This is a genomic window from Streptomyces sp. CNZ287 (assembly GCF_007827615.1).
Genome location: NZ_VISV01000001.1, coordinates 226,173 through 456,858, shown reverse-complemented (window position 1 = coordinate 456,858; position 230,686 = coordinate 226,173). Strand labels below are relative to the sequence as shown.

Below are 230,686 nucleotides of genomic sequence, written 5' to 3'. Positions count from 1 at the left end.
CACACCGGCGTACGCCCCGAGGTCGCGCAGGCGATGGCCGGGATGCTCAACGCCGGCATCACCCCCGTCGTCCACGAGTACGGCTCCCTCGGCTGCTCCGGCGACCTCGCCCCCCTCTCGCACTGCGCGCTGGCGCTCATGGGCGAGGGCGACGCCGAAGGCCCCGACGGCACCGTGCACCCCGCCGCGGACCTGCTCGCGGCGCACGGCCTCACGTCCGTGACGCTGCGCGAGAAGGAGGGCCTCGCACTGCTCAACGGCACCGACGGGATGCTCGGCATGCTGCTCATGGCCTGCGCCGATTTCGCCGCGCTGCTCACCGCCGCCGACGTCACCGCCGCGCTCACCCTGGAGGCCCTGCTCGGCACGGACCGGGTGCTCGCGCCCGAGCTGCACGCCGTGCGCCCCCACCCCGGCCAGGCCGCCAGCGCCGCCAACATGCTCAAGGTGCTCGACGGCTCCGGCCTCACCGGCCACCACCAGACCGGCCACGACGGCCAGCCCGCCGCGCCCCGGGTGCAGGACGCGTACTCCGTGCGCTGCGCGCCCCAGGTCGCGGGCGCCGGCCGGGACACCCTCGCCCACGCCCGTACGGTCGCGGAGCGCGAGCTGGCCGCCGCGGTCGACAACCCGGTGGTGATCGACGGCCGGGTCGAGTCCAACGGCAACTTCCACGGCGCCCCCGTCGCGTACGTCCTGGACTTCCTCGCCGTCGCCGCCGCCGACCTCGGCTCCATCGCCGAGCGCCGCACCGACCGGCTGCTGGACAAGAACCGCAGCCACGGCCTGCCCGCCTTCCTGGCCGGCGACCCCGGCGTGGACTCGGGCCTGATGATCGCCCAGTACACGCAGGCCGCGCTGGTCGGCGAACTGAAGCGGCTGGCCGTCCCGGCGTCGGCGGACTCCATCCCCTCGTCGGCGATGCAGGAGGACCACGTCTCGATGGGCTGGTCCGCGGCGCGCAAGCTGCGTACCGCGATCGATCACCTGACCAGGGTGCTGGCCGTCGAGATGTACGCGGCCACCCGCGCCGTCGAGTTGCGCGCCGGGCTCACGCCGGCGCCCGCCACACAGGCCGTGCTGCGCGCCGTGCGCGACGCGGGGGTCGCGGGGCCGGGGGACGACCGGTTCCTGTCGCCGGACCTGGCCGCGGCGGAGGGATTCATCCGTTCCGGGCGGCTCGTCACGGCCGTGGAGTCCGTCACAGGGCCTCTTTCCTGATTCGTCGCAATCTGATCGAATGGGCGCTGACCTGCGCCGTTCCCTCTCCTTCCGGCCGGATGTGGGGCGGTGTGCCCGACCGCGGGTCAGGAGTGTCCGTGGCGTGTGCCACAGTGGGGTGGCAGGACGGAACGGACTAGTGGGGACTGGGCGTCCTCCTCCGTGAGGTAGGGCATCGCGCCCTTCGCGGTGAAGGGGAGTTACGACGTGAGGGTGTACGGCAGGGGCGGGGTGGCGCTGACCGCACTGGCGATGAGCGCCGTGCTGGGGCTGACCGCGTGCGGCGGCGACAGCAGTGCGGAAGGCTCCGATGATCAGAAGGACTCCGCCTCGGAGCAGAAGAAGAACGTGCCGGACGCCCGAATAACCATCGCGCCCAAGGATGGTACGGAGAACGTCGGGATCAACTCCGACACCAAGGTCACGGTGAAGGGCGGCAAGCTCACCGAGGTCGTGCTCACCGCTGCCGGCAGCACCGACCAGGTCGCCGGGACCATCGCGGACGACGGCTCCTCCTGGACCCCGGACGCGGCCCTGGAGCGCGGCACGGAGTACCGGCTCACGGCCAAGGCCAAGGACAGCGACGGCCAGGTGTCCACGTCCAACGCGAACTTCTCCACGGTCTCCGCCGAGAACAGCGTGATCGGCTACTTCACCCCGGAGGACGGCACCGAGGTCGGCGTCGGCATGCCCGTGTCGCTCAACTTCGACAAGCCGGTCGAGGACAAGGCGGCCGTCGAGTCGAAGATCGCGGTCGAGACGAGCAGCGGCCAGGAGGTCGTCGGCCACTGGTTCAACGACACCCGGCTCGACTTCCGCCCCGAGGACTACTGGGAGGCGGGCTCCACCGTCACCATGGACATGAACCTCGACGGCGTCGAGGCGTCGCCCGGCGTCTTCGGCGTGCAGGACCGCGAGATGAGCTTCACCGTGGGCCGCTCGCAGGTCACCACCGTCGACGTCAAGGCCATGACGATGGAGGTCGTGCGGGACGGCAAGAAGATCAAGACCATCCCGATCTCCGCGGGTTCGCCCGAGAACCCCACGTACAACGGCCAGATGGTGATCTCCGAGAAGCACAAGGAGACCCGGATGGACGGCTCGACCGTGGGCTTCACGGACGACGAGGGCGAGAGCGAGTACGACATCCCGGACGTGCCGCACGCCATGCGGCTGTCCACCTCCGGCACGTTCATCCACGGCAACTACTGGGGCGGCCGGGGCGTCTTCGGCAGCGCCAACACCAGCCACGGCTGCGTCGGCCTCTTCGACAAGCAGGGGGCGAACGACTCCGGGACGGACGGCGCGTGGTTCTACGACCAGTCGCTGGTCGGTGACGTCGTGATCGTCAAGAACTCGCCCGACGAGACCATCGCCCCGGACAACGGCCTCAACGGCTGGAACATGGACTGGGCCGCCTGGCAGGAGGGCAGCGCGCTCTGAGCCGCTGATCCGCTCGGCCGTGGCGGGGCGCCGCCGCGCCACGGCCGACGCGGTGCTCCGGGGAGGGCACGAGACGCCCCGTACGCTCCGGCGTACCGCAGCGCGCGGGGGCGCGGAGCACCTTCCTCCGGCGGGCGCCGCGGGCGTGCGCCGTAGCACCGGCACAGGGCCGGGACCTGGACCGTACGACGTACGTACGGCGAGGCCCGGCCCTTTCTCATGGCACTCTCACGGTGACCTCAGCCTTTCCCCAACATCGCGCCATAGCTTCGGCGCATGTTCCTCACCTACCTCCGGCGCGAGCTGCGCCGGCGCAGAAAGGCCGCACTGGTCGTCGCCCTCGGCCTGGCGCTCGGGATCGGCCTCGTCATCACCGTGTCCTCCGTGGCCGCCGGCATGCGCGACGCCCAGGACGAAGTCCTGCACTCCCTCTACGGCGTGGGCACCGACCTCACCGTCAGCAAGGAGGCGGACAAGAGCGACGGCGGGCCGCAGAGCTTCCGTATCGGACCCGGCGAGGGCGGTGAGGACGCCACCAAGACCGACGACCGGCTGATGCCGCTCGGCGGCTTCCAGCACCTCGACGACTCGGTCGTCGGCGAGGTCGAGGCCCAGGACGGCGTCGACACGGCGGTGGGCGCGCTGGCGCTCAACGACATCGAGTTCAAGGGCGACTTCCAGCAGGGGAAGATCGAGGGCGGTGCCACCGGCCAGGCGGCTCCCGGCCAGGGCGGACCCGGCGGCGGAGGCGGGGGCGGCCCGCGGATCGAGGGCGGCGGCGCCGACATCGACGTCGACTCCTTCACCGTCACCGGACTCGACGTCACCCAGCAGGACGTCGGCCCGCTCTCCTCGTCCAGGATCAGCGACGGCGCGACCTTCGGCAAGAACGACACCGACTCCCTCAAGGCGGTCGTCGACAGCGCGTACGCCAAGGACGAGGACCTGAAGGTCGGCGACGAGGTGACCATCAAGGGCAAGGAGTTCGAGGTCGTCGGCATCGCCACCGCCGACACCGGCGCCGCCACCGCGAACGTCTACATCCCGCTCAAGCGCGCCCAGGAGCTGTCCGACGCCGACCTGGAGAACAAGGTCTCCACCATCTACGTCAAGGCCGACAGCTCCGAGGACATCCCCGCGGTCAAGGACGCCATCGACGAGAACGTCTCCGGCGCCAGCGTCACCTCCGCCTCCGACCTCGCCGAGCAGGTCTCCGGGAACCTCTCCACCGCCTCCAACCTGGCCACCAACATCGGCAAGTGGCTCTCCGTCGTCGTGCTGGTCGCCGCCTTCCTGCTCGCCGGGCTGCTCACCATGTCCGCCGTGGGCCGGCGGGTGCGGGAGTTCGGCACGCTCAAGGCGCTCGGCTGGCGCAGTGGGCGCGTCGTCCGGCAGGTGATGGGCGAGGCGTTCGTCAACGGGATCCTCGGCGGCGTCCTCGGCATCGCGCTCGGCGTCGCCGGCGCGTACCTCGTCACGACGGTCGCCCCGACGCTCGACGCCTCGGTGGGCCCGGGCGCCGACATGCCCGAGGGCGCCGTGATGCGCGGGCCGAAGGAGATGGTGGACGCGGCGAACTCCACCGTGGAAGTCGCGCTCCAGGCGCCCGTGACGCTCTCCGTGATCGCCCTGGCCGTCGCGCTCGCGGTCGCCGGCGGCCTGATCGCCGGCCTCTTCGGCGGCTGGCGGGCGGCGCGGCTGCGGCCGGCGGACGCGCTGCGCCGCGTCGAGTAGCCCCACCTCCCCCGACCACCTCACCCGCGGCATCCAGGAGTTGACCACGATGTACCAGCTCACCGGCGTCACCAAGCGCTACCAGCGCGGCAAGGAGGCCATCGACGCCCTCGCCGGCGTCGACCTCACCATCGCCGACGGCGACCAGCTCGTCGTCCGCGGCCCCACCGGCGGCGGCAAGTCGACGCTGCTGCAACTGCTCGGCGGCCTCGACCGCGCGACGTCCGGCACCGTCAGCCTCGACGGCACCGACCTCGGCGGCCTCAGCGAGGCCGCGCTCACCCGGGTACGCGCCGCGACCATCGGCTTCGTCTTCCAGAGCTTCAACCTCATTCCCACCCTCAGCGCTCAGGAGAACGTCGAGACCGCGCTCGTGCCGCTCGGCGTCAAGGCGACCGAGCGCGCCAAGCGGGCGGCCGAGGCGCTGGAGTCCGTGGGGCTCGCGGAGCGGCTGACGCACCTGCCGGGCGAGCTGTCCGGCGGCCAGCAGCAGCGCGTGGCGATCGCGCGGGCGCTGGTGAAGCAGCCGAAGGTGCTGCTGGCCGACGAGCCGACGGGCAATCTCGACGAGGACACCCGGGACGACATCGTCGCGCTGCTCGAAGGGCTGTGGAAGGAGCTGGGGTTGACATACGTGCTGGTCACGCACGACAGCGCGATCGCCAGGCGGGCGCCACGGCTGGCGGTCATCAAGAAGGGCCGGCTGAAGGTCACGGAGCGGGAGGCGGCGTAGCGCCGTAAGGGCACGGGGGTCTCGGGGGAAGGGCGCGTACGGGCGCGGAGGCGTCCGTACGCGCCCCTGCGCGCCCCGGTGTCGTACGGCACCGGGGCACCGGCCTGTTCAGCGGCGGCGGGGTGAGGCCAGCAGGTACATCCCGCCGTCGCGTTCCGGGTGTTCGGAGACCTGCCACCCCGCCGCCTCCAGCACCCCCGCGGCCCGTACCAGCTCCCGCAGGGCCGGCCCGGGCCGCCAGTCGACCCGCACCGCCTCCGGCTGGTGCGCGGCGGGGGTGACGGCGTAGCCGCCGGTCACGTCAGTGGCCGGGGGCAGGCCGCCGGCCTCCAGCGCGAGGGCGACGGCCGACGCCAGATGCGTACGCTCCCAGGCGCACGGCACGTCGATGGCGCCGTCGGCGTTGGTGAGCCGGCGCAGCTCGGCGAGGCCCTCCCACGCGCTGCGCACCTCGCGCGCGCGGGCGGCGGCGTCGGGCGGGGCGGGCTCGCCGCCGGTACGGGCCGCGAACACCCCGGGCTCTGCCGGGACCCGGCTGCCCTCCGGCTCGTCTGCGGCGCCGGCGCCGGCTGCGGCTTCGGCTTCGGCTTCGGCTTCGGCTTCGGCTACGGCGAGCAGCCGGTCACGCAGTTCGCGGCCCGCGGGGGTGAGGTAGTGGCGGTGCGGCGGGCGCGGATGCCGTACCGCGAGACCGCCGTCCACCAGCCCTTCCAGCACGCGGTCGCTCGCGCGCACCAGCCCGGTCGCGGCGTCGGCCCCGGCCACGGCCCGGCGCCGGGCGGGCGTCAACTTGGCGGTGCTCATGGCACCACGGTACGCAGTCGCCGCGTACCCCCTTCCGCGTACCGTCCCGGCTGCTGCCGCGACGGGCCCCAGCCGCTCCGGGAAGGCCGCCTGAACGCCCGTTACTCCCCTGGGAGTAAGAATGTTGACTCCTGTGGACGGACGACCGGCACACGCCGTCACAGGCAGACTGCGTGTAAGCGACGAGGAGGCCGCCCACCATGCGCATCAGCATCAACGTCACCGACTTCTCCTGGCCCGGCGGTCCCACGGCCCTCGCGCCCGCGCTCGCCGAGGTCGCCGGCGCGGCGGACACGGCGGGCGTGGACACCGTGTGGGTCGGTGACCACCTGCTGCAGGCCGACCCCACGTGCACGCCGGACGAGCCGGTGCTGGAGGCGTACACCACCCTCGGCTACCTGGCCGCGCGCACCGAGCACGTCCGCATCGGCACGATGGTCACCGGCGTCACCTACCGCCCGCCCGCGCTGCTCGTCAAGGCCGTCACCACCCTCGACGTGCTCTCCGGCGGCCGCGCCTGGCTCGGCCTCGGCGCCGGCTACCGCGAGGACGAGGCGTACGCGATGGGCCTGTCCCTGCCGCCCGCGGTCGAGCGGGTCGAGCGGCTGGAGGAGACGCTGCGGCTGGCGCAGCAGATGTGGGCGGGCGACACCGGCGCGTTCGACGGGCGGCACTTCACGCTGGACTACCCGGTGTGCAGCCCGCAGCCGGTGCAGCGGCCGCGGCCCGCGGTGCTCGTCGGCGGTGTGGGCGACGGGCCGATGCTGCGGCTGGCGGCGCAGTACGCGGACGCGTGCAACTTCTTCGACGTACCGGACGGCGGCCTGACGCTCCGCCGCGAGCTGGACGTGCTCGCGGACCACTGCGCGGCGGCGGGGCGGCCGTTCTGGGAGGTGGAGAAGACGGTCACCGCCCGGATGGAGGTGGGGGAGCCGGCGGAGTCGGTGGCGGAGCGGTGCGAGTCGTTCGCGGAGTTCGGGATCGAGCACGTCGTGTTCGTCGCGGTCGGGCCGTGGTCGGTGGAGGCGGTCGAGACCGTGGGCGAGGCCGTGCCGGTGGTGGCGCAGATCAAGCCGAACAGCGAGGTGGGCGTCTGGTGAGTCCGGCCGCCCTCACCCGCGCCGGAAGGTGACCACCGTCCCCGGCGTCACCGGCGCGGGCGCCTGCGGCGCCGCGGCCACCCGGCGCTCCCACTCCGCGAAGCCCGCCTCGATGTCGGCCTCCGGCATGTGCTCGAAGATCGAGAACGCGCGCGTACGCAACCGGGCCAGCGCCCCCGCCCACGTCCCGGGCGCCGGCAGCCCGACTTCTCCCACCCTTTTCAGCTCCCATCCCGCCGTCTCGAACGTAGCGCGCAGCACTGACAGCGGCTGGTAGAGCGCGGCGAGGACGTCGCGCCCGCGCGGGAAGGCGTCGAGGTACCACAAGTCGGGCAGCGAGCTGCTGGAGTCGTACGCGCCGCTGGGCGTCCGGGCCGTTGCCTGCAACCGCGACGAGCTGGCCACCGGCGAGGGCGCCGCCCGCGTGCTGGACCTGCTCACCGACCGCGCGTGACCGCCTTCGTCGGCCACAGCGGCGTCGGCAAGACCACCCTGGTCAACGCGCTCGTGCGAGTCGGTGAGTTCGGTACGCAGCAGCAGGGTGCCGCCGGGCCGTACGACGCGGTGCAGCTCGCGCGCGCCGGCGGGCTTGTCCCGTACGTGATGCCAGACCAGGAAGCAGAGCGCGAAATCGGCCGACTCGTCGGGCAGCGGCAGCGCCTCGGCCCGCCCCGGGACGTACGCGGCCCGCGGATGCGCGGCGTGGGCGACGGCCTGCTCGCGCATCCGCGCCGACGGCTCGGCCCCGGTGACCGGACCGCCGAACTCCGCGGCGAGCAGCGGCGTGAACCGCCCGGTGCCGGACCCGAGGTCCAGCGCGCGCAGCGGACGGGCGGCGGGCAGGCGGGCGGCGAAGGCGCGGGACCAGGCGGTGCGCTGGGCGTCGGTGAGGGCGCGGCCTGCGGCGTAAGTACGGTGGAGGCGGTGGTCGTAGTCCACGGGGCGCATGCCGGTTCCTACCCGGCCGGGACCCGTTCGAGCGCTTCCGCTTCGCCCGGCGGACGGGCGGGGTGGGGAGTGGCCGCCACGCGCTAGTCTGGCCAGCCATGTCGCTGAACGGCCCCGCACCGCCTACCGATTCCGCTTCCGCTTCCGCCCACGGGGGCGGTGCGGTGCTCGTGGCGGGCCTCGCGGCGGCGGGCGGCGGCTGGACCGACCGCCACCGCCACCCCGTGCCGCAACTGACGTGGGCGGGCAGCGGAGTCCTGATGGTGCGGGCGCTGGGCCGCACGTGGGTGCTGCCGGCGACGACGGCGCTGTGGATCCCCCCGGGCGTACGCCACGCGACGGGGACGGCGGGCACGACGGAGCCGCGGACGCTGTACGTCCGATATCCGGGCCCGGCCCCGACGGCCGCCGACCCCCCGCTCCGTACGCGCCCGCCGGCGGACCGGCCCGGGTGGCCGGAGCCGACCGTCGTGGCCGTGACCCCGCTGCTGCGGGCCCTCAGCGACCACCTCGCCGACGACGCCCCCGCCCCGGCCGCCCGCGCCCGCGCGGAGGCCGTGCTCCTCGACCAGCTCGCCCCCGTCGCCCCGACGCCGGTCCTGGCGCCCATGCCCCACGACCCCCGCCCCCGCGCCGTCGCCGAGGCCCTGCGCGACACCCCGGCGGACGCCCGCACGCTCGCGGAGTGGTCCCCGTACGCCGGCGCGGCGCCCCGCACGCTGGCGCGCCTCTTCGTCGCCGAGACGGGCATGCCCTTCGGCCGCTGGCGTACGCACCTGCGCCTCCAGGCGTCCCTGCCGCTGCTCGCCTCCGGCGCGACGGTGGCCACCGCCGCCCGGCACGTCGGCTACGCCTCGTCGAGCGCGTTCGTCGCGGCATTCCACCGCACCGTGGGGGCACCGCCGGGCACGTACTTCCCGCGCGACTGAGGATCCGCGGACCGGGCACGTACCGTGTCCCCGTGCCAGCCTCCCGCCTCCGCCGCGCCGCCGTCCTCGTACTGGAAGGGGCCAAACCCCTCGACGCCGGCATCCCCGCGCAGGTCTTCAGCACCCGCCGGAGCATGCCGTACGAGGTCCGCGTCTGCGGCGCCGCACCGGGGCTGGTGGCCGGCGGCGACGGGCTCTCGTACCACGTCGCACACGGCCTGTCCGCGCTGACCTGGGCGGACATCGTCTTCGTACCCGGCTACCGGTTCCCCGACCGCGACGACCCGCCGCCCGCCGTCACCGAGGCCCTGATCGCCGCCCACCGCCGCGGCGCCCGCCTCGCCGCCATCTCGACCGGCGCCTTCGCCCTCGCCGCCACCGGCCTCCTCGACGGCCGCCGCGCCACCACCCACTGGCACTACACGCGCGCGCTCGCCGCGAAGCACCCGGAGGTACGGGTCGACGAGAACGTGCTCTTCGTCGACGAAGGCAGCGTCCTGACCTCCGCGGGCGCCGCCTCCGGCATCGACCTGTGCCTGCACATCCTCCGCGGTGACCTCGGCGTGGCCGCGTCCAACCACGCCGCGCGGCGCCTGGTGGCGGCCCCGTACCGCAGCGGCGGCCAGGCGCAGTACGTGCCGCGCAGCGTGCCGGAGCCGCTCGGCGAGCGGTTCGCCGCGACCCGGGAGTGGGCGCTGCACCGGCTCGGCGAGCCGCTGACGCTGGAGGCGCTGGCGCGGCACGCGGGGGTGTCGACGCGCACGTTCTCGCGGCGCTTCGTGGACGACACCGGGTACACGCCGATGCAGTGGATCATGCGGGCGCGCATCGACGTGGCGCGCGAGCTGCTGGAGCGGTCCGAGCAGAGCGTGGAGCAGATCGCGGACCGCGTGGGCCTCGGCACGGGCGCCAACCTGCGGCTGCACTTCCAGCAGATTCTGGGGACGACGCCGAGCGAGTACCGGCGCACGTTCGCGCGGGGCGAGTAGCTGGCGAGATCCTTGCGGAGGATGGCACCCGGGCCGCTGTCAGGGAGCGGCAGGGCGGGCGAACCTACGGGAAAGCGCAGAAACCCCGAAGGGACATCCACGGGAATCCCGTGGGGAGCCGCAGACACCCGGGAGGCAGGAAGCCCATGACCCGCATCGCCATCAACGGATTCGGCCGCATCGGCCGCAACGTGCTGCGTGCGCTGCTGGAACGCGACAGCAGCCTCGACGTCGTCGCCGTCAACGACCTCGCCGAGCCCGCCGCCCTCGCGCGGCTCCTCGCCTACGACACCACCGCGGGCCGCCTCGGCCGCCCGGTCACGGCGGACGGCGACACCCTCGTCGTCGACGGCCGCCGCATCAAGGTGCTCGCCGAGCGGGAGCCGGCGAAGCTGCCGTGGGCCGAACTCGGCGTGGACGTGGTCCTCGAAGCCACCGGCCGCTTCACCGCGGCCACGGCCGCCCGCGCCCACCTCGACGCGGGCGCGCGCAAGGTCCTCGTCAGCGCCCCCTCCGCCGGCGCGGACGTCACCCTCGCGCCCGGCGTGAACACCGGGGCGTACGACCCGCAGGCCCACACCATCGTCTCGAACGCCTCCTGCACCACCAACGCGCTCGCCCCCCTGGCCGCCGTACTGGACGAACTCGCCGGCATCGAACACGGCTTCATGACCACCGTGCACGCCTACACCCAGGAACAGAACCTCCAGGACGGCCCCCACCGCGACGCCCGCCGCGCCCGCGCCGCGGCCGTCAACATCGTCCCCACCACCACGGGCGCCGCGAAGGCCATCGGCCTCGTACTCCCCGGCCTGGACGGCAGACTCTCCGGCGACTCGATCCGCGTCCCGGTCCCGGTCGGCTCGATCGTCGAACTCAACACGACGGTCGCCCGCGACGTCACCCGCGAAGACGTCCTCGCCGCCTACCGCACGGCGGCGGAAGGCCCCCTGGCCGGCATCCTCGAATACTCCGAAGACCCCCTCGTCTCCGCCGACATCACCGGCAACCCGGCCTCCGCCGTCTTCGACTCGGCCCTCACCCGCGTCGACGGCCGCCACATCAAGGTAGTCGCCTGGTACGACAACGAATGGGGCTTCTCCCACCGGGTGATCGACACCCTCGAACTCCTCACCACCACCTGAGTCCCGGGTTACGTATCCGGACCTGCCGGGGGCCGATCGGGGAAGGCCCCGGGGACGCCCCGACGCACGGGCACGGCCCCCGGCGGAGTCTGTTATTTCATGGACATTTCAATTGGGTCGCCGGTAGAGTTGGGAGCGCTCCCATCTGTCTTCACCGACCGGAACGGAGACCCCCCATGCACAAGCCAAGCCACTCCGGCAGGCGCTCCCGGCGAGCCGTCCGCCGACCTCTCCAGGCGCTCACCCTGCTGGTTGCCGTGCTCGCCGGCGCGCTGGCCTGGACCAGCAGCGCTCAGGCCCACGGCACCGTCGTCGACCCGGCAACCCGCGCCTACCACTGCTGGGAGGAATGGGGAGACGACCACCTGAACCCGGCCATGGAGCAGGAGGACCCCATGTGCTGGCAGGCCTACCAGGCCAACCCCAACACCATGTGGAACTGGATGAGCATGCTCCAGGACGGGCTGGGTGGAAAGTTCGAGGAACGGACTCCCAACGGGAAGCTCTGCAGCAACAACCACCAGAACTTCGAGAGCCTGAACAACCCCGGTCCCTGGACGACGACCGATGTCACCGACAACTTCTCGATCCACCTGTACGACCAGGCATCACACGGAGCCGACTTCTTCCGGGTCTACGTGAGCAAGCAGGGGTTCGACCCCAAGACCCAGGCTCTCGGCTGGGACGACCTCGACTTCATCACCGAGACGGGCAGCTACCCCCCGGCGTCCGACATCACGTTCCCCGTCCAGACCTCCGGCTACTCCGGACACCACATCGTCTTCACGATCTGGCAAGCCTCGCACCTGGACCAGGCCTACCTGATGTGCAGTGACGTGAACTTCGGCTGAGCCGGAAGGCCCGTACGTACAGAACCCCAGCCGGCCCGGTGCCGTGAGCCCGGCACCGGGCCGGTGGGGAACGGAGCGAGCCGCCGGACGTCGGTTCCCCCGCGGAGGCGACCGGACCCCCACGACCGCGCCGCGGCACTCGTTCATCCCGGACCGCCGGAGTCGTCCTCCTCCCCCCTGGCGAGAAACCGGCGGCCCGCCGAGAGTTTGTCGAGGGCCTGCGGCGACCCCTTCAGCCGGTCGGCGAGGGCGTCGGCCATCACGATGAGGAAGTGCGAGTCCGCCGAGCGGGCGGAGAGATACGTCCGTACGAAGGCGAGATGCTGAGTGAACACGCGCTCGTCGTCGACGTAGACGGCCGCTGCCAGGGAATCCAGCAACCGGCCGAGAACCCCCGCGCCCTCCTCGTGCTCCATGCCGGAGACGGATCCCGTACCCGGGCCCGGGTGCATGTCCCGCAGCGCGGACGCCATGTGCTCCAGCAGCCCGGGTCGTTGCCTGACGAGCATCGCGTACGCCTCTACGGCATCCGCCTCGACCGACGACTCTCCGCGCAACACCGGCGGCCAGTGGCGCATCAGTGCGTCCGCGGCGTCACGCGCGTCGGCCGCGTAGAGGTCCGCACCCAGCGCGTACGCCCATGTGCCCCCGGGACCGAACCCCGCCCCGCCCGTGACGACGGGAACGCCGGCCCACCGGCAGATCTCGATCTGCCGGTGCGCGAGCGGGAGGTTCCAGGGCAGCGTGCACGAGAGAGCGACCACGTCGGGGCCGTGCTGGTGGACGTCCGAGAGGATCCCCTGCGGGGACACCGACCCGCCGAGTGAGCGCACGTCGAAGCCGTGCAGTCGCAGCACCTCGGTGAGGATCTGGGCGGGGAGGACGTGCCATTCGCCGTCGCTGCACGCCACCAGCACGTGGCCCCGTGAACCGGCCCCGCCGGGCAGGCGGATGATGCCGCGGGCAGCGGCCGCTGCCGCCACCGCGTCGACGGTCTTCCTGCTGACATGGGTGGCCGCGTGCTCCTGCGATACCGTCCACTCGCCTGACTCCCACCGCGCACCGATCCTCACCTGCGCGGGCGCCACCAGCCGGAGCAGCACGTCCTCCGCGCTCACGCCGCCCGTCACCAGACCCACGGCCAGCTCGACCGCCGCGTCCTCGTCCGCGGCTGCCAGGCAGGCGTCGAAGCGGGCCCGGGCGGCTTCGGGGATCCGGGTCTCACTCATGGGATCCCGGCCTTCCCGGCAACGGGGGACTCGCGTGGCTTCCGGGCTGACGCTGCAGGGAGGCGCCACGGCGCGGAGGTGCCTGAAGCGTGAGGATGGAGATGTCGTCGTGCGGGCGGCCGGCAAGCCATTCGGTCGTGAGCAGCTCCAGCCGCTCGGCGACCGACGCCGCCTGCATGTCCGTGCAACTGGCCAGCGCGTCGACGAGGCGTTCGTCGCCGTACATCTCCCGCCCGCTCGCACCGCCTCGCGCTTCGGTGACCCCGTCGCTGTAGAAGAGGATCAGCTCACCGGGTTCGAGAACGACCTCGGTCAGGCTGAAACCGGGATCGGGCACAGCCCCGACGAGCGTGCCCTCGCAGGTGATCTCCTCCACCCTTCCGTCGCCACGCAGTACGAGCGGGGAGAGGTGGCCGCCGCCGGCGATCTCCACCTTCACCGAGCCGTCGTCGCGGGGACGGGCGGAGCCCGTGACCAGGGTCGCGAAACGGTGGCCGTCGCTCAGGACGATCTCGTTCAGCAGATACAGATCGCGCAGGGGTTCGCTTTCCTGCGCGACCATCGCCAGCGTCCGCATGCTCTGCCGCAGGTGCCCCGCCAGCACCGCGGCCTCCGCACCCTTCCCGGACACGTCACCGAAGAAGAACGTGACCCCGCCCAGGGCGGAGGGGGCCACGTGGTAGAAGTCGCCGCTGATGTGCAGCGCCTCGGCGGCCGGCCGGTAGGCGGCGCCGAGCCTGAGGCCGTCGGCGGCGGGCAGTGGTTCCGGGGCCATGCTCGCTTGCAGGACGGCGATGGTGTGGGCCTGCTGCGTATAGAGCGCCGCCGTCGCCAGCGCGAGTCCGGCCCTCACGGCCAACTCGTGCGCCAGCTCGATGTCGGCCTCGTCGAACGGCGCCCGTTCCGGGCCGCGCAGCATGATCAGCGCGCCGGCCGGTACGCCCCCCGCGGCGAGCTGGGCCACGAGCGGCTCTCCGCCTGGAACGAGCTCCGCGGGCATGAGGTTGTCGAGCGGGTCCAGCTCCTGAGGGCTGATGACCGTGGGGTGCGGTTGAAGGCCGTACAGCGCGTTCGCGATCTCGGGCACCTCTTCGAGCCTCTCGACCGCCACCTCACCGGAGGAGCGCGCCCCGCCCGGACCCGCCCGGTGCCAGTCCGTACGCCGCCCGCTCGGGGGCAGGACGACCACGGACGCGTCCGCCAGTCTGGGGGTGACGATCTCGGTGAGCGTACGGACAGTGCGGCTGTGATGGAGCGAAGCGCCGAGCCGCTGGGTGGCCTCCTCCAGGAAGGCCGACCTGGCGCGTTCGTCGACGAGCGCCGCCTCGGCCTCCTGTGCACTGCTCACCTGACTGACCAGCCACACCGCGAGTCCGTCGACGGTACGCAGACGACCGCGGAGCCTGCGGCCCCCGTGGGCGGCGGAGAAGCGCTTCGCCCCCCGGGCGCCGGCACGAGCCAGGGGCGGCGCCGACGCACTCGCCGGCTCTCCCGGGCGCAACCGGGGAAAGAGGCGGACGGCGGCCCGGTTGAACCCCCGGATCGTCCCGTCGGGGCGGTCGCACGTGACGATGGCCTCGTCGACCAGATCCAGCAGCTCGCCAAGCTGCGCGGAGGCATGGCTCCACACGCCCGCGCCGCCTCCGTCGTCCGCCATCGGCTACCACCTCTTGCGCGCTCCGCTCCCGCGCCCGCAGCATTTCAGGTCGAAGCCCTCTTTTGTGGTATTTGTCCGCTATGGCGGTGCTCGTCACGCCATGCGCGGCACGGTGATGCCGGAGACCGGCAGCCGCATCAACGGTCCGGGCGGTGTGCCCGGGAGGGCCGTGACGCCGTCGCGCGCATCGACGCCCTCACTCGGCGCCGACGACGCCCACCGGGCAGCTCACGCCCGTGCCGCCGAGCCTGCCGTGCCATGTGACCCGTTGGGGCCGAGTGCCGCCGATGTCCGTCGGGTGATGCGAGCAGGGCCCGGAGTTCGGGAGTGTCACCGCGGGGAACGTCGCAGAACTCCGGCTACAAGGCGTCGAACGGAGGCACGATACGGACAACGGCGATCAAACGGTCGCGAGGTACCGGCAGGAAGTAGAACCATCCGCCCGCAGCGTCCATCCGGCGCAGGCTGCCGGGCCGGGGGCCATGGCCCAGGTCGGTGATGTCGATTCCTGTACCTGCCAGCTCGACCAGGTCCCCGGCCAAACGCTCCACCTCTGCAACCACATGCTCGGGGAGGCCATCGGCTACATGAACGCGATCCGGGTCGTACTCCCAACGCCACCCCGTGCTCACTGGATCGGGATACCGAGGGCGGTATGTGCTGCGTCCAGGATCTTGCCGATCTCGGAGACTGCTCGCCGCGCTTGGGCGCTGTCGTCCCCTTGGGCGGTGTCCTCCCAGTAGCGCAACTGTGCGGCCATGTCGGGGTGGCGCTGGATGTGGACGTAGACGGCCCACTGGGCGATGAACCGCTGGAGCGGTCCCATTTCGGAGCCCTGCCGGGTCTGGTCAGCCGCTTGGTCCAGCTCGCGAGTGAAGGCCGGCAGCGCGGCAGGCGCAATCTGGCTGACGGCCTGCCGCAGGGTGGTCACCGTCGCGGCCGGCTGAGGGATGAGCGGCTGCCCGGCGGTTGAGATCGTCATTGCTACTCCCATAGGGCCGAGTCTGATCCCTCGCGGCAGCGTACCGGGTGCAAGTCCGTTCCCGCCGCTCGAAGGGGTGAGGGAGAAGCGATTCAGCTCTCCGTCGGAGCGATGCCGGTGGGGCAGGAGCCGCCGTCCGGCCGATCACTCAGCTTGACGCCCGTGCCCGGGGGCCTGCCGTGACGTGTGACCCGTCGGGGCCGGTGCTCGTCGACGTCCGTCGTGCGATGGCGTCATGCTCATAACAAAATCTACGCGCGTAGGATATGGTGATTCTGCACCGGCATCGCTAGTTCAAGTCACCTTGAAAAAAGGGAGTTGACGTGCACGGAAACCATGAGGCCGATGGCGTCCGGAAAGACCGGTCACCCGTCGGACTGGATCGGCGCACCCTGCTGCGCGGCTCAGCAGTGTTCGGCCTGGCAGCCGGCGGTGTACTGCTCTCGGGGAACCCCGCCCAGGCGCTGGACATCTATAACCCGTTCAGCGGCTACCCGATGACCGGCAGTTGGCAGGACCACATCGACCGAGGCTCCCTGGGCGGAATCGACTACGCCATGAGCGTCGGCACCAGACTCCCGGCCGCCGGCGCCGGCGTCGTCAGGAACATCCCGTACAACGGCACCGGCGGACACACTGTGACCATCACTCACAGTGACGGGTACCGGACGCAGTACATGCACCTCTCACAGTTCCTGGTCGCCGACGGCACCTCAGTCGGCAAGGGAGGCACCGTCGGACTCTCCGGTGGTGCAGCCGGAGCCCCAGGCTCCGGAAACTCCACCGGCCCCCACGTCCACTGGCACCTGATCACCCCGGCTGGCACCCGAGTCAACCCGCTGGACTACATAGGCGGTGGTGGTGCGCTGCCGAAGACGACGACGGAGGAGGACGGCGTCCCCGGTCCCGTCATGTGGATGCGGACGCAGAACTGGCTGCGGATCGAGTCCGGCTACACGGGGCCCATCGACGGTGTTCCCGGACCCAACACCTACGCCGCGCTCCAGAGGAACATGCGCAACTGGGGCTACACCGGGCCCATCGACGGTGTTCCCGGGCCCAACACCTGGGCCGCGGTCCAGCGTCTGGCCGCCTCCTATGGCTACACCGGACCCATCGACGGCGTGATGGGCCCCAACTCCTGGCGGGGCTTCAGCCGTTTCATCAACGAAGACCGCTGGGACTGAACCATTCCCCACCCCGGGGTCTGATGCTGCAATGCAAGGCGAGGTCCGTTCCTACCGCTCGAACGAGTGAGGGAGAAGCGATTCAGCTCTCCGTCGGAGCGATGCCGGTGGGGCAGGAGCCGCCCTCCGACTGGTCACTCAGCTTGACGCCCGTGCCGCCTATGCCGCAGTAGCCGCCCGGGTTCTTGTCCAGGTACTGCTGGTGGTAGGGCTCCGCCGGGTAGAAGGGGCGGTCGGCTGCCGGGAGGATTTCCGTGGTGATGTCGCCGTAGCCCGAAGCGGACAGGACCTGCTGGTACGCGGCGCGCGAGGCGTCCGCCGCCTTCGCCTGGGCGGGGGTGTGCGTGTAGACCGCGGAGCGGTACTGCGTGCCGATGTCGTTGCCCTGGCGGAAGCCCTGCGTCGGGTCGTGGGACTCCCAGAACAGCTTGAGCAGCTCGTCGTACGACACCACCGCCGGGTCGTACACCACCCGGACCGCCTCGGTGTGGCCCGTCCGGCCCGAGCAGACCTCCTCGTACGTCGGGTGCGTCGTGTGTCCGCCCTGGTAGCCGACCAGGGTCGTCCACACGCCCGGCGTCTGCCAGAAGTTGCGCTCGGCGCCCCAGAAACAGCCCAGGCCGAAGTCCGCGACCTCCAGGCCCTCCGGGTACGGGCCCTCCAGCGGGTTGCCCAGCACCGTGTGGCGCTCCGGGACGGGGAAGGCGGGTGCGGCGCGGCCGGGAACCGCCTCGTCCTTGGTCACGAGGTGGTTCTTGTGGCGGTTCAGGAACATCTCCGGCCTCCTCCGCTGACGCTGCTGATTACCCTTCCAAGGAACGTATCGCGCACCTCTGACATTCCCCGCCGCCTCACTTCAACGCGGCGCCTCTGCCGCCCTCGTACCCCGCCACCGCTAGCGCCCGGTACGCCGCGTACTCCGCCGCCGGCTGCTCGCTCAGCGACCACGGGAGCGCGCCCACGTACCCGTCCACGTGGCGCATCTGCTCCAGCGCTTCCTCGTACCGCTCCGCCCGCACCAGGAAGCACGCCAGCAGGTGCCGTACGTGCGGCAGCATCGGGTGGTCCGCCGGGGCGTGGTGCACCGCGTACTGCGCGCCCTCGATCGCCTGCCTGACGACCTCGCCCTCGTACAGCCCCCGCACCAGGTTCGCCTCCGGCAGGTGCTCCCAGACCGCGAACAGCGGCAGCGCGGGCAGCAGGGCCCCCGGCCCCGCCGAGGCGGCCGCGCGCTGCGCGAAGTCGTACGCCGCCTCCCTGGAGCCGTGCCACTTCTCGCACGCGTACTGCAGCGCCGCGAGGTGCGCGCCCATGTGGTCGCCCGCGCGCTGTTCGACCGTGTGCCACAGCTCTTCGAAGTCCGCCTCGCGGTAGTGCGCCCCGCGGGCGATGGCCAGCTCGATGATGTACGGCATGGGGCTGCCCGGCGCCAGCATCGCCGCCTCCGCGCAGATCTTCTTCGCCTCCTCCAGGATCACCGGGAACTCCGACGCCCCCGCCCCGGCCATCCACGCCTGCCGTACCAGGAACTCTGCGTGCACCTCGGCCCCGCCCACGTCCTTGGGCTTCTCCGCCCGCCACGTGCGCAGCCACGCCCCGCCCTCGCCCGGCGCCTGCGCCAGCTCGAAGGCCGCCGCCCCCGCCAGCGTCTGCACCCGCTGCCAGCGCTGCTCCCACTCGTCGTCGGTGAGCGCGAGCAGCCGGGAGGCCGCCTGCCAGTCCTGGTCCTCCCGCAGCTCCCGCAGGACCTCGGCGAGCTGCGGGTCGGGGCCGGGCAGGCGGACGTCGAGCTCGTCGACGGGTACGAAGCCGTAGCTTCCGGCCGGGTCGACGGCCCGCGCGTTCGACTGCAGCACCTCCCGGCCGCCCCGGGCACGCCGCAGCAGGGGCACGGCGACCCATGCGATCAGGGCGATGGCGAGGAGTGCGAACAACAGTTCCATTGATGTGTCCTGAGTTCTCAAAGAAGGTGCGGGCCGGGCTGGTACACGTACGGGTCCTCCCCTCCAGCAAACCAGACCGCCGCGCGCAACGGCCCCCCTCCAGGGCTTATCCTCGGGCCGCATGAGCCAGCCCAGCTTCGAGACCGTCGCCATCCACGCGGGCCAGGAGCCCGACCCGGCGACGGGCGCGGTCGTACCGCCGATCCACCAGGTGTCCACGTACAAGCAGGACGGGGTGGGGGGCCTGCGCGGAGGCTACGAGTACAGCCGTTCCGCGAACCCCACCCGCACCGCCCTGGAACAGAACCTCGCCGCGCTGGAGGGCGGGGCCCGCGGCCTCGCGTTCGCCTCCGGCCTGGCCGCCGAGGACTGCCTGCTGCGCACCGCGCTCACCCCCGGCGACCACGTGGTCATCCCGGATGACGCGTACGGCGGCTCCTTCCGGCTCTTCGCGAAGGTCGCGGCGCGCTGGGGGGTGGAGTTCTCGGTCGCGCACACCGGGGACCCTGCGGCGGTACGGGCCGCGCTCACCGACCGTACGAAGCTCGTCTGGGTGGAGACGCCCAGCAACCCGCTGCTCGGCATCACCGACATCGCCGCCTCCGCCGCCGTCGCGCACGAGGCCGGCGCCCTGCTCGTCGTCGACAACACCTTCGCCAGCCCCTACCTGCAGCAGCCGCTGGCGCTCGGCGCCGACGTCGTCGTGCACTCCACGACCAAGTACATGGGCGGGCACTCGGACGTCGTCGGCGGCGCGCTCGTCGTGGCCGACCGCGAGCTGGGCGAGCGGCTGACGTTCCACCAGAACGCGATGGGCGCGGTGGCCGGGCCGTTCGACGCCTGGCTGGTGCTGCGCGGCATCAAGACGCTGGCTGTGCGGATGGACCGGCACAGCGCCAACGCGGCGCGCGTCGCGCACATGCTGGACCGGCACCCGCGCGTGACGCACGTGTACTACCCGGGCCTCGAAGACCACCCCGGCCACGAGACGGCCGCGAAGCAGATGCGCGACTTCGGCGGCATGGTGTCGTTCCGCGTCGAGGGCGGCGAGGAGGCGGCGGTCGAGGTCTGCAACCGGGCGCGGCTGTTCATCCTCGGGGAGTCGCTGGGCGGCGTCGAATCGCTGATCGAGCACCCGGGGCGGATGACGCACGCCTCGGCGGCGGGGTCGCCGCTGGAGGTGCCGGACGACCTGGTGCGGCTGTCGGTCGGGATCGAGTCGGTGGACGACCTGCTGGCGGACCTCACGCAGGCCCTGGGCGGCTGAGGACGGGGGCCTACCGGGCCGGGACACGCCCGGCCCGGACAGCCGGGCCCGGACGGACCGGGAGCGGGCCTCGCGGCCCCCGTTCACGCACCGGCCCGATGCCATGGGGCCCCGCCCGCAGGTCGGCCCCGCGGACTCACCAGCCGTCGAAGTCCGGCGTGGTCTGGGCCGGGTGATCCACCCACGCGCCGCTCACCGCGGCCCACACCGTCAGCGCCACCAGCGCCGCGACGAGCAGCAGCCACACCCCGGACCGCAGCAGCGTCCGGCGGCGCAGCAGACGCCGGCCGCGCGCCGCGGCCAGGTCGGCGAGCTGCGGCGGCACGGCGGGGTGCGGGCCGTCGAGGAGGTCGCGTACGGCCTGCTCCTTGCGGGCGGTGATCGAGATCACGGCGTCGCCACCTCCCGTCGCGTACGCCCCGGGGTCGGCGTGTGCCGGCTGAGCATGGCGGCGCTGGCCCGCATCAGTATCTGGTGGACCCGCTCGGGCGGCAGCCCGAGCGCGGCCGCGGTCTGCTCCTCGGCGACGCCCTCCGACATCCGCAGCACGAGCACCAGCCGCTCCTGCGGCGACAGCCGGTCGAGCAGGCCGCCGGAGGTGCGCCGGTAGCGCCAGGCGGTCTGCGCGTAGCGGGCGACGAGCTGCTGCCGCGCGGTCTCGTACGGATCCTCGCCGCGCAGCCGGTCCCAGCGGGCGTACGTACGGGCCAGGGCCTGGGTCAGCAGCCGTTCGGCCTGCGGGGCGGCGTCCGGCGGTTCGGCGGTGAGCAGTTGGGCGGCATGCAACAGCCGGCCGGCCGCGCCCGCGCAGAAGGTCTCGAACTCCAGGGCACGGCGGCGCTGTTGTGCCGAGCGCCGCTGACGCACAGCGCTGCTCCCTTCACCGCCCTCGAACCAATAGGACGGCAGCCGGGCGCCGGGGTCAAGACGTCGGCGGCAAGGAACGCCGGCAGAGACCTGATGTCGTCAGCCGTCCCCGTCCCCGTCCCCGTCCCGCGGGCCGCCCAGGCCGTCCCGCTCCGCGCTCCCCTCCCTGCTCTCCTCTCCGTTCCCCTCCCCGTCCTGCCGGCCGGACTGCCGGCCCTCCTGCTGCCCGGCGTTGGCCTGCGAGACCGAGGTGTTGAACCGCGTGAGCAGGGTGCAGAACGTGGCCCGCTCCATCGGCGTCCAGTCGGCGGTCAGCCGTGCGACCAGCTCGCGCCGCGAATCCTGCACCTCGTGCAGCCGCGCCCTGCCGAGCGGCGTCAGCTCCAGCACGACCGCGCGGCCGTCCTCGGGGTGGGTGGCGCGCTTGACCAGCCCGCCGTCGACGAGCGGCGCGACCTGCCGGGTCACGGTCGAGGAGTCGATGCCCATGCCGGCGGCGAGGGCCTTGACGCCCGTGGGGCCGTGCTGTTCCAGGCGGTTGAGCAGCAGGTAGGCGGCGCGGTCCATCGTGTTGCGCATCTGCCCGGCGCCGGCGAGGCGCGTCTGCTCGGCGCGGCGGGCGAAGACGGCCAGCTGATGCTGCAGATCGTTCAGCAGGTCGGCCGGTGCCGGGGTGTCGGTGGGAGAAGGGGGGGAGGGCATGGACGGTGCTCACTTCGTGAGGACGTTCACTGGCTGCGGATCTGGCTGCCGCCGCGGACACGGCGGCAGGGTCTGCGGGCGGGTGACTGCGGATACGGGGGCGGGCACGGACACGGGCGCGGGTCGGTCCGTAGGACAGGGGCGAGCATGTGGATTCGAACTGGGCCACAGATTACGCGGCCCCGCCGTGTGCCGTACGACCTGTGGAAAACCCCCTGTGGAAAACCCGGCGCCATCTCAGCGTGCGAGACTGTGGCCATGAGCGCAGCCGCGGCCGGTGCCGTCAGCCTGGACGACGTTCGCGACGCACAGAACATCCTCGCAGGCATCGCGCGGGTCACTGCGCTGGAGGGCAGCAGGTTCCTCTCCCGGCTGGTCGACGCGCCCGTCCATCTGAAGTGCGAGAACCTCCAGCGGACCGGTTCCTTCAAGCTCCGCGGCGCCTACGTGCGCATCGCCGGGCTCGGCGAGGGGCAGCGCCACCGGGGCGTGGTCGCCGCCAGCGCCGGGAACCACGCGCAGGGCGTCGCCCTGGCCGCGTCGCTGCTGGGCGTGCGCTCGACCGTCTTCATGCCGGTCGGCGCCCCGCTGCCCAAGGTCGCCGCGACGCTGGACTACGGCGCGGACGTCCGGCTGCACGGGCAGGTCGTCGACGAGACGCTGGAGGCGGCGGAGTCGTACGCCGCGGCGACCGGCGCCGTCCTCATCCACCCCTTCGACCACCCCGACGTGGTGGCGGGCCAGGGCACGGTCGGCCTGGAGGTGCTGGAGCAGTGCCCCGAGGTGTCGACGATCGTGGTGGGGATCGGCGGGGGCGGTCTGGCGGCCGGGATCGCGGTGGCAGTGAAGGCGGTCCGGCCCGACGTGCGGATCGTCGGCGTGCAGGCGGAGGACGCGGCGGCGTTCCCGCCCTCGCTCGCCGCGGGGCGGCCGGTGGCGCTGGAGTCGTTCGGGACGATGGCGGACGGCATCCAGGTCGGCAAGCCGGGCGACGTCCCCTTCAAAATCATTGGCGAGTACGTGGACGAGGTGCGTACGGTCTCCGAGGACGCGCTGTCCGCCGCGGTACTGCTGTGCCTGGAGCGGGCGAAGCTGGTCGTCGAGCCGGCTGGAGCGGCTCCGGTCGCCGCCCTGCTGTCCGATCCGGAGACCTTCGGGGGCGGTCCGGTGGTGGCGGTGCTCTCCGGCGGGAACGTCGATCCGCTGCTCGTCCAGCGCATCCTCCGGCACGGCATGGCGGCGGCGGGGAGGTACCTTTCGCTGCGGCTGCGCGTGACCGACCGCCCGGGGGTGCTCGCGACGCTGCTGGGGGTGTTGTCAGAGGCGGACGCTAACGTCCTCGACGTGAGCCATGTGCGGACGGATCCGCGCCTCGGGCTCACGGAGGCCGAAGTCGAGCTACAGCTGGAGACGAAGGGGCGGGAGCACTGTGATCGGGTGCTCGCTGCGCTCCGGAAAGCCGGGTACACGGTGACTGCCTGACACACACGAGTACGACGAGCACGAAGCGCTGCCCGACGCCCACCGTGCCCCGCGGGCATCACGCGTCACGCAGCGCCCCCGCGTACGACGCACCGGACGCGCGCCGCGGCGCCGCTGCCCCGGCCCGTACGCAACGAGGCGCAGAGGCGCACACACCCCCTCAGCCCACTGTTCACCCACCTCTCACGGCTCTGACACTCGCGACTTGACGCGATATATCGCGTGTTCTATTCTCCTGCTGTTGTCCGCCCGTCCGCCCATGTCTGACATTTGTTGAGAAGTGCCGCCAGACCGTCCACCACCGACTTCCATCCAACCTGGGGAGATCTCTATGCCAGGCGCCATCCACGCCGAAGGGCTGGTCAAGCACTTCGGCGATGTGCGGGCACTGGACGGCGTCGATCTCGACGTCCCCGAAGGCTCCGTTCTCGGTCTGCTCGGTCCCAACGGGGCCGGCAAGACCACCGCCGTCCGTGTGCTCACCACGCTGCTGCGACCCGACGCCGGGCGCGCCGAGGTCGCGGGGATCGACGTCCTCAAGCATCCGAACGAGGTGCGCAGGTCCATCGGCCTGTCCGGCCAGTTCGCCGCGGTCGACGAGTATCTGACCGGCCGCGAGAACCTCCAGATGGTCGGCCAGCTTTACCAGTTGAGTTCGCGCGACGCCAAGGCGCGCGCGGGCGTGCTGCTGGAGCGGTTCAACCTCGCCGACGCCGCGGACCGCACCGCCAAGACGTACTCCGGCGGCATGCGCCGGCGGCTCGACCTGGCCGCCGCGCTCGTCGTCGAGCCGCCCGTGATGTTCATGGACGAGCCGACCACCGGCCTCGACCCGCGCAACCGCCAGCAGCTCTGGGACGTCATCCAGGAACTGGTCAAGGGCGGCACGACGCTGCTGCTCACCACGCAGTACCTGGAAGAGGCCGACCACCTCGCGCACGACATCTGCGTCATCGACCACGGCCGCGTCATCGCGCGCGGCACCTCCGACGAGCTCAAGGCCCGGACCGGCGGCGAGCGCGTCGAAGTCGTCGTGCACCAGCGAGACCAGATCTTCGCCGCCAGCGAGGTCCTCGGCGCCCTCGGCCAGGGCGAGGTCACGGTCGCGGACCACACCCGCAAGCTCACCGTGCCCGTCAGCGGCGGCGCCCGGCTGCTCGCCGACGTCATCCGGGACCTGGACGAGCGCGGCATCGCCATCGACGACATCGGGCTGCGCCGTCCCACGCTGGACGACGTGTTCATCTCGCTCACCGGCCACGTGGCCGAGGCCGAGGACGGGGACGGGAAGGCCATCGAGGACGGCGGCCCCGGGGCCGCCGCAGACGCCGCGAAGGAGACCGACAAGTGACCGCCTCGACCGCCCCGGCGCGCCCGGGCCCCACGGCGCCGCCGGCTCTGGGGGGTGTCGGCCAGTCCGCCCGCGACTCAATGGTCGTCGCCAAGCGCAACCTGCTCCGGATGTCCCGGATCCCGGAAGTCGTCATCTTCGGCCTGATCCAGCCGATCATGTTCGTGGTGCTGTTCTCGTACGTGTTCGGCGGCTCGATGAACGTCGGCGGCAGCACGGACTCCGACGTGTACCGCGAGTTCCTGATGGCCGGCATCTTCGCCCAGACCGTCACCTTTGCCACGGCGGGTGCCGGCGCCGGCATAGCCGAGGACATGCACAAGGGGCTCATCGACCGCTTCCGGTCGCTGCCGATGGCCCGCGGTGCGGTCCTCACCGGCCGTACGCTGGCCGACCTGGTGCAGACCGCGCTGACGCTGGTGGTGCTGGCGCTCGTCGCCGCGCTGGTCGGCTGGCGGTTCCACGAGGGCCTGCCGAAGGCGCTGGCCGCGTTCGCCCTGCTGCTCCTGCTGGGCTACGCCTTCACCTGGGTCGGGGCGCTCATCGGGCTGTCGGTGCGTACGCCCGAGGCGGCCACGTCCGGCGGGCTGGTCTGGCTGTTCCCGGTGACGTTCGTCTCGAACGCCTTCGTGGACTCCAGCAGAATGACGCCCTGGCTGCAGCACATCGCCGACTGGAACCCCTTCAGCGCGACCGTGCAGGCCTGCCGCGAGCTCTTCGGCAACCCGGGCGTCAGCCCGTCCGACGCCTGGCCGATGCAGCACCCGGTGCTGGCCTCGCTGATCTACTCGGTCGCCATCATCGCGCTCTTCCGCACGCTGGCGGTGCGGAAGTACCGCAACTCCGCCGGGTAACGCGCCCCGCGGCGCACGTCGAAGCCCCCGGTCGGGGAACCTCGGTTCCCTCCGGGGGCTTCGCGATGGGCTGCTGCCTCCGACGCGCGGTCAGGCTGCGTACGGCTTGGCGTTGAGGATCGTCACCATGGCCTTCTTGCCGTTCGGCAACTCGTAGCTCGCCTCCTCGCCGACCTTCTTGCCGTTGACTCCCATGCCCAGCGGCGACTGCGGCGAGTACGTCTCGACGTCCCCGCTCGCGTACTCCCGGGAGGCCATCAGGAAGGTGAGGGTGTCGCTCTCGTCGCCGTCGAAGGCGATCGTGACGACCATCCCGGGCTCGACGACACCGTCGTCCGGCGGGGCCTCGCCGACCTTCGCGTTCTCGAGAAGTTGCTGAAGCTGGCGGACGCGCAGCTCCTGCTTGCCCTGCTCCTCCTTGGCCGCGTGATACCCGCCGTTCTCCCGCAGGTCACCCTCCTCGCGAGCCGCCTCGATCTTCTTGGCGATCTCGGTGCGTGCGGGACCCGACAGGTGCTCCAGCTCGGCCTTGAGCTGGTCATACGCCGCCTGGGTCAGCCAGGTGACGTTGTCGCTGGTCTGGGTCACAGGTGCTCCTTGTCGGTGGTGGTTCTGGTGCTGGGGGAACTTCTCATGCGTCTGTGATGCAGCAATCGCCCTACCCAGAAGAATTGCGCCTTCGTGGGTGGGGCGAAACCACGATCGTAACAATTCCGGCAGCGAGACGGCGACTGTTATCGCTCGTCGGCCGCCTTGCAGCCGACGAGCTCGGCGTTGGTGCCGCGCTCCGTGGTCCGGATCGACACCACGGTGTCGACGCGGGTCTTCGGCTCGTCGATGCGCACGTCGCGCACGCCGACCTCCGACTTGTCCGCTGCCAGCGAACGCAGCGTGCAGACGGCGTCGACGTCGGACTTCTTGCGGACCTCAAGGTGCGCTTGGACCTCGGTGTCGGACATCACCTGGAAGCGGATCAGCTCCCCGGACGCCTTCGAACCGGCCGTCGCGTCGACAGCGCCCCAGGCCACGAAGGTGAGCAGGGCCGCGCCGAGCACGGCGCCGACGACCTTCAGCCGCCGGTCGGCACGGGCGTCGGCCGAGCGGCCGTAACGGCCCTCGGGCAGCGTTCGGGGCGCACCGGCCATGATGGTCCCTCCCGGCAGAGCGGCTGGCTGCGGCTGACGGCGGAATGAATTGTCAGTCCGCTCAGTCACTATAGAAGCCGGCCTAGACGACCTGTTACCGAGGATTGAATCTGTGAGCGATGACCTGCGGCTGATGGCCGTCCACGCACACCCCGACGACGAGTCGAGCAAGGGTGCGGCCACCATGGCCAAGTACGTCTCGGAGGGCGTCGAGGTCCTGGTCGCCACCTGCACGGGAGGCGAGCGGGGGTCGATCCTGAACCCGAAGCTTCAGGGCGATGCCTTCATCGAGAAGAACATGCACGAGGTACGGCGCAAGGAGATGGCCGAGGCGCGGGAGATCCTCGGTGTGAAGCAGGCGTGGCTGGGGTTCGTCGACTCCGGGCTGCCGGAGGGGGACCCGCTGCCGCCGCTTCCGGAGGGCTGCTTCGCGCTGCAGGATGTCGACGAGGCGGCGGAGGCACTCGTCCGGCTGATCCGTGAGTTCAAGCCGCAGGTCATCACGACCTACGACGAGAACGGCGGCTATCCGCACCCCGACCACATCATGACCCACAAGATCACGATGGCCGCCTTCGAGGCTGCCGGCGACCCCGCGCGCTACCCGGACGCGGGCGAGCCCTGGCAGCCGCTGAAGGTCTACTACAACCAGGGCTTCAACCGGCCGCGGACCGTCGCGCTGCACGAGGCGATGCTCGCGCGCGGGCTGGAGTCGCCGTACGGGGAGTGGCTGGAGCGGTGGAAGGAGTTCGAGCGCAAGGAGCGCACGATCACGACGTACGTGCCGTGCGCCGACTTCTTCGCGATCCGCGACAAGGCGCTGATCGCGCACGCGACGCAGATCGACCCCGACGGGCCGTTCTTCAAGATCCCCATGGAGGTCCAGCAGGAGGTCTGGCCCACCGAGGAGTACGAGCTGGCGAAGTCGCTCGTGGATACTTCCCTCCCCGAGGACGACCTCTTCGCCGGCATCCGCGACAATTGAGCGTGTGAACACCACATTGGCTGCCGATCTCGTCCCGCTCGCGGAGGAGCTCGACAAGAACAAGGTCACGCCGGGCGTCCTCGGCTTCATCGTCTTCGCGCTTCTCGGCGTCGCGGTGTGGTTCCTGCTGAAGAGCATGAACCGCCACCTGGGCAAGGTCGACTTCAAGGAGAAGACCGACCGCGGCGACGCCGGCCCCGGCGGCTCCCGCCCGGAGGGCGAGGGCCCGGGAGACGGGGGCGATCCGCGTGACGACAAGCCCCGCGGGGACGCACCGCGCGGGTCGGCCCCGCGCGGTGACGCGCCCCGCGGCGGCGCCCCGCGCGACGACAGCCCCCGCGGCGAGTCACCGCGCACCCCGGCGCCGGCGGAGAGCCCGGCGGCCGACAAGCAGCCGGTCGCCCGCCGCCGCTGACGACGGCGGCGGGCACGGCCTCCGGGCCGACACGGGCCAGTGGAGCCAAGCCGGGGATCCCGGGCGCGCTCAGCGCCCGGCCACGCCGTCGCCCCTGCCTGAGCGAGGCCGGTCGCGGCCGGCCTGTGGTCAGCGGCGGGCTTCCGGGCCGCCGGTCAGCCTGCCGGCCGCCGGTCAGCCCGCCAGGGCGCCGTCGCCCGCGGGGGCCGCGCCGTCCAGCGGGACGCCCATGACCTCGCGGGCATGCCGGCTCGGGACCATCCCCAGGCGCCACGCCTGCCAGCCCGTCTCCGGCTCCACGCCACGCTCCAGCACGAGCTGGAACGTCTCCGCGTAGTCCTCCAGCGCCGGGTCGACCACTCCGCGGCGCCCCGCGGTCACCGTACGCAGCTCGTCCAGCAGCTCCGACAGCTCCTGCTGTGCCACCGCCGCACCCACCACCGAGCCGCCGGGCGAGGCGAACGGCAGCAGCGTGCAGCGCAGGAACCGGGCCCACGTCGCGCCCCGCCGGTCGCCGATGCCGCCGAACAGGTCTATCGCCGTGTCCACCAGCTCCAGCGCCTGCCCTGCGCGGCCGTTGCCCGCGTCGATCACCGCCAGCTCGATGCAGGACCACGCCTCGCCGTGGGCCACACCCACCCGGCGGAAGTCCTGCCTGGCGTCCTGGAGCAACTGCCGGGCGAAGCCGCTGTTGCGCAGCGTGCCGGTCTGCTCGGCGCGCAGGTCGCGGGTGACCCGCGCGGAGTGGTGCCGCGCGCAGGCCAGCCCGTACACGTCCCGCATGCGGCTGAACATCGAGCGGGACCGCTCCAGCGCCCGCACCGCCGACTCCCGCTTGCCCGCGCCCTCCTGGGCCTGGCCCAGGTAGTACAGCGTCCAGGCCTCACCGCGCGCGTCGTCGTTCTCCCGGTGCCGGGCGAGGGCCGCCTTGAGCTGCGTCACGGCAGTGGCCGGGTCGGCGGCGACCAGCCGGGCGCGGGCGAGCTGCGTCATCGCCCAGGCCTCGCCGCGGCCGTCGCGGGTGCGCGCGTACTGCTCCAGGGCCTCCTCCAACTCCTCCTCGGCTCCCGGGACGTCGCCCATCCGCAGCCGCACCTGGCCGAGCTGGAAGTGCGCCCATGCCTGGCCGTGCACGCTCTCGCTCTCCTGGTGCAGCGCGAGCGCCTGGTCCAGCAGCGTCAGCGCGTCGCCCAACTGGGCTCGGTCGCGCAGCACGGCCGCCAGCGCGTGCAGCGTCCAGGCGCGGTCGCCGCGCATGTTCTCGCCCTGCTGCATCTGCAGGGCCTCGCGCAGCTTCGCCTCCGCCTCGCGCAGGCTGCCCTGCTGCTGCAGGGTGATGCCCAGGTCGCGCAGGGCCCGGGCGGCGCCGGCGGAGTGCTGCGCCTCGCGGTAGAGGTCGACCACGGAGGACAGCGTGGAGCGGGCCTTGTCCAGCTCGCCGAGCTGCCGGGCGGCGACGCCCGTACGCCACTGGACCGAGCGCATCAGCAGTCCCTGGTCGGCGGCCTTGGTGAGCTCGTTCAGCTCGCCGAGGCGGTACAGGTCGCCGCGGAGCAGGCAGTAGTCCGCGAGGGCGCCCAGCAGGTGCAGCACGGTGGCCTGGTCTACGCCCTCGGCGTGCCGCAGGGCGGCGGTGATGAAGCTCTGCTCGTCGTCCAGCCAGCGCAGCGCCGAGTCCAGCGAGGTGAAGCCGTGCGAGCCGAAGCCGTCGGCGCGGGTCGACGTGCGCCCGTCGACCAGCCGGATCACCGAGTCGGCCAGCTCCGCGTAGCTGCGGATCAGCCGCTCGTGCGCGGCGGCGCGCACCTCGGGGTCCTCCTCGTCGAGCAGCCGGGCGTACGCGAAGCGCCGCACCAGGTCGTGCACCCGGAAGCGGGAGCCGCGCACGTGCTCCACCAGCCCCGCGCGGGCCAGCGCCGTCAGCCGCTTGCCGGCCTCCTCCTCGCCGACGTCGAGGAGCGCGGCGCAGGCCGCCGCTCCCAGGCTCGCCCGGCCGACCAGCGACAGCCGGCGCAGCAGCGCCCGGGTCGGCTCCGCCAGGTCGCCGTAGCGCAGCCACAGGGCGCGCTCCACCGGGCCCACCGGCCCGTAGGCGTCCAGCGCCTCGGCGAGCCCGACGAGGCTGCGCCCGTCCAGCGCGGAGCCCGCGATGCGCAGCGCCAGCGGCAGCCCGCCGCAGAGCATCCCGATGCGGTCGGTGGACTGCGCGTCGTACGGGTCGGCGGAGCGCTGCGCGCCCTCCGTCCCCCGGGCCATGGCGCTCAGCAGCTCCTCGGCGGCGGTCGGCTCCAGGCCCTCGACGGGCATGTGGTGCACCCAGGCGTCGAGGTCGTCGGGCAGCTCGAGGCGCTCGCGCGAGGTCACCAGCACCAGGCTCTCGGAGCGCTCCGGCACCAGCAGCCTGACCTGCTCGGCGTCGACCGCGTCGTCCAGCACTATCGATACCGGCAGCGACGTCAGATGCTGGTGGTACAGCTCGATGAGCCGGCGCAACTGCGCGTCGTGTGCCGGGCGCTCGCGGAACATGAGCTGGTCGCGCGGGGCACCGAGGCGGTTGAGCAGGTGCAGCAGCGCGTCGCGGGTGGGCAGCGGGTCCTCGCCCAGGCTCTCCCCGCGCAGGTCCACCACCACGGCGGCGCGGAACTGCTCGCGCAGTTGGTGAGCGGCGCGGACCGCGAGCGCGGTGCGCCCGGCGCCGGGCGGGCCGTGCAGGAGGACGACGGTCGGCTTGGTCTCCGTGCTGGCGCGGCCCTGCTGCACCCACCCGGCGATCTGGGTGAGCTGCGCCTTGCGGCCCACGTACACCGGGGAGCCCTCGGGCAGTTGGCGGTAGGACTGCTCCAGGGTGGCCCGCTGCCGCGCCTCCTGGCTGCGGTTCCGGCGTGACTGGGGCTCGCGGTCCGTACCCCCGCCGCCGGCCGTGCTCGGCCGGGGGCGGTCGGCGGCGGGCTCGGCGCGGCTGCCGGTGCGGGTGGCGGCCGAGATCATCCGCTGCTGGTCGAAGAAGGGCCGCACGCCGCGCAGCTCCAGCGCCGTCAGCCACTGCAGCCGGAGCTGCTCCGGGCCGCCGGGCTGACGGGCGGCGCCCGAGCGCGTGTTGCCCGAGAGCCAGTGGGCCAGGCCGATCTGCACCAGACCCGCGACGAGCCCGGCGAGGCCGGCCGCCACCCCGGTCCAGAGCGCGGCCGTGGAGCCCAGACCCTCCTCGGCGGAGACGAGCAGGGCGATGGCGGCGGCGCTGAGCGTCGCCGTCACGGCGGGCCCGATCGACTGCGGGGTGAAGCGCTCGGCGAGCGAGCGCCTGCCCGCGGCGGCCTCGTCCAGGGCGCGCACATACGCCCCGTACTCCTCGGCGGCGCGCTCCGCCATGTCGTCCAGCGCCGCCCGCGCCCGGCCGAGCAGCACCACGCCGTCGGTCCGGCCACCGGAGCGGCGCACTTCTTCCTCCACCGCGCGGGTGAGAAGAAGCTCCGCCTCCCCCCGATGCTTGTCGCGCAGTCGGGACGCTGTGCCCGGCATGTGCTCCCCTCCCATACCCGTCGCTCGCTCGTGCAGTTGCCCTGCACTGCCAAGTCTTCCGCGTTTCCCGGGCATTCGGCATCCCCCTGTGGATAACTCGGCCGGATGACGCGGTGAATGAAGAGCTGATATCACCGCGTGTCCGGTACCCGAGCGGAATTGGGGGCGGGGAAAAACACGGACCGGCGGGTACGACGCCGTTGTCGTACCCGCCGGTCCGGCCGGCCGCGTACCAGGTCAGCCCAGGCGGTTGACCAGCGCGCGGTACTCGTCCCACAGCTCCTTCGGAGTGTGGTCGCCGAAGGTCTCCAGGTGCGCGGGGATCAGCGCGGCCTCATCGCGCCAGACTTCGGGGTCCACGGAGAGCAGGAAGTCGAGCTGCTCGTCGGTGAGTTCGAGCCCGTCAACGTCCAGTGCGCCCTTGGCGGGCAGCACGCCGATGGGGGTCTCGACGCCTTCGGCCTCGCCGTTGAGCCGTTCGACGATCCACTTCAGCACGCGGCTGTTCTCGCCGAAACCGGGCCAGACGAACGATCCGTCCGCGTCCTTGCGGAACCAGTTGACGTAGTAGATCTTCGGAAGTTTCGCGGCGTCCGCGGAGGCGCCGACCTTGAGCCAGTGGCCGAAGTAGTCGCCCATGTTGTAGCCGCAGAAGGGCAGCATGGCGAACGGGTCGCGGCGCAGCTCGCCGACCTTTCCCTCGGCGGCGGCGGTCTTCTCGGAGGCGACGTTGGCGCCGAGGAAGACGCCGTGCTGCCAGTCGAAGGACTCGGTGACCAGCGGCACCGCGGTGGCGCGGCGGCCGCCGAAGAGGATGGCCGAGATCGGCACGCCCCTGGGGTCCTCCCACTCCGGCGCGATCGTCGGGCACTGGGCGGCCGGCACCGTGAAGCGGGCGTTGGGGTGGGCGGCGGGGGTGCCGGACTGCGGGGTCCAGTCGTTGCCGAGCCAGTCGGTGAGGTGCGCCGGGGGCTCGTCGGTCATGCCCTCCCACCACACGTCCCCGTCGTCGGTGAGGGCGACGTTGGTGAAGACCGAGTTGCCCCACAGGGTCTTCATGGCGTTGGCGTTGGTGTGCTCGCCGGTGCCGGGCGCGACGCCGAAGAAGCCGGCCTCGGGATTGATGGCGTACAGCCGGCCGTCCTCGCCGAAGCGCATCCAGGCGATGTCGTCGCCGATGGTCTCCACGGTCCAGCCGCGGGTGGTCGGCTCCAGCATGGCGAGGTTGGTCTTGCCGCAGGCCGAGGGGAACGCGGCGGCGACGTACTTGGACTCGCCGCGCGGCGGGGTGAGCTTGAGCACCAGCATGTGCTCGGCGAGCCAGCCCTCGTCGCGCGCCATGACGGAGGCGATGCGCAGGGCGTAGCACTTCTTGCCCAGCAGGGCGTTGCCGCCGTAGCCGGATCCGTACGACCAGATCTCGCGGGTCTCGGGGAAGTGCGAGATGTACTTCGTCGAACTGCACGGCCAGGGCACATCCTGCTGCCCGGGCTCCAGGGGTGCGCCGACGGAGTGGACGGCCCTGACGAAGAAGCCGTCGTCGCCCAGCTCGTCGAGGACCGCGCGCCCCATGCGCGTCATGGTGCGCATGGCGGTGGCGACGTACGCGGAGTCGGTGATCTCGACGCCGAGCGCGGAGAGCGGCGAGCCCAGCGGGCCCATGCAGAAGGGGACGACGTACATGGTGCGGCCGCGCATGGCGCCGCGGAAGAGGCCGCCGTTGCCGGAGGTGCCGGTGAAGACCTCGCGCATCTCGGCCGGGTCCATCCAGTGGTTGGTCGGCCCGGCGTCCTCCTCCTGCTCGGAGCAGATGAACGTACGGTCCTCGACCCGCGCGACGTCGGTCGGGTCGGACGTGGCGTAGTACGAACCGGGCCGCTTGACGGGGTCCAGCTTCGTGAACGTGCCCTTGGCGACGAGCTCGGCGCACAGGCGGTCGTACTCCGCCTGGGAGCCGTCGCACCACACGATCTCGTCGGGCTGGGTGAGGTCGGCGATCTCCTGGACCCAGGAGAGGAGCCCTTCGTGCCTGGTCGGGGTGGTCATGAGTGCCGCTTGCTCCAGATGTAGAGGGTTTGGGATGTTTCTTCTCTTCTGTCACATCTATCTGGTTTTCAAGACCATTACCCCTTGGGGGTGCCGACCCGGTCGCCGCTCATATGAGCCCATCCGGTGTCGGGTGTGCGCTCGTTTGATGATGAGGTAGCTCAGACGTCATGTCCAGTCAGCTCCTGCGTGAACAGCGCCACTCCCGGGCCGCTACCTACGGACGCGTCGGTAGCATGGGCGGATGAGTGCGACGGGCGAGGGAGAGCTGCAGCGGGTCGCGAACGCCGCGGCCGCCGTGCTCAAGCCGCGGCTGCGCGGCTGGTTGCACGCGGTGATGTTCCCGGCGGCGCTGTTCGCGGGGGTGCTCCTGACGGCGATGGCCGAGAGTCCGCGCGGCCGGCTCGCCTGCGCGGTCTACACCTTGACGGCATGCCTGCTCTTCGGCGTCAGCGCGCTCTACCACCGCGGCGACTGGGGCCCCCGGGCCACGGCCGTGCTGCGCCGGCTCGACCACGCGAACATCTTCCTGATCATTGCGGGCACGTACACGCCGTTCACGATCCTGCTGCTGGAGGGCGGCAGGCAGCAGGCGCTGCTCTGGTTCATCTGGGCGGCGGCGCTCGCCGGGATCGCGTTCCGTGTGCTGTGGGTCGGTGCGCCGCGCTGGCTCTACACGCCCTGCTACATCGCGATGGGCTGGGCGGCCGTGTTCTTCCTGCCGGACTTCATGCGTGCGGGTGGTATCGAGGTCCTCGTCCTGGTCGTCGTGGGCGGTGTGCTGTACAGCGCGGGCGGCGTGATCTACGGGATCAAGCGGCCCAACCCGTCGCCGCGTTGGTTCGGCTTCCACGAGGTCTTCCACTCGTTCACGCTGGCGGCGTTCGCCGTCCACTACGTCGGGATCTCCCTGGTGGCGTACCGCCACGCCTGAGCCGGGCCGGGGGGGGCGACCCGGTCATCCGGTCATCCGGTCATCCGGCTGTCCGGGTGATCTGCTCGTGTCGGCTTCTGTACTTCGGGGCGCAAAGGCCGCGGGGGTGCTGTTATTCGGGGCGAACAACCACCCCTCGCTCCCCGTGGAGGCAGAATGCGCATCCGTATGCTCGCCCGCTCCCTGGCCGTCAGCGCCGTCGTGGTCGGTCTCGCCGGTGCCGGTGCCGGTGTCGCTTCGGCTCAGGCCGCGCAGCCGAAGTCCGGCAAGTCGTGCTGCACCAAGGCGTACTACAACAAGTCGTTCAACAAGATCCACAAGGAGAACAACAAGCTCCACAAGTCGTTCAACAAGATCCACAAGACCTGGAACAAGATCGACGTGGACGTCGACGTGGAAAACAAGATCAACAGCCGTGTCTCGGGCAACAAGTACACGGAGATCAGCCCGTCGTCCACGGTGGTGTTCGGCCCGCTGCAGAGCTACAACCGCTAGGCGGCGATTCCAGGTCCGGCCCGCACCTCCTCCTGCGCGGGCCGGACCTTTGCTGGTGCCTCCGCCGCCTTCCCTGCCTGGGTCGCCTGCGGCCCTGGCGTCATAGGCCCGTTCGTCTCCAGCCCGGAGGCGGTGATCGTCGCGCGTGCGGTGATGGGCCTCGGCGGTGCGCTGATCGTGCCGCTCGCTCTCTCCGTCATCCCCACGCTCTTCGACGACGACGAGCGCACGAAGGCCATGGGCGCGGTGACGGCCGCCATGGCCGTCGGCATGCCCGCGGGGCCGCTGCTGGGCGGGTGGCTGCTCGACCACTTCTGGTGGGGCTCCATCTTCGTGCTGAACATCCCGCTGGTGGTTCGCGGCATCGTGGCGGTGCTGCTGCTGATACCCGAGACCCGCGACCCCTCGGTGCCGTGGGTCGACCCGGTCAGCACGGTGCTCAGCGTCCTCGGTCTCGGCGGGCTGGTCCTCGGCGTCATCGAGGGGCCGGCGCGGGGCTGGGGGGATCCGCTGGTGGTGGGGCCGCTTGCCGGCTCGGCGGTGCTGCTCGGCTGGCTGGTGCTGCGGGAGCGGCGCGCGGTCCGGCCGGTGCTGGACCTGGAGTTGCTGGGCGACCGCGCCTTCCGGTGGAACGCGATCGTGGCCGTGCTCGCGACCTTCGTCATGGCGGGGCTGCTCTTCGTGCTGCCGCAGTATGAAGGCGGTGCTGGGCAACGACCCGTTCGGCACGGGGCTGCGGCTGATGCCCCTGATGGCGGGGCTGCTGGTGACGGCGCGGGCGGCGCCGTCGCTGATGGCCCGGTTCGGCTCGCGGATCGTGGTCAGCGCGGGGATGGCGGTCTTCGCGTTCGCCATGCTGCTCGGCAGCCGTACGGACGTGTCCGACGGGTACGGCTTCACAGCGGTATGGCTGGCCGCCACCGGCCTGGGCCTCGGGTGCGCGCTGGTGCCGACCATGGACGCCGCCCTCGGCGCGCTGCCCCCCGGCCGCGCGGGCAGCGGCACGGGGCTGCTGACCACGCTGCGGCAGGTCGGCGGCGCCATCGGGGTCGCCCTGCTGGGCAGCCTGCTGAACGGGGTGTTCACGGACCGGCTGGACACGGAGGGGGTGCCGGGGGCCGCGGCGGAGAAGGCGCGGGAGTCCGTGGTCGCGGCGCACGCGGTCGCCGAGCGGCTGGGCGCACCGCGGCTCGCGGAGTCGGCCGACTCCGCGTATGTGCACGGCATGGGCCTGGCGTTGCTGGTCTGCGGAATCGCCGCGCTGCTCACGGCGGTCGTCACCGCCGTCCGGCCGCCCGAGGGCGGGCAAGGGGAGGAACGGGGATCGGGGAGCCCCCGGAAGGAGGGGGAAGACCGGCCGCGGCGCCGGAATAGCCGCGGCCAAGGGCGGTGCAGGACAATGAGGAGCATGGCCTCCTCCCGTACCTCCGCCGCCCCACCCGTCGCCGCCTCCCAGGCGGCTTCGGTCGCCGAGGCCGGGCTCGGCCTGCGCGAGCGCAAGAAGCTGCGCACCCGCCAGGCGATCCGGCAGGCGGCGTACCGGCTGATCGGGAAGCAGGGGTACGAGCAGACCACCGTCGAGCAGATCGCCGAGGCCGCCGAGGTCTCGCCGAGCACCGTCTTCCGGTACTTCGCGACCAAGGAGGACATCATCCTCACCGACGAGTACGACCCGGTGCTGGAGCAGGCCATCCTCGACCGGCCGGCGGACGAGCCGCCGCTCGTCGCGCTGCGGGAGGCGGTGGTCGCCTCGCTGCGGCTGCTCTACGACGAGTTCCGGCCCGAGTTCGTGCTCCGGATGCAGTTGGTGCGCGAGGTGCCGGCGCTGCGCGCGCAGATGCACGAGGGCATGGACCAGAACGTCGAGTTGCTGTGCAGGGTGCTCTCCGAGCGCACCGGGCGGCCGAGGGACGACTTCGAGCTCCGGGTGGTGGTGGGGGCGATCTTCGGGGCGCTGACGCAGGTGCTGTTCGAGTGGGTGGACCGGGGGCCGGAGGGCGACCTGGTGGAGACGGTCGACCGGGCGCTGGCGGTGCTGGAGCGCGGCATGACGCTGTGAGCGGCCCGACCCGGTGAGGCGCGCCCCGCGACTCAGCCCTGCGGGGGTGCGGCCGGGGTCAACTGGGCGCGCAGCTCTTCGGGCCCGGTCACCGGGGCGGCGCAGACGAACCGGCGGCAGACGTACGCGGCCGGAGCGCCGTCGACGAGGGGCCGGTCCGCGAGGAGGGGAACGGCGTCCGGATCCTCGGGCAGCGCGGCGGCGTGCCGTGCCGCGGCGGGTTCCGCGGTCGAGACCGCCCCCTGCCCCTCACCCGTACCGGAGGGCGGCCCGGCGGCGACCACCGCGCCGGGGGCGGGGGAGAGGAGGGCCGTCCGGTGGAGTTCCGCGCGGCGGGGATCCTCCGGGGAGCCGACGACGGCGACCTCCCGGGGGCCGTCCAGCGCCGCCTCCGCCGCCGCCAGGCCCCAGCCGACGAAGCGGGGCGCCCGCGGGCCCAGCTTCGCCACGATGCCGAGGGCCCGTTCCGCGGCCTCGCGGTGCCGTTCGCTGCCGGTGTACGCGGCGTAGGTGAGCAGCGCCGCGGCGGAAGCCGTCCAGCCGGACGGCGTCGGGTTGTCCGTCGGGTCCTGGGGGCGCCGGATGAGCCGTTCGGCGTCGTCGGCGGTGTCGAACAGCGTGCCGCCCTCGCCGCGGAACCGGTCGAGCACGGTGTCGAGCATCAGCCCGGCGAGGTGCAGCCACGTGCCCTCGCCGGTGACGGCGGTGAGCGTGAGGAAGCCCTCCGCCACGTCGCCGTAGTCCTCTAGGACACCGGCGTTGTCGCCGGCCGCCCCGCCGCGCGAGGTGCGGACGAGCCGGGCCACCGTGCCGGGCCCGCCGGCGCCGTCCGTCATGTGCACCCGTACCAGCAGGTCCGCCGCGGCCACCGCGGCGTCGACCAGGTCCGGCCGGTCGAAGTACGCGCCGATCTCGGCGAGGGCGGCGATGGCCAGCCCGTTCCACGCGGTGACCACCTTGTCGTCGCGGAACGGCCGAGGCCGTTCCGCCCGCGCCGCCGTCAGCCGCTCCCGTACGGAGGCGATCCGCTCGGCGTCGAACGGCATGCCGGTGTCCGGCAGTTGCAGCACCGAGGCGCCCTCCTCGAAGGTCGCCGCCTCCGGCGCCCCGGGCACCCCGTAGTACGTACCCGCCAGCGCCGCGTCCTCCGCGCCGAGGACCTTGCGCAGCTCGCCGGGCGTCCACACGTAGTACGCGCCCTCGGCGTGCCCACCGCCGTCCGGCCGGTCGCTGTCGGCGTCCAGCGCGGAGGCGAAGCCGCCCTCCTCGGTGCGCAGTTCGCGCACCATGAAGTCCGCGGTCTCCAGCGCCACCCGCCGGGCGAGCCCGCTGCCGGTCGCGCGCCAGAGATGGGCGTAGACGCGGGCCAGCAGGGCGTTGTCGTAGAGCATCTTCTCGAAGTGCGGGACGACCCATTCCGCGTCCACCGAGTAGCGCGCGAAGCCGCCGCCGAGCTGGTCGTAGATGCCGCCGCGGGCCATCGCCTCGCAGGTGGCCTGCACCATCTCCAGCGCCGCCGCGGAACCGGTGCGGGCGTGGTGGCGCAGCAGGAACTCCAGCACCATGGGCTGCGGGAACTTCGGCGCGCCGCCGAATCCGCCCCGTACCGCGTCGAACTCCTTCGTCAGCTCCAGCAGCGCCCCGTGCACCTCAGCCGCCCCGGGCGCCCCGCCCCCCGCCGCGCCGAGCGTCCGCCCGGCGAGATCGGCGGCCACCCGCGCCGCCACCTCGGCAACCTCCCCCCGCCGATCCGCCCACGCCGCCGCAACCCCCTGCAGCACCTGCCGGAACGACGGCATCCCGCCCCGCGGCCGCGGCGGAAAGTACGTCCCGAAGTAGAACGGCTCCGCGTCGGGCGTCAGGAACACCGTCATCGGCCACCCGCCCTGCCCGGTGGCGGCCTGCACCGCCTCCATGTACACGGCGTCGACGTCGGGCCGCTCCTCGCGGTCGACCTTGATGCTGACGAACCCGGCGTTCAGCTCCGCTGCGGTCGCCTCGTCGGCGAAGGACTCCCGCGCCATCACATGACACCAGTGACAGGAGGCATACCCCACCGACAGCAACACGGGCACGTCCCGCCGCCGCGCCTCCTCGAAGGCCGCCGGCGACCAGGGCCACCAGTCGACGGGGTTGTCGGCGTGCTGGAGGAGGTACGGGGAGGTTTCGTGCGCGAGTCGGGTCGCCATCCGGCCATGGTGTCACTGCCGGAGCCCGGGACGCCGATCGGCACGACCCGGCATCCGGTGTGACAAGCCTGGAAGGCACGGCCCTACTCGCCGCCCTCCGCCCGGACCCGGCGACGGTGATCAAGCACCCGGACAACGGCAGAGCGTGCGTACAGGTGCGGGCTGGTGCTGATCCGATGATCCGCCGCCCTTCGGGCTAGCGCTGGCGGTAGCCGTCCAGGAAGGTGCCGATGCGGGTGATGGCGTCCGTCAGGCCGTCCTTTTCGAGGAGGGTGACGATGCGGAAGTGGTCCGGGCGGGGCCAGTTGAAGCCGGTGCCCTGGACCAGGAGGATGTTCTCCGCGCGGAGAAGGTCGAGGACGAAGCGGGCGTCGTCCTTGATCTTGTGGACCTTGGGGTCCAGGCGGGGGAAGGCGTAGAGGGCGCCCTTGGGTTTGACGCAGGTGACGCCCGGGATCTGGGTGAGCAGGTCGTACGCGGTGTCGCGCTGGACGAGGAGGCGGCCGCCCGGGAGGATCAGGTCGTTGATCGACTGCCGGCCGCCGAGGGCGGTGGCGACGATGTGCTGGGCGGGGACGTTGGCGCACAGGCGCATGTTCGCCAGGATCGTCAGGCCCTCCAGGTAGCTGCGGGCGTCCTGCTTCGGGCCGCAGACGGCCAGCCAGCCGCTGCGGTAGCCGGCCACGCGGTACGCCTTGGAGAGTCCGTTGAAGGTGAGGACCAGCAGGTCCGGGGCGTAGGTGGCGGTGGGGGCGTGGGTGGCGTCGTCGTAGAGGATCTTGTCGTAGATCTCGTCGGAGCACAGCACCAGGCCGTGGCGGCGGGCGATGTCCGTCAGGCCCCGCATCAGCTCCGCGTCGTAGACGGCGCCGGTGGGGTTGTTCGGGTTGATGACGACCAGGGCGCGGGTGCGGTCCGTGATGCGGCGCTCGATGTCGTCGAGGTCGGGCATCCAGTCGGCCTGCTCGTCGCACCGGTAGTGCACCGGGGTGCCGCCGGCCAGGGAGACCGAGGCAGTCCACAGCGGGTAGTCCGGGGCCGGGATCAGGACCTCGTCGCCGTCGTTGAGGAGGGCCTGCATGGACATCTGGATCAGTTCGGAGACGCCGTTGCCGAGGAAGACGTCCTCGACGTCGAGGTCGATGCCCTTGGTCTGGTAGTGCTGCATCACGGCGCGGCGGGCGGGGAGGATGCCCTTGGAGTCGCCGTAGCCGTGGGCGCTGCCGGCCGTGCGGAGGAGGTCCTCCAGGATCTCCGGGGGGCACTCGAAGCCGAAGGGGGCCGGGTTGCCGATGTTGAGCTTGAGGATCTGGTGACCCGCCGCCTCGCGCCGCATCGCCTCTTCGAGCACGGGGCCCCGGATGTCGTAGCAGACGTTGGCGAGCTTCGTTGACTGGATCACCTGCATGCGGCCACTGTACGGCCCGGTCCCCGGCCCCGCCTCCGGATAACGTGCGAGGCCCGTCACACGGCCGAGGGCCCGCCGGGGCCGGTCCGGAGCTGCCACAATGTCCGGATGGCGGCCCAACCCCCCACCGGCACACCGACGTTCGCCTCCCTCGGGGCCGGCACGCTCGCCCTGGTCAACGACGAGCCCGTGGCCGCGCCCGGCGACGACATCCTGGGCACGGGACTGGCCGCCGCGCAGCTCGCCCGGCTGCTGCACGCCTCCCGCGCCTCGACGCCGTTCACCCTCGCCGTGGACGCCGGCTGGGGGATGGGCAAGTCCAGCCTGATGCGGCTGGTCGACGCCAGGCTGCGGGCCGAGCCCGACGTGGAGACGGTCTGGTACAACGCCTGGACCTCCACCGGCGCCGACGCCCTCGAAGGGCTCGTGAAGTCGGTGCTCGTCCGCTTCGAGCGGCGCACGCTCAAGCGCGCGCTGGCGCGGATCTCCCGGGCGCGCGCGGTGACGCGCGGCGTACGCGCCGTCACCACGGTGCTCGGCGGGGCGGTCGGCGCGGCCGGGCTGGTCGACGAGCTGTGGACGAGCTGGGACGCGGGACCCGAGGCGCGCAACGGCATGCGCGAGGAGATCGACCGCATGGCCCGGGAGTGGGCCGGGAACCGGCCGCAGCGGCTGCTGGTCGTCTTCATCGACGACCTCGACCGCTGCTCCGAGGAGACGGTCCTCGCCGTCTGCGAGGCCCTGAAGATCTACCTCGACGTGCCGGGGCTCGTTTTCGTCGTCGGCTGCGACCGCTCCGCGCTCGGCCCCAGCGGGCTGCTGCGCGACCTGTCGCCCGCGGGGTCCGCGTTCATGGAGAAGATCTTCCAGACCAGCTACCGCATCCCCGTCGCGGACAACGACGGCGTCGGCCGCTACGTCGAGTGGTGCGCCCGCGCCGCGGGCATCGAGGGCATGCTCGACGACGCGCTGAAGAAGTTGCTGGTCGAGCGGTCGGGGCGGAACCCGCGGCGGATCAAGCGGCTGGTCAACGGCTTCGTGCTGGAGGCCACGCTGAACCCGGTCTGGTCCGGGTTCCGCCCCGAGGCGGTCATCAGGACGCTGCTGCTGCAGTACTTCTATCCGGAGTTCTACCGGATGATGACGGGCGCGTCCGGTGCCCCGGGCGGTGACGTGGTGCAGGAGTTCACGACGTACCGCCGGGTACGCCGCACGCTGCTGTCGGCGGCGCCGCCGCAGGTGTCGTCGCCGGAGTTCGCCTCGCCCGAGGAGGTCGCCGCGTTCTTCGAGCAGTACGAGCTGTCGGCGCCCGGGAGCCAGGGGGAGGCGGAGCACGGGCTGGAGCAGATGGAGCGGCGGCTGCCGGTCGGCTTCCCCGAGCACGCCGACGACCAGGGGTTCACGTCCCTGCTCGGCGAGCTGTTACGGGTGCCGGACGCGGAGCGGCTGCTGGTGCTGCTCCGCGAGGGGGCGCCGGTGGCGGTGGAGGGGACGGGCCAGGCGCAGCCGCCGGTCCCGCTCCCGTACGCCGACGAGCGGGGCATGCTCTCCGGCACCTGGGGGTCGTCCGCGGGCGGCGGGCCGTACGCGCACCCCGAGCCGTTCCCGGGGCCCTCCCGGCCGGTGACGGGCCAGCAGGCGTATCCGCAGGGCCAGCATCCGTACCCGCTGGGCCAGCAGGCGTACCCGCAGGGCCAGTATCCGTATCCGCAGGGCCAGCATCCGTACCCGCAGGGCCAGCACCCGTACCCGCTGGGCCAGGGCCAGCCCCAGCCGGCCTACGCGAGCCCCCTCCCCCCGAGGGGGGACATCGACCTCGGCCGCCCGCTGCCGTCCTCGCTCGCGCTGGAGGGCCTGCGGATCCTGTGGGTCGACGACCATCCCGGGAACAACGCCTCCCACGTCGGCCGGCTGCGCAGCCTCGGTGCCAGGATCGCCCTGGCGCGGGATCGCGGGGAGGCCGAGCAGGAGCTGGCCGCCCTCCCGTTCGACCTGCTGATCTCCGACATCACCCGCGGCGGCGAACAGTTCGCGGGCTTCGACGACCTGCGGGCCTGGCGCGACTCCGGGACGTACGACGGCCACGCCGTCTTCCTGTCCAGCCGGGTCACTCCCGAGCGCGAGGAGGCCGTGGCCGGCCTGGACGCCCGGATCTTCAACAGCGGGGACGCCCTGCTGGGCTACGTCATGGAGCTGGCCGCGTCCCTCAGGGCCCTGCGCGCCCCCGCGCCGCCCGCCCCGGAACAGTCCGCTCCCGGGCCGCCCGCCGCCCCGGGCCCCTCCCGCGCCGAACCGTCCGCCCCGGCACCGCGGTCGTCCGACGCCCCTCCCGGATGACGAACTCCCCGCCCACCAGCACGTACGGCACCCCCACCGGACCCCGCCGCGGCTCGTCGTACGTCGCCCCCGCCGCCACCGTCGCCGGGTCGAAGAGCACCAGGTCCGCCACGTAGCCCTCCCGCACCAGACCCCGGTCCGGCAGCCGCAGCCGGGCCGCGGGGCGGCCGGTGAGGTGGTGGACGCACTCCTCCAGGGTCAGCACGCCCAGCTCGCGCACGTAGTGCCCGAGGTAGTGCGGGAAGGTGCCGTACGCCCGCGGATGCGGCTTCGCGCCGTGCAGGATGCCGTCGCTGCCGCCGGTGTGCGCCGGGTGGGCCATGATCGCCCGGACGTTCTCCTCGTGCCCGACGTGCTGGAGGATCGTCGTCGCCAGCCGGTCGTCCAGCAGCAGGCGGCGGGCCGCGGCGAAGTCCGGCAGCCGCCGCCCGACCCAGTGCGCGAGCGCCGGGTCCCCGACGCCCGACACCTCGATCGTCGACCAGTCCATCGGCACCCCGTGCGACCCGTCGGAGCCCTCGACGTCCAGCGCGTGCCCGATCCGTGCCGCCGTGTCCGCGTCCCGCAGCCGCGCGAGCGTCGCCTCGGGGCCGCCCACCGCCGCCCAGCTCGGCAGCAGCGCGCCCAGCGTGGTGCAGCCGGCCAGGTACGGGTACGTGTCCAGGGTGACGTCCACGCCCTCGGCGAGCGCCCGGTCCAGCAGGGCGGTCAGCTCGGCGGCGCGGCCCGCGTTGACGTCGAAGTTGAGGGTGGCGTGCGCGAGGTGCAGCGCGCAGCCGGCGTCCCTGGCGAGGCCGAGCATCTCGGCGTACGCGCCGAGGGCGCCGGCGCCGTACGAGCGGTGGTGCGGGCAGTAGTAGCCGCCGTACGCCGCGACGACCCGGCACAGCTCCGTCAGCTCGGCGGTCGGCGCGTACATCCCCGGCGTATACGTCAGCCCCGACGACATCCCCACCGCACCCTGCTCGAGCCCCTCCGCGACCAGCCGCTTCATGTGCGCCAGCTCGTCGTCACCGGCCGGCCGGTCCTCCCAGCCCAGCGCCAGCATCCGCACGGTGCCCTGCGGTACGAGGTACGCGGCGTTCACCGCGAGTCCGTCGCCGTCGGGGCCGCGGTCGAGACGGTCGAGGTACTCGCCGACCGTGCGCCAGTCGAACGCCACCGCGTCGTCGCCGGGCCCGCCGCCGTTCCAGCCGGCGATCTGGCGGCGCAGCTCGCCGAGGGTGCGGTCGTCCACGGGCGCGTACGACAGCCCGTCCTGGCCGATGACCTCCAGCGTCACGCCCTGCGCGGCCTTGGCGGTGTGCGCGGGGTCGCGCAGCAGGGCGAGGTCGGAGTGGGCGTGCATGTCGACGAAGCCGGGGGCGAGGACGAGGCCCCCGGCGTCGAGGACGGTGCGGCCGGTGAGCCGCGGGCCGACGGCCGCGATCCGGCCGTCGGCCAGCCCCACGTCGGCGCGGTGTCCCGGTGCCCCCGAGCCGTCGACGACGAGGGCGCCGCGGATCACCAGGTCCATGTCTGCCGCTCCCCGGTGCCGCTCAGAAGAAGGTCCGTACGTACTCCGTGACCGTACCGTCCTCCTCCACCAGCGGGATGAGCTGCCACTTGTCGAAGATCGTGCACGGGTGCGACAACGCCAGCGCCACCCAGTCCCCGACCTCCGGCTCCACGCCGCCGGGAGCCACGTCCAGCCAGGCGTGCTGGTCCGAGAGCTTGCGTACGGTGATGCCGGTCGCGGCCCGTTCGGCGCCCGCCCCGCCGGCCGCGTCGAACCTGCGCACCGCCGCAGGCACCGGCAGGTCCAGGTCGTACGCGGCGTCCCGCTTCCCGGCGTTGACGAACGCCTGCCCCGGCTCCGGCCGCGAGACCACCTGCGTCCACAGCCGGAACGCCGGCGTCAGCGACCCCTCGCCCGGCACCCGGTTGAACGGCGTCACCCGGGTGTAGTGCCCGTCGTCATGGCTGATGTACGCGCCCGAGCGCAGCAGCTTGAGCACCGGACGCGACAGCTCCGGCGCCGCCGCGAAGCCGTCCGCGACGGCGTCGAACCACGCGCTGCCCCCGGCGCTCACCACGATCTCGTCGGTCTCCGCGAAGAGCCCCGCGGCGTCGAACTCCGCCGCGAGACCCAGCAGCCGTGCCATCCAGCCCCGTACCACCGCGGCGTCCGCCCCCGGCGCCTCCGCCTCGTACCCGGCGACCCCGACCAGCCGCAGCGTCCCCGCCCGCGCCGCCGCCTCGGCGACCGCGCGGCAGTCGGCCTCCGTACGCGCCCCGGTGCGCGCGCCGGGACCTGCGCCCAGCTCGACGGTGACCTCCACGGGCCGCGTCGCCCCGGCCGCCCGCAGCGCCGCGTCCATCAGCTCGACGCCGCGCACCGAGTCGACGTAGCAGACGAGCCGGAAGTCCGGGTCCGCGGCCAGCTCGGCGGCGAGCCAGCGCAGCGCGGCCGCGTCGACCAGTTCGTTGGCGAGGAAGACCCGCCGGACGCCGAAGGCCCGCGCCACCCGCGCCTGGTGGGGGACCGCGACCGTGATGCCCCAGGCGCCGTGGTCGAGCTGGCGGGCGAAGAGCTGGGGGGCCATCGTCGTCTTGCCGTGCGGCGCGAAGGCCAGCCCGTGCGCGGCGGAGAAGCGTTCGAGCGCGCCGAGGTTGTGCGCCAGCGCGGGCGCGGAGAGCGTGAGCACCGGGGTGGTGAAGCCGCCGGTGAAGAGCGAGCGGCGCTCGGCGGCCAGCTCGCCCACCGTGAGCCCGGCCGCGTCGGGCGGCAGGCCCTTGAAGCGGTGGTCGATACGTTCTTCCGCCAGCTCGGCGAGCGACGCCATGAAGCCCTCCAGCAGGTTGGTTGCGCACCGCGCAACGTGCATTGCGTATATCGACACCGCTGTCTAACATCCGGGCGAACGGCTGGTCAACGGCCGGCGGTACGCAGCCGGTGGTCGCAGCCGGCGGTACGGAGCTACGAGCCACGGCAGCGGGAGGTCGCGATGAGCCAGTCGGTCGGCCGCGCGCTCGCCATCCTGCCCATGCTCGCCGAAGGGCCCGCGGGCCTGGAACAGGTCGCCACCCGGCTCGGCGTGCACAAGACCACCGCCATGCGGCTGCTGCGCACCCTCCACGAACACGGCCTGGTCTACCGCCAGGACGACCAGCGCTACCGCCTCGGCGCCCGGCTCTTCGCCCTCGCCCAGGCGGCGGCCGAGAGCCTGGACGTCCGCGAGATCGCCCACCCGCACCTGGTGAAGCTCGGCGAGCAGACCGGGCATACCGTGCACCTCGCGGTCTACGAGGACCGCGAGGTGATGTACATCGACAAGGTCGACAGCCGCTACCCGGTGCGGATGTACTCGCGCATCGGCCGGCCCGTTGCGATCACCGTCGCGGCCGTGGCCAAGCTGCTCCTCGCCGACCTGCCGGACCCGGAGCGGCGCGCCGTCGCCGAGCGGCTCGAATACCCCATGTACACCCCCCGTTCGACGCCCGACGCGCAGGCCCTGCTCACCGAGCTGGCCGCGGTGCGCGAGCAGGGGTGGGCCACCGACTTCGGCGGCCACGAGGAGTCCATCAACTGCATCGGCGCCCCCATCCGCGGCGCCGACGGCCGTACCGTCGCCGCCTGCTCCCTGTCGGCGCCGAACGTCGTCGTCACCGCGGACGAGCTGATGACCCTCCTCCCGCAGCTCCGCCGCACGGCGGCAGCGATCAGTGACGACTACTCCGGAAGAGTGCCCGCATGAGCGACAAGGCCCAGAAGACCGACGTCACCCCCGCCACCCACGTACCGCCGCCGGCACGCTTCTCTGCGGGCGTGCGCAAGGGCAACATCCTCCAGGTCGCAGGACAGGTCGGCTTCCTGCCGGCCGAGGAGGGCAAGCCGCCGACCCCGGCGGGCCCGGACCTGCGGGCGCAGACCGAGCAGACGCTGTCCAACGTCAAGGCGGTGCTGGAGGAGGGCGGCGCGTCGTGGGAGGACGCGGTGATGATCCGCGTGTACCTCACCGACACCGCACACTTCGCCGAGTTCAACCAGATCTACGACGCCTACTTCGCGGAGCTGGAGCAGCCGCCGGCGGCGCGTACGACCGTCTACGTCGGGCTGCCCGCCGGGCTGCTCGTGGAGATCGACTGCCTGGCCGTCCTCGGCTGACCGGACGCCCACCGCTCCCCGGCCGTCAGCGCCCCGCGCCGACGGCCGGGCCGCGGAACGTCCGCCGGTAGGTGTTCGGCGTGGTGCCCAGCCGGCGCAGGAAGTGGTGGCGCAGCGTCGCCGCGTTGCCGAAGCCCGCGCGGGCGGCGATGGCGTCCACCGTGGCGTCGGTCTCCTCCAGCAACTGCTGCGCCAGCAGCAGCCGCTGGCCGAGCAGCCACTGGTACGGCGTCGTGCCCGTCTCCTGCTGGAAGCGGCGGGCGAACGTCCGCGGCGCCAGATGCGCCCGCGCCGCCAACTGCTCCACCGTGGCGTCCTCGTCCAGGTGCTCCTGCATCCAGGCCAGCACCCGGGCGATGGCGTCGTCGTCGCACGTGCCGCGCACCGGCCGGTCGATGTACTGCGCCTGGCCGCCGTCCCGGTGCGGCGGGACGACCATCCGGCGGGCGATCGCGTTGGCCACCTTGCTGCCCTGCTCCTCGCGGACGAGGGCGAGGCAGGCGTCGATGCCGGAGGCGGTGCCGGCGGAGGTGAGCACCGGGCCGTCGACGACGTAGAGGACGCCCGGCTCGACGAGCGCCCGCGGGTACTCGCGCTTGAGGCGGTCGGCGAACATCCAGTGCGTCGTGCAGCGGCGGCCGTCCAGCAGCCCCGCCTGGGCGAGCAGGAACCCGCCGGTGCACACGCTCAGCACCTTCGTGCCGCGCGCGACCGCCTCGCGCAGCGCGTGCAGCAGCTCGGGCGGGAAGTCGCGGTACGCGAACCCCTGGCCGGCCGGAATGGCGATCAGGTCGGCGCCGGCGAACTGCTCCAGGCCGTGCGCCACCTCGACGGGGAGGCCGGGGTGGACGGTGACGCGTCCCGGGCGCGGGGTGGCGAAGGAGAAGTCGTAGACCGGCAGGCCCTCCTCGCGGCGGTCCATGCCGAAGACCTCGCAGATGACGCCCAGCTCGAAGGCGTTGACCTCGTCGGTGAGCAGACACACCACTTTGGAGAGCATGCGGACAGTATGCCACCGGGTTGGCAGTAATTCGAAGCCCTATGGCAGAGCTGCCACTGTTTGTGTGTGCAAGGATCCGGGACCGTAGAGGACATGAACGCGATCCTCGACTACACCGTCGGCATCCTGGTCCTGCTCCTGATGGCCGCGATCCTCGCGGGTCCGGCCCTGTACTTCGACCGGCGCGAGCGCCTCACCGACCGCCGGCTCAAGGCCGCCGAGCGCGGCGCCGGCCCGGCGCCCGCCGGTAACGTCTCCGTACGGGACGCGCTCGCCCGCTACGGCCGCGCCGCCTGACCGCAAGCCCTCGCCCGCAAGCCCCGCACGTCAGCAAGGTACGGCGCGCCCCCGGTCCCGGGGGCGCGCCGCAGGCGTCAGCCGGTGCAGTACTGCGCCTCCTTGCCGATCGAGCGGTACATGCAGTCGGCGTTCTCCAGCAGTTGCAGCACCGCGTCCCGGTTGCGGCTCGTCTCCCGGTCGATGACCTCGTCGGGCGGGTAGAACCCGCCGCCGCTCGCCGAGCGCGGGTACATCTCGAACGTGTAGCTGAAGATCTTCTGCTCGCCCCAGAGGTAGTCGTTGACCGACCCGTCCGTGATGTAGAGGTCGCTCGACTGCTGCGGCGTGTAGCCGTTGCTCGCGGCCATCTTCTGGCCGACCGCCGCGAACGCGTCGCGGTCGTCCTGCGTCAGGCCGGGGCCCGTGTCGTTGTACGTGTACCCGTACGGCCACAGCACCAGCTCGCTGTACGTGTGGAAGTCGATCCCCGCCTTGATCTGCTGCTTGCCGCCCACCACCCGGCTGCGCGCGAAGTCGGCGACGACCTTGACCTCCTTGGCCGACTCGGCCGCGGTGCCGCGGTAGGTCTCGGAGGACGGGCTGCCGGAGGAGCCGCCGCAGCAGCCCCAGCGGTAGTTCCAGTTACGGTTCAGGTCCGTGCCGACCGCGCTGGAACCGGAGTTGGGCTGGCGGTTCTTGCGCCAGCTCCGGTACGAGCCGGTGGCGATGTCGTACTCGCCGCCGTCCGGGTTCAGGTCCGGCACGATCCAGATCTCGCGGCCGTTGACGACGTCGGTGATCCGCTGGTCGGTGCCGTAGCCGTCGGCGAACTCGCCCAGCAGGTACAGCGCCATCTCGACGGTCAGGTGCTCGCGGGCGTGCTGGTGGTGGGTGAAGAGGACCTCGGGCTCGTTCTCGTCGGTGCGCACGTTGTCGCTGACCTTGACGGCGACGATGTCGCGGCCCTCGTACGAGGTGCCGATGACCCGCTTGCTGATGAGGTCCGGTTTCGCGGCGATCAGCCGGTCGATCTCCGCGGTCATCTCCGCGTAGTTGTGGTAGCGCGAGTCGGCCGGCGGGAAGTCGAGCGTCGTGGGGGGCTTGTCCGCCAGCCGCGCGGGCGGTGCGGGGAGCTGTTCGAGCCGGTAGCCGAGTGCGCGGAGTTGCCGGGCCTGGGCGCCGTCGGCGGAGACGACCACGGAGTGGTCGCGTACCTCGTCGACGGACACGCCGGTGGCGGCGAGGCGGGTACGGGCCTCGCGGCCGGTCTGGCCGAGGACTTCGTACTGCCGGATCTGCTCACGTTCTTGCGCCTGGGAGGCGCCCGTCCCGCTGGCCCGCGCCGGCTGGGCGCCGGGTTCCGCACCGGCGGCGCTGAGGGCGCCGGCGGCGGTGAGGGCGAGCACCGCGGTCAGGGTCACCGACCGAATGCGTAGTCGCATGCCTGCTCCTGGATGTGGAGGTGTGGGGTGGTGCATGGCGACGTCGTGTCGTGTGGGGTGGTGGTGCGCGTCAATGGTTCTGAACCTGGCGTGGTCAGGTCAAGAGGCCCCCGGCCTTCCGCCGCGTACGCCCTCTTGTGCGCCTGTCCGCGGATCCCTTATCAATGCCGGAGATTTCGCAGGGGGGACGAGCTGCGAAGGAGCCGCTCATGGCTGACCGCACCGAGCCTGCGTCCGCACCGCCCGTGATGAGAAAGGCCAAGTGGCGCCACGTCGGGCCGGGGATCGTCGTCGCCGCGACCGGCGTCGGCGCCGGCGACCTGGTGGCCACGCTGCTCGCCGGCAGCAAGTTCGGCTACACCCTGCTCTGGGCCGCCGTCATAGGCTGCGTCGTCAAGATCGCCCTCGCCGAGGCCGTCGGCCGCTGGCATCTGGCCACCGGACGCACGCTGTTCGAGGGCTGGCGCACCCTCGGCGCCTGGACCTCCGTCTACTTCGCCATCTACGTGGTCATCTGGGGCTTCGTCTACGGTGCCACCGCCATGTCGTCCTCCGCGCTGCCGCTGGTCGCGCTCTTCCCGGACGGTCCCGAGCTGAAGGTCTGGGGCATCCTCACGGGCCTGGTCGGCCTGGTCTTCGTCTGGTTCAACCGCTACGCGGTCTTCGAGAAGGTCATGACCGTCCTCGTCGGCGTCATGTTCGTGGTCGTCGTGTACGTCGCGATCCGCGTCTCCCCGAACATCGGGGACGCCTCCGCGGGGCTCTGGCCCACGCTGCCCGACGACTCGCTGCTGTACACCCTCGGCCTGATCGGGGGCGTCGGCGGCACGATCACCATGGCCGCCTACGGCTACTGGGTCAACGCCAAGGGCTGGACGGACATCGGCTGGCTGAAGGTGATGCGGCTCGACAACCGGGTCGCGTACCTCACCACCGGAATCTTCGTCGTCGCGATGCTGCTCGTCGGCGCCGAGCTGCTGCACGCCACCCAGCTCACCCTGGAGTCGGGCGACAAGGGACTGGTCGACCTCGGCGACGTCCTCGAGGAGCGCTACGGCGCGGCCACCGCGAACCTCTTCCTCGTCGGCTTCTTCGCCACCTCGTTCACCTCGCTCGTCGGCGTCTGGCACGGCGTCAGCCTGCTCTTCGCGGACTTCGTGGAGAACGTGCGCGGCGCGGGCGGCGGTGACGGCAGCGCGCGGGAGGTCGCCGCGGGCAGCCGGGAGCGGTCGCTGCCGTTCCGGGCGTACCTGCTGTGGCTGACCTTCCCGCCGATGACGCTGCTCTGGCTCGACCAGCCGTTCGGCATCGTCATCACCTACGGCGTGCTCGGGGCGTTCTTCATGCCGTTCCTCGCGCTGACGCTGCTGTGGCTGCTCAACACCGACCGCACCCCGCGGCAGTGGCGCAACGGCCTGCTCAGCAACGCGCTGCTGACCGTCTCCGGGATGCTCTTCATCGTGCTGTGCGTGCAGCAGATCAGGGACCTGCCCTGGTAGCGGGGCGGATACGGGCCCGCCCGCCCGGGTTGCGCGGGCGGGCGGGCCGCGGGCCGCCGGCGCGGCCGGCAGGGCGGGAGGCGGCCGGCCGCGGACGGACGGCCGGTCAGGGCAGGGCGTGCACGTGCGGCCCCACGGCGCCGGACCAGGAGTTGCCCGCGGTGGCGTCCCAGTTGGTCGACCACGTCATCGCGCCGCGCAGGTCGGGGTACGTCCGCGGGGGCTTGAACGAGCCGCAGTTCGTGCCCCGGGTGAGGCAGTCCAGCGCGGCGTTGACGACGGACGGCGCGGTGTAGCCGCCGCCCGCGGCCCGGGTGGAGGCGGGCAGGCCGAGGCCGACCTGCGAGGGAGCGAGCCCGCCTTCGAGCTGGATGCAGGCCAGGGCGGTGAGGAAGTTGATCGTGCCCTGGGCGTACACGCCGCCGTCGCAGCCGAGCATCGTGCCGCTGTTGTAGTACTGCATGTTGACGACGGTGAGGATGTCCTTGATGTTCAGCGCCGTCTTGAAGTACTCGCCGGCGGTCGACTGCATGTCGATGGTCTGCGGCGCCATCGTGATGACGAGATCGGGGCCCGCCTTCTGCGACAGCGAGCGCAGCGCCTGCGTCATGTAGGTGGAGTTCAGCCCGTTCTCCAGGTCGATGTCGACCCCGTCGAAGCCGTACTCCGTCATCAGCGAGTACAGGCTGTTCGCGAAGTTCGCCGCCGCGGTGGAGGAGTTGACGGCGACCGTGCCCTTCTCGCCGCCGACCGAGATGATCACGGACTTGCCTGCCTGCTGCTTGGCGGCGATGTCCTGCTTGAACTCGGCGACGGTGTAGCCGCCGAGCCCGGCCGAGTCGAGGTTGAAGGTCACCGCGCCCGGCGCGGCGGTCGCGTCGGCGAAGGCGACCGCGATGATGTCGTACTGGCTGCTGACGTCGCGGATCTTCTGGACCGCCGCGCCGTTGTTGAAGTTCTGCCAGTAGCCCGTCACCGCGTGCTTCGGCACGCCGGGGCCGCCGCCGTCCGGGGTGGTGGTGCCCGTGGCGGCCGCGGACTTCGGGGACTCCCCGGCGGCGTTGGTCGCCGTCACCTGGAACCGGTACGCGGTCGAGGGCGTCAGCCCGGTGACGGTCGCGGAGGCGCCGCCGGTGCTGAGCACCTTCGTGCCGTCGCGGTAGACGTTGTAGCCGGTCGCGCCGGTGACGGGGGACCAGCCCAGCGAGACGGAGCGGGCGGCGGTGCCGGTGACCTGGAGGCCGGTGGGCGTGGCGGGGACGGTGCCCGGGTCGCCGCCGGGCCCGGTGAGGCTGACGTCGTCGGCGTGGTAGGCGGGCTGGCCGTACCAGCCGTGGGTGTAGACGGTCACCGACGTGGTGTTGGGCCCGGTGGTGAAGCTCGTCTTGAGCTGGGTGTACGAGGACGCCCCGGAGGTCCAGGCCGAGACGTCGGTGGTGCCGGTGCCGCCGGCGCCCAGGTAGATGTACGAGCCCTGTACCCACGCGCTCAGCTCGTACGCGGAGTTGGGCCGGACCGCGACGCTCTGCGTGCAGCGGGCGTTGTCCTGCCCCGCCGGGGTGGCACGGAGCGCCGCGGTGCCGGAGTGCACCGGACTGGCGACGGTGGTGCCGGCGGTGCCCGAGCAGGTCCAGCCGCTGAGGCCGGACTCGAAGCCGGGGTTCTGGACGAGGTTGGGCTCCGCGGACGCGGCGAGCGGGGCGCCGAGGAGCGTGGCGAGGAGGCCGCCGGCCGCGGCGACGGCGAGTCGGCGGAAGGAGCCTCTGGCGGTACGGGCGGTGCGGGGCGTGCGGGGTCTGCGTGCTCGGAACACGGGGGCCTCCGTAACGGGGGAGCGCGTGAGGAGCCGGACTGTGCGGGGTAGCGGGTGGGCCTGGGGCGTACGGATCAGGGATGGTGCGGATCGGTGCAGGGTGCGCCGCACAACTTGGTCCAGACCAATACGGGTGTCAAGTCTTCCCGTACGGGAGCCGCACCCCGAACGGCGCCGTCCGGCCCGCCCCCCGCCCGGCCGCCGTGCACCCAACCCTCTTTGCATAAAAGGTGTTTCCGCAGCCCACGTCCCGGTTATGGTGCTCAGAGCGTGTCTGAGACCGGTGGGGGGACGCCCGACGTGCCAACAGCCATCGCAGTCACCGGCCCCGACCTCGTGCTCCCTGCCCCCGGCCGGCACGGGCCCCTCGGCCGGCAGGGCCCGCCCGGCCTCCCGGGACCCACGGTGACGGCGCTGCGCCACCCGCGGGAGCAGCCCCTGGAGGAGGCGCTGGCGGAGGTGTCCGCCGTGCTGGAGCAGCACGGCTTCCTCGTCGTGCTCCATCCCGCCGCCACCTCCGCCGAGGTGGTCCGCCGGCTGCACACCGTGCGGTCCGTGCTGGAGAGCGACCGGATGGCGCTGGTCCCGCTGCCGTTACCGCCGCTGGCCGTCGCCGTCATCGCCCGCCAGTTGCTCCAGTTGTCCACCGCCGACCTCGGCGCCGGAGTGCTCGCCACCGCCGCCCGGCTGCTCACGCACTACATCCACGCGGGCGCCGTGCTCGGCAGCGTCGCCAAGCTCGACCGGGTGCCGGTGACCCTCGGCGCGCACGCCCGCTCCTGGGTGCCCGGCGCGCAGTTCGCCGTCCTCGCCGCGCCCCACCCTCAGTTGGTACGGATCGGCCGCGACCCCGTGCCGCCGGGGCCCGACTTCGCCACCGGGCTCGTGCACGCCTCCGGGCGCGCCGACGCGGCCTGGGTCACCGGCGAACTCGCCGCCGGCTGGCGGGTGCAGGGGATGGAGATGGCGCCGCTGCCCGCGGCCTCGGCGCCCTGGTGGGCGACGGACAAGGTGTGCGAGTTCGCCGCCGGCATCACCGACCCGCTGGTGCTGAGCCGGCTCGTCGCCTCGGTGCAGCGGGCCCGCTGCTCGTGGTGCGGCCTGGAGATCATCGGCGACCGGTGCCTGCTGTGCGCCACCCCGGTGCCCCCGGGGCCCGCCGCCCCCTCGCCCCCGCTGCCGCAGGCGGTGCCGGCGCCCGTACCGCACCAGGGCGCGCCCCCGCCCGTCGCGCAGCCGCCGCCGCAGTCCGTACCGCCGTACCACCAGCCCGCCGTCGGCGCGGCCCCACCGTCACCCCCCGAGATCAACCGTTGAGGTCCCGTCGATGAACTCACGCCAGCGTCGCGGCATCATCCTCGTCCTGCTGTCGGTCCTCGTCGCACTCGGCGCCTTCGCCGGCGTGCTGGCGTTCGTCAGCGACGTGGAGTCCAAGGTCGGCGACGAGGCCACCGCGTACCGGCTCACCACCGACGTCGAGGCGTACGAGCCGCTGGAGCCCGACCAGTACGAGAAGACGACCATGCCGAAGCGCTGGCTGCCCGACACCGCGGTCACCGACCCGGACGAGCTGGCCGGGAAGGTCGCGCTCACGCCGCTGAAGCAGGGCTCCCTGCTGCAGAGCGACATGGTCAGCGGGCGCCCGGACCTGGAGCCGGGACAGCAGGAGATCGCCATCATGATCGACGCCTCCACCGGCGTCGCCGGGAAGATCACGCCGGGCGCGCGGGTCAACATCTTCGCCACCTTCGACGCCCAGGGCGACGGCGACAAGCCCGTCTCCCAGGTGATCGTCGCGGGCGCCCGGGTCATCGACGTCGGCGAGCTGACGCCGATCGAGCGCACCGGCGACGACGACCCGCGGGCCGACGAGGGCGAGGCCGTGCCGATCACCTTCGCCCTCGGCACCTCCGACGCGCAGCGCGTGGCGTACGCGGAGTCCTTCGCCACCCACGTGCGCCTCGCGCTGGTCGCCCCCGGCGAGGAGGACACCGACATCGCCCCCGAGGACCGCACGTACACCCTCGACGAGGACCGGTGAGGGGCCGCACATGACCGTACGCATCCAGCCCGTCATCGCCGACCCCGACGCGGCGCGCGCCACCGTCTCGCTGCTCCACCAACTGCCCGACGCCGAGGCCGCCGCGCCGATCGGCGACTCCGTCGCGCTGCTCGACCACCTCGCGACGCTCGCCGGCACGGGCGTGGCGGAACTGCCCGAGGTCGTGCTCGTGCACGAGCGGATCGGTCCCGTGCCCGCGCTGGAGCTGATCCGCGACGTCGCGCTGCGCTTCCCCGCCGTGGGCACCGTCCTCGTCACCTCCGACACCTCGCCCGCCGGCTACTCCGCCGCCATGGACGCCGGCGCCCGCGGCGTCGTCGGGCAGCCGCTTGCGTACGAGGAACTGGCCGCCCGGGTGCAGGCCGCCGCGCAGTGGAGCGGCGGCGTCCGGCGGCACCTCGGCGCCGCGACGGGGCCCGAGGCGTTCGGCGGTCCCGGCGGCACGCTCGTCACCGTCAGCGGCGCGAAGGGCGGCGTCGGCACCACCGTCGCGGCGGTGCAGCTCGCGCTCGCCGCGCGGGCCGCCGGGCGGCAGGTGGCGCTCGCCGACCTCGACCTGCAGTCCGGCGACATCGCCTCGTACCTCGACGTGCAGTTCCGCCGCTCGGTCGCGGACCTCGCGGGCATCAAGGACATCTCGCCGCGGGTGCTCCAGGACGCCGTCTTCACCCACCACACCGGCCTCGGCCTGCTGCTGGCCCCCTCCGAGGGCGAGCGCGGCGAGGACGTCGACGACCGCGCGGCGCGGCAGACGCTGAGCGCGCTGCGGTCGCGGTACGAGGTCGTGGTGCTCGACTGCGGCAGCCAGGTGACCACGCCCAATGCCGCCGCCGTCGAACTCGCCGACGTCGCACTGCTCGTGACGACGCCGGACGTGATCTCCGTACGCGGCGCGAAGCGCATGCTGCGGCTGTGGGACCGGCTGCAGATTCGCAAGGCGGAGGACACCGTCGTGCTGGTCAACCGGCTCACCCGGAACACCGAGATCCAGCCGTCGATCATCGCGCGGGCCACCGGGACGACGGTGGCGCGGACTGCGGTGCCGGCGGCGTTCAAGGAGCTGCAGCCGCTGGTGGACGCCGGGCGGTTGCAGGACCTGGAGCAGAAGTCGACCGTGCGGCAGGCGCTGTGGGCGGTGGCGGGGGAGCTGGGGCTGACGGTGGTGCCGGACCAGGCGGGCCCGGGTGCGGCCGGCGGTCCCGGCGGACCGGGGGCGCACGGGGGCGGCGGGCAGCGGGCGCTGGGCGCGGGCGCCGGTCCCGGCGCCGTCGCCGCCGGCGGCCGCGGCACGGGCTCCGCGCCTCAGGTCGCACCGACCGGCGCGAAGGCGGCGCTGCCGCCCGGCGCCCCGGGGGCGGCAGGGCCCGGCGCCGCGCCGGGGCCCGCGGCAGGGCGCGGGGGGCGCCGCTGGGGGGACCGCGGCCAGGTGTCGGTGGAGTTCGCCGGCATGCTGCCCCTGATCGCGCTGGTCCTCGTCGTCGTCTGGCAGTTCGTCCTCGTCGGCTACACCTACTCGCTCGCCGGCAACGCCGCCGACATGGCCGCCCGCGCCGCCGCCGTCGGCGACGACCCGGCCGCCGCGGCGGCGGAGGACCTGCCGGACGCCTGGGACGCCTCGGTGTCGGTCGGCTCGTCGAACGGCGTCACCACCGCCAGGGTCGACCTGAAGGTGCCGGTCCTCTTCCCCGGCGGGCTGGACTTCCCGTTCACGGTCAGCGGCACCGCGGGCGCGACGGACGAGGGAGGCTGAGGGTGGCGAGCGGATCGCGTACGAAACGGCTCCGCACCGGGCGCGCGGCGCCGGGGCCGGCCGGGGACCGGAAGCCGCCCGCGGGGTGCCGCCGGAGGGCCGGCGGGTCACCGACCCGGCCCGGTGCGCAGGCCGGGCGCCGCGCACTGCCGGCGGAGGACTCGTCGGCCGTGCCGTTCCGGCGTAGGGGCCGCCGGTTGCGGGCCCGGGCCGCTGCCGGGGCGGAGCACCGCGTGCCGCCTGCGGACGACGTGCCGGGCTCGCCGGCCCGGCGAGGGCACCGCGACCGGGGGTCCGTGGCGATCGAGTACATCGGCTTCCTGCCGGTGCTCATCTTCATCGCGCTCGCCGCCGTGCAGTTGGGCATCGCCGCCTACACCGCCTCCCAGGCCGGCACCGCCGCCCGGGCCGCGGCGCGGATGGAGTCCCTGGACGACCCGCCGTCCTCCGCCGCGGCCGCCGGCGCCGCGGCGATCAGCGACTGGCTGGACGCCGGCTTCTCGGTCTCCTCGGGCGACGGCGAGGTCACCGTCACCGCCAGCGTCGAGATCCCGTCCCTCATCCCCGGCGTCGACAACTTCGGCTCGGTGGAGCGCAGCTCCACCATGCCGCGGGGGAAGGACTGACGATGAGCCTGCGGGCCCGTATCACCACCCCCGACCACAGCACGGAAGGCCACGGCGAGACCCTCGTCCCCGCCTACCGCGCCAAGCTGCTGGAGGAGATCGACCTCGCCGAGATGTCGGCGCTGTCGCCCGCCGAGCGGCGCGCCCGGCTGGAGCGGGTACTCGGCCACATCCTCAGCCGCGAGGGCCCCGTGCTCTCCACGGCCGAGCGCTCGCAGCTCATCCGCCGCGTCGTGGACGAGGCGCTGGGGCTCGGCATCCTGGAGCCGCTGCTGGAGGACCCGAGCGTCACCGAGATCATGGTCAACGGCCCCGACCGGATCTACGTCGAGCGCGCCGGCCGGGTCGAGCAACTGCCGCTGCGCTTCGCCTCCGACGACCAGCTCATGCAGACCATCGAACGCATCGTCTCCACCGTCAACCGCCGCGTGGACGAGTCGACCCCCATGGTCGACGCCCGGCTGCCCACCGGCGAGCGGGTCAACGTCATCATCCCGCCGCTGTCGCTGACCGGGCCCACCCTGACGATCCGCCGCTTCCCGCGCTCGTACACCCTCGCCGAACTCATCGGCCTCGGCACCCTCGACGAGCACATGCTGCTGCTCCTCTCCGGCCTGGTCCGGGCGAAGTTCAACATCATCGTCTCCGGCGCCACCGGCGCCGGGAAGACCACCCTGCTGAACTCGCTCTCCGGGCTCATCCCCGAGCACGAGCGGATCATCACGGTCGAGGACGCCGCCGAGCTGCAGTTGCAGCAGTCGCACGTCATCCGGCTCGAATCCCGCCCGCCGAACGTCGAGGGCAAGGGCCGGATCACCATCCGCGACCTCGTCCGCAACTCGCTGCGCATGCGCCCCGACCGCATCATCGTCGGCGAGGTGCGCGGCGGCGAGACGCTGGACATGCTGCAGGCCATGTCCACGGGCCACGACGGCTCGCTGGCCACCGTGCACGCCAACTCCGCCGAGGACGCCCTGATGCGGCTGCAGACGCTGGCGTCGATGTCGGACGTCGAGGTGCCCTTCGAGGCGCTGCGCGACCAGATCAACTCGGCCGTCGACGTGATCGTGCAGCTCGCGCGGCACACCGACGGCACCCGCAAGATCGACGAGATCGTGATGCTGTCGTCCCGCGGCCGGGAGGTCTACCAACTGGTGTCCGTCTGCCGTTTCCGCGCCCTGCCGATCAGCTCGGACCGGATCGTCCGGGGCCGGTTCGAGTTCTCGCCGCTGCCGCGACGCACCGGCGACCGCCTCTTCTACGCAGGCGAGCCGGTACCGCCGGCCTTCGGGGTGGCGCCCTCGGAGCGGCACCTGCAGACGCGGGAGGCGCGGTGATGGACCGCCAGCAGTTGTTCGCACTCGTCGTCGGCCTGTCGCTGCTCGCCGGCGCGCTCGCCGTGTGCGGCGTCGCCGTCTACGCCGCGGGCCGCGCCCGCCGCGCCGAGCTGCTCGACCGGCTCGCCGACGCCGGCGACCGGCGGTCCCGGCGCCGCTTCGCGGAGGTCGACCGGCGGGTGCGGCCGACGCGCATCGGCCGCTATCTGGAGCGGCGCATCGCGACGACCGGGCTGGACGTCACACCGGGCGAGTTCACGGTGTACGTGCTGGCCGGCGTCGCCGTGCTGTGGCTGCTCGCCGACGCGCTGTTCGCCGCGTTCTTCGGCCCGATCGCCGGGCTCATCGGGGTGTGGTGCGCGCACGCCTGCCTCAACTGGCAGCGGCAGAAGCGCATCGAGGCGTTCATCAACCAGCTCCCCGACCTCTCCCGCATCCTCGCCAACGCCACCCAGGCCGGCCTCGCCCTGCGCACCGCGCTCGGCCTCGCCGCCGAGGAGCTGGAGGCGCCGGCCGGCGAGGAGCTGACCAAGGTCACCGACCAGCTCGCCGTGGGCGTACCGCTCGACGACGCCCTCGGCGACCTCGCCGAGCGGCTGCCGTCGCGCGAGCTGTCCGTGCTCGTCTCCACGCTGGTGCTCTCCAACAAGGCCGGCGGCCAGGTCGTCGGCTCGCTGCGGAACCTCACCGGCACCCTCAACGACCGCAAGGAGACCCGCCGCGAGGTGCGCACCCAGCTCTCGCAGGTCACCCTCACCGCGTACACCGTGCCCGTCATGGGCGTGGGCACCCTGCTCCTGACCGACCAGGTGATGCCGGGATCCATCGAGCGCATGGGCTCCTCGCCGCTCGGCCAGGGCGCGGTGCTGACGGCGGTCGGGCTGTACGCGCTGGCCATTCTGCTCATCCGCCGGCTCGCGAAGATCGACGTCTGAGGGGCCGGGACTCACATGGCATACGGAACCCTCGGCCTGCTCCTCGCCGCCGCCGCCGGCCTCGCCGTCTTCGGCGTCCTCAGCGGCATCCGCGTCTACCGCGCCGAGGTCAAGCTCCCCAGCGACCTCCAGGTGGCCCTGGAGGTCGGCGCCACCCGCACCACCGTCGTCGGCTCGCTCGTCGACCGGCTCGGGATGCGGTTCGCGCCGCTGGTGCTGAAGCTGATGGGCCGGCGGGCGGTGGAGAACAAGCGCCGCAAGATAGACCGCGCGGGCAACCCCGGCGGCCTGACGATCGACCGCTACGCCGCTCGCCGCGCCGTCTACGCCGCCATCGGCTACGGCGGCGCGCTCACCCTGCTCTCCTCCGGCCAGTGGGTCGGCGCGCTGGTGCTGGCGGCCTTCGGCTACGGCTGGGCGGAGGTCGGCATCTGGGCGGCCGTGCGCAAGCGGCGCGACGTCATCGAACGCACGCTGCCCGACTTCCTCGACGTCCTGGCCGTGGTGGTGAGCGCGGGGCTCGGCTTCCGGCAGGCGCTGGACCGGGTGAGCGAGCGCTACTCGGGCCCCTGGGCCGACGAACTGCGCATCACCCTGCGCCAGATGGACATGGGCGTCTCCCGCCGGCAGGCGTTCGAGGAACTGCGCCGCCGCAACGACTCCGAGCAGGTCGCCCAGTTCGTCACCGCGCTCCAGCAGGGCGAGGACCTGGGCGCGCCGATCGTCGAGACGCTCATACAGATCGCCACGGACCAGCGGCGCACGGATGCCCAGAACGCTCGCCGGCGCGCGTCCCGGGCGATCCCGAAGGCGACGCTGCTGATCACCAGCCTGATGGTGCCGGCGACGATCATCCTGCTGGTGACGGCGGTGTACCTGGGCTCCGGCTCGGAGTTCGGCGTGCTGACGGAGTAGCGGATGGAGCCCTTCGCGGAGGCGCTACGACACCAGCGGGCGCACCTCCTCGGCCACCCACCGGACGAAGGCCACCGGATCCGGCTCGTCGGCGGTCGGCTGCAGCACCACCGTCGTCGCCCCGGCCGCCGCCCAGCGGTCCACGGCGGCCGCGACGGCGGCGGCGTCCCCGGCGACGTGGGCCTCCGCGGCGGGGTCCCAGCCCATCCGGCGGGCGTCCTCGGCGAGCCGGCGCTCGGCGCCGGGCCCGGTGGCGACGAGGATCGAGGCGACGAGCGGATGCTCCCCGCCCCGCCCGGCGGCCTCGCGCCCGGCCCGTACCGTCTCGGCGGCCTCCTGCACCACCTCGGGCGAGGCACCCCCGGCGAGGATCGTCCCGTCGGCCGACTCCCCGGTGAGCCGCAGGGTCTTGGGCCCCGTACCCCCGGAGAAGACCGGCGGTGCCGCGGCCGGCAGCCAGGCCAGCTCGACGCCGTCGAGCGTGACGTACCGCCCGTCGACGGTGACCTTCTCCCCGGCGAGCAGCGCGCGCAGCGCGGTCAGATGCTCGCGCAGCAACGTCAGCGGCGACGCGGCCCGCGCCCCCACCTGCCCCATCCACGACTGCACCCCGTGCCCCACCCCGAGCGTCACCCGCCCGGGGAAGAGCCGGTGCAGGGTGGCGGCCTCCATGGCGACCAGCGCGACGTTCCGCAGCGGCACGGGCAGGATCCCGATGGCGACGTGCACCCGCTCGGTCCAGGCGAGCACGGCGGCGGCGGTGGCGACCCCGCTCTCGTAGAAGCAGTCCTCCCACACCCACAACTCGTCGATCCCGGACTCGTCGGCGGCGCGCGCCACGGCGCGAAGCTGCTCGGGAGGGAACTGGGGGATGAACACGGTGGCAAGTCTCGTCATGCGGCGACGGTACCCGGGACGACCGACACCACCCGGGAGGCAGACATCCCGGGGTATTCCCCGCCGACCTCTCGCATGCGCGAGGGGGGTGTGGGACAGTCGGCAAGCGTCCGGTTACGCTGCGCACGTGGACGCGCCGCGGCGCGGGCCGCCGCAGGTGTAAGGCGGGCGGCGAGGGGGAGGACGGAAAATGGCCGTTCCTGACGCCAAGTCCGCTGTTACAGACCACAATTGGCTTGACGGACCGACGGCAACGGCCGCGTTGTCCGACTCCGGAGGTAGACCGCATGTGGAAACCCAACGACGTGCTGCTGAGGTCCCTGGCCGCCACCCAGCGGCTGCACCACGGCCGCAAGCGCGATCGGGGGCAGACAGCGGTGGAGTACCTGGGGATCATCGCGGTGGCCGTGGTGATCGTGCTGGTGCTGATCCAGTCGGGGCTGGGGGAGTTGATCCTCGGCAAGATCCAGGACCAGATCGGAAAGATCGGCTGAGGGATGACTCAGGTCAGGCGTTCCCGCTCTATATCGCCGGGATTGCGGGCCTGCTGTTCCTCGCCGTCGCGTACTTCGCCGTCGGCCAGGCCGCCGCGAACCGCAACGATGCTCAGGGGGCGGCCGACGCCGCCGCGCTGGCCGCCGCCCACGACGCGCGCGAGCAGTTGTCGGAAGGGTTGCTGGACACGCTCCTCGACCCGGACTCGTGGGACGACCTCCTCGGAGGCGAGGGCTTCGAGTACGGGTCCGCCTGCGCCGCGGCGCAGGATTTCGCCGCCAAGAACGACGCGGACACGACTGCGTGCGACCGTGTTTATGACCCGGACGACGGCTTCACCGTGACCGTACGCAACCGGGAGGCAGTGGGTGACACGCTCGTGCCGGGAACGGAGAGCAAACGCTCCGAGGCCACCGCCACGGCGGTCCTCGAATCCCGCTGCGACGTGCAGGAGCCCAACGGCTCCGGGGGAGAGGACGACGGCCGGGACCAGGACGACGGCGGGCGCGGCGAAGGCGACGGCGACGGCGGTCGCGACGACGAAGATGAGGACGAGGACCGCGACAAGCCGCCGCTCGAACTCGACTGCGAGGGCGGCGACTGGTCCCTCGACCCGGACGACATCGACCTCCTTCCCGACCCCGACGACCTGTTCTCCGTACGTCTCGTCGACTGAACTGCGAAGGAAGCTGGCAATGAGCATGAGGGGCACGAGCAGGGCGCGCAGGGCAGCCGCCACCGTGGCGCTGGCCGCGGCCCTGGCGCTCACCGCCGCGGGCTGCGGCAGCGGCGGCGATGACGTCGACGGCGGCGCGAAGTCGTCCGACACCTCCGAGACGTCCGGCGGCGGCGACTCCGACGCCAAGGGTGAAGGGCAGCAGGACGCCGGCGACGAGGAGGTTCCGTCGGAGCCGATCGCCGAAGTGAAGAACAAAGAAGGCATCGTCCTTCGCATACTGGAGCTGAAGCGCGACGGCGGCGGGTTCGTCACGCTCAACGGCGAGTTGGAGAACACCGGCACCGAGGACTTCCTGCACATCCAGGACTGGTCCGGCCGGGAGCAGGGGGCGGACAAGTCGTCCCTCATGGGTGCCACGTTCGTGGACTCGGAGGGCAAGAAGCGCTACTACGCGCTGCGGGACACCGAGATGCGCTGCTTGTGCACCTCGGGTATCGCGAGCCTCGACGCCGGCGAGACGCTGACCGTCTACATACAGTTCCCCGCCCCGCCCGACGAGACCACCGAGGTCGAGTTCCAGCTCCCCACGTTCCCCCCGTCCAACCTAGAGATCTCCGAATGAGGTGAGCACCGCGATGCCCTCCCGTGCAGGCGTAGCGCTCGCGCTCGCCTCCTTTCTCGCCGCCACCCCCGGTGTCGCGCACGCGCTCCCCGTGCAGGACGACGTTCCCGTCCCCTCCTCCCCGCCCGGGACCAGCACCTCCGCGCCGCCGCCCGTCGAGACCGACGTCACCGACCCCGATCTCCGGCTGGAGGAGGGTGCCACCCTCGACGAGCCCAAGGTGCTGGACATCGTCTCCGTCGTCGAGACCCAGGGCGGCGAGGAGCGGCGGTCTGACTCCAACTCGACCATCACCATCGCGCTGCAGGCCGAAGTCCTCTTCCCCAAGGACAGCGCCAAGCTCACCGGCCAGGCGCGGTCCCGGATCGCCGCCATCGCCGACGAGATCGAGCAGAACAGCCCGGACACCGTCCGCGTCTTCGGCTTCACCGACGACCTCGGGTCGTACGCGCACGGCGTCACGCTCTCCAAGAACCGCGCCAACGCCGTGCACCAGGAGCTGACCAACACCCTCCAGGCCGCCGACATCACCTACGTCGTCCGCGGCTACAGCGAGGACTACCCCATCGCCGACAACGCCACCGAGGAAGGCCGGAAGCAGAACCGGCGGGTCGAGGTGAGTTTCCCCCGGGGGCAGTGACCCGGATGTCCGTCGTGCCCGGTATGCTCGCGTCGGCGTGTCGGGAGGGGGCGAGGACCGCGTGACCTTCGTGGGGCGGGTGCTGCGGGTTGCCGCCGCCGTGGCCGGTGCCGCGGTGGTGCTGGGCGGCGTGCTGTGGCTCGCCGACGACGTGTTGCGGGGGCTGCCCGCCGACTCCGCCCAACTGCGCCCCGCCGCCGGCCGGTCGGCCGGCGCGTCGGCCTACGCCCCCGCCGAGTACGCCGAGCACGTCACCGGAGTCGAGACCGAGTGGGAGGGTGACACCGCGGTGCGGACCGTCATCTCCACCGACCTCGCCGACGACGCCGCCGGCCGCCGCATCGCCGTCGGCATCAAGGTGGCGCACATGCAGCAACTCCTCGCCGACTGCGTCGAGAAGCTGCCCGTCGTCGTCGTCAACGACCGCGAAGGCGACGAGATCCGCCACCGGGACGTCCTCAGCTTCTCCCGGGAGCGCGGCGACGACTGCCCGGCACGGGCGCCCAGGACCTCCTGAGCCCCGCTCAGAACCTGCGCACCGTCCCCGGCGTGCGGGTCGCGTACACCGTGAACGCCGCCCACGCCTCCGGCGTGAAGGTGAGCACCGGACCGTCCGGCGTCTTGGAGTCCCGTACGTGCACCACCCCGGCCCCGGCGGCGACCTCCACGCACTTGGCCCCGGCCCCGCGGCTGTAGCTGCTTCTCCGCCATTCCAGGTCATCAGGGCCGTGCTCGGTGCTCATCGGTCTCCCCGCCGTATGTCACGTACCGCGCGCCGGAACACGACGCGCCCAAGGCCGCCCAATGCGGGCACAAACCTCGAAACGAATGACGACACGGAACGGCACTTAGTTCCCGAAGAGCCCGTTGTTACCGTTTCTTCCGCGCGTTCCCGGCCAGCGGCCCGCGGCAGCACGCGGTGCCGTCCGGGCCGCGGCGGACGAGGAGTCCGCCAGCCGGGTCGGGCACGGCGTCCAGCGCCGCCCGTACGCCCGGCAGCCGGCGCCACGCCTCCCCGTCGCTCTCCTCGCGGAACGCTATCTCGAAGACGATCCCGTCGGAGTGGACGTGCCACTCCCAGGCCGAGGCCCGGTTGCTGATCGCCGACTCGACGAGCGCGTACTCGTACGCGTCCTTCCACCGCAGTGCGGAGGAGTGCGCGTCGAGCACCTCGATGGACCACCAGTCGCCCATGGCTGCTTCCTTCGGCTTCCCGCCGCGGTCTTCGCCGGTTCTCCGGCCCACCACCGTAGGCCGGGTTCCGCGCGCGTACCAGGGGCGCTCGGGGTGCGTCGAGAAGCGTTGGCCGGCGGGCCGCCGGCGGGCCGCCACCGGGTAACTCCCGTGCGCTCCCCGGGTGTCGGGCTCAGCCCTCGATGAGCCGCTCCAGCACCGCCTGGAACTCCCCGTCCACCATGATCTTGATGCCGTCCTCGTCCATCGCGCTGAGCCGGGTCAGCACACCGGCCCGCCACCAGTAGACGTCCGGCGTGATCCGCCCGACGCCCTCCTCGAAGCCGGCCGCGGCGAACTGCGCGAGGGTGTTGAGGCCGGCTATCACGTGCCGGTCGCGGATCGCGTGGAACGCGAGCTGGTGCCGGAACGGCATCGCCACCAGCGCCCCGTCGGTGCTCAGACCGCGGCCGGTGATGCGGGGCACCAGTTCGTCCAGCATCAGCACGAGGCTCGCCGTGAACATCGACTCGCCCATCACCACGTCGACGCGGGCGCCCTCCTCCTGCTCGATCGTCTCGTGCGCCTCGACGCGCAGCCGGCGCAGGTTGTCCAGCGCCCGCGCCCGCAACACGGCGACGTCGCCGAAGGGCTCCAGCGACGAGCGGGGGAGGACCATGACGCTCTCGGGGAGGTCGAGCGCCAGCACCTCGCGCAGCCCCTCGGCGAGCGGCCGCGCGTAGTCGAAGCCGTCGGAGCCGGTCATCTCGTCGGGCAGCAGTCGCGGGTAGAGCTGGGAGCGGAACTTCTCCGCCGGCATGGTGTCCAGCACCGAGGGCCCTTCCATGGCCCGCAGCATGATGCCGATGTGGCGGCGGGTCAGCTCGGGCCAGACGCGCGGCCCGCGGGTGTCGTTGTGGCAGACCGCCGCCAGGTTGCCCAGGCCGAACCGCCGGCCCGAGCTGTCGGTCACGGCGTCCGCGCCGACCGTCACCTCGAGACCCTGCTCGGCGAAGGCCGCGTGGACCCCGGCCCGGAAGCGGGCGCCCTCGTCCTCGGAGAAGAACTCGAACGAGGCGTCGCGCGTGGTGTCCCGCCCGTCGCGGCGCGGCTTGCGACCGAATATCCCCACGGTGGTGCCCCCTGTACGTCCGTACGCCGTCCGCGCCGCGGCCCGGCGTACGGGCCGCGATCACGGTCGTTTTCGATCGTAGCGAGCGCCACTGACGCTCCCGCCGCCCGGTCAGCCCGCCCCCGCCGGGGCGGGGCCGACGCCCAGGCGCACCCCGGGCCGGATGCCCCAGCCGGCGAACGCGCCCGCCTCCGCCTCCAGTACGTGCCGGGCCCGCAGCCGGGGGCGGCCGAGGCGTCCTGGCGGCATGGTGCGTACGGCCAGGACCGTCAGCCGGCGGTCGAGATACGCGACGTCGATGGCGAAGCGCATGCCGAGGGTGTGCACGCCCTGGGCGGGGGTGAGGAGGAGGGCGCCGGCCAGTCCTTCGCGGCCCAGCAGGCCGCGGCTGCGCCGGGCGAAGGAGGACGCCACCTCCAGCGGCAGCGGGTCCGTGCCGGTGCCGACGGTGAGCGTGGCGGGTCCGTCGGGCCAGGTGGGCATGGCGGGCCTCCCCCCGAGGTGTCGCTACGGGCCGGGAGCCACCCCGTACGGTCCCCGGCCCCGGCCCCCGGGCCGCCACCGTACCGCCGCCGACCCGCCCCTGCCCCGCCCGCGGGAGCGCCGTTAGGCTCACCCCGTGCTCGCCGTCCTTCTCGTCGTCCTCGCCGCCGGCTACGGTGCCGCCGCCGGGGCCCTGCTGCCCCGGGCCGCCTACCGGCTCTCCGTGGCCGCCGACGAGCCGTGGCGCGACCGCTGTCCGAGGGACCACCCGCTGCCGGGCTGGGCCGGCCCGGCGACGTGCAAGGAGTGCGGCGGCAGCCCCTACGGGCTGCGCGTCCGGCTCCCGGCCACCGCGACCGCCGCCGCCTGCGCCGCGCTCGCCGCGGCCACGGGTCCCGAGCCGGAGCTGGCGGTCTGGCTGCTGCTGGCGCCGTTCGGGGTGCTGCTCTTCGCCGTCGACCGGGCGGTGCGGCGGCTTCCGGACGTCCTGACGCTGCCGCTCGCGGGGGCGGCCGTTGTGCTGCTGGGGGGTGCGGCGCTCGTAGGAGGCGCGGGATCGTGGACGCGCGCCCTGCTGGGCGGCCTCGCGCTGGGGGCGATCTACTTTCTGCTCTTCTTCCTCAACCCCGCCGGCATGGGCTTCGGGGACGTGAAGCTGGCGCTCGTGCTGGGCGTCGCGCTCGGCTGGTACGGCTGGGACGTGCTGTTCACCGGCTCGTTCGCCGGTCTGCTGCTGGGCGCGGGCTACGCGATCACCATGCTGGCGGCCCGCAGGGTCGGCCGGAAGACGGGCATTGCGTTCGGCCCCTTCATGATCGTCGGGGCCTTCGCGGGGCTCGTCGCCGGCGGACTGGCGGCCGGCTGAGCGGCGCGGGGACGGGTCTGCCCGTACGCCCCGCACGCCCCCCGAACCCCTCCCGTGAGCCGCGAACCGCCTCGTGCGAGTGACCTGATCGCAGCGGAGTTCGTATACGGAACGTCACCGTGCGAGCACTTTTCGAGGTGACCCGTCCGTTCCGGTACTGAGCACCCCTCACCCTGGGTTATGGTGGAACTCCCCCCCTCGGGCCGGTCCGTATCCCCCCCACGGACCGGCCCGTTCCCTTTCCTCCGGACGGCACCGCCCGGCGCCCTCCGGTACGGGCTCTCAGCCGCGTCCGGCCCAGATGTTGACGCCGCTCGTCGTCTTCGCGAACCCGTCGATCTCCGCCAGCTCCGCCGCCGTCAGCTCCGCCGCGCCCAGCGCCGCGACGTTCGCCTCCAACTGCGCCACGCTCGACGCGCCGATGAGCGCCGACGTCATCCGCGGGTCCCGCAGCACCCAGCCCAGCGCGAGCTGCGCCAGCGACTGCCCGCGGCCGCGCGCGATCTCGTTCAGCCCGCGCAGCCGCCGCACCACCTCGTCCGTCAGCAGCTCCGGATCCAGCGACTTGTTCTGCGCGGCCCGCGAGTCCGCCGGGATGCCGTCCAGGTACTTGTCGGTCAGCATCCCCTGCGCCAGCGGCGCGAAGGAGATGCAGCCCATGCCCTCCGCCTCCAGGGTGTCGAGGAGTTCGTCGTCCTCGGTCCAGCGGTTGATCATCGAGTACGAGGGCTGGTGGATGAGCGGCCGTACGCCCATCTCCCGCAGCAGCCGGGCGGCTTCGCGGGTCTGCTCCGCGGTGTACGAGGAGACGCCGACGTACAGCGCCTTGCCCTGCTGCACGGCGGACGCCAGCGCGCCCATCGTCTCCTCCAGCGGGGTGTCCGGGTCGTAGCGGTGCGAGTAGAAGATGTCGACGTAGTCCACGCCCATGCGGCCGAGCGACGCGTCCAGCGACGACAGCAGGTACTTACGCGAGCCCCACTCGCCGTACGGACCCGGCTGCATCAGGTAGCCCGCCTTGGTCGACAGCACCAGCTCGTCGCGGTACGGGCGGAAGTCGGCCGCGAAGATCCGGCCGAAGTTCTCCTCCGCGGAGCCGGGCGGCGGGCCGTAGTTGTTCGCCAGGTCGAAGTGGGTCACCCCGAGGTCGAACGCGCGGCGCAGGATGGCGCGCTGCGACTCCAGGGAGCGGTCGTCGCCGAAGTTGTGCCAGAGACCGAGGGAGATCTCCGGGAGCTTGAGGCCGCTGCGACCTGTCCGGCGGTAGGTCATCGCGTCGTAACGGGTGTCTGCTGGCAGGTAAGGCAAAAGACTGTTCACAAAACCTGCCTATCACGAACCCGGTGCGCCCCTGTGACAGGACTGTGGCATAGCGGGCAGTACTGTGGCGCCTTCCGGGGGGTGTTCCGAACGTACGACGGAAGGGCTGAACGCCGGATGACCTGGCGCGGCATCGTGTATCGCGTTTACGAGAAGCGCCTGGAGCGCCGTCTCGACCCGGCCCGTGTGCCCAAGCACATCGGCGTCATCCTGGACGGCAACCGTCGCTGGGCCCGCGCCGCCGGGGGCACCACCGCGCAGGGCCACCAGGCCGGCGCCGAGAAGATCCACGAGCTGATCCGCTGGTGCCGCGAGACCGACGTCGAGGTGCTCACGCTCTGGCTGCTCTCCACCGACAACCTGGACCGGCCGGAGCCCGAGCTGAACCCGCTGCTCGCCATCATCGAGGAGGCCGTCTCGGGCGTCGCCGGGAGGGGCGGCGCGCAGGTGCACCACGTCGGCAACCTCGACCTGTTGCCGATGCGCACCCAGCGGGTCCTCAAGGAGGCGGAGGAGGCCACCCACGACGTGGTCACCGGGCCCGGCAGCGGGGCCGTGCTGGTCAACGTCGCCGTCGCCTACGGCGGCCGGCAGGAGATCGCCGACGCCGTCCGCTCGATGCTCGGCGACGCCGCCGACCAGGGCAGGACGCTCGCCGACGTGGCCGAGACCGTCGAGGTGGAGCACATCGCGCAGCACCTCTACACCCGCGGCCAGCCCGACCCCGACCTCGTGATCCGCACCAGCGGCGAGCAACGGCTGTCCGGGTTCATGCTGTGGCAGTCGGCGCACTCCGAGTACTACTTCTGCGAGGTCTTCTGGCCCGCGTTCCGCCGCGTCGACTTCCTGCGCGCCCTGCGCGACTACGCGGCCCGCCACCGCCGCTTCGGCGGCTGAGACCCCCGCTGCGCACGCTTTAGCACGTATCCACCGTTACGGCCCCTCGGCGACAGGCATTGCATGCCCCGGGGCTCGCGAGGGAATATCCGTGCTAGCAGGCGGTCCACCGCACCGCCCGCCCGGGAGGGCCCTTTGCACCACGTGCCGCATCACGAGGTCCGTGCGCAGCGCACCATCGCACGTACGGACGGAGCGGAGGGCCGGGGCCCGGTCCTGCGCGCCCGCGTGGCCCGCACGGGTCCGGACGCCCGGCCCGATCCCCGCGACTCCGTCGCGTGCCGACCTCATCCGAGGGGGTTCGTCCATCCGTGGTGAACAGCAAGAAGCCTGACCGGCGCACCTATGTCCTCGACACGAGCGTCCTGCTGGCCGACCCCATGGCCATGGCGCGCTTCGACGAACACGAGGTGGTGCTGCCCGTCGTGGTGGTCACCGAGCTCGAGGCCAAGCGGCACCATCCTGAGCTGGGCTACTTCGCCCGCCAGGCGCTCCGCCAGCTCGACGAGTTCCGGATCAGGTACGGCCGCCTCGACGCCCCGATCCCGCTCGGCGACCTCGGCGGCACCCTCCGCGTGGAGCTGAACCACACCGACATCGGGGTACTCCCCGCCGGTTTCCGGCTGGGGGACAACGACTCCCGCATCCTGGCCGTCGCGCGCAACCTCCAGGCCGAGGGGCAGGACGTCACCGTCGTCTCCAAGGACCTGCCGCTGCGCATCAAGGCGTCGTCCGTGGGCCTCGCCGCCGAGGAGTACCGGGCGGAGCTGGCCATCACGGACTCCGGCTGGACCGGGATGGCCGAGCTGATGCTCAGCGGCGAGCAGGTCGACGAACTCTTCGCCGCCGAGGTCGTCTCGGTGCCCGAGGCGGACGACCTGCCGGTGCACACCGGGCTCGTGCTGCAGTCCGAGCGCGGCCGGGCCCTCGGCCGGGTCACCCCCGACGGGCGGGTCCGGCTGGTGCGCGGCGACCGCGAGGTCTTCGGGATCCACGGCCGCAGCGCGGAGCAGCGGATCGCGCTCGACCTGCTGGTGGACGAGGACGTCGGCATCGTCTCGATGGGCGGGCGGGCCGGTACGGGCAAGTCCGCGCTGGCGCTCTGCGCGGGCCTGGAGTCGGTGCTGGAGCGCCGGCAGCACCAGAAGGTGATGGTCTTCCGCCCGCTCTACGCCGTCGGCGGTCAGGAGCTCGGCTATCTGCCGGGCACCGAGGCCGAGAAGATGAGCCCGTGGGCGCAGGCGGTCTTCGACACCCTGTCCGCGGTCACCTCGCGCGAGGTGATCGAGGAGGTCATCGCCCGCGGCATGCTCGAAGTGCTGCCGCTGACCCACATCCGGGGCCGCTCGCTGCACGACGCGTTCGTGATCGTCGACGAGGCGCAGTCGCTGGAGCGGAACGTGCTGCTCACGGTCCTCTCGCGGATCGGGACGAACTCCCGCGTCGTACTCACCCATGACGTGGCGCAGCGGGACAATCTGCGCGTCGGCCGCTACGACGGGGTGGTGGCCGTCGTCGAAAAGCTGAAGGGGCACCCGCTCTTCGCGCATGTGACGCTCAACCGCTCCGAGCGGTCGCCGATCGCCGCGCTGGTGACCGAAATGCTGGAAGAGGGCCGGGTATAACGGGATACTGCTCCCCGTGCTTCTTCCCGAACGTGTGAACTGGGCGCAGCAGCGTAGCTGTTGCGCCCAGTGCTGCGCACGGGTTTCCGTCAACAGCGAGGGGCAAACGCGGTGTGAGCTTTCCCACTGGACGGGGAATTGCGTCCGGGTGTCCGTCTCCGGCAGAGTCTGGGACTCGTCAGGCCCTGCGTACGGCCCCGCACCGACCCCGGTGCAGCACGACTCAACTGAACAGAGCCGCCGTACGCCGCCCGAGCGCTGTAACGGTCCCCGCGGACGCGGGGGCTGCCGGGCCCGCGCCTCCCGTGACCAGTCGGTCCGCCACAGTCGGCGGTCCGGAACAAGGGGAGGCCAGTGTCAGGGGCAGGGACGCGTCCGCGAGGTCACCGAAGCGGGCGATGCTGGAAGGACTTTGTGTGAGCCGGATTTCGGTCCGGGGTTTCGCCGTGGCTTCCGCCACCGCGGTCACCTCTGTCGGCGCTGTCGTCGGCGTGGCCACGGGCGCGGAGAAGGGCGACGACTCGACGGCCAACGTCGAGGCGACCGCCGCCGACGCGACGCTCCTCGCCGACGTACCCGCTGGCGCTTCCGCCCAGGTGCAGACCGCCTCCCTCACGGAGCAGGCGGACGCCCAGGCGGACGCCGCACACACGGACGCCCGTAAGGCGGCCGAGGAGGCGGCACGCAAGTCCGCCGCCCAGGCCGCGGAGGAGAAGAAGGAGGCCGCAGAGCGCAAGGCGGCCGAGGAAGCCGCCGAGAAGGAGCGGGAGGCCGCGGAGGCCGCCAGCCGCTCGGCCGCGGCCGAGTCGGCGTCCGCCGACGCGGGCGACTTCGCTCCGCAGTCGTCCTACTCCGTCGCCGATGTGCAGGCCATGGCCCGCCAGATGGTGCCGGCCGACCAGTACCAGTGCTTCAGCAACATCGTCGACCACGAGTCGGGCTGGGACTACACCGCCACCAACCCGAGCTCCGGTGCGTACGGGCTGATGCAGGCGCTGCCCGGCGAGAAGATGGCCTCGGCGGGCGCCGACTGGCAGACCAACCCCGCCACCCAGATCGAGTGGGGCCTGAGCTACATGAACGACCGCTACGGCAGCCCTTGCGGCGGCTGGGAGTTCTGGCAGGCCAACGGCTGGTACTGAACCCCGGCATCCCGCGCCCGCGCGTACGTGAAACGCCCCCGGCTCCGCCGCCGGGGGCGTTTCGCATGGGTACGGAACCGCCGCTCCGGTCCAGCACGTCGTAGATGACCGGAGCAGACCGCTCCCGTATGCGCGGGCCGTGTACGGTCGTGCGGGTGACGGACGGGACTGCGGCGGGACCGTAGGCGGCGTGAGGACTTCTATGTCGAAGATGACGGACTGGCTCGGCGGGGTGGGCGAGCGGGCCAGCCGGATGGCGGAGCGGCGCCGGGCCGCGGCCGCCGCTGCTGCCGCCGCTGCCGGTGCGGGGAAGCCCGCGGCCGGGGAGGCCGCCGTCGAGGACGCCCCCCAGGACGCCCCCCAGGACGTGGTCGCGGAGCCGGCCGCCGCCGCCCGGCCCCCGGGCCCGCCGCCGCGTCCCGCGCCGGCCAGCGTGGTGCCGTGGGGGGTGCGGGTCGCGGCCGAGGTGGGCTGGCGGCTGCTGGTCCTCGCCGGCCTGATCTACGTGCTGATGCAGATCATCAGCGTCGTCAGCCTCGTCGTCATCGCCTTCGCGGTCGGCCTGCTGGTCACCGCGCTGCTCCAGCCGACGGTCGCGCGGCTGCGCCGCTGGGGCTTCAGCCAGGGGCTCGCCACCGCCACCACGTTCGTCGGCGGCTTCGTCGCGATCGGCCTCATCGGCTGGTTCGTGGTCTGGCAGATCATGGAGAACATCGACGATCTGACCGACCGCATCCAGCAGGGCATCGACGACGCGCAGGAATGGCTCATCGACGGGCCGTTCCACGTGCAGGAAAAGCAGATCAACAACATCGGCAACGAGATAAGCGACTGGCTGGGCGAGAACTCCAGCGAGGTCACCTCCGCCGGCCTCGAAGGCGTCTCGTACGTGCTGGAGTTCTTCTCCGGCGCCGCCATCGCCGCGTTCGTCACGCTCTTCCTGCTCTACGACGGCGAGCGCATCTGGCGCTGGTGCCTGAACTTCGTGCCCACCGACGCCCGCGACGCGGTGGCGGGCGCGGGGCCGAAGGTGTGGGCCACGCTCACCGGGTACGTCCGCGGCACGGTGCTGGTCGCGTTCATCGACGCCGTGTTCATCGGCATCGGCATCTTCATCCTCGACGTGCCCATGGCCGTCCCGCTGGCCGTGCTGATCTTCCTCTTCGCGTTCGTGCCGCTCGTCGGCGCGCTGGTCTCCGGCGCGCTCGCGGTGGTGGTGGCGTTCGTGACGAACGGGCTCGTCACCGCGCTGCTGGTGCTCGGCGTGGTGCTGCTGGTGCAGCAGATCGAGGGGCACGTCCTCCAGCCGTTCATCCTCGGCCGCATGGTGCGGGTGCACCCGCTCGCGGTGGTGCTCTCGGTGGCGATCGGCACGCTCGTCGCGGGCATCCCGGGCGCGGTGGTGGCGGTGCCGCTGATCGCGGTGCTCAACACGGCGGTCGGATACCTCAAGGCGTACCACCGGGAACACGCGGCGGATCCGGGGCCGCCGCCGTACGGGTCGACGGTCCTCGAGATCTCACCGGCCACGCCGACCGACGCCCCCGCGCCCGGGTCGGACGCGGAGACGGCGGAGGCCGCGGCGGCGACCCGGCAGGGCCCGGAGGCCAAGAGCGGCGACCCGAAGGGCTGACGCACCGGCTCGTACGGGGCGCCGGTCGCCGGCCGCGGTCAGCCGCCGAGCGCCTCCTGCGCGTCGAGGACCGTGCCGGCGGCGTGCACGAGCGCGGCGACCTTCAGCGCCTCCTGCACCGTCTCCCGGTCCGCGCCGGTACGCCGCAGCGCGGCCTCGTGCTCGTCCAGGCACGCCCCGCAGCCGCCCACCGCGGACACGGCGACGCACCACAGCTCGTAGTCAGCCTTCGGCACGCCCCGGGCCCCCAGCACGTTCGTCCGCAGCCCGGTGCGCAGATGGCCGTAGCCGGGGTCGGAGAGCAGGTGCCGGGCGCGGAAGAAGACGTTGTTCGCCGCCATCGCCGCGGCGGCCGCCCCCGCGGCCCCGTACGCCTCGGGCGTCAGCCGCCGCCGCGCCTCCGGCGCGACCGCGCGCAGCACGGGGGCGGAGCGTACGGCGATGGCGCAGGCCAGCAGGGCGCCCCACAACTGCCGCTCGGGCAGCCGCCCGTCGTCGACGACGGAGGTGAGGTTGCGGCGCAGGTCCCCGGCGTAGCCGGGGAGGGCCGACTTGAGCGCGTCGAGTGCCACGCGCCCGACCCTACAGAACGGACGGACCCTAGCCCCGCGGTCCGTACGGGGCCGGCCCGGCGCGCCCCCCTATGACGCGCGCCCGGCCGGTCCCGGTCCCTATTCGGTGCGCAGCCCGTCCGGGCGCATCAGCCGGATCAGCAGCGGCATGCTCAGCGCCGTGACCGCGGCGACGACCCCCGCGCCCGCGCCGGCCATCAGCAGCACGGACGTCCAGTCGACCGCGACGGGTGTGGCCGTCATGCGCAGCAGCACCGTGCCCAGCACGAGCCCGAAGCCCATCGACAGGGTCATGCCCAGCGCCACCGGGATCGCCGTCTGCCAGAGCACGGACAGGCTGAGTGTGGAGCGCCGGGTGCCGAAGGCGACCAGCGACGACAACAGCTTGCGGCGCTCCCGCAGTTGTTCGAGCTGGCCGACGAGCAGGCTGCTGCCGATCAGCACCAGGACGCATGCGGCGCCCACCGCCAGCCCGGTGCGGATGCCCGCGAAGTCCTCCTCGACGACCTCGCTGGACAGCGTGTGGACGGAGAGCAGCGGGTCGAGGCCGTCGACCACGTTGCGTACGCGCTCGGCCGCGTCCGGCACGGCCGGGTCGAGCCGCACGTCGACCCAGGCGTTGAAGACGCCGGAGTCGTGGACGTCGGGGACGGCCCCCGGGGTGGAGATGATGCCGTCGTACAGGTTGCCGTCGCCGTCGCGGAGGGCCTTGGCCGGCCGGGTGCCGGCCGGCGGGGTCCAGGCGAGCGCCTTGCCCGGCATGCCCTCGTACGACGGGTTCAGATACAGCGGGTCGCCGTCGGCGATCATGCGGCGGACGTCGGCGCTGCCGTAGGTGTCGGTGAGGCGGAAGACGTCGCCGTCGCGGCAGTCGGGCAGCTTCGCCAGCGTGCGCAGCTTCGCGCAGGAACCGACGGTCAGCGTGGCGAAGTTCTCGGGATCGCGCGCGGTGTCGGCCACCTCGACGGTGATCCGGCTGACGGTCTCCCGGACCCCCTCGGCGGTGGCGACCCGGTCGCCCACGCGGAGGTCCTGCCCCGCGTCGACGTAGATGCCGAGCTAATATCTGGAGGTGTCGTTGCCGGTCGGCCTGCTGTAGTCGTCCTCGACGCCGGCGAAGACCATCTGCAGTGCGATGGCCCCGGCGACGGCGACCGCGATGCCGTTGACCAGCCGGGCGGCGGTGCCGCTGCTGAGCTGGAGTCTGCGCACGGCCAGTTGCCAGGACGTCGGCCCGCGGCCGAGGCGGGCGACCACGGCCTCGACGAGCCAGGGCAGCAGCGCGGTGATGCCGGTGAGCAGCAGGACGGTGCCGCCGATGACCTGCCACTCGGGGAACGCTCCGGCGTCCTCGCCCCGGCCCATCATCGGCGCGAGCAGGCCCAGTCCGAGGGCGGGCAGCAGCAGCCGCCACCAGATGCGCCGCCGGCGGGGCCGCGCCGACCGTACGACGCCCAGCGGCTCGATGACGACGCCGCGCAGCGCGAGCAGGGTGACGCCGACCGCCGCGGCGGGCACGGCCGCGGCGACCAGCAGGGCGAGCGCCGGCGAGGGGTTCAGGTCGGAGGTGAAGACGCTCATCCCGTAGACCGACACGGCGCCCGCGAGCTGCCTCCCGGCGAGGAACAGGCCCGCGCCGACCACGAGTCCGAGCAGCGCCCCCGCCAGCGCCTCGCCCGCGGCGATCCGGCGCACCGCGTGCCCGTCGGCGCCGACGAGGCGGAGCGCGGCGAGCCGGCGGTCGCGGCGGTCGCCGCCGAAGCGCACGGCCGCGATGAGGAAGACCGCGACGGGCATGAGCAGGGCGACGAACACGATCATGGCGAGCAGCAGCAGCACCGGGTCCATGCCGCCGCCGTCCCCGTCGTCGCCGAAGGCGGCGATCCGGCTGACGTTGACGTCGGCGGCCTCGATGGCGTCGCTGCCCGCGTAGTACACGAGCTCGCCCGGGTCGCTCAGGCCGGTGTCGGCGACGGTGCCGGCGATGCCGTAGTCCAGGCGCTCGCGCAGCAGGTCCGCGTCGCCGTCGTCGAGCCGGTCGGCGAGCGCGGGGGAGACCACCATCTCGCCGGGCTTCGGGAAGGCGTCGAGCCCGGGGGGCAGCGGGGCGCCCGGGCCCTCGGGGCGCAGCAGCCTGCCGCGGACCATGGTGCCCTCGTACTCGGTGTCGACGTTGCCCATCAGGAGGGTGCCGCCCCCGTACTCGGCGTCGGACGCGAGGACTTCGCTGCGGGCCAGCTCCCGCTCGTCGCGGTTGGCCAGGGCGCCCGGGACGGCGGTGGTGAGCAGCAGCAGCGCCACCCCCAGGCCGACGCCGACCGCGGTGAGCACGGTCCGCATCCAGCCCTCGCGCCCGCCGCGGAGCGCGAAGGCCAGGCCCATCCGCAGGTCGTCGGCCCAGACGCGCAGCGTGCCGCGGGGGTCGGGCGGCGGTGGGCCCGCGGAGTGGGGCGGGCGGGTGCCGCGCTTCTTCTCGGCGTACGTCACGTCGCTCATCGGCCGGCCGGCTCCAGACTGCGGGTGCGCCCGTCGCGTACGACGATCTCGCGGTCCGCGTACGCCGCGACCCGCGCCTCGTGGGTGACCAGGACGACGGCCGCGCCGCTGTCCTGCGCGGCGTCGGTGAGCAGTTCCATGACGCGCTCGCCGTTGAGGGAGTCGAGCGCACCGGTCGGCTCGTCGGCGAAGATCACCCGCGGCGTGGTCGCCAGCGCGCGGGCGACCGCGACGCGCTGGCCCTGGCCGCCGGAGACCTCGCCGGGCCGCTTGTGCGCGATGTCGTCGACCTCCAGCCGCTCCAGCCACGGGCGGGCGGCCCGCTCCGCGTCCCGGCGGCCGAGACCCGTCAAACGCAGCGGAAGGGCGACGTTCTCCACACAGGTCAGCTCGGGTACGAGCTGGCCGAACTGGAAGACGAAGCCGAACTCCCGGCGGCGCAGGGCGCTGCGTTCGGCGTCGGAGAGCTCGGCGAGGTCGCGGCCCGCGTACGTCACGGTGCCGGCGTCGGCCGGGACGATGCCGGCGAGGCAGTGCAGCAGCGTCGACTTGCCGGAGCCGGAGGGGCCCATGACGGCGACGGTCTCGCCGGCCGCGACGGCGAAGTCGGCGCCGTCGAGCGCGGGGGTGCCGGCGTAGACCTTGCGCAGGGCGGTGGCGGTGAGGATCGGCGCCGGCTCGCCGAGCGGTCCCGGGACGGGTGTGGTGCTCATGCGCGTACCTCCGCGGCGAGTTTGCCGAGGCGCGCGGCGGTCAGCTCCAGCCACCGCAGGTCGGCCTCGAGGTGGAACAGGGCGTGGTCGCAGATGAGCTGGTCGGCGAGGTCGCCGCCCTTCTTGCGACGGGTCAGCTCGCGCATCAGGCGCAGATGCTCCGCGCGCTGCACGTCGAGGAGTTCGACCGCGTCGCGGCCGGTGAGCAGCGCGAGGACGACCTTGGTGTACAGGGTCGACTGCAGGTACGGCTCGGGCTTCTCCGGGGTGGCGAGCCAGCCGGCGACGTCGGTGATGCCGGCGTCGGTGATGGCGTAGCGCTTGCGCTCGGGGCCGCCGCCGGGCTCGATGCCGTCGACCTCGACGAGGCCGTTCTTCAGCAGCCGGGACATGGTGGAGTAGACCTGCCCGTAGTGCAGCGGGCGGTCGTGCCCGAAGCGCTCGTCGAAGGCGCGTTTCAGGTCGTAACCGTGGCGGGGGCCCGACTCCAGGAGCCCGAGGAGGGTGTGGCCGATCGTCATGCCGAGGACTCTACACCGTGTGTATACGTACTGTGTATAGACGGGGTGTGTAGTGCCTCACCGCTGGTGGGCGCGGTGCCGGGCGGCTTGCCGGGGGGATGCGGGGCCGGGGCGGCTACTCCTCCGGCTCACGCGGCGGGCGGCCGCGGCGAGGGTGCGGGCGGGCGTTCCCGGGGAGCCGGCCGGCATCCGCGAGGGCCCGGCGGAGCAGGTAGTCGATCTGCGCGTTGGTGCTGCGCAGTTCGTCCGCCGCCCACCGGGCCAGCGCGTCGTGCACGGCCGGGTCGAGCCGCAGCAGCACCTGCTTGCGCCGGGACCGGGGGGTGCGGTCGGGGCCGTCGTCCGTCACTGATAAAGGGACCCGGTGTTGAGCACGGGCTGGGGGGCGCGGTCGCCGCAGAGTACGACCATGAGGTTGCCGACCATCGCCGCCCTGCGCTCCTCGTCCAGCTCGACGATGTCCTCCCGGGTGAGCCGGGCGAGCGCGTCCTCGACCATGCCCACCGCCCCGTCCACGATCTCCCGCCGCGCGGCGACCACGGCGCCGGCCTGCTGGCGCTGGAGCATCGCGGAGGCGATCTCCGGCGCGTACGCGAGGTGGGTGAAGCGCGACTCGATGATCCGCACGCCGGCCGCCTGCACCCGGGCGGTCAGCTCCTCGGCCAGCTTCTCGGTGATCTCCTCGGCGTCGGTGCGCAGCGACAACTCGTCGTCCTCGTAGGCGTCGTACGGGTACTCGATGGCGATGTGCCGGACCGCGGTCTCGGTCTGGGTGGCGACGAACTCGGTGAAGTCGTCGACGGCGAAGACCGCCTGCGCGGTGTCCTCGACCTGCCAGACGACGACGGCGGCCAGCTCGATGGGGTTGCCGCGGGCGTCGTTGACCTTGAGGACGGCGGTCTCGTGGTTGCGCACCCGGGTGGAGATCTTGCGGCGGGTGGTGAGCGGGTTGACCCAGCGCAGGCCGTCGTCGCGGATGGTGCCGGTGTAACGGCCGAAGAGCTGCACGACGCGGGCCTCGCCGGGCTCGACCATGTTCAGCCCGGCCATCGCGACGAGGGCGGCGAGGAAGAGCAGGGCGCCGAGGACGAGGACCGGGATGCCCGCGGCGAGGATGCCATCGCCCCCCAGGGCGATGCCGAGCGCGAGCAGGCCGGCACCGGCGAGGGCGCCGGCGAGGCCGAGGACCAGGGCGAGGGCGCCGCCGATGCTGTTCGCCTGCCGCTCGGCGACGGGCGGCGCGGGCATGTCGGGGGCGTGCTGGTCGTGTGGCTGCTGGTCGGTCATGTGAAGTCCCCGTTCTCGTTCCTTGGCGGTCGGTGGAACACTAGCAAAGTGCTATCACTTTTTGTAGCTGGGTTGTCATGCCCCCTTCCGGTGGGTGGTCTACACCGGTCAGAATGGAGCTGCCTGCGGGAGCAGACGCCGGCATCACCGTCCCCGTGTCACCCCCACGAACGACAGGAGACAGCGATGTCCTCTATCCGAGCCGTGTCCGCAGCCGGAGCGGGCGGCGTACTCGTCGCCGCCCTCGTGCTCACCGGCGGCCCCGCGCAGGCGGCCGAGCCGGGCCCCGCCGCGGGCGCCGCGGCCGCGGGCGCGTACAAGGAACGTACGGACACCCTGCCCGCCGAGCGGCTCACGGCGGAGCAGCGGCGGCTGCTGGCCGAGAAGTCCGCGGCGGCGAAGGGTGCGGCCGGGCGGTCCGCCGCGCGCGGCGACGTCGGGGCGGCGGCGATCGTCTCCTCCGGCGCCGTACAGCAGTCCCAGATCAACTCCTACTACTGCGGCCCCGCCACCCTCGTGATCACGCAGTCCGCGCGCGACGAGGTCGGCAACCGGTCCCAGACGCAGGCCGGCAGCGAGCTGCGTACGAACTCCTCCGGCACCGCCTGGTACGGCATCAACGCGAACGTCCCCAACCCGACCGGCTATCCCATCCCCGACGTGCTCAACTACCGCCTGCCGGGAGCGGGGTACGTACCGAAGGCGCTGCCGTACACGCCGACCGCGACGGACAAGGCCAACTTCCGCGACCACATCGTGCACAACACCTCGGGCGACTACGCGATCGCGGGCAACGCCTGGGAGGTCGTCGGCGGCCCGCACCTCGTCGGGCACCCGAACCGGGAGATATTCCACTGGGTGTCGATAGACGGCCACAGCGACGACGGGGCGCGCACCGTGCAGTACCGCGACCCGGTGGGCGGGGTGCCGACGAGCGTCATCTCGTGGGCCGGCAGCGTGCCGCGCACCGCGACCATCTCGTCGGACACCATCACGACCATCATGGGCGGTCGTGGGTACGTCTGGTGAGGCCCGGCGGCCCGGTGCGCTCCGCGCGCGCGGCGTAGCCGCCGCGGCGCTGGGCGCGGTCGTCCTCCTGGCGGGCACGGCAGCGTGCTCGCCGGGAGGCGGCGACGGGCCGGGCGAGGAGTCGCCTGCGGGGTCGCGCGAGGGGTCACGCGGGGGCTCGCCCACGGCGGCGCCGCCGACCGGCGCGCCCGTACGGGACCGGGCCTGCGAGGTGGAACTGCCCGACGGCTGGTCGGACGCGCTGGCGGCCGGGCGGGTCCCGGTGCCGGAGGGGGAGCGGGCGGTGCTCACGGAGGTCGGGCCCGGGGCCGGGTGGTCGGTTCTGCAGTCGTCCGGGGCGGACCGGTCGATCGTGCTGCGGGAGGGGGACGAGGAGCGGCGGGTGATGCGGCTCGCGGACCCCGTCGAGCATCAGGTGGGCAGCGCGGACTTCGACGGGCGGTGGCTTGTTTTCGACGTTGTCGAGGGCCGGCAGGTGGAGAGCCCCTGGACGCTGTACGCCTGGGACGCGACGAGCGGGCGCCGGAAGGCGGTCGCGGAGGCGGAGCGGGCGGCGGACGGGCAGAGCGCGGTGCCGGGGCCGTTCGTGCAGGCCGTGGTGCGGTCGGGGCGGCTGTTCTGGGCGCAGGGGACGGGCGGCGGCCGGTCGGCGGTGTACGCGCGGGACCTGGGCGGCGGCGAGCGGCGGACGGTGTACGAGGGCGTCGTCGACACGCCGTTCGCGGCGGGCGGCCTGCTGGTGTGGCTGCGCCAGTCCGAGTCGCCGTCGGGCGGCCCGGAGACCCGTCTCGCCGCGGTCTCGACGGACACGCTGCGGCGGGCGGAACTCCCGGGCCCGATCGCGGCCCTGCGCAACGTCCGGTACGTGGCGTCGGACGGCCGCACGTGGGCGTGGGCGGGCGGCGAGCCGGAGCGCCCGCGGCTGTACGTGTGGCGGGAGGGCTGGCCGAAGCCGCTGCCGCTGGTACGGGGCGGGGGCGGCGGAGCGGCGGCGGAGCCGGAGCTGGGGGGCATCGACCAGGTCCAGGTGAGCGGCGAGGTGGTGACGTGGCGCACGACGGAGGCGGCCTGGGCCCTGGACCTGCGGTCGCGGACGTACGCGCGGATCACCCCGGGATACGGGTACGCGCTGGCGCGGGACGGAGGGCTGGGGGTGGCGTACCCGGAGGGCGAGGCGAAGGCGGCGGACGCGAGGGACGCCATCCAACTCACCGAAACCGCAACGCTGCCCGCGCTACCGGGTTGTGAGTGAGGGCGACCGGGAGGCGGCCGCGCCGCACCCGCGAAGCGGCCGGGGGCTGTGCCCCGACCCCGCCCCTCCCCGAAACCCGGGGCTGTGCCTTGGACCCCACACCCGTGCCTGCGGCGCGAGGCGGGCGGGCCCGCAACTCTCTGTACGGCTCCGCCCTGTCGGCCGCAGGGTGGCCTCCTGGGGCCTCGCCCCGGCCCCTGCTGCCTGCGGCGCGGGGCGGGCTGGGCCGTTACTCCGCGTGCGGCGCCTGCGCTGCCACCCGTGCCTGCGGCGCGAGGCGGGCGGGCCCGCAACTCCCTGTACCGCTCCGCCCTGTCGGCCGCACCGCGGCCTCGCGGGGCGCCGCCCCGCCCCCCGCCGCGCGGGGAGGGGGGTTCGCTACTCGGCGTGCAGCGCCAGTCTGCCGGCCGCAGGGTGCCCTTCCAGCCGTGGCCTGCTGCGCGGGGCGGGAGAGCCCGTAATCCCGCGTGCAACTCCTCCCCCGGCGCTCCCAGCCGCGGGTTGCCTGCGGCGGCGCCCCGACGGCCACCCGCGCCTGCGGCGCCCGGCGCCGTAGGCGCTCGGGCCCGGGGGGCTCGGGGGCGGAGCCCCTGGGTTTCGGGAAGGGGCGGGGTCGGGGAACAGCCCTCCCTGCCCGGCCGAGTGCGCACGGCGCCCCGGCCCTCGGCCCCCGGCCCCTCAGATCTCGAACCACACCACCTTGCCCACACTGAGCCGCTCCGCGCCCCAGTGCCGGGCCAGCTTGTTCACCAGGAACATCCCCCGCCCACCCTCATCCGCGGGGCCCGCCCGCCGCATCCGCGGCAACTGCGGGACGTCGTCCACCACCTCGCACCGCAGCCTGTCCGTGTGCACGAGGCGCAGCGTGACCGGCCGCTGCGCGTACCGCACCGCGTTCGTCACCACCTCGCTCACCAGCAGCTCCACGATGTCCGTCAGCTCCTCCAGACCCCACCCCGCCAGCGCCCCCCGCGCCAGCGACCGCGCCTCGCGCGGCGCCTGCGCCCGCGGGTCCAGGGACCACTGCGCCGCCGCGCTGGGCGCTATGCCGTCCAGCCGCGCCGCCAGCAGGGCGATGTCGTCGTCCCGGTCGCCCGGACCCAGGACGTCCAGCACCTCGTCGCACAGCGGCTCCAGCGGCGGCGGGTTGCCAGGGCCGGTGAGGGCCGCGGTGCGGGTCAGCCGCGCGCAGAGCTGGTCGATGCCCGTGGAGACGTCCATCAGCCGGGACTCGACCAGGCCGTCCGTGTACAGCAGCAGCGTCGAGCCCTGCGGCGCCTGCAGCTCCACCGCCTCGAAGCCCACGCCGCCCACCCCGATCGGCGCTCCCGGCGGCACGTCCAGCACCTCGCTGAAGCCGTCCCTGCGGAGCAGGACCGGCGGCGGGTGGCCCGCGTTGGAGGCGGTGAGGGTGTGGGCGATGGGGTCGTAGACCGCGTACAGGCACGTGGCCATGCGGTCGTCGCCGAGGCGCTGCGCCTGCTCGTCGAGGTGGTGCAGCACCTCCTGCGGCGGCAGGTCGAGCTGCGCCAGCGTCTGCGCCGCGGTACGCAACTGGCCCATGATCGCCGCGGAGGTCACCGAGTGGCCCATCACGTCGCCGACGACCAGCGCGACCCGGCTGCCGGGCAGCGGGATCGCGTCGTACCAGTCGCCGCCGACCCGCGCGGTCTCGGCCGCGGGCCGGTAGCGGCTGGCGAGGCGGACGCCGGTGGGCTCCGGCAGGTATTCGGGCAGCATCGTGCGCTGCAGTTGGTCGGCGATGTACGCCTCGCGGTCGTAGATGACCGCTTTGTCGACGCCGAGGGCCGTGTGCGTGGCCAGTTGGGCGGCGATCAGCAGGTCGTCCTGCCCGTACGCGGGCCGCGCGGGACCCCGTACGAGCACCGCCACCCCGATCACCCGGCGGCGGCCGCGCAGCGGGGCGACGATCGTGCGCTTGTCGGCCGGCGCGTTGGCGAGCGGGCTTTCGCGGCCCAGCAGTTCGATGAGCGCCGCGCGGGCGGCCAGCGTCTCGCCGAACACCGGGCGGACGCCGCGCAGCACTTCGAGCAGCGCCCCGGCCCGTACGACGTCGACCTGCTCGGCCGCGCCGAGGCCCGGGGCGTCCGGCTCCGCCGCCGCGGGCAGCAGCCGGCTGCCGCCCATGCTGTCGACGTCCTCGACGCCGTCGGTGATCCGGTCCGTACGCCGCAGGCGCAGCCGGAACGGTTCCGTCGGCTGCTCGTCGCCGACCGGCAGCGGGTCGCGGAGGTAGACGAGGATCGCGTCGGCGAAGGACGGGACGACGGAGCGGCACAGGCCGAGCACGATCTCGTCCAGGTCGATGCCGCGGGCGATCCTGCGGGTGGCCGCGCCGAGGAACCGCAGCCGCGCGGACGCGGCGTCCTCCTCCGGCCGGCCCATCCCCGGGGCCGGGTCGGCGTCCCCGTCCGCGCCCGGCTGGGGGCGCGGCCGGCCGCCGCTGGGGGTGTCGTCGGCGCCCTGGTGCGCCGGTACGCCGCCGGCGGCGGCCCCCGGGGCCTTCGCGGGCTGCGCCGGTTTCGCACGGTGCAGGGCGTCACGCGGGTCGGGGATGGCCTCGCCCGAGTTCGCGGTGGGTGGGGTCGGCGACACCGCCCCGTCCGTGCCGGCGGCGGCAAGGGTGTTGCCGGACTCCGTCCGCTCGGCGGCTGCCCGCCGCCTGTCGCGCTCCGTCACGTGTCGGTACCGTCCATCCGGCCGTTCCACCCAAGTCTCCACAGGGCGGGTTGAGTTGTGGGTACTGCGTGCTGTGGACGTCGATCCTACGTTTGACCTACCGGGGCGCAGCAAGGGTCTCATGAAGACAAGCGCGCGGGTGTGCGGTCCCAATCCGCCGGAAGAAGCGGAACTGTCCACTTCGGGTCGGGGCGCCAGCGCTCCCAGCCTTCGGAGAACGGCGGTCCCCACGCCCCGATGGCGTCGACCGCCCGCCGTCCCGCGTCCCGTACGGCGGCCGCCCGGGCGGCGGACATCAGCCCCGCCCGCTGCGCGGCGGCGAACTCGTCCTCGTCCCGCCACTCCCAGGAGCGGTCCGGGCGGACGACCAGATCCAGGTAGTGGTCCTCGGAGTCGACGCCCCCGGCCCAGCGCACCCGGGGCGCTTCGAGGTTGACGTAGAAGGACTTGAACGTCCAGTCGATTTCCCAGAACAGCCAGACCGACCAGGGCTCGCCCGGCCGGGCCAGCTTGAGCACGCCGGCGCCGAACCAGCGGGTGCGGAACGGGCGGTGCGGCTTGGTGTAGCGGGTGGCCAGCGGCTCGCGGTGTAACTCGGTGCCGTCGGCGAGCACGGGTCGTACGCACTCGGTGTCCGGCGCCACCCACACGGCGAGCGTCTCGGCGTCGTCGCGGACGACGGTGACCGGGCGGCAGACGGCGACGGTACGGCCCAGCCGGCCGGCGTCCCCGGCGCTGTCCGTGCCGTCGGCGCAGGCTGTCCCGGCCGCCCCGGGCCCATGGGCGCGGTAGCGCCAGAGGATGTGGTCCCCGGGCGTCCACCGGCCGCCGGAGACGTTCTTGTCGCTGTCAAGCGTCGCGTCTGGCCCGTGCATCAGACGATGGTAACCAGGGGCGCCTCACGGCCGGGTCATCCTCAGCACGTCCAGCGCACCGTCCAACTGCTCCTCCGTGAGCAGCCCGCGCTCGACGTACCCGCCCTCCAGGACAACCTCGCGGATCGTCTTGCGCTCGGCCAGCGACTTCTTCGCCACCTTGGCCGCCTCCTCGTAGCCGATGTACCGGTTGAGCGGCGTGACGACGGACGGCGACGACTCCGCGTACTCCCGGGCGCGCCCGGCGTGCGCCGTGATGCCGTCGACCGTGCGATCGGCGAGCAGGCGTGCGGCGTTGGCCAGCAGCCGGACGGACTCCAGCACGTTGCGGGCGAGGACGGGCAGCATCACGTTCAGCTCGAAGTTGCCCGAGGCGCCGGCGGTGGTGACCGTGACGTCGTTCCCGACGACCTGGGCGCAGACCATCAGCACGGCCTCGGGGACCACCGGGTTCACCTTGCCCGGCATGATCGACGAGCCGGGCTGGAGGTCGGGCAGGGCGATCTCGGCGAGGCCCGTGCGCGGGCCGGAGCCCATCCAGCGCAGGTCGTTGCAGATCTTGGTCAGCCCGACCGCGATCGTGCGCAACTGGCCCGAGGTCTCCACCAGGCCGTCGCGGGCGCCCTGGGCCTCGAAGTGGTCGCGGGCCTCGGTCAACGGCAGCCCGGTGGCCCGCGCCACCTCGGCGATGACGGCGGCGGCGAAGCCGGGCGGGGTGTTGATGCCCGTGCCGACCGCGGTACCGCCGAGGGGCAGCTCGGCCAGCCGCGGCAGCGAGGCGTGCAGCCGCTCGACGCCGAAGGCGACCTGGGCCGCGTAGCCCGCGAACTCCTGGCCGAGGGTGACGGGCGTGGCGTCCATCAGGTGCGTCCGCCCCGACTTCACCACCTCCGCGAACTCCTCCGCCTTGCCCGCGAGCGCCGCCTGCAGATGCGTCAGCGCGGGGATCAGGTCCTGCACGACCGCGCCCGTCGCGGCGATGTGGATGGAGGAGGGGAACGTGTCGTTCGACGACTGGCTGGCGTTGACGTGGTCGTTGGGGTGGACCACCGGTCCGCCGGCGCCCAGCTTCTCCTGCGCGAGGGTCGCCAGCACCTCGTTCATGTTCATGTTCGACGAGGTGCCGGAGCCGGTCTGGAAGACGTCGACCGGGAACTGATCGTCCCAGCGGCCGGCCGCGACCTCCTCCGCCGCCGCCTGCACGGCCGCGGCGACGTCCTCGTCGAGCACGCCCAGCTCGGCGTTGACCTTCGCCGCGGCGGCCTTGATCCGGGCCAGCGCGGCGATGTGGGCCGACTCCAGGCGCAGCCCGGAGACCGGGAAGTTCTCCACCGCGCGCTGCGTCTGGGCGCGCCACTTGGCGGCGGCGGGGACGCGGACCTCGCCCATCGAGTCGTGCTCGATGCGGAAGCCGTCGGATGCGGGGCGTTCTGCGGGGGACCGGTCAGCGGGCTGGCTCATGCTGCCGAGGATACGACCGCCCGCCGACACCCGCGGCGCCGTCCGTCGGTGCGCCGAACGGTGGATTCGGCGGGGGCGGCCGCGGACTTGCCGCGGCGGCTGCCGGGGGCACGGACGGGGGCGCGGTGGAATCGACGGACTGGAGGAAATCAGAAGAGACCAGAAGAGACCAGAAGAGACCAGAAGAGACCGGAAGAGATCAGCAGAGATCGGTAGACAACCGCCAGGTTCGGCCCGAGGAGTGACGTGACGACCAGCCTTCGCACCCGCCGTTTCCGCAGCGGAGCACGCGCCGCCGCGCTCGCCTGCGCCCTGCTCGCCGCCGCCGCCGCGCAGCCGGCGGGCGCCGCCCCGTACGACGAGGGGGACGACAAGGGGAAGGACGTGCGGGGGGTGACGGGACCGGCGATGAAGATCGCCATCGACAACGCGCGCAAGACCTCGGGCCCGGGTCAGGAGGCCACGTACACGATCCGCGTCTCCAGCCTCCAGGACGGGCCGATCGAGGGTCTGGTGGTCCGGCAGACGCTGCCGGACGGCATGGACCTGGTCGAGCCGGGCCCGGGCGGCAAGGTGCGGGGCGGTCGCGAGGTGACCTGGACGGCGGACCTGAAGGGGCACAAGCACGCGGAGTTCACGGCGCGCACGCGGATCGCGGACGGCGCGCCGACGGCGGGCGAGCTGGCGGCGACGGCGTGCGCGTACGAGAAGGGCGCGGAGGCCGCGGTGGTGTGCGCGCCGGACATCGACAAGCTGACCGGCGCGCCGGCGGCGGCCCGCGACGACGGCCGCGGCGGCGACCGCGACGCCGAGCCGCGGGCCGCCGCCGAGTCCGACAGCGCCGTGGCGTACGGGCTGGGCGCGGGCGCGCTGCTGCTGGGCGGCGGGGGCGTGGTGTTCGCGCTACGGCGCCGGGCGGCGGCCGCGCGGCGCGGCTGACGGCGCCGGCGTACCGCCCGGCTCGTACGCCCGCGAGGGGCGCCCGGTACGCCCCGGCCGCCCCTCCCCGCCCGTACGCGCCGGCTACGGCTGCGCCGCGCCCCGCACCGGGATGCTCGTCACGAACGGCTTGACCGGGCCCGGGTCGGTGAAGAAGTCGTTCCCCTTGTCGTCCACCACGATGAACGCCGGGAAGTCCTCCACCTCGATCTTCCAGACCGCCTCCATGCCCAGCTCCTCGTACTCCAGGACCTCGACCTTCTTGATGCAGTCCTGCGCCAGCCGCGCCGCGGGACCGCCGATCGAGCCCAGGTAGAAGCCGCCGTGCGCGGCGCAGGCGTCGGTGACCTGCTGGGAGCGGTTCCCCTTGGCCAGCATCACCATCGACCCGCCCGCCGCCTGGAACTGCTCGACGTACGCGTCCATCCGCCCCGCCGTCGTCGGCCCGAAGGACCCGGAGGCGTAGCCCTCGGGGGTCTTGGCGGGCCCCGCGTAGTACACGGGGTGGTCCTTCAGGTACTGCGGCATCTCCTCGCCCGCGTCCAGCCGCTCCTTGATCTTCGCGTGCGCGATGTCGCGCGCCACGACGAGCGGGCCGGTCAGCGACAGCCGCGTCTTGACCGGGTACTTCGTCAGCTCCGCCCGTACCTCGGCCATCGGCCGGGCGAGGTCGATCCGCACCGCCTCGTCCATGGCCGCCGCGGACCCCGCGGTCAGCTCCGCCGCGGTGGTGTCCGGCAGGAAGCGCGCGGGGTCGTGCTCCAGCTGCTCCAGGAAGACGCCCTCCGCCGTGATCTTCGCCAGCGCCTGCCGGTCGGCGGAGCAGGAGACCGCGATGGCCACCGGACAGGACGCGCCGTGCCGCGGGAGCCGGACGACGCGCACGTCGTGGCAGAAGTACTTGCCGCCGAACTGGGCGCCGATGCCGAGCGTCTGGGTCAGCTCGAAGACCTTGGCCTCCAGCTCGGTGTCGCGGAAGCCGTGTCCCGCGGGGGAGCCCTCGGTGGGCAGCGAGTCGAGATAGTGCGCGGAGGCGTACTTCGCGGTCTTCAGCGCGTACTCGGCGGAGGTGCCGCCGACGACGATCGCGAGGTGGTACGGCGGGCAGGCGGCGGTGCCCAGCGAGCGGATCTTCTCCTCCAGGAAGCGCAGCATCGACGCCTCGTTGAGCACCGCCTTCGTCTCCTGGTAGAGGAACGACTTGTTGGCGCTGCCGCCGCCCTTGGCCATGAAGAGGAACTTGTACGCGTCCCCGTCGGTGGCGTAGAGCTCCACCTGCGCCGGCAGGTTGTTGCCGGTGTTCTTCTCGTCCCACATGGTCAGCGGCGCCATCTGGGAGTAGCGCAGGTTCAGCTTGGTGTACGCGTCGTACACCCCGCGCGACAGCGCCTCCTCGTCCCCGCCCGCGGTCAGCACCTGCTGCCCGCGTTTGCCCATGACGATCGCCGTGCCCGTGTCCTGGCACATAGGGAGCACGCCCGCGGCCGAGATGTTGGCGTTCTTCAGCAGGTCGAGCGCGACGAACTTGTCGTTGGCCGATGCCTCCGGGTCGTCGCAGATGGCGCGGAGTTGGGCGAGGTGGGCGGGGCGCAGGTAGTGCGAGATGTCGTGCATCGCCTCCGCGGCGAGCAGCCGCAGCGCCTCCGGACCGACCTCCAGGAACGTACGCCCGCCGGCCTCGACCGTGCGTACGCCCTCCTTCGTCAGCAGGCGGTACGCGGTGGTGTCCGCGCCCAGCGGGAGGAGGTCCGTGTACTGGAACGCGGGGCTGGCGGGGCGGGCGGTGGCTGTCATCGCGTTCCTTGTCGTCGGCGGGCGGCGGCTGTGCGTCCCCCAGGTTAGGACGGCCGCGCGGGCGCGGCGTGGCGAGGTGCCCCTCCGTCCGCCGCCGGGGCCCTAGTCACGATGTATCGCGTTTGGTTACGCTGGGGCCGTGGACGAGACCCCGCGCGACAACGCCCCCGTGCCCGCCGCCCAGCCGTCGCTGTCGAAGAAGCCGGTCGCGGAGGGAGAGCTGCGCGCCTCCGACGCGGACCGCGACCGGGTGGCGGACATCCTCCGCGAGGCGCTCGCCGAGGGGCGGCTGGACCCGGAGGAGCACGCCGAGCGGATCGACGGCGTCTACACCGCCAAGACCGTGGGCGAACTGGAGCCGCTCGTCCGCGACCTGCCGGCCGGCCGGCGCGCGCCGGGCCCCGCGGCGCCGCCGCCCCCGTCGCCGTACCCGCAGCCCCAGCCGCAGACCCTCGTCGCGATCTTCAGCGGCTCGACGCGCAAGGGGCGCTGGAGCGTGGGGCGCAGAACGTCGGCGTTCGCGCTCTTCGGGGGCGTCGACATCGACCTGACCGAGGCCGTCTTCCACCAGCAGGAGATCGTCATCAACGCGACCGCCATCTTCGGCGGCGTCGACATCAAGGTCCCGGCCAACGTGTCGCTGCGCGGCTCCGGTACGGCCATCTTCGGCGGCTTCGACGTGCACGCGCAGGAGGCGGACGACCCGCGTGCGCCGGTGGTGGTCGTCACCGGGTTCGCGCTCTTCGGCGGGGTGGAAGCAAAGGGCAAAAAGGGCAAGTTCCTGAAGAACCTGACGGACCGGATGCGCAAGCACGGCCTCGGTCACTGACCCCGTTCCACCGCGCTCCCGCCGCCCCCAACTGCCCCCGCGGACCCCCGGGGAGCACCGCCATCCCGGGTGGCCACTCGGCGCATAAGCGCGCGCACAGCGGGTAGAGCACGTGCATCGTCTCCTCCGTACGGCTGCAGGTGCGAACGGTCGTACGCCCTACGAGACAGCTTTGTCCCTGATCCGCCATCGCCGTCGTCAGGAGTGGACCGTGCTGCAGTCCCACCAGCAGTCCCTGCAGGAAGCCCGGGTGCCGATCCAGCGCTCCGGACGGCGGGAAGAGGGGGATCCCTGGCACACGGAGGCGGTGTGCCGGCGGGACGAGGCCGCGCTGTTCTTTGCTCCGTCGAAGGAGCCCACCGCCGACCGGCTGTCGCGCGAGGCCGCCGCGAAGCGGGTCTGCGCGCGCTGTCCCGTGATGGTCGAGTGCCGTGAGCACGCGCTGCTGCTGCCCGAGCCGTACGGCGTGTGGGGCGGCCTCACGGCGGCGGAGCGACGGGTCGTACAGGCGCGGCGCAGGCGGCGGGAGACGGCGGAGAAGCTGACCGCACCGCGCGGGATAGCGCAGGCGGGCTGAGCGGCCCCGGGGTCAGGACAAACGGTTCTGCCGGCGGGTGCCGGCCGTACGCGCCCGCCGCCTGCCCGAGCCTGCTACTGGGCCCGGTCGAAGTCGACCGAGCTGTACGCGCGCAGCTTCGACAGCCGGTGCTCCGACTCGATCTGCCGGATCGTGCCGCTCTTCGACCTCATCACCAGTGACTGCGTGAACGCCCGGTCCGCGCGGTAGCGCACGCCGCGCAGCAGCTCGCCGTCCGTGATCCCGGTGGCCACGAAGAACACGTTCTCGCCGCTGACCAGGTCGTCGATGAGCAGCGTACGGTCCAGGTCGTGCCCGGCGTCGAGCGCCCGCTGCCGCTCCGCGTCGTCCCGCGGCCACAGCCGGCCCTGGAACGTGCCGCCGAGGCACTTCATCGCGCAGGCCGCGATGACGGCCTCCGGCGTGCCCCCGACGCCCAGCAGCAGGTCGACGCCGGTGCCGTCGCGGGCGGTCATGATGGCGCCGGCGACGTCGCCGTCGGAGATGAACTTGATCCGCGCCCCGGCCTCGCGGACCTCCTGCACCAGCCCGTCGTGGCGCGGCCGGTCCAGCACGCAGACGGTGACGTCCCCGGTGGTGCCGCCCTTGGCCTTGGCGACGCGGCGGATGTTGACGGCGACGGGGGCGTTGATGTCGACGTACTCGGCGGCCTCGGGGCCGGTGGCGAGCTTGTCCATGTAGAAGACCGCGGACGGGTCGAACATGCAGCCCCGCTCGGCGACGGCCAGCACGGAGACGGCGTTGCCCATGCCCTTGGCGGTGAGCGTGGTGCCGTCGACCGGGTCGACGGCCACGTCGCACTCGGGTCCGGTGCCGTCGCCTACGCGCTCGCCGTTGAAGAGCATCGGGGCGTGGTCCTTCTCACCCTCGCCGATCACGACGACGCCGTTCATCGAGACAGTGCTGACCAGGGTGCGCATGGCGCGTACGGCCGCACCGTCGGCGCCGTTCTTGTCGCCGCGGCCGACCCAGCGGCCGGAGGCCATCGCGCCGGCCTCGGTGACCCGGACGAGCTCCAGGGCGAGGTTGCGGTCGGGGGCCTCGGGGGCCACCTCCAGTTGCTCGGGGAGGTGGTGGGGCGTCTCATGGGACTGCGACATCCGTGAGGACCTTTCGGCTCGGTCGGACGGCGGGAGGGGGTGAGAAGGGGGGCTCTGAGCCTATCCGTTTATCGCCATTATGAGCACACTGCCCCTCGGATGAGCGGTTCGGCTCCGCCGTGGTCCGCCGCCCGCCCGCACCCCGGGGAAGGGACCGCTCCGCAGATGAGGGACGATGGAGGGGTGGCAGACAGGAACAGTATGCGGACGGTGCGCAATCTGGTGGGCGCGCTGACGGTCACCTGCGGGGTGTCGTTGGTCGTCTACTGGGGCGTCCTCCCGCGCGAGGGCGACGGCAACGAGATGGAGGCCGTCTCCTACAGCCAGGAGCTGGGCCAGGCCCGCCGCGCCGCTCCGTTCCCGGTCGTCGCGCCGGTGGGGCTGCCGGACGACTGGCGGGCCAACTCGGTGACGTACCGCGGGACCGGCGACCACGGCACGACGTGGCACCTGGGCTTCGTCACGCCCGACGACGAGTACGTGGCGGTGGAGCAGGGGAGCGAGAAGCCCGACCGCTTCATCCGCAAGGTCACCCACGACGCGCGGGCGACGGGCGAGACCCGGCAGGTGGCGGGCGAGGAGTGGGCGCAGTACCAGGGCAGGACGTACGACGCGCTGGTGCACAGGGGCGACGGTGTGACGACCGTGGTCACGGGCACGGGGAGCGTGCAGCAGATGGAGCGGATGGCGGCGGCGCTGAAGGAGAAGTGAGCGGACTCCGGGCCCGCGGAGCGCCGTAGCCCCCTGCCGTACGGAAGGGGAGTGCCCCCCGGGACCGTACGCGTACGGAGGCGGCGCGAGCGGGCCCGCATCGGGATCGAGTGCGGGGCCGGGACGCCTCAGCCCGTACGATCGGCGGCGGCCTGCTCTTCTTCGGCCTCTTCGTCCCCTTCTTCCGTGTCCCCCTCGGCCCCGTCCTCCGACTCCGCGAGCGCCGCGTCGAGCCGCTCGCGGGCGCCGTCCAGCCACTGCCGGCAGATCCGCGCCAGCTCCTCCCCGCGCTCCCACAGCGCCAGGGACTCCTCCAGGGTCGAACCGCCGGACTCCAGCCGGCGTACGACCTCCATCAGCTCGTCCCGCGCCTGCTCGTAGCCGAGAGTCCCCCGGTCCTTCGTCTCTGCCATGGCCCCCACCTTAGGACCCGCCTACGACACCGGGCCGACGGTGACACCGAACTCCCCGTCGGCGACCCGGGCGCGCAACTCCTCGCCCGCGCTCACCTCGTCCGCCGCGCGCACCGCCGCGCCGTCCTGCCGCTGGAGCACCGCATAGCCGCGCTTCAGCGTGGAGGCGGGGGAGAGGGCGACGACCCGGGCGCGGGTGTGCTCCAACTCGGAGTCGGCGCGGTCCAGCAGATGCGCCAGCGTGCGCCGGCCGCGCGCGAGCACCGCGTCCACGACCTCCGCGCGCTCGTCCACGATCGCGTACGGCTCGGCCATCGCGGGCCGGCTCAGCCACGCCGCCAGCCCGCGCTCCTCGCGGTCCAGCACCCCCGTCAGCACGCGCAGCGCGCGCAGCCGGAGCTGCTCTATCCGCACGCGCTCCTCGCCCACGTCCGGCACGGCGTCCTTCGCGGCGTGCGTGGGCGTACGGGAGCGGAGATCCGCCACATAGTCCAGCAGGGGGTTGTCCGGCTCGTGGCCGATGGCCGAGACCACCGGCGTACGGCACGCGGCCACGGCCCGTACGAGCTGCTCGTCCGAGAACGGCAGCAGGTCCTCCACGCTGCCGCCGCCCCGCGCGACGATGATGACGTCCACCTCCGGCAGGCCGTCCAGCTCCTGCACCGCCTTGACGATCTGGGGCACCGCGTGGACCCCCTGCACCGCCACCGGCCGCACCTCGAACCGCACCGCCGGCCACCGGTGTCGCGCCGTCTCCAGCACGTCCCGCTCCGCCGCCGACGCCCGTCCCGTCACCAGGCCGATGCGGCGCGGCAGGAACGGCAGCGGCTTCTTGCGCTCCGGCGCGAAGAGCCCTTCGGCGGCCAGCGCCTTCTTCAACCGCTCCAGCCGCACGAGCAGTTCGCCGACGCCCACCGGGCGGATCTCGGCGGCGCGCAGCGAGAGCTGCCCGCTCGGCGCGTACCAGACCGGCTTGGCGAAGACGACGACCCGCGCGCCTTCCTGTATGACATCGGCCACTTTGTCGAACACGTCGCGGAAGCACGTCACCGTCAGGGAGACCTCCTGCGCCGGGTCGCGCAGCGTCATGAAGACCACGCCCGCGCCCGGCCGCCGCGACAACTGGGTGATCTGCCCCTCCACCCACAGCGAGCCGAGCCGGTCGATCCAGCCGCCGATCTTCCGCGAGACGAGCCCGACGGGCATGGGCGTCTCGGCCGTGTTCACCGCCATGCGCCCGAGCCTAACGGCGGGGTACGACACCCGGGCGGCACCGGCGGAGAGGGTCGCAGGTCGTGCACCCTCGAATCGGGGCGGTGGTGTTCCGTACGATGGCCGTATGACTGCTTCGAGCACGCCGCAGCCCGCCCGTCGCGTCCTACTCGCCGCTCCCCGGGGCTACTGCGCCGGGGTGGACCGGGCGGTGATCGCGGTCGAGCAGGCCCTTGAACAATACGGCGCTCCGGTGTACGTACGGCACGAGATCGTGCACAACAAGTACGTCGTCAAGACGCTGGAGCGCAAGGGCGCGATCTTCGTCGAGGAGACGGCCGAGGTGCCGCCGGGCAACATCGTGATCTTCTCCGCGCACGGCGTCGCCCCCACCGTCCACGACGAGGCGAAGGAAGGCCGGCTCGCCACGATCGACGCCACCTGCCCGCTGGTCACCAAGGTGCACAAGGAGGCCGTCCGGTTCGCCAAGGACGACTTCGACATCCTGCTCATCGGCCACGAGGGCCACGAGGAGGTCATCGGCACGTCCGGCGAGGCGCCGGAGCACATCCAGCTCGTCGACGGGCCCGAGGGCGCCGACCAGATCGAGGTGCGCGACCCCGACAAGGTCGTCTGGCTGTCGCAGACCACGCTGTCGGTGGACGAGACGATGGAGACGGTCGACCGGCTCAAGGGCCGCTTCCCGAACCTGCTGGACCCGCCGAGCGACGACATCTGCTACGCCACGCAGAACCGCCAGGTCGCGGTGAAGCAGGTGGGCGCGGAGTCGGACCTCGTCATCGTCGTCGGCTCGCAGAACTCGTCGAACTCGCTGCGGCTGGTCGAGGTCGCCGTCGACGCCGGCGCGAAGGCGTCGTATCTGGTCGACGGGGCCGAGGAGATCGACGAGGCGTGGCTCGACGGCGTGACGACCGTGGGCGTGACGTCGGGTGCGTCGGTGCCGGAGGTCCTGGTCGACGGCGTGCTGGAGTGGCTCGCCGAGCGGGGCTACGTGGACGTGGACCTCGTCCAGCCGGTGGACGAGCGGATCACCTTCTCCCTGCCGAAGGAGCTCCGCCGCGACCTGCGCGCCGAGGCGGCTGCGCTGGGCGGCGGCGCGGCGGACTGACCGCCGCGGCCTGGTCCGGGGCCCGCCGCTGCGGCTTCGCCCGCCGGCGCGCCCCGGAGGACGGCCGGGCCTGCGGCTCCCCGCCCCCGCCGGGGCCGCGCCGTACGGTGAGCATGGCGAAGTGCCGCAGCAGCGCGACGACGGCGGCGAGCAGCGTACCCCCGTAGAGCCACGGCGCCTCCAGGGCCAGGGTCGTACCGGCGGCCATCACGTGCGCGGAGATCCCGCCCGAGCCCTCGCCGACGGCCAGCGTCCCGGCGGCGAAGGCGATCGGCATGGCGATCGGGGCGGCGATGACGTCCGCGGGCCGGATCCACAGTGCGCAGCACACGGACAGCACCAGGAACACCACCCCGAAGAACACCGGCGCGGTCCCCATCACCACCTGCACGAACGCCCCCGTGCCCAGCATCACCGACGCCGCCAGCAACCCTCCGCCGGCCGCCGTCAGCCGCGGCCCAGCGGGGCGCAGCAGCGTCCGCAGCACGGGCGGCACGGGCCGCCGCGCCGCGGCCCGGTACACCACGGCGCTCTCCTCCGGCCCGGACCCCCCGGCGGGGTCGGGCTCGCGGGCCGGTCGCGGGACGTGAACCTGCCGTCGCCCTCCGTCAGGATCTGTATTCGTACGGTGATGCTGCATCGCTCCACGTTAGGCCCCGCGGCAGGTGAAACCCGGGGAGGGGCACAGAATGCGCTCATTCGGAGTGCCGGAGTCCCACAGGACGCACACACGGGGCCCGCGACACCACCCGTAGAATCACACCGGGCCCTGCCGCGCCCCTATCCCCGTACCTCGTAGGAAGTCGTTCACGTGTCGCTCACGATCGGAATCGTCGGCCTGCCGAATGTCGGCAAGTCGACCCTCTTCAACGCCCTGACCAAGAACGAGGTGCTGGCGGCCAACTACCCGTTCGCCACCATCGAGCCCAACGTCGGCGTCGTCGGCGTCCCGGACCCCCGCCTCACCACCCTGGCGGGCATCTTCGACTCCCAGCGCATCCTCCCGGCGACGGTCGACTTCGTCGACATCGCCGGCATCGTGCGCGGCGCGAGCGAGGGCGAGGGCCTGGGCAACAAGTTCCTGGCGAACATCCGCGAGTCCGACGCGATCTGCCAGGTCATCCGCGCCTTCCGGGACGAGAACGTGGTCCACGTCGACGGCAAGGTCTCGCCGAAGAACGACATCGAGACCATCAACACCGAGCTGATCCTCGCCGACCTCCAGACCATCGAGAAGGTCCTCCCGCGGCTCCAGAAGGAATCCCGCATCAAGAAGGACCTGGCCCCCAAGCTCACCGCCATCGAGGAGGCCAAGACCATCCTCGACACGGGCCAGACCCTCTTCGCCGCGGGCATCGCCCAGGGCACGGAGCGCGCCGAACTCCTCCACGACCTGCACCTGCTGACGGCGAAGCCGTTCCTCTACGTCTTCAACGTCGACGAGGACGAACTGGCCGACGACGCGTTCAAGGACGAACAGCGCGCCCTGGTCGCCCCGGCCGAGGCCATCTTCCTCAACGCCAAGCTCGAATCCGAACTCGCCGAACTCGACGAGTCCGACGCTCTGGAACTCCTCCAGTCCGTAGGCCAGGAAGAACCGGGCCTGGTCACCCTGGCCCGCGTCGGCTTCACCACCCTGGGCCTCCAGACCTACCTGACCGCAGGCCCGAAGGAGGCCCGCGCCTGGACCATCAAGAAGGGCGCCACGGCCCCGGAGGCGGCGGGCGTGATCCACACGGACTTCCAGAAGGGCTTCATCAAGGCGGAGGTCATCTCCTTCGACGACCTGGTCACCACAGGCTCGGTCCCGGAAGCCCGCGCGGCGGGCAAGGCCCGCATGGAGGGCAAGGACTACGTGATGCGCGACGGCGACGTCGTGGAGTTCCGCTTCAACGTGTGAATCTTTCGAACAGGCCCTTCCGTCTTGCATTCATGCAGGTCGGATGGTGTTTCGTGTTCGAACGTGGTGGAATTCGACTGGAACGTGGGGTAGGGGTGTGCCGCGGGTGTGCGTGCGTCTTTGTGCAGGTGGGAAGCGTGTGTGACGGTTCTTGAATCCGGGTGAGGTTTACCGTGGCTGGATTTTGGCTGGATCTGACGGATACCCGTGGGGGTATAGAGGTTGGTCTGGGGTGGGGGCTTCCTCGGTGGTGTGGGCGAGGGGCGTTTACGGTCGGGTGCCGTCCATGAGCATGAGCGTGTTCTGGCCGGTGTGCCGGGCGATGGTCTCGAAGTCGCGGTCGCAGTGCAGCAAGGTGAGTGGGGACAGTTCGGCCACCGCCGCGACGAGGAGGTCGACCGGTCCGGCGCTGCGGTGTTCGCCGTGGTCGACGAGGAGGTGCTGGACCTGGCGGGCTCGCTGGAAGGCGTGGTCCGGGACTGGAACCCAGGCGTAGAACCCGCTCAGGTGCTGCTGCATCTGTTTGTGGTGTGTGGAGGAGCGTGCGGAGCGGAGGATCTCGAGTTCCGTGATCTCGCACATGCCGACCAGTCCGGAGTCCAGTGCTTCTCCCCACCCCCAGGCGTCCGCGCCGTGCTGCAGGAAGCGTGCAACTGCCGAGGTGTCGGCCAGGTATTTCACGCAGCCTGTCCCTGCTTGCTGTCGTCAGTGGCGGGGCCGGGGCGGTAGGCGGTCTTGTCGGTCAGGGCGTCGAGGTCCAGGGCCTCGGCGGCGAGGCGTTCGGCTGCCATGCGGGCCTCGTGGCGCTTGACTCGGTCGCTGACCTCGCGAAGGGCGCGGTTGACGGTGTCCTTCTTGGTCTTGGTGCCGAACGCGTCCTGCGCTACGGCCAATGCGTCCTCGTCGATCTCGATCAATGTCTTACCCATGTGAAACTCCTCCCGTATATCTAAAATCTAGCATAGATATACAGTGAGGGGTGGTCGTTGTCGACGGCCTCGGATTCTGCTGTCTTCAGCTGTCGTGCCGGGCGTCGGCTGACGGGCGCCCGGGTGGGATGGGGCGAAGCCCCCAACGGGTCGGAGTATCCCGGTGCTGGTTCCGTGCTGACTTGTTGCTTACGCAGTTTGCTCACGGAACTCCGGCACCTGCGCATGGGCATCTGCCGTGGCGAGGGCTGCGGTGATGTTCCCTTGGGCCTCCGCGTCGGCGTCCTCGGAGGCGGTGTCCCGTAGCCGGTGGAGGGCCGGAACCGTGTCTGCCGCGTTGGGCCATAGCGTGGCCAGCCGGCTGCTGACTGTGGGGGAGGTCGCGGCGTGGCTCAGGGTCAGGCAGGCCACCGTCAGGAACAAGTACCGGCTGTGGGGCATCCCGCCCCAGAAAGTCGGACGCCTCCTGCGATTCCGCGCACGCGAGGTCAAGCGCTATCTCGACAAGCACTACGGCTGACGCGAGCCCGCGCCGGCCCGCGAGGAGGATGCACGACCGGTGGCCACCGTCTACCAGCGCTGCAAGAGCGACAAACGCAACAGCAACTACCCCTGTACACGAGACCGCTGCGGGCACCCGTGGACCGTCCGCTACCGCGAGCCCGGCGTCTCGCGGGCCGAACGCCAGCCCAGCTTCGAGAAGAAGACCCAGGCCGAAGCCTTCGCCGCACGCCTGGAACGCGATAAGTACGAGGGCTACTACCTCGATCCCCAGCGCGGCGACATCCCCCTTGGCGAGTACGCCCCCGACTGGCTGGCCCGCCAGGTCATCACCGACGGCACCTGGCGCAACTACGAGAGCTTCCTGCGCATCCACCTCCTCCCCGCCCTGGGCAACAAGACCGTCATCGGCATCCAGACCCGGGACGTCGAGACCTTCGTGGCCGCCCTCAGCAAGAAACTCGCCCCGAGCACCGTCCGCGACCGCATGAAGATGGTCACCAGCATCTTCAAGACCGCGATCAAGGAAAAGCGGCGCTCCGACGACCCCACCGACGGCATCAAGCTCCCGCGCGCCGGATCCCATGCGGTTGACGAGGACGAGATCCCCACCTTCTACGAGGTGGACCTCATCGCCAAGCAGATCTCACCCCACTACCGGCTCACGATCTACCTCCAGTCCGGTGCCGGGCTGCGGATCAGCGAGACCCTCGCGTTCTCCGCCGACTGCCACCGCGACGGCTTCCTCCGTATTCGACGCCAGATCAGCTCCAAGGCTCACCGTAAGGACTGCGTCACCCGGTTCATCCCGCTCAAGCACCGCGCGGAGGGCGAGTACCGCGATATTCCCACTCCCGGCTTCCTCGCCGACGAGATCGAGATCCACCTACGGCACTGGGGCACCAGGACCGCGGACAGCGTCGACGCCCTCTTCGCCCCACGGGAGCGCGGCAAGCGCACCATGCCCACCGCCGTCACCTACGGATACCACTTCCGCAAGGCACTCACCGAAGCGGGCATCGTCAAGCCTGACGGCAGCCCGAAGTACACCCCCCACGGCCTGCGGCACTTCTTCGCCTCCACAGCCCTGGCCCACAGCATCCCGACCCGCGAGATGTCCCGCTGGCTTGGCCACAAATCGATCAAGACCACCGTCGACGTCTACGGCCACCTCGTCCCCGCCTCCTGGGAACGCTGCCGAACGATCATGCACAACGCCCTGCGGCCGGACACCCGCGCGGCCGAGCCCAGGAGTGCAGGGCGGGTTCGTGCCCGGCCCGGGGATCCATGGTGAACAGCGTCAATGGCCCGCCGTTTCCGGCGGCTGCAACACGATCGCCGCGACCACCACCCGCACCGGACTGCGCGTCGAGGCCATGCTCGACACCGGCTCCTACCCGACCGGCATCTCCATCACCCGCGACCAGCTGAAGGCCCTGCCGATCACGCCGCACGACCGGCACGGCCGATGGAACTACAGCATCGCCCCCACCGGCGCAGCCGCCCCCGTTCCCCGTGCCGACGACAGCGCCGCCGCCAGGCGGCAGACCCTGACCATGCTGGCCGACCCGCGCCTGACCGGCATGACCGCCGGGGAACTGCGCGAACTGCACGCCCGCCTGGCACCCGCCCAGGCCGCGAGGGCCGAACAGCACCGCTACGTCCTGCGCGGCGGACGCCGCGTGGCCACCACCGGCCGAAGCCGGGCCCTGCTCGGTGATCAGGACGAAGTCCTGATCACCGTCCTCTACCTGCGGCAGGTCTGCCCGCAGAAAGTGCTCTGCGACCTGCTCGGCATCAACCCGGTCACCATCGGCCAGGCCATCAAGGCCACCGACAGCTCCTGGACGAACTCAAGATCACGATCACCCCCACCGTCGTGCGCTACTTCACCCGGGCCCAGGACCTGCGTGACTGGCTCGATGGCGTCACCGATGTTCCGGCCACGATGACCTCCCCGCAACAACAGGCCCTGACCGACCCCCACCTCACCGGCCTGGAACGCGAAGCACTCCACCAGCTCCTCGAGGAACTCATCGTCCCCTACGCCGCGGCCATCGAGCGGCGACGCCACCGACAGCGCGGAGGCAACCGCCGTCCCGGAACCCGCGGAGGCGTCTTCCGGCAGAAGATCACCGACGGAGACCGCATCCTCGCCACCCTCCTTCACCGCCGGCGTGTCTGCACCCTCGACGCTCTCGCCGAGCTCTTCGGCGTCAGCCGCAGCACCCTGTGGAACGCGATCCGAGACGTCCAGCCCATCCTCGACGACCGCCGCATCGACATCGCCACCTCCCCACACCGATACGTCACCGCCCGCGAAGCACTCGATGCGGTCCGCGACGGCACCGACAACCACCAGGTTGTTTCTTGACGGCTTCGGTGGACGATGCAGGTCTGCACGATTGTGCGCGGCCAGACGGTCTCGACCGCATCGGGAAGGCCCTTGAGCCCGTCGCCGACGAGCATCAGCACGTCATCCAGGCCGCGGTTCTTCAGTTCGGTGAAGATCTGCAGCCAGAACTTCGCCCCTTCGCCGCCGTCACCGTCCCAGATGCCCAGGATGTCGCGGCAGCTGTCGGCGGTGACGGCCATGACCACGTAGACCGGCCGGTTGGCGACCTGCCCGTCGCGGATCTTCACGTGGATGGCGTCCACGAACAGCACCGGGTAGACCGGGTCCAGGGATCGGTTCTGCCACTCGGCCATGCCGTCCATCACGCTGTCGGTGATCGTGGTGATCGTCGACTTCGACACGCTCGCGCCGTACACCTCGGCCAGGTGGCGGAGATCTCGCCGTGCGTGAGGCCCTGGCGGACAGCGACAGCACCATCTCGTCCACCCCGGTCAGCCGCCGCTGCCGCTTCTTCACGAGCTGCGGCTCGAAGCTGCCCTCGACGTCCCGCGGGACGCTGATCCCGACCGGGCCGACGTCGGCGGTCACCGTCTTCGAGCGGCGGCCGTTGCGGGAGTTGCCGCCGTCCCGGCCGGCCGCGTCGTGCTTCTCGTAGCCGAGGTGGCCGGTCATCTCGCCGTCCAGGGCGGACTCGATGACCCGCTTGGTCAGCTGCTGCAGCAGCTCGCCCTCGCCGGTCAGCTGCAGCCCTCCGGCCCGGGCCCGGTCGACCAGCATCCCGACCAGCTGATCGTCCACGACCGGCACCGCGGCGCCATCCCGACTCCTCGCGACAGCACGGACACGACGCGCTCTATCTGCCACGAAAGCCCCGACACCATGCCGGACCAGCGACGCCCGGAGATCCCGGACGGAAAGACAACAGTTTCGTTCGCCCGACCGAGCAGGGCGTGGGCAAGTACCTGCGCCGCTGGGGTCTGTCGTTCCAGCGGCCGGACAAGCGGGCCGTCGAGCAGGACGCGGAAGCGGTGCGCGTGTGGCGTGAGGAGACCTGGCCGGTGATCCGCGCCAAGGCGAAGGCCGAGGGCGGCGAGGTGCTCTTCGCCGACCAGGTCAGCATCCGCTCCGACCAGGTCACCGGCCGCACCTGGGGCGCCAAGGGCCGCACCCCGGTGGTGCGCCGTACCGGCAACCGGTTCTCGGTGAACGAGATGTCCGCGATCAGCACGAAGGGCCGGAAGCACTTCATGGTCTTCACCGAGACCTTCGACGCGGACGTCATGTGCCGCTTCCTGGACCGCCTCGCAGGCCCCTTCGACCACAAGGTCCACCTCGTCCTGGACGGCCACTCCGCCCACCGCTCCCGCAAGGTCCGCGCCTGGCTCGCCGATCACCGCGACCGCATCGAGCTGCACTTCCTGCCGTCGTACTCGCCCGAGCTGAACCCCGACAACCTGTCAACGCCGAACTCAAACGGAGGTCTGCCGATGCACAGCCGCGCGCGTGACCAGGCCCAGCTCGCCGCCGAAACCCGCAGGTTCTTCCACCGCCGCCAACGCCAGCCACACATCATCCGCGGCTACTTCGGCGGCTCACCCGTCCGCTACATCCTCGAATAGAACCGATTGAGTTTCGGATCAATACGCCGGTCGCGACCGCCGAGTCACCTACCCCGTGCTCACCTACCCCGTGCTCACCTACCCCGTGCTCACCTACCCCGCCACGCCACTGGACGACCGGTTCACCGGCGCCGGCCGTGTCCCGACCACCCGCGAGCGACGGGACCTCGCGGAGCTCACCGCGGCGAATGAACTCGACATTACACGGGACCGTCGGCCTCCTGGCCTTATTCTCCGGGTTCCGCCCGTTGCTCACCTCGGCAGCCGGGCGGGACTGCGGTTCCGTATAGGCGTCACCGGCCGAAACGGCCGGTCTGGGCGTGCACTGTTGCGGGCCAAGACGGTGTTGACCGATTGGGCTGCAGCAGCCGGGGGGCTTCGGCGGCGGCGTGGGTGTGGTGGCGGGTCAGGTCGTCGCGGCCGAGGCGGGCGGCCAGCTCCGCTAGGACGGTGTGGGTGGATCCCCAGGCCGCGGTGGACATGCCGGCAACGATGAACTGATCGGCGTGCCGGGACAGTTGGTCGTACAGGTGCTGTGGGTCCGGCGTGCCGAGGCGGACGGCGACGAGGCCCCAGACGGGCAGCAGGAAGTCGGCGGTCCAGTCGTCCGCGATGTCCGTGCCCCAGCGGGCGATCAACTCGTGGGCATGGTCGGTGCGTCCGGCCTCCGCGGCGGCCAGGATCGCGACAGGTCGCAGCGGCGTCATGTCCGGCTCCGCGGCAGCCGCCACGAGGTCGTCGGCGATCTCTGCGACCCGGCCCTGGGCGCGGCGGCAGGTGTAGAGGGTGACCAGGGTCCGCCAGCGCGCGCCCCAGGGCGTGGCGGCGAAGCGCAGCGTGGCGTAGGCGCCGACCAGCTCCTCCGCCTCGGCCCAGCGGCCGTCCAGAGTGGCGCGGGCGGTCTCGGCGACCTTCACGATCGACTCCAGCTCGGGGCGGGGAGCTTCCTTCAGCAACCGCCGGCAATGATCCAGTTGCTGTTCCCATGCGGGCAGGTCGCCGGCGCGCAGCAGGCAGGCCATCAGGAAGGCGCGGGCGATCAGCTCGGTGGACCGGGGCAGGCCGGGCAGCGTCGCCATCTCCTGTGCGGCGCACAAGCGTTCGGCATTGCGGCCGGGGGCGAAACTCGCGAGCAGGTAGTTGCCGAGGGTGCCGGCGAGCAGCGCCGGGTCGTCGAGTGTGCGAGCCAGACGAACCGCCTCGGCGGCGTGGCGTTCGCCCTCGGCGCGGCGCGGGCCGTAGTGGAGCTCGACGCCGAGGGCGCCGAGCAGGGCGGCCCGGTCGCGGTCGTCGAGTGGTCCGTCGAGCAGCTCTTCGATCGCGTCGACGACCGACTGCTTGACCGTGCCGTACGGGCGCCAGTTCCACAGCGTGGGGGCGGCAAAGGCGGTCAGGATACCGATCAGGGCCTGTCGGTCGCCGGATTCCCGGGCGAGGTCGAAGGCCCCGTCCAGATCCTGGCCGGCGCCGGTGGCGTCGCCGACGGCGCGACGGGCCTGGCCGAGCTCAGTGAGCAGCCGAGCGTGCTGCTCCGCTCCCTTGGTTGGCGGCAGTGCGGAAACCGCCAGCTCCCAGAACTCCACGGCCTCCGCATATGCCTGCTGCGCTGTGGCGTGCCGTGCCGCCTTCGAGGCGTACGTCACCGCTTTGGGGGCGCCGCCGATGCGGGCGGACGCGGCGAAGTGCCGGGCCAGGGTGGCGGCTTCGGCCGGGGGCAGCACCGGCTCGAGGGCCTCGCCGATGCGCAGGTGCAGGCGGGCGCGATCCAGGCGGCGCAGCCCGGCGTAGAGGGCGTCGCGTACGAGGGAGTGGCCGAAGCGGTAGTCGGGCCCGTCGGGCGGCTCGGCGAGCAGGCCGGTGGCAACGGCCGGTTCGAGTCCGTCCAGCACCTCCTCGATGGGCAGGCCGGTGGCGGCGGCGAGCAGGTCGGCGTCCACTTCGGCACCGGCCACCGCGGCGGCGCGCAGCAGCCGGGCGGTCTCCTCGGGCAGGCGGGCCACGCGCCGCTCAATGACGTCCCGGACGCCGGCGGGCAGCGCGTCCGCCAGCGCGTCGTCGCCGCCATCCGGCGGGCTGGATCCGCGGCCCCCCTCGCTCTCCCATAGCCGCAGCACCTCGCCCAGATAGAAGGGGTTGCCGCCGGTGCGGCGCAGCAGTGCTTGCGCCAGCTCTTCCGCGGCACCGCGGGCGCGCAGGTACGCCGCCACGTCGGTGTCCGTGAACGGCTTCAGCTCCACCCGGGAAGCGCCCTCCAGGCGCGCCAGCGTGCCGAGGGTGTCGCGCAGCGGGCCGGGGTGGTCGCCGGGCTCGGGGCGACGGGTGACGAGGACAAGCACCGGCCGGCGGGTGACGGCGCCGGCGACGTGGGACAGCAGCCGCAGCGAGGAGACGTCGGCCCATTGCAGGTCATCCAGGACGATCAGCAGCGGCTCACCGGTGGCGGTCAGTGCCGATGCGACGCGCTCGTACCGCTCGTACAGCGCCGCGTCCGGGTCCGCCGCGGACACCTCGTCCGTCAGCAGGGCCCCGGCGGCCTCGCCCGCCGCCTCGCGCAGAACCTGGACCCAGGGCCAGAAGGCGGGTGCGGTGCCGTCGACGCAGACGCCGCGGGCGACGGTGAAGCCGCGCGCCGCGGCCCGCTCGGCCACCTCGTCGGCGTAGCGGGTCTTGCCAATGCCCGCCTCTCCGGACACCAGCAGCACGCCGCCGCTGCGCCGCGCCGCGGCAAGCCGCTGATCGGCCAGCGCCAGCTCGGCGTCCCGCGCGATGAGCCCGTCGGCGCGCCGCGCCGAAGCAGTGGGGGCAGGGGCGGGCTGCGGCTGGACCGGGAGCCGCAGCTCGGGCGCCTGGTCGAAGACCGCCTGCTCCAGTTGCCGCAGCTCAGGCCCCGGCTGCAGCCCCAGGTCGTCGTCGAGCCTGGCGCGCAGGCGGCGCAGCGCCGCGAGCGCGTCAGCCTGGCGGCCGGTGCGGTAGAGCGCGAGCACCAGCAATGCCCAGCCGTGCTCGCGGTATGGCTGCCGTTTGGTCAGCGCATCCAGGCCAGGCACGCACGCGGCCGCCTCGCCGAGGGCCAGCCGGGCCTCGAACCGGTCTTCCTCCGCCGCCGCCCGCACCTCGGCCAGCTTCGTGGCCACTGGCCGGGCGAACTGCTCGTCGGCGAACTCGCCCAGCGGGTCCCCGCGCCACAGCTCCAGCGCCCGGCCCAGCACCCGTACCGCCCCGGTGTGATCGCCACGCACCAGCGCCGCGCGCCCCTCGTCCGCGCCGACGGTGAAGCGCTCCAGGTCGACCTGGCCGGGGGCGGCGGCCAGCAGGTAGCCAGGCTCGCGGGTGAGCAGCAGCCGCGGCGGAGTGCGCGGCGGACGATCCGGTTCGAGCACCTTACGAAGGTGGGCGATGTACGCCTGGAGGGTGCGGGTGGCCTGCGCGGGCGGCTCGCCGGACCACAGCTCGTCGATCAGCCGGTCCAGGGGCACCACCCGGCCGGGTTCCATGGCCAGCATCGCGATCAGGGCCCGCTGCTTACGGGTGCCCAGGTCCAGCGGTCGCCCGGCGGCGTCGGCGACCTCCACGGTCCCGAAGAGCCGGAACTGATGGCTTCCCGCCACGCCTCGCACCCCTCTCCTCGCTGCTCCCGACGGCTCTCGTGCGGGCCACAGCTCGCGACCTCAACTCGATCCCAGTTCGACCCCAGACGTGCGGGTCGAAGGTTGCGGCATCGGACAGCGAGACGGACGAGAAGGAACAGCAATGACCATAGTAAATGATCTACGCGCCGCCGTCCGGGGTCGAGTGCTCACTCCGGGTGACGAGGGGTTCGACGCCGCCCGCCGACCCTGGAACCTCGCGGTGGACCAGCGGGTGGCGGTCGTCGTGGACGCGGCGGACACCGCCGACGTTGCGGCCGTGGTCCGCCGGGCCCGCCTCGACGGGCTGGTGGTGCTGGCCCAGCCCAGTGGGCACGGCGCCAGCGGGGACACCGACGACGCGATCCTGCTGCGCACGGGCGGGCTGGGCGGTGTCGAGATCCGCCCGCAGGAGCGGCTGGCCCGGGTGGGCGCAGGCGTGAAGTGGGGCGAGGTCCTCACCGCGGCGGGCCCGCACGGGCTGACCGGCCTCGCGGGCAGCTCACCGGCGGTCAGTGTCACCGGCTACACCCTGGGCGGCGGGCTGAGCTGGTTCAGCCGCGCACACGGCTTCGCGGCGAACAGCGTCCGCGCCTTCGACGTCGTCGAGGCGGACGGCGCCCAGCGACGGGTGACCGCGGAGTCGGACCCGGAGCTGTTCTGGGCGCTGCGCGGCGGCAGCGGAGAGTTCGCCGTCGTCACCGCCGTCGAGTTCGACCTGCATCCGGCGCCCGAGCTGTACGGCGGGCGGATGGTGTGGCCGGCGGCCGCGGCACCCGCAGTGCTCGAGGCATACCGCGAGGTGACCGCCACCGCGCCGGACGAGCTCACCGTCTGGTACGACCTGCTGCAGTTCCCCGGCGCCCCGGCCATGGTCGCCGTCGACGCCACCTGCCTGAGCCCGCCCGGGGAAGCCGAGGCCCTGCTGCGCCACTTCGACAAGATCGACGGCCGGATGAGCGACTCCCGCGGCCCCCTGCCGGTCGCCGAGCTGGGCACCATCACCGCTGAGCCGACCGACCCGGGCCCCGGCATGTCCCGCGCCGAGCTGCTGACCGAGCTGACGGACGACGTCGCCGAGGCCCTGCTGGCCGAGCCGATCGACCCGCTGCTGAGCGTGCAGCTGCGCCACCTCGGCGGAGCACTGGCTCGCCCTCCGGCGGACGCCGGGGCATGCGGGGAGCTCACGGAGCCATACCTGCTCTACACCTTCGGCCTCCCGGCCACGCCCGAGAAGGCCACAGCAATCCGCGAGCGGCAGCGCGAGCTGGCCGCCGCCCTCACCCCGTACACCAGCGGCCGCAAGCCCTACACCTTCCTCGCCCCCGGCGAGCGGGCCGCGCACTCGTTCACCCCGGCCGCCCTGGGCCGACTGCGCGCTCTGAAGCGCAAGCGCGACACCCGCGGCACCTTCCGAACCAACTACCCCGTCCTGGGCTGACCCGACTTCTACACAGACACCAAGACTCCACAAGGGGACCAAGAAACATGACCACCACACGTCGCCATCCTGGCTGGATCCTGACCCTTTTGGCCTTCGCCCAACTGATCATCTCCATCGACTACAACATCGTGTACGTCGCCCTCCCTGAGATCGGCTCCGCCCTCGGCTTCTCCGCCCACAGCCTGCAGTGGGTGATCAGCGGCTACGCGGTCGCCTTCGGTGGTTTCCTGCTGCTCGGCGGCCGGGCGAGCGACCTCTTCGGCCCGCGCCGGATGTTCGTCCTCGGCTTGTCCCTATACGCCGCCTCGTCGCTGGCCGGTGGCCTCGCCTGGGATCCCTGGGTGCTCATCGCCGCCCGAGCGGTGCAGGGCATCGGCGGCGCCTTCCTCTTCCCGGCCACGCTCACGCTGGTCGGCACCAGCTTCGCCGAAGGGCGGGAGCGCAACCGAGCGTTCGCCGTCTGGGGCACAGCCGGCGGAAGCGGCATGATCCTCGGCTCACTGCTCGGCGGGGTGCTCACCGACGCCTTCGGCTGGGCCGCCGTCTTCTACGTCAACGTGCCGCTGGCGACCATCGCAGCGCTGTGCGCCTTGCCACTGCTCGCCCCCGACGCGGTGCGCCGCGCAGCCGGGCGCCGCTTCGACGCCGCCGGCGCGCTGACGGCCACAGCCGGAACGACGCTGGTGGTCTTCGCCCTGGTCCAGGGCCCGGAGGCCGGATGGACCGCCACCCCTGTCGTGCTGGCAGCCTTCGTCGGGATCGCGCTGCTGACGGCATTCGCAGTGGTTGAAAAGCGCGGCGCCGACCCGCTGACCCCGCCGCGGCTGCTGCGTCACCGCAACCTGACCACCGCCATGGCCGTCACCTTCGGCTTCATGGCCACGCTCGGCACCCTGCTGTACTTCCTGACGGTCTACTTCCAGACCGTGCACGGCTACAGCGCCCTGCGCACCGGCCTGGCGTTCCTCGTCCCGATGCTGGCGATCGCGGCCGGCTCGCAGACCGCGGGCCGGCTGGCCACCCGGTACGGGCTGCGCCCCACGATGATCACGGCCTTGGCGGTGGCCGCCGCGGGAACGGCGCTGACCGCGCTGCCGATGGCGACCGACGCCTCGTACATTTCCCTGATTCCCGGCCTGGTGGTGCTCGGCCTCGGCCAGGGCGGCGGCTACAGCCTGATGTTCGGCGCCGCGGGCAACGGCGTGCCGGCACAGCAACAGGGCATCGCCGCCGGCCTGGCCTCCACCACCCAGCAGATCGGCGGCGCGGTCGGCCTGGCCGTGCTGGTCGCGATAGCGGGCCCGGCCGGCTCGGTGGACGGGCTGCGCGATGCGATGTTCGCCGCGGCGGCAGCAGCGACGGCGACCGCCCTGGTGGCGCTGCGCTTCTCCCGCCCTGCACGACAGCCCGCCGCCGAGGCTGCGCCGGCGACCCGGGGCCGTGACGCTGTGGGAGCCGGGTGAGCCCTACTCCACTTGTAGATCGTGATCTCGCTGGTGTGGCCAGTGCGGGGACGGCAGCGGCCACCGTTGATCATCGTGAGTTGAGTGGACTGACGAAGAGACGAAGAGACGGTGGCCGCAGGTCACTCTCGACGACAACCCGCGCATAACCGCTCACCTGGCCCAGTAACCGATCGTCGGAGATCGACTCAGGAGTGGGGACACGAATCTTCTTGCGGTACTGCGCCTGGAAGCGGAGTATGCCACCCCTCATGCGAACGCAGTAGGCGACCATAGCGTGTCGGCCATGAAAGCGACGATCAGTGTTCAGGTTCTGACGGTCGATGAGCTGCTCCCTGCGATGACGGAGCACTTCGGCTCGGCGCGCACCTTCGTGGACCCCTCCGCCGACGCGGGGGCCCAGTGCTCACGCAGGTCCCGTACAACTGCCAGTGCCGCCACCCGAGCCTCCTCGCCTTCAGCCCGACTGCGAATCGGCCGGATAAGGTGAGAACGCTTCAAGAATCCCGAAGTTACGTCACAGAACCACAGAGCACCCGAAGGAGGAAGAACCCGCTGGCCATGGGGCCAGGGGCTCAGCGGGGCTCAGAGGAACTCACGGGATGTCGCACACAGCGCAAAGTCTCGCCGGGCCCCCTGGGTCCAGCGTGAAGAAGGGGCATCGCCCCGCTGTTTGCGGTGGCTGGGTTCTGGATCCATCCCGGACTTCCGGTGTTCTGCAGCTCAAAACTGTGTACCCGGTGTTCCGCTTCAACGTGTGAATCTTTCGAACGATCCCAGCTGTCCCGTATGCGTGCAGGTCAGAGTGCGTTTCGTGTTCGAACGTGGTGGAATTCGACTGGAACGTTGAAGGGCGGTTCCACGGCGTCCGGCTATCTGTTTGTGCAGGTCAGGTCGGTGTGATCGGTTGGTTGATCCCGGTTTGGGCTTCCCGGCCGCTGGATTTGCGCTGGATCCAGAAGATACCCGCGGGGGTATGGCGGGCGATTCCCAAGCTCACGAACCGGCCTCTGAAGGGTCGTCGTCCGGGCTCCTTGGCTGAGACGGCCCGGCTCTCGGCGTATCACAGTTTGCGGCTCTCTTTTGCGTCGACAGCCCTGGCCCGCGGCGTTCCGATCCGCGAGGTGTCCCGCTGGCTCGGCCGCAAATCGATCAAGGCCACCGTCGACGTGTATGGCCACCTCGTTCCCGCCTCCTGGGGTCGATGCGGAGCGATCAAGCAGAGCACCCTGCAGTCGGGCTCCCTCGTGGCCGAGCGCAGGGGGCCAGAGCGGTCCCTCGCCCGGCCCGTGGATCCGGCGTGAACAGAGGGCGGCTGAGGGAGGTGTGTGTGACCGCATCTCAGCCGATGTGTTCGGTCTTGAACGCTGTTTAGCTGGTATCTGTCGTTCTTTTCTGAAGAACCTATGCCTGATGGGGCAATTGGTGTGATGCAAGTCACGGGGGGTGTGGGTGAATTACCGGGTTTGCCCGTTAAGAAGGTCTAGTCCACTCGGGTTCATCTCGTTAAGTTAGCGCGACGTTACGTTCCGTTGTCTCAGGGGTGGGGCTCTGTGCTGATGCGTGGGCGATGGCAGCGATATCGGGCGTGGTTGACGGCGGGGTTGGGCACGGCGCTGCTCCTGGGTACGGCGCCGGTAGTGGAGGCGAGTGCGGTTCCGGGCAGCGCGCGCGCACCTTCGGTGGCGTCGGATGCCAAGGCTGGTGCGGCGGCCGACGAAGACACCCGGGCGGCGGGCACCGAGGAAGAGGCGGCGGCGCGGGCGGAACGTACTGGTGAGCCGGTGGAGATCGCCTCGCTGCGCGGGGAGAGCAGCGAGGTGTTCGCCACTCCTGACGGGAACCTGGAGGCGCGCGAGTATCTGCGGCCTGTACGGACCCGTGTGGGCGGGGAGTGGAAAGCGATCGACACCCAACTGGCCCCGGCCGACGGCGGCATGGTGGCGCCGGGGGCGACCACTGTGGGGATGGAGTTCTCCGGCGGCGGTTCGGCGCCGCTGGTGCGTATGACGAGGGCCGGGCGGGAGTTGTCGCTGTCGTGGCCGGGTGCGCTGCCGCAGCCGCGGCTGGAGGGGGATGCGGCCGTCTATCCGGAGGTTCTGCCGGGGGTCGATCTGCGCATGGGGGTGCAGGCTGACGGCTTCACCCAGCTGCTGGTGGTCAAGTCTGCCGAGGCGGCGCAGAATCCGGAGCTGGCGGAGCTTCGGCTGCACTTGGGCGCGACGGGGATGTCGGTGCGCGAGACCGCGGCCGGTGGCCTCGAAGCGGTCGATGCAGGTGCCGGGGGCGCGGTGTTCGAGGCACCCCAGCCGGTCATGTGGGACTCCAGCGGCGGCACCATCGCAGGCGCCAGGAGCGCGGCCGCCGGCGATCCGGCGGATGAGCCGGCGGCGGGGGAGTCGGGCAAGCTGGCGCCGGTCGACGTCCAGGTCGCCCGGGCGCCCGACCAACTGGTGCTGACTCCGGACCCGCAGGTGCTGAAGGGCGTGGACACGGTCTATCCGGTGTTCATCGATCCGCAGTGGTACTCGCCGCGGGCGTCGGCGTGGACCTTCGCCTCGAAGTACTGGGCGTCGTCGCCGCAGTGGAAGTTCAACGGCGAGGACAACGCCGGAATGGGCTACTGCGGCTGGGACTACTGCGCCCCGCATGACACCAAGCGAGTCTTCTACCGCATTCCGACGTCCCGGTTCGCGGGCAAGTCGATCCTTTCGGCGGAGTTCGTCGTCCGCAATATCTGGTCAGCGTCCTGCTCCGAGCGGAGCGTGGAGTTGTGGCGGACCAAGGGAATCAGCTCGTCCACCACGTGGAACAGCCAAGACGCGGGTTCCGGGTTCTGGCTCGACAAGCTGGACACGAGGTCCTTCGCGTACGGCTATGAGGGCTGTGCCGGGAAGGACGCGGAGTTCGGGATTCGCGCGGGGGTGCAGGAGGCGGCGAACAAGAAGTGGTCGACGATGACCTTCGGGTTGCGTGCGGCGAGCGAGGACGACAAGTACGCGTGGAAGCGGTTCTCGGACAAGGCGTACCTGCGGGTGCAGTACAACCGGCCGCCGCCGCAGATCAAGATGGCGCAGCTCACCATGGAGTACGGCGGGGTGTGCAAGCGGCCTGGTGAGAAGGCCCGTATCCGCTCTCTGGGCAAGATCTACGCCAACGACGTCAAGGACCCGGACGGCGACAACGTCGCGGTGCAGTTCCAGGCCAAGTGGGACGGCGGTAGCTGGACGCCTGCCAAGACCACGTCCAAGCGCTCAGGTTCCACCTTCTCGATCCCGCTGTCCTCCTCGATTCCGAAGAACGTGACGGTGAACTGGTATGCCCGCGCCTACGACGGGGCGCAGTGGTCGCCGTGGTCGTACGCGGGCAACACGAAGACGGCCTGCTACTTCGTCTACGACACGAGCGTGCCCGAGGCCCCCGTCGTCACCTCGGGTGAGTATCCGGAATCAGATCCGGAGAACCCCGAGGATCCGTGGTGGGACGGTGTGGGCCAGTACGGGACCTTCACCCTCGACTCGCCTTCGACGGACGCGAACCGCTACCGCTACGGCATCAACGGCGACCCTGTCTCCGCCAACCAGATCTCCACGTCCGGCGGCGCCGCCAGGGACGCGAAGATCCTCCCGACCCGGGCCGGGGTGAACTTCGTCACCGCCCAGGCTTTCGACGCCGCCGGCAACGGCAGCGAGATCCGCACCTACCAGTTCCGGGTGAAGGCGGGCCAGCCGGACCGCGCGACCTGGCAACTCAACGAGCCGGCCGGCGCCACCCAGGCCGAAGGCTCCACGCCCGCGCGGACGCTGACCCTCAAGGGCGGGGCGGCCACCGGCGCCGCCGGCGCTGAGGGCACCGCGCTCGGCCTCAACGGCACCGACGCCTACGCGGCCACCGACCTGTCGGCGGTCAACAACACCGGCGGCTTCACGGTCTCGGCCTGGGTGAAACTGGACGCCAAACCGACGACCGGCGCGGCCGTGGTCGCCTCTCAGCCGGGCAACGAGCGGATGGGCTTCGCGCTGCACTACGCGTCCGCGTACGACCGCTGGATCTTCAACGGCTTCTCCGCCGACACCCCCGACGCCACCGTCTACCGGGCCATGGCACCAAACCCCGGCGGCGTACAGACCGGCAGTTGGACCCACCTCGTCGGCTCGTACGACTCCGTGGAGGACAAGCTGCAGTTGTTCGTCAACGGCACGCTCGTCGGCGAGACCCCCTTCACCAGCACCTGGAACGCTCGCCGCGGCCTGCACCTGGGCGCGGGCTCGGGGAGCGGGGTAGCCAAGGACTTCTTCCCCGGCACCCTCGACAAGGTCCAGATCTTCGACAAGCGCATCGCGCAGGACGAGGTCGACAAGCTCTACGCCAAGCAGCCCGTCGGCGACCCCGGCCGCCCCGCCATCGCCGTCTTCGAACTGGACGAACCGGCCGGTGCCACCGAGGTCTCCGGCCGCGGCGGCGTGCTCCCCGCGCGCTACCACGGCGGCGTGACCACCGGCGTGCCAGGTGTAGCGGGCAAGGCGGCGAAGTTCAACGGCACCGACGGCTACGCGCTCGTCGGGGAGACATCCGGACCGCACATGAACAGCGAACGGTCCTTCGCCGTCTCCGCCTGGGCGAAGCTCGACGCCAAACCCGACCGCCAGGCGACCGTCGTCGCCCAGGCAGGCGAGTTCGCCCTGGGCTTCGAGCTCTACTACTCCGCCGCCTACGACCGCTGGGTGTTCAACCAGTACGCCTCCGACACCCCGGGTGCACCGATCATCCGGGCGATGGCCGACCAGCCCGGAGACGCCCATCCGGACACCTGGACGCACCTGGTCGGCGTACACGACACCACCGCCAACACCCTCACCCTGTACATCAACGGCAAGAAAGCCGGCGCCACCACCCTCGTGGACGCCTTCTACGCCGCAGGCTCCATGTACATCGGCGCCGTCTCCGTCAACAACGTCCTCAAGAGCCACTTCCCCGGCACCATCGACGACGTCCGCCTCTTCGACCGCCCCATCTCCCCGGCCGAAGTCCAGCAGCTCTACAAGCAGCGTCCACTGGTCAAGGCCCGCTGGAAGCTGGAGGCCGCCGATGGCGCGACACCTCCGGTCACGGCGGACGATTCACCGGGGGGCAACGACATGACCCTCCACGGCGGTGCGACGATCGGCTCCGGTTGGGTCGACACCGGCGCGATGGAACTGGACGGAGTCGACGCCTACGCGTCGACATCCGGCGTGCCCGTTGATTCGAGCGGAAGCTACACCGTCACGGCCTGGGCGCAGGCTGCCGCCCTGCCCAACGGTGCGGCCTCGATCGTCAGCGCCACGGGCAGCAGACAGAGCGCCTTCGCGGTGCGCTACATCCCCGCCGCCGACCCGGCAGCCGGGGCAGGCAGTTGGCAGATCGCCGTTCCGGGGACGGACGCGGACGGAGCGTCCGTGGTGCGGGTGCAGAACGAGCAGTTCTGGGACGTACGGGACTGGAACCACCTCGCCTTGGTCTACGACGGCTTCGCCAAGGAGGCGCGGCTGTACGTCAACGGCGAACTGGAGGAAGTGGCCTGTGCCGACGACGACGGGAACGGCGAAGCCGACGACCCCGCTTGCACGGACCGCCTCTCCTGGGCCGAGGACGTGTTGGCCTTCCGGGCGGGCGAGTCGTTGGAGATCGGCCGCAGCAAGACGGCCGGCGCACGGGGCGAGTACTGGCCCGGATCGATCGACGACGTGTGGGTCTTCCAGGGAACCCTGACCGACGGCCAGGTCGCCCAGCTTGCACTCGGCAGGCCGGACGTCGTCACCGACGTCCCCGACGACACCTGATATCGCACTCCGCCCGGCGCTGCCCCCAAGGCGGCGGGACTCGACACCCCATTCACCAGCACCTGGCAACCACCGGCGGCCCGCTCGCGGGCGACGGTGGCGCGGCAGCGGAGACGAGGACGAGGGATGAAGCGTAGGGTCGGCAAGCGCGCGAGATGGGCAAGTCATCGGGTGGCATTGGGCGCCGCGGCCCTCATGGTCGCCACCCTGCTGCAGAACGTGACGACCACCACCGACGCGGTCGCGGACGACGGCAGGGGCAGGCCGGACATGCCCCGGGCGGAGCAGCCGGTCGCCGGTGAATCGGTGACGAAGGCCAAGCCGCGTACGCGGGCGGAAGGCCCGGCGTCCCCGCGGCAGAAGCCGGAAGCGACGTGGCCCGAGCCGGCGACGGCCCGGTTCGATCTGACAACGGAAGGCGTCAGGAACGCCGGCGGAGAGCCGTCGGGCGCGATGGAACTTCCCCTCACCCTCGACGTGGCCTCCGCGACCGGTGGTCATCCCGCGGCTGCCGCAGAGGCGGCAAGGGGAGCCCGGGGCAAGGTGACCGCACGGGTTCTCGGCCGTGACGCGGCGCGAAGGGCCGCCGTCGACGGGGTGCTGTTCGCGCTGGAGCCCGAACCAGCGCCCCGACGCGCGGCGGGTGAGGTGCAGGCCACGGTGGACTACGCCGACTTCTCCGAGGCATTCGGCGGCAATTACGCCTCCCGGCTCACCCTCGTCGAGATGCCGGCCTGCGTGCTGGACACCCCGGCGAAGCGCGAGTGCCGCGAGAGTCAGCCGCTGCCGACGGTCAACGACGCGGAGAAGCAGACGCTCACAGCCGACGCCGTCCGGCTCCGGACAGAGGAGCCGACGGTGCTGGCTGCCGTCGCCGCAGCGGCGAGCGAGAACGGTGACTACAAGGCCACCACACTGGCGCCGTCGTCGTCCTGGAAGGTGAACCTCAGCTCCGGGGACTTCTCCTGGTCGTACGGCATCCCGGTCCCCGAGGTGCCCGGTGGCCTCCAGCCGAGCGTGGGGCTGTCGTACTCGTCGGGCTCGGTGGACGGACGCACCGGAGGGACCAACAACCAGTCCTCCTGGGTGGGTGACGGCTTCGACCTGTGGCCCGGATACATCGAGCGCCAGTACAAGCCCTGCGCCGACGACGGTGTGACGCACCCCGACGGCGGCAAGCCGGGCGACCTGTGCTGGGGGCACGACAACGCGTTCATCTCCTTCAACGGCAAGGGCGGCGAACTCGTCCCCACCGGGAACGACGAGTGGAAGCTCCGCGACGACGACGGCACCCTCGTCACCCGCCTGACCTCCGCCGACCGCGCCAACGGAGACAACGACGGCGAGTACTGGCGGGTCACCGACCCCCAGGGCATCCGCTACTACTTCGGGTACAACCGGCTGCCGGGCTGGGCCGACGGCAAGGAGACCACGGGCTCGGCCTGGAAGGTCCCGGTGTTCGGTGACGACTCCGGCGAGCCGTGCCACGACGCCGCCGGGTTCGGTTCGTCCTGGTGCCAGCAGGCGTGGCGCTGGAACCTCGACTACGTCGTCGATCCGCACGGCAACGCCGTCGCCTACTACTACCACCAGGAGGAGAACTCCTACGGCCGCAATCTGAAGGCGGAGAACAACACCCGCTACACCCGCGGCGGGAGCGTGGACCGTATCGAGTACGGGCTGAAGCACTCCTCGGTGTACGACACGAAGCCGCTGGCCAAGGTCGACTTCAGCAGCGGCGAGCGATGCCTGCCCAACGAGCAGACGACCTGCGATTCGATCGGCACCGATTCGGCCTACTGGTACGACACGCCCTGGGACCTGAACTGCGGCGAAGAAGCCACGTGCGATCAGGGCCGGTACTCGCCCAGCTTCTGGACCCGGAAGCGGCTGACCGAAGTCAGCACCCAGGTTCTCAAGAGCGACGGTACCTACGGCCCAGTCGACTCCTGGAAGCTGGCGCACCGCTGGGGCCAGGCCGATATCGACTATCAGTTGCTGCTCGACTCGATCCAGCGCACCGGGCACACGGCCGACCCGGCGATCACCCTGCCCAAGACCACCTTCGCGTACACCCAGTTGGCCAACCGCCTGGACAAGACGGGCGACGGCTACGCGCCGTTCATCAAGGCCCGGCTGTCCAGCGTCGCCGACGAGTACGGCGGCCAGATCGACGCCAACTACTCCGGCGCGGCCTGCGACTGGAACGCGCTGCCCACACCCCAGTCCAACACCACCCGCTGCTTTCCCCAGTACATCGGCGGCAGCGACACCGCCGACCCGGAACGGCAGTGGTTCAACAAGTACGTCGTCACCTCGATGACGGAGACGGACCGTACCGGCGGCGCCCCGGACAAGGTCACCCGCTACGAGTATCTGGGCGGGGCGGCCTGGCACTACGACGATGACGACAGTCTGACGAAGGAGAAGTTCAAGACCTGGTCCCAGTACCGGGGCTACGGCCAGGTGCGGGTGAGAACCGGCGGGCAGGGCGGGGACGCGGCGATGAAGTCGCAGTCCGACACCTACTTCCTGCGCGGCATGCACGGGGACCGCGAGAGCCCCAGCGGCGGCACCAAGAGCGTGTCCATCAGCCTCGGCACCGGCGAGGGCGACCCGCTCACCGACCACGAGTCGGCCGCTGGCTTCGCGTACAAGACCGTCGACTTCTCCGGCCCCGGCGGCAAAGTCCTGAACAAGACCGTCAACCGGCCCTGGCACCACCAGACGGCCAAGAAGGAACGCTCCTGGGGCACGGTCACCGCGAACCTCACCGGCACCGCGCAGACCAAGACCTGGACCTCCCTGGACAACGGCGCCGGCAACGACTGGCGGGTAACATCCACCGCCAACACCTATGACACGGTCGCCGGCCGGCTGACGGAGGTGAACGACTCCGCCGACAACTCCACCGCGGCCGACAACCGGTGCACTCGCACCACGTACGCCACCAACGAGGAGAAGAACATCCTCGCCCTGCCGGTGCGGGTGGAGACCGTCGCCAAGGCGTGCGGCGATCCCGTCGACCGCACCAAGGACGTCATCACCGACACCCGCACCGCCTACGACGGCGGCGCCATCAGCGCCACACCGTCCGCCCCGGGCAAGGGCGACGCCACCGCCACGGCGGTGCTGAAGTCCCGCACCGCCGACGAGGCCGTCTACCTGGAGTCCACCGCGGAATACGACTCCTACGGCCGTGAGCTGGCCAGCACCGATCTCACCGCGAATCTGACCTTCAACGCGAGCGGACAACTCCAGTCGCGCAGCGCGCGCACGGACGGCCGCACCTCCACCACCGTCTACACCCCGGCAACCGGATTCGCCACGCAGGTCAAAGAGACCACACCACCGGCAACCCCCGGCAACGCCACCACGGCACTGACCTCCACCACCACCTACAACCCGATGCGCGGCCTCCCGCTCACCCAGGCGGACACGAACGGCAAGACCACTACGTCCGCGTACGACGCCCTGGGACGTACGACGAAGGTGTGGCTGCCCGACCGGCGCACCGACCTGACGCCGTCGTACGAGTTCACGTACCAGGTGGCCGAGGGGAAGCCGGTGGCCGTGGGGTCCAGGACCCTCGGCAACTCGGGCGCGCAGCGCACCTCGTACACCCTCTTCGACGGGTTCCTGCGCGAACGCCAGACCCAGGCACCGGGGCCAGGCGGAGGACGGCTGCTCAGCGACGTCTTCTACGACGAGCGCGGTCTGGCCGCCAAGACCTTCGAGCCGTACTACGCGGACAATCCGCCGTCCGCCGAACTGTTCCGGCCCGCGAACGCACTCACCGTGGAGACCCAGTACTGGCACTCCTACGACGGTCTCGGGCGCAACGTCCAGACCAAGCAGGTGGCCGGCAACGGGGACGGCGGCGCCGTACTGGCGACCATGAGCACCCTCTACCGCGGCGACCGCACGACGGTCATCCCGCCGGAGGGCGGGACCGCCACGACGTCCCTCGTCGACGCCCGGGGCCGGACCACGGCCCTCCGTCAGCACCACGCGCCGAGCGCGGAGTCCTCGTACGACACCACCGCCTACCGGTACACGCCGCGCGGTGAACTGGAGAAGGTGACCGACCCGGCCGGGAACTCCTGGACGTACCGCTACGACCAGCTCGGACGCCAGGTCGAGGCCGACGACCCCGACAAGGGCACCACGACGACGGTGTACGACGACCGCGGCCAGGTCGCCTCCACCACGGATGCCCGCGGGACCAGGCTCGTCAGCGTCTACGACGGCATCGGGCGCAGGACGGAGCTGCGCGAATCCTCACCCACCGGCACCCTGCGCGCCGACTGGACGTACGACACCATCAGCGGCGCCAAGGGCCACCTGGCCTCATCGACCCGCTATGCCGACGGTGAGGCGTACACGAACAAGGTCGTCGCCTACGACCGGCAGTACCGGGTGCTTCGCTCCAGCGTCACCATTCCGGCCTCGGAGGGCGCGCTTGCGGGGACGTACTTGTCCATCACCACGTACAACGTCTCCGGCACCGTGCAGGGCGTCGGCTTCCCGAAGGCCGGGGCGCTGCCGTCGTCGGGTGTGGTGTACACGTACGAGGACGAGACGCTGCGTCCGATCGCCCTCAGCGGGGACCAGGGGCTGAAGGCGACGACCAGTTACAGCCTGACCGGCAAGCCGCAGCAGTACGAACTGTCGAACGGCGGCGGCACCAAGACGTGGGCGACGAACACCTACGAGTGGAGCACCCAGCGGCTGGCCACCTCGCGCGTCGACCGCGAGAACGTGCCGGGGGTCGACCAGCACAACACCTTCGGCTACGACGCTGCCGGCAACGTGCTGTCCGTCGCCGATGTCTCCCGGTCCGGTACGGACACCCAGTGCTTCGATTACGACTTCGCGCGCCGGCTGACCACGGCCTGGACCGAGGGCGACACCGAGTGCTCCGCCCAGCCCTCGGGCGCGGCCGTGGGCGGCCCGGCGCCGTACTGGCACTCGTACACCTACGACAAGGCGGGCAACCGACTCACGGAAACCCAGCACGACGTCGCCGGCGACACCGCCAAGAACACCGAGCGCACGTACGCCTACCCGGCTCCGGGCAGCCCTCGGCCGCACAGCCTTACGTCCGTCTCCAGCACCGGCCCGACCGGCACCGCGCAGGACAGCTACACCTACGACGCCGCCGGCAACACCGCCACCCGCAACCTGGGCGGCGACACCCAGACGCTGACCTGGGACGCCGAAGGCCACCTGGCCAAGGTCACCGAGCCGGTCGAGGGCAGCGCCGACAAGGTCACGAACTACGTCTACGACGCGAACGGCAACCGCCTCATCGCCCGCACGCCCACGGAGACCACCCTCTACCTGGGCGCCACCGAGGTCTCCCTCCCGAAGGGTGCCACCGCGGCCAAGGCCACCCGCTACTACGACCTCGGTGGCGGCCACCAGGCGGTCCAGGAGGACGACGGCAGCGTCTCGTTCACTCTCGCCGACCACAACGGCACCGGCCAACTGGCCATCGATGCCGCCACCCAGACACTCGACCAGCGCCGCAGCCTCCCCTTCGGGGGGCCCCGCGGGCCCGAACCCACCTCCTGGCCGGGCACCCGCGGCTTCGTCGGCGGCACCGACGACACCGCCAGCACGGGCCTGCAGCACCTGGGCGCCCGCGAGTACGACCCGAAGCTGGGCCGCTTCATCAGCGTCGACCCGCTCCTCGAACTCGACAAACCCCAGACCCTGAACGGCTACACCTACGCCGCCCAGAACCCGGTCACCTTCAAGGACCCCACCGGCCTGGGACTTGACTGCGGCACAGGCTCCCCCAGCGGCGTGAGCTGCGGGAACGTCCAGACCCGCGGGGACGGCAGCCGCGGCAACGGCATGAGCCAGACCGGCGGCGGGGTCATGGGCAAACCGGCCGTACGCCATCCCTGCACCAGCAACTGCTCATCGCAGAGCCCGGCTCAGACCATCGACGTCGAGGTGAAGGACAACGAGCTGTGGATCGAGGGCATCCGCCTGCCTGCGGCCCAGGAACTGGAGTTCCGCTACGCGCAGTACGACACGGATGACGAGAAGATGCAGGCTTGGGCGAACTCGATGTGCTCTGGCCACGATACAGAGAAACAGGTCAAGGGCTTCTGCTCGGCGGCGGAGAAGCTTGGACTCTGGGACACGAGTCCACCGCCCGGCGCCGGCCTCATCCTCGCGATAGTGGCCCCGGACGTCGAGGCGTGGAAAGAGTGCGGCAGAGCCAAGGGTTTGAGCCTCTCCTGTCTTTCCGCGGCCCTCGACGCACCCTGGGCGAAACCACTCAAGGCATTCAAGGGTCTTAAGGCAGCGAAGTCGTGCTTGACGAAGAAGCACAGCTTTGTCCCGGGCACGCAGGTGCTGCTGGCCGACGGCAGCTCCAAACCCATCGAGGATCTTGAGACAGGTGCCAAGGTCGTTGTCTCCGACCTTGAGACAGGCAAGACCACGATCCGTGAGATTGTCGCAACGATCACCACGGAAGACGACAAGGACTTCGTCGACCTCACCATCAAAGCCGACAGCAGCACCACCACCCTGGCATCCACCACCACGCACCCGTTCTGGGTACGGGAGAAGGACGACTGGGTAGACGCCGGCGACCTCGTACCCGGCCAGACCCTCCGCACCCCGGACGGCACCACCGCCATCATCCAGGACATCCGCCACTACACCAAGCGCCAGCGCACCCACGACCTCACCATCGACGACATCCACACGTACTATGTGCTGGCGGGGCAGACCCCGGTCCTAGTGCACAACTGCAGTAGAGCTGGTTTGGATTTCACCGATGCTGAGAGGCAGAAGGTTTACGACGCCAACGCCGCGAGGAACGGCGGCGAGTACAGGTGTGATTATTGCGGGCAGAAGGTGGAGCGGAGGGGATCGCGAGATGCCAATGGCAACCCCGTCCCGGGAAGGCCTGACGATGCCCAGATCGATCACATCGAGCCGAGGGCCGGTGGTGGGCATGGCGGCGCGCATAACGGTGCAGTAGCCTGCCGTCGTTGTAACAGGGATAAATCCACGAAGACCATGGAAGAGTGGGACGATGAGCTCGGAGACTTCCTCAGCCCCTAGCGGCGGCGAATCAGTGCCGCCGGGTAAGCCTGAGAGGCTGTACAAGGTGGCCTTCGATCTCCCTGACGAGACAGCCGATTGGGCCCACGCCTCTTCGGAACGGCTCTGGGCCAGGAAGACATCCATACGGATGGAGGTCCAGGTTCGTAACACTCCTTTCTATGTGAAGGGAATCGCCTTCGGGGACATTGTGCGAGTCAGAGCTGATCACGAACGCAGAGAGCTTGTGTTCGAGGAGTTCCTGTCGGAGGCCGGGCATTCGACGGTCCGCGTCATCATCAAAAATGACGACGCGCGGGACGTGATTGACGCCATGCTCCGCAGCTTTGAGTGTTCCTGGGAGATCGATACGACGGGCTACTTGTGGGCAATCGATGTGCCGCCGCACGTTGATTACTCATCCATGAGGGTTGCGCTCCTTCGTGTTGCCGACGAAGGACAGATCGGCATCGAAGAGGGTGCTCTTGCGAGGACACATCGCGATGGGCTCGGATTGCCAGAGTCTGATCGCTAGCCGGGTTCACCACAGGCCCCGCCGAAAATCATCCCGGAGACATGTGCGCAGCCGTCGCGATGCTTCCTTCGGCATCCATTCTCTGGACGGCGGTTCACTAACTACGTCGAGATTGACGCCAGAGGGCTGAACGTCGTCAAGGGGAGGGATAATATCTACGTGATCCCCAATCAGGGTCCGTTGGATCTGAGACCGCGTTTGAGATCTGCTCTCTATCCCACGTCGTAGCTGATACCGAAGACGCGAGTGATGCATGCGTCAAGAAGGGACGCGAACGCTTGAGCGGAGCCTACCTCCGGGGCAGGGATTACACCGGCGTCGTCGGCATCAGTGCAGTAGTCAACGTCGGCCCACCCACCACGGTAGAGAACAACAAGGAGTTCGGCCTCGTCCGGGCCGTGCAGATGAATGCCGACCGAATCCGGGTCGTTGACTCGGGAGCGATCTGTCTTCAGCTGCTGGGGCCACGCGTCCGCCTCGTCGCGCCAGGTTAGGGGCTCGGCAATCAGCCCCGCGGCCAGCCATGCAGGCCAGCGGTCTGCAACGGCGGCGACGGCTTCGTCAAGGTCAATGACACGCTCCATACGGCGATCATCGCCTACGGTCCGGGTCTACGTACCGGTGGTGCGATGCAAGGGGCGGGCGCTTGGACGCGTGGCCGGGCGTCCCCGGGCGAGCCGGCGCATCATGAGGCCGATCATGGCCCAGCGGATCACGGTTTCGGCATGGGCGGGATGTGCTCATAGTCGCGGGCCGGCCGGCGGTGGGCGGTCAGCCAGGAAAAGGTCCGCTCGATCGCCCACCGCTTGGGCTGGACCTGGAAGCCACGCTTCCCGGGGTCCTTGCGGACGATCTCCAGCTCGCGGCCGAGGATCTGGGCCATCCAGTCGACCAGGCGTCCGGCGAAGCCCTGGTCCGCCCGGACCTTCTGCACGGACGGATGGTCTAGACGCGCCCACAGCAGCGGGCGCTTGCCTCCGTCGCGGTCCTGGACACTTGCGGCCATGACATGAACGGCCAGCAGCAGACCCAGGGTATCGGTGACCAGGAACCGCTTGCGTCCCTTGACCTTCTTGCCCGCGTCGAAACCCCGCGTTGCCGCCGGGACGGTGTCAGCGGTGCGGACCGACTGCGAGTCGATCAGGCCGGCGCTCGGCTCCTCGCTCCGCCCCGCGGCCCGGCGGACCTGGGCCCGCAGGGCGTCATGGACGCGGACGACGGTGCCCTCGTCGCCCAGCGCACGAAGTACCAGTACACGGTCTGCCAGGGCGGGAAGTCGTGCGGCAGCTGCCGCCAAGGGCAGCCGGTCCGCACCACGTAGAAGATCGCATCCACGATCCGGCGACGTGGGTGCTTCTCCCGCCGCCCGCCCTTCGGCCCCGTTCGCGGTGGCGGGAGTAGCGGCTCCACCAAGGCCCACTGCTCATCGGTCAGATCTGACGGATACCCCCCCAGCACCGGTCACGGCAGGCTCAACGACCACCTCCGCGACGGGACACGGCAGATCTCAAACGCGGTCCCAGAGGCGCAGGCTGCAGGTGGGGCCTCGGTCCGTAGCGGCGGAGGTTCCTCAGCCGGGACGCCTGAACGCGTTTTCCTCGTAAAAGTTGAGAGTTCGTAACACGGTCTTGGGATGTGGTGCTGGTGGCCGTGTCCGGTTTGAGGATTGAGCCCTCGTGAGGGTGTGAGCAACAGGCCGTGAATCGTGGACGACGAGTTGTGGGCGGTGATCGAGCCGTTGCTGCCGAGGTGGCCCGAGCGGTCACCGGGCCCGCGGCCGGTGGATGACCGGCGGTGCCTGCAAGGCATCCTGTTCGTGCTGTACACCGGGATCACCTGACAGCAGCGGCCGCTGGAACTGCGCTTCGGCTCCGGTCAGACCTGCTGGCGCAGGCTGAGGCGCCGGGCCGGCCTCCTCCCGGGCCGACGGGCCGGCTTTCGTATGTCCGGGGCCCGAGGCCCGGGGGCACTGTCTGGGTCTGGTGTCCCAGGGCCGGGACGCAGTTGACCGGAACGCTGTGCGTCCCGGTCAGCACGTGTGGATGGGTAGCCGTGGTTCCGCCGGTGAGGGGTCCGGCGGTGAGGGGTCCGGCGGTCTCAGGCCGCGGGTGACGTTCCGTCAGCGCGGTGGTATTCGGCGTTGATGCGCTGAGCTTCTTCGAGCTGGTCTTCCAGGATCACGATGCGGCAGGCGGCTTCGATGGGGGTGCCGTGGTCGACGAGTTCGCGGGCGCGGGCGGCGATGCGCAGCTGGTAGCGAGAGTAGCGGCGGTGGCCGCCTTCGGAGCGCAAAGGGGTGATCAGGCGGTGCTCGCCGAGGGCTCGGAGGAAGCCCGGGGTGGTGCCGAGCATCTCGGCGGCCCGGCCCATGGTGTAGGCGGGGTAGTCGTCGTCATCGAGACGAACGAACGAATCATCTGCGGTCATCAAACCTCTTGGTGACATACGTCGGGGTGGAACACGGGAGCGGGATGGGTGGGGGTGGCATGCATGGAGGGGCCCTGGTGCCGTGTGGCACCAGGGCCCCGAAGGGGCTGTTTACACCATCTGCCGGCCCTCGCATGGCGCCGGCCTTCTGTGCGCGGACCCGATCAGGATGCTGTCGGGGCGCGGGGATCGCGGTTGCTTGACCGGAGACCACCTCACTATCGATGTCCTGCGGTTCCCGGGCTCAGACGTGCGCCCGGGCGATCCTGATGGTGCCTGGCTCCTCCGTTTCTTCCCTCTGGGATCTGCCACTTGCCTACTGCTGATAATGCGAACTGCACTTGCTGAACTGCGGTACTGCTCATGGCGGCCCTTGATCCTGCGGGCCACCCGGTCCGGTCGTCAGCCCCGTCGCCGTCCTGCGACAACCTGGCTTCGGAACTCCACCACCGCACCGTCCTGCACACTGCAACTACGGGTACTGCTGGCCGGCAGTTCGTCTCTGCCAGACCTCGCTGATCTCTGGTTACGAGAGAAACCATACCCACACCGCCGCTCAATGTCTACTCCAGCCAACACAGATTTTCGTGTGCTCGGTGGTGAGATGATCGACTCTGGTCAGGGAGGGAAGCCGGGAGCGCCCCGGTTTGCGGGCCGCAGGGCCCGGGCACAAGCCCCGGACAGGCAGGACCGGGCGTGGATGATCCAGGGCCAGGGAGACCTGATGGACACGATGAGCGTCGATGTCGCGACCCTCCGCCGTGCCACGTCCCTTGCAGCGCCACGCGCACGCGCCCGGGACTTCCTCGGCGGACTCCGGCCGGCGATCGCGGCCGAGGCCGCCGAGACGGTGGTCCTGGTCGTCTCGGAGCTCGTCACCAACGCCCTGCGCCACGGCGGCGGCGCCTGCACCCTTCAGTTGACCGCGCACCCGGACAGCATCGAGGTGGCCGTGCACGACCACAGCCCGCAGCCGCCGCGCATGCGCACCCCCGACCTGAACGACGGCACCGGAGGATTCGGCTGGCCCATGGTCAGCCGCCTCGCCCGCACCACCACCGTGACCTGCCGGGCAGACGGCAAGACCGTAAGCGCCCTCCTCGACCGCGGGTGTGGGTGCCCGGATACGGCAGAAACGGGCCACGGGGTGACCGCACGCCGCAGGAGTGCCGCGGCGGGTACGAAGTCGGGCTGCGGGTCACCAGCCCCAAACGGGGCGCGAGGTGCTGGTTGATCGGCGCCGGACGCCCTCGCCAGAGCGTTCATCTATCGATCGTTTCGCGAACGCGCCGGCGAGCCCGGCATCCTGACGTCGAATCACCCCTTCGGGAGTTCATTTTCCCGTTCGTCATCTGCCAGCGTTCACCTTTGCCCGGGAAGCCGTTTGATGAACGGTCGGCGCCGAGGGCAGTCCGCCTCGGCAGCGGGGGTGGACATGGCGTTCGAGGAGGCGGTGCTGCACGGTGCGCACCTGCAGGCCCTGTACGTACGGCACCCCCCGCTCCTCGGCGAGCCGGACGAGCACGCTGCGCTGCGGGAGTGCCGCCGGGTGCTGTCCCAGACGGCCGCGGGCCTGCCGGCACCCCGGGGGGGTGCGCTCCGCCCGGCGCGGGGTCCGAGGTACCGCAACGCAGGAGGAGACCGCGATCCCCGCGCTCCGCAGCACCGCCGGCTTGCGAGAAGGCCGCCGGTTCGACCCCTCGATCTCTGTGAGCAGGTCACGCACGGGTGTCGGACCCCCTGCAGCAGCTCCGGGCCCCTTCGGTGCAGACGTATGCCGATACGGCGGAACCGGCACGAAACTCCTCTGTCGCTCGCAAGCAGGTCCGGGTGTTGACAGGAATCTCGACAATTCGCTACGGACGCAGCCTTGAGGTTCGGGGCTTGGATCACCGACAGCGGCGGTGCATGAAGGCAGACAGTGTGACGGCGTCTGGTCTGGGGGCTCTACGGCGTGCGCCGGGAACTGCCCAGGAGCGCGGCGGCGTGGTCCGGCACGTACGTCTGGAGGTGCTTCGGTGGGCGTTCGTACCCGCTCGGCGGTGGACGAGGCGGCAGGCGGAGCTCGGGCTGCCGGATCTCTCGGTAGGGCACCGTGGACAGCAGATGAGCGATCATGTTGATGCGGGCAGCCCGCTTGTCGTCGCTCTCCACGACGAACCAGGGCGCCTCGGGAAGATCGGTGTGCACGAACATCTCGTCCTTGGCCCGGGAGTACGCCTCCCAGCGAGTGATGGACTCCAGATCCATCGCCGAGAGCTTCCAGCGCCGTGCCGGATCGCTCAGCCGCTGCCGGAACCGCCGCTCCTGCTCGGCGTCGCTCACCGAGAACCAGTACTTGCGCAGCAAGATTCCGTCCTCGATGAGCATCCGCTCGAAGCCGGGGCACTGGTGCAGGAAACGCTCGTACTCCTTCTGAGTGCAGAAGCCCATGACGTGCTCGACGCCCGCGCGGTTGTACCAACTGCGGTCGAACAGCACGATCTCACCCGCGGCCGGGAGCCTCGCGACGTAACGCTGGAAGTACCACTGTGTTCGCTCGCGTTCTGTCGGCACGGGCAGGGCGGCGATGCGCACGACACGGGGGTTGAGAAGCGCGGTGACCCGCTTGATCGCACCTCCCTTACCAGCCGCGTCGCGGCCCTCGAAGATCACCACGAGCCGCTCCCCTTCGGCACGGACCCACTCCTGGAGCGTCACCAACTCGGTCTGCAGACGGAGCATCTCCTTCTCGTACAGCGACCTGGGCAGGCGGCTGGGTCCGCCCCCGCCCTGTGACTGCCCACCGTTCGTGCGCTTCGTGCCAGGCACCGTCCTCGCCTCCCTCGCCCACCGGCTGACAGGACCAGGATGGTCTTGTCGGTGAACGCATGCCCCCTGGGCTGAGCCAGTCGTGGGGAACAACCTCGACGGGCCGGTGGCATGTGGCCATACTGCAGGGTGTCTGCCCTCATCGGCTCAGCGGCAATGCTCTTCGAATTGCACTTCTCTTCAATCTGACGAAGGTAATGCAGTGCTCACATGGCAGCCGTGTAGCCCTTAGTGTAATCCGGAGGAACCCCGCCGGCATCTTTCCTATCGAGGACACAGAACTCCGCCGAACCTCCTCCAGCGACGAGGCTAAGGGCTGCCCGTAACCCCGGCGGATCAGCGAGCGGCGTCTGGTGCGGTGCATCGCAAGGCGGAGGGTTGACCGCATACGGGCCCGTGCCAGGCGCCGTGAGCCCGCCTGGGTTACGGGACAGCCCTTCGCCCAGGGAAAGCAGTCGAGGGATCTGCCAAGCCGGACATCAGAGTTCGACCGACCGGCCGCTTCCGTGGGCTGGAAACCGGCTGGATCCAGGCGGGGAGCGATGCCGACTTTGCCGCCGAGGGACCCGGTGACCGCGCGGGCCGGTTCGTCGAGGTAGCCGTCGTCCACGCGGCCGGTGATGCGCTCGGGGTGCCGGGCGGCTCCCGCGTACAGGTCCCGCACCTTGCGTCCGAGTTCGCCGAGCGACGTCAGGTCGAAACCGGGAAGGCGGAGCTGGACCGCGCGGGGGGAGTCGAAGCGGGGGTCGGTCGTGAAGTCGGTGGCAAGGCGCTGGGCCAGCGGGGCCAGACGCTGGGCACCCTGCTGTCCGTCGTAGAAGGCAGGGGTGCCGGGTGATGACGAGGAACAGACCGGGGAAGCGGGCCCCTTCGATCTCGTCGAGGAGCTGGCGCAGCGCGTTGAGGGACTTCTCCCGCACGTCGCCGCGGACGCGCTGGAGGGTTTCCACCTCGTCGAGGACGAGGAGCAGCCCGGGGTGGCCGCAGTCCCGCAGACCGTCAGCAGGCCCTGGAGGAAGCCGAGGGCGGCGAAGTGGTCGAGGCGGCCAGCTCCTCCACCAGGGCGGTCGCGTCGGTGGCGTGCCGGCCGAGCCGGGCCAGCAGCCCGGCCGCTTCCCGCAGCACGACCGCACGCGGGGCGGGGCCGGTGCCGTCCAGGCCGAGCAGGGTGGCGCGCCGGTCCAGCGTGGTGCGCACGCCCTGCACGGCGCGCTCGAACGTCTCCGCCCCGGCGCGGACGTCCTCCGCCAGCTTGTTGACGTTGCGCGCGTACGGGTTCGGCTCGGCCGGGATCCCGAACAGGCGGGCGGCCTGGTCCCTGGCGGCCTCGTACGCGTCCTTGCCGGGCAGCGGCTGGGAGCGCAGCGCCCATCCGTGCCCGATCGCCATCAGGTCGGGCGCCCCCTTCTCCGGGCCGGAGTGGAACACCCACGCCCGGTCGTCGAGCAGGGCGTACACGGCGATGAGGAAGTTCGAGGTCTGCTTGTCGAGGCCGGTGTAACCGAGGTCGTCGGCGATCCAGCGGCGGATGCGGCGTCGGAAAGCGGTCGCGATGTGTGCAGATCCGGTCTCGGTTGCACCGACCCGGGGTCGCTCGGGAAGAATGCCCCGCGATGAGTGCACCCGAATCCGCGCGACACGAGGCCGGGCGCGGCCCGTTCGCTCACCTCACGGTTCCCCATGCCGCCCGCTACCGGCAGGTGATGGCCGTCTTCACCGCGGCCAAGGAGCGCTTCGCGGTGCACCTGCGGCCGGAGGACGTGCACGCCGCGCTGCCGCCGGAGGAGCGGCCGGCCGAGGTGGAGGCCGTGGCCAAGGCGCTGGACAGCCTCGTGCAGTGGGGCAACCTGCGGGCCGACCCGGACACCTCGCGCGTGACCGCGGTCGAGGACTTCTACCGCAAGCGGTTCATCTACCAGCTCACCCCGGCCGGCGAGGCGGTGGAGCTGGCGATCGCGGCGTACGACGAGGCGCTGGGGCGGCGCGGCGCACTTCAGGCCGTCGCACTGCATGACATCGTTACCCAGCTGCGGGCGCTGCTGGTGCTCGCGGCGGACGACGAGCCGGACGCGGCGAAGGCGCATCTGGCACTGGCCGCGCTCGCGGACCGGTTCGCGGCGCTGGCGGAGAACGCGCGGGCCTTCATGGGTTCCCTGCAGCGCACCATCGACCTGCACGGCGTCGAGGTCGAGGTCTTCCTCGCGTACAAGGACCGGCTGATCCAGTATCTGGAGCGGTTCATCCAGGATCTCATCGCCCTCGGTGGGCGGATCGCCCGGCTGATCGGGGAGCTGGAGCAGCAGGGCCGGGTGGAGACGCTGCTGCGGCTCGCGGCTGCCCGCGAATCGGCCGACGCCGCACCGGAGGAGACCGAGACCGCGCAGGCGCGGGCGTACGAGCGCTGGGCGGCCCGGTGGTCGGGGCTGGCCTCCTGGTTCGTCTCCGCGGACGGCCGCGAGTCGCAGGCCCGGCTGCTGCGCGGCCGGGCGCTCGGCGCGATCCCGCAACTACTGGCCGTGGTACGGCAGCTCAACGAGCGGCGGGCCGGACGCACCGACCGCTCCGCGGACTTCCGCACCCTGGCCCGCTGGTTTGCCGAGGCGCCCGACGACGCCGCCCGGCACCGGCTGTGGCGCGCCGCCTTCGGTCTCTATCCGGCCCGGCACCTGACCATCGACGCCGACACCCTGGCGGCGCGGGCCGCGGAGCCGGTGCCGCCCGCCACGCCGTGGGCGGCGGCGGAGCCGCTGAGGATCAGCCCGCAGCTGCGCCGGACGGGCAGCTACGAGCGGCGGGGCAAGCCGCGGCGGGTGTGGGACCGCTCCGCCGAGCGGTGGCGGCTGGCCGAGTACGCGGGCAGGCAGGCGGCCGAGGTCGCCGCGGCCCGCGCCCGGCTGGCCACCGGCGGCGAGGTCCGGCTGTCACAGGTCGGCGAACTCGACCCGCTGGCCTTCGGCTTGTTCCTGCGGCTGCTCGGGGATGCGCTGGCCACCTGGCGCCCGGATACCCTGACCACTACCGTGACCAGCACCGACGGCACGATGGAGATCCGCCTCACCGCGCTGCGGGACGGCGGGCGGGCGGAAGTGCGCACGCCCGCCGGCGTGTTCCGAGGGCCGGATCACCTGGTGGAGATCATCACCCGGGCGGGCACCGTCCAGGCCGTGGACATGTCCGCGGACATGCCGGTGGACACGGGGGTCCGTGCGTGAGCAGCCCTCTCGGCGAGTTCCTGGACGCCCACCGCAGTGCCGAGCTGCAGAGGGCGGCTCGCGCGCTGCTGAAGGAGCCGCTGCTGCTCGCCCGCGGCCCGCAGGCGGACAGCTTCCGGCTGGTTCGGCGCCATGCCGCCGAGCTGCGCGAGTGGTTCGACCGCAACACCGGCTGGCCGCTGCGGGTGGACGCCGAGTCCGCCCGGCTGCTGCGCACCCCCGGCACTCTGGCGGACCCCACGCATCCGGCGCGCGAAGTGAGCCGGTCGCGGGCGCCGTTCACCCGGCGCCGCTACGTGCTGCTGTGCCTGGCGCTGGCGGCGCTGGAGCGCAGTGAGGCGCAGATCGCGCTCGGCCGGCTTGCCGAGCAGGTCGTTCTCGACGCCGCTGACGAGCAACTGGCGGCGGCCGGGCTGGAGTTCACCCTGGAGCGGCGCGACGAGCGCCTCGACCTCGCGGCCGTGGTCCGGCTGCTGCTGCACCTCGGGGTGCTGCGCCGGGTCGCCGGGGACGAGGACGCGTACGTCTCCGGTTCCGGCGATGTGCTGTACGACGTGGAGCGGCGGGTGCTGGCCGGGCTGCTGGCCGCCCGGCGCGGCCCGTCGCTCGTCACCGCGGCCGGGTTCGCCGAGCGGCTGGCCGAACTCACCGCCGAGACCGCGCTGGACAGCGACGAGCTGCGCTTCCGTGCCATCCGCTACCGCCTGACCAGGCGGCTGCTCGACGACCCGGTGCTGTACTACGACGAGCTGACCGACGAGGAGCTGGCGTATCTGACCCGGCAGCGGGCCTTCCTCACGTCCCGTATCACCGAACTGACCGGGCTGGTCGCGGAGGTGAGGGCCGAAGGTATCGCCATGGTGGACCCTCCCGGCGACCTGCGCCCGGGCGGTGCCACCTACGACCTGACCGACGTACGTATGCCCGAGCAGGGTACGTACGGACACGTCACGCTGCTCCTGGCCGAGCATCTGGCCGCCGCGGACGGGCCCGTGACCGAGGCCGCGCTCGGCGCCAAGGTGCGGGAGCTGGCCCGGCAGCACGCCGGGTTCTGGGCCAAGAGCGCCCGGCAGCCGGGCGCCGAGGCGGAGCTGACCGGCCAGGCTCTGGACCGGCTCACCGCGCTGGGCCTGGTGGTCCGTACGGCAGAAGGAGTCGTCCCGCGGCCCGCACTCGCCCGGTACGCGGTGGGAGAACCCGTCGTGCGTCCCGTGCCCGACCCCCGAAAGGCCCCCGAGCAGTGACCGTTCTCCCGCACCCCGCGCCCGGCCGGTGGCGCCCTCTGCGCATCGGCCTGGTCGACCTCTTCTACTACGACACCGAGGAGTTCTGGTTCCGCGACGGCCGCCTGCTCCTGCGCGGCAACAACGGCACCGGCAAGTCCAAGGTCCTCGCCCTCACCCTGCCGTTCCTGCTGGACGGCGACCTGTCCGCGCGCCGCGTGGAGCCCGACGCCGACCCGGGCAAGCGCATGGAGTGGAACCTGCTGCTCGGCGGCGAGCACCCGCACCCCGAGCGGCTCGGCTACACCTGGATCGAGTTCGGCAGACGCGACACCGGCACCGGTCAGACGCACTTCGTCACTCTGCTGTGCGGGCTGAAGGCGGTCGCGGGCCGCGGCATCGCCCGCCACTGGTACGCGGTCACCGACCAGCGGATCGGCGCGGAGCTGAGCCTGGTCGACGCCACCGGCACCGCGCTGTCCCGCGACCGGCTCACGGAGGCCGTCGCGGGCCGCGGCATGGTCTACGACCAGGCGAAGGCGTACCGCAGAGCGGTCGACGAGGCGCTGTTCGGGCTCGGCGAACGGCGCTACGCCGCCCTCGTCGACCTGCTCATCCAGCTCCGCCAGCCGCAGCTCTCGAAACGGCCCAGCGAGGCCGCGCTGTCGCGGGCGCTGACGGAGGCGCTGCCGCCGCTGGATCAGGCGGTGATCGCGGACGTTGCGGAGGCGTTCCGCTCGCTGGACGAGGAGAAGGAGGAGCTGCGGCAGGCGGCCGAGGCAGAGCGGGCCTCCTCCGCGTTCCTCGATCACTACCGCCGCTACGCCCGCGTCGCGGCCCGCCGCCGCGCGCGGCTGCCGCGTACCGAGCACGCCCGCTACGAGCGGCTGGGCCGCGACCTCGGCGCCGCGCGGGAGGAGCTGGCGCAGGCGGAGGCGGACCGGCAGGTGGCCGCGGCCCGGATCGCGGAGCTGGAGGAGACGGCCGTACGGCTGAAGGCGCAGGAGGAGGCGCTGCGGGCAGGGCCGGAGATGCGCAGCGCCCGCGAGCTGGAGCAGGCCGCGGACGACGCCCGGCGCACGGAGGCGGAGCTGCGGCGTGCCGAGGCCGACCGGGAGCAGGCGGCGCAGGACCACACCCGGGCGCTGGGCCGGCTCGCGGATGCCGTCGCCCGGCTCGGGGAAGCGGAGGACCAGCTTGCGCGGATCGTGGAGCAGGAGCGGGAGGTGGCCCGGACCGCCCGGCTCACCGGCGGCCTGCGGACGGACGGCGCCCCGGAAGCGGAGCTGCGCCGGGCGGCCGAGGAGGCGGTGGACCGCAGGCGGCGCACGGTGGACCACGTAGCGGACCTGGCGGCACAGGCCGAACAGGCCGCGGCCGAGCGCCGCGCCGCGGCCCGCCGCCTGGACGAGGCCGAGCGGGAGGCCGGGCACACCGCCGAGCGGCAGGCCGCGGCCGAGGCAGCGACCACCGCGGCGGGAAGCGCGCTCGTCGCCGCCGTACGCGACCATCTCCGGGGCTGCGCCGAGCTGGCCGTCGACGACCCCGAGGGACTGCTCGACGTCCTGACGGACTGGACGATGCATCTGACCGGCCCGTCACCCGCCCGCGAGCGCGCCGCCCACGCCCATCGCGTGCGCGCCGCGCGGCTGGCCGACGAGTCGGCCGCGCTGGGGCGGCGGCTGGCGGACCTCGGCGCCCGGAGGGAGGCGGCCGAGCGGGAGCTGGCCGGGCTCGAAGCGGGCGGCCAGGTCGGGCCGCCGGTGCCTCACACCCGTACCCCGGGTGTACGCGAGGAGGCGCCGGGCGCGCCGCTGTGGCGTCTGATCGACTTCCGCGAACACGTCGGTACGGCGGAACGCGCCGGTCTGGAGGCGGCGCTGGAGGCGTCCGGGCTGCTGGACGCCCGGGTGGTCCCGGACGGCACGGCGCTCGCCGCGGACGGGCACGACGTGCTGCTCGCCCCCGGCGCTCCGCTCACCGGGCGCCCGCGGCTCGACGGAGCCCTGCGCCCGGCGGTGGACCACGGCGACGCGCGGGCCGCCGCGGTGGGCGAGGCGGCCGTGGTCCGGCTGCTCGGGGCGATCGGTCTGGGCGACGGGCCGGGTGACGGCCCCGGCACCGGCCACGGCGACACCTGGGTGGCTCCGGACGGCCGCTTTCGCGTGGGCGCCCTGACCGGAAGCTGGGCGAAGGAAGCCGCCGTGTACGTCGGCGAAGGCGCGCGCGAGGAGGCCCGCCGGACCCGTATCGCCGAGCTGCGCGGCGAACTCGGTGAACTCGCGGCGGCGCGGGAGGCGCTTCAGGCGCAGCGGGACGCGGTGGCCGCCCGGCGCCGCGCCCTGGACGGCGAACTCGCCACCGTCCCTGACCAAGAAGAGGCGGATCTGCGCCACGCCCACGCGCAGACCGCCGCCGCCGCGGAGGCCGCCCACCGGGCCCGTATCCGCCGCGACGAGCACGCCGGGACGGCCCGTGAAGCCGCCCGTGCGGAGGAGACGGCCGCCACCGAACTGGCGGATACCGCCGCGGCCGTGGACCTGCCCGCAGACCGGCCGGGCCTGACCGCCGTACGGCAGGCGCTGGCCGACTACACCGCCGTGCTGGCCGCGTTGTGGCCGGCGCTGCGGGAACGGGCCGCCGCCGCGCGCGCCGCCGCCGAGGACCGCGGCGAGACCGAGCGGGCCGGGGAACGGGTGGCGGAACTGGCCGTACGCGCCGAGGAGTCGGCCCGTACGGCGGCGGCGGCCGGGGAACGCCACGCCACCCTGGGCAGCACCGTGGGCGCGGCCGTGGCCGAGCTCCAGCGGCGGCTGGCGCAGACCGCGGACGCACGGGACGCGTGCGAACGGGGCCAGCGGCAGGCGCGTACGGACCACACCGCGGCGGAGAAGAGCGCCGGGCGCGCGGAGGGGCGGATCGAGCAACTGGAGAAGGACACCCGGGAGGCGACCGCCGCCCGCGCCGAGGCGATTGCCGCGCTGCAGCGGTTCACCGCCACCGGGCTGCTCACCGTGGCGCTTCCGGACGTGGCGGTGCCGGCGCAGGACGCCGGCGGCTGGGCGGCGAAGCCCACCATCGCGCTCGCCCGCACCGTGGAGGCGGAGCTGGCCGAAGCCGGCGTCGACGACTCCGACGGCGCCTGGGAGCGGGTGCAGAAACGGCTCGGCGAGGAGTACAAGAAGCTGCAGGACGCCCTCTCCCGAGGCGGCCACAGCGCCAGCGCGCGGATGACGGACGACGGCATGGCCGTCGACATCCTCTACCAGGGCAGGGAGCGGGCCGTGCCCGAACTTGCGGAGGCGCTGGCGGCCGAGGTGGCCGAGCTGCAGCGGATCCTGTCCGCGCACGAGCGCGAGATCCTGGAGACCCACCTGCTCACCGAGGTCGCCGGCACCCTCCAGGAGCTGATCGCCGCCGCGGAGCTGCAGGTGCGGCGCATGAACGACGAGCTGGAACAGCGCCCCACCTCCACCGGCATGCGGCTGCGGCTGATCTGGCGCCCCTCCCGCAAGGCGCCGGCCGGTCTGGACCGGGCCCGGACGCGGCTGCGGCAGACCGCCGACGCCTGGGCACCGGAGGACCGGGCCGCGGTGGGGGAGTTCCTGCAGGCTCAGATCGCGCGGCAGCAGACCGACGAAGGAGAGGGCGGCGGGAAGGGCAGTTGGCTGGAGGTGCTCACCGCGGCACTGGACTACCGTTCCTGGCACGAGTTCGGAGTGGAACGCCACCAGCAGGGCCGGTGGGTGCCGGCCACCGGACCCGCCTCCGGGGGCGAGCGGGTGCTGGCCATGAGCGTGCCGCTGTTCGCGGCGGCCTCGTCCCACTACGCCACGGCCGCACCGGACGCCCCACGGCTGGTCGCCCTGGACGAGGCGTTCGCGGGTGTCGACGACGACTCCCGTGCCAAGTGCCTCGGCCTGCTGCACGCCTTCGATCTCGACGTGGTGATGACGAGCGAGCGTGAGTGGGCCTGCTACCCGCAGGTGCCGGGGATCGCCATCGCGCAGTTGTCGCGGGTGGACGAGATCGCGGCGGTGCTGGTCACGCGTTGGGAGTGGGACGGGGTGGCCCTGGACCAGGGAGCGGAGCCGGAGCGCACGGCGGCGTCGCAGGGCGGCATCCCCGTGCCGCGGGACGGGGATGCGCAGGAGTCCGGTGCGGAGCCCCTGTGGACGTGAGCGGGGACCGGCCGAACGCCGGAGCCGAGCCGAACGCCGGCGCCGCCGCTGACGAAACGGCGCGTATCGACCCCGACCGCCTCACCCGCCTGCTCGGCGGGCCCGGCCTCGACTGGCTGGTGGAACGCGCCCGACATCGGCTGGCCCGCGGCGAGCCCCTGACCGGCACGGTGACGCTCGCTTCCGCCACGGCCGCACAGCGCGGGGCCGCCGAACGCCTGCTGGGCCGCGCCCCACGTCCAGGCCGCTCACTGAGCGTACGGCTGGACGAGGTCGACGCGGTGCTGCGCCGCTCCCGGGTCAGCCCCGCGGGCCTGGCCGCCGCCGTGACCGCCCTGACCGGCCCCGTGGTCCCGCTCGCAGAGGCCCGCGAGCGTCAGGCACGGGCGTGGGAGGAGGCGTACGCACCACTCGCCGCCCTGCCCGCGGAACTGGCGGACTGGGCCGATGACATCCGCCGGGACGGCCTCGTACGCCGCCTCGCCCGCAGCCCCGATGCGGCCCGCCCTCTGCTCGCCGCGACCGTCTCGGCGCTCGGCGCGCTCCCCGCCGAGCCGGCCCGCCCGCTGCCCGAGTTCGCTGCCCAGACGCTTGGTGATGCCCACGCCCTCGACGACGGCACCCCGCTCGCCACCCTGGTCCGCTCCGGCGTCCGGGCCCTGACCGGCTTCCCCGACGGCGAAGGCGCCGAGTGGCGCCGGGCGGCCTGGGCCTCGGCGGGCCTGCTGAAGGACGCCCTGTCCGCCACCGTGCTGGCGCTGGGTGTACGCGGCACCGCGGCACTCGACGCGCTCGCCGACGCGGGCGAGCCGGCGGTGCTCACCTTGCGCCAACTCGCCCACGGCGCGCCCCGCCCGCCGGCGACCGCCCCCGCGGTGTACGTATGCGAGAACCCCGCGGTCGTCGCCGCCGCGGCCGATGCGTACGGCGCCGACTGCGCCCCTCTGGTCTGCCTCCAGGGCCAGCCCTCGGCCGCCGCGCTCACCCTGCTGCGGCTCCTGCACACGGCCGGAGCACGGCTGCTCTATCACGGCGATTTCGACTGGGGCGGCCTGCGCATCGCGGGGGGCCTGCTGCGCCGCGTTCCGTGGCGCCCCTGGCGCTACACCGCGGCGGATTACCGGGCGGCAGCGGCCACGATGCCGCTTGCGCGCCCGTTGCGGGGCACCCCCGCGTCCGCCCCCTGGGACCCCGCACTGAGCGCCGCTCTCACCGAGGTCGGGGTCGGTGTGGAGGAGGAGAGCGTCATCGACGACCTGCTCAGCGATCTGATTCGCTGAACCAAGAGCACTGACGGCGAACGCCCTGCTTGCACCCACTGCTGGATCTGCGCTGGGTTGCGCCCAGACATGAGGCGTTCTCACTGCTGGCAGTCTTCGCCCGGTTCCGGTGGCTGGATTCTGGCTGGATCCAGTCCGACCCTCCGCCGTTTCCGCAGGTCGAAACTGTGTACCCGGTGTTCCGCTTCAACGTCTAGGCCACGCAGAGCCGCGGCTCCGGCGAACTGGCAAACCATCAGGTCAGCCGGGGGCCGGGGGGATCCTGGGGGTGCACCGCCGATCGCACCACCGGGTCGGCTTCGGGGGGCGCTACTCGGCGCCGCGTGCTTCCCGGAGTAGTTCCCATCCGGCCTCGGCCGCCTCCCCGGCCACGGCACGCGGGTCGCCCTCGCCGGCCAGGACCTTGTACTCGGTATGTCCGAGGAGTTGCCACGCCGCGCGCATCTCCGGCCACGACGGCATCACTTGGCCGTCGTCACATTGACCGATGTACGGACGCAGGATCGCGTCCCGGGCGGCGACGGTGCCCATCGCCTCCTCCTGTACGGGTACCAGCTGCTGAAGCTTGTTGAGGTCTTCACCCGCGTCCGGCCGGGACAGATAGGAGGTCACCAGGTCGCGTGCCGCGGGAACGTTCGGTGCGTCCCGGTAGATGTAGAAGCCGTACACCGAGACCATCGACACGGCTTGCCTGTCACCCAGCGGAGGTACCGCGGCGACGCTCACGTCCATGCGCTGGTCCTTGATCGCGGCGAGGGCACGTGACGAGCAGACCAGAAACGGGGCGCGGCCCTCCAGGAAGAGCGGTAAGGCTTCCGCGCGGCCGATGTCCGGGTTCAGCGCGCCGCTCCCGCCCGGGCCGGTGCCGAGCTTGCTCAGCCGGACGAACGCGTTCACGAAGTTCTCGCGCCACGCCGAGATGTCCTCGAACCTGTCGGCGCCGCCCGCTTCGGAGGGAGTCCTGCGCAGGCCGAAGAACGTCCCGCCGCTGCTGGAGAACAGTGGCCACATGTGGTACGGGTCGCCGGCATTCCCCGCTGGGTCAGGGGAGCCGACCTGGAGCGCGACTCCGGCACCGTCCGCGATCCCTTTGGCCGCGACGGCTGCGTTACCGGCGCGGACGGTCTCGTCGAACGCCGTCGGCATCGGACCGTTGCCCGCAAGCGCGTTGTTGCGGATCAGAGCCACGCTGTCGAAGACGTACGGTATCGCGTAGAGCTGTTCCTGGCTGGTGAGCGCTTCCACAGCGACAGGGGAGATCCGGGCCAGCCCTGCGGGGCTGAACGGCGGCTCGAGTACCGAGCCTTCCCGTACGACGCGCCCGATCCAGTCATGCGGCCCGGCCACCACGTCCGGAACATGGTAGCCGCGTGGTGGGCGGCCAGTCGCGACGAGTCGTGTGAACGCTTCCTCCAGCGCCTCGGTGCGGTCGAACGACTCCACCCTGACAGAGACCGCGTACGTTCTGCGGAAGGGACTGGAACTCCCGAAGTATTTCGCGAGCGTGCGAGCCCGGGTCCGCTCCGCCCAGACCACCAGCGACCGCACCCGGTCGAGCCGCTCTTCGTTCCGGGACCAGTAGCCTTTGCCGTCCCGGAAGGTGATCTGTACGTCGTGCGGTGTGCCGTGATGCCTGGTCGAGGCATCCGCGGGAGACGGCCTGGCCTTCACCGACCGGTGGACGTCGTCGCTCGGCCACAGATGCTCGTCGCCCGCCTTGAGGACGGCGATGTCTTTGCGGGCCGTACGCAGGTGCGAGCCGCAGGTGACGGTGACGACCAGCTTCTGGAACGTGGCCGTGGACTCGTTGAGGACGAGGGCTCCTGTCGAGTCGGGGCCCGAATCGACCTGCCAGCCGATCTTGAGGCTTTTCGCCCGCACCGTCCGTTGGTTGGAACGGATGACTCGTGTGAGAGCGACGACTCCTGTGATCGCGGTACAGACGGCGACGACGGTGGAGGCAACGACTTCGATGTTGCTCAGGAACGGCAACACCGCCGCGTAGTCAAGTGACCGCATTGCCGCACCATACCCAGGCACCTGCGTCTTCGCGAGAAGTCCGGGGCCGGAAGCCGGCCCTGCCGTACATCTGGCGCTTGATCAGGTTGGTCTTGTCGTTGACGCCACGGCGCGCCCAGCGGCTGCGTGCGGGGCTCACCGCGGTCCGGTCGGTGTGGACATACCCTGAACCTCCAGGTGTTCGGCAACCGGCCCGTGCCGTACGTCCGGTCGCCGCGCCCTGCGCCGAGCCCGCCCGGAGCCCTGGAGGAGCGCATGTCCCTCGCCGTCGTGGTCGGTGCCGGTGGCACCGGTGTGGCCACCGCACGTCTGCTCGCCGACGCCGGCCACCGCGTCCGCCTCGTCACCCGCGGGGGCGGCGGGCCCGAGCACCCGGCGATCGAGCGCGTGGCCGCCGACGCCGCCGACGCCGACCGGCTCTCGGAGGTCGCCCGGGGCGCCGCCACCCTGTTCAACTGCGCCGCCCCGCCGTACCACACCTGGCCCAAGGCCCTCCCGCCGCTGGCCGAAGGGCTGCTCACCGCGGCGGAACGCACCGGCGCCGACTACGTCATGCTCGACAACCTCTACGCCTACGGGCCGGTCGAAGGCCCCATGACCGAGGACCTGCCCCTGGCCCCCTCCAGCGTCAAGGGCCGCGTCCGGGCCGAGGTCTGGCGGCAGGCCGACGCCGCGCACGAGGCCGGCCGGGTGCGCGTGACGACCGTACGGGCCTCGGACTTCATCGGCGCCGGGGCGTACTCCGTCATCACCGTCACCGTCGCGCCCAAGGTGCTGGCCGGCAAGCCCGCGCCGGTGCCCGCCGACCTGGACGCCCCGCACAGTTGGACGGCCACCCGGGACGCCGCCCGGGCGCTCGTGGCGGTCGCGCAGGACGAGCGGGCCTGGGGCCGCGTCTGGCACGCGCCCACCGCTGCGCCTCTCTCCGTACGCGAACTGGCCGCGCGCCTGGCCCGGCTGGCGGAGGTACGCGAGCCGCGGTTGCGCGCGATGCCGGGCTGGCTGCTCCGCGCCGGCGGGCTCTTCTCGCCGGTGGTACGGGAACTGCCGGAGATGCAGTACCAGTTCCAGCAGCCGTTCGTCCTGGACTCGTCCCGTATCGAGGAGACGTTCGGCCTCCACCCCACCCCGCTCGACGACGTGCTCCGGGAGATGATCGCGGCCGGCTGAACGCGGCGGTGGGCCTCACAGGCCCGGGGCGCCCCAGAGCGGGAACCAGCGGGTCAGGTCCTCCTCGACACGCAGGTCATCCTTGACCACGGCCTTGACCTGGAGTTCCAGCGGGTTGTCCCGTTTCTCGCCGGACAGCGGGGCGAAGGGGTAGAAGGTGCCCCGCTTGTAGAGGTAGACCAGCGCCAGGGAGCGCATCTCAACGTCGTGGAAGGTGACCAGGGAGCAGAGGAGCTGCGGCCCGAAGCCGCTGTCCTCCAGCGCCGAGTTCACCGCGTGCAGGTCGCCGACCAGCGCGGGCAGGTCGTCCGGGGTGCGGCGGGAGAGCAGCCAGGAGTACCCGTAGTCGTCGCGGCTGAACTCGACCGGCGCGCCGGCCCGTTCGGAGTCGGCGTCCAGCAGGGCCCGTACCTCCTGCTGGACCTGCGCGAAGGCCCCGCCCTCGATGGACGCGAAGCACACCGAGCCCGCGCCGGTCGGGGTGAAGCCGACGGCCGCCTGGAGCGTGATCGCCGCGGAGGGGAGCCCGAAGAGCTGGTCGAGGTCGGGCTTGACCGGCTTGGACCGGCCGAAGAGGGAGTCAAGGAAGCCCACGAGGTCTCAGCTCCTTCCCGCGGCGTCCCCGCCGCCTCCGGGCTCGCCCAGTTCGGCGGAGATCCCCGCGAGGGCCTCCAGACGGCGCTCCAGGGTGGGGTGGGTGGAGAACAGGTTGGCCATCGCGGTGCCCGGGCGGATGGCGGGGGTGAAGAAGAACGCGTTGAACGCCTGGGAGGTGCGCAGATCCTGGGTGGGGATACGGGCGATGTCCCCGCTGATCTTGGTGAGGGCCGACGCCAGCGCGGAGGGCTTGGCGGTCAGCATGGCCCCGGCGCGGTCGGCGGCGAGCTCGCGGTAGCGCGAGAGGGCGCGGATGAGCACGAAACTGACCGCGTAGACGACCGCCGAGACGGCCATCACCGCCGCGAGGATGACGATGGTGTTCTGGTCGCGCGAGCGTCCGCCGAAGATCTGGGAGTAGAAGGCGAAGCGGACGACGAGTCCCGCGATCACACCCAGGAACGAGGCGATGGTGATCACCGCCACGTCGCGGTGCGCGATGTGGGACAGCTCGTGGGCGAGGACGCCTTCGAGCTCCTCGGTCGTCAGGCGGCGCTGCAGTCCCTTGGTGACGCAGACGACGGCGTGGTCGGCGTTGCGGCCGGTGGCGAAGGCGTTCGGCAGGTCCATCCCGGAGACGGCCACCCGGGGCTTGGGCATGTCCGCGGTGGCGCACAGCCGGTCGATGATGCCGTGCAACTGGGGTTCTTCCTCGGGCGTGACGAATCTGCCGTGCATCGCGTACAGGGCGATCCGGTCCGAGAACCAGTACTGCAGCGCCAGCACCCCGACGGCGATGACCACCACCAGCACGACGGACTTGAGCAGTGCGATCAGCGCGGCGACGAAGGCCACGTACACCAGCCCGAGCAGGAACATCGTGACCACCATGCGGGTGGTCAGGCGCCGGTCGGGCTCAAAGCGGCTGCGCATCAGTCCTCACCCCGGGATCAGACCATCGTCGGAAAGCAGGTGCCTCACCTGCGTGAGGCTGGTGCCCTCGTCGGGCAGTACCAGGTCGGACGGCGTGATCTCCTCGTCCGGCAGCGGCCGGCCCAGGCTGCGTACGACGTCCAGAAGCGAGGACAGAGCGGTACCGAACGCTCCCTCGTCACCCGCGTCCGCGGCCGACTGGAGGGCGGCGTCCAGATGGTTGAGCCGGTCCAGGTGCTGGTCGGCGACCTCGTACTGGCCCTCGCCGAGAATCCGGATGATCACGACGTCGCCTCCTCGTCCGAGCCGCCCCCGGCGGCGCCGGGATCTCCCTTCTCCTCCGGGGCGGAACCGGCGGGCAACTGCGCCTTCATCCGGGCCAGCTCGATCTCCACGTCCTGATCCGCACCCACGCGCTCGAGCTCGGTCTCGATGTCGTCCCGGCCGCCCGGCAGCGTGGCGTCCTCCAGCGCCCCGGAATCGATCAGCTCGTCCAGCGCGCCCGCGCGCGCCTGCATCTGCTCGGTCTTGTCCTGGGCCCGTTGCACGGCGAGGCCGACATCGCCCATCTCCTCGCCGACGCCGCTGACGGCCTCGGTGATCCGGGTCTGGGCCTCGGCCGCGGTGTAGGTGGCCTTGATCGTCTCCTTGCGGGTACGGAACGAGTCCACCTTCGCCTGGAGGCGCTGCGAGGCCAGGGTCAGCTTTTCTTCCTCCGCCTGCAGCGCCGTCTGCTGATCCTGCAGATCGGCGATCTGCGAGGCCGCGGTGGTACGGCGGGTGAGCGCCTCGCGGGCCAGGTCCTCCCGGCCGACCGCGAGCGCCTGCTGTGCCTGGCCCTCCAGCTTGTCCGTGGACTGCCGCAACTGGTCCGCCTGCAGCTCGATGCGTTTGCGGCTGGTGGCGACGTCGGCCAGACCGCGCCGTACCTTCTGCAGCATCTCCAACTGCTGCTGGTATGAGTAGTCCAGGACTTCACGCGGGTCCTCGGCCCGGTCGAGCGCCTTGTTGGCCTTGATCCGGAACAGGTCGCCGATACGCTTGGTGATGCCGGTCATGAGACCGCCCTCCTCTCGCCTCTCGACTTCGCTTGACGCGCGAGAGACAGGCCGGGCGATTGCGCATACGCGCGCGGTGAGCCTGCCGCGTGGGGCCACAACCCCGACCATGGCACTTCCATTGTGCCGCACCTGCGCGGTCCGGCATCTTCACCGGCTGTGGGCGGGGGTGTAGGGGCGGACGCCGGGCTTCGCCCTGGGCGGCGGGGGCGCTACGCAGAGTGAGGGAAGCGCGTGGAGGAAGGCGTGCCTTGCGTACGGAGCCGCCGGGCGGGGGCGGCTCCGTACGCGACGGGACGCGACGGGACGCGACGGGACGGCGGGACGGGGCTCAGTCCGTGATGAACCACTCGTCCTTGAGGTACCCCATGGTGCGCCTGCCGAGTTCGCTGTCGGAGAAGGTGACGGAGGCCCTGATCGCTTCTGCGGGAATCTCGACCCTGTCGGAGGCGAGCACGGTGACGCCCTGCGGGTCGACGGTGGCGGTCCTCAGGGCCTCCTTCTGCTCCGGCGAGATCATCTGGAACATGGCGAGGAACGCCGTCGTGCACGGGCCGACGCCCTCGGCCTCCCCCTTCTCGGCGGCGGGCCCGGCGACCTCGCAGACGGTGTCGACGTCCTCACGGCCCACGGCGTGGAGGTACACCTCGTACCGCTCGATCGCGCCCTCCTTCGTCTTGGGCGCGGGCCCGTCGCCGGCCGGAAGGGCGGACGGCTTCTCGCTCGGGGCGGACGGGGACGGGTCGCCCGCGGGCTTCTCGACCCCCGTGGACGCGGACGGCTCCGACACCTCCGACGCTCGCGGGGCCTTCGCGTCCGAGTCGTCCTTCGCCTTGCCCGGACCACACGCGCACGCGACCAGGGCCACACACCCCGCCAACGCCACGCTCACCATCGTCCGAGCCCTCACGGGTCCCCCTCAGCATCAGCCGGCAACACAAGGAGGTCACGCAGCCCGGGCCGGAACGGTTCCGGCTGAGCCGGAGCAATACCGGCCAGGACCACGAGGGGGCGCACCGACCGCGCCCGGCCCGCCGGGCCGGCCTCAGTGCTCGCAGAGGGAGAACTCCCGCTCGTAGAGCTGTTCGTTGTGTTCGTCGACGAAGAACTTGCGTTCGTGCATGAGCTGTTCGCGGTGGGCCCTGGCCTCCTCCAGCGTCATGGTCGACGTGTCGGCCCAGGGCTGCTGCGGCGGCACATCGGACGTCGAGACGACGGTCGTCTCCGGGTCGACCAGGAAGAACACGAGAATCTTGCGATGCCCCGGGCGGGTGGGGTCCGCGAGGCGGAACTCGCCGACGCGGTGCTGGAGGATGTTCGGGAAGGCCAGGCAGCGGCCGGCGGGGGTGGCTGCGGAGCCGAGTACCTGGTTCAGCGCGTCCTCGTCCTCCAGGCCGTAGACCTCGCGCACGCCGTTGTCGTCGTTCTGCTCGTAGCCCGGCTGGTCGAGGGCCGCCCGGAAGCTCAGCCGGCTTTCTGTGATGTTCTCGCTGTCCCAGTAGTAGATGCCGGTCGAGACGATCCGCTCGTTCACCATCCCCTCGACGTGCCACGACCCACCGGCGTACTCGGGCCTGTCCGGGGTGAGATGGATCGTGGCCAGCTTGACTATGACCTGGAGCCGCCGCCCGCGCAGGTCGACGCGGGCGGAGTCGCCGGGCGGCTCGGGCGGGGTGAAGACCGGCGCGTCCGGGATGACCGGGCTCCGGTTCTCCCACCAGTCGTCCTGGGCCTGCTCCCAGGCGCGTACGGCCTCCTCGTGGGCCGCCTTGTCGCTGTGATCCTCCTCGTCCGGATACTCCGGCTCGGAGTCGTACCACCCGTACGGATCCGGCTCGATCCGCAGGGGCCGTGGATGGCGCAGATCGGTGAGCACGTTCTCCAGCAGCGGCAGCAGGCGGGCGAACAGGTCGGGGAGGACGGCGGCCAGCTCGCGATGGGTCTCGGGGTGGACATTGTTCACGTACGAACGGAAGGCGACCTCGCCGTCGGCACTGACGTCGACGTCGGTGGGCAGCCACTGGTACTTCTCCGAGAACTCGTACGCCGACCAGCGGTCCGTCGGATTCCGCCAGGCCCGCTCGGGCCCGCCGCTCACCCCGTTCACCAGACAGAAGAGCGAGGGATGAACCAGATCCAGCACCTGCCCCTCGGACCCGGGATGCCAGTCCCGCACCTCTTCCGGTACCTCCTCCAGCACCCGGACCGCCTCCCGCAACCGGGCCCTCAGCCCGTCATCGACCAGCCGGTCCGACTGCCACACCCCATCGACGGCGGAAACCTCCACGCCGTTCCTCCCGTCGCGCAGCGCCGCGTAATGCGTGAGCTCGGCAAGGACATAACTGACCTGCGCTTCGGTGAGACCCTGGGCGATCGCCTCTTGCGTCCACCTGGCGACGACGCCGGCGTCGTTCATCTTGTCGAACCACTCCGGCTTCGCCCGAATATGGGCGCTGCACTGCATCATCTCGAGTTCCCGAAGGGTGCGAGGCTTCGCGAACGAGAGGGAACGCGATGCCTGGAAGGGCAGCGGGAAAGCAGAAACGCGACTCAATTCTCTTGATCCTCCCGGTCGATGTGCGGTGGCCGGAAGCGTACGGGACCCCACTGACACCCGGCCCCACCCTCCCACCCCCGCAGGTCAGCCAGCAGGGAGCCCACCGCCGCCCCACCTCGCCCCGCACACCGGCGGCCCTCTCGGGGCGGCGGGGGCCCTCCGGGTGTTCAGAAGTTCGCCGCCCGCGCGGAGGGCCGTCATGACCAGGCTGGCCGCCGCTACGCGGGACGCTCGGGCTCCGGGGGCCGTCGCGCGCGGCATCGTGGCGACTGTGCCGTCCTGGACATCGGGTGGACCAGTGCATTCGCATGCCTGGCCATTTCCGGTCGAGCAGTGCGCAATGGTCGGCGCAAGGTGGTCTGGTTTGATCGCTGATTCGTGGCTGCAATTTCAGGGCTCAGGGCACAGCTCGCACGGTGAGACACATCACCACGCCGGAAAGGTGTAGACCGCGGCTCTGTCGGATTCTCGAACGTACAGTTCGCCGGGCGTTACCGCGGGTTAAGGAGTCGTGCGTGGCGCGGAATCCATGATCGCGGGGCGAAATCGACGCGCTGCTCATGCGTGTTCGCTCATGCGGTCGGGTTGGCTGGGTGCAGCACGTTCATCGGGTGACGAGGGAGTCGCCCGATTCTCCATATCCGCCCCCGCTCGAAGAGGACCTATGACCGAGGAAGTCCCCGCAGAGGATCACAGCAGCCCGGTGACGCACGCCATGCTGCACGTCCCGCCCGTGTGCGAGGCGCTGTACCTCGCCAACGCGGACGCCTACTTCACCTACGCCCAGTACTGGCTCGACGACGAGACCGCGGAAGAGGCGATCCACCTGGCGTTCCATCAGATCCGCAACCGCTGGGAGGAACTGGGCCGGCACGGCGATCTGCGGCAGCAGGCGTGGGCGATCCTGCGCCGGGTTGTCGCCTCGTACGTCGAGGAGTCGGCGGTGCGGCGCGAGATCGCGCACGTGCTGGCCGTGTACCAGGAACTTCTGGAGCAGCAGCACGCGGGCGTCGGGCTCTACGAGGCGATAGCGAAGCTCTCGCCGCGGCAGTTCGACGTGGTGGTCCTGCGCTACCTGTGCAAGTTCCCCACCGAGCGGATCGCCTGGTACCTGGGTGTCACGGCCAGCACCGTCGACTACCACTGCCGTCGCGCCACGAAGCGCCTGGAGCGGGATCTCGCGCAGTTGCTGAAGAAGGACGGGGACACGAAGTGAGCGAGCAGAGCGCGGCAGTGGAACAACTCCTGGCGGGGGCCGGGGAGATGATGCTGGCGGGCCGGCGGCGGTTCGATGTGGCGGCCGGTCTCCGGCGGCTGCGGGAGGGGCCGGCCGGGTATACGGGCCCGGGCACGGACGCCTCTCCCGTGGTGCAGGCGCGGGACGAGTTGTCGGTCCTGGTGCGCTGGACCGTCAACCGGGCCGGGGCGAGGGGGTTCGTCGGCCGGCTGGCCAGTCTGCTCAGCGACCACGGGCCGCAGTGCCACGAGGCGTGGCTGGAGGTTCCCGACATAGACGGGGCGATCCGCGGCATGCAGGTCTTCGCCTGCATGCTGTACCAGGCGGATCACCGGGAAAGCGCGCAGTTCTGGTGGCAGTTGGCCGCCGGCGCCGGCAGCCGCGCCGCCGCCTACTGCCTGCACCTGCACCACCTCGGCCTGGGCGAGCCCGCCGAGGCCGGCCACTGGCGTACGCAACTGCAGGAGGACGGCGGACCCGACGACGAGTTCATATCCGGCGTGAGCCTCTTCGCCGACTACGTCGACCGCAACTGCGAACCCGGCTGGGAACCGCACATGCACCGGGAAATACAGCGGCTGGCCTCCCGCGAAGACGTCCGCGACGCGCTGGTCTGCCGCCCGGAGAGCGAGATCGCCGACCGCTTCCAGCGCTACTGCGAGCAGCACTGACGGCAGAAGGGCGTCCCGGTGCCTCAGCTCACGCGCCGCCGGTCAATTCCGCCATGCGGCAGAGGAACAACCAGACCTGCGTGCACTGCGCCCCGCCTCCCGGTGGTATTGCCGGTGCGGCAGGCGCATTGGGAGAGTTCCCCACGCACCTGCTGCACGGCCTGTACTACGGCCTCGGTACCGGGCTGGCGGGCCTCCTCTTCTGGTGGGTAGGGCAGATGATCTAGCCCATCCCCCGCACCGACGGCACCGCGCCGGAGAGATCCGCGCGCGGTGCCGTCCCTGCGAGGACCCTCGCGAGGGCTCGGTACACCCCAGGGACAGGTCTGACCGGATTGCGCCCTTTCGGCAGGCATCACAACAGCTCAGGCTGATTTCGTAGCGTCGCCGGACAGTGTGGAGGGCGGCTATGCCCGGACCGCTGTACATTCCAGTCCTTCCGGTGCGGGCCCACGCCGCGTCCGCGTTCGGAAAGCTCGATGCGGAGACCGCCGATCGAACCGTCCCGCTGTGGACGCTGCCGGAAATCGGCGGCGGCGCCCGTCAGCCCGCGGACACGGTGAAGAAGGCGCTCAGGCGCATTGTGCGGGTCCAGCAGCGCCGCGCGGCATGGCTCGACACACCGTTTACGGCCCTCGACCACGACCCCTACGAAGAACTGCTCCGCTACTGCTGGTCCGCCACTCCGCTTCTGCCCGTCGCCGATCCGGCACGGCCGCGGTCCCATCAGGCCCTGGCGGCGGAGTGCGCCGCTGCGGCGGGCGGTGGGCTGGGGGTCCGTATACGGGTGCCCGGGGCTTTCCGCGACGAACTCACCGCACACACAGGATCTGCTGGTGCGCGTGGGGGTCGGGGTACCGGTGGATCTCCTGCTCGATCTCCAGGCCGTCCTGCCCACCCGGCCCGATGCCGCGAAGGAAGCGATACGCGCACTCGACGAACTGGTTCCGCTGGCCGCGTGGCGCACAGTCGCCCTTCTCTCGGGCGGATTCCCCGACGAGGCCGGCAGGGTGCTCGATCGGGGACGTGGCGTGGCCGCGCGGACAGACTGGCACACCTGGTGCGAGTTACGCACCAGCGAGCGGTCCTACGCCCGGTCCGTACGCTACGGCGACTACGGCACCCTCGCCGCGCGCAACCTGACGCGCCCGGTTGAGGGCAGCGAGCGTTCTCGCTACGGACTGCTCCGGTACACGACCGAACGCGCCTTCCTGCTGGCCAGTTTCTTGGTCGAGGGGCGAGGCGAGACAGGCGCGACGCGCGCGGCGGCGCGCTGGGTCACCGAGTCATCAGGCTACCGCGGTACTCGGACGAGCGAGGGCGACCGCTGGTATGCGGAGTGCGCCCTGACGACGGGTGCCGCAGGGACAGGAAACCCCACGACGTGGAACACCATGGGCAACATTCAGCACATGACCTTTGTCGTCCAGTCGTTGTCCCGGGGCGGGCGGTGACGTCTCGCTACCCCGTGCCTGCGGACGACGTGAACCCGGTGGTCTGGGGTGCACCGGCCCCCAAGCGGCGCTGACCTGCGGCTGCTGGTTCTGGGCAGCGTGGCGGTCCGCCGGTGCCAGGTGATATCGAACTCCCTCCAGGCTCGCACCCCGTGACGCTCCCTCAACCGACGGCGTGTCAGTGGTGGCCGCTAGTCTTCGGCGACGTGTGCGAGCCGGGAGGGGCAGTCATGGCTGAGGATCCGATCGACCTGATCCGCCTGGAGGGGGACGGGAACAGCGTCGTTCTCCGGATCGACGGGAAGGAGGAGCGGAAGCGTCCTGACGAGGCGGATGTCCTGGTCGGGGAGTTCGTGGTCGAGACGCCGTTCGTCCGCGGCACCCTCAAGACCTGGGTCGGCCCCGAGGGCCTGGGGGAGTGGCAGCAGGCTCTGGACGCGCTCGACGCGGGCCAGGACATCACCTGGCGCGAGGGAACGCGGGATCCGTGGTTCTTCGTCGAGCTCGACGAGGACGACGACCGGTGCCAGGTCACGATCAAGGACTCTTCCGACTCCATGACGACGGTGACAGTCACCGTCCCCCTTGCCGACGCCTGGTTCGACGACGCGTACCGGCGCCTGGACGCGGTCTGGGAGACCTGGCCCCTGGAAGAGGACTGAGGCCCGCCGGCCGGGTCATTCGGTGACGAAGGTGGCGTGCGCCGCGATGATCTTCCAGCCCGCCCGGTCACGGGTCCAGGTCCGGGTGTAGCGCATCCGTGCACGCAACGGCTGCTCGCCGACGGAGCCCTCCAGGGTGCCGAGAAACCAGGTGACACCGGTGTGCGCGGTGGCGAACACCCGGAGGTCTTCTTCCTCAAGGCCGGTGAGCACCTGGTGGCCGGTCCGGTGGGCGTCCAGGTCGTCGTCCTTCGAGTAGAGGCGTCCGTCAGGGCCGGTGAACCGTCCCGCGTCGTCGAGCAGTTCGCCCAGTGCGGCGACGTCGGAGGCGAGCTGGGCGGCCTGAAGGCGCCGTTCGGCCGCGCGGAGGCTTTCGGTGTGATCGTCGTTCGGCATCCGCCCAGCATGACGGGCTCCGGCGCCGGAGCGGTCTCCCGTTCTGCTGATGGCAGATCTACGGTGTAAAGGCCCGCCCCGCGCAGTCGGGATCCAAGGGGAACCCTCGGGGGTCAGACGGCGGCCAGGCTTTCGGTCGCCGAACCTGCCAGCTCCCGTAGCTTCGCGCGCGTTTCGGGGTCCGTTGAGTACACCACCGTGCCGATCATCCCCCGTGTCAGCAACACCTTGTAGGTGTTGCGGATCAGCCGATCTACATCCGCGTTGGGTGTCGACCTCTTGAAGACCGGGTCCTTGGACGCCGTACGGTCGGTGACCCAGCGGTCGCCGCGCCAGACCAGGTCCGGACCGATGATGACGCCGCTCCAGTCGTACTCGAAGCCCTGCGCCGTGTACACGCAGCCCACTTGCCCGAAACCCGCCGGGTCGGTCGCCCAGAGGGCTGACGGCGGTGCGCCTGCGACGGCCCGGTCGCCGTAGACGTTCCAGGGCCGTTGCCAGTCCCCGATGACCACGTCCGGGGGGAGTGCCTGCCCGGCCGGGACCTGTTTCGTCCACTTCCAGCAGTAGCCGGCCGACATGCGCGCGCTGTAGCCGCGGGAGCGGCGGCCCCCGAGGAACGTTTCCATCTCCTGCGGGCTCTCCGCCACCAGCAACCGTATCCTTCCGTCGGGCTCCCACCTCACCGGGCCGCCGGGCTCCAGTCCCAGCAGCCGCACCACCCAGCGGAGATACGCGTCGCTTCCACCGCACCGGAACTGGCCTTCCAGCGGGACCACCACACAGCGGAGTCCCTTCTTCGCCGCGGCCGCCTTGATGTCCGAGACCGTGCCCAGTTCGCCAGGACGCACGACCTGGTGCTCGTCCAGCAGGAAGACGGGGACCCGCGCCGCGTCGATCAGCTCCTCGATCTGCGGCTTGCCCGTGCGGTTCGACGCCCGTGTGAAACGGTTGGCCGAAGTCTCCCGGATGCGGTGGGCCTCGTCGCAGATGAGCACGTCGAGGCCGTTGCGCCCGGCGGTCATGAAGCTGTTGAAGTACTTGAAGAGATCCTGGATAGCAGGCTTTCTGGCGCCCGCGACCTTCCTCATCGTGCTCGTGAAGGACTTGGAGCCGGTCGCGTGCAGAGCCGTGGTGCCCTGCCGGTACAGCTCGCCCAGGAGCGACAGGGCGATGACGCTCTTACCGGTGCCGGGCCCGCCGGTGACGACGACGACTTCCTTGTGGTCGGAGCCCTTCGCGCGGCGTACGGCATTGAGGACCTGCCGGTAGGCGACCTGCTGCTCGTCCAGCAGGACGAACTGCTCGCGCTCGCGGACCTCTTCGGCTGCGACGGCCATCAGTTGCCTGGACGGGCCGATCTTGGCGTTGACCAGTTCGTCAGCGGCCGAGGCACCGGAGACAGTCCCCAGCTTCGTACGCAGAAACTCGACGAACTCCCCGCGCCGTGCACCGATGAAGAGCTGGCCGTACTGGTCCTGGCGAGCTTCGAAGAGCCCGTTGATGCCGAACTCGGTGGCGTTGTGGAGGTACGCGGCGCCGCTGACGCGGTCCGGGTGCTTGGCCAGCGCTCCGTTGAAGGAGACGAGGTACTTGCAGTAGCCGCGGACCTGGTCGACCGGGTTCAACACCGGCCGGGTATAGGTGTCCACGCGGCACAGCGACGGATCGTCGTCGTCCGGCTCGGCGCTGCTCCACTGCTTCAGCTCCACGACGACGTACGACGGAAGGCCGGTCCTGGGGTGCACGCCGGCCAGGACGACGTCGGCGCGCTTGCTGTTCAGCGGGAGCCCGTACTCCAGGATCATCTCCACCTGCCCGAGCCCCGCGTCGTTGAGCGCGCTCGCGAGCACCGGGATGCTCCGCTCCCACGAACGGGCCTCGGACGAACTCGGCTGATGACCGTGGACATGCACGAACTGCTCTGTCATGTGGAGAAAGAGCGCGCGGGACAAACACAGGGCGCCCACCGCTGCGGCGGAGTCGCGGAACAGCAAGGACATGCCCCCAGGCAGCACGAAGGAACTCGTGCGGGTGGGGGCATGTCCTTGGTGACTCCGCCGGAGCGGAGCGGAAGCCCGGCGGGCCGCAGCTACGACGGGAACAAGGCTACCTTCGCTGTTCGCGGTAGGCGCGTGGTAGCTGAGGTCCCTCCGCGGTGAGCTTCTGGGCGCCGTCGACCTCCTGCAGCCCGATGGTCCCCGGGATGAGTGTCCGCAGCGCGTTGTGGGTGTCCTTGTCGACCGCGTAGAGCACCGTGCCCACCACCCCTCGGGTGAGGAGCACGTGGTAGGCGTTCCGGATGCACCGCCGGACGATCTCGTCATCGACCTCGCGGCGGAAGCCTGGATCGCAGGAGGCGGTTCGTTCCACCCGGAACCTGCCGTTGCGGAAGAGCAGGTCGGGGCCGATGATGACGCCGTTCCAGTCGTACTCGAAGGTCTGGGCGGTGTAGACGCAGCCGATCTGGCCGATGCCGCGGGGATCGGTGGACCACAGATCCGACTTCGGTGCGTTCGGCACCTCGTGCTGCGGCTTCACGTTCCACGGCCGGTGCCACTCGCCGATCTGTACGTCGGCGACGAGTTCGTCGCCGTTCGGGTTGCTCCACGGCCAGCAGAATCCCGCGGTCATGCGTGCTGTGGACCCCTCGCCCCCGCGTTCCCGAATGAACTGCTCCATCTGTTCCGGGGAGTCGGCGACCGTCAGCGTCATCCGCCCGTCCGGCCGCCACGCGACCGGATCCGAGACGGTGCCCAGGCCCAGGAGCTGCTGGACCCAGCTCTGGTATCGCTTGCTGCCACCCGCCCGGAACGTGCCCTCCAGGTCCTCCATGCTGACCGTGTACCCGTGGGCCCTGGCGAGTTCGCTGAGGTACTCGGCCGTGCCGACCTCGTCCGGGCGGATCGACTGATGGTCGTCGAGCAGAAAGATCGGCACCTTGGCCGCCCTGAACAGCTCGACGGCTTGCGGCCGGTCGCCGTCCCGGATCTCCTTCGGAGTCCAGCGGTCGGTCGAGTTGCGGCGCATACGGTGCGCCTCGTCGCAGATCAGGACTTCGACACTGTCCGGCGGGGCGTCGGTGAAGCTGTTGAAGTACTGGTAGAGCTTGCGGGCCGCCTTGCCTTTGTCCCCGACCTGCCCGCGGCGCGCCGACCCGATCATGATCTCGCGCAGTGTCTCCGTGTACGCATGGGATCCGCTGGCGAGCACCGCTTCACGACCCTTCAGCCCGAGTTCCCGCTGCAGTTCCAATGCGACGGCGCTCTTTCCGCTTCCAGGGCCGCCGCGCAGGATGTACACGTGCTTGCCGCCAGACGCGGGGCCGTGGGCGGCTTCGGTGTCGTAGAACAGCTCGAGGCCCACGCGGGCCAAGGGGGCGGCTCTCTCCAGTTGCCGGGTGATGAGGTCGAACGCGCGGTACTGCTCGTCGAGGAGCGTGAGCCCGCCACCGGTGACGGACCGCTGCCGTGCCACATCAGTTACCTTCCGCAGCGGGTGCAGGCGGTCCTCTACCAGCGACTTTGCGGCGCTTTTGCCCGACGAAGCGGTGAACTTCGAAGTCAGAATGCGTTCGAACCGGTCCAGGTCGTCAAGCGTGTAGAGCCAGCCGTGGTCGGACTCGGGCAGGGCGAACAGCGCTTCCACGTGTTCGTCCCGGGCGTTGTGGAGGAATGCCACCCCCGTCAACGCATCGTCGCTCTGCTGAAGATGCCGGATATAGCGCGTCATGTATTCGCAGTAGCGCTGGATCTGCCGCACCGGATGCAGCTTGTTCTTCCCGTCACCGAAACCGAGATCCACCGCGATCGGGGAGCGGGGATCGACGGAGGCATGCCGAACCTGCTTCAGCTCGACGGCCAGATAGGAGTCTTCCCCGGTACCGGGGCGCCGGCCGCACAGGACCAGGTCGACCGCGGAGCTGGTGTGCGGTAGGCCGACTTCGACCAGCACCTCCACTCCGTCGAGTCCCTTGCCGAGCAGGGACCTAACCACTACCGGGATGCTGTTGTTCCATGACGCGACGTCGCCACGAGGGGCTTCACGGCCCTTCATCTTCTCGTGCTTGGCCTCCAGCTTCTCGGTGAGCAGATTGTGTCCGGACTCGCCCTCGACGTCGATGAGCCGGCCCATGTCGGCCGCGGACAGTTGCAGGAGCACGAAGGTTCCCCAGGCACGAGGTGACTCGTGCGGGTGGGGGCATGTCCTTCGTGACTCCGCCGGAGCGGAGCGGAAGCCCGTCGGGCCGCAATGACGGTTCGTAGACTAGCGGGCGGTGAGGTGAGGGCGGGCCCCTGGAGGCCCGCCCACCGCCCCGGCTCAGCCGAGGCTGTGCACTACGGCACGCGCCAGCAGCCAGAGCAGGTTGGAGCCGAGGCCCACCGTGATGCCGACGAGGACTTCACGGACCCAGTTCCAATTCTCGGACGTGCACTTGACGGCAGCCATCGGAAGCGCTCCCTTCAGTAGCGGTGGCGGCGCCGGATGGCTCCCGCCGGGAGCGCACCGTGTTGCCGTATCACCAGACCGAAGGGGCTGCGTCCCCGCGGGCCACCTCGCGTACGTCCTCCGCAAGGACGCGTGGTGCAAGGTAACCGTAGCGCACCTCCGAGCACGCGGAGTAACGAGTTTTGCGTCCGGCCGGGTGGCGAAGCAGCGGAGAAGGTTCTCGCCCTGCCCGCGATGACCCGGCTGGGGGTGTCCGACGTCCCGGGGTGTGTCAGGCCGTCACGCCGTGGTTGGCCAGCCAGGTGATCGGGTCCTTCGCCGATCCGTATTCCGGGGTCGTGCGGACCTCGAAGTGCAGGTGCGGGCCCGTGACGTTGCCCGTCGCGCCGGACTGGGCGATGCGGTCTCCCATGCCGACCGTGTCGCCCGCGGAGACGTCTGTCTGCGAGAGGTGGGCGTAGTGGGTGTAGTCGCCGTCGCCGTGTCTGATGACGATCTGGTAGCCGAAGGAGTCGTCCCAGCCTGCTTCCACGACGGTTCCCTTGGCCGCGGCCTTGACCGTCGTGCCCACGGGGACGGACCAGTCCTGGCCGGTGTGGCCGTTCTGCCAGTTCGCGCCCGACGCCTCGTAGCCCGCCGTGGGGGTGCTGCCGTCGACGGGCATGACGGCCGTGGGCTCGGCCGCCGCGGTGCCGGTACCGTAGGAGGCGTTGTCTGCGTTGGTGCCCGTGCCGTCGGCGGGGCCGTCCAGGGAGAGTTCCATCCCGGGGGCGATCAGGTTCGGGTCCTCGCCGATGACGGATCTGTTGTTCTCGTACAGCGTCTGCCAGCCGCCGTCGACGTCCTGCTCCGCCGCGATGACGGAGAGGGTGTCGCCGGAGGCGACGGTGTAAGTGGTGTCCTCCTCGGCGAAGGCGGTGGACGCGCCGATGACCGGGAGGGCGAGGGTGGCGCCCGCCGCGGAGGCTCGGGTGGCGAGTGTGCGGGCGCTGCCGGGACGGCGCGCGGCGCGGTGGCGGCCGTGAGGGGATGACATCGTACGGGCCTCTTTCTCCGGACGCCTGCGGGGTGAGCTGTCGGGTTCGGGCTGGAGCTGCCCGGCCGCCGGCTTCGGCGGGCCTCACCCCTAGCCGTCGCGGGGACGGCGCGGTCCGGCAGGGGCCGGACCCGTGGGTCCCTCGCTCCTGCCCGGCGGTGCGAGCTGATCGGCAGGTACCGCGGCGCCGGGGCAGGATTCGGCGGTCCGGCGCGCAGCGGGTGTTCGCCTTTCGAACGGGCAGCCACGCTAGGGGGATCAAGTGTTCGACGGCAAGGCCGTCGCGCATTCCAGCGGAATAATTGACTCCGCGTCGCGGCGGGTTGACCTCATGCAGCCGCCAGACCCGGGCAAGCGCTCATTTGCCCCCTGACCCGTGACAAAGGGCGCGGCGAGTGGTGATGCGTCGAGTGCCCGGATTGGTGTTCGGGCGTGCCGCCGCGCGTCCTGCTCCCGCTGACGTGATCATGGAGTCGTGTTACCCGCTTCGCGGTGACGACCGTCCGTCCGGAGGAGCCGATCATGGACACCGTTGGTCAGCCTGCGCCCGAGTCGCTGACGTGCCTGGTCGCCGGGGCGTCCGGGTATATCGGCGGGCGGCTGGTGCCGGAGCTGCTGGCGGCCGGGTACCGCGTGCGGTGTCTGGCCCGTACGCCCGGGAAGCTCCGCGATCATCCCTGGGCCGGGGACGTCGAGGTCGTGCGCGGGGACGTCACGGACGAGGAGTCCGTGGGTGCCGCCCTGCGCGGGACGGACGTCGCGTACTACCTGGTGCACGCCCTCGCCTCCGGTGGCGGGTTCGAGGAGACCGACCGGCGGGCGGCCCGCCTCTTCGCCCGGCAGGCTGATGCCGCCGGGGTGCGGCGGATCGTGTATCTGGGCGGTCTTACGCCGCGGGGGGTGCCGGAGACGTCCCTGTCCCCGCACCTGCGGTCCCGGGCCGAGGTCGGGCGGATCTTTCTGGACGGAGCGGTGCCCGCCACGGTGCTGCGTGCCGCGGTCGTGATCGGTTCGGGGTCGGCTTCGTTCGAGATGCTGCGCTATCTGACCGAGCGGTTGCCGGTCATGGTCACCCCCCGGTGGGTGGCCACGCGCACCCAGCCCATCGGCATCCGCGACGTGCTCCGCTACCTCGTCGGCTCCGCCGCCATGCCGCCGGACGTCGACCGGGCCTTCGACATCGGCGGGCCCGACGTCCTGACGTACCGGGAGATGATGCGCCGGTACGCCGCCACGGCGGGGCTGCGCAAGCGGCTCATCCTGCCCGTGCCGGTCCTCACCCCCGGGCTGTCCAGCCACTGGATCGGGCTCGTCACCCCCGTGCCCGCCGCCATCGCCCGGCCCCTCACGGAGTCGCTGCGCCACGAGGTGGTCTGCCGCGAGCACGACATCGCCCGGTACGTGCCCGACCTGCCGGGGCGCCCGCTGCCGTTCGACGAGGCGCTGGCCCTGGCGCTGCGCCGCGTCGGCGAGGCGCGAATCGCCACCCGGTGGTCGTCCGCCGCCGTGCCCGGCGCGCCCAGCGACCCGCTGCCCACCGACCCGGACTGGGCGGGCGGCAGCCTCTACGAGGACGAACGGCAGCTCTCCGTCGACGTACCCCCGGACGTGCTCTGGAAGGTGATCGAGGCCATCGGTGGGGACAACGGCTGGTACTCCTTCCCGCTCGCCTGGGCGGTCAGAGGGTGGCTCGACCGGTTCGCCGGCGGCGCCGGCCTGCGCCGCGGGCGGCGCGACGCCGCGCACCTGCGGGCCGGCGACTCGCTGGACTTCTGGCGCGTCGAGGAGATCGAACCCGGGCGCCTGCTGCGGCTCCGCGCGGAGATGCGGATGCCGGGGCTGGCGTGGCTGGAGATGTACGCCGAGCAGGATGCCGCGGGCCGTACCCGGTACCGGCAGCGCGCCCTGTTCCACCCCAGCGGCCTCCCCGGGCACGCCTACTGGTGGTCGGTGTTCCCCTTCCACCGCGTCGTCTTCGGCGGGATGGCCCGCAACATCACCCGGGCCGCCGCCAGGGACGCGGGCGTCAGTCCTTCCGGCCGGCCGCGGTGAGTGCGGCGAGCGCCGCGTCGAGGCGTTCGGTCGCCTCCTCGGCGACCGGGCGCAGCGCGTCGAGTCCGGTGAGGGTGACCATGGTGCCGGGGTCGAGGGCCTGCACGGCGATGCGGTCGCCGTCCCGGCGGACGACGACGTTGCAGGGGAGCAGCAGGCCGATCGAGCGGTCGGTGTCCAGGGCGCGGTGGGCGAGGGGCGGGTTGCAGGCGCCGAGGATGACGTAGTCCTCCATGTCGTGGTCGAGCTTGGCCTTGAGGGTCGCGGTGACGTCGATCTCGGTGAGGATGCCGAATCCCTGCGCCGCGAGGGCGTCGCGGGTGCGGGCGACGGCGGTGGTGAAGTCGGTGTCGAGGTGCACGGTGCGGTCGTAGCGCATGGCGGTCGGCTGCCCTTCCGGTGGTCGGTGCGTGGGGCGTCAGGCGGATCCCCGGGGATGTTCCCCGCTTCCCAAAATACCCCCCCGGGTAATTGTGCTACGGTCGCTCGTATACCCCCCGGGGTAATGAGACACCGAAGGGAGTACGTCGTGTTCTTCGTCGACACGATCGAGGTGCCGGGGCTCGGCAACCGCAGCTATCTCGCCGGCGGTGAACACACCGCCGTCGCCGTCGACCCGCCGCGCGACATCGACCGCGTGATCGCCGCCGCCGCGCGGCGCGGAGTGCGGATCTCGCACGTCGCCGAGACGCACGTGCACAACGACTACGTCACCGGGGGCCTGGAGCTGGCCCGGGTCACCGGGGCCGCGTACCTCGTGCCCGCCGGCGCCCGCGTCGCCTTCCGGCGCGTACCCGTGCGCGACGGGGACCGTGCGGAGATCGACGGCCGCCTCGCGCTGCGGGCCCTGGCCACCCCCGGGCACACCCCCCACCACACCTCGTACGTGCTGGAGGAGGACGGCGCCGCCGTCGCCGTGTTCACCGGGGGGTCGCTGCTCATCGGCACCGTCGGGCGGCCCGACCTGGTCGAGCCGCGGCTCACCGAGGGGCTGGCGCGGGCGCAGCACGCCTCCGCGCGCCGGCTCGCCGACGAGCTGCCCGAGGAGACCGCCGTGCTGCCCACCCACGGGTTCGGCAGCTTCTGCTCCTCCACGCAGGCGAGCGGCAGCGACACCACCATCGGACGCGAGAAGGCCGTCAACGACGCCCTCACCCGCGACGTCGACACCTTCGTCGCCGACCTGCTCGCCGGGCTCGACGACACCCCCGCGTACTACGTCCACATGAGCCCCGCCAACACCGCGGGCCCCGCCCCCGTCGACCTCACCCCGCCCGCCCCCGCCGCGGCCGAGGAGATCGCCGGGCGGCTCGCCGCGGGGGAGTGGGTCGTCGACCTGCGCCACCGCGTCGCCTTCGCCGAGGGGCACGTCTCCGGCTCGCTCAACTTCGAGGCCGCCGGGCAGCTTGCCACGTATCTCGCCTGGCTCATCCCCTGGGGCAAGCCCGTCACGCTGCTCGCCGAGTCCGCCGGGCAGCTCGCCGACGCCCAGCGCGAGCTGGTACGGGTCGGCATCGACCGCCCCGCCGCCGCGGCCACCGGCACGCCCGCCGACTGGGTACGCGACGGGCAGACACCGGCCTCCTTCCCCCGCGCCACCTTCGCCGATCTCGCGGGGAAGGCGTCCGGCGCCGTCGTCCTGGACGTACGCCGCGACGCGGAGCGCCGCGCCGCCGGACACGTCGAGGGCTCCGTCCACATCCCCATCCACACCCTGCCGGAACGGCTGACCGAGATCCCCGCCGGTGAGGTGTGGGTCCACTGCGCCGGCGGCATGCGCGCCGCCATCGCCGCCTCCCTGCTGGACGCCGCGGGCCGCGACGTCGTCGCCGTCGACGACTCCTTCGACTCCGCCGCCGAGGCGGGGCTTCCCGTACGGACCGCCCGGTGACCGCCCGCCGGCGGGCGATACGCCCCGGTGGCGCTCCGCCGTACGGGCCCCGTCGCACCCGCGCCGTCCCGTGACCGCCCTCATACTCGCCCTCGCCGCCGGCGCGCTCATCGGCGTCGCCCTCGGTGCGCTCGGCGGCGGCGGCAGCGCCCTGGCCGTGCCCGCGCTGATCTACCTGCTCGGCTTCGGCCCCGTGGCCGCGACCTCCGCCGCCCTGGTCATCGTCGCCCTCACCTCGGCCACGGCGCTCGCCGCCCACGCCCGCGAGGGCCACATGCGGTGGCGTACGGGCCTGCTGTTCGCGGCGGCGGGGGCCGGACCCGCGATGCTCGGCGGGGCGCTCGCGGGCCATGTGCCCGGCGCGGTGCTGACCGCGGCCTTCGCCGTGGTCGCGGGGGCCGCCGCGGTGTGCATGCTGCGCTGTCGGCGGCGCGCGGAGGCCACCCCCGCGGTACGCCCCGGGCGGGCCGCCGCGGCCGGGGCAGGGCTCGGCGGGGTCACGGGGTTCGTCGGCGTCGGCGGCGGCTTCCTGGCCGTACCGGCGCTCATCGGGGTGCTCGGCATGCGGATGAAGGCGGCGGTCGGCACCAGCCTGCTCGTCATCACCGTCAACGCACTCGCCGCGCTCGCCACCCGCGCGGGCACCGTCGCGGACCTCGACTGGGCGGTCGTCGGCCCCTTCACCGGCGGCGCGGTCCTCGCCGCGGCCGGCGGCAAGCGGCTCGCCGCCCGGGTCTCCGGGGACACCCTGCGGGGGGTCTTCGCCGTCGTGCTGCTCGCGGTGGCCGCGTTCATGCTCATCGACGCGGTGGCGTGAGCCGGCCGTGCGGAGTGATCATGCCAACGACAGGAAGAGCTTCTCCAGGCGGGCGCGCATCGCCTCGGGGTCCTCCCCGTTCTTGCGGCCGGACTCCATGTCGGTCACGCACTGCTGCAGTCCGGTCGCGATGATCGCGAACCCGGCCCGGTCCAGCGCCCGGGAGGCCGCGGCGAGTTGTGTGACGACGTCCTCGCAGTCGCGCCCCTCCTCGATCATCCGGATCACCCCGGAGATCTGGCCCTGGGCCCGGCGCAGACGGTTCAGCACGGCCTTGAGGTCCGCGCCCTCCAGCTCCAGTTCCACGCTCACTCCTCGGAAAAATACCCCTATGGGTATCGTACGTCCCGGCCAGGGACGACGTCGAACAGTAAGGACACCACCCGCCATGACCCGCATTCCCGCCACCGTCGCCACGGACCAGGCCCGCACCCGCCTCGGCGAACTCGCCGTCGTCGACGTGCGCACCCCCGCCGAGTACGCCTCCGGCCACCTGCCCGGCGCCGTGAACATCCCGCTCGACCACCTGCGCACCGCGCTGGACGACATACGCCACGCCGCCGGGCGCCGCGATCTCCTCGTCGTCTGCGCCTCCGGAGCCCGCTCCGAGAGCGCCTGCAAGCTCCTCGCCGAGCAGGGCATCGAGGCCGCCACCCTCGCCGGCGGCACCGGCGCCTGGGCCGCCGCCGGGCACGACCTGCACACCCCGGCGGCCTGCGACACCCGGGCCGGCTGGAGCATGGAGCGCCAGGTGCGCTTCACCGCGGGCAGCCTGGTGCTCCTCGGTCTCCTCCTCGGCGTCCTCGTCCACCCGGCGCTGCTGCTGATCTCGGCCGGCATCGCCGGCGGCCTGGTGTTCTCCGCGCTGACGAACACCTGCGGCATGGCGGTCGTCCTCTCCAAGCTCCCGCACAACCGCCCGCGCACCGCCGACCTCGACGCCGCCCGCGCCGAACTCCGCGGCCACTGAGCACCGCGCGCGCCGAGCGGGGTGTCAGGTCACCAGGCCCTGCCGGTACGCGTAGACGACGGCCTGAGTCCGAGCAGCCGACGAGCCCTGCGCCGGCCGCCGTACAGCACAGCCAGACCAGTGCCGTCGCGGTGCCGTTGCTGCGGATGCTGCGGAACACGATGTCCTCCAATGGGCGGGAATCCGGGCGGAGTCAGCCGGGGCGGCCCGGTCGGCCGGTTCGGCCGGGGTGGCCCGGTGGTCGGCCGGCCGCACTCCGGTTGAGCAGAACGCTAGGGACCCGGCGGCCCCGGAATCGTCACCTCATGGATGACACCTGCGCGTAGCTCGCGCGGGGGACAGCGGCCGGTGCGCCGCCTGTTTCGCGTGGTGGCGGGCGGGTGTGGCCGATCGCCCGCGGGCGGGTGGCGCGTACGGCTACGCTCGCGCGCATGAGCGGTGGGTTGCGTGCTCTCGGCGGGGTGCTGCGCAGCAGGCTGCCCGCAGTGGCGGGGATCGCCGGGCTGCTCGTCGGGGCGGCGGCGACGTGGCTGGTCGTGGACTCCGGCGCCGACGACCCCAACCCCGTGCTGGACTACGCGGACGCGGACGTGGACGGCGACGGGGACCCGGCGCGGGTGCTGCGGTAGCCGGCCGCCGTCGCCGCGCGCCGCGCGTCAGCCGCGGGGGGCTCCTCTGTCGGCTGCGGGGATGGGGCGGCTGCGCGCGACGCGACGTGCTCATACGCACGAGCGGGGGAGCGGGACCGGGAGGGGCGGCAGCTAATGCGTATTACCGGGACTGTGCCGCCACCCTCCGAAGGCCGTCAAGGCAACCCGCAAGCTAATCACGGGTAATCACCCCGCCCCGTACGAGGACCGCTGAACCGCCAGTCCCGGGTGAAGGGTTCGGGGGGCGGGTGGTAGCCCGTTCTCTCCTCGATGCGGTGGGCCTCTGCCGTGTGGAGGGCGGCCTTGCCGGGGGTGTGCGTCGCGTGAGCGATCGCCGCGAGGGCCGTCAGGGCGTGGTGGGCCGTGAGGGGGAGGTCGAGTTCGCGGGCCGTCGCCAGGGCGAGTTCGGCGTGGTCCGTGGCCGTGGCCGCGTCGCCGGTGTCGAGACGGAGGAGGGCCAGGGCGGCGTGGGCCTCGGCCTCCTGGTGGCGGAAGGCGCAGCGGCGGGTGAGGGCCAGGGCCGCCGTGAGGTGGTCCGCGGCACGGGTGAGGTCGCCGCGCATGCGGTGCAGGCGTGCGAGGGTGATCAGGGCGTCCGCCTCCTCCGTGGGGTCGCCGCCCTCGCGGGCGGTCCTGAGGGCCCGTTCCGCGTGGGGCCCGGCGAGGTCGGGGCGGCGCCTGCCGAGGTGGGCGCGGGCGACGGCCTCGTAGGCGTCGGCCTTGTTGTGGCGTTCGCGGTGCTCCCGGCAGAGCCGCAGCGCTTCGGTGGCGTCCGCCAGGGCCTCCTCGTAGCGTCCCAGGTGGTGGTGGACGAGGGAGCGGTTGATCAGCGGGCTGATGGCCCGCGGGGGCTGCCGGTGGTGCAGGCAGACCTTGATCGACTCGGTGGTGCACGCGAGTCCGCTTCCGAGCTGCCCGAGGTAGACGTGGATCAGCCCCAGGGTGTTGAGCGAGTTGGCCAGTTGCACCGGCATGTCCAGGGAGCGCAGCACCTCCATGCCCTGCTCCTGCCAGTGCAGCGCCCGGCGCATCTCGCCGTGCTGGCCCGCGTGGACGGCCAGGTTGCTGAGGATCGCCGCCTCGCCGCGCTGATGGCCGGTGGCACGGTAGTCGTCCAGCGCGCGGTGGAGGGCTGCGAGCGCGGCGCCGGAGTCGCCGGTGCTCTGCCGCAGCAGCCCCAGGCCGTGGTACATCGCCCCCCGCGCCAGCACGTCGCCGTGCTCTTCCGCCGCGCGCAGCGCGGCCGTGACCGTCGCCTGCCACTCGGGCTGGTGGCGGCGGTAGAAGAAGAACATCCGCAACTGGTCGGCCAGTTGCCAGGCGATCGCGTACGGCCCTGCCGTGGCGGCGCGGTTGACGACGGCGACGAGGTTGGCCCGCTCCGCGTCGAGCCAGGTGAGCGCCTGCGGTCCGGCGCGGAACCGGCCGGAGGGCTGACGGGGGCGGGGAAGCTGGGCCAGGCCCGAGAAGTCGACGGCCGTGGCGGCGTCCGTGGAGGTCAGGTACCAGTCGCACAGCCGCCGCCACGCGGCCTCGTGCCCCGGGTCCGCCGCCGCCCGCTCGGCGGCGTAGAGCCGCAGCAGGTCGTGGAACTGGAACCGGTCGGCGCCCGTGTGCTGCACCAGCCCCGCGGTCGCCAGCCGGTCCAGCGGCTCCTCGGCCGCCGCGGGCGGGCAGCCGAGCAGCGCGGCGGCCGACGCCGCCGTGAAGTCCGGCCCCGGGTGGAGCCCGAGCAGGCCGAACAGCCGGGCGGCGGCCGGCTCCAGGGCCGCATAGGAGTGGTCGAAGGCGGTACGGACCGCGGCCTCGCGGTCGCCGGCGATGGACAGCTTCGCCAGCCGCCCGTCGCCGGCCAGCTCGTCCGCGTACGCCTCCAGGGAACGCCCCGGCCGCGCCGCCAGGTTGGCCGCGGCGATCCGCAGCGCCAGCGGCAGCCGGGCGCACAGCTCCGCCAGCCGCGCCGCCGCCGCGGGCTCGGCGGCGACGCGCCGCTCGCCGAGGATGCCGGCGAGCAGGTCGCCGGCCTCGCCGGGGCGCAGCACGTCCAGCGGTACGGGGTGCGCCGCGTGGCTGGCCGTCAGGCCCCGCAGGTCGGAGCGGCTGGTGACGAGCACCGCGACGCCCGCGGTGCCGGGCAGCAGGGGACGTACCTGCTCGGCGTCCGCGGCGTCGTCGAGCACCAGCAGCACGCGGCGGTCGGCGGCCCGGCCGCGGAACGCCCTGGCGCGGTCCTCCAGCGACTCGGGGATGGCGGCGGCGTCCTCGCCGGAGGCGCGCAGCAGGGCGGCGAGGACGTCGGCGGGGTCACGGGGGCGTTCGCGGGTGCCCTGGAGCCGTACGTACCACTGGCCGTCGGGAAACGCCCGCCGCAGCCGGTGCCCGAGGTGGACGGCCAGCGCCGACTTGCCGACCCCCGGCGAGCCGGAGACGACGACGGGCGCGGCGTCGCGGCACTCCAGCAGCTCCGCGAGGCGGGCGACGAGGTCGGTACGGCCGGCGAAGCCGCGTACGTCGGGAGGCAGTTGGCACTGCGCCAGCCACGCGGGCGGGGCGGACTCCGGCCGCCGCACCGGGGCCGCCCCGGCGGGCTCCGGCACGCTCAGCTCCGGGTCGCCGCCCAGGACGGCCTGGTGCACCTGCTGGAGCGGCCGGCCCGGGTCGATGCCCAGCTCCTCGGCGAGCAGGCGGCGGATGCGCCGGTAGTGGTCGAGCGCGTCGGCCGGGCGGCCGCAGCGGTAGAGGGCGGTCATGTACTGGGCGGCCAGCCGCTCGTCGAGCGGGTGGGCGGCGCTGCGCGCGGCGAGTCCGGTCAGCAGCGCGGCGTGGTCGCCGAGGCGCAGCCGCACGTCGGCGCTGTCCAGCTCCGCGGCGAACAACTCCTTGGCGAGGGCGTCGCGTACGCCGTTGAACCACGGGGTGTCGACGCCGGGGAACGGCAGGCCGCGCCAGAGCGCGAGTGCCTCGCGGAAGAGCCCGGCGGCCGCGGCGTCGGTGGTCGTCGTCGCGGCGCGGGCGCGGGTGAGGAGCAGGCGGAAGCGGTGGACGTCCACCGAGCCGGCGGGCCCCACGGCCAGTTCGTAGCCGTCGGGGCTGCGGTGGAGGGTTGCCTGCGAGCCGGCCAGGGTACGGCGCAGGCGGGACAGGTAGCTGTACAGCGTCTCCGTGGCCCGTTGCGGCGCCGCGTGCCCCCACACCCCGGTGGACGAGCTGCGCCGTGGGCACCGCGCGGCCCCCGTCGAGCAACAGTGCGGCGAGGACGCTCCGCTGCCGCGCGGGCCCGAGATCGACCGGACGGCCGTCGGCTGCCGCGGCCTCGATCGGGCCGAGCAGGTGAAACTCCATGCGCGTCCTTCGTCTGCCTGGCCGCCCGCCGGGCGGCTCTGCCAGCGGATTCCAGGTTCCTGCAAGGTCCGTGCCAGGTGCGTTCCGCATCGTGGGTGCCGTTACCGGCCGCGGGGGCCGTCACACGGGGGACGGCCGCGCGCTCGCCGATGCGCGCGCGGGGCCGGGTTCCATCGACCGGGGGACGATCATGCTCCGCATCCACTTCCGCGACGCCGACCTGGCCAGGACGCGCGTCGCCGGCGCGCCCGACCCGCTCTGGGAGATCGCCGTCAGCCTGCACCGGCTGCAGACGCGCAAGGGCCGGTACGCGCACGCCGCGTGGTACCGCATGGCCCGCCGGATGCTGCACGAGCGGGGCCTGGAGCGCGCAGTGCGCGACACCCTGCTCCCGCTGTACCCGCGGGCGCGGTACTTCCCGGACTTCCTGACGCCCGGCCGGGCGCCGGGCGAGGCCGTCACGTCGTTCCGCGACGGTGCGGAGCTGCTGCTCGCGGTGCCTCCCGGCCGGGTGCGCGGCGAAGTCGGCCGCCTCGCCCGTACGGTCGGTGCCCCGGCGTGGGCGCGGAAGCTGGCGGAGACGGGGGAGCGCAGGGAGTTCGTACGGCTCCTGCGCGCGTACTACGAAGCCGTCGTGGAACCCTGGTCCGACCACATGCAGGCCCGGCTCGAAGCCGAGCGGGCCGCCCGCGTCCGCGAGCTGCTGCACGGCGGCTCGGAGGGGATGCTCGCCGGCCTCGCGCCGGCGATGCGCTGGCGCGCACCGGTGCTGGAGGTGCGCTACCCCGCCGGGGTGGACCGGGACCTCCGGCTGGACGGGCGGGGCCTGACGCTCGTGCCGTCGTACTTCGCAGCCGACGCCCCCGTGAGCCTCGCGGACCCCGAACTCCCGCCCGTCCTCTGGTACCCGGTCCACCACCGGCAGGCCCCCGTACCCCCCGGTCCCGGCCATCCCCCGGAGCAGCGGCTCGCCGCGCTCCTCGGCCGGGCCCGGGCGGCCGTCCTGCACGCCACCGCGCACGGCGCGACGACGGGTGAACTCGCCCGCGCCACCGGTGTCTCCGCCTCCGCGGCCAGCCGCCACGCGGGCACGCTGCGCGACGCGGGCCTGATCACCACGGTCCGCGACGGCGGCTCGGTGCTGCACACCCTCACCCCGGCGGGGGCGGCGGTGCTGCGCGCGTCGGGCGGGGCGGGCGCGGCGGCGGCCCCGCGGGCCGGGGACCGGACCTCCGACCGGACCGCGGACCGGGGTACGGCCCTGGGTACGGCCCGGCGGCCGGACGCGGTGCGGATCCGGTGCGGCTGCGGGCGGAGCCGGAGTGGTCAGCCGGGGTGAACGGCAGGCCCGCATGGCCGTTGCCCGCCGCAGTCCGCCGCGCCGGGGGTACCGGCCGGCTCGTCGGCCCCGCGGGCCCATGACCCGCCAGGCCGCGGCAGCGTCACGACCACCCCGCCCCGCCCGGCGATCTCGCTGACTCCGGCCTGCCGCGCGGCCGGTGTTCCGGCCGGCACGGCAGAAGCCCTCATGTTCCTGCGCACGGTACGAATCCCCCATCTTGCACTCCCCGTACGCGCCTGCACGGGGTGCAACGGAAGGGCCGGGCCGTGTCCACCCGGCCCTCCGCGTTGCGGACACCACGATCACCCGCCGGGCCCCCCGCGGACGACCCTTTTGACCTCCACCGCAAACCCCCCGGTCAGCGCCCCGCGCCCGGTGCCGGGCGGGGGACTAGGCCCTGTCTGACACATCCCGCCTGCGTCTGGGGGTACCGCCCACGCGCGCTTGCGCGCTGTGGGGGAGCCCGCCCAGAAGGCGGACGGCGCTATGTGTCAGACAGGGCCTAGAGCGCGGGCCGAGTCCCGGTGGTCCGGGTGGGCGGGAGCGGATAGTCTCAACTCCCGGCGTACGTAGGTATGTTCGGCTGTGGACGAGACGAGGAGAGTGGGCAGTGACGCCTGACGAAGGACCCGCGATACCCGGCATTCCGACCGACCGCCCCACCTCGGCCCGTGCCTACGACTGGATGCTGGGCGGCAAGGACAACTACGAGGTCGACCGCGACATGATCCGCGCCGGGCTGCCGCGGTTCCCCGAGGGCGTCGACATCACCCGGCAGAACCGGCTCTTCCTCTACCGAGCGGTGCGCTACCTCGCGCACGCCGGGATCCGGCAGTTCATCGACATGGGCTGCGGCCTGCCCACGAACAACAACGTGCACCAGGTGGCGCAGGAGTTCGACACGTCCACCCACGTCGTCTACGTCGACATCGACCCCATCGTCCTCGCCCACGGCCGCGCGCTGCTCGCCGACGACGACTCCACCGTGGTGATCACGGCCGACATGCGCGACCAGGAGGTCGTCCTCGGCCACCCGGAACTCCAGCGGCTCATCGACTTCAACCAGCCGCTCGCCGTCCTCTTCCTCTCCGTGCCCCACCACCTCGTCGACGCCGACGACCCGCGCACCATCCTGCGTACCGCCATCGACCGTGCCGCCCCGGGCAGTTACCTCGCGCTCTCCCAGGTCGTCACCGACGACGAGGAGCACGCCCGGGTCACGTCGGAGTACATGAACAACAACCGGGTCCCGTGGCAGACCCGCACCCCGCAGCAGGTCGACGCCTTCACCGACGGCCTGGAGCCGGTCTCCCCGGGCATGGTGAACCTGGCCGAGTGGCGCCCGGACCCGTCCCAGCCGCCGCTGCCGCCGGTCCCGCCGGAGCTGAAGGAGTACGTGGGGATCACGAAGGAGAGCAACCGGCTGTACGAGTACGGCGGTCTCCTCCGCAAGCCCTGACCGGTGACCCGGCCCCGACCCGGACCCGGCGGCCACCGCCGGGTCCGCCGCGCGGGGTCCCCCGGTCCCGTACGGCCGGGGCCGGCTTCGTCCCGTAGCGGGCGCCCCGGGGTGCGTTCAGAAACTGAACGCGGATGAGTGGACGTCGGGTTGAGTCCTGACGAGAGGTGTTGACAGCAGTTTCGGGCGGCTCTAGTTTCTGCCACGCCCCTCTGAGAGCGCTCTCACCCTCCTTTGTCCCCCACTCATTGCGAGGTACGCAGCTCGTGGGACCACAGCCGAAGCACAGACGCATCCTCCTGGCCCTCACCGCCGCCGCCACCGTCGCCGCCGGGGCCGCGCTGCCCGCCGGGCCGGCGGCCGCCGCCGAGATACCGGTGGGGCGGGGGAGTTACTCCGACACCCGGCCGCCCGGCACCTCGGGGCCCGTCGACAACGCCGGGCAGCCGGTGACGCCGAAGGTGACCGAGCGGGTCGCGGACCGGCCCGTGCCCACCAACGACTGGTGGTCGTCGCTCGCCTTCCAGCGGGCCGCCGACAACCCGTACTCCCTGCCCATGTTCGGCCACCCCCTCAGCTACCGCGCCGTGGCCGGCGGTCTTGAGGTCGGGTACGCCACCGAGCACGTCGTCGTCGGGGGCGGCGTGCAGTACGAGTTCCAGCACAAGGCCGACCTCACCCTCGGCGTCGCCGGCCTCAACGCGCCCGACGCCCGGGCGGACGGCTGGTCCGACTGGACCGTCAGCCCGTACTGGTCCGGCGGCGGCCGCACCCTGCGCGCCACCATCGGCCACGGCAGCCCGTACGTCTACGCCGAGGCCACCGGCGGCGCCGCGCAGATCACCGCCGCCGCGGCGCCCCAGGTCTTCGCCGACGACGGCAACGCCCTCGGCATCACCGTCGGCGGCAAGCACTACGCGCTCTTCGCCCCCACCGGCAGCGACTGGACCGTCTCCGGCAGCACCCTCAGCGCCGACCTCGGCGGCAAGGACTACTACTCCGTCGCCGTCCTGCCGGACCCCGGCGCCTTCGAGACGTTCAGCCGCTACGCCTTCAGCTTCGTCACCGGCTCCCGCGTCGACTGGGACTACGCGCAGGACCAGGGCCGCATGAACGCCACGTACACCCTTCAGACGGAAGCCCGCGAAGGCACCGAGACCGGCACCCTCCAGGCGCTCTACCCGCACCAGTGGAAGCACACCTCCGACCAGCTCACGGCGTACGAGTACGTCTCGCCGCGCGGCACGATGAAGGTCCGCGAGGGCGCCTCCTTCACCACCTCCCAGGACGTCACCGGCGTCCTGCCGGCGCTGCCGAAGTCGGGCGGGGTGGACCAGGGGCGGCTGACCGCCTTCGTCAACGAGGTCGCCGACACCGCCGCCGTCGGCCGCGCCGACACGTACTGGACCGGCAAGGCCCTCGGCCGCCTCGCGCAGGTCGTGCCGCTCGCCGACCAGGTGGGCGCGGCCCAGGCGCGGGACAAGATCCTCGGGGTGATGAAGGCGCGGCTGGAGGAGTGGTTCACGGCGGGCGGCGAGACGGAGTTCTCGTACGACGCGGTGTGGAAGACGCTCACCGGCTACCCGGCCTCGTACGGCAGCGACACCGAGCTGAACGACCATCACTTCCACTACGGCTACTACGTCATGGCCGCCGCCGTCGTCGCCCAGTACGACCCCGCCTGGGCCGCGGACGCCGCCTGGGGCGGCATGGTCCGCGAACTGATCGCCGACGCCGCCAACCCGGCCCGCGACGGCGACCGCTACCCGTTCCTGCGCGGCTTCGACGTCTACGCCGGCCACAGCTGGGCCGCGGGCCACGCGGGCTTCGCGGCGGGCAACAACCAGGAGGCGTCGTCGGAGTCGGTCAACCTCAGCGCCGGCCTGATCATGTTCGGCGCCGCGACGGGCGACACCGAACTGCGCGACCTCGGCGTGTACCTGCTGACGACGGAGTCGGAGGCCGTACGCAACTACTGGTTCGACGCCGACGAGGACGCCTTCCCGGCGGACTTCCAGCACAACACGCTGGGGATGGTGTGGAGCGCGGGCGGCGCGCACGCCACGTGGTGGACGGGCAACCCGGAGGAGATCCACGGCATCAACGTCCTCCCGGTCACCGGCGCCTCGCTGCACCTGGCCCGCGACAAGGCGGCGATCGACCGGAACCTCGCGGAGATGGAACGCGAGAACGGCGGCCCGGCGGTCGAATGGCGCGAACTCCTCTGGGAGTTCCAGGCCCTGAGCGACCCGGCCGCGGCGCGCGCGGCGTACGCGGCGGGCGGCGGCGGCACGTACGCGCCGGAAGCCGGCGAGTCGTGGGCGCACGTCTACCACTGGATCCACACCCTGGCGGCGACGGGCGCCCCGGACCCCACGGTGACGGCGGACAGCCCGACGGCGGCGGTCTTCGCGGCGGGCGGCACGAGGACGTACGCGGCACACAACTACGGCGCGACGGACCAGACGGTGACCTTCTCCGACGGCAAAACCCTGCGGGTCCCGGCCCGTTCCTCCACCACCGAAACCGGCTGACCGCACCGGCTCCCACCCGTGCCCCGCGCCGCCCTGAACCCCGACCCCGCGGGGCGGCGCGGGGCGCACCACGCCCTTTCCGGCGGGCTTGATCAAAAAGCAGGTCGAGCGGCTGGCCGAGGCGCAGGATCAGCGGGTCAGGTGAGGAGTCGTTCTGCCGGGGCGGGGAGTTCCTGGCCTATCAGGGCGTGGAGGCGGGGGTAGGCCGTCGGGTGGCCCAGGAGGATGGCTGCCCGGAGGGTGTTCGCTTCCGGGTCCAGGATGAGTTTGGCGTAGCGGGGAGTCGGGGCGGTGTGGGTGTAGGTGAGTTCTACCGCGGCCTCCCCCGTGGCGTGGGGGTTGCCCATGCTGGCTACGTCTACGCCCGGGAGTTTCAGCACCGTTGACGGTTCCGCCGGGGACAGCGGGGGTGGCGGGGTGGGGTTGCCGGTGAGGTGGCCGGCGACTGTGGTTGCCATGTGATAGCCGGGGGCCACCGTTCCCGTGCGGCGGCCGTTGATCGCCGCGCAGTCGCCTATCGCCCAGATCGCCGGGTCCGGGGTGCGGCAGTCCTCGTCCACCAGGTAGCCGCCCCTCTCGCCCCTGGGCAGGTCCGCCGTCGCCGCCAGGTCGTCGCGGGGGCGGGTGCCCGCGGTGAAGATCACCAGGTCTGCCCTGACGCGGGTTTCGTCCGTCAGGGTCACCCCCGACACCGTCCCGTCCCGTCCCGCGTCGATGGACTGGAGTGCCCGTCCCGGGTGGAGATCGATGCCTCTTCTGCTCAGGCCCGCTGCCAGCAACTCCGCCGCCGTCGGGTCCAGTTGCGCCGGCATCAGGTGCGGGGCCGCCTCCACCACGTGCGGGCGTACGCCCAGGTGGCGGCCGAGTGCCTCCGCCGTTTCCAGGCCCAGGAGGCCCCCGCCCACGATGACGGCCCTCTTCCCCGGTGCGGTCTCCGCCGCCCTGCGGATCGCGTTGACGTCGTCCAGCGTCCGGTAGACGTAACACCCCCGCAGCTCCGCCCCCGGCAGCGGCGGTCGGGCGGGGACGGCTCCCGTCGCCAGCACCAGGGCGTCGTACGGCAGGCGTTCCCCCTCCGCCGTCACCACCTCTTGTGCTGCTCTGTCTATTGCTGTCGCTTTTGTGCCCGTGCGGACCTGGAGCCCCGGGCCCTCCAGGGTTGCCAGCTTCAGATCCGCTTCCCCTGCGCCCCTTAATCTGTCCGTCAGCCCTATGCGGTTGTACGCCCCGTGCCGCTCCTCGCCCAGCACGGTGATCTGCCAGCGGTCCCGGCCCTCCCGGGCGCGCAGCTCCGCCAGCAGGCGGTGCGCCGTCATGCCGTAGCCGATCACCAGCAGGCGCTTCATGACCCGCTGCCCGCGAACTCCGCGCACATCTCCCGGACTTCTTCCACGCACGAACCACACCCCGTCGTCGCCCTCGTCGCCTCCGCCAGCGCCTCCGCCGTCTGCGCGCCCCTCTCCCACGCCTCCGCCAGCGCCCCCTTCGTCACGTTGTTGCACCGGCACACCACCGCCTCCGGCGGCAGTTCCGGCAGGGGGCCCGTGCGCGGGGCGGGGCGGCCGAGGAGGAGGGCCAGGCGGCTTTCCGGGAGGGGGGTGTCCGTGGTGTAGAGCTGGGTGAGGGTGGCCAGGGCCTGGGGGAGGCCGGTCAGGACGGCCGCTCGCAGGCGGCCTGCGGGGTCGAGCGACAGCCGGGCGTAGCGGCCGCGGGCCGGGTCGCGGTACGTGACGATCTCGTCCCCCGCGTCGCCCCGCCCGTCGCCCAGCACCCCCAGCGTCAGCCCCGGCACCCGCAGCCGGAACACCGGGCGCCGCCCGGCGGCGAGTCCCCGCGGCGCGGCCTTGCCCGTCAGCGACCTCGCCACCGCCTCCGCCTGCTCCCAGCCCGTGAGCAGCGAACCCCCGGGCTCCGTGCAGTCGCCGACCGCGCGGATCGCCGGGTCGCTCGTGCGGCCCGCGGCGTCGACCAGCACCCCGGTCCCTACCGCCAGGCCCGCCGCCTCCGCCAGCCTCGTGCGAGGGCGGACGCCCGTGCAGCACAGGAGGGTGTCCCAGGCCAGCGACCACTCGTCGGCGAGCACGACCTTCCCCGGCTGCACCTCCGCGGCCACCCGGCCCAGCTCCAACCCGACGCCCAGCCCTTCCAGATGCCGGGTCAGCACCTCGCCCGCCCCGGCGTCGAGGCGGTCGTCCAGCGGGTACGGGCCCGGGTGCACCAGCGTGACCCGGCGGCCCGCGCGGCGCAGCGCCGCCGCGGTCTCCACGCCGAGCGGGCCGCCGCCGAGCACGACGATCTCGTCTCCGCGCACGCGGGCGCAGTCCGTGCGCGAACGCAGCCCGGTGACGCCGTCGATCAGCCAGCCCGAGGCGTGCCGCAGGCCCGGGACGGGCGGGAGGTGCGGGCGGGCGCCGGTGGCCAGCACGAGGGTGTCGTACGGGAGCCGGTCGTGTTCCGTCGTACGCACCTGCCGCAGCCGGCGGTCGATGCCGGCCGCGGAGACGCCGTGGCGGAGGGTGACGTCCGGCAGGTCGGGCAGGCGGAGGTCGGCGGGGGTGAGGCTGCCGTCGAGGACGGCGGGGAGGAGGACGCGGTGGTACGCCGGGCCGGGTTCGGCGTCGAGGAGGGTGACGGGTCCGTCGTGGCCGTGGTGGCGCAGGCGTTCGGCGACACGGTGGCCCACGGGGCCGCCGCCGATGATCACGATGCGGGAGGCCGGTGGGGTCTCGCGGGACCCGAACCCGCCCGCCGCGGCAGCGGGTTGCCCGAACCCCGCCCGGCGCCGCCGCCTCGTGCCCGTACGCCTCATCCCGTCGCGCCCCGCACCGCCGGCTCCCGCACCCGCTCCGGCAGCCCCACCGACTCCACGCTCACCGCGCTCACCTTGAACTCCGGCATCCGGCTGCGCGGGTCGAGCGCCGTCCCCGTCAGCAGGTTCGCCCGCCCGTGGCCCGGGAAGTGGAACGGCAGGAACACCGTGTCCGTCCGCAGCGTCGCCACCAGCCGCACCCGCGCCAGCACCGCGCCGCGCGGCGAGCGCACCCGCGCCAGCTCGCCCTCCGCGAGACCGGCCCGCGCCGCCGTGTCCGGGTGGATCTCCACGATCGCCTCCGGCGCGGCCCGTACCAGCTCGGGCACCCGGCGGGTCTGCGCGCCCGACTGGTAGTGCGCGAGCTGCCGCCCCGTCGTCGCCCACAGCGGGAACCGGTCGTCGCGCGCGTCGGCCGGCTCGCGGTGGTCGACGTCCTGGAAGCGCGCCTTGCCGTCCGGGTGGGCGAAGCGGTCGAGGAAGAGCCGCGGGGTGCCGGGGTGCGGCGGGGAGCCTTCGGGGGTGGCGGGGCAGGGCCAGTGCAGCGCTTCGCCCGCGTCGAGGCGGTCATAGCTGACGCCGCCGTAGTCGGCCGTGCCGCCGCCGGACGCGCGGCGCAGCTCGTCGAAGACGCGGCGCGGTTCGGCCGGGAAGCGGTCGGGCGGCTCGCCGAGGCGGACGGCGAGTTCGTGGAGTACGGCCAGATCGGTGCGAACGCCCGGCGGCGGCGTCAGGGCGCGGTGGCGGCGCAGGACGCGGCCCTCCAGGCTGGTGAGCGTGCCCTCCTCCTCGGCCCACTGGGTCACCGGCAGGACGACGTCCGCCATCGCCGCGGTCTCCGACGGTACGAAGTCCGCGACGACCAGCAGGTCCAGCTCCGCCAGCCGGCGCTGGACCCGGTCGGCGTCCGGCGCCGAGACCACCGGGTTCGAGCCGAACACCAGCAGCGCCCGCGGCCCGTCCGCCGTGCCCAGGGCGTTCAGCAGCTCCGCCGCGCTCAGCCCGGGACCCGGCAGGCTCTCCGGCGGCACGCCCCACACCCCGGCGACGTGCGCCCGCGCCCCGGGGTCCGTGATGTGCCGGTAGCCGGGCAACTGGTCGGCCTTCTGGCCGTGTTCGCGGCCCCCCTGCCCGTTGCCCTGCCCGGTCAGGCAGCCGTACCCGGAGCCGGGCCGCCCCGGCAGCCCCAGCGCCAGCGCGAAGTTGACGAACGCCGCCACCGTGTCCGTGCCCTTGCTGTGCTGCTCGGCGCCGCGCCCGCTGAGGACGTACGCGCGCCGTGCCTCGCTCAGCAGCCGCACCGCCTCCCGCTGCGCGTCGGCCGGCACGCCGGTCACCAGCTCCACGCGCTCCGGCCACCAGCCCGCCGCCCGCCGCCACGCGGCGCGGAAGCCGACGGTACGGGCCTCGACGTACTCCTCGTCGTGCCGCCCCTCGGTGACCGCGATGTGCAGCAGCCCGAGCGCGAGCGCGAGGTCGGTGCCGGGGGCGGGGGCCAGGTGGAGCGCGGCGCGCTCGGCGGTGGCGGTGCGGCGCGGGTCGATGACGACGAGGGCGCCGGCCTTGTTGAGGTGGCGCATCAACGGGGGCATCGTCTCGGCGGGGTTGGCGCCGGCGAGGAGGACGGTGTCGGCCTCGCCGAGGTCGGTGACGGGGAACGGCAGCCCGCGGTCCAGGCCGAAGGCGGCGATGCCCGCCGCGGCGGCGGACGACATGCAGAACCGGCCGTTGTAGTCGATCATCCGGGTGCCGAGGGCCACGCGGGCGAACTTGCCGAGCAGGTACGCCTTCTCGTTCGTCAGCCCGCCGCCGCCGAAGACGGCGACGGAGTCGGGGCCGTGCGCGGCGCGTATCTCCGCCAGCCGGGCGGCGACCGTGTCCAGGGCGGTGACCCAGCCGGCGGGAGCGAGGCGGCCGGTGCGGTCGCGGACGAGAGGGGTGCGCAGCCGGTCCTGGGCCCGGAGGACTGCGGGGGCGGTCCAGCCCTTCTGGCACAGGCCGCCCTGGTTGACGGGGAAGTCGGCGTCGGGCTCCACGCTCAGCGGTTCCGCGGGGGTGGCGCCGGGCCGCAGGCGGGTGCCGCACTGGAGGGCGCAGTACGGGCAGTGCGTATGCACCGCGGGTCCCGGCGGCGGGAGCGGGGTCGGCGAGTACGGTGCGCGCGAGGAGCCACTGCTCATCCGGATACCCCACTTCAGGCGTCACCGACTTCGGAGCCGTACGGGCATCATCGCCCGCCGGGGGCGGGGCGGGAATTGGCAGATTGCTGTCAACTCCCGCACCCGCCACGTGAGGTCGGGCATTCCGGGCGCTACGCGCCCGCCGGTTCCCGCTTCTCCACGTCGTGGACCTGCGGGGATCCGGGAACCTCGACGGGCGCCGGAGCCGCGGTGGACTCCGGGCCCCCCGCCGCCGCCGCGGCCCGCGGGCCCTCGCTCAGCCCGGCGTTCGCGTGCAGCCTGCGCAGCGCCGCCGGCGCGTACCAGGAGGGCGGCCGGCTGGTGGCTCACGCGGACGTCGCGATGGTGACGATCATCTCGTCGCTGCCGGTGTGGCCCTGGATGGACGTGACGGCTTACGCCCTGGCGGTCCACCCGGTGGACCCGAAGGCGGCGGAGGTGTAGGGGTCAGAGCTGGTGGCGGCGGGCGAAGGCGACGAAGTCGGCCCAGGCGTCGGGGGAGAAGGTGAGCTGGGGGCCGGTCTTGTCCTTGGAGTCACGGACGTGGACGGCGGACGGGCAGGCGGCGACCTCGACGCAGTCGCCCTGACTGCCGCTGCTGTAGCTGGACTTGCGCCAGGAGACGGCTACTTCGATGCAGTCACCGTCGGGGCTGCTGCTGTAGCTCGACTTGAACCAGGTCAGGTCACGGGTGCTCATAGGGCTCCTCGCATCTGCAGCAAGAGGCTCACGGAATCCTCGGAGGTGAGAGCCTGCGCACACATCCTGGCATACCGCTGTTGAAGCACGCTGATCTCTTTGAGGTCGGAGATGAACAGCCCGCCGCGCTGGGCCTCGCTGTAGGCGTACCAGCGGTTCTCCGGGGTCTCGAGCAGTTGCATCGGGCCCGCTAGTCCGGCGTGCGTCTCCCGCACCTGGGGCATGATCTGAAGCTCAACGTTGGGCAACCGTGCGATCTCCAGAAGGTGGTCGATCAGCCCTCGCGTGACCTCCACCCCGCCCAATCGACGCAGAAGCAGGTGCTCTTCCAGGATGAAGCTGAACGCCGTGTTCACTCGCTCCCGCAGAAGACTCTGCCGCTCCGCCCGTGCCTCCCACTGGTCCTGGATCTGCGCTGCGCTCAGGGGCGGCAACTGGTTCCTGAACGACGCGCGCGCATACGCTTCCGTCTGAAGCAGGCCGGGAATCACGCGGCTCTCGTACGTGTACAGCGTGATCGCCTCCGTCTCCAGCCGTGCCCACTCCCGGAACCACCGCGCCAGCCCAGGCCGTCGAGCCAAATGGGGTGCCGACCTCCGCAGCGCCCCCGTGTTCCCCAGTACCGGCTCCGCCCGTTCCACGAAGTCCGGCGGCGGCATCCGCCGACCGCCCTCGATCGACGCCACCGTGTGCTTCGAGTACCGCACGCGCTCCCCGAGCTGCTCCCGGTTCAACCCCGCGTGTTCTCGCAGCGCTTGGACCACCGCGCCGAACGTCCGCATGCTGTCCGACGGCTCCGGCTCACTCCCGTATCCGCCGCCACCACCCGTCTCCACCGTGCCATCGGCCATCCCGGCCACCTCTCGCGCACCTGCCCCGTACCTCACACCCGACGCACCTATGGTCACGGACAGTTATGAGTACTGTCCACCCTCCGTGCGCGTACGCTCGCGCAGCGTACGCGCACGGAGGTATTGCGCCGCCTCACTCCCGAGGCGCGGAGGCCAGCTCCAGGCGGGGCCAGTCGGCCAGGTCGGCGAGCAACTGCCGGTCGTGGGTGGCGACCACGACCGCGCAGGGCGTGGTCGTCAGGGCCCGGGTCAGCTCGTCGACCAAAGAGGCCGACAGGTGGTTGGTCAGCTCGTCCAGCATGAGCAGGTCGGGCTGCTCGGCCAGGCACATCGCCAGGTGCAGGCGCCGCTGCTGGCCCTGGGACATGCGACCCACCGGCGTGCGCAGCGCTGTCGCGTCGAGCAGGCCCAGCCCGCTCAGCGAGGGCGCACTTCCTTTCAGCCCCCGGGACCGGAGCCGGTCCACATGCGCCTCGTACGCCCGGTAAGCCGTGTGCTCCGGGTTCCAGACGGGGACCTCCTGGGAGAGCAGGACCACCCGTGCGTCGTGGTGGACGTGCAGGCTGCCCCCGGTGGGGTGTAGCTGCCCGGCCAGCACGCCCAGGAGGGTGGACTTGCCCGCCCCGTTGGGGCCGGTCAGCAGCAGCCGGTCGCCGCCGCTGATGGTCACCTCGACCGGCTGGTGCAGCCGTCCGGCGACCGTGAGGTCCTGCCCGTGCAGGACCGGGCGTCCGGCCCGGGTGCGCAGGTCGGGGAAGGACAGGCTCCGGGGCGGCTCGGGCACGGTGATGCGGTGCCGTTCGAGGTCTTCCACGCGCCGGTTGAAGGTCTGCACGACCCCGGCGGCACGGGTTGCCCGCTGGTGCTTTCCGGTTCCCTTGTCCGGGCGCCAGCCGGTCTGGAGGCGCCCGCGGGCCTCCTCGGCGGCCCGGGTGAGTTGCGCGTGTTCGGCCTGCTGGGCGGCGTGCTCCTGCTCCCACCGCTCCCGCTCGCGGCGGCGGCCCTCGACCCACCCGTCGTACCCGCCCGCGTACAGGCGCGGCAGACCGTCCCGGCTCGGGTCCAGGTCCAGGAACGTCGTGGCGACCGCGCGCAGCAGCGCCCGGTCGTGGCTGACCACGGCCACGCCCCCGGCGCGCTCGCGGAGGCTGCGCTCCAGGAAGCCCAGGGCTGCTGCGTCCAGGTGGTTGGTGGGTTCGTCCAGCAGCAGCAGATCGGTGGCCGAGCCGAGCACGACCGCCAGGCGCACGCGGTAGCGCTGCCCGACCGACAGGGTCGCCAGGCGCCGGTCGCGGTCGGTGCAGGCGCCCAGGCCCTCCAGGGCGACGTCGACGCGCCGCTCGGCGTCCCAGGCGTCGAGCGCGGTGGCGACTTCCAGGGCCCGGGCGTAGGCGTCGTCCGCGCCGGGCGAGCCCTGGGCAAGTGCCTCGGTCGCGCCGTCCAGCAGGTCCAGGGCGGTCAGGGAGTCCCCGACCGCTTCTTTCACCAGGTCGCCCACCGTGCGCTCGTCCTCGGCGTGCAGCGTCTGCTCGACCAGCGCCAGCGTTCCCGTACGCGAGACCGTGCCCGCGTCGGGCGTCAGCGTGCCGGCCAGCACGTGCAGCAGGGTCGTCTTGCCCCGTCCGTTCTCGCCGACGACGGCCAGGCGCGAACCGGCCGAGACCGTCACGTCGGCGCCGGACAGGACCGTGCGCTCGCCCAGCCGGACCGCGATCCCCTCGGCGCGCACGTGTGCGGCGGCGCCGGCGGGAAGGTCCCGGGACAGGGCGGAGAAGGGGGAAGAGGAATCCGTACGAAGCATGCGTGTTCTCTCAGCTCGTCATGGAGCCGGGCACCACGCGGGGGCCGCCCGGCAGAAGGCCAGGACGGCGGGCGAGAGATCAGCCGGGTTCCGCCGCCGTCAGCGGCGGAACCAGGGCTTCATACAGAAAGACATGCCCCCAGCGTACGGGCGGGCCCGAGTGGGGGCGAATCAATTACCCCCCTCACTCCGAGCGCAGCGCCGTTGCCGTGCGGGTGGCGGCGGCCCAGGTGGCGGGGAGCAGGGCGCCCGCGGTGGCGATCGCGATGCCCGCCAGGGCGAGCAGGACCAGGTGCGCGGGCGTGTAGACGGCGACCAGGGCGTCCGGAATGTTCGTGCCCACCGAGCGGCCCATCTCCGGGACCACGTAATGGTGCAGTGCCGCGCCCAGCGGCACGCCCGCCGCGCCCGCCGCCAGGCCGATGCCCGCCACCGACGTGAGGACCATCGCGACCGTCTGCCGCGGGCTCATGCCCAGGGCCTTGAACACGCCCAGGTCGTGGACCCGTTCGCGGGTGTCGAGGACGACGGTGTTGAGGACGCCCAGGCAGGCCACCGCCACCAGCATCGCCGTCAGCATCGCGATGAGGGCCTGCATGGCGACGAGCACGGGGGAGTCCCCGTCCTCCGCCACGGCCATCGCCTCCGCGCCCAGCGGCTCCAGGGCCGCGTTGAGTGCCGTGAGGTACGTGCCGCGGTCGGTGCCCGGGGCCAGGTCCACCACGTACTCGTCCGGCTCCCACGCCGGGACCAGGCCGGAGACGGAGGCGTGCGCGGTGCGCACGGCCAGGCCCTCGTCGTTCAGGTCGAAGACCTCGCCGACGATGCGGAGTTCTGCTGTGCGGTCACCGTCCCGGAGGGTGACGGTGTCGCCGAGGGCGGTGTTCGTGGCCTGGAGGAAGCGCGCCGGGGCGACCGCCTCGCCGGGAGCCGTGAACCAGCGGCCCGCCGCCATGCGGTAGCCGTCGGCGGGGGCCTTGCCGCGGTACGTGACCAGCGGTACGGCGCCCTTGCGGCCGGAGACGGTGACCTCGGTCTGCGCGGTGGCGAAGTGGTGTGCCGTCTCCGGGCGGGCGTCGATCGCCGCGGTGACCTCCGCGGGGGAGGCGCCGGAGGCGGGACCGGCGGCCGGAGCCGGGGGCTGCGGGGGCGTGCCCGGACCGGCTTCCGTACCGCCGGGGCCGCCCGGTGCCCCCGGGACGCCCGCCCCCGGCGGCGGCAACATCCGGTGCACCGTCACGTCCCCCGCGCCGTCCGGCGTCCCCTCCCGCTCCAGCGCCAGCAGCGACGTCCCCAGCCCCACCGCGAACGTCACCGCCAGCGCCCCGAACGTCACCGCAGCCGCCATCGTCGCCGACCGCGCCGGCCGGGCGAACGGGCCCGCCAGGCCCAGCACCACCGCCCGCGGCAGCGGCAGCCGGCCCAGCGCGTGCCGCACCCGGCGCCCCCGCGCCGCCCGCGGCGTGCGGCCGACGCTGAGCGCCGCCGTCGTACGCAGCCGGGCCGCACGCAGCGCCGGGCCCAGGGCCGTCGCCGCGACCAGGGTGAGGACCGCCGCCGGCACCGCGAGCGAGACCCACAGCGGGATGAGGATCCGCCCCGTGCCGTACGCGCTCGCGACCTCGTTCATCAGCGGCACGGACAGCGCGTTGCCCAGCCCCGCGCCCAGCACCGCCCCCGCCGCCGCCGGGATCGCCGCCTGCGCGACGTACGCCCGCGCGACCTGCGACGGCGTGAAGCCCAGCGACTTCAGCACCCCGATCCGCCGGGTCGCCGCGCCCACCGCGCCGCTGACGACGATGCTCACGATCAGCACCGACATCGCCAGCCCCAGCAGCGCGAAGGCGGTGACGAAGGGGATGAAGGCGGCGGTGTCCTCGTTCGCGGCCTGCTTGACGTCGAGGTACGACTGAGACCCCGTCAGCGCCCCCGCGGGGACGGCCGCCGCCACCGCCTTGCGCGCCGACGCGACCTCGCCGCGCGTGTCCGCGCCGGTCAGCCGGTAGAGCATCTGGCGGTCGGGACGGGCGCCTTCGGCGGTGAGTGCGCCGAGCTGCGCCGGCACGACCCAGCCGTCCGCGCTCTCGCCCACCGACTCGGCGATCCCGACGACCGTGAGCACCGGCCCGTCCGGCACCCCGTCGACCTCCACCCGCGCACCCAGCGCCATGTCCCTCGACCGCGCGCCCGACTCGATCACGATCTCGCCGGGCGCCCGCACCCAGCGGCCCTCCGTGACGTCCAGGTCGTCGACCTCGCCGCCCGCCGACTTCCGCCCCGCCACCGTCAGCGGCGGCGACTTGGCCCCCTCGGGCGCGGTGGTGACGTGCAGGCGCAGCGAGGTGATCCCGTACGGGCCGGCCGCCGCGGTGACGCCTTCGGCCCCGGCGGTGGCGCGCACCCGCGCGGCGGTGGCCTTCTCGGCGTCGAACTGCCCGGTGAGGTGGGCGCCCTGCTGCCGGGCGAAGGCGTTGTCGAACGGCGCCCGGGAGCCGACGAGCAGCCCGGTCGCCAGCACGGCCGCGGCGACGGTGAGCACCGTGGTCAGCACCATCACGGTGGTCTGCACGCGCCGCCGGCCCACCTCGGCGCGCACCACCCGGCCCAGGGCGCTCACCGGGCGGCCCGGGGGGAGTCGCGGTACGCGGCGGAGGTCCCGTACGGGGTCCCCGTACCGCTGCCTGTGCCATCGTCTGTGCCATCGTCCGTGCCGCCGTCCGCGCTGTCCCGTGCGATCCGCCCGTCCACCAGCTCCACCGTCCGCGTCGCGCACGACTCCGCCAGCGCCAGGTCGTGCGTGACGAGCACGATCGTCTGCCCGTCCGCGTGCAAGTCCCGCAGCAGCTCGCGGACTTCCGCCCCCGACGCGGTGTCGAGCGCGCCCGTGGGCTCGTCGGCGAGCAGCAGCGGCGGGCGGTTCATCAGCGCCCGCGCCACCGCCACGCGCTGCCGCTCGCCGCCCGACAGCCGGCCGGGGTAGGCGCGGGCGTGCCGCTCGATGCCGAGGTACGCCAGCAGCTCCGCGGCCCGCGCGGCGGCGCGGGCGCGGGGCATCCCGGCCAACTGGGCGGGGAGCAGCACGTTGTCGGCCACCGTCAGATCGTCGAGCAGGTTGAAGAACTGGAAGACCATCCCGACCGAGGCCCTGCGGTACTTCGCCGACGCGCTCTCGCTCAGCCCGTCCACGCGCAGCCCGTCGACGGTGACGGTGCCGGCGTTCGGCCGGTCCAGGCCCGCGATGAGGTTGAGCAGCGTCGACTTGCCGCTGCCGGACGGGCCGAGGACGGCGAGCGCCTGCCCGGTGCGGACGGCGAGGGTGAGGCCGTCGAGCGCGGGCGGGCCCTCGTCGTACGTCCTGCTGACCCCGCGCAGGTCGATGAGTACCCCGGGATCGTGGTCGCTCTCGGTGCGGGCGGTGTGCGGTGGTGCGGCCATGGCCCGGGTCCTCCCCAGCTCGGCGGTCGGTGTGCGGCAGCAGACGCTAGGCGCGGGGTGGCGCGGGCACGTCGGCCGCGGTGCGGAAGGTCCGTACCGCATCCGGCCGACGGCGGGCGGCGTCATCCGCGCGAGGTAGGCGTGGGATGGACGCGGGGTGGGTCCCGCGGTGGATCCGGCGGCGGCGGGCGGGTTGGCACACTGAGGCGGTGACGTGGGCGGGCGGGGCCATCGGGCGGTACGGGCGCGGGGCGGGACGCGCGGTGGGGCGGGTGCGCGGGTGGTTCGTGCGCCGGGGCACGGGCCGGGAGGCGTACGAGAACGGCGGCGTGGGACGGCCGGCGGGCGGTGGGGCGGGTGAACGGCGGCCGGTCGGCGGCCCGGTAACGGACCCGGGGGGCCGCGGGGCGGGCCCCGGGGCCCGGCGCGCGATGGCCCGGACGCTGCGTCGCGCCGCGAGCCGCGCGGCCGGCTGCCTGGCCGGCGGCGCGGGCTGCACGCCCGGCGACGGATCCCGTCGGCCCGCCGCAGGCGGGATCGCGCCGCCGCGGCCGTCCCGGTGGGTCTGGACCGCGGACGTCGCCCTCGCCCTCGTGCTGTCGGTCGGCACCGTCGTCGCCGACCTCGACCGCTCCTTCTACGAGCCGCGCGGCGACAGCCCGCAGCAGATCGCCCCGCGGCCCCCGCCGCCCGGCCTGCCGGGGCTGCCGGGGCTACCGGAGGACGGTCCGCCGGCCGTGCCGGAGCCCGGTTCGCGGGGAGTGCCGGAACCCGGCCGGGGCGGGACGGAAGGGCCGCGCCGTGGGGAGGTGTATCCGCCGCCCGTCGTCGAGCACGTGCTCCCGCCCGTCCGGGGCTGGGAGTTGGTGCTCGGCGCGTTCACCGCCCTCCCGCTGGTCGTCCGCCGCCGCTACCCCCTCGTCGCGCTCTGGGCGGTGCTCGGCGCGGCCGTCGCGTTCCACCTGGGCGAAGTCGCCCGCGGCGCGACGGCGTTCGCGTTCGCCGCCGGGGTGGTCGCGGCGTACAGCGCGGTGATGTACAGCCCGTACCGCAGGAGCGCGCTGGTGAGCGTCCTCGCCGGGGTGCCGCTGTTCGCGGCGGCGGGGGTGGTGCCGGAGGTGGGGCGCGGGTTCCTGCCGCTGCTGGTGCTGCTGCCGGTCGGGCTGGCCGCCAACGCGATCCACACGTGGCAGCAGCGCGTACGCGCCCTCCAGGAGGAGCAGGCGGCGGCGACGCGGCTGGCCGTGGACCAGGAGCGGTCGCGGATCGCGCGCGAACTGCACGACGTCGTCACGCACAACGTCAGCATGATGACGATCCAGGCGGGGGCGGCGCGCAAGGTGCTGGACACGTCGCCGGAGCAGGCGCGGGAGGCGATGCGCGCGGTGGAGGCCGGCGGGCGGGCGGCGATGGCGGAGCTGCGGCACGTGATGGGGCTGCTGACGATGGCGGCGGCGGACCCGGCGGCCGGCCCGGCCGCGGACCCGGCTGCGGGGCCGGGTCCGGCGGCGTACGGCAAGCGGGACGGCGGCATGACCGCCCGCGGGGCGGACCGCGCCCCCGATCCGCCATCAGCCGCGGGCGATCCCGCACTCGCCGTCGACCTCGCCCCGCAGCCCGGCCTCGGCCAACTCGCCGCCCTCGCCGGGCGCGTACGCGACACCGGCGTCCCGGTGGAGCTCTCCGTGACCGGCGCCCCCGAGGCCCCGCTGCCCGCGGGCGTCGACCTCGCCGCGTACCGCGTCGTGCAGGAGGCGCTGACGAACGCCGTCAAACACGCCGCCGGCGCCGCGGTCGCCGTCTCCGTGGCGCACGCGCCCGGCGAGCTGCGCGTCGAGGTGACCGACACCGGCGGCCCGCCCGCCGCCCGCGCCGCGGCCGGCAGCGGCCGCGGGCTCATCGGCCTGCGCGAACGCCTCGCGGTCTACGGCGGTACGCTCCACGCCGCCCCGCGCCCCCGCGGCGGCTACCGCGTCCGCGCCCTGATCCCGCTCCCGGACCGGCCGCCGCTCCCTGATCCGGCAGGACCCGCACGACAGACTCCGGCGCCGGAGTGCGGGGACGCGCATGCCCCTGGCGGAGCCGGGGGCGCCGTGCAGACATAATGACCGGCATGCGGATCTCGGCACGAGCAGACTACGCGGTGCGCGCGGCACTGGAGCTGGCGGCGGCGACGGAGGAGGCCCCGGTCAAGGCGGAGGCCATCGCGGACGCGCAGGGCATTCCGCACAAGTTCCTGGAGAGCATCCTGGGCGACATGCGCCGCGGCCGGCTGGTCGTCAGCCAGCGCGGCGGCCGCGGCGGCTACCGCCTCGCCGCGCCCGCCGACGAGATCACCATCGCCGACGTCATACGGGTCGTGGAGGGCCCGCTGGTCTCCGTGCGCGGCGCCCGGCCGCCGGAGCTGTCGTACGTGGGGCCCGCGGAGTCGCTGCTGCCGCTGTGGATCGCGCTGCGCGTGAACGTGCGCAGGATCCTGGGGGAGGTCACGCTCGCGGACGTGGCGTCGGCGCGGCTGCCGGGGTACGTGCACGAGCTGGCGGAGGACCCCGACGCGTGGACGAACCCCTGAGGGCGTAGCGCACGCGCCGCGGGCCGTGCGACAGTGGCGGTCGCGTCTCCCCCCACGGACACCCGACTCCGAGGAGAGACGTGCCCGAGAACCGGCACATAGCCAGGCGAGCGCTGCTCGCGGGCGCGGCCGCGGGCGGCATCGCCGCCGTGGTCCCACAGCAGGCCGCCGCACGGGGCCGCCGCGTCGTGGCCCGCCCGCTGGCCAACCCCGGCGGCTCGCTGCCGATGACGCTCCTGTCGTACGTCCACCCCTCCGGCCGGGCCGTGGGCCGCGCACTGGGGCCGGACGGCGAGGAGGCGCAGGCGGTGTGGCAGGGCACGCGGGTACGGTGGCCGCGTGCGCTGCACGCCTCCGGTTCGTACACCCTCCAGGGCGTCAACGGGCATGGCGCGCTGGTCGGTTACCACTTCCTGCCGGACGAGAACCGCACCCACGCGGTCGTGTGGGGCCGCGGGGGCACGCCCCGGCGGGTGCTGGCGGGTGACGACCACCGGGCGTGGGGCACGCACATCGACGACCGCGGCCGGGTCCTCGTCCAGACCCAGACGGAGTTCCAGGCCGACCCCGAACTCCCGCCGCGCGGCGGCCTGTACGTCCTGCGCCCCGCCACCGCCGCCGCTCCGGTACGGATCACGCCCCCCGACCCGGAGGCGGTCAATGCGGCCCCCGACGCGCTCGGCGCGGGCGGCCATGTCGTGGCGGGCCAGGTGCGCTTCATGGCCTGGTCGCGGGATCCGTTCCTCTGGCACGCGGGGAGGGTCACCGAACTCACCCGCCTCACCGGCGCGTACCGCCCGGTCTTCGGCGCGGGCGTCAACGCCCGCGGCGTGGTGGCGGGTTCCGCGGAGGGCGACACGGGGGAGTGGCGGGCGTTCGTCTGGGACGGCGACCGGCTGACGGACTTCACCCGCTTCGACGGCGGCGCCAGCAGCGTCCCGCTCGACGGCCGCTTCCTCAACACCCGGGGCGAGGTCATCGGCCGCAGCACCGCCACCGCCGGCCCCTTCCTCTGGTCCCCCCGCCGCGGCCTCAGGCCCCTGCCCACCCTCCCGGAAGCCGTCTACGGCACCACGGCCGCGGCCCTCAACGACCGCGGCGACGCGGTCGGCCACTGCTTCACGGAGGAGGGCCAGCGCGCGGTCTACTGGCGCCACGGCCGCGTCGTGGACCTGGGCCTCCCCCCGGGCGCGGTGGAAAGCGAGGCAAGCTGGCTCACGACCACCGGCGAAGCCCTCGGCACCGCCCAGTTCCCGGACCCCTCCGGCGGCACGATAACCCGCGCCTACCGCTGGACGGTCCACTGACCGCACCCGGCTGACGGCGGGCGGTTCGCTCCGCGCCCGTCGCCGCCCCCGCGGCCGACCGGCACGATGGACCGATGGAATCCGCACCCGGCCCGCGCTGCCTGCTGCACCCCGACGCCGAGGTCCGGCCCTCGGCCATCGCGGGGACCGGCCTGGTCGCGCGTGCACCCATCGGCGCCGGTACCGTCGTGGCCCGGCTGGGCGGGCGGCTCGTGCCGGATCGGGAACTCCGCGAACTCCTCGACGCCGCACGCCGGTCGGGCGGTCCGTACGTCGACACCATCGCCGTCACGCGGACCGCCCACCTCGTCCTGCCTCCCCGCGGCGAACAGGCCGTCGGCTTCAGCAACCACAGTGGCGACCCGACCCTGTGGTGGGACGGCCCGTACACCCTGCTCGCGCGGCGCGACATCCGCACCGGCGAGGAGCTGACCAGCGACTACGCCACCAGCACCTGGGACCCCGCGTTCGTGCTTGACTGCGCCTGCGGCACGCCCGAGTGCCGCGGGACCGTGACCGGCGACGACTGGCGACTGCCCGGACTCCAGGCCCGCTACGGCCGTCACTGGGTGCCGGGTGTGCTGGCGCTCATCGACGCCGCGCGCTGACGACTCAGCCGCCGAAGTCCGTCCTGTGGTCCCTCGCCCACTGGGCGAACGTGCGGGCCTTGTGGCCCGTCACCTCCGCGACCGTCTCCGTCACCGGCTCCGGGTGCTTCACCAGCTCGGCGTGGGCCGCCAGGATGCCGTCCGCGAACGACGGGGGCAGGCCCGCCGCCACGTATGCCTCGCGGGCCACCTCCGGCGGGGACTCCTCGAAGCGGATGTCGCGGCCCAGGGCCTCGCCGATCGTGCGGACCTGCTCGGCCTGGGTGAGGACTTCGGGGCCCGTCAGGTGATACGTCGCGCCCGCGTGGCCCTCGTGGGTCAGGGCGCGGAGGCCGACCGCGGCGACGTCGGCCTCGTGGATGAGCGAGCGGCCCGCCTCGCCGTACGGGGCGTGCACCACGTCGCCCGCGCGGATCTGGTCCGCCCAGTGCAGGGTGTTGGCGGCGAAGCCGCCGGCGCGCAGCAGGGTCCACTCCAGGGGCGAGGCCCGCAGCAGGCGCTCGATCGCGGTGTGGAAGCCGAGGATGCCCTCCGGTTCCTCCTCGGGGTCGTCGGACGCGCCCCAGGCGGAGACGTACGCGATACGCCGTACGCCCCCGGCATGCGCCGCGTCCAGGACCGCGGGGGCGGTGTCGGCGGTGGGCAGAGGCCAGACGAGGAAGACCGCCGAGACGCCCGCGAAGGCCGGGCCCAGCGTCGCCGGGTCCGCGAGGTCCCCGCGTACGGCCTCCACCCCCTCGGGGAAGTCCGCGCGGGCCGGGTCGCGCACCAGGGCGCGTACCGGCAGGCCCGCCCAGTGCGCCTGCGCAACGGCCTGACCTCCTACTCTTCCCGTGGCTCCGGTCACCAGGATCATGGTCGCTTCCTCTCGTCGGTGGCCCGGCAAGCCTCCGACCTCAACCGCACTTCAGGTCAAGGCGACCCTCCATGGTGCACGTAACACCACCCCCCATTGGGGTCGTGCGCCCAGTGCCCGCGCCCGTCACCGTCCGTAGCTTCGAAGGCAGGCGCAGGGAGTGCCGCACCAACGAGGGGTGAAGACGATGTTCGGACGCAAGGACCGCAGCGGGACCGCCGCGGGGCCCATCGCCGGCGGGGCGCCGCACGAGGCGCTGCGGCTGGTGAAGGTCACCAAGGTCTACGGGACCGGGGGCGCCGAGGAGGCCGCCGTCACCGCGCTCGACGGGGTGACGCTGAGCCTGCCGGCCGGGTCCTTCACCGCCGTGATGGGGCCCTCCGGATCCGGGAAGTCGACGCTGCTGCAGTGCGCCGCGGGCCTGGACCGGCCCGACAGCGGCGTGGTGATGGTCGACGGCGCGGAGATGACCGGCGGCAGCGAGACGGAGCTGACGAAGTTCCGCCGGGAGCGGATCGGGTTCGTCTTCCAGCAGTACAACCTGCTGCCCACGCTGAACGTCGCGCAGAACACCGTGCTGCCGCTCAAGCTCGCAGGACGCCGCGTCGACCGCGCCCGGGTCCGCGAGGTGCTGGCCCGCGTCGGCCTCGCCGACCGGATGCGGCACCGGCCCGACCAGCTCTCCGGCGGCCAGCGGCAGCGCGTCGCCATCGCCCGCGCGCTCGTCGCCGCGCCGAGCGTGGTCTTCGCCGACGAGCCGACCGGCGCCCTGGACACCCGCAGCGCCCGCGACGTCCTGGGCCTGCTCCAGGAGACCGTCCGCGTCGACCGCCGCACCGTGGTGATGGTGACGCACGACCCGGTGGCCGCCTCGTACGCCGACTCCGTCCTCTTCCTCGCCGACGGCCGGCTCGTGGGCCAGATGAACGCCCCTACCGCCGACGCCGTCGCGGAGCGGATGACGCACCTCGGCGACATGTACGAAGCCGGTGCCCGGCAGCACGACCCGCGCCACTCCGCGCCGACGGGGGTCTGACCGGTGTTCTCGCTCGCCATGCGCTCGATCCGGCAGCGGCCCGGCCGCTTCGCCGCCACGCTCCTGTCCGCATTCCTCGGCGCGACGATCATCATGATGTTCAACTCGCTGCTCGACACCGCGGGCGCGAAGGGCGTCGACGACGTCAGCTCGGAGTCCCTGTCCACGGCCGCCATGGTCGTCGGCGGCTACGGCTCGCTGCTGGTCTTCTTCGCCGTCGCGTCCACCCTCACGGTCGCCGTACGGCAGCGCACCGCCGAGATCGACCTGCTGCGCTCGACCGGCGCGACGCCCGCGCAGATCACCAGGATGATCGTCGGCGAGGCCGCGGTCGTCGGCCTCGTGGGGTCGCTGCTGGCGATCGTGCCCGGCATGACCGGCGGCCGGATCCTGCTCGACATGTTCCAGGACAGCGGGCAGGTCGCCGACGACGTCGACCACGCCTTCGGCACCATCGCGCTCATGTCCGGCATCGACATCACGCTGCTGGCGTCGGTCGGCGCCGCGTTCCTCGCGGTGCGCCGGGCCACCAAGGCGCGCGAGCAGCGCGCCCCGCGCCGCCGGCTGCGCACCTGGGGCGGCTACGCCGCGCTGGGCCTGGGCGCGGCGCTGTGCCTGACCGGGTTCGCCATGAGCGACGCGGGTCCCGAGGCCATGGCGCCGCCGGCGTACGGGGCGATCCTGCTGTCGGTCGGCTTCGCGGCCTTCTCGCCGGCGCTGCTCGGCGGGCTGCTGCGGCTCGCCGGCGGGCTCCTCACCGCGTTCGGCGGGGGCAGCGGCTACCTGACGGTGCACGGACTGCGGCAGCGGGCCGCGCAGTTGTCCGGGGTGCTGATGCCGATGGTCCTGTTCGTGGGCATCTCGGTCGCCACGCTGTACATGCAGTCCGTGGAGAACGACCGCATCGAGGCCGCCGGGCTGACGCAGTCGGTGGACGACAAGAACCTGGAGACCCTCAACTTCGTCGTCGTCGGGATCATCGCGGTCTTCGCCTGCGTGATGCTGATCAACACGCTGTACGCGGCGACCTCGTACCGCAGCCGCGAGTTCGGCCAGCAGCGGCTGGCGGGCGCGACGCCCGGCCAGGTGCTGGCGGGCGTCGGCCTGGAGGGCCTGCTGCTGACGGTGACCGGGGTGTTCTTCGGGACGCTCGCGGCGGTCGCCGGGATCGTGCCCTTCACGGTGGCCCGCACGGACGACGTGCTGCCCTCGGCGGGGTACGGGATCTGGCTGGCGGTCGTGGGGGTGGCCGCGGCGGCGACGATGGTCACCGCGCTGGGCACCACCCGGCGGGTGCTGCGGACGCCGGCGGTCGAGACGGTCGCGCTGGCGGCATGAGGGGGCGCAGGGAAGAGGGCCCGCCGGTCGGCGGGCCCTTCGGCGCGGGCACGGGCCGGGCGGGACGGGCGTACGGGCACCGGGCCCGCGCCTGCGCGCACCGCACCTGCGGCGTACGGGCGTTGCCCCGCCCGGGCCCCGGTCCGGCGCCCCTACTCCAGCTCGCGCTCCGCGTACACCCGCATCGCGTCCCGTACGAAGACGGCTGTCCCCTCCCCGTGCGCGTCGTAGTGCGCCCCGAACCGCGGGTCGTCCACGTACATCTGTCCAAGACCCGCGAACGCCTCCGCGGACGGCCCCTGCCCCTGCCAGCCGGCGCTGATCCACTCGAACTGCCGCCGCGCGATCTCCTGCGCCCTGGCGCCGTCCGGCGTCTCGCCCGCCGTGTGCGCCGCGGCGAAGTCGCGGGCGATGTTCTGCTGGCGGCGCTGGAAGTCGCTCTTCTCCTCCTCGCTCAGCGCGCGCCACCACCGGTCGCTCCGCTCGTACGCCGCCTTCCCCCAGCGCCGCGTGACCTCCTCCTCGTACCGGGTGTGGTCGAACCCGTCGAGCACCTCTTCCGCCATGAGCGGCTCCCCTTCCGTCAGCTTCCGCAACGTGGTCTTCACCGACGCGATCTGCCGCCCGAGGCGCCGCCGCTCCTGCTCCAGCAGCTCCAGGTGCGTGGCGAGCGCGGCCGCGGTGTCCCCGGGGCCGCCGCCGGCGTCGAGCACCTCGGCGATGGCCGGGAGGCCGAGGCCGAGTTCGCGGAGCAGCAGGATGCGCTGCAGCCGGACCAGGGCCTGCTCGTCGTAGTAGCGGTAGCCGTTGGCCGCCACGCGGCTGGGACGGAGCAGCCCCACGTCGCCGTAGTGGCGCAAGGTGCGGCTCGTGGTGCCCGCGGTGCGCGCGATCTCCTGGATGGACCACTCCATGGCGTGCGAGCTCCTCGGTCCTGACTGCCCGGTCGGTGAGCCTTCACCGTAGAAGTTGACGTAACGTCAAGGTCAAGCGTCAGTCCCCGAAGCTGTGCGGCACCAGCTCGAAGCCCACGGCGAGGTCGGTGCCGCACAGCCTGCCGGTGTCGGCGAGCATCTCCCCGATGAGCGTGCGGGCGTACGCGTGCGGGTCCTCCTCGCCGAGCCCGACGATGTACGCGTGGTGCTCGGCCAGCGACGCGACGGCCCGGTCCCTGGCGCTCTCGGTGACCTCCTCGGCGTGCGTGGGGTACGGGGAGCCGGCGACGGCGGTCCAGCGGACGCCGCCCCACGGCAGGAGGCCCTGCTCCAGCAGCTCGGGGAAGATCCAGCGGTTGCCGGCGTCGCCGACGGCGTCCAGCACGCCCCGGCCGACGGCCCGGTGGTCGGGGGTGTTGCGGGGGGCGCCGGGGCCCGCTCCCCAGGTGTCGTGGTGGTTGATCGTGAGGATCAGCTCGGGGCGGTGCCGGCGGATCGCGGCGGCGAGGTCGCGGCGCAGCGGCAGGCCCTCCTCGATGACGCCGTCGCGGTGGTCGAGGAACTCCAGCGCGGTCACGCCCACGACCGCGGAGCTGGCCCGCTGCTCCTCCTCCCGCACCCGGGCGCACTCGCCGGGCTCCATCCCGTCGATCCCGGCCTCACCGCGGGTGGCGAGCACGTACGCGACCTGCTTGCCGGCGTCGGTCCACTTCGACACCGCGGCGGCGGTGCCGTACTCCAGGTCGTCGGGGTGGGCGACGATCGCGAGGGCCCGGTGCCAGTCGTCGGGGAGGGGCGCGAGGGACGCGTGAGCACTGTCTGTCATGCCGCCATGGTCACATGACGCGGTGTCACGCCCCGGCCCCGCCCGCGGGCCACGCGGCCGAACGGGCCGGGTGTGCGGCGACGAGGCGGGTGCCGGACCCGGCACCCGCCTCGCCGGGTCAGTCCAGACCGCGGTCCAGGACCCGGTACAGCTCGCCGTCGTCGTCGCCGTCCAGCGACCAGACCATCGCGCCGCCCAGGTTGCGGTCGTCGATGTACTCGGCCTTCTGGGCGATGACCTTCGGGTCGTCGTACGTCCAGAAGGTGCTGCCGTCGAAGAGCCAGGCGTGGCCGTTCTTCCTGTCGCGGTAGACCTCGTACTCACCCGAGGCCGCGAACTCCTTCAGCACCTTGTAGTCCTCGAAGCCCGCCTCCCAGGTGCCCGGCGCCGCGCCCGCGGCGGGCTGGTTGAAGCCGGTGCCGCCGCCCTCGACGCCCTTCCAGCCGCGGCCGTAGAAGGGGATGCCGAGGACCAGCTTGTCCCGCGGCGCACCGCGGAGCAGCCAGTCGTCGACGACCTGCTGGAGGCTGTCGTCGGGGGAGTGGATGGCGGACTGCTGGTTGGTGTTCTTCTCCCAGGCGCCGTGCAGGTCGTAGCCCTGGAGGGTGGCGTAGTCCAGGTGGGGGAAGAGCTTGCGGGTCTCGTAGCCCGCGTCCATGGCGTTGGCGTTCGCCGGCAGGAACGCGGTCAGCAGCAGGTGCCGGCCGCGGCCCTCGCGCGAGCGCTCCACCCGGTCGAGCTGCCGGCGGAACTCGGCGACGACCGCGGTGAAGTTCTCCTTGTCCTCGGGGCGGTAGACGGTGTCGACATCACCGGGGTAGTTCGGCCACTCCCAGTCCAGGTCGATGCCGTCGAAGACGCCCGCCGCGCTGCCGGGGCCGCCGCGCCCGTCGATCCGCGGCAGGTTGCCCTTGATGAACAGGTCGATGCAGGAGGACACGAACTGTCTGCGCGACTCGGGCGTGCGGACCGCGTCCGAGAAGTACGTGGACCAGGCCCAGCCGCCGAGCGACATCATGACCTTCAGGTCGGGGTACTCGGCCTTCAGCTCCCGGATCTGGTTGAAGTTGCCCGCGAGCCGCTGCCGCGGCGAGTCGGCGCGGCCGTCGACGGACTCGGCGGCGGTCATCGTCCGCCGGTAGTCGGTGAACGCGTCACCCTCGCCCGGGATGTCGTCCTCGAAGCACTTGCCGTCCGGGCTGACGTTGCCGAAGGCGTAGTTGAGGTGGGTCAGCCGCGCGGCGGTGCCGCTGGTGACGAGGTCCTTGACGAGGAAGGCGCGGTCCCGGGCACCCCACTGGGTGAAGTAGCCGACGCGCCGGGCCTCATCGCGGTCGCCGCGGTGGTCGTCGCCGCCCTGCTGCCCCGCGGCGGCGGGGGTGCGGTGCGGGGCCTCTCCGGGGGTCGCGGCGGTGGCGCCGGCCGTGGTGAGGCCGGGGGTGACCAGGAGGGACAGCGCACAGCCGGCCACGGCCAGGCGGCGCACGAGTCTTCGGTGCATGGAAACCCTCTTCTCGGGAGATCGCGCTTCTCTCGGGTGCGCCGAACGCTATTGGCCTAGACCAATAGGGGTCAAGGGTTCGTACGGTACGGCGCACCCGGCCGCACGCCCCTGCTCAGCGCGATAATCGGCACGTTCTAGGGTGAAGCCGGACAGCGGCCCGAACGGAGGGAGTACGGGCATGACCGCGGACACCGATCTCGGCACCCTCCTCGACGGCAACGACGTCGCCGGGCTCCAGCGCTGGCTCGCCGACCACCCCCCGCACGTCGTCGCCGACGAACTCGCCCGTGCCGACGAGGTCACCGCCGTCTTCTGCTTCCGGCTGCTGGAGAAGGACCGCGCGGTCGAGGTCTTCGAGGAACTGGGCGCGGGCGACCAGCAGAAGATCCTCGAAGGGCTGCGCGACCAGACCTTCCGGCACGTCGTCGAGGAGATGGACCCCGACGACCGCGCCCGCCTCCTCGGCGAGGCGCCCGCCAACTTCACCCAGCGCGTGCTGGCGGGACTGAGCCCCCGCGAACGCGCCCTCACCGCCCCGCTGCTCGGCTACGAACAGGACGCCGTCGGGCGGTACATGTCGCCGGAGCTGGTGCGGCTGAAGGAGCGGTCCACCGTCGCCGAGGCGCTGGAACGGGTGCGTGCCCAGGGCCCGGACGCCGAGACCGTCTACACGCTGCCCGTCGTCGACGACCGCAGGCACCTGGTGGGCGTCGTCTCCCTGCGGGAGGTGGTGCTGGCCCCGCCCGGGCGGCCGCTCATCGAGCTGGTGGACACCGAGTTCCCGCGTGTCTACGCCACGGACAACGCCGAGACCGCCGCCCGCCTCATGCAGGAGGCGAACCTCCTCGGCCTGCCCGTCGTGGACAGCGAGGACCGGGTCGTCGGCATCCTCACCGTCGACGACGCCATCGAGCTGATCGAGGAGGCGGACACCGAGGACATCGCCCGCCAGGCCGGCGCCGAACCCGTCGAGGGGCACTACCTGTCCGTCGGGGTCTTCCGGCTCGCCCGCGCGCGCATCATCTGGCTCTTCCTGCTGATCCTCGCCGCCACCCTCACCGCCGGCGTGCTCCAGGCGTTCGAGGGGGAGTTGTCGGCGGTGACGGAGCTGGCGGTCTTCATCCCGCTGCTCGTCGGCACCGGCGGCAACGTCGGCGCCCAGGCCGCGACCGGCGCGGTGCGCGCCCTCGCGGTCGGCGAGCTGCGCCCCGGCGACGTGGTGCGGGTGGCGTGGCGGGAGTGCCGGGTGGGGTTCCTGCTGGGCGTGGGACTCGGCATCGTCGGCATGGTGCTGGCGACGGTCATGACGGACGGCCGGATCGCGCTGACCGTGTCGCTGTCGCTGATCCTGATCTGCGCGTGGGCGGCCTCGGTCGGCTCCGTGATGCCCCTGCTGGCCAAGCAGTTGGGGATCGACCCGGCGGTGATCTCGGCCCCGCTGGTGACCACGCTGGTCGACGCCACGGGGCTGGTGATCTACTTCCTCCTCGCCCGCCTGGTCCTCGGCCTGTGAGGGGCGCCCCGGGGGGTGCCGGGGGCGGGGAGCGGCCTGCGGACGGGCCCGTGGGCCGCGCCGCGAGCGGGCGGGCGTACGCCCCGGGACTCCCGCGCACACCCGCCGGCGAACGCACTCCGTAAAGCTCTCCCCCGGGGTTGCGGGCCCCGGGCGCGGGTTGCCAAGCTTTCGCGCGTGTTCAGGCCGCAAAGGCGCAGGCCGGGGAGAGCCGGGGCCGGGACGGCGACTGCGGCGACGGGGGTGTGAAGAAACGGTGCCTCTAGGAGAGCAGCCCGCCTACCTGCGGGTCGCCGCGGACCTCCGCCGGAAGATCGTCAGCGGCGAACTGCCGCCGCACGCCCGGCTGCCCTCCCAGGCGCGCATCCGCCAGTTGTACGGGGTCTCCGACACCGTCGCGCTGGAGGCGCGCAAGGTGCTGATGGCCGAGGGCCTGGTCGAGGGCCGGTCCGGGTCCGGCACGTACGTGCGCTCGCGGCCCGAGCCGCACCGGCTGGTCCGTACCGGCTACCGCGGCCTCGCCGACCTCACCCCCTTCCGCCAGGAGCAGGCCGACGAGTCGGTCACCGGCTCCTGGGAGTCGCGCAGCGCACAGGAGCACGCGGGTGCGGCGGTCGCCGCCCGGCTGCACCTGGGCGCCGGCGACCCGGTGATGCGTACGCGCTACGTCTTCCGCTCGGCCGGCGAGCCCGTGCTGCTGTCCACCTCCTGGGAGCCGCTGGCCCTCACCGGACGTACCCCCGTGATGCTGCCCGAGGAGGGCCCGCTCGCCGGCTGCGGCGTGGTGGAGCGGATGGCGGCGATCGACGTCGTCGTGGACAACGTCGTGGAGGAGGTCGGCACCCGCCCCGGGCTGGCAGAGGAGGCGCACGCGCTGGGCGCCCTGCCGGGGCGGCCGGTGCTCTGCATCCAGCGGACTTTCTACGCCTCCGGGCGGGCCGTCGAAACCGCGGACGTCATCGTTCCGGCCGATCGCTACCGGGTCAGTTACCACCTGCCCGTCAAGTAACCCCAGCCCCTGGCCCTGTCTCCCGTCACCGCCGATTCGAACTTCCGGCCGAGAACGGTACTTCTCGTGTAAAGCCGTATGCGGGGAGTGAATGCCGGGCGTAAGCTCTGGCATATTCGAAGGGCAAGCGGGCGCCGGGGATCGTGATCGTCCCGCGTGCGTCCTGGGCAGACATTCATTCCTGGGGTGGGCATTATGGGTGCGGGTGACAGCGGCGCCGCACGCCCGTGGGTCATCGTCCGCGAGGACGACAACGGCAACCATTATCGCGTCGGCCGCTATGCCACGCGTGACGAGGCCGAGCGCGTGGTCTCCCGTTTCGGGTCCGCCGGCCAACGGCAGATATACCGGGTGGAGCGCGCCGGCGGTGGCGACGCCAAGCCCGTGTAGCTTCACGGACGCATGCAGGTGATATTTTCGCCCAAAGCGGGTATGTAGCTACCACTCTCCTTAAGTCGGGCAAATCCGACAGGACTCCGCTGGGATGTGGTAGGCGTGAGCAACCCCCCGTCCTTCCGCCACGCCGCCGTGACCCCGTTCTCCCCACTTCCCGATCCCGCCGCGCTCACCGGCTTCCGGGATCCCGCCGGCACCGCGGCGGCGCCGGCCGGCGCCGGCCTCACCGAACCCGCCGCCCCACCGGGCCCCGCGGGACCCGCGGGAGCCGCGACCCCCTCCGGGCTCGCCGACGCGCCCGGCCCCGCCGAGTGGAGCTTCCCCGCAGACCCCGGCTGCGTGCGCACCGCCCGCGCCGTCGTCCGCGACACCCTGCGCACCTGGCGCCTCGACCCCGTGACCGATCTCGCCGTGCTGCTCGTCAGCGAGCTGGTCACCAACTCGCTGCGCTACGCCTCCGGGCCCGTCGGCCTGCGCCTGCGCCCCGTCGGCGGACCCGACGCCTGCGGCGGCGTCCGGGTCGAGGTCTCCGACACGCTGCCGGTGCCGCCGCTGCTCCGTGCCGCCGCGCCGGACGAGGAAGGCGGCCGCGGACTGCAGCTCGTGGCCAGCGTCGCGGTGCGCTGGGGAACCCGGTGCGGCGGAATGGGCAAGACGGTGTGGTTCGAGCTGGGGTCCGCTGGTTAGAACGTACGAGGGAGGCTTCTTCGGCGTACGGAAGGGGGCGCACGGGGGCGTAGCGCCGGGTGCCGGTCGGGCACCACTTCGCAGATGTGGCGGTTACCGGGACCGGAAGCGGTGGGGCGTTCCGAACCCGTGACCCGACGACCATGTTCCGGATACGGATCTTCCCGCATACTCTGCGGTGCGTACCCGGAGCAGGATCAGCAAAGGGGGCGGTCGCGTGGGAGCACCGTTCTGGCAGAGCAGTCCGCCGGGCTCCATCTACGACCACATCAAGGTGGCCTCCTTCGCCCTAGACGCGGAGGGGCACATCGAGCAGTGGAGTGCCCGTGCCGAGGAACTCCTCGGCATCTCCGCCGCCGAGGTGCTGGGCCGCGACGCCGTCGAGGCACTGGTTCCCGAGGAGCTGCGCGCGGACGTGGGGGAGAAGGTCGCCGAGATCCTCGACGGCCGCGAGTGGACCGGTCTGCTGCCCTACCGCAGACCGGCCGGGCCGGACGGCGCCGACGCCGGGCACCCCGCGGTCGACGGCATCGCCGAGCTGTACGTCATGCCCACCACCGGCGTCGGCGGCACCCGCGGCGCGGTGTGCCTCACCGTCGACGCGTACGCGCTCCGCCGTATCGAGACCGACCTCGCCGCCTCGCAGGCCGTTTTCGGCCAGGCCCCGATGGGGTTCCTCCTCTTCGGCACCGACCTCCGGCTCGTCCGCGTCAACGAGCGGGTCGCCGCCGCCTTCGGCGGCACGGTCGCCTCCCACGCGGGCCGCTCGCCCCGCGACTACCTCCCGCGCCCCGAGGCCGAGCGCGTCACCGCCGCGCTCAGACAGGTCCTCGACACCGGCGAGCCCGTCACCGACATGCAGATCCTCGGGCCCACCCCCGAGGAGCCGCAGACCGGCTCCGTACCGGCACAGCGCGAGGGGCAGCCGGGCAGCCTCCGGTGGTCCATATCGCTGTACCGCGTCCACAGCCGTACGGGCCGGCCCATGGGCGTCGCCGCCATCGTCTCCGACGTCACCCACCGCCGCCGCGCCGAGAGCGAGGCCGCCAGCACCCGCCGCAACCTCGCGCTGCTCAACGAGGCAGGCGCCCGCATCGGCAACTCGCTCGACCTGGAGACCACCGCGCGCGAACTGCTCGGCGTCACCGTGCCGCAGTTCTGCGACATGGCGTGCGTCGACGTCTACCAGAGCCTCCTCGACGGCGACGAGGGCCGCCCCGGGCTGGCCGACGGCAGCGCCGAACTGCGCCGCGTCGCCTTCGCCAGCGCCGTCTCCGACGCCCCCGTCACCGCCGTCGGCTCCACCCACCGCTTCGACTTCCACTCCCCGCACGCCGCCGCGCTGCGCACCGCGCAGGTACGCCGGGTGCCGGGCGGCGACAGCGGCCTGGTGCAGACGACGCTCGCCGTGCCGCTGGTCGCGGGGGACACCGTCGTCGGGCTCGTGCAGTTCTCCCGGGCCCGCGGCAGCGAGGACTTCGGCGAACGCGACGCCGCCCTCGCCGCCCAGCTCGCCTCCCGCGCCGCCGTCTGCATCGACAACGCCCGCCTCTACCGCCGCGAGCACTCCCGCGCCCTCATCCTCCAGCGCAGCCTGCTCCCGCCCGGCGACCCCGAGGCCGCGGGCCTCGACATCGCCTGCCGCTACCTGCCGGGCAACACCGCCACCGAGGTCGGCGGCGACTGGTTCGACGTCATCGAGCTGCCGGGGCACCGCACCGCGCTCGTCGTCGGCGACGTCATGGGCCGCGGCCTGCGCGCCGCCGTCGCCATGGGCGAACTGCGCAGCGCCGTACGCACCCTCGCCATGCTCGACCTGGAGCCGGCCGAGGTGCTCGCCGCCCTGGACGAGATCGCCGGCGGCCTCGGCGGCGTCTCCGACGAGGTCTACCTCGCCACCTGCTCGTACGTCGTCTACGACGCGGTCACCCGGCGCTGCACCTTCGCCAACGCCGGCCACCTGCCGCCCGTCGTCGTCGAACCCGGCGAGCCGCCGCTGCTGCTGGAGGTGCCCCCCGGGATGCCGCTCGGCGTCGGCGGCGAGCCGTTCGAGGAGGTCGAGGTCGAGCTGCCCGACGGCGCCCTCCTCGCGCTCTACACCGACGGCCTCGTGGAGTCCCGCGACCACGGCCTGGACGAGGGCCTGGAGGAGTTCCGCAAGGCGCTCTCCGACCCCGCGCAGCCGCTTGAGGACGTCTGCGACCACGTACTCGACACCCTCTACACCCGGCACGGAGAGGACGACATCGCCCTGTTGATGGCCCGTATCGGCGGACTGCCCGCCGACACCGTCGGCGACTGGCTGCTGCCCGCCGAGCCCCGCTCCGTCGCGCTCGCCCGCGAACACGCCCGCACGCAGCTCGCTGCCTGGGACCTGGAGCCGCTGATCGACACCACCGAGCTGCTCGTCAGCGAGCTGGTGACGAACGCGCTGCGGCACGGCGAGGGCGGCCGCAGCGGGGGCGGCGAGCCGGAGATACGGCTCCGGCTGCTGCTGGACCGCACCCTGGTGTGCGAGGTCTGGGACAGCAACCTGGTCCAGCCGCGCCGTCGCCGCGCCCGGGACACCGACGAGGGCGGCCGGGGCCTGCAGTTGGTGAGCATGCTGAGCCGGAACTGGGGCAGCAGACGCACGCACCGCGGGAAGACGGTCTGGTTCGAACTGGCCCTGCCGGGCACGGGGCCGCTCGCGGAAGTGGACGAGGACGCGCTGCTGTCGGCGTTCTGAACCGGGTCGCGGGGGCCCGGTTCGTGCGGGGGCGCAGGGCCTGTTCGCCGGGGGCGTGCTCAGGCCGCGGCGCGGCCGCCGCCCGCCGGTGGCGGCTCGCCGTTCTTCAGCCGGGCCAGCCGGGCGTCGATCTCCGCCTGCATGCCCAGGTCGTCCACCTGCTCGAACTGCCCGTCCAGGGACGAGTCCGCCGGCTCCGCCCGGCCCGTCGCGCGGGCCTCCTCGCGGCGGATCTTCGCCTCGAAGCGGCCCAGGTCGGCGGTGGGGTCGGTGACGTCCACGCTCGCGACGGCGCCGGGCGTCCCGTTCCGCGCCTCCGCTTGCCGCGCGTCGGCCAGGAGCCGGTCGCGGCGGGATTCGAGGCAGGTCAGCTTCTCCCGCATCGCGTCGAGGTTCCGCTTCAGCCTCTCCACCACCTCCGTCTGCGCGGCGATCAGCGGCTCGGCCGCCGCCGCCTCGTTCTCCGCGGTGATCTGCCGCTCCAGCGCCGTGCGGGCCAGGTTGTCGAACGTCTCGGCCCGCGCGGCGTCGCCCCCGGCGCGTACCTCGTCCGCCTTGCGGCTGGCGGTGAGGGCCTGGGCGCCCCACTCGTCGGCAGCCCCGGTGTCCTCCTTGTGATCCGCCTCCATCAGGCGCAGGTTGCCCAAGGCGGTGGCGACGGCCAGGTCGGCCTCGCGGATGTTGTTGGAGTAGTCCCGGATGAGCTGATCGAGCATCTTCTGCGGGTCCTCGGCCTGGTCGACGAGGGCGCCGACGTCGGCGCGGGCGAGCTGGAGGGTGCGGCCGAGGACGGTCTGCTTGCCGGACACGGGTCTCCTTCGCATCTGGTGGCGGTGTGCTGGCGGCCCGGGCCGGTGGTCGTCCCGGGCGGTCTGGCGGGGGTACGCGCGGGGCGTGCGCCGTCGCGTGACCCGTACTCCCGGAAGCTCTAGAAGCGGCCTCCACCGCCCATCCGCCCCCGTGTGCCCCCGCCGCCGAAGCTGCCGGGACCGCGGCCGAGGCCGCCCCCGAAGCCGCGGCCCCCGCGCCTGCCGGCCCTCTCGCCGGAGCCGTCGCCGAGCATGCCGCCGAGGATGATCCCGGCGAGCATCCCCGTGCCCGTGCCGCCGCGCCCCCCGCCGCCGTAGCCGCTGCCGGGTCCTGCGAAGGGCCCGCCGCCGTACGAGCCGTCGAAGCCCCGGACGTCCTGCTCCGCCAGCCGGCGCGCCTCGCGGCCGAGTGCGTCCGCGCGCTGTGCGTGCCGGAGGGCACCGGCCGGGTCGGTGCCGGCAAGCTCCCCGGCCTGCCGGAGATGCCGCTCGCCCTCGCCCAGGCGGGTACGGGCCGCGGGGCCGACGCCGCCGCGGTGGGTGGTGACGAAGTCCCGGGCGGCGGCCACCGAAGCCCGCGCGCCGACGAGCGCCTGGTCCAGCAGCCGGCCCGGCCGCCGCCCGGCCTCCTCCCGCTCCCCGGCCCCGGCGAGCGACGCCGCCAGCGCCGCGTCCGCCTCCACCACCCGGCGCAGCGCGGCCAGCGGGTCGTACCTGCCGCCCGCCACCTCCTGCCCCACCTCCGCCAGCACCGTCCGCGCATGCCCGATCCGGTCCCGCAGGCCGGCGCCCGACTCGTCCGCGGCCGTGGTGCGTTCCACGTCCTGCGCCTCGGCGAGATCCTCGCGGATGTCGCGCAGCGCGTCGGTGAGCCGGGCCGCGGCCTCGCGCAGCTCGTGCTCGCGGCGCTCGACGGCCGCGACGAGGACGCCCGCCTGGTCGAGTGCGCTCTCCGCGGCCCGTACGTGGACGGCGGCGGTGGCCGGGTCGTCGGTGCCGAGTGCGGTGCGGGCGTGGGTGAGGTGCTCGCCGGCGAACTGCAGGCGGTCGCGGGCCGCGGCGGGGTTGCCGGCGACGGCGGCGGAGGCGGCCGGGGCGTACGCGTCGGCCAGCACGGCGAGCCTGCTCTCGGCGGCGCCGATACGGTCCGGGAGCCGTCGCGCGGCGGCCTCGGCGGTGGCGAGGACCTGCGACGCCCGGGTCACCATCGCGCGCAGCCGGTCGAAGTCGTCCGCCTCGGCGTCGAGCCGGGCGTTGGCGTCCGTGCAGCGGGCCACGATCTCCTCCAGCATGACGCGGCGGGCGCCGTCGTCCTCGGGGCGTGCGTCGTCGAGCGCCTGCCGGAGGCGGAAGGCGGCGGTCAGCTCGTCCTGGGCGTACCCGACGGCGTCGGCGAAGGGCCGCGTGGCGTCCTCGCCGAACCGGGCGGTGGCGAAGCCGAGTTCCTCCCGGCTGGTGCGCAGGGCGTCGTCGGTCTCCACGAGGAGCCCCTTGACGCGGGCGTCGAGGTCGGGGGTGCCGGCGGTCTCGTGGGGCCAGTGGGGCGGCCGCCGGCGCTCGGCGCTCCGCCGCCGGAGGACGAACAGGCCGGCGGCCAGCGCGACGGCGAGCACGGCGACGAGGGGCACCACGTAGTCGGTGGAGCTGGCGTCACCCTGCGCGGACTCGCCGCGGGGCCGGCCGCCGGGGTCGGTGGGCCCGGGGGTGACGTCGGCGGGGGGCACCTGCCGGCCGCCGAGCACGGCCGCGTACCCGTCCGCCGCGCCGATGGCGGCGCCGGCCCAGTCGTTCTGGCGCAGGGCGGGCTCGACGGCACGGGCGCTGACGGCGTCGGTGTCGCGCCGGGAGAGGCCGGAGCCCGCGCGGGCGGAGACGGCGGACTGGCGGTCGCCGGTGGCGACGGCGAGGAGGACGTCGCGCCGCTTGAGCCCGTTCCTGTCGGCGGTGGCGTCGGCCCAGGCCCGGGGGGAGAACGTGGAGAAGTCGCGTACGTAGGCGACGAAGAGCCTGATCCGGTGCTCGCGGTCGAGCCGTTCGAGTGCCCGGACGACGTCGGGACGCCGGTCGCGGAGGGCGTCGACGCGGTCGGTGATCTGCCCGTGGGGGTCGAGGGGGAGGGGGTCGGCGGAGTGCGCCGGGGCGACGGCGAGGGCGAGGGGCGGCAGGGCGAGCACCCCGGCAGCGAAGAGCCGGCCCCCGAGCCGCCGAATCCGCATGCGCACGCCTCCGCACCACGACGTGCCGCGGACCCGGCACGCCCTGTACGGGAGGCTATGCCCCTTTCAGTAACCTCGCACCCGGACACCCCCCGGGGGGTCCCCCACCCCCGTTCCCCGGGGCTGCGCCCCGGACCTGCGCGGGGCTGCGCTCGGGACCTGCGCGGGGCTGCGCCCCGGACCTGCGCGGGGCTGCGCTCGGGACCTGCGCGGGGCTGCGCTCCGGACCTGCGCGGGGCTGCGCTACGCCCCCGGCTGCGCCCGGGACCGCGCGGGCTCCGCCTCGGTACCCGGGACGCGCCCCTCGGGCCCCCCGCAGGGGGCCCGCGTCACTCGTCGTTCAGCACGTCCTCGGCTTCTGCCAGGCGCACTCCACATCCGCCGGGCGCTCCACGCCCCGCGTCCGCTGGGTCCGCGGCTCCGCCGCCGTGTCCGCCCCGTAGCCCGCCAGTGTCGTCACCACCGCGTCCTCGATGTCCTTCACCGAGCCCGCCAGGTAGTTGTTGAGCACCACGCTGAACACCAGCTCCCTGCCGTCCGCATCCGTCACGTACCCCGACAGCGCCGACGCCCCCGTCAGCGAGCCCGTCTTCGCGCGCGCGTTGCCCTCCGCCGGGGTGTCGCACATGCGGGTGCGCAGGGTGCCGCCCACGAAGCGGTCCTCCCCGCAGGCCAGCGGCAGCGACTCGTACCAGGCGTCGAACCACGGCTCGTCCTGCACCGCCGTCAGCAGCTTGACGAACTCGCGGCTCGGGATCGTGTTGCCCCGCGACAGCCCCGAGCCGTCGACCTGGCGCAGCGTCGACGTGTCGACGCCGATCGACTTCAGGTACGACGAGACGCCCCGCAGGCCCGCGCTCCACGTGCCGGCGTCCGCCGTCTCCACGCCGATCGTCTTCGTCAGGATCTCCGCGTGGCCGTTGTTGGAGAGCTTCATGAACGGGACCATCAGGTCCTTCAGCGGCATCGAGGCGTGGCTCGCGACCGTACGCGCCCGCTCCGGCGTCGCCCGCCCCAGCAGCGTCCTGCCCTCGACGTCCACCCCGTGCCGCTCCAGCGCGTCCCGGAAGACCGCGGCCGCGTAGCCGGTCGGCTCCCACACCGAGATCCACTCCTTGGTGGCGTTCGCCTTCACCGGGATGTTCCCGCTGACGACGATGGTGTTCGTGCCGTGCTCCCGCGAGATGCCGAGGGTGTCGCGCTCGCCCTCCGCGACCGTGGTGCCCCTGTTGTCGATCCTCACGTAGTCGGTCGCCGGCGTCACCTTCACCACCGGCCGGTCGCCCGCCTTCTTGCCCGGGTACGCCTCCACCACCACCGTGCCGGAGTCGTAGTCCGTGTCGGGGGCCACCGTCAGCGCGGAGATCTGCATCGCGTAGTAGTCCGACTCGTAGTCGGCGGACCAGCCGTTGCCGACGCGTACGGCGTCGAAGCGGGTGTCGTCCGCGACGAGGCGGTCGACCTCGTCCACCCCCGAGGCCGCGACCTTCTCGGCCAGCGCGTCGTAGTCGGCCGCCAGCATCGTCGGGTCGCCGGTGCCGCGCAGGTACAGGTCGCCGCCCGCCGTGAGGGCGTCCGTGGACCAGGTGTAGTCGGGGCCCAGCAGCTCCATCGCCGCGGCCGACGTGGGCAGCTTGGTGTTGGAGGCGGGGGTGAGCCGGGTGGCGGCGGACTGCTCGTACACCGTCTCGCCGCTCGCCGCGTCGGCCACGACGACCGACGCCAGCGCGCCTTCCAGGCGCTCGTCGGCGAGGACGTTGTCCAGCGCCTGCTTGAGCCCGTCGTCGTCGGGATCCGCCCCGGCCGGGGCGCCGCCGCCGAGGCCGAGGGCGAGAAGGGCCGCCATGCCGGCGGCGGCCGGCCAAGTCCACGTTCGCGCCGCTGACTTCGGGCGTCTGGGGGATCTGCTCATGACAGTGGAGCATGGCGAACCACGACACGGGCAACAAGTACCTTGCTGCCCGCGTCATTGGTTCGACCGGTGGTATCCGGCCGAACGGCCGAACGGGACGCTGGATGAATGAGTCCGATCTCGCGCCGCAGACGGGAGATCGGACTCGTTCATCTAGTCCTTGCGGCGGAAGATCTTGCTCCCCAGCCACACCAGCGGGTCGTACTTGCGGTCCGCCGCCCGCTCCTTGAGCGGGATCAGCGCATTGTCGGTGATCTTGATGTGCTCGGGGCAGACGTCCGAGCAGCACTTGGTGATGTTGCAGTACCCCAGGCCGTGCTCGTCCTGCGCGGTGGTCCTACGGTCCAGACCCTCGTCCTTCGCCGCGTCCAGCGGGTGCATGTCCAGCTCCGCGACCCGCATGAGGAAGCGCGGGCCCGCGAAGGCCGCCTTGTTCTCCTCGTGGTCGCGGACCACGTGGCAGGTGTCCTGGCACAGGAAGCACTCGATGCACTTGCGGAACTCCTGCGAGCGGTCCACGTCCTCCTGCTGCATCCGGTACTCGCCGGGCGCCAGCTTCTCGGGCGGGATGAACGCCGGGATCTCACGGGCCTTCTCGTAGTTGAAGCCCACGTCCGTAACCAGGTCGCGGACCACGGGGAAGGCGCGCAGCGGGGTGACCGTGATGGTCTCCTCGCGGTCGAACACCGACATCCGGGTCATGCACAGCAGCCGCGGGCGGCCGTTGATCTCCGCGCTGCACGAGCCGCACTTGCCCGCCTTGCAGTTCCAGCGCACCGCCAGGTCCGGTGCCTGGGTGGCCTGGAGCCGGTGGATGATGTCGAGGACGACCTCGCCCTCGTTCACCTCGACCTCGAAGTCCTCCAGGCCACCGCCCTCGGTGTCGCCGCGCCAGACCTTGAAGCGGGCGATGTAGCCCGTGGTGGGTGCCGTGGTCACTCGGTCAGCTCCTCGTCCGTCAGGTACTTCACCAGCTCTTCCTTCTCGAAGAGGTCGAGCAGGTCGGGCCGGATCGGCGGCATCTCGCGCTTCTCCAGCCGGATCTGGCCCCGCTCCGGGTCCGGCACGTCCGCCGCGGGCAGCGCGCCGCCCGCCGGGTCGGCCAGCCGGCAGACCAGGTTCTGCTTGCGCCAGTCGCGGTCCATCGCCGGGTGATCGTCGCGGGTGTGGCCGCCGCGGGACTCGGTACGCTCCCGGGCCGCGCGCGCGACGCACTCGCTCACCAGCAGCATGTTCCGCATGTCCAGCGCGAGGTGCCAGCCGGGGTTGAACTGCCGGTGGCCCTCGACGCCGGCGCCCCGGGCCCGTACGCGCAGGTCGCCGAGGCGCGTCAGGGCCTCGCTCATCTCCGCCTCCCGGCGGATGATGCCGACCAGGTCGTTCATCGACTGCTGGAGCTCCTGGTGGAGCGTGTACGGGTTCTCCGGCGGCTTGGCGCCGCCGTCCCCTTCCCTGCCCCCGGCCCCGGCCCCGGCGCCGGCCTCCGCGCTGAACGGGCGCAGCGCCTCCGCGGACGCCGCCGCGATCTGCTCCTCGTCGACCTCCGGGCGCCCGTCGGCGGAGCCCGCCGCGTCGCGCGCGTACTCGGCCGCGTACAGCCCCGCCCGCCGCCCGAACACCAGCAGGTCCGAGAGCGAGTTGCCGCCGAGACGGTTGGAGCCGTGCATGCCGCCGGCGACCTCGCCGGCCGCGAAGAGGCCCGGCACGCCCAGCGCCGCCGCCGTGTCCGGGTCGACGTCCACGCCGCCCATCACGTAGTGGCAGGTGGGGCCGACCTCCATCGGCTCGGCGGTGATGTCGACGTCCGCCAGCTCCTTGAACTGGTGGTGCATCGACGGCAGCCGGCGCTTGATCTCCTCGGCGGGCAGCCGGGTCGACACGTCCAGGAACACCCCGCCGTGCGGGGACCCGCGGCCGGCCTTGACCTCGGAGTTGATGGCGCGGGCCACCTCGTCACGGGGCAGCAGCTCGGGCGGGCGCCGGTTGTTGTCCGGGTCCTCGTACCAGCGGTCGCCCTCGTCCTCGCTCTGGGCGTACTTCTCCTTGAAGACGTCCGGGATGTAGTCGAACATGAAGCGCTTGCCCTCGCTGTTGCGCAGGACACCGCCGTCGCCGCGGACCGACTCCGTGACGAGGATGCCCTTGACCGAGGGCGGCCAGACCATCCCGGTGGGGTGGAACTGGACGAACTCCATGTTGATCAGCGACGCCCCGGCGAGCAGCGCGAGCGCGTGCCCGTCCCCGGTGTACTCCCAGGAGTTGGACGTCACCTTGAAGGACTTGCCGATGCCGCCGGTCGCGAGCACCACGGACGGCGCCTCGATCACGAAGAACCGGCCCGACTCGCGCTCGTAGCAGAACACGCCGGAGACCCGGCCGTCGGGCGCCTTGAGGATGCGCGTGACCGTGCACTCCTGGAAGACCTTGATCCGGGACTCGTAGTCCCCGCCGGCCTTGAAGTCCTCCTGCTGGAGGGAGACGACCTTCTGCTGCAGCGTACGGATGAGTTCGAGCCCGGTGCGGTCGCCGACGTGGGCGAGGCGCGGGTACTCGTGGCCGCCGAAGTTGCGCTGGGAGATCTTGCCGTCCTTGGTGCGGTCGAAGAGCGCACCCCAGGTCTCCAGCTCCCAGACGCGGTCCGGCGCCTCCTTGGCGTGCAGCTCCGCCATCCGCCAGCTGTTGAGGAACTTGCCGCCGCGCATGGTGTCGCGGAAGTGCACCTGCCAGTTGTCGCCCGCGTTGACGTTGCCCATGCTGGCGGCGATGCCGCCCTCGGCCATCACCGTGTGGGCCTTGCCGAAGAGCGACTTGCAGATCACGGCCGTGCGCAGGCCCTGCTCGCGAGCCTCGATCGCCGCCCGCAGCCCGGCGCCCCCGGCACCGACCACGACGACGTCCCACTGCTGCCGTTCGACTTGCGTCATTTTCTGTGCTTCGCCTTTCCCATCGGTCGGCTCGCTGCGCCTCAGAAGAGCACCGGGTCGTCGAATGCGCCCGAGGCCAGCAGATATACGTACAGGTCGGCGAGCCCCACGCTGATGAGGGACGCCCAGGCAAGCAGCGCGTGGCGTTCGTTGAGCTTGCCCACCAGGCCCCAGGCGCGGTAGCGCACCGGGTGCTTGGAGAAGTGCCTGAGCCGGCCGCCGACGATGTGCCGGCACGAGTGGCAGGAGAGGGTGTAGAGCCAGATGAGCACGACGTTGATCCAGAGCACGATGGTGCCGAGACCCACGTGGCCCCACTCGTACTCGCTGTTGCGGAAGCCGAGGACCGCGTCCCACGTGAGGATCGCGGCGACGGCGATCGCGGCGTAGAAGAAGTAGCGGTGCAGGTTCTGCACGATCAGCGGGAAGCGGGTCTCGCCGGTGTACGTCTTGTGCGGCTCGGCGACCGCGCAGGCCGGCGGCGAGCCCCAGAAGCTGCGGTAGTACGACTTGCGGTAGTAGTAGCAGGTGAACCGGAAGCCCAGCGGGAAGACCAGGATGATCGCCGCCGGGGACATGAACCACCAGTCGCCGAAGAGCGCGAAGTTGGGGCCGTTCTTCATGTCCACGCAGTCGGAGCCCAGACACGGCGAGTAGAAGGGCGAGACGTAGGGCGCCGCGTAGTAGTCGGCGTTGCTGAGGGCGCGCCACGTCGAGTAGACGATGAACGCCATCAGGCCGGTGAAGGTGGCGGTCGGCGCCAGCCACCAGCGGTCGGTGCGCAGGTGGCGCGCCGCGATCGCGGCGCGGCCCGGGGCGCGGACACCGCCCGGCTGGTCGGGGCTCGGTGGGCGTTCGGTTGTTCCGGTGGCCAAGGTTGTCTCCGGCAGGAGGGGATGGAGTGGGGTCGGGGATGGACGGGGTGCGCCGGCGGACCGGGGCCTGACGGGACCCAGGCGCGCGGACGCGGGGCGGGGTGGCCCGGCTGCCCGGCTAGGGGGCGTGCCGGCCGCCGGCGCCGAGTCCCTCGTCGTCGGCGTCCCGCCACAGGGTGTGGTCGTACGGCTGGTCGGGGATGGGGACCAGGGTCGGTCCCTCCTTCTCCGGGCCCTGGGCGGAGACCTCGCGCAGCAGGGCGAGGGACTCCCGCAGGTGGTCGGCGTCGGTCCGTACGCGTCGCAGCTCCAGCGCGCCGGTGCCCATGCGCTGCTCCAGGCGGCTCACGGTGCGTACGAGATCGTCGACGCAGCGCTGCGCTGCGGTCAGTTCTTCGTTCAGGGTCATGACATGCCCTCACGTCTTCGGTCGGGCGGTGCTGACGGTGCCCCGCACGCGTCTTCGCGCACGGCGAAGACGCGCTCAGGGCGCTGTGGGGGGAAGTCTCGCGCGTCTCGCGCTCACTTGGGAAGGGATCTGCAGATTTCCCCCTCCGGGGGTGACGTACGGGGCTGGATCCTGCCGATCCGTACGGAAAACAGACGGCCCGCCGTGCCCGCGGCTGGGCCGGACGGGTGGAGTCGGGCGGCGCGTCGGCCGTGTCGCCGCGGGCTGTGGGGCGGGCTCGTTTTAGGTGGCGGGACAAGAGAAGTGTGATGAGCGGCCAATGACGCCGAAAGTGTGCATCACGGAGGTATCGCGCATGTCCCTTCACAGCCGCAGGCGCTACACCGCCGTGCTGATCGCGGCGGGCGTCACCCTGCCCCTGGCGGGCTGCGACACCTCCCCGAACGACGCGGCCGGTGCCGCGCACGACGTCACCGTCGTCTCGCGCGAGCAGCTCCGGCCCGGCGGCACGGTCCGCTGGGCCGTGGACGAGGCGCCGGAGACGTTCAACGTCTTCCAGGCCGACGCGAGCGAGGCGACCGACCGCGTGGCGGGCGCGGTGCTGCCCCGGCTCTTCACCCTCGACCAGCACGGCAAGCCGACGGCCGACCCGGATTACCTGGAGAGCGCGGAGATCGAGGACCGCAGCCCGAAGCAGCGGGTGGTCTACCGGCTGAACCCGAGGGCGGTCTGGAGCGACGGGCGGCCGATCGGGGCGGAGGACTTCGAGGCGCAGTGGCTGGCGCTGAACGGCGAGGACACCGCGTTCTGGACGGCGCGCAACGCCGGTTACGACCGGATCGAGTCGGTCGAGGCGGGCGACGAGCCGGGCGAGGTACGGGTCGTCTTCGACGAGCCGTACGCGGACTGGGAGGCGCTGTTCTCGCCGCTGTACCCGATGAGCGTGACGAAGACGCCGGAGGCGTTCAACGACGGGTCGAGGACGGGGCTGGCGGAGGTCGCGGGCCCGTTCACGATCAAGGACGTCGAGGGCAAGAAGAAGGAGAAGAAGAAGGACGGGAAGAAGAAGGACGGGAAGAAGAAGGACGGGAAGAAGAAGGACGAGAAGGACAAGGACGGGAAGAAGAAGGACGAGAAGAAGAAGGACGAGAAGAAGAAGGGGAAGCGGGACGAGAGCGACGCGAGCGAGCCGACGTCGGTGACGCTCGTGCGCAACCCCCGCTGGTGGGGCGACCGGGCGCTGCTCGACCGGCTCGTCTTCCAGGAGCTGCCGCGCGGCGCCGGGCGGGAGAAGGCGCTGGACGCCGGCCGGCTGAACATCGCCGAGGTCGAACGGGACGAAGCCCTGGGGGCCGCCCGCGCCGAGCGGGCCGCCAAGGCCGCGGTGCAGGTCACCAAGAACGACAGGGCCCAGGACGGCAAGCCGCTGGACCTGGTGACGCTGCCGAAGGCCGGCCCGCGCCCGTACACCGTGCACCGGGCGCTGGAGCCCGCGTACACGCAGCTCGCGCTCAACGGCAGCTCGGGTCCGCTCGCCGACGGGCGGGTACGCCGCGCCGTCGCGCGCGCCGTGGACCGCGGCACCCTGGCGCGCAGCGTCCTCGGCCCGCACGGCCTGCCGTCGAAGCCGCTGGGCAGCCACCTGCTCATGCCCGGCCAGCCCGGCTACAGCGACCAGAGCGCCGCGCTCGGCCCGCAGGACGTGATCGCGGCGCAGAAGATGCTGGCGGAGGCGGGCTGGAAGGGCGGCCCGCGGTCGGAGGAGGCCGAGGCGAAGGGCGCCGGCGCGCGTGACCGCGCGGACGGCGCGGGGTCCGGCGACGACAAGCCGGCCGGTGCGGTGCTGCCGACGTACGACGTGCCGCTGTCGGTGACGCAGCCGGCGCAGGCGCAGTACGTCGCGCTGGCGCGGCAGGCGGACCTGTGGGCGGCGGCGGCGAAGCACGGCAAGTCCTCGAAGGCGTACAAGAAGGCCGTGAAGGCGGCCCGGCTGGCGCGCACGGCGCTGGCCGAGCGGGAGACGAGCGTGGCGCAGCCGCCGCGGCAGCGGCCGTTCGTCAAGAACGGCAAGCCGCTGACGCTCCGCTTCGTGGTGCCGCAGGGGCCCGGGACGGAGCAGTTGCGGTCGGTGGCCTCGCGGGTGGTGCGGATGATGGACAACATCGGCGTACGGACCGAGGTGGTGGAGGCCGGGGAGCAGGGCTACTTCAAGGACTACATCGCGTCCGGCGAGTACGACATGGCGCTCTACTCCTGGCCGGGCACCCCCTACCCGGCCACCGACGCCCGCCCGATCTACGCCAAGCCGGTGCCGTCCCCCGACGGCTCCCTGGTCGTCGAGCAGAACTACACCCGGGTCGGCACCGACGAGATCGACCAGCTCTTCGACCAGGCGGCGTCGGAACTGGACGACGAGGTCGCCCAGGAACTCCTCACCCGCGCCGACGCCCGCATCTGGGCGGCCGCCGGCTCGATCCCCCTCTACCAGCGCCCCCAGCTGGTGGCCACCACCCGCAACCTCGCCAACGCCGGCGCCTTCGGCTTCACCACCCCCCGCTACCAGGACATCGGCTACCGCAACTGACGACCAGGTCCCCCGGCCGGTGGGGTTCGTTGCCGCCGCCTCGCCGGCCGTCCGCGAGGACGACGGGGGAGTGCGCCGACGTCAGCGAGGCGCTCACGCCGGCCGGGCTCTGAGCGGGCTGGGCGCCCCTCCCCGGCGGAGGCCCGGGGATCCCGGCATCTTCCGGACGAGGACTGAGGGCGGGGCGGGCGGGGGGTGGGATGCGGGGTGGGCGGGGGCGGACTGGCGTACCGGCGCGCGTGGGGGTGGGGGAGGGGGACCGTACGATAGGACGGCCGTGGTCGAATCGCCCGGCTGACCCCCTCTAGTTCGGGAGCACCGCCCAGTCATGCCGACGCGCCAGGACATTCGCAACGTCGCCATCGTCGCCCACGTGGACCACGGCAAGACCACCCTGGTCGACGCCATGCTCAAGCAGGCCGGCGCCTTCGCCGAGCACCAGCTCCAGTCCGTCGACGACCGGGTCATGGACACCGGGGACCTGGAGCGCGAGAAGGGCATCACCATTCTCGCCAAGAACACCGCGGTGAAATACCACCCCAAGAGCGGCGACCCGGTGGTGATCAACATCATCGACACCCCCGGTCACGCCGACTTCGGCGGCGAGGTCGAGCGCGGTCTTTCCATGGTCGACGCCGTCGTGCTGCTGGTCGACGCCTCCGAGGGGCCGCTGCCGCAGACCCGGTTCGTGCTGCGCAAGGCGCTCCAGGCGCGGCTGCCGGTGATCCTGTGCATCAACAAGACGGACCGGCCCGACTCGCGGATCTCCGAGGTCGTGGACGACACGTACGACCTCTTCCTCGACCTCGACGCCGACGAGGAGCAGATCGAGTTCCCGATCGTCTACGCCTGCGCCCGCGACGGCGTCGCCTCGCTCACCCAGCCGGAGGACGGCACGGTGCCGGCGGACAGCGACAGCCTGGAGCCGTTCTTCTCCACGATCCTGGACTACGTCCCGGCCCCGGCGTACGACGAGGGCGCGCCGCTCCAGGCGCACGTGACCAACCTCGACGCCGACAACTTCCTCGGCCGCATCGCGCTGCTCCGCGTGGAGCAGGGCGAGCTGAAGAAGGGGCAGACCGTCGCGTGGATCAAGCGCGACGGCACCGTGCAGAACGTGCGGATCACCGAGCTGATGATGACCGACGCGCTCACCCGCCGCCCCGCGCAGCTCGCCGGGCCCGGGGACATCTGCGCGGTCGCCGGCATCACCGACATCATGATCGGCGAGACCCTCGCGGACCCGGAGAACCCGGTCGCGCTGCCGCTGATCACCGTGGACGAGCCGGCGATCTCCATGACCATCGGGACGAACACCTCCCCGCTGGTCGGCAAGGGAGTCGGCGGCGGGAAGAGCAAGGGCCACAAGGTCACCGCCCGGCTGGTCAAGGACCGCCTCGACCGCGAACTCGTCGGCAACGTGTCGCTGCGCGTGCTTCCCACCGAGCGGCCCGACGCCTGGGAGGTGCAGGGCCGCGGCGAGCTGGCGCTGGCGATCCTGGTGGAGACGATGCGCCGGGAGGGCTTCGAGCTGACCGTCGGCAAGCCCGAGGTGGTCACCAAGGAGATCGACGGCAAGGTCCACGAGCCGGTCGAGCGGATGACGATCGACGCACCCGAGGAGCACCTGGGCGCGATCACGCAGCTCCTCGCCGCCCGCAGGGGCCGGATGGAGACGATGACGAACCACGGGTCCGGCTGGGTCCGCATGGAGTTCGTCGTGCCCTCGCGCGGGCTCATCGGCTTCCGTACGGAGTTCCTCACGCAGACCCGCGGCACGGGCATCGCGCACTCGATCTTCGAGGGGCACGAGCCGTGGTTCGGCGAGCTGCGGACGCGCAGCAGCGGGTCGCTGGTCGCGGACCGGACGGGCGCGGTGACGGCGTTCGCGATGACGAACCTCCAGGAGCGCGGGACGCTCTTCGTCGAGCCGGGCACCGAGGTGTACGAGGGCATGATCGTCGGGGAGAACTCCCGCTCCGATGACATGGACGTCAACATCACCAAGGAGAAGAAGCTCAGCAACGTCCGGTCGTCGACGGCCGACATCGCCGAGTCGATCGTGCCGCCGCGGAAGCTGTCGCTGGAGCAGTCGCTGGAGTTCTGCCGCGACGGCGAGTGCGTGGAGGTCACGCCGGACACGGTGCGGATCCGCAAGGTGGTGCTCGACGGGCGCGAGCGCGCGCGGGCGGCCTCGCGGGCGAAGCACGCGTAACGCCGCCCGGCGGGCGGAGTCCGTACACGCGGGGCATACCCGCATCTGACCCGCGGCACCTCACGCGCGGCAGGAACACGCCGCACCCGCGCGCCCCCCGTACACCCTGCATCCCTCCGCCTCTCGGACCGGCGCGCCGTGCGCGCTCCATCCGGGGGTTGTGCTCCCCCGATGGCGTGCCACCGGAAGCGCGAACGTCCCTTATGGGGTCTTATGTCACGTAAGTGATACTAGGGATCCTTGGGAGGCACCCTCATGCGCCGAGCCACCCGCGCCTCGTGGACCGCCTGCGTCGTCTGCGCCGCACTCGCCGCGGCCGGCTGCGGCAGTGACAGCGGTGACGGCGGTTCGTCAGGCGGCGGGAGCACCTTCACCGCGCAGTGGGGCGACCCGCAGAACCCGCTGGAGCCGGCCAACACCAACGAGGTCCAGGGCGGCAAGGTCCTCAAGCTGATCACCCGCGGGCTCGTCGTCTACGACCCGAAGACCGCCGAGCCGAAGAACATGCTCGCCCAGTCCATCAAGAGCGACGACCAGAAGAACTGGACCGTCAAGGTCAAGAAGGGCTTCCGGTTCAGCAACGGCGAGCCGGTCACCGCCAGATCCTTCGTCGACGCCTGGAACTACGCGGCCAACATCAAGAACCGGCAGGTCAACGCCACCTTCTTCCGGTACATCGACGGCTACGACAAGGTCCACCCGACCGCCGAGGGCTCCGAGCCGAGCGCCCGGAAGCTCTCCGGCTTGAAGGTCGTCGACGACCGGACGTTCACCGTCAAGCTGTCGCAGAAGTTCTCCGTCTGGCCCGACACCCTCGGCTACCCGGCCTTCGCGCCGCTGCCGAAGGCGTTCTTCGACAACCACGCCGCGTGGCTCGACAAGCCCATCGGCAACGGCCCGTACAAGATCGAGTCGTACAACAAGGGCACGTCCATGAAGCTCGTCAAGGACGGCACGTACAAGGGCGACGACAAGGCGAAGAACGACGGCGTCGAGCTGAAGGTCTACACCGACCAGAACACGGCCTTCACCGACCTCCAGGCCGGCAACCTCGATATCTCCGACGAACTGCCCGCCGGCCAGCTCGCCAACGCCAAGAACGACCTCGGCGACCGTTTCATCAACCAGAAGGCCGGCATCATCCAGACCCTCGCCTTCCCGCTCTACGACGACGCCTGGGGCGGCCGGGACAACGTCGACCTGCGCCGCGGGATCTCCAAGGCGATCGACCGCGAGCAGATCACCAAGCAGATCTACGACGACACCCGCATCCCCGCCAAGGACTGGACCTCCCCGGTCATCGGCGCGAAGGGCGGCTTCGACGACACGATCTGCGGCGACCTGTGCGCGTACGACCCGAAGCGGGCCAAGAAGCTCATCGACGGCGCCGGCGGCCTCCCCGGCGGGAAGGTGACGATCTCCTCCAACGTCGACACCGGCTCCCACCGGGAGTGGATGGACGCGGTCTGCAACAGCATCAACAAGGCGCTCGGCAAGGAGAACGCCTGCGTCGTCAACCCCATCGGCACCTTCGCGGACTTCCGCACCCAGGTCGTGGACCGCAGCTTCAAGGGCCCGTTCCGCGCCGGCTGGCAGATGGACTACCCGCTGATCGAGAACTTCCTCGCGCCGACGTACCTCACCGGCGCGTCCTCCAACGACGCCGAGTACAGCAACAAGAAGTTCGACGACCTCATCAACCAGGCCAACGCCGCCGGCAGCACCTCCGAGGCCGTCAAGAAGTACAAGGACGCGGAGCGGCTGCTCGCCAAGGACGTGCCGGCGATCCCGCTCTGGTACCAGAACGGCATCGCCGGCCACTCCGACCGCGTCAGCGACGTCTTCCTCGACCCGTTCAGCGTCCCCTCCTACCCGGACGTCAAGGTCAAGTAGTGCACGCGCGGCGGTCCGCCGCGGCCTCGACGGAGGGGGCGGACACGCGAGGAGAGGAGGGGAGCCCATGGGCCGCTACGTGATCCGGCGGCTGCTGCAGATGATCCCCGTGTTCATCGGCACCACCTTCCTCATCTTCTTCATGGTCTACGCGCTCGGCGACCCGGTCGCCGCCATGTTCGGCGACCGGGCGCCCGACCCCGCGACCGCGGCGCAGATCCGCAAGGACCTCCACCTCGACAAGCCGCTCTGGCAGCAATACGTGCTCTACATGGGCAACATCTTCTCCGGCGACTTCGGCACGGCCTTCAACGGCCAGCCGGTGCTGGACCTGATGCGCCGCTCCTGGCCGATCACCGTCCGGCTCGCCCTGCTCGCCGTCCTCTTCGAGATGCTCATCGGCGTCACCCTCGGCGTCATCTCCGGGCTGCGGCGCGGCCGGGCCGTGGACACCGGGGTGCTCTTCGCCACACTGGTCGTGATCTCCATCCCGACGTTCGTCACCGGCTACGTGCTGCAGTACCTGCTCGGCGTCAAGTGGGGCTGGGTCAAGCCCGCGGTCTCCTCCGGGGCGCCGTGGAACGAACTGGTGCTGCCCGCGGTGGTGCTGGCGCTGGTCTCGCTCGCGTACACCACGCGGCTCACCCGTACCTCCGTGGCCGAGAACGCCCGCGCCGACTACGTCCGCACCGCCGTCGCCAAGGGCCTGCCGCGCCGCCGCATCACGCTCCGCCACCTGCTGCGCAACTCCCTGATCCCGGTGGTGACCTTCCTCGGCATCGACATCGGCAACCTCATGGGCGGCGCGATCGTCACCGAGCGGATCTTCAACATCCAGGGCGTCGGCTTCCAGCTCTGGCAGGGCGTCCTGCGGCAGAACGCGCCCACGGTCGTCGGCTTCGTCACCGTCCTCGTCATCGTCTACCTGCTGGCGAACCTGGTGGTGGACATGCTCTACGCGGTCCTCGACCCCCGGATCCGCTATGCCTGAGCGCTACGAGGAGAAGCAGCGGGCGGACATCGGCACCCAGGAGGCGGAGTCGCTGCCCGGCAGCGACGTCCTCCAGGCCGAGGCCGGCGGCGTCCCCGGGACGGACCAGCCGGCCCGCAGCCTCTGGTCAGACGCCTGGCTGGACCTGCGCCGCAACCCCGTCTTCGTCGTCGCCGGGCTGCTGATCCTCTTCCTCATCTTCGTCTCCCTGTGGCCCGGTGTGGTCGCCACCGGCAGCCCGTACAACTGCGACATCGCCAAGCGCAACCTCGGCGCCGAGTCCGGCCACCCCTTCGGCTTCGACAGCCAGGGCTGCGACGTCTACAACCGCACCGTCTACGGCGCCCGCGCCTCGCTGACCGTCTGCACCCTGGCCACACTCGGCGCCGCCGTCCTCGGCACCGTACTCGGCGGCCTCGCCGGCTACTTCGGCGGCTGGGGTGACGCGGTCCTCTCCCGGATCACCGAGGTGTTCTTCGGCATCCCGATCCTGCTGGGCGGCCTGGTCTTCCTCTCCGTCATCGAGAGCGGCTCCGTCTGGCCGGTGATCGGGCTGATCGTGCTGCTGGGCTGGCCGCAGGTGGCGCGGATCGCGCGCGGCTCGGTGATCACGGCCAAGCAGAACGACTACGTCCAGGCCGCCCGCACCCTCGGCGCCTCCACCCGGCGCATCATGCTGCGGCACGTGCTGCCCAACGCGATCGCCCCGATCATCGTCGTCGCCACCATCGCCCTCGGCACGTACGTGGCGCTGGAGGCGACCCTGTCGTTCCTCGGCGTCGGGCTGAAGCCGCCGACCATCTCCTGGGGCAGCGAGATCTCCACCGCATCCACCCAGATCCGCAACGCGCCGCATTCCCTGCTGTGGCCCGCCGGGGCGCTGAGCCTGACGGTGCTGGCGTTCATCATGCTCGGCGACGCGGTGCGCGACGCGCTCGACCCGAAGCTCAGGTGAGGTGTACGTGACCGCGCTGCTCGACGTCCGCGACCTGCACGTGGAGTTCCGCACCCGGGAGGGGGTGGCGAAGGCCGTCAACGGCGTCTCCTACAGCGTGGCCCCGGGTGAGACGCTGGCGGTGCTCGGCGAGTCCGGCTCGGGCAAGTCCGTCACCGCGCAGGCCGTGATGGGCATCCTCGACTCGCCGCCCGGGTTCGTCACCGGCGGGCAGGTGCTCTTCCAGGGCGAGGACCTGCTGAAGCTGGGCCGCGAGGCGCGCCGCAAGGTGCGCGGCGAGCGGATGGCGATGATCTTCCAGGACGCGCTGTCGTCGCTCAACCCCGTGCTCACCGTGGGCTTCCAGCTCGGCGAGATGTTCCGCGTGCACCGCGGCGCGAGCCGGGCGGAGGCGAAGGCGCGGTCGATCGAGCTGATGGAACGGGTACGGATCCCGGCCGCCCGGGAGCGCGTCAACGACTACCCGCACCAGTTCTCCGGCGGCATGCGGCAGCGCATCATGATCGCGATGGCGCTGGCGCTCGGTCCCGAACTCATCATCGCGGACGAACCGACGACGGCGCTGGACGTGACCGTACAGGCGCAGGTGATGGACCTGCTGGCGGAGTTGCGCGAGGAGACGGGGATGGGGCTGATCCTCATCACCCACGACCTGGGCGTGGTCGCGGACGTCGCCGACAAGATCGCGGTGATGTACGCGGGCCGGATCATGGAGACCGCGCCCGTCCACGACCTGTACAAGGCGCCGGCGCACCCGTACACCCGCGGGCTGCTGGACTCCATTCCGCGGCTGGACCAGAAGGGCCGGGAGCTGAGCGCCATCCGCGGCACGCCCCCCAGCCTGCTGGCCATCCCGCCGGGCTGCCCCTTCCACCCCCGCTGTCCGCGCGCCCAGGACGTCTGCGTGACGGACCGCCCGCCGCTGTACGAGGTGACGGACGACGCGGGCCACCCGCTGCCGGGGCGGGGGAGCGCGTGCCATTTCTGGAAGGACCAGCTTCATGACCGGCCCTGAGATTCCGGAAGGACCGACTCCATGACCAGCCCTGAGGTGGCCGAGGCGCCCGTGGAGGCGCCGGGCGAGGAGCCGATCCTCGAAGTGCGCGACCTGGTCAAGCACTTCCCGCTCACCCGGGGGATCGTCTTCCGTAAGCAGATCGGTGCCGTACAGGCCGTCGACGGCGTCTCGTTCGACCTGCGGCGCGGCGAAACCCTCGGCATCGTCGGGGAGTCCGGCTGCGGCAAGTCGACCATCGCCAAGATGCTCGTCAGCCTGGAGCAGCCCACCGCCGGCGTGATCCGGTTCAAGGGGGAGGACATCACCCGGCTCTCCGGGCGCGCGCTGCGGGCGGTGCGGCGCAACATCCAGATGGTCTTCCAGGACCCGTACACCTCGCTCAACCCGCGGATGACCGTCGGCGACATCGTCGGCGAGCCGTACGACGTCCACCCCGAGGTGGCGCCTAAGGGCAGCCGGCGGGGGCGGGTCCAGGAACTGCTCGACGTCGTCGGGCTCAACCCCGAGCACATCAACCGCTACCCGCACCAGTTCTCCGGCGGGCAGCGGCAGCGGATCGGAATCGCGCGCGGGCTCGCGCTGCGGCCGGAGGTCATCGTCGCGGACGAACCGGTCTCGGCGCTCGACGTGTCCGTGCAGGCGCAGGTGGTGAACCTGCTGGAGCGGCTGCAGAGCGAGTTCCGGCTGTCGTACATCTTCATCGCCCACGACCTGTCCGTGGTGCGGCACATCTCGGACCGGGTCGGGGTGATGTACCTGGGCCGGATCGTGGAGTCCGGCACCGACGAGGCGATCTACGAGCACGCCACGCACCCGTACACGCAGGCGCTGCTCTCGGCGGTGCCGGTGCCGGACCCGGAGGCGCGGGAGAGCCGGGAGCGGATCCTGCTCAGCGGCGACGTGCCGTCGCCGGCGAACCCGCCGTCGGGGTGCCGGTTCCGTACGCGGTGCTGGAAGGCGCAGCCGGTGTGCGCGGAGAAGGACCCGGCGCTGGACGTGCCGCCGTGGTTCCGGGACGCGGCGGGGGCGGTGGCGCACGCGTCGGCGTGCCACTTCGCGGCGGAGTGGGAGGACGAGGAGGGGCCGGGACAGGCGGCCCCGGGGGTGGGCGGGTAGGCCGACGGGGCGATCTGCCGCCGGGCAGTAAGTCTGGTTAGTCGGTTTTATCGCGTACCGGTGTCATGGTGGGCGTCGGCAGCCGATGCCCCGTCACCGAGCAGAGGGACCTCCACCATGAAGTGCTTGTCACGCCGTCGCGCCCCCGTGCTGAGCGGGGCGCTGCTCGCCGCCGCGCTGGGCGCGGGGCCCGCCCTCGCGGGCGTCCTCCCGCAGGCCCACGCGATCGAGGGCCCGGTGGCCGGGGCGCACGGGTCCGGGGGCGGGGCGGAGGGCCCGGAGACACTGGAGGACATCGAGGCCGGGTTCGCGGCGGCGGAGGCGGAGTTCGAGGCCGAGGCGCAGAAGGCGTGGGGTCCGGACGACGACTGCGAGGAGCCGGGGACCGGCGGCGCCCCGCAGGACGGCGGCGCCGGCGAGTCCGGCCCGGGTACAGGGCCCGCCGAGCCGGGCCACGGCGGGGGCGGGGCGCCCGGTGCCGAGGCGCCCGGGAGCGAGGCGCCGGGGGCGGAGGTGCCGGACGCCGAGGGCCCGGTGGCGGAGGCGCCTCCGGCCGAAATCCCTGACGCCGAACTCCCCGGCACGGAAGCTCCGGACACGGAAGCTCCGGACACGGAAGCCCCGGACACGGAAGCCCCGGACACGGAAGCTCCGGACACCGAGGTCCCGGACACGGAAGCTCCCGCGGCCGAGCCCTCCGCGAATACGCCTCCCGCCGCCGAAGTTCCGGCGGCCGAGCCCCCCGCTGTCGAACCGCCCGGCGTCCCCGGCGCCGGGCCCCCCGCACCTCACGAGGAGCAGCCCGCGCCCGGCGGCGGTGCGGACGAGGAGGGCGACGGCTTCGAGCCGCCCGACGGCCACACCCCGCCCGCCGACTACGACAACGCGGGCAAGAAGCCGGACCAACTGCCCCGCACCGGCGCCGACATCTGGCTTCCGCTCGCCTCCGGCCTCGGCGGCCTCGCCGCCCTCGGCGCCGGCGCCGTCGTGGTGGCCCGCAAACGGCGCGCCCACGCCTGAGGCGTCCGCCCCCGCGACGACGGGCCCCGCGGCAGCGCCGCGGGGCCCGTCCCCGTACGTCGTCCGCCCGCGGCGGTCACGCGATGTCGATGACCCCCACCCGCTTCGCCGGGTCGGTCTCGCGGAGCGGGCCCATCATGGCGCTCGCCACGTCGTTCGGCGTGATCTCCGTCGTGCTGCCGTCGCCGCGCTGGACCATGAGTCCGTCGAAGGTGCTGCCGTACAGCTCCTCCAGTTTCTCCAGGTCGAACTTCGGCGCCAGCTTGCCGTCCGGCGTCGCCTGCATCGTCAGGAACTCGGAGATCGAGCGCTCCGGGCTGAACTCGATGTAGGCCCCGCCCGCCTGCACCGCGACGTAACCGGACATCGCCGTCTTGGCGAAGCCGTTCATCGCCGTGTCGAACTCCGCCTGGCTGACGGCCGGTTCCTGCTGCGAGACGGGCAGCGTCACCGGCTTGTTCGCGCCGCCGGCCGCGCGCTCGTCGAACGCCTTCCGCACCGCGTCCATGGACTTCTCCACGTCCACGGCCTCGTGTGGCTCGCCCTTCACGGGCACGGCCTTGCCGTCGACGAAGCGGATCATGCCGTCCCTGCCGCCGCCGGCCTCGTCGGCGATCTCCTGCAACTGGGCCCGCAGCTTGTCGGTGTCGTCGACCATCGCCGGGTCCACCTCGCGGGAGCCGCCGAAGAGCGAGCCGATGACCGACACCGGGTTGTAGTCGCTGCCCATCGCCGAGCGGACGCTCTCCGCGGTGTCGATACCGAGGCCGGCCGACTGCGGCGTCAGCTTCTGCTCCTGGTCGCCGACGCGGAGCACGATCGGCGCCTGGGTGCGCTTCTCGACGGCCGCGTCGAGCTTGGCCACCGCCTGGTCGCGGGAGCTGCCGCCGATGTCGACGCCGAGGACCGTCGTGCCCTTCGGCACGTCGTCGTTGTTGAGGACGAGCCCCGCGCCGTACGCGATGCAGAGCACCCCGAAGACTCCGGCGCCGGCCATGACGGCGAGCTTCTTGCGGTCGCCGCGGGCCCGTCCCGACGGGCTGCCGGAGCGCGAGCGGGCGGCGGAGGCCGGGGCGGGCGGCGGCACGGGCGGCCCGTCGCCGCCCGGTGCGGGTACGGGCCCGGGGGGCGGCGCGGCGCCGGGAGGCGGCTGCCCCGCGGGGCTGAACCCCGGTACGGACGCGGCCTCTTGCGGGTACCGCGCCCCGTCGGGGCCCGCCTGCGGGAGGCCGTGCGCCGGGGTGTGCCCGGGACCCGGTCCCTGCGGCCCCGCCTGCGGTACGCCGTGGGCCGGGGTGTGCCCGGGGCCCTGCGGCACGCCGTGGGCGGGAGCGGGGTCCGGGCCCGGCGGCACCACGGGGATGCCGCCGACGGCGGTGTCGCCCATGCCGCCGGTGGGGGCCTGCGGCGCGGCGGAGCCGCGCAGGGTGCGGCCGGCGGCCGGTCCCGCGGGCTTGAGCGGCATGCTGCCGGTGGCGGGGCCCGACGTCGGCCCCGAGGGCACGCCCCCGGGTGCGCCGGGGCCGCGGCGCGGGGTGCCGCCGGCCGGAGCGGGGCGTACGGGCAGGGCGTTGGCCGGGTCGTCCCCGGCGAAGCCGTGGCCGCTCTCGCTCACCGGCACGTCCACCGCGCCGGTGTCACCGGGCGCCGGGTGCGGCTGCGGGACGCCGGCGGGCGGGGTGTCCAGCGGCGCGCCGGCATCGCCGGGCGGCGCGAAGGCGGGGAACTGCATCCCGGCGCCGTCTGTCGTGCCCGTGGGGCCCGAAGGCGGCGACATCGGGGGCTGGGCGGGCAGCGGCGTCGGTGCGGCCTCGGGTGCGCCCTGGGCGGCCGCCGGGTCCTTCGGCGCCTTGCGGGGGGCGAACCAGTCGCTCGTCCGCGGCTTGGCGCTGCCGCCGTCCTGCCCGTTCGCGGCCGCCGCGGCGGCCTCCGCCGGTCCCGGGGCAGGCGCGGGGACGCCGGCACCGGAGGTGTCGGGCTCCTCCGCCCCGGCTTCGAGCGGCTGGCGGACCACGACGGGCGGGATCGGCCGGGAGCCGGGGATGTTGATCCGGATCCGGGTCGTCAGCGTCGTCTCGGTCGCGGGAACGCCCGCGCCGCCGTCCCGGCCCGCCCCCGTGCCCGGAGCGGGCGCGGTGGGCTCCCCCACAGCGCTTCGCGCGTGGGCGGTCCCCCCAGCGGTCGGCGTGTCCGGTCCCGCGTACGGCGGGGTCCCCGGCGGATACGCGGCGTCGCCGCGTCCCTCGGGACCGGATGGCGGACTGTCATTCTCTCGGCTCACGGCAGGTCTCCCGTAGTGCTCCGCCGCCCGTCATGGCACCCGCGGGCAGCTCGGCGGCGCGCACCACCATACTTGTCCGCTCCGACACTGAGGCCCGGCAACCGCATTAGGCCACCCGCGCGAAGGCGTACTTGACAGCGTTCGATGCCCAACAGAGCACGTCACTCGGGGAGTCGGGACGGCGGTGCGGCAACTGCGAGGAGCTGCGGCAGGGTGGTGCAGATCACAGCGGTCAGCATCCCGCCGAAGAGGAAGAGCTGCGGCCCGAGTCCGGAGGCGAACACGAAGTCGCCCTCGGGGCGGTTGAGGGAGATGGCGATCACCGCGAGAAACCAGCCGCCGGCCGCCGTGAAGCCCGCGCCGCGGCCCCCGGTGGCCACCCCGGCGCCGTAGCAGAGCCCCCCGACGGCGGCGAGGGCGAGCAGCAGGCCGCCCGGTGACCAGGCCGCCTGGACGAGTGAGCCGGCGAGCCCGACGAGGCCGCCGAGCACCAGGGCGGCCAGATACGTGAGGAGGTGGCCGGGCGTCACCGGCCGCGCGAGGGCGCTGCCGGGCGGCGGGGCGGCGGGACGGCGCGCGGGGGAGCTCTTGGTGGTGGCGGCGGCCCGGCCGCGCTTCTCCGCGCCCCCGCCGTCGGCGCTGCCGCCGCCCGTGCTCCCGCCGCGGCTCGTCCGCCCGTTGGCCGCGCCGCCGTCGCCCGCGCGTGCGCGCTCCGCGCCCCTGTCGCCCGGGTTTCCGCCGCGCGCAGCCGACTTGGGGCGGACAGACCGCTTCTTGGCGCTCACGCCGTCACCTCCGCGAACAAGTCGGTCTCCACCGCGCCCGGATCGCGCCGCGCGGCGTCCGCGCCGCCGGCGAGCCGGAACTGCTCGGTGGTGAGGATCGGCTGGCCCAGCCCGTTGGAGAGCGCGAAGGCGCCGCCGGCCACGGTGATCTGTGTCTCGTGCGCCGCCATCGCCCGCGCCTTCGCCGCCGCGTACGCGCCCCCCGCCACGGCCGCCGTGACCTCGCCGTCGTCCACCACACCCGGCAGGTCCGCGACGGTCGCGGTGCCGGGGAAGGGGTGGCCCGCGGCGGCCAGTTCCGCGAGGGCCTTCTCCGCCGCGCCGCGGGCGACGCAGGTCCAGTAGATACGGGCCACCGCCCACGGCTCCGCGGGGTCCGCGTCGTACGACGCCGCCGCGGCCAGCTCCGCCGCGCGCGTGGCGACGCGGTGTGCCTGGACGTGGTCGGGGTGCCCGTAGCCGCCCTGCGGGTCGTACGTGACCAGCACCTGGGGGCGTACCTCGCGGATCACCGGCACCAGCAGCCCCGCCGCCTCGTCGACCCCGGCCGACCAGAACGTGCCCGGGCGCCCGTTCCGGTCGAGGCCCTGCATGCCCGAATCCCGGAACCGCCCGGGGCCGCCGAGGAAGCGGTGGTCCGTGACGCCCAACGCCCGCATGGCCGCCGCGAGTTCGCCGGCGCGGTGGGCGCCGAGCACGTCGTCGCGCTCGGGTCCCAGACGGGCGAGGGCGGGCGGAATGACCTCGCCCTCCTCGCCCAGGGTGCACGTCACCAGGGTGACGAGTGCGCCCTCGGCGGCGTACCGCGCCATGGTGGCGCCGGTGGTGATCGTCTCGTCGTCTGGATGCGCGTGCACCAGCAGCAGCCTGCGCGGCGGAAGCTCCCTGCTCATGGAGGAAGCCTAGACGAGTGTGCGGATGGCCCCCCGGGTCACAAGTCGATGCTCTCGATCATCCCTGCCACGTTCTGTGTCACATCGTCGATCGTCGGCGCCATGGACGAGCTTGCGAGGTAGAAGCCCAGCAGGATGCACACGACAGCGTGCCCGCCCTTCAGGCCACTCTTCTTGATGAGCAAGTAGACGATGATCGCGAGCAGCAGCACTAGCGAGATCGACAGAGCCATTCGGCTCACCTCCCGGGACCTGCGGTCGGGTCATCTGACGGGCCACGTGATGCATGCCCGTCGCGCGCACGCATCATAACTATCGGTGCCCGTGCATCGTTCGGCGCACCGGCGCATGGAGGGGTCGCACGCGGGAGGCGGTCGCGAAGCGGTGGCCGGGAGGCCGGAGAGCGGTGGAGCGGCAGTCGCCGGGCGGGTCACCAGGGGGGCTGGGAGGAAGGTTCCTGCCAGCGGGAGAGGGGCTCCGCCACGGGGTCGCGCTCCCCGCGTCCGGCGAGCGCGAAGAGGATCACGAAGCCGGCGAGCAGCAGCCCGATTCCGGTGCTCGCCTGCAACTGGTGCTCCGCGCCGAGGGCGCCGAAGTTCTCGAAGACCTCGTCCTTGAGATACCGGGAGGTGTCGGCCGCGCCCCAGCCCAGCACGAACGCGCCGGCCGTCATGCCCAGCGGGCGGGAGAGCGGGGCGCGCCTGGCGGCGGCCACGGCGGCGGCGAAACACATCGCGGCGGTCGCCCACTTCCCGTACGCGAGCGGGGGCTGGAGCAGCGCCCACGACGTGTACTCGCCGGTGAGCCGGTGGCCGTACGCCTCCCAGCCGGTGCGTGCGGCCTCGCGCAGCTCCCACGCCGCGAACGCGACCGCGGCGGCGGCGAGGAAGACCATGCCGGTGGCCGCTGCCCCGCGGGCGGGCCGGCGCGGCGGCTGCTCGTCGGGGAGCAGGTAGCCGGCGCCGGTGGCCTCCGAGGGCCGCCGGCCGGCGGCGACGGAGATCAGCAGCACCGCGCCGAGCGTGACGGCGACACCGGCGGAGAGCAGCGCGCGGTTGCGCAGGTCCTGGTCGACGCCCTGCATCCAGTCGGCGGTCAGCGTCCACAGCGCGGGGGCGCGCAGCAAGATCGTGGCCGCGCCGGCCGTGGCGAGCGCGCCCGCGGCGGCGGTGGAGTGCAGGGCGGTGACCCCGGCGACGGCGTACACGCCGACGAGGACGGGGTCGTAGAGAGAGGTGCCCCAGTGGTTCTCGGGGACGGCGTCGGGGGAGCCCGCCCAGGACCACCACAGATCGGGCAGGCTCGCCGCGACACCGACGTCGCGGCCGATCCACAGGAGCGAGAGCAGAGCGAGGAGCGCGCAGCACACGGCACCGAAGACGCGTGCGCCGCGCCCCAATATGTGTCCTTGATCCATCGCCGGAAGACCCCCGATATGCAACCGTGCGCCTTTTGGGCCCACACGGCACCCAGGTCTACACCTCTCCGCAGCCCCGGACAACACCTCCGGCAGGACGGGCCGGGCGGCGGCGGCCGGCGGCCGGGATCCCGGCCGGATCCGGCGCGCTGACCGGACCCGGCCGGGGGACGGCACCCGCACGGCCGTACGCTCCCCAGAGTGACGCGTTCGTATATCGGTGACGCGACAGATGGGTTGCCGACGTGTTAACGACCTTCGACGCGTTATGTCGGATATGTCGGTCACTAAGGCGCCTTGTCAAGCACGTACGGACCTCAATCTGCAAAACATACGCTCAAGAAGCGATTCCGCACCTCAGCTTCCCCCGTCACCCCCTTGACTGGGGGATGAATCGGTTGCGAAAGTCCCGTCAACCACCGCAGCGTGCACGGGCGCTGCGGCACACCCGGTTCGGGAGCAATCACCTATGGACAGTCCGGTCCCGGCCATGGCGGAGGCGCCCAAAGGCGCACCGTACGACCCCGCAGGACTCGAGCGGGGTTCGGCCGGCCCTGGTGGGCAGCAGACTGCCGAACACATCGGCAAATCGCCCGGCCAGCTCATGTGGCAGCGCTTCAAGCGCGACCGCGCGGGGGTTATATCCGCGTATGTCGTCGGCTTCTTCGTGCTGGTCGCGATCTTCGCTCCGCTGATCGCGAAGCTGTACGGGAAGTCGCCGTACACGCTGTACAACTCGGCCACCGGCAAGCCCGAGCTGTTCGACGCTCTCGGCTACCCGATCAAGCCCAACGGCGGCATCAGCGGCGAGTTCTGGTTCGGCCTCGAACCCATCCTCGGCCGCGACGTCTTCACGCTGCTGATCTACAGCATCCGCACCTCGCTGGCCATCGCCGTCGCGGTGACGGTCCTCACCGTCGGCATCGGCGTCCTGCTGGGCGTGGCCGCCGGCTTCACCGGCGGCCGAACCGACACGCTGATCGGCCGCTTCACCGACCTGATGCTGGCGTTCCCGAGCCAGTTGTTCTTCGTGGCGTTCATGCCCGTCATCACCGCGATGTTCGTCGCTCCCGAGGACGCGACGCCCACCTGGCTGCGCGTCGCGGTGCTGATCGGGGTGCTCGCGGCGCTGAACTGGATGCGCATGGCGCGCATCGTGCGCGGTGTCGCGCTGTCGATGCGGGAGCGCGAGTTCGTCGAGGCCGCCAAGGTGAGCGGGGCGTCGAACTGGCGAATCATCCGCAAGGAGATGCTGCCGAACCTCGTCACTCCCATCCTCGTGCAGGGAACCTTCGAGCTGCCGCTCGTCGTGACGAACGCCGCGGGACTGTCGTTCCTCGGCGTCGGCCTGGTGAACCCGACCCCCGACTGGGGGCTGATGTTCGCCCGGGCCGCGGACGTGTCCGAGACCGTTCCCACGTTCATGTTCTTCCCCGGCGTCGCCATCGTGATCTTCGTGGTCGCCTTCAACCTGCTGGGGGACTCCGTCCGCGACGCGTTCGATCCGAAGGCCGCGCGCTGACGTTCGTACCGCCGCCAGGGTGCGACCGCCGTGGCACGGGTGTGAACACGCACACAGCAAGTCAAGACCAACAGACAGGGTGGTAGACAGTGACTCTCAGGGGTGTACGCAGATCGCACGCCGTGGTGGCGGCGCTCGCAGCCGGGGCCTTGGCCCTGAGCGGCTGCAGCAGCGGCTCGGAGAACACCGACTCGCAGCAGGACGACAAGAAGAAGGCGGCGGAGCAGCAGGCGCAGATACCGTTCGGTGACGCCAAGGCGTCCACCGGGCCCGCGCCCGAGGTGAAGGGCGCCCAGGAGGGCGGCACGATCCCCGTCATGCAGCGCGACAGCTACGCGCACCTCGACCCGGGGCAGATATACGTCTCGGACGAGGGCGCCCTGGCGCGGCTGATCCACCGTGGGCTGACCGGCTACAAGGCCGACTTCAACGGCAAGCAGACCCTCGTCGGCGACCTCGCCACGGACAGCGGCAAGCCCTCCGACGGCGGCCGCACCTGGACGTACACGCTCAAGGACAACATCAAGTGGGCCGACGGCACGGACATCACGTCCAAGGACGTCCGGCACACCTTCGAGCGTCAGTTCGCCGAGTTCATCAACGACGGCCCGGTCTACATCCAGCAGTGGCTGGCCAACGTGCCGGGCACCGAGTACCGCGAGCTGCTGCCCGACGGTCCGTACAAGGGTGACCACCTGCCGGACTCCATCCTGGAGACGCCGGACGACAAGACCATCGTCTTCAAGTTCAAGGACCCCAAGCCGGACCTCCCGTACGCCCTGGCGATGCCGGGCTACTCGATGGTCTCCGAGGCGAAGGACACCCAGGAGAAGTACGACAAGGACCCGATGACGGCGGGCCCGTACAAGATCGAGTCCTTCAAGACCGGCAAGTCGATGACGCTGGTCAAGAACGAGCACTGGGACCCGGCGACCGACTCGACGCGGAACGCCTACCCGGACAAGTACGAGATCTCGTTCAACATCCAGTTCGAGACCTCGGCCGAGCGGCTGATGGCCGACAAGGGCGTGAACAAGAACTCGATCAGCTTCACCAACAACGTGGACGCCGCCACGCTGCCGAAGCTGAACAAGGACGCCGAGGCCCAGAAGCGCTCGGTCAACGGCTACCAGCCGTACGTCGCCCAGATGGCCATCAACATGGACCGGGTCAAGAACAAGAAGGTCCGCGAGGCCATCGCGTACGCCCTGCCGATCCAGCCCTACCAGCAGGCCTTCGGCGGCCCGCAGGGCATGGAGCTGGCCGGCGGTCTGATCAGCCCGACCGTCTCCGGCTACGAGGAGGGCTTCGACCCCTTCGGCAAGCTGAAGAAGCCGCTGGGTGACCCGGCCGCGGCCAAGAAGATCCTGGAAGAGGCCGGCGAGACCGGTTACAAGCTCACCTGGGGCTACATCAACACCCCCGAGGGCCAGAACTACTCGCCCACGATGGAGAAGACCCTGGAGGAAGCGGGCTTCGACGTCCAGCGCAAGGAGATCGCGGCCGAGACGTACTACGACCAGATCGGTCTCGTCGACAACAAGTTCGACATCTACGTGAGCGCGTGGGGCGCCGACTGGCCGTCCGCCAGCACGGTGGTTCCGCCGCTGTACGACGGCCGGCAGATCCAGGACGGCGCGTCGAACTACTCGCACACCAACGACGAGCACATCAACTCCGAGATCGACCGGATCCAGAAGATCACGGACCCGGCCGAGGCGGCCAAGGAGTGGAACAAGCTCTCGCAGTACGTGGTGGAGGACCTGATCTCCAACATCCCCATGACGTACTACAAGCAGATCCAGCTCTACGGTTCGAACATCGGCGGCGTGCAGTACGACGACGTCATCGGTGACATCGACCTGCGCAAGATCTACCTCAAGCAGTAGGCACCACCTCCGGTGCGCGGGGGCCCGCCCGATCGGCGGGCCCCCGCGCACCACCCTTCAACCCACGTCGCCGCTTTGTCCTTCGAAAGCAGCCCACAGTCATGCTTCGTTTCCTGATTCGCCGGACAATCGGCGCATTGATCATCCTGCTGATCCTCAGCGCGGTCTGTTTCTTCCTGTTCTTCGC

Annotated in this window: 185 protein-coding genes and 10 pseudogenes (2 of these 195 only partly in view); 104 read left to right on the top strand and 91 right to left on the bottom strand. The window is 72.5% G+C overall.

The window, feature by feature from the left end; genetic code table 11:
- The 4 genes from hutH to FB457_RS02015 form a co-directional block, all read left to right on the top strand.
- Positions 1-1,221: the 3' portion of a histidine ammonia-lyase gene (hutH, locus tag FB457_RS02030; RefSeq protein WP_486588923.1), read on the top strand. Its footprint begins 345 nt before the window's first position; 1,221 of the gene's 1,566 nt are visible here — the last part of the coding sequence; its start codon lies beyond the left edge, outside the window; its stop codon occupies positions 1,219-1,221.
- 252 nt (positions 1,222-1,473) lie between these two features.
- A complete protein-coding gene (locus FB457_RS02025) occupies positions 1,474-2,664 on the top strand; it encodes a L,D-transpeptidase (RefSeq protein WP_253911639.1) in 1,191 nt (396 codons plus the stop codon).
- Between the two features lie 276 nt (positions 2,665-2,940).
- A complete protein-coding gene (locus FB457_RS02020; protein ID WP_047017728.1) occupies positions 2,941-4,398 on the top strand; it encodes an ABC transporter permease in 1,458 nt (485 codons plus the stop codon).
- Between the two features lie 49 nt (positions 4,399-4,447).
- Positions 4,448-5,131, top strand: a complete 684-nt coding sequence (locus FB457_RS02015) for an ABC transporter ATP-binding protein (protein ID WP_047017729.1) — start codon at positions 4,448-4,450, stop codon at positions 5,129-5,131.
- 108 nt (positions 5,132-5,239) lie between these two features.
- On the opposite strand, the gene FB457_RS02010 is transcribed toward FB457_RS02015, so the two are convergent.
- Positions 5,240-5,935 (bottom strand): hypothetical protein, encoded by a 696-nt coding sequence (locus tag FB457_RS02010; RefSeq protein ID WP_145780581.1) that lies wholly within the window; start codon positions 5,933-5,935, stop codon positions 5,240-5,242.
- Between the two features lie 200 nt (positions 5,936-6,135).
- On the opposite strand from FB457_RS02010, the gene FB457_RS02005 reads away from it, so the two are divergent.
- Complete coding sequence (locus tag FB457_RS02005; RefSeq protein WP_047017731.1) at positions 6,136-7,035, top strand: TIGR03560 family F420-dependent LLM class oxidoreductase; 900 nt, start codon at positions 6,136-6,138, stop codon at positions 7,033-7,035.
- A 12-nt stretch (positions 7,036-7,047) separates the two neighbouring features.
- On the opposite strand, the gene FB457_RS35810 is transcribed toward FB457_RS02005, so the two are convergent.
- Complete coding sequence (locus FB457_RS35810; RefSeq protein ID WP_486588900.1) at positions 7,048-7,983, bottom strand: class I SAM-dependent methyltransferase; 936 nt, start codon at positions 7,981-7,983, stop codon at positions 7,048-7,050.
- A gap of 98 nt (positions 7,984-8,081) precedes the next feature.
- On the opposite strand from FB457_RS35810, the gene FB457_RS01985 reads away from it, so the two are divergent.
- From FB457_RS01985 to FB457_RS01970, 4 genes are all read left to right on the top strand, one after another.
- Positions 8,082-8,912 carry an AraC family transcriptional regulator gene (locus tag FB457_RS01985; protein WP_253911401.1) on the top strand — a complete coding sequence of 277 codons (831 nt, stop codon included), beginning with the start codon at positions 8,082-8,084 and terminating at the stop codon, positions 8,910-8,912.
- Positions 8,913-8,944: 32 nt separating this feature from the next.
- Entirely contained in the window at positions 8,945-9,901 is a 957-nt protein-coding gene (locus FB457_RS01980; RefSeq protein ID WP_047017734.1) for a GlxA family transcriptional regulator, read from the top strand.
- A gap of 146 nt (positions 9,902-10,047) precedes the next feature.
- The gene (gene gap, locus FB457_RS01975) at positions 10,048-11,046 is read left to right on the top strand and encodes a type I glyceraldehyde-3-phosphate dehydrogenase (RefSeq protein ID WP_145780579.1); all 999 of its coding nucleotides are present in this window, start codon (positions 10,048-10,050) and stop codon (positions 11,044-11,046) included.
- A 176-nt stretch (positions 11,047-11,222) separates the two neighbouring features.
- Complete coding sequence (locus FB457_RS01970; protein ID WP_107086151.1) at positions 11,223-11,897, top strand: lytic polysaccharide monooxygenase; 675 nt, start codon at positions 11,223-11,225, stop codon at positions 11,895-11,897.
- Between the two features lie 143 nt (positions 11,898-12,040).
- Here FB457_RS01970 and FB457_RS01965 read toward each other — a convergent pair whose 3' ends face one another.
- The 4 genes from FB457_RS01965 to FB457_RS01950 form a co-directional block, all read right to left on the bottom strand.
- Positions 12,041-13,126, bottom strand: a complete 1,086-nt coding sequence (locus tag FB457_RS01965; protein ID WP_145780577.1) for a cobalamin-dependent protein — start codon at positions 13,124-13,126, stop codon at positions 12,041-12,043.
- The gene (locus FB457_RS01960) at positions 13,119-14,783 is read right to left on the bottom strand and encodes a PP2C family protein-serine/threonine phosphatase (RefSeq protein WP_047017737.1); all 1,665 of its coding nucleotides are present in this window, start codon (positions 14,781-14,783) and stop codon (positions 13,119-13,121) included. Before FB457_RS01960 ends, FB457_RS01965 begins: the two co-directional genes overlap by 8 nt.
- Positions 14,784-15,142: 359 nt before the next feature.
- A complete protein-coding gene (locus FB457_RS01955; RefSeq protein ID WP_145780575.1) occupies positions 15,143-15,415 on the bottom strand; it encodes a hypothetical protein in 273 nt (90 codons plus the stop codon).
- Positions 15,412-15,765 (bottom strand): hypothetical protein, encoded by a 354-nt coding sequence (locus FB457_RS01950; protein WP_047017739.1) that lies wholly within the window; start codon positions 15,763-15,765, stop codon positions 15,412-15,414. The genes FB457_RS01955 and FB457_RS01950 overlap by 4 nt, the downstream gene beginning before the upstream one ends.
- Before the next feature lie 323 nt (positions 15,766-16,088).
- Between FB457_RS01950 and FB457_RS01945 the strand changes: the two genes are divergently transcribed.
- Positions 16,089-16,952, top strand: coding sequence for a peptidoglycan DD-metalloendopeptidase family protein (locus FB457_RS01945; RefSeq protein ID WP_145780573.1), 864 nt, complete (start codon positions 16,089-16,091; stop codon positions 16,950-16,952).
- A gap of 82 nt (positions 16,953-17,034) precedes the next feature.
- Here FB457_RS01945 and msrA read toward each other — a convergent pair whose 3' ends face one another.
- Positions 17,035-17,727 (bottom strand): peptide-methionine (S)-S-oxide reductase MsrA, encoded by a 693-nt coding sequence (gene msrA, locus FB457_RS01940; RefSeq protein ID WP_047017741.1) that lies wholly within the window; start codon positions 17,725-17,727, stop codon positions 17,035-17,037.
- A gap of 76 nt (positions 17,728-17,803) precedes the next feature.
- Positions 17,804-18,895: a membrane protein gene (locus FB457_RS01935; RefSeq protein ID WP_047017742.1), complete on the bottom strand. Its 1,092-nt coding sequence runs from the start codon at positions 18,893-18,895 to the stop codon at positions 17,804-17,806.
- 121 nt (positions 18,896-19,016) lie between these two features.
- Here FB457_RS01935 and FB457_RS01930 point away from each other — a divergent pair, with 121 nt between their 5' ends.
- Positions 19,017-20,162: a cystathionine gamma-synthase gene (locus FB457_RS01930; RefSeq protein ID WP_047017743.1), complete on the top strand. Its 1,146-nt coding sequence runs from the start codon at positions 19,017-19,019 to the stop codon at positions 20,160-20,162.
- A gap of 136 nt (positions 20,163-20,298) precedes the next feature.
- On the opposite strand, the gene FB457_RS01925 is transcribed toward FB457_RS01930, so the two are convergent.
- From FB457_RS01925 to FB457_RS01915, 3 genes are all read right to left on the bottom strand, one after another.
- Entirely contained in the window at positions 20,299-20,553 is a 255-nt protein-coding gene (locus FB457_RS01925; protein ID WP_047017744.1) for a hypothetical protein, read from the bottom strand.
- Complete coding sequence (locus tag FB457_RS01920) at positions 20,550-21,029, bottom strand: sigma factor-like helix-turn-helix DNA-binding protein (RefSeq protein WP_145780571.1); 480 nt, start codon at positions 21,027-21,029, stop codon at positions 20,550-20,552. The genes FB457_RS01925 and FB457_RS01920 overlap by 4 nt, the downstream gene beginning before the upstream one ends.
- Positions 21,030-21,128: 99 nt before the next feature.
- Positions 21,129-21,731, bottom strand: a complete 603-nt coding sequence (locus FB457_RS01915; protein WP_047017746.1) for a MarR family winged helix-turn-helix transcriptional regulator — start codon at positions 21,729-21,731, stop codon at positions 21,129-21,131.
- A gap of 258 nt (positions 21,732-21,989) precedes the next feature.
- Here FB457_RS01915 and ilvA point away from each other — a divergent pair, with 258 nt between their 5' ends.
- From ilvA to FB457_RS01900, 3 genes are all read left to right on the top strand, one after another.
- Positions 21,990-23,213, top strand: coding sequence for a threonine ammonia-lyase (gene ilvA / locus FB457_RS01910; RefSeq protein WP_145780569.1), 1,224 nt, complete (start codon positions 21,990-21,992; stop codon positions 23,211-23,213).
- 331 nt (positions 23,214-23,544) lie between these two features.
- Entirely contained in the window at positions 23,545-24,564 is a 1,020-nt protein-coding gene (locus FB457_RS01905) for an ATP-binding cassette domain-containing protein (RefSeq protein ID WP_047017748.1), read from the top strand.
- Positions 24,561-25,418 (top strand): ABC transporter permease, encoded by an 858-nt coding sequence (locus tag FB457_RS01900; protein WP_047017749.1) that lies wholly within the window; start codon positions 24,561-24,563, stop codon positions 25,416-25,418. Before FB457_RS01905 ends, FB457_RS01900 begins: the two co-directional genes overlap by 4 nt.
- 90 nt (positions 25,419-25,508) lie before the next feature.
- On the opposite strand, the gene greA is transcribed toward FB457_RS01900, so the two are convergent.
- A complete protein-coding gene (gene greA / locus FB457_RS01895) occupies positions 25,509-26,006 on the bottom strand; it encodes a transcription elongation factor GreA (protein ID WP_027771611.1) in 498 nt (165 codons plus the stop codon).
- 146 nt (positions 26,007-26,152) lie between these two features.
- Positions 26,153-26,563, bottom strand: a complete 411-nt coding sequence (locus tag FB457_RS01890; RefSeq protein ID WP_047017750.1) for a DUF4307 domain-containing protein — start codon at positions 26,561-26,563, stop codon at positions 26,153-26,155.
- 112 nt (positions 26,564-26,675) lie between these two features.
- Between FB457_RS01890 and mca the strand changes: the two genes are divergently transcribed.
- Together mca and FB457_RS01880 are read left to right on the top strand one after the other, a co-directional pair.
- Positions 26,676-27,548, top strand: coding sequence for a mycothiol conjugate amidase Mca (gene mca / locus FB457_RS01885; RefSeq protein WP_047017751.1), 873 nt, complete (start codon positions 26,676-26,678; stop codon positions 27,546-27,548).
- A gap of 4 nt (positions 27,549-27,552) precedes the next feature.
- On the top strand, positions 27,553-27,963 hold the full coding sequence (locus tag FB457_RS01880; protein ID WP_047017752.1) for a hypothetical protein: 411 nt from the start codon (positions 27,553-27,555) through the stop codon (positions 27,961-27,963).
- A 174-nt stretch (positions 27,964-28,137) separates the two neighbouring features.
- Here FB457_RS01880 and FB457_RS01875 read toward each other — a convergent pair whose 3' ends face one another.
- The gene (locus tag FB457_RS01875; protein ID WP_173534877.1) at positions 28,138-31,482 is read right to left on the bottom strand and encodes a tetratricopeptide repeat protein; all 3,345 of its coding nucleotides are present in this window, start codon (positions 31,480-31,482) and stop codon (positions 28,138-28,140) included.
- A 237-nt stretch (positions 31,483-31,719) separates the two neighbouring features.
- On the bottom strand, positions 31,720-33,528 hold the full coding sequence (locus tag FB457_RS01870; RefSeq protein ID WP_145780566.1) for a phosphoenolpyruvate carboxykinase (GTP): 1,809 nt from the start codon (positions 33,526-33,528) through the stop codon (positions 31,720-31,722).
- Between the two features lie 244 nt (positions 33,529-33,772).
- Between FB457_RS01870 and trhA the strand changes: the two genes are divergently transcribed.
- The 4 genes and pseudogenes from trhA (at position 33,773) to FB457_RS01850 (ending at position 37,016) form a co-directional block, all read left to right on the top strand.
- On the top strand, positions 33,773-34,462 hold the full coding sequence (gene trhA / locus FB457_RS01865) for a PAQR family membrane homeostasis protein TrhA (RefSeq protein WP_047017755.1): 690 nt from the start codon (positions 33,773-33,775) through the stop codon (positions 34,460-34,462).
- Between the two features lie 156 nt (positions 34,463-34,618).
- Positions 34,619-34,957, top strand: coding sequence for a hypothetical protein (locus FB457_RS01860; protein WP_253911402.1), 339 nt, complete (start codon positions 34,619-34,621; stop codon positions 34,955-34,957).
- 99 nt (positions 34,958-35,056) lie between these two features.
- Positions 35,057-36,360, top strand: a pseudogene (locus FB457_RS01855) (MFS transporter); the annotation flags it as partial.
- On the top strand, positions 36,357-37,016 hold the full coding sequence (locus tag FB457_RS01850; RefSeq protein ID WP_486588899.1) for a TetR/AcrR family transcriptional regulator: 660 nt from the start codon (positions 36,357-36,359) through the stop codon (positions 37,014-37,016). The pseudogene FB457_RS01855 and the gene FB457_RS01850, both read left to right, overlap by 4 nt.
- 32 nt (positions 37,017-37,048) lie before the next feature.
- Here the strand turns inward: FB457_RS01850 and FB457_RS01845 are convergent, their stop codons facing one another.
- A complete protein-coding gene (locus FB457_RS01845) occupies positions 37,049-39,205 on the bottom strand; it encodes a thioredoxin domain-containing protein (protein ID WP_145780564.1) in 2,157 nt (718 codons plus the stop codon).
- A gap of 196 nt (positions 39,206-39,401) precedes the next feature.
- On the bottom strand, positions 39,402-40,613 hold the full coding sequence (locus FB457_RS01840) for a pyridoxal phosphate-dependent aminotransferase (protein WP_047017757.1): 1,212 nt from the start codon (positions 40,611-40,613) through the stop codon (positions 39,402-39,404).
- A gap of 108 nt (positions 40,614-40,721) precedes the next feature.
- On the opposite strand from FB457_RS01840, the gene FB457_RS35805 reads away from it, so the two are divergent.
- Positions 40,722-42,950 (top strand): P-loop NTPase fold protein, encoded by a 2,229-nt coding sequence (locus FB457_RS35805; protein WP_486588898.1) that lies wholly within the window; start codon positions 40,722-40,724, stop codon positions 42,948-42,950.
- On the opposite strand, the pseudogene FB457_RS01830 reads toward FB457_RS35805, so the two are convergent.
- Positions 42,886-44,466, bottom strand: a pseudogene (locus tag FB457_RS01830) (N-acyl-D-amino-acid deacylase family protein); the annotation flags it as partial. The gene FB457_RS35805 and the pseudogene FB457_RS01830 overlap by 65 nt on opposite strands.
- A 22-nt stretch (positions 44,467-44,488) precedes the next feature.
- Entirely contained in the window at positions 44,489-45,817 is a 1,329-nt protein-coding gene (locus FB457_RS01825; protein ID WP_047017760.1) for an alanine racemase, read from the bottom strand.
- Between the two features lie 120 nt (positions 45,818-45,937).
- On the opposite strand from FB457_RS01825, the gene FB457_RS01820 reads away from it, so the two are divergent.
- Both FB457_RS01820 and FB457_RS01815 read left to right on the top strand, forming a co-directional pair.
- Entirely contained in the window at positions 45,938-46,687 is a 750-nt protein-coding gene (locus FB457_RS01820; protein ID WP_047017761.1) for an IclR family transcriptional regulator, read from the top strand.
- Positions 46,684-47,097 (top strand): RidA family protein, encoded by a 414-nt coding sequence (locus tag FB457_RS01815; RefSeq protein WP_018834583.1) that lies wholly within the window; start codon positions 46,684-46,686, stop codon positions 47,095-47,097. Before FB457_RS01820 ends, FB457_RS01815 begins: the two co-directional genes overlap by 4 nt.
- Before the next feature lie 25 nt (positions 47,098-47,122).
- Here the strand turns inward: FB457_RS01815 and FB457_RS01810 are convergent, their stop codons facing one another.
- On the bottom strand, positions 47,123-48,097 hold the full coding sequence (locus FB457_RS01810) for a GlxA family transcriptional regulator (protein ID WP_047017762.1): 975 nt from the start codon (positions 48,095-48,097) through the stop codon (positions 47,123-47,125).
- Positions 48,098-48,190: 93 nt separating this feature from the next.
- On the opposite strand from FB457_RS01810, the gene FB457_RS01805 reads away from it, so the two are divergent.
- The gene (locus tag FB457_RS01805; RefSeq protein WP_145780560.1) at positions 48,191-48,394 is read left to right on the top strand and encodes a hypothetical protein; all 204 of its coding nucleotides are present in this window, start codon (positions 48,191-48,193) and stop codon (positions 48,392-48,394) included.
- A gap of 77 nt (positions 48,395-48,471) precedes the next feature.
- Here FB457_RS01805 and FB457_RS01800 read toward each other — a convergent pair whose 3' ends face one another.
- Complete coding sequence (locus tag FB457_RS01800; RefSeq protein WP_078898419.1) at positions 48,472-49,818, bottom strand: M14 family metallopeptidase; 1,347 nt, start codon at positions 49,816-49,818, stop codon at positions 48,472-48,474.
- A 209-nt stretch (positions 49,819-50,027) separates the two neighbouring features.
- Between FB457_RS01800 and FB457_RS01795 the strand changes: the two genes are divergently transcribed.
- Complete coding sequence (locus FB457_RS01795; protein ID WP_047017765.1) at positions 50,028-51,317, top strand: Nramp family divalent metal transporter; 1,290 nt, start codon at positions 50,028-50,030, stop codon at positions 51,315-51,317.
- Between the two features lie 106 nt (positions 51,318-51,423).
- On the opposite strand, the gene FB457_RS01790 is transcribed toward FB457_RS01795, so the two are convergent.
- The gene (locus tag FB457_RS01790) at positions 51,424-53,130 is read right to left on the bottom strand and encodes a chitinase (protein WP_047017766.1); all 1,707 of its coding nucleotides are present in this window, start codon (positions 53,128-53,130) and stop codon (positions 51,424-51,426) included.
- A 336-nt stretch (positions 53,131-53,466) separates the two neighbouring features.
- Here FB457_RS01790 and FB457_RS01785 point away from each other — a divergent pair, with 336 nt between their 5' ends.
- From FB457_RS01785 to FB457_RS01755, 7 genes are all read left to right on the top strand, one after another.
- Positions 53,467-54,447, top strand: coding sequence for a hypothetical protein (locus FB457_RS01785; RefSeq protein WP_047020328.1), 981 nt, complete (start codon positions 53,467-53,469; stop codon positions 54,445-54,447).
- Positions 54,448-54,457: 10 nt separating this feature from the next.
- Positions 54,458-55,171 carry a Flp pilus assembly protein CpaB gene (gene cpaB, locus FB457_RS01780; protein WP_047017767.1) on the top strand — a complete coding sequence of 238 codons (714 nt, stop codon included), beginning with the start codon at positions 54,458-54,460 and terminating at the stop codon, positions 55,169-55,171.
- A gap of 10 nt (positions 55,172-55,181) precedes the next feature.
- The gene (locus FB457_RS01775) at positions 55,182-56,942 is read left to right on the top strand and encodes an AAA family ATPase (protein WP_145780558.1); all 1,761 of its coding nucleotides are present in this window, start codon (positions 55,182-55,184) and stop codon (positions 56,940-56,942) included.
- A gap of 233 nt (positions 56,943-57,175) precedes the next feature.
- The gene (locus tag FB457_RS01770; protein ID WP_253911403.1) at positions 57,176-57,568 is read left to right on the top strand and encodes a TadE/TadG family type IV pilus assembly protein; all 393 of its coding nucleotides are present in this window, start codon (positions 57,176-57,178) and stop codon (positions 57,566-57,568) included.
- Between the two features lie 2 nt (positions 57,569-57,570).
- On the top strand, positions 57,571-58,905 hold the full coding sequence (locus FB457_RS01765) for a TadA family conjugal transfer-associated ATPase (RefSeq protein ID WP_047017769.1): 1,335 nt from the start codon (positions 57,571-57,573) through the stop codon (positions 58,903-58,905).
- Complete coding sequence (locus FB457_RS01760; RefSeq protein WP_047017770.1) at positions 58,905-59,840, top strand: type II secretion system F family protein; 936 nt, start codon at positions 58,905-58,907, stop codon at positions 59,838-59,840. Before FB457_RS01765 ends, FB457_RS01760 begins: the two co-directional genes overlap by 1 nt.
- Positions 59,841-59,855: 15 nt before the next feature.
- The gene (locus FB457_RS01755) at positions 59,856-60,755 is read left to right on the top strand and encodes a DUF5936 domain-containing protein (protein ID WP_047017771.1); all 900 of its coding nucleotides are present in this window, start codon (positions 59,856-59,858) and stop codon (positions 60,753-60,755) included.
- 24 nt (positions 60,756-60,779) lie between these two features.
- Here FB457_RS01755 and FB457_RS01750 read toward each other — a convergent pair whose 3' ends face one another.
- Positions 60,780-61,652 carry an LLM class flavin-dependent oxidoreductase gene (locus tag FB457_RS01750; RefSeq protein WP_145780556.1) on the bottom strand — a complete coding sequence of 291 codons (873 nt, stop codon included), beginning with the start codon at positions 61,650-61,652 and terminating at the stop codon, positions 60,780-60,782.
- Positions 61,653-61,939: 287 nt separating this feature from the next.
- On the opposite strand from FB457_RS01750, the gene FB457_RS01745 reads away from it, so the two are divergent.
- From FB457_RS01745 to FB457_RS01725, 5 genes are read left to right on the top strand one after another with little or no spacing between them, the layout of a single operon-like run.
- Positions 61,940-62,146, top strand: coding sequence for a hypothetical protein (locus tag FB457_RS01745; RefSeq protein WP_047017773.1), 207 nt, complete (start codon positions 61,940-61,942; stop codon positions 62,144-62,146).
- Positions 62,143-62,823 (top strand): pilus assembly protein TadG-related protein, encoded by a 681-nt coding sequence (locus tag FB457_RS01740; RefSeq protein ID WP_145780861.1) that lies wholly within the window; start codon positions 62,143-62,145, stop codon positions 62,821-62,823. The genes FB457_RS01745 and FB457_RS01740 overlap by 4 nt, the downstream gene beginning before the upstream one ends.
- A 19-nt stretch (positions 62,824-62,842) precedes the next feature.
- A complete protein-coding gene (locus FB457_RS01735) occupies positions 62,843-63,448 on the top strand; it encodes a hypothetical protein (RefSeq protein ID WP_047017774.1) in 606 nt (201 codons plus the stop codon).
- Between the two features lie 13 nt (positions 63,449-63,461).
- On the top strand, positions 63,462-64,088 hold the full coding sequence (locus FB457_RS01730; RefSeq protein ID WP_145780554.1) for an OmpA family protein: 627 nt from the start codon (positions 63,462-63,464) through the stop codon (positions 64,086-64,088).
- Positions 64,089-64,125: 37 nt separating this feature from the next.
- Entirely contained in the window at positions 64,126-64,605 is a 480-nt protein-coding gene (locus FB457_RS01725) for a hypothetical protein (RefSeq protein ID WP_486588897.1), read from the top strand.
- 7 nt (positions 64,606-64,612) lie between these two features.
- Here FB457_RS01725 and FB457_RS01720 read toward each other — a convergent pair whose 3' ends face one another.
- From FB457_RS01720 to FB457_RS01705, 4 genes are all read right to left on the bottom strand, one after another.
- Positions 64,613-64,831: a DUF397 domain-containing protein gene (locus FB457_RS01720; protein WP_107086152.1), complete on the bottom strand. Its 219-nt coding sequence runs from the start codon at positions 64,829-64,831 to the stop codon at positions 64,613-64,615.
- A 127-nt stretch (positions 64,832-64,958) separates the two neighbouring features.
- Positions 64,959-65,282 carry a hypothetical protein gene (locus FB457_RS01715; protein ID WP_047017776.1) on the bottom strand — a complete coding sequence of 108 codons (324 nt, stop codon included), beginning with the start codon at positions 65,280-65,282 and terminating at the stop codon, positions 64,959-64,961.
- Positions 65,283-65,454: 172 nt separating this feature from the next.
- A complete protein-coding gene (locus FB457_RS01710; RefSeq protein ID WP_145780553.1) occupies positions 65,455-66,393 on the bottom strand; it encodes a DUF1444 domain-containing protein in 939 nt (312 codons plus the stop codon).
- A 111-nt stretch (positions 66,394-66,504) separates the two neighbouring features.
- Positions 66,505-66,876 (bottom strand): DUF192 domain-containing protein, encoded by a 372-nt coding sequence (locus tag FB457_RS01705; RefSeq protein WP_047017778.1) that lies wholly within the window; start codon positions 66,874-66,876, stop codon positions 66,505-66,507.
- A gap of 136 nt (positions 66,877-67,012) precedes the next feature.
- Between FB457_RS01705 and FB457_RS01700 the strand changes: the two genes are divergently transcribed.
- On the top strand, positions 67,013-67,741 hold the full coding sequence (locus tag FB457_RS01700) for a prepilin peptidase (protein ID WP_145780551.1): 729 nt from the start codon (positions 67,013-67,015) through the stop codon (positions 67,739-67,741).
- A gap of 282 nt (positions 67,742-68,023) precedes the next feature.
- On the opposite strand, the gene mgrA is transcribed toward FB457_RS01700, so the two are convergent.
- Positions 68,024-69,061 (bottom strand): L-glyceraldehyde 3-phosphate reductase, encoded by a 1,038-nt coding sequence (gene mgrA / locus FB457_RS01695; protein WP_078898420.1) that lies wholly within the window; start codon positions 69,059-69,061, stop codon positions 68,024-68,026.
- Between the two features lie 117 nt (positions 69,062-69,178).
- Between mgrA and FB457_RS01690 the strand changes: the two genes are divergently transcribed.
- The 4 genes from FB457_RS01690 to FB457_RS01675 all read left to right on the top strand — a co-directional run bounded on the left by FB457_RS01690 (position 69,179) and on the right by FB457_RS01675 (position 74,358).
- Positions 69,179-69,958 carry an isoprenyl transferase gene (locus FB457_RS01690; RefSeq protein ID WP_047017781.1) on the top strand — a complete coding sequence of 260 codons (780 nt, stop codon included), beginning with the start codon at positions 69,179-69,181 and terminating at the stop codon, positions 69,956-69,958.
- Between the two features lie 311 nt (positions 69,959-70,269).
- Positions 70,270-71,583, top strand: a complete 1,314-nt coding sequence (phoH2, locus tag FB457_RS01685) for an RNA 5'-3' helicase PhoH2 (RefSeq protein ID WP_047017782.1) — start codon at positions 70,270-70,272, stop codon at positions 71,581-71,583.
- Positions 71,584-71,999: 416 nt separating this feature from the next.
- Positions 72,000-72,725 (top strand): aggregation-promoting factor C-terminal-like domain-containing protein, encoded by a 726-nt coding sequence (locus FB457_RS01680; RefSeq protein WP_047017783.1) that lies wholly within the window; start codon positions 72,000-72,002, stop codon positions 72,723-72,725.
- A gap of 202 nt (positions 72,726-72,927) precedes the next feature.
- Complete coding sequence (locus tag FB457_RS01675; protein WP_145780549.1) at positions 72,928-74,358, top strand: AI-2E family transporter; 1,431 nt, start codon at positions 72,928-72,930, stop codon at positions 74,356-74,358.
- Positions 74,359-74,396: 38 nt separating this feature from the next.
- Here FB457_RS01675 and ahpD read toward each other — a convergent pair whose 3' ends face one another.
- The 6 genes and pseudogenes from ahpD to FB457_RS01645 all read right to left on the bottom strand — a co-directional run bounded on the left by ahpD (position 74,397) and on the right by FB457_RS01645 (position 79,947).
- Positions 74,397-74,930, bottom strand: coding sequence for an alkylhydroperoxidase, AhpD family (gene ahpD / locus FB457_RS01670; protein WP_145780547.1), 534 nt, complete (start codon positions 74,928-74,930; stop codon positions 74,397-74,399).
- 99 nt (positions 74,931-75,029) lie between these two features.
- Positions 75,030-77,426: pseudogene (locus FB457_RS01665) on the bottom strand (ABC transporter permease).
- Complete coding sequence (locus FB457_RS01660) at positions 77,423-78,139, bottom strand: ABC transporter ATP-binding protein (RefSeq protein ID WP_047017787.1); 717 nt, start codon at positions 78,137-78,139, stop codon at positions 77,423-77,425. The pseudogene FB457_RS01665 and the gene FB457_RS01660 overlap by 4 nt, the downstream one beginning before the upstream one ends.
- Positions 78,136-78,660 (bottom strand): PadR family transcriptional regulator, encoded by a 525-nt coding sequence (locus tag FB457_RS01655; RefSeq protein WP_145780546.1) that lies wholly within the window; start codon positions 78,658-78,660, stop codon positions 78,136-78,138. The genes FB457_RS01660 and FB457_RS01655 overlap by 4 nt, the downstream gene beginning before the upstream one ends.
- A 115-nt stretch (positions 78,661-78,775) precedes the next feature.
- Positions 78,776-79,009: a hypothetical protein gene (locus tag FB457_RS01650; RefSeq protein ID WP_145780544.1), complete on the bottom strand. Its 234-nt coding sequence runs from the start codon at positions 79,007-79,009 to the stop codon at positions 78,776-78,778.
- Entirely contained in the window at positions 79,006-79,947 is a 942-nt protein-coding gene (locus FB457_RS01645) for an SPFH domain-containing protein (RefSeq protein ID WP_047017790.1), read from the bottom strand. The genes FB457_RS01650 and FB457_RS01645 overlap by 4 nt, the downstream gene beginning before the upstream one ends.
- Before the next feature lie 186 nt (positions 79,948-80,133).
- Between FB457_RS01645 and FB457_RS01640 the strand changes: the two genes are divergently transcribed.
- Both FB457_RS01640 and FB457_RS01635 read left to right on the top strand, forming a co-directional pair.
- A complete protein-coding gene (locus FB457_RS01640) occupies positions 80,134-80,976 on the top strand; it encodes a cysteine peptidase family C39 domain-containing protein (RefSeq protein WP_347612705.1) in 843 nt (280 codons plus the stop codon).
- Positions 80,960-82,228: a hypothetical protein gene (locus FB457_RS01635; RefSeq protein ID WP_145780541.1), complete on the top strand. Its 1,269-nt coding sequence runs from the start codon at positions 80,960-80,962 to the stop codon at positions 82,226-82,228. Before FB457_RS01640 ends, FB457_RS01635 begins: the two co-directional genes overlap by 17 nt.
- 678 nt (positions 82,229-82,906) lie before the next feature.
- Here the strand turns inward: FB457_RS01635 and FB457_RS01630 are convergent.
- From FB457_RS01630 to FB457_RS01620, 3 genes are all read right to left on the bottom strand, one after another.
- Complete coding sequence (locus FB457_RS01630) at positions 82,907-84,928, bottom strand: ATP-binding SpoIIE family protein phosphatase (RefSeq protein WP_047017793.1); 2,022 nt, start codon at positions 84,926-84,928, stop codon at positions 82,907-82,909.
- 119 nt (positions 84,929-85,047) lie between these two features.
- Positions 85,048-85,803, bottom strand: a complete 756-nt coding sequence (fomD, locus tag FB457_RS01625) for a cytidylyl-2-hydroxypropylphosphonate hydrolase (protein WP_047017794.1) — start codon at positions 85,801-85,803, stop codon at positions 85,048-85,050.
- 24 nt (positions 85,804-85,827) lie between these two features.
- On the bottom strand, positions 85,828-87,264 hold the full coding sequence (locus FB457_RS01620) for an aspartate ammonia-lyase (RefSeq protein WP_145780539.1): 1,437 nt from the start codon (positions 87,262-87,264) through the stop codon (positions 85,828-85,830).
- A 246-nt stretch (positions 87,265-87,510) separates the two neighbouring features.
- Between FB457_RS01620 and FB457_RS01615 the strand changes: the two genes are divergently transcribed.
- Complete coding sequence (locus FB457_RS01615) at positions 87,511-88,203, top strand: hypothetical protein (protein ID WP_145780537.1); 693 nt, start codon at positions 87,511-87,513, stop codon at positions 88,201-88,203.
- 84 nt (positions 88,204-88,287) lie between these two features.
- Here FB457_RS01615 and FB457_RS01610 read toward each other — a convergent pair whose 3' ends face one another.
- Positions 88,288-89,997, bottom strand: a complete 1,710-nt coding sequence (locus FB457_RS01610) for a fumarate hydratase (RefSeq protein WP_145780536.1) — start codon at positions 89,995-89,997, stop codon at positions 88,288-88,290.
- Positions 89,998-90,136: 139 nt separating this feature from the next.
- Here FB457_RS01610 and FB457_RS01605 point away from each other — a divergent pair, with 139 nt between their 5' ends.
- Both FB457_RS01605 and FB457_RS01600 read left to right on the top strand, forming a co-directional pair.
- A complete protein-coding gene (locus FB457_RS01605; RefSeq protein WP_145780534.1) occupies positions 90,137-90,826 on the top strand; it encodes a DUF1707 domain-containing protein in 690 nt (229 codons plus the stop codon).
- Between the two features lie 211 nt (positions 90,827-91,037).
- Positions 91,038-91,403, top strand: a complete 366-nt coding sequence (locus tag FB457_RS01600; protein WP_018834542.1) for a WhiB family transcriptional regulator — start codon at positions 91,038-91,040, stop codon at positions 91,401-91,403.
- A 74-nt stretch (positions 91,404-91,477) separates the two neighbouring features.
- Here the strand turns inward: FB457_RS01600 and glpX are convergent, their stop codons facing one another.
- Positions 91,478-92,524, bottom strand: coding sequence for a class II fructose-bisphosphatase (glpX, locus tag FB457_RS01595; protein WP_047017799.1), 1,047 nt, complete (start codon positions 92,522-92,524; stop codon positions 91,478-91,480).
- Between the two features lie 183 nt (positions 92,525-92,707).
- Between glpX and FB457_RS01590 the strand changes: the two genes are divergently transcribed.
- Positions 92,708-93,235, top strand: a complete 528-nt coding sequence (locus tag FB457_RS01590; RefSeq protein ID WP_486588896.1) for a DUF4245 domain-containing protein — start codon at positions 92,708-92,710, stop codon at positions 93,233-93,235.
- A 128-nt stretch (positions 93,236-93,363) separates the two neighbouring features.
- Here FB457_RS01590 and FB457_RS01585 read toward each other — a convergent pair whose 3' ends face one another.
- Together FB457_RS01585 and xseA are read right to left on the bottom strand one after the other, a co-directional pair.
- A complete protein-coding gene (locus FB457_RS01585; RefSeq protein ID WP_047017801.1) occupies positions 93,364-93,648 on the bottom strand; it encodes an exodeoxyribonuclease VII small subunit in 285 nt (94 codons plus the stop codon).
- A gap of 21 nt (positions 93,649-93,669) precedes the next feature.
- The gene (gene xseA / locus FB457_RS01580) at positions 93,670-94,881 is read right to left on the bottom strand and encodes an exodeoxyribonuclease VII large subunit (protein WP_145780532.1); all 1,212 of its coding nucleotides are present in this window, start codon (positions 94,879-94,881) and stop codon (positions 93,670-93,672) included.
- A gap of 106 nt (positions 94,882-94,987) precedes the next feature.
- Here xseA and FB457_RS01575 point away from each other — a divergent pair, with 106 nt between their 5' ends.
- A complete protein-coding gene (locus tag FB457_RS01575; RefSeq protein WP_078898421.1) occupies positions 94,988-95,989 on the top strand; it encodes a 4-hydroxy-3-methylbut-2-enyl diphosphate reductase in 1,002 nt (333 codons plus the stop codon).
- Here the strand turns inward: FB457_RS01575 and FB457_RS35065 are convergent.
- Positions 95,910-96,515, bottom strand: coding sequence for a DUF6542 domain-containing protein (locus FB457_RS35065; protein ID WP_052770444.1), 606 nt, complete (start codon positions 96,513-96,515; stop codon positions 95,910-95,912). The two genes, FB457_RS01575 and FB457_RS35065, sit on opposite strands and share 80 nt — an antisense overlap.
- Positions 96,516-96,800: 285 nt before the next feature.
- Here FB457_RS35065 and ychF point away from each other — a divergent pair, with 285 nt between their 5' ends.
- Positions 96,801-97,889 (top strand): redox-regulated ATPase YchF, encoded by a 1,089-nt coding sequence (gene ychF / locus FB457_RS01560; RefSeq protein ID WP_047017804.1) that lies wholly within the window; start codon positions 96,801-96,803, stop codon positions 97,887-97,889.
- A gap of 267 nt (positions 97,890-98,156) precedes the next feature.
- On the opposite strand, the gene FB457_RS01555 is transcribed toward ychF, so the two are convergent.
- Together FB457_RS01555 and FB457_RS01550 are read right to left on the bottom strand one after the other, a co-directional pair.
- A complete protein-coding gene (locus tag FB457_RS01555; RefSeq protein WP_047017805.1) occupies positions 98,157-98,570 on the bottom strand; it encodes a PIN domain nuclease in 414 nt (137 codons plus the stop codon).
- Positions 98,567-98,818: a type II toxin-antitoxin system VapB family antitoxin gene (locus tag FB457_RS01550; RefSeq protein WP_047017806.1), complete on the bottom strand. Its 252-nt coding sequence runs from the start codon at positions 98,816-98,818 to the stop codon at positions 98,567-98,569. Before FB457_RS01550 ends, FB457_RS01555 begins: the two co-directional genes overlap by 4 nt.
- A 337-nt stretch (positions 98,819-99,155) precedes the next feature.
- Here FB457_RS01550 and FB457_RS01545 point away from each other — a divergent pair, with 337 nt between their 5' ends.
- The 3 genes and pseudogenes from FB457_RS01545 to FB457_RS35800 all read left to right on the top strand — a co-directional run.
- On the top strand, positions 99,156-99,338 hold the full coding sequence (locus tag FB457_RS01545; RefSeq protein WP_486588895.1) for a helix-turn-helix domain-containing protein: 183 nt from the start codon (positions 99,156-99,158) through the stop codon (positions 99,336-99,338).
- A 39-nt stretch (positions 99,339-99,377) separates the two neighbouring features.
- Complete coding sequence (locus tag FB457_RS01540; protein ID WP_145780530.1) at positions 99,378-100,613, top strand: site-specific integrase; 1,236 nt, start codon at positions 99,378-99,380, stop codon at positions 100,611-100,613.
- A 34-nt stretch (positions 100,614-100,647) separates the two neighbouring features.
- Positions 100,648-101,693 (top strand): annotated as a pseudogene (locus FB457_RS35800) (helix-turn-helix domain-containing protein); the annotation flags it as partial.
- On the opposite strand, the pseudogene FB457_RS01525 reads toward FB457_RS35800, so the two are convergent.
- Positions 101,693-102,452: pseudogene (locus FB457_RS01525) on the bottom strand (IS256 family transposase); the annotation flags it as partial. The pseudogenes FB457_RS35800 and FB457_RS01525 overlap by 1 nt on opposite strands.
- 173 nt (positions 102,453-102,625) lie before the next feature.
- On the opposite strand from FB457_RS01525, the gene FB457_RS01520 reads away from it, so the two are divergent.
- A complete protein-coding gene (locus FB457_RS01520) occupies positions 102,626-103,294 on the top strand; it encodes an IS630 family transposase (protein WP_486588894.1) in 669 nt (222 codons plus the stop codon).
- 293 nt (positions 103,295-103,587) lie between these two features.
- On the opposite strand, the gene FB457_RS01515 is transcribed toward FB457_RS01520, so the two are convergent.
- Positions 103,588-106,902 (bottom strand): ATP-binding protein, encoded by a 3,315-nt coding sequence (locus FB457_RS01515; RefSeq protein ID WP_052770447.1) that lies wholly within the window; start codon positions 106,900-106,902, stop codon positions 103,588-103,590.
- A gap of 142 nt (positions 106,903-107,044) precedes the next feature.
- Here FB457_RS01515 and FB457_RS01510 point away from each other — a divergent pair, with 142 nt between their 5' ends.
- From FB457_RS01510 to FB457_RS01475, 7 genes are all read left to right on the top strand, one after another.
- Positions 107,045-108,361, top strand: coding sequence for an FAD-binding protein (locus FB457_RS01510; protein WP_145780524.1), 1,317 nt, complete (start codon positions 107,045-107,047; stop codon positions 108,359-108,361).
- A 47-nt stretch (positions 108,362-108,408) separates the two neighbouring features.
- The gene (locus FB457_RS01505) at positions 108,409-109,827 is read left to right on the top strand and encodes an MFS transporter (protein WP_145780522.1); all 1,419 of its coding nucleotides are present in this window, start codon (positions 108,409-108,411) and stop codon (positions 109,825-109,827) included.
- A gap of 824 nt (positions 109,828-110,651) precedes the next feature.
- Positions 110,652-111,131 (top strand): hypothetical protein, encoded by a 480-nt coding sequence (locus FB457_RS35060; protein ID WP_186461922.1) that lies wholly within the window; start codon positions 110,652-110,654, stop codon positions 111,129-111,131.
- Positions 111,132-111,386: 255 nt separating this feature from the next.
- A complete protein-coding gene (locus FB457_RS01490; protein ID WP_145780520.1) occupies positions 111,387-115,649 on the top strand; it encodes a LamG domain-containing protein in 4,263 nt (1,420 codons plus the stop codon).
- A 195-nt stretch (positions 115,650-115,844) separates the two neighbouring features.
- Entirely contained in the window at positions 115,845-122,741 is a 6,897-nt protein-coding gene (locus FB457_RS01485; RefSeq protein ID WP_486588922.1) for a polymorphic toxin-type HINT domain-containing protein, read from the top strand.
- Positions 122,713-123,255: a DUF4265 domain-containing protein gene (locus FB457_RS01480; RefSeq protein WP_145780517.1), complete on the top strand. Its 543-nt coding sequence runs from the start codon at positions 122,713-122,715 to the stop codon at positions 123,253-123,255. Before FB457_RS01485 ends, FB457_RS01480 begins: the two co-directional genes overlap by 29 nt.
- A 27-nt stretch (positions 123,256-123,282) precedes the next feature.
- Entirely contained in the window at positions 123,283-123,483 is a 201-nt protein-coding gene (locus FB457_RS01475) for an HYD1 signature containing ADP-ribosyltransferase family protein (protein ID WP_145780855.1), read from the top strand.
- Here FB457_RS01475 and FB457_RS01470 read toward each other — a convergent pair.
- Both FB457_RS01470 and FB457_RS01465 read right to left on the bottom strand, forming a co-directional pair.
- A complete protein-coding gene (locus tag FB457_RS01470) occupies positions 123,468-123,839 on the bottom strand; it encodes a hypothetical protein (RefSeq protein ID WP_145780514.1) in 372 nt (123 codons plus the stop codon). The genes FB457_RS01475 and FB457_RS01470 overlap by 16 nt on opposite strands.
- Positions 123,840-123,866: 27 nt before the next feature.
- Positions 123,867-124,713: pseudogene (locus FB457_RS01465) on the bottom strand (IS5 family transposase).
- A 244-nt stretch (positions 124,714-124,957) separates the two neighbouring features.
- On the opposite strand from FB457_RS01465, the pseudogene FB457_RS01460 reads away from it, so the two are divergent.
- A pseudogene (locus tag FB457_RS01460) lies at positions 124,958-125,155 on the top strand (transposase); the annotation flags it as partial.
- Between the two features lie 197 nt (positions 125,156-125,352).
- On the opposite strand, the gene FB457_RS01455 reads toward FB457_RS01460, so the two are convergent.
- Entirely contained in the window at positions 125,353-125,682 is a 330-nt protein-coding gene (locus tag FB457_RS01455; RefSeq protein ID WP_047017814.1) for a helix-turn-helix domain-containing protein, read from the bottom strand.
- Positions 125,683-126,406: 724 nt separating this feature from the next.
- Here FB457_RS01455 and FB457_RS01450 point away from each other — a divergent pair.
- Positions 126,407-126,790: pseudogene (locus tag FB457_RS01450) on the top strand (ATP-binding protein); the annotation flags it as partial.
- 839 nt (positions 126,791-127,629) lie between these two features.
- Here FB457_RS01450 and ppk2 read toward each other — a convergent pair.
- The 3 genes and pseudogenes from ppk2 to FB457_RS35795 form a co-directional block, all read right to left on the bottom strand.
- Positions 127,630-128,493, bottom strand: coding sequence for a polyphosphate kinase 2 (gene ppk2 / locus FB457_RS01440; protein WP_078898425.1), 864 nt, complete (start codon positions 128,491-128,493; stop codon positions 127,630-127,632).
- 529 nt (positions 128,494-129,022) lie between these two features.
- Positions 129,023-129,559 (bottom strand): annotated as a pseudogene (locus FB457_RS01435) (BREX system ATP-binding domain-containing protein); the annotation flags it as partial.
- A complete protein-coding gene (locus FB457_RS35795; RefSeq protein WP_486588921.1) occupies positions 129,493-129,882 on the bottom strand; it encodes a BREX-2 system ATPase PglY family protein in 390 nt (129 codons plus the stop codon). The gene FB457_RS35795 and the pseudogene FB457_RS01435, both read right to left, overlap by 67 nt.
- A 224-nt stretch (positions 129,883-130,106) precedes the next feature.
- Between FB457_RS35795 and FB457_RS01425 the strand changes: the two genes are divergently transcribed.
- From FB457_RS01425 to FB457_RS01410, 4 genes are read left to right on the top strand one after another with little or no spacing between them, the layout of a single operon-like run.
- Complete coding sequence (locus tag FB457_RS01425; protein WP_145780510.1) at positions 130,107-131,705, top strand: TIGR02677 family protein; 1,599 nt, start codon at positions 130,107-130,109, stop codon at positions 131,703-131,705.
- Positions 131,702-132,949 (top strand): TIGR02678 family protein, encoded by a 1,248-nt coding sequence (locus FB457_RS01420; protein ID WP_145780508.1) that lies wholly within the window; start codon positions 131,702-131,704, stop codon positions 132,947-132,949. Before FB457_RS01425 ends, FB457_RS01420 begins: the two co-directional genes overlap by 4 nt.
- The gene (locus FB457_RS01415) at positions 132,946-137,109 is read left to right on the top strand and encodes a TIGR02680 family protein (RefSeq protein WP_145780505.1); all 4,164 of its coding nucleotides are present in this window, start codon (positions 132,946-132,948) and stop codon (positions 137,107-137,109) included. Before FB457_RS01420 ends, FB457_RS01415 begins: the two co-directional genes overlap by 4 nt.
- On the top strand, positions 137,106-138,389 hold the full coding sequence (locus tag FB457_RS01410) for a TIGR02679 family protein (protein WP_222439482.1): 1,284 nt from the start codon (positions 137,106-137,108) through the stop codon (positions 138,387-138,389). The genes FB457_RS01415 and FB457_RS01410 overlap by 4 nt, the downstream gene beginning before the upstream one ends.
- 309 nt (positions 138,390-138,698) lie before the next feature.
- On the opposite strand, the gene FB457_RS01405 is transcribed toward FB457_RS01410, so the two are convergent.
- Positions 138,699-140,408 carry a sugar ABC transporter substrate-binding protein gene (locus FB457_RS01405; protein WP_047017821.1) on the bottom strand — a complete coding sequence of 570 codons (1,710 nt, stop codon included), beginning with the start codon at positions 140,406-140,408 and terminating at the stop codon, positions 138,699-138,701.
- Positions 140,409-140,663: 255 nt separating this feature from the next.
- On the opposite strand from FB457_RS01405, the gene FB457_RS01400 reads away from it, so the two are divergent.
- Positions 140,664-141,578 carry an NAD-dependent epimerase/dehydratase family protein gene (locus FB457_RS01400; RefSeq protein WP_145780503.1) on the top strand — a complete coding sequence of 305 codons (915 nt, stop codon included), beginning with the start codon at positions 140,664-140,666 and terminating at the stop codon, positions 141,576-141,578.
- A 15-nt stretch (positions 141,579-141,593) separates the two neighbouring features.
- On the opposite strand, the gene pspAB is transcribed toward FB457_RS01400, so the two are convergent.
- The 6 genes from pspAB to FB457_RS01370 all read right to left on the bottom strand — a co-directional run bounded on the left by pspAB (position 141,594) and on the right by FB457_RS01370 (position 146,774).
- Entirely contained in the window at positions 141,594-142,172 is a 579-nt protein-coding gene (pspAB, locus tag FB457_RS01395; RefSeq protein WP_047017823.1) for a PspA-associated protein PspAB, read from the bottom strand.
- Positions 142,173-142,178: 6 nt separating this feature from the next.
- Complete coding sequence (htpX, locus tag FB457_RS01390) at positions 142,179-143,108, bottom strand: zinc metalloprotease HtpX (protein ID WP_047017824.1); 930 nt, start codon at positions 143,106-143,108, stop codon at positions 142,179-142,181.
- Between the two features lie 6 nt (positions 143,109-143,114).
- Positions 143,115-143,393, bottom strand: coding sequence for a PspA-associated protein PspAA (pspAA, locus tag FB457_RS01385; protein WP_047017825.1), 279 nt, complete (start codon positions 143,391-143,393; stop codon positions 143,115-143,117).
- Complete coding sequence (locus FB457_RS01380; protein WP_047017826.1) at positions 143,390-144,166, bottom strand: PspA/IM30 family protein; 777 nt, start codon at positions 144,164-144,166, stop codon at positions 143,390-143,392. The genes pspAA and FB457_RS01380 overlap by 4 nt, the downstream gene beginning before the upstream one ends.
- 331 nt (positions 144,167-144,497) lie before the next feature.
- Complete coding sequence (locus FB457_RS01375; protein WP_047017827.1) at positions 144,498-145,076, bottom strand: hypothetical protein; 579 nt, start codon at positions 145,074-145,076, stop codon at positions 144,498-144,500.
- A gap of 135 nt (positions 145,077-145,211) precedes the next feature.
- Positions 145,212-146,774 (bottom strand): DUF4246 domain-containing protein, encoded by a 1,563-nt coding sequence (locus FB457_RS01370; protein WP_486588920.1) that lies wholly within the window; start codon positions 146,772-146,774, stop codon positions 145,212-145,214.
- Between the two features lie 613 nt (positions 146,775-147,387).
- On the opposite strand from FB457_RS01370, the gene FB457_RS01365 reads away from it, so the two are divergent.
- The 5 genes and pseudogenes from FB457_RS01365 (at position 147,388) to FB457_RS01345 (ending at position 150,747) form a co-directional block, all read left to right on the top strand.
- Positions 147,388-147,939 carry a sigma-70 family RNA polymerase sigma factor gene (locus FB457_RS01365; RefSeq protein ID WP_047017829.1) on the top strand — a complete coding sequence of 184 codons (552 nt, stop codon included), beginning with the start codon at positions 147,388-147,390 and terminating at the stop codon, positions 147,937-147,939.
- Positions 147,936-148,631: a hypothetical protein gene (locus FB457_RS01360; RefSeq protein ID WP_047017830.1), complete on the top strand. Its 696-nt coding sequence runs from the start codon at positions 147,936-147,938 to the stop codon at positions 148,629-148,631. Before FB457_RS01365 ends, FB457_RS01360 begins: the two co-directional genes overlap by 4 nt.
- A 409-nt stretch (positions 148,632-149,040) precedes the next feature.
- Positions 149,041-149,415, top strand: a pseudogene (locus tag FB457_RS01355) (beta family protein); the annotation flags it as partial.
- Positions 149,396-150,085 carry a beta family protein gene (locus FB457_RS01350; RefSeq protein ID WP_486588893.1) on the top strand — a complete coding sequence of 230 codons (690 nt, stop codon included), beginning with the start codon at positions 149,396-149,398 and terminating at the stop codon, positions 150,083-150,085. The pseudogene FB457_RS01355 and the gene FB457_RS01350, both read left to right, overlap by 20 nt.
- A gap of 230 nt (positions 150,086-150,315) precedes the next feature.
- Entirely contained in the window at positions 150,316-150,747 is a 432-nt protein-coding gene (locus FB457_RS01345; protein WP_047017832.1) for a DUF5959 family protein, read from the top strand.
- Positions 150,748-150,762: 15 nt separating this feature from the next.
- Here the strand turns inward: FB457_RS01345 and FB457_RS01340 are convergent, their stop codons facing one another.
- The 5 genes from FB457_RS01340 to FB457_RS01325 form a co-directional block, all read right to left on the bottom strand.
- Positions 150,763-151,143, bottom strand: a complete 381-nt coding sequence (locus FB457_RS01340) for a nuclear transport factor 2 family protein (protein WP_047017833.1) — start codon at positions 151,141-151,143, stop codon at positions 150,763-150,765.
- Between the two features lie 113 nt (positions 151,144-151,256).
- A complete protein-coding gene (locus FB457_RS01335; RefSeq protein ID WP_145780851.1) occupies positions 151,257-153,140 on the bottom strand; it encodes a DUF2075 domain-containing protein in 1,884 nt (627 codons plus the stop codon).
- A 112-nt stretch (positions 153,141-153,252) separates the two neighbouring features.
- Complete coding sequence (locus tag FB457_RS01330) at positions 153,253-155,304, bottom strand: DUF2075 domain-containing protein (protein WP_486588892.1); 2,052 nt, start codon at positions 155,302-155,304, stop codon at positions 153,253-153,255.
- A gap of 159 nt (positions 155,305-155,463) precedes the next feature.
- Positions 155,464-155,592 (bottom strand): DUF6408 family protein, encoded by a 129-nt coding sequence (locus FB457_RS35790; protein WP_347612660.1) that lies wholly within the window; start codon positions 155,590-155,592, stop codon positions 155,464-155,466.
- Between the two features lie 271 nt (positions 155,593-155,863).
- Positions 155,864-156,628, bottom strand: coding sequence for a peptidoglycan DD-metalloendopeptidase family protein (locus FB457_RS01325; RefSeq protein WP_047017834.1), 765 nt, complete (start codon positions 156,626-156,628; stop codon positions 155,864-155,866).
- Positions 156,629-157,150: 522 nt separating this feature from the next.
- Here FB457_RS01325 and FB457_RS01320 point away from each other — a divergent pair.
- Positions 157,151-158,680 carry an SDR family oxidoreductase gene (locus FB457_RS01320; protein ID WP_047020337.1) on the top strand — a complete coding sequence of 510 codons (1,530 nt, stop codon included), beginning with the start codon at positions 157,151-157,153 and terminating at the stop codon, positions 158,678-158,680.
- Here the strand turns inward: FB457_RS01320 and FB457_RS01315 are convergent.
- Entirely contained in the window at positions 158,655-159,059 is a 405-nt protein-coding gene (locus FB457_RS01315; protein WP_047017835.1) for a DUF302 domain-containing protein, read from the bottom strand. The genes FB457_RS01320 and FB457_RS01315 overlap by 26 nt on opposite strands.
- A gap of 150 nt (positions 159,060-159,209) precedes the next feature.
- Between FB457_RS01315 and FB457_RS01310 the strand changes: the two genes are divergently transcribed.
- Positions 159,210-160,571, top strand: coding sequence for a rhodanese-like domain-containing protein (locus tag FB457_RS01310; RefSeq protein ID WP_145780847.1), 1,362 nt, complete (start codon positions 159,210-159,212; stop codon positions 160,569-160,571).
- 70 nt (positions 160,572-160,641) lie between these two features.
- Positions 160,642-161,388, top strand: a complete 747-nt coding sequence (locus FB457_RS01305) for a sulfite exporter TauE/SafE family protein (RefSeq protein WP_047017837.1) — start codon at positions 160,642-160,644, stop codon at positions 161,386-161,388.
- An 18-nt stretch (positions 161,389-161,406) separates the two neighbouring features.
- Here the strand turns inward: FB457_RS01305 and FB457_RS01300 are convergent, their stop codons facing one another.
- Positions 161,407-161,694 carry a metal-sensitive transcriptional regulator gene (locus FB457_RS01300; protein WP_047017838.1) on the bottom strand — a complete coding sequence of 96 codons (288 nt, stop codon included), beginning with the start codon at positions 161,692-161,694 and terminating at the stop codon, positions 161,407-161,409.
- Between the two features lie 82 nt (positions 161,695-161,776).
- Between FB457_RS01300 and FB457_RS01295 the strand changes: the two genes are divergently transcribed.
- On the top strand, positions 161,777-162,358 hold the full coding sequence (locus tag FB457_RS01295) for a rhodanese-like domain-containing protein (RefSeq protein ID WP_047017839.1): 582 nt from the start codon (positions 161,777-161,779) through the stop codon (positions 162,356-162,358).
- 431 nt (positions 162,359-162,789) lie between these two features.
- Positions 162,790-162,987: a hypothetical protein gene (locus FB457_RS01285; protein WP_145780499.1), complete on the top strand. Its 198-nt coding sequence runs from the start codon at positions 162,790-162,792 to the stop codon at positions 162,985-162,987.
- A 197-nt stretch (positions 162,988-163,184) separates the two neighbouring features.
- Here the strand turns inward: FB457_RS01285 and FB457_RS01280 are convergent, their stop codons facing one another.
- Positions 163,185-166,202 (bottom strand): AfsR/SARP family transcriptional regulator, encoded by a 3,018-nt coding sequence (locus FB457_RS01280; RefSeq protein WP_486588891.1) that lies wholly within the window; start codon positions 166,200-166,202, stop codon positions 163,185-163,187.
- Positions 166,203-166,540: 338 nt separating this feature from the next.
- Here FB457_RS01280 and FB457_RS01275 point away from each other — a divergent pair, with 338 nt between their 5' ends.
- The 3 genes from FB457_RS01275 to FB457_RS01265 all read left to right on the top strand — a co-directional run bounded on the left by FB457_RS01275 (position 166,541) and on the right by FB457_RS01265 (position 171,685).
- Positions 166,541-167,689, top strand: a complete 1,149-nt coding sequence (locus FB457_RS01275; RefSeq protein ID WP_078898705.1) for a helix-turn-helix domain-containing protein — start codon at positions 166,541-166,543, stop codon at positions 167,687-167,689.
- Between the two features lie 613 nt (positions 167,690-168,302).
- Complete coding sequence (locus FB457_RS01270; protein ID WP_047017841.1) at positions 168,303-169,151, top strand: SAM-dependent methyltransferase; 849 nt, start codon at positions 168,303-168,305, stop codon at positions 169,149-169,151.
- Between the two features lie 266 nt (positions 169,152-169,417).
- Positions 169,418-171,685: a glycosyl hydrolase gene (locus FB457_RS01265; RefSeq protein WP_047017842.1), complete on the top strand. Its 2,268-nt coding sequence runs from the start codon at positions 169,418-169,420 to the stop codon at positions 171,683-171,685.
- 137 nt (positions 171,686-171,822) lie between these two features.
- Here the strand turns inward: FB457_RS01265 and FB457_RS01260 are convergent, their stop codons facing one another.
- From FB457_RS01260 to FB457_RS01250, 3 genes are all read right to left on the bottom strand, one after another.
- A complete protein-coding gene (locus FB457_RS01260; RefSeq protein ID WP_145780497.1) occupies positions 171,823-173,031 on the bottom strand; it encodes an FAD-dependent oxidoreductase in 1,209 nt (402 codons plus the stop codon).
- On the bottom strand, positions 173,028-174,389 hold the full coding sequence (locus FB457_RS01255) for an FAD-dependent oxidoreductase (RefSeq protein ID WP_047017843.1): 1,362 nt from the start codon (positions 174,387-174,389) through the stop codon (positions 173,028-173,030). Before FB457_RS01255 ends, FB457_RS01260 begins: the two co-directional genes overlap by 4 nt.
- A 101-nt stretch (positions 174,390-174,490) precedes the next feature.
- On the bottom strand, positions 174,491-176,674 hold the full coding sequence (locus tag FB457_RS01250) for a molybdopterin oxidoreductase family protein (protein WP_145780495.1): 2,184 nt from the start codon (positions 176,672-176,674) through the stop codon (positions 174,491-174,493).
- Between the two features lie 210 nt (positions 176,675-176,884).
- Here FB457_RS01250 and FB457_RS35785 point away from each other — a divergent pair, with 210 nt between their 5' ends.
- A complete protein-coding gene (locus FB457_RS35785) occupies positions 176,885-177,118 on the top strand; it encodes a hypothetical protein (RefSeq protein WP_347612648.1) in 234 nt (77 codons plus the stop codon).
- A 3-nt stretch (positions 177,119-177,121) separates the two neighbouring features.
- Here the strand turns inward: FB457_RS35785 and FB457_RS01240 are convergent, their stop codons facing one another.
- The 5 genes from FB457_RS01240 to FB457_RS01220 form a co-directional block, all read right to left on the bottom strand.
- On the bottom strand, positions 177,122-177,373 hold the full coding sequence (locus FB457_RS01240) for a DUF397 domain-containing protein (RefSeq protein WP_145780493.1): 252 nt from the start codon (positions 177,371-177,373) through the stop codon (positions 177,122-177,124).
- Entirely contained in the window at positions 177,370-178,224 is an 855-nt protein-coding gene (locus FB457_RS01235) for a helix-turn-helix domain-containing protein (RefSeq protein WP_047020340.1), read from the bottom strand. Before FB457_RS01235 ends, FB457_RS01240 begins: the two co-directional genes overlap by 4 nt.
- 133 nt (positions 178,225-178,357) lie before the next feature.
- Entirely contained in the window at positions 178,358-180,025 is a 1,668-nt protein-coding gene (locus tag FB457_RS01230; protein ID WP_047017847.1) for an ABC-F family ATP-binding cassette domain-containing protein, read from the bottom strand.
- Positions 180,026-180,209: 184 nt separating this feature from the next.
- Complete coding sequence (locus tag FB457_RS01225; RefSeq protein ID WP_145780845.1) at positions 180,210-182,624, bottom strand: FtsX-like permease family protein; 2,415 nt, start codon at positions 182,622-182,624, stop codon at positions 180,210-180,212.
- Between the two features lie 14 nt (positions 182,625-182,638).
- The gene (locus tag FB457_RS01220) at positions 182,639-183,460 is read right to left on the bottom strand and encodes an ABC transporter ATP-binding protein (RefSeq protein ID WP_347612644.1); all 822 of its coding nucleotides are present in this window, start codon (positions 183,458-183,460) and stop codon (positions 182,639-182,641) included.
- A 431-nt stretch (positions 183,461-183,891) separates the two neighbouring features.
- Here FB457_RS01220 and FB457_RS01215 point away from each other — a divergent pair, with 431 nt between their 5' ends.
- The 4 genes from FB457_RS01215 to FB457_RS01200 all read left to right on the top strand — a co-directional run bounded on the left by FB457_RS01215 (position 183,892) and on the right by FB457_RS01200 (position 187,947).
- On the top strand, positions 183,892-185,565 hold the full coding sequence (locus FB457_RS01215) for a sensor histidine kinase (RefSeq protein WP_078898706.1): 1,674 nt from the start codon (positions 183,892-183,894) through the stop codon (positions 185,563-185,565).
- 8 nt (positions 185,566-185,573) lie between these two features.
- Positions 185,574-186,032 carry an RrF2 family transcriptional regulator gene (locus tag FB457_RS01210; protein WP_047020342.1) on the top strand — a complete coding sequence of 153 codons (459 nt, stop codon included), beginning with the start codon at positions 185,574-185,576 and terminating at the stop codon, positions 186,030-186,032.
- 80 nt (positions 186,033-186,112) lie between these two features.
- Positions 186,113-187,339: a hypothetical protein gene (locus FB457_RS01205; protein ID WP_145780491.1), complete on the top strand. Its 1,227-nt coding sequence runs from the start codon at positions 186,113-186,115 to the stop codon at positions 187,337-187,339.
- A gap of 74 nt (positions 187,340-187,413) precedes the next feature.
- Complete coding sequence (locus tag FB457_RS01200; RefSeq protein ID WP_145780490.1) at positions 187,414-187,947, top strand: SET domain-containing protein-lysine N-methyltransferase; 534 nt, start codon at positions 187,414-187,416, stop codon at positions 187,945-187,947.
- A 4-nt stretch (positions 187,948-187,951) separates the two neighbouring features.
- Here FB457_RS01200 and FB457_RS01195 read toward each other — a convergent pair whose 3' ends face one another.
- The gene (locus FB457_RS01195; RefSeq protein WP_047017855.1) at positions 187,952-188,803 is read right to left on the bottom strand and encodes an NAD(P)H-binding protein; all 852 of its coding nucleotides are present in this window, start codon (positions 188,801-188,803) and stop codon (positions 187,952-187,954) included.
- Between the two features lie 187 nt (positions 188,804-188,990).
- On the opposite strand from FB457_RS01195, the gene FB457_RS01190 reads away from it, so the two are divergent.
- Positions 188,991-189,839, top strand: a complete 849-nt coding sequence (locus FB457_RS01190) for an ABC transporter ATP-binding protein (RefSeq protein WP_486588890.1) — start codon at positions 188,991-188,993, stop codon at positions 189,837-189,839.
- Positions 189,840-189,842: 3 nt separating this feature from the next.
- The gene (locus FB457_RS01185; protein ID WP_145780488.1) at positions 189,843-191,177 is read left to right on the top strand and encodes an FtsX-like permease family protein; all 1,335 of its coding nucleotides are present in this window, start codon (positions 189,843-189,845) and stop codon (positions 191,175-191,177) included.
- A 152-nt stretch (positions 191,178-191,329) separates the two neighbouring features.
- Here FB457_RS01185 and FB457_RS01180 read toward each other — a convergent pair whose 3' ends face one another.
- The 3 genes from FB457_RS01180 to FB457_RS01170 form a co-directional block, all read right to left on the bottom strand.
- Positions 191,330-192,091 carry a MerR family transcriptional regulator gene (locus tag FB457_RS01180; protein WP_047017857.1) on the bottom strand — a complete coding sequence of 254 codons (762 nt, stop codon included), beginning with the start codon at positions 192,089-192,091 and terminating at the stop codon, positions 191,330-191,332.
- A 79-nt stretch (positions 192,092-192,170) separates the two neighbouring features.
- Positions 192,171-192,938 (bottom strand): PIG-L deacetylase family protein, encoded by a 768-nt coding sequence (locus FB457_RS01175; RefSeq protein ID WP_047017858.1) that lies wholly within the window; start codon positions 192,936-192,938, stop codon positions 192,171-192,173.
- Between the two features lie 118 nt (positions 192,939-193,056).
- The gene (locus tag FB457_RS01170) at positions 193,057-194,439 is read right to left on the bottom strand and encodes a glycoside hydrolase family 18 protein (protein WP_047017859.1); all 1,383 of its coding nucleotides are present in this window, start codon (positions 194,437-194,439) and stop codon (positions 193,057-193,059) included.
- A gap of 181 nt (positions 194,440-194,620) precedes the next feature.
- Between FB457_RS01170 and mgtE the strand changes: the two genes are divergently transcribed.
- From mgtE to FB457_RS01145, 5 genes are all read left to right on the top strand, one after another.
- Positions 194,621-195,955 carry a magnesium transporter gene (gene mgtE, locus FB457_RS01165; RefSeq protein WP_047017860.1) on the top strand — a complete coding sequence of 445 codons (1,335 nt, stop codon included), beginning with the start codon at positions 194,621-194,623 and terminating at the stop codon, positions 195,953-195,955.
- Positions 195,956-196,211: 256 nt separating this feature from the next.
- The gene (locus FB457_RS01160) at positions 196,212-196,964 is read left to right on the top strand and encodes a GntR family transcriptional regulator (RefSeq protein WP_047017861.1); all 753 of its coding nucleotides are present in this window, start codon (positions 196,212-196,214) and stop codon (positions 196,962-196,964) included.
- A 195-nt stretch (positions 196,965-197,159) separates the two neighbouring features.
- Positions 197,160-197,354, top strand: a complete 195-nt coding sequence (locus tag FB457_RS01155; RefSeq protein ID WP_047017862.1) for a hypothetical protein — start codon at positions 197,160-197,162, stop codon at positions 197,352-197,354.
- Between the two features lie 105 nt (positions 197,355-197,459).
- Positions 197,460-198,047, top strand: coding sequence for an ATP-binding protein (locus tag FB457_RS01150; protein WP_047017863.1), 588 nt, complete (start codon positions 197,460-197,462; stop codon positions 198,045-198,047).
- Positions 198,048-198,264: 217 nt separating this feature from the next.
- A complete protein-coding gene (locus FB457_RS01145; protein ID WP_145780486.1) occupies positions 198,265-200,775 on the top strand; it encodes a SpoIIE family protein phosphatase in 2,511 nt (836 codons plus the stop codon).
- 59 nt (positions 200,776-200,834) lie between these two features.
- Here the strand turns inward: FB457_RS01145 and FB457_RS01140 are convergent, their stop codons facing one another.
- The 7 genes from FB457_RS01140 to FB457_RS01110 form a co-directional block, all read right to left on the bottom strand.
- A complete protein-coding gene (locus FB457_RS01140) occupies positions 200,835-201,584 on the bottom strand; it encodes a PspA/IM30 family protein (RefSeq protein WP_047017865.1) in 750 nt (249 codons plus the stop codon).
- Positions 201,585-201,703: 119 nt separating this feature from the next.
- Positions 201,704-203,800, bottom strand: a complete 2,097-nt coding sequence (locus FB457_RS01135; RefSeq protein ID WP_145780484.1) for a TPM domain-containing protein — start codon at positions 203,798-203,800, stop codon at positions 201,704-201,706.
- 340 nt (positions 203,801-204,140) lie between these two features.
- Positions 204,141-205,712, bottom strand: coding sequence for a D-alanyl-D-alanine carboxypeptidase/D-alanyl-D-alanine endopeptidase (gene dacB, locus FB457_RS01130; RefSeq protein WP_486588889.1), 1,572 nt, complete (start codon positions 205,710-205,712; stop codon positions 204,141-204,143).
- 153 nt (positions 205,713-205,865) lie between these two features.
- Entirely contained in the window at positions 205,866-206,651 is a 786-nt protein-coding gene (locus tag FB457_RS01125) for a succinate dehydrogenase/fumarate reductase iron-sulfur subunit (protein ID WP_047017868.1), read from the bottom strand.
- Entirely contained in the window at positions 206,648-208,636 is a 1,989-nt protein-coding gene (locus FB457_RS01120; protein ID WP_047017869.1) for a fumarate reductase/succinate dehydrogenase flavoprotein subunit, read from the bottom strand. The genes FB457_RS01125 and FB457_RS01120 overlap by 4 nt, the downstream gene beginning before the upstream one ends.
- 41 nt (positions 208,637-208,677) lie before the next feature.
- Positions 208,678-209,511, bottom strand: coding sequence for a hypothetical protein (locus tag FB457_RS01115; RefSeq protein ID WP_047017870.1), 834 nt, complete (start codon positions 209,509-209,511; stop codon positions 208,678-208,680).
- Positions 209,512-209,629: 118 nt separating this feature from the next.
- The gene (locus tag FB457_RS01110) at positions 209,630-209,920 is read right to left on the bottom strand and encodes a hypothetical protein (RefSeq protein ID WP_047017871.1); all 291 of its coding nucleotides are present in this window, start codon (positions 209,918-209,920) and stop codon (positions 209,630-209,632) included.
- Positions 209,921-210,275: 355 nt separating this feature from the next.
- Between FB457_RS01110 and FB457_RS01105 the strand changes: the two genes are divergently transcribed.
- The 8 genes from FB457_RS01105 (at position 210,276) to FB457_RS01070 (ending at position 221,712) form a co-directional block, all read left to right on the top strand.
- Entirely contained in the window at positions 210,276-212,504 is a 2,229-nt protein-coding gene (locus FB457_RS01105; protein ID WP_145780479.1) for an ABC transporter substrate-binding protein, read from the top strand.
- A 328-nt stretch (positions 212,505-212,832) separates the two neighbouring features.
- Entirely contained in the window at positions 212,833-214,719 is a 1,887-nt protein-coding gene (gene typA / locus FB457_RS01100; RefSeq protein WP_047017873.1) for a translational GTPase TypA, read from the top strand.
- 255 nt (positions 214,720-214,974) lie between these two features.
- A complete protein-coding gene (locus tag FB457_RS01095; protein ID WP_145780477.1) occupies positions 214,975-216,612 on the top strand; it encodes an ABC transporter substrate-binding protein in 1,638 nt (545 codons plus the stop codon).
- A 67-nt stretch (positions 216,613-216,679) separates the two neighbouring features.
- Positions 216,680-217,603 carry an ABC transporter permease gene (locus FB457_RS01090; protein ID WP_047017875.1) on the top strand — a complete coding sequence of 308 codons (924 nt, stop codon included), beginning with the start codon at positions 216,680-216,682 and terminating at the stop codon, positions 217,601-217,603.
- Positions 217,596-218,558: an ABC transporter permease gene (locus FB457_RS01085; protein WP_047017876.1), complete on the top strand. Its 963-nt coding sequence runs from the start codon at positions 217,596-217,598 to the stop codon at positions 218,556-218,558. The genes FB457_RS01090 and FB457_RS01085 overlap by 8 nt, the downstream gene beginning before the upstream one ends.
- Before the next feature lie 7 nt (positions 218,559-218,565).
- Positions 218,566-219,573 (top strand): ABC transporter ATP-binding protein, encoded by a 1,008-nt coding sequence (locus FB457_RS01080; protein ID WP_047020346.1) that lies wholly within the window; start codon positions 218,566-218,568, stop codon positions 219,571-219,573.
- A gap of 21 nt (positions 219,574-219,594) precedes the next feature.
- Positions 219,595-220,692, top strand: a complete 1,098-nt coding sequence (locus tag FB457_RS01075; protein ID WP_047017877.1) for an ABC transporter ATP-binding protein — start codon at positions 219,595-219,597, stop codon at positions 220,690-220,692.
- Positions 220,693-220,818: 126 nt separating this feature from the next.
- Positions 220,819-221,712: an LPXTG cell wall anchor domain-containing protein gene (locus tag FB457_RS01070; protein WP_145780470.1), complete on the top strand. Its 894-nt coding sequence runs from the start codon at positions 220,819-220,821 to the stop codon at positions 221,710-221,712.
- Positions 221,713-221,788: 76 nt separating this feature from the next.
- Here the strand turns inward: FB457_RS01070 and FB457_RS01065 are convergent, their stop codons facing one another.
- From FB457_RS01065 to FB457_RS01045, 5 genes are all read right to left on the bottom strand, one after another.
- Positions 221,789-223,861, bottom strand: a complete 2,073-nt coding sequence (locus FB457_RS01065) for a hypothetical protein (RefSeq protein WP_145780466.1) — start codon at positions 223,859-223,861, stop codon at positions 221,789-221,791.
- Positions 223,862-224,154: 293 nt separating this feature from the next.
- A complete protein-coding gene (locus tag FB457_RS01060) occupies positions 224,155-224,778 on the bottom strand; it encodes a DUF6113 family protein (protein ID WP_145780462.1) in 624 nt (207 codons plus the stop codon).
- On the bottom strand, positions 224,775-225,671 hold the full coding sequence (gene mshB, locus FB457_RS01055; protein WP_047017880.1) for an N-acetyl-1-D-myo-inositol-2-amino-2-deoxy-alpha-D-glucopyranoside deacetylase: 897 nt from the start codon (positions 225,669-225,671) through the stop codon (positions 224,775-224,777). Before mshB ends, FB457_RS01060 begins: the two co-directional genes overlap by 4 nt.
- A gap of 38 nt (positions 225,672-225,709) precedes the next feature.
- A complete protein-coding gene (locus tag FB457_RS01050) occupies positions 225,710-225,904 on the bottom strand; it encodes a hypothetical protein (RefSeq protein WP_047017881.1) in 195 nt (64 codons plus the stop codon).
- A gap of 197 nt (positions 225,905-226,101) precedes the next feature.
- A complete protein-coding gene (locus FB457_RS01045; RefSeq protein WP_145780460.1) occupies positions 226,102-227,070 on the bottom strand; it encodes a hypothetical protein in 969 nt (322 codons plus the stop codon).
- A 487-nt stretch (positions 227,071-227,557) separates the two neighbouring features.
- Between FB457_RS01045 and FB457_RS01040 the strand changes: the two genes are divergently transcribed.
- From FB457_RS01040 to FB457_RS01030, 3 genes are all read left to right on the top strand, one after another.
- A complete protein-coding gene (locus FB457_RS01040; RefSeq protein ID WP_253911407.1) occupies positions 227,558-228,610 on the top strand; it encodes an ABC transporter permease in 1,053 nt (350 codons plus the stop codon).
- 89 nt (positions 228,611-228,699) lie between these two features.
- A complete protein-coding gene (locus FB457_RS01035; RefSeq protein ID WP_486588888.1) occupies positions 228,700-230,499 on the top strand; it encodes an ABC transporter substrate-binding protein in 1,800 nt (599 codons plus the stop codon).
- A 101-nt stretch (positions 230,500-230,600) separates the two neighbouring features.
- A protein-coding gene (locus FB457_RS01030; protein ID WP_047017883.1) for an ABC transporter permease crosses the window boundary here: on the top strand, positions 230,601-230,686 show its 5' portion. 892 nt of this gene lie beyond the right edge of the window; the window shows 86 of its 978 coding nt (coding positions 1-86); the start codon lies at positions 230,601-230,603; its stop codon lies off the right edge, out of view.

Bases quoted from the DNA above. Each gene is read 5' to 3' on its own strand.
- FB457_RS02025 (WP_253911639.1), top strand. From the start codon at position 1,474: ATGAGCGCCGTGCTGGGGCTGACCGCGTGCGGCGGCGACAGCAGTGCG.
- FB457_RS02020 (WP_047017728.1), top strand. From the start codon at position 2,941: ATGTTCCTCACCTACCTCCGGCGCGAGCTGCGCCGGCGCAGAAAGGCC.
- FB457_RS02015 (WP_047017729.1), top strand. From the start codon at position 4,448: ATGTACCAGCTCACCGGCGTCACCAAGCGCTACCAGCGCGGCAAGGAG.
- FB457_RS02010 (WP_145780581.1), bottom strand. From the start codon at position 5,935: ATGAGCACCGCCAAGTTGACGCCCGCCCGGCGCCGGGCCGTGGCCGGG.
- FB457_RS02005 (WP_047017731.1), top strand. From the start codon at position 6,136: ATGCGCATCAGCATCAACGTCACCGACTTCTCCTGGCCCGGCGGTCCC.
- FB457_RS35810 (WP_486588900.1), bottom strand. From the start codon at position 7,983: ATGCGCCCCGTGGACTACGACCACCGCCTCCACCGTACTTACGCCGCA.
- FB457_RS01985 (WP_253911401.1), top strand. From the start codon at position 8,082: ATGTCGCTGAACGGCCCCGCACCGCCTACCGATTCCGCTTCCGCTTCC.
- gap (WP_145780579.1), top strand. From the start codon at position 10,048: ATGACCCGCATCGCCATCAACGGATTCGGCCGCATCGGCCGCAACGTG.
- FB457_RS01970 (WP_107086151.1), top strand. From the start codon at position 11,223: ATGCACAAGCCAAGCCACTCCGGCAGGCGCTCCCGGCGAGCCGTCCGC.
- FB457_RS01965 (WP_145780577.1), bottom strand. From the start codon at position 13,126: ATGAGTGAGACCCGGATCCCCGAAGCCGCCCGGGCCCGCTTCGACGCC.
- FB457_RS01960 (WP_047017737.1), bottom strand. From the start codon at position 14,783: ATGGCGGACGACGGAGGCGGCGCGGGCGTGTGGAGCCATGCCTCCGCG.
- FB457_RS01950 (WP_047017739.1), bottom strand. From the start codon at position 15,765: ATGACGATCTCAACCGCCGGGCAGCCGCTCATCCCTCAGCCGGCCGCG.
- msrA (WP_047017741.1), bottom strand. From the start codon at position 17,727: ATGTTCCTGAACCGCCACAAGAACCACCTCGTGACCAAGGACGAGGCG.
- FB457_RS01935 (WP_047017742.1), bottom strand. From the start codon at position 18,895: ATGGAACTGTTGTTCGCACTCCTCGCCATCGCCCTGATCGCATGGGTC.
- FB457_RS01930 (WP_047017743.1), top strand. From the start codon at position 19,017: ATGAGCCAGCCCAGCTTCGAGACCGTCGCCATCCACGCGGGCCAGGAG.
- FB457_RS01915 (WP_047017746.1), bottom strand. From the start codon at position 21,731: ATGCCCTCCCCCCCTTCTCCCACCGACACCCCGGCACCGGCCGACCTG.
- ilvA (WP_145780569.1), top strand. From the start codon at position 21,990: ATGAGCGCAGCCGCGGCCGGTGCCGTCAGCCTGGACGACGTTCGCGAC.
- FB457_RS01905 (WP_047017748.1), top strand. From the start codon at position 23,545: ATGCCAGGCGCCATCCACGCCGAAGGGCTGGTCAAGCACTTCGGCGAT.
- FB457_RS01890 (WP_047017750.1), bottom strand. From the start codon at position 26,563: ATGGCCGGTGCGCCCCGAACGCTGCCCGAGGGCCGTTACGGCCGCTCG.
- FB457_RS01875 (WP_173534877.1), bottom strand. From the start codon at position 31,482: ATGCCGGGCACAGCGTCCCGACTGCGCGACAAGCATCGGGGGGAGGCG.
- FB457_RS01870 (WP_145780566.1), bottom strand. From the start codon at position 33,528: ATGACCACCCCGACCAGGCACGAAGGGCTCCTCTCCTGGGTCCAGGAG.
- trhA (WP_047017755.1), top strand. From the start codon at position 33,773: ATGAGTGCGACGGGCGAGGGAGAGCTGCAGCGGGTCGCGAACGCCGCG.
- FB457_RS01860 (WP_253911402.1), top strand. From the start codon at position 34,619: ATGCGCATCCGTATGCTCGCCCGCTCCCTGGCCGTCAGCGCCGTCGTG.
- FB457_RS01850 (WP_486588899.1), top strand. From the start codon at position 36,357: ATGAGGAGCATGGCCTCCTCCCGTACCTCCGCCGCCCCACCCGTCGCC.
- FB457_RS01845 (WP_145780564.1), bottom strand. From the start codon at position 39,205: ATGGCGACCCGACTCGCGCACGAAACCTCCCCGTACCTCCTCCAGCAC.
- FB457_RS01840 (WP_047017757.1), bottom strand. From the start codon at position 40,613: ATGCAGGTGATCCAGTCAACGAAGCTCGCCAACGTCTGCTACGACATC.
- FB457_RS35805 (WP_486588898.1), top strand. From the start codon at position 40,722: ATGGCGGCCCAACCCCCCACCGGCACACCGACGTTCGCCTCCCTCGGG.
- FB457_RS01825 (WP_047017760.1), bottom strand. From the start codon at position 45,817: ATGCACGTTGCGCGGTGCGCAACCAACCTGCTGGAGGGCTTCATGGCG.
- FB457_RS01820 (WP_047017761.1), top strand. From the start codon at position 45,938: ATGAGCCAGTCGGTCGGCCGCGCGCTCGCCATCCTGCCCATGCTCGCC.
- FB457_RS01815 (WP_018834583.1), top strand. From the start codon at position 46,684: ATGAGCGACAAGGCCCAGAAGACCGACGTCACCCCCGCCACCCACGTA.
- FB457_RS01810 (WP_047017762.1), bottom strand. From the start codon at position 48,097: ATGCTCTCCAAAGTGGTGTGTCTGCTCACCGACGAGGTCAACGCCTTC.
- FB457_RS01805 (WP_145780560.1), top strand. From the start codon at position 48,191: ATGAACGCGATCCTCGACTACACCGTCGGCATCCTGGTCCTGCTCCTG.
- FB457_RS01800 (WP_078898419.1), bottom strand. From the start codon at position 49,818: ATGCGACTACGCATTCGGTCGGTGACCCTGACCGCGGTGCTCGCCCTC.
- FB457_RS01795 (WP_047017765.1), top strand. From the start codon at position 50,028: ATGGCTGACCGCACCGAGCCTGCGTCCGCACCGCCCGTGATGAGAAAG.
- cpaB (WP_047017767.1), top strand. From the start codon at position 54,458: ATGAACTCACGCCAGCGTCGCGGCATCATCCTCGTCCTGCTGTCGGTC.
- FB457_RS01775 (WP_145780558.1), top strand. From the start codon at position 55,182: ATGACCGTACGCATCCAGCCCGTCATCGCCGACCCCGACGCGGCGCGC.
- FB457_RS01765 (WP_047017769.1), top strand. From the start codon at position 57,571: ATGAGCCTGCGGGCCCGTATCACCACCCCCGACCACAGCACGGAAGGC.
- FB457_RS01760 (WP_047017770.1), top strand. From the start codon at position 58,905: ATGGACCGCCAGCAGTTGTTCGCACTCGTCGTCGGCCTGTCGCTGCTC.
- FB457_RS01755 (WP_047017771.1), top strand. From the start codon at position 59,856: ATGGCATACGGAACCCTCGGCCTGCTCCTCGCCGCCGCCGCCGGCCTC.
- FB457_RS01750 (WP_145780556.1), bottom strand. From the start codon at position 61,652: ATGACGAGACTTGCCACCGTGTTCATCCCCCAGTTCCCTCCCGAGCAG.
- FB457_RS01745 (WP_047017773.1), top strand. From the start codon at position 61,940: ATGTGGAAACCCAACGACGTGCTGCTGAGGTCCCTGGCCGCCACCCAG.
- FB457_RS01735 (WP_047017774.1), top strand. From the start codon at position 62,843: ATGAGCATGAGGGGCACGAGCAGGGCGCGCAGGGCAGCCGCCACCGTG.
- FB457_RS01730 (WP_145780554.1), top strand. From the start codon at position 63,462: ATGCCCTCCCGTGCAGGCGTAGCGCTCGCGCTCGCCTCCTTTCTCGCC.
- FB457_RS01720 (WP_107086152.1), bottom strand. From the start codon at position 64,831: ATGAGCACCGAGCACGGCCCTGATGACCTGGAATGGCGGAGAAGCAGC.
- FB457_RS01715 (WP_047017776.1), bottom strand. From the start codon at position 65,282: ATGGGCGACTGGTGGTCCATCGAGGTGCTCGACGCGCACTCCTCCGCA.
- FB457_RS01705 (WP_047017778.1), bottom strand. From the start codon at position 66,876: ATGCCCACCTGGCCCGACGGACCCGCCACGCTCACCGTCGGCACCGGC.
- FB457_RS01690 (WP_047017781.1), top strand. From the start codon at position 69,179: ATGACCTGGCGCGGCATCGTGTATCGCGTTTACGAGAAGCGCCTGGAG.
- FB457_RS01675 (WP_145780549.1), top strand. From the start codon at position 72,928: ATGTCGAAGATGACGGACTGGCTCGGCGGGGTGGGCGAGCGGGCCAGC.
- FB457_RS01660 (WP_047017787.1), bottom strand. From the start codon at position 78,139: ATGAGCACCACACCCGTCCCGGGACCGCTCGGCGAGCCGGCGCCGATC.
- FB457_RS01655 (WP_145780546.1), bottom strand. From the start codon at position 78,660: ATGACGATCGGCCACACCCTCCTCGGGCTCCTGGAGTCGGGCCCCCGC.
- FB457_RS01645 (WP_047017790.1), bottom strand. From the start codon at position 79,947: ATGACCGACCAGCAGCCACACGACCAGCACGCCCCCGACATGCCCGCG.
- FB457_RS01640 (WP_347612705.1), top strand. From the start codon at position 80,134: ATGTCCTCTATCCGAGCCGTGTCCGCAGCCGGAGCGGGCGGCGTACTC.
- fomD (WP_047017794.1), bottom strand. From the start codon at position 85,803: ATGCACGGGCCAGACGCGACGCTTGACAGCGACAAGAACGTCTCCGGC.
- FB457_RS01620 (WP_145780539.1), bottom strand. From the start codon at position 87,264: ATGAGCCAGCCCGCTGACCGGTCCCCCGCAGAACGCCCCGCATCCGAC.
- FB457_RS01610 (WP_145780536.1), bottom strand. From the start codon at position 89,997: ATGACAGCCACCGCCCGCCCCGCCAGCCCCGCGTTCCAGTACACGGAC.
- glpX (WP_047017799.1), bottom strand. From the start codon at position 92,524: ATGTCGCAGTCCCATGAGACGCCCCACCACCTCCCCGAGCAACTGGAG.
- FB457_RS01585 (WP_047017801.1), bottom strand. From the start codon at position 93,648: ATGGCAGAGACGAAGGACCGGGGGACTCTCGGCTACGAGCAGGCGCGG.
- xseA (WP_145780532.1), bottom strand. From the start codon at position 94,881: ATGGCGGTGAACACGGCCGAGACGCCCATGCCCGTCGGGCTCGTCTCG.
- FB457_RS01575 (WP_078898421.1), top strand. From the start codon at position 94,988: ATGACTGCTTCGAGCACGCCGCAGCCCGCCCGTCGCGTCCTACTCGCC.
- FB457_RS01550 (WP_047017806.1), bottom strand. From the start codon at position 98,818: ATGGGTAAGACATTGATCGAGATCGACGAGGACGCATTGGCCGTAGCG.
- FB457_RS01510 (WP_145780524.1), top strand. From the start codon at position 107,045: ATGACCATAGTAAATGATCTACGCGCCGCCGTCCGGGGTCGAGTGCTC.
- FB457_RS01505 (WP_145780522.1), top strand. From the start codon at position 108,409: ATGACCACCACACGTCGCCATCCTGGCTGGATCCTGACCCTTTTGGCC.
- FB457_RS01490 (WP_145780520.1), top strand. From the start codon at position 111,387: ATGCGTGGGCGATGGCAGCGATATCGGGCGTGGTTGACGGCGGGGTTG.
- FB457_RS01485 (WP_486588922.1), top strand. From the start codon at position 115,845: ATGGTCGCCACCCTGCTGCAGAACGTGACGACCACCACCGACGCGGTC.
- FB457_RS01480 (WP_145780517.1), top strand. From the start codon at position 122,713: ATGAGCTCGGAGACTTCCTCAGCCCCTAGCGGCGGCGAATCAGTGCCG.
- FB457_RS01470 (WP_145780514.1), bottom strand. From the start codon at position 123,839: ATGGAGCGTGTCATTGACCTTGACGAAGCCGTCGCCGCCGTTGCAGAC.
- FB457_RS01455 (WP_047017814.1), bottom strand. From the start codon at position 125,682: ATGACCGCAGATGATTCGTTCGTTCGTCTCGATGACGACGACTACCCC.
- FB457_RS35795 (WP_486588921.1), bottom strand. From the start codon at position 129,882: ATGGCGATCGGGCACGGATGGGCGCTGCGCTCCCAGCCGCTGCCCGGC.
- FB457_RS01425 (WP_145780510.1), top strand. From the start codon at position 130,107: ATGAGTGCACCCGAATCCGCGCGACACGAGGCCGGGCGCGGCCCGTTC.
- FB457_RS01405 (WP_047017821.1), bottom strand. From the start codon at position 140,408: ATGCGGTCACTTGACTACGCGGCGGTGTTGCCGTTCCTGAGCAACATC.
- FB457_RS01400 (WP_145780503.1), top strand. From the start codon at position 140,664: ATGTCCCTCGCCGTCGTGGTCGGTGCCGGTGGCACCGGTGTGGCCACC.
- htpX (WP_047017824.1), bottom strand. From the start codon at position 143,108: ATGCGCAGCCGCTTTGAGCCCGACCGGCGCCTGACCACCCGCATGGTG.
- FB457_RS01380 (WP_047017826.1), bottom strand. From the start codon at position 144,166: ATGACCGGCATCACCAAGCGTATCGGCGACCTGTTCCGGATCAAGGCC.
- FB457_RS01365 (WP_047017829.1), top strand. From the start codon at position 147,388: ATGACCGAGGAAGTCCCCGCAGAGGATCACAGCAGCCCGGTGACGCAC.
- FB457_RS01345 (WP_047017832.1), top strand. From the start codon at position 150,316: ATGGCTGAGGATCCGATCGACCTGATCCGCCTGGAGGGGGACGGGAAC.
- FB457_RS01340 (WP_047017833.1), bottom strand. From the start codon at position 151,143: ATGCCGAACGACGATCACACCGAAAGCCTCCGCGCGGCCGAACGGCGC.
- FB457_RS35790 (WP_347612660.1), bottom strand. From the start codon at position 155,592: ATGGCTGCCGTCAAGTGCACGTCCGAGAATTGGAACTGGGTCCGTGAA.
- FB457_RS01325 (WP_047017834.1), bottom strand. From the start codon at position 156,628: ATGTCATCCCCTCACGGCCGCCACCGCGCCGCGCGCCGTCCCGGCAGC.
- FB457_RS01320 (WP_047020337.1), top strand. From the start codon at position 157,151: ATGGACACCGTTGGTCAGCCTGCGCCCGAGTCGCTGACGTGCCTGGTC.
- FB457_RS01315 (WP_047017835.1), bottom strand. From the start codon at position 159,059: ATGCGCTACGACCGCACCGTGCACCTCGACACCGACTTCACCACCGCC.
- FB457_RS01295 (WP_047017839.1), top strand. From the start codon at position 161,777: ATGACCCGCATTCCCGCCACCGTCGCCACGGACCAGGCCCGCACCCGC.
- FB457_RS01285 (WP_145780499.1), top strand. From the start codon at position 162,790: ATGAGCGGTGGGTTGCGTGCTCTCGGCGGGGTGCTGCGCAGCAGGCTG.
- FB457_RS01275 (WP_078898705.1), top strand. From the start codon at position 166,541: ATGCTCCGCATCCACTTCCGCGACGCCGACCTGGCCAGGACGCGCGTC.
- FB457_RS01260 (WP_145780497.1), bottom strand. From the start codon at position 173,031: ATGAAGCGCCTGCTGGTGATCGGCTACGGCATGACGGCGCACCGCCTG.
- FB457_RS01250 (WP_145780495.1), bottom strand. From the start codon at position 176,674: ATGAGCAGTGGCTCCTCGCGCGCACCGTACTCGCCGACCCCGCTCCCG.
- FB457_RS01240 (WP_145780493.1), bottom strand. From the start codon at position 177,373: ATGAGCACCCGTGACCTGACCTGGTTCAAGTCGAGCTACAGCAGCAGC.
- FB457_RS01235 (WP_047020340.1), bottom strand. From the start codon at position 178,224: ATGGCCGATGGCACGGTGGAGACGGGTGGTGGCGGCGGATACGGGAGT.
- FB457_RS01230 (WP_047017847.1), bottom strand. From the start codon at position 180,025: ATGCTTCGTACGGATTCCTCTTCCCCCTTCTCCGCCCTGTCCCGGGAC.
- FB457_RS01220 (WP_347612644.1), bottom strand. From the start codon at position 183,460: ATGGCCGCACCACCGCACACCGCCCGCACCGAGAGCGACCACGATCCC.
- FB457_RS01215 (WP_078898706.1), top strand. From the start codon at position 183,892: ATGGCCCGGACGCTGCGTCGCGCCGCGAGCCGCGCGGCCGGCTGCCTG.
- FB457_RS01210 (WP_047020342.1), top strand. From the start codon at position 185,574: ATGCGGATCTCGGCACGAGCAGACTACGCGGTGCGCGCGGCACTGGAG.
- FB457_RS01200 (WP_145780490.1), top strand. From the start codon at position 187,414: ATGGAATCCGCACCCGGCCCGCGCTGCCTGCTGCACCCCGACGCCGAG.
- FB457_RS01195 (WP_047017855.1), bottom strand. From the start codon at position 188,803: ATGATCCTGGTGACCGGAGCCACGGGAAGAGTAGGAGGTCAGGCCGTT.
- FB457_RS01190 (WP_486588890.1), top strand. From the start codon at position 188,991: ATGTTCGGACGCAAGGACCGCAGCGGGACCGCCGCGGGGCCCATCGCC.
- FB457_RS01180 (WP_047017857.1), bottom strand. From the start codon at position 192,091: ATGGAGTGGTCCATCCAGGAGATCGCGCGCACCGCGGGCACCACGAGC.
- FB457_RS01175 (WP_047017858.1), bottom strand. From the start codon at position 192,938: ATGACAGACAGTGCTCACGCGTCCCTCGCGCCCCTCCCCGACGACTGG.
- FB457_RS01170 (WP_047017859.1), bottom strand. From the start codon at position 194,439: ATGCACCGAAGACTCGTGCGCCGCCTGGCCGTGGCCGGCTGTGCGCTG.
- mgtE (WP_047017860.1), top strand. From the start codon at position 194,621: ATGACCGCGGACACCGATCTCGGCACCCTCCTCGACGGCAACGACGTC.
- FB457_RS01155 (WP_047017862.1), top strand. From the start codon at position 197,160: ATGGGTGCGGGTGACAGCGGCGCCGCACGCCCGTGGGTCATCGTCCGC.
- FB457_RS01135 (WP_145780484.1), bottom strand. From the start codon at position 203,800: ATGCGGATTCGGCGGCTCGGGGGCCGGCTCTTCGCTGCCGGGGTGCTC.
- dacB (WP_486588889.1), bottom strand. From the start codon at position 205,712: ATGAGCAGATCCCCCAGACGCCCGAAGTCAGCGGCGCGAACGTGGACT.
- FB457_RS01120 (WP_047017869.1), bottom strand. From the start codon at position 208,636: ATGACGCAAGTCGAACGGCAGCAGTGGGACGTCGTCGTGGTCGGTGCC.
- FB457_RS01110 (WP_047017871.1), bottom strand. From the start codon at position 209,920: ATGACCCTGAACGAAGAACTGACCGCAGCGCAGCGCTGCGTCGACGAT.
- FB457_RS01105 (WP_145780479.1), top strand. From the start codon at position 210,276: ATGTCCCTTCACAGCCGCAGGCGCTACACCGCCGTGCTGATCGCGGCG.
- typA (WP_047017873.1), top strand. From the start codon at position 212,833: ATGCCGACGCGCCAGGACATTCGCAACGTCGCCATCGTCGCCCACGTG.
- FB457_RS01095 (WP_145780477.1), top strand. From the start codon at position 214,975: ATGCGCCGAGCCACCCGCGCCTCGTGGACCGCCTGCGTCGTCTGCGCC.
- FB457_RS01090 (WP_047017875.1), top strand. From the start codon at position 216,680: ATGGGCCGCTACGTGATCCGGCGGCTGCTGCAGATGATCCCCGTGTTC.
- FB457_RS01085 (WP_047017876.1), top strand. From the start codon at position 217,596: ATGCCTGAGCGCTACGAGGAGAAGCAGCGGGCGGACATCGGCACCCAG.
- FB457_RS01075 (WP_047017877.1), top strand. From the start codon at position 219,595: ATGACCAGCCCTGAGGTGGCCGAGGCGCCCGTGGAGGCGCCGGGCGAG.
- mshB (WP_047017880.1), bottom strand. From the start codon at position 225,671: ATGAGCAGGGAGCTTCCGCCGCGCAGGCTGCTGCTGGTGCACGCGCAT.
- FB457_RS01050 (WP_047017881.1), bottom strand. From the start codon at position 225,904: ATGGCTCTGTCGATCTCGCTAGTGCTGCTGCTCGCGATCATCGTCTAC.
- FB457_RS01040 (WP_253911407.1), top strand. From the start codon at position 227,558: ATGGACAGTCCGGTCCCGGCCATGGCGGAGGCGCCCAAAGGCGCACCG.